Origin of the sequence: Xenorhabdus ishibashii, from assembly GCF_002632755.1 — a bacterium.
GTDB classification, from domain to species: Bacteria; Pseudomonadota; Gammaproteobacteria; order Enterobacterales; family Enterobacteriaceae; genus Xenorhabdus; species Xenorhabdus ishibashii.
This window is the reverse complement of the sequence record NZ_NJAK01000001.1, coordinates 576,716-807,401: the sequence shown is the minus strand read 5'-3', so window position 1 is coordinate 807,401 and position 230,686 is coordinate 576,716. Positions and strand designations below refer to the sequence as shown.

Below are 230,686 nucleotides of genomic sequence, written 5' to 3'. Positions count from 1 at the left end.
TTGCCTATATTGAACGCCGCTCATTGTTGGAAACACAATTAACCGAATTGAAAAAGTATGCCGTGTTTTCCAAAGTGACATTTGCCAAAGATGAAGAAAGTATTTTGCTCGGTATCGCCGGCACAGGAAGTCGGGAAACGTTGACTGCCCTTTTCCCAACCCTGCCCGATATAGAATCTCCTGTTATCCAGCATGAAACCACAACCCTTCTCCACCTGATTCTTCCCGCTGAACGTTTCCTTATCGTCACGGATAAAACCACCGCCGCTAAAATAACTGAAACGCTAACCGAAAAGTTTCAAGCGCAGTTGAATGATAGTCAGCAATGGCTGGCGCTGGAGATTGAGGCAGGGCTACCAGTGATTGATGCAGCCAGCAGTGCACAATTTATTCCACAAGCAACTAACCTTCAGGCTATCGAAAACAGCATCAGCTTTAAGAAAGGTTGTTATACCGGCCAGGAAATGGTAGCCAGAGCCAAATATCGCGGGGCAAACAAGCGAGCCATGTACTGGCTGGCAGGTAATGCCGCTTCCCTGCCTGTCGTTGGCGATGATTTGGAGTGGCAGTTGGGCGATAAATGGCGTCGGACTGGCTCAGTATTAGCAGCGGTCAAACTGGCTGATGGTTCAATTTGGGTACAAGTTGTCATGAATAATGATATGGAAGCAGACAGTGTATTTCGTATCCGTGATGATGAAGGTAGTGTTCTTACCATTCAAACATTGCCTTATTCCCTAAACGAAGAAAAATAATTATTGAGGTTTTTGTATGTCATTAGCTGTATCTCCTGTTGATTTCGGCCCTTTCACCGATGTTATTGCGTTTATTATGGAACTGGATCAATTAAAATATGTCCATCGCAAAACGAAGTTATTAAATAATACGCGCCATGAAAACTCCGCTGAACATAGCTGGCATTTTGCTATTGCTGTGCTTGGCTTTGCTCCTTATGCCGGCGATGTGGATATTAGCCGCGTCGTACAAATGGCTCTGATTCATGACATTGTTGAGATCGATGCAGGTGATGTTATCGCGTTCGATCTGGTGGCCCGTGAAGCCATTCACGATCAGGAGGTTAAAGCGGCTCACCGTATTTTTGGTTTACTACCGGAAGCCCAGAGAAAATACTTTCTGGAACTTTGGTACGAATACGAAGATGCCATCACCCCCGAAGCGCGTTTTGCCAAAACCCTCGACAGAATTATGCCGGTATTTATGAACCTGCATAACGAAGGACAGAGTTGGGTTGAGAATAATATTCGCTTCGAGCAAGTTTACAACCTGCTCCACTTTGTTGCCGAAAGTTATCCTGAACTATGGAAATACCTGCTGCCTCAATTAGAAGCAGCAAAAGAAAAAGGCTGGTTGGAATAATTTTCCCACCTTGTCTCCTCTACTCCTCTAAAACAAGCTGTCAGGTACAACTGGCAGCTTTAAAATTCTTTCTTATCTCCTTTCTTAAGTAAAGCTCACGTTAGTCATATTCCTCTGTCGAGTATTTTCATCTTTTAATAACGAACGCATAAATAAATAAAATTAAATTAACTTATTAATTTCAATGTATAACATTATACATTCTAATATTTTTACCATGAATAAATTGAAATACAGCAACAACATGTCCGCTACTTTTCGTTTTGACATATACATGACAGCGTATATATTAAGCAGCTATTTTTAATTCATCAGAATTGATAAATATTTTCACTTATCTGAAATTAATAAATTAAATATATACCCTTATTTCAGGATACCAACAACACTGCAACTTGAGGGATGGGTATATGTGCAAAGGGGCATTCTTACAACATGCCGCTTTGAGAAAAAGGAGTCAGTTGTGAAATCTTTTGAATATTTTTATCAGTGGGAACTTGATTACTTAAGACAACTTGCAAAAACGGCGAGTGAAGACAAGTCACATCTCAGCGATGTCCTTAGTGGCAGAGATCCTGATGCTGAAAGGCTTAATGAAGGCTTTGCTGCTTTGATGGCACGCCTGAATCAGAAAGTGAAGGATGCCTTTCCTGAGCTAACTCAACCATTGTTACAAAAATTGCGGGCACAACCGATAAAAGGTATTCCCGCAACCAGCATTATTCAGTTTGACAGTGAGGCGCAAGGGGATTTCGCTTTTTCCATTCCGGTGGGAACAGAAGTTTATACTCATCATCGGCAACCATTTGTAACGTGCCGTGAATGCCCTATTGCACCTTTGGTATTGGTATCACGTGAAATTACACATCAGGTACAGACAACCAAAATCACCTTAAAATTCCGTTACACTGGTAAAGAAGAGGAATGGCTGATCCAGCCGGTTAATTTGTTCCTGAGCAGTGATGAGCAAGTTGCAGATGCCCTGATGCTGGGGCTGACGCAATATTATGATGGTGCTGAATTACATCATGATGGGCAAGTTTATAAAGCACTCGGCGATCGGTTTGAACCTCGCTCAGGCGCTTCTTTGCTGGCTTTATCATCTGCTGTCGGGGATAACTGGGCACCGCAGCTATTAATTGAGTCACTTTACCTGCCACATATTAACCAATTCTTGAATCTGCCCTTGCCGACAATGGCAAAACAGTTGAAATTGGCAGAACAGCGTGAATTCAGTGTCGTTTTGACTTTGAATACAATATTGCCGTTATCAACCGCTCAAATAAAATCTGCATTCCAGCTTCATTGCGCACCTGTGGTTAATATGACGCGTAATAGCCAGGTGACACTGCCTTTTACGCCAGAAACAGCGCGCTATCGCTTACCCCTGATGCCGACTCAAGGTGTTTTGCATATTGCAGGTATTGAACTAAAAAATGAACCAAACACAGAAGAGGAAAGACGCGGAGATGAATACCTGTTTTATCCAGTCAGCCTCCTGACAGGGATGGAACGTTATCACCCAGAGTACGATAAGGCTTGGTTCTACGCACTTGAAGTCAGTAAAGACGCGCTGGGCAGAATACAGTACGAACTGATTTTCTATGACAGCAAAGCGCAATTGATGCATACCCCCCCAGAGCGTGAATTCACTTGCCATTTTTATGGTTTTGAACAGCATCAGGCGCCGCTTGCATTGGGCGAGATCTGTCTGGCAGGTGAAAATGTTCCCGAAGTATTTCAATTGCAGAACATCACGCCAACTTCGCAAACGTACCCACCGATTGTTGATAGTCACCGCCATTGGAATTTGTTATCGCACTATTCTGTCGGCAGCTATTTATTGGAGATGACTGCATCGGTCAAACAACTGTTACAGGACTTTGATCTGTATGCAGATACTGATCGCGCCTCCAGCCGGAATCTCCGGCGCATGATCGGGGGGATCGCCAATATAGAGGCAAAATGGGGTGACAGAATGATCCGCGACAGACCCGTTCGCTGTCTGCTGGTTACCCTGATGCTGGATGAAACCGCTTATACCGATGCTGGTGAAATGTACCGATTCGCCAATTCACTCTATCAATTCTTCCCGTTCTGCCTTGCCCAAGGGACATGGCTGCGAATGCGCGTGCTCAGCCAACCTTCAGGGACAGAATGGTATCTGTCACCGTCAATGATTCAAGGTTATCGCTCAATTATGTAAGGAGTTTCTGCAATGGATGGATTAGTTTTCACTTGCCAGATAGGTACACTGCCGCAGACAACGTTTCAAGTCGTGGATTTCAGCTTACAGGAAGGGCTATCACAACTGTTCCACCTTTCTATGACAGTCGTCAGTGTTTTTAACAATGTAGCACTCAATGAACAATTGGGTTCCAGTGCCTATCTGACGATCACTCGTGATGGAGTCACTGAGCGAACCATCAATGGTATTGTGGCTGGTGCAGAACAGGGTAATACCGATGGGCGGCAAACCTATTACACTTTTATTATCCGCCCAGAAATGTGGTTAATGACGCTTAATCAGGATAGCCGGATTTTTCATCATCAATCCGTGCCAGATATTCTTGGTCAATTGCTGAAAGAACATCGCATCAAAGCCGACAGTAAATTTTATAAAGATCACCAGCAGCACTCGATACGGGAATATATCACCCAAAAACGTGAATCCGCTTATGAATTCTGGTGCCGACTAGCTGCGGAAGAAGGCATTATGTTCTGGTTCGAAGAGGACAAACTGTTTTACAGCAATTCCCATCTCGGCATGTTAGCCGCGTTGACCTTGACCTACAACGTACAGGCAAACACGGATAACCATGATTTGACAGCATGGCAATGGCATTACGGCGAATATTTGTGTCCGGATGAAGCGATCCACAAAGATAATAACTTTCTTCGACCTTCCTATCCTCTGCAACATCTGGCTGCACTTGACGGTGGCGGGAACCATTCTGTATTTGAAAGTTATGGTCGTTTTCAGAGGGATTCAGAAGGCCGTCCTTTCACTCAATTGCGGCTGGAGCAGTTGCAGAGCCAGAGCAAAGTCGGTAAAGCAAATACCAACTGTATCAAATTAAGACCCGGCAGGATCTTCATTCTGCAATCCCACCCGATTGCAGCGATGAATGATCGCTGGCAAGTTGTTACTGTCACACATAGTGGGCATCAACCACAAGCCTCTGGAGATGCCGGTGAAGGGACAACTTTAACCAATCACATCACCTTTATTCCGGGCAGGCAGGATTGGCGCCCGCCATTCCGATATAAGCCGCTGGCAGATGGCGATGAAATGGCAACCGTCGTGGGGCCGGAAGGTGAAGAGATCTACGTTGATAAACAGGGCGCTATCAAAGTGCATTTCCACTGGAATCGTTATGATGAGGCGGATGACCGTGCTTCCTGCTGGGTGCGTGTCGCACAGGGGTGGAATGGTGATGGCTATGGCTTTATGGCGATCCCTCGCATCGGTCAGGAAGTGATTGTTTCCTACCTGAATGGGGATATCGATCGCCCGATCGTCACAGGCTGTACCTATAACGGGCGCAACCGCCCACCTCTGGATCTGCCCGCAGAAAAAACCCGCACTACATTTAAAACGCATACCCATAAAGGAGAAGGGTTTAACGAACTACGCTTTGAAGATGCGAAAGGCAGTGAAGAGATCTATATCCACGCCCAAAAAGACCAGCTTATCCAGATAAACCACGATAAAACCCAACGTGTCGGTCACGATGAAAACCACCAAGTCCTGAACAACCGCAAACATGAAGTCGGCAACGATGAATTCATCCGGATCATGCATGAACAGCATATCCAGATTGACCTAAACCAGTTTGAAACCATCACCAAAGATCGCAAAACCCGCATCAACAACAACTGGCAGGAAAATATCTTTGCGGATCATCTGCAAGAAGTCGGACGGGACAAAACCGCCAGAATCAACAACAACTATACCCTGAATGTGGTCAACAACATCCAGAGCCTGACGAAAGTCCATACCCTACAGGCCAGCGAATCTGTGCTGATCAAAGGCAAGGCGGGGTCGATTAAGCTGGATGGTTCAGGGGTAACTATCACTGGAAAAATCACCTTGCAAGGGGATGTTTCGGTTACGGGTGGCAGCCCAGGCACGGTGCCGTCACTCAGCGGATCAGCTAATGAAGGGTTGGCAATGGCAGAGGATTGCCGGGAAAAAGCCAGTAAGCAGCAGGAGCCATCAGAATAATGTCCTGGATACCCGATTATGCCGAATATTGGGTGGTGGATTATTCCTATGCCACGCAACAAGGTGAACACTTTTCTGCCCAAGCGATTGTCTCTGCAACGAGCAAGCCGCAAGCGCTGTCGACGCTGGTGGAATATGTCCTACAAACGGGGCATTCACCGGAACAATACCAAAATATTCAGTCGTTGCCTGAATACCTTGCCGCCAGCTCTTATGTCGAATTGCCGCTATTGCGGAAGTTCCAGCAGGGAGTGGAGCGGAATGCACGAGTTATCCCACTGAACGAACATAATATCAGCACCCTCTTGCCTGCCGAACGTGGTGTATTGCAGTTCTCCGTGACAGAAACCATGCCCATCAGGGAGAGTGGGCAATATCGCTATATGGTGATGGATGCCACAGTTTACTGTCAGATCATGGGCAGTTTTATCGTACCTGACCTGATGGTCTCCAATCTGCGATGGGAAAGCCTGTTTCAGGGGGAAACCCAAATTATGCTCGAAGACAATGCTCCTTATCTGGTGGAATTAACCGATGACACAACGGTGCACTCTGCCTTTCAGCAAAAGATCACACAACCGAGCACGCCAGAGCTGGGTATTTTTATCGACAGTGACCAGCCATTTCCTGTGATCCGTAATCACCTGCGCAAATTCACCTACCTGAGAAATGAACAACAGCAATCATGGGTGTTTTACCGCTTCTATGTACCGCAAGGCCTGCTCCCGTTACTAAAAAGCCTGCCGGATGAACAACTGATGCACTTTATGCGCCCGATAACACGCATTGGTTATTTTGATAGCCAGACGGCGCAGTACTACGCCTTTTCTTTGGCTAAAAACACCTTGGATCAGGAGAAAACGGCTCCCGTAGCAATCAATCGCTATCTGATTGACATATTGGCGGGGCAGACCCAAGAACGGGCAGTGGCTCAAATAGTCAAATTTATTGCAGAGACTCAACCGGAACTGTCACCGGATCAGAAAAAACAACTGCCAGCCTTTGTGGTGCAACAGATCAATTTGGCTTGTCAGGCGGGTTTCGCCAATCAGCGTTCCCTCCTGTATCTGGTGGCGGGCAGAAGTCTGGCTAGAGATAACAAAGAGCTCTGGCAACGAGCATGGCAGCATGCTTGCACCAAAGCACAACTGCAAGAGGCACGGGCGTTAATTTGTTATGAATATTGTTTTAAAAACCGGAAATTAAGTTAACACAAGGAAATAAGATAAATGGAAAAACCGATATTAACAAACACAAATGACGCTCTTGAGACCGCCGCGAAAAAAGTGGAAAAAACATTCGAAGAACTTGTCGATATGGCGAGGGAATACATACCCCATGAATTGGATATGGATACGGTTGTCAGACCCTGTGACGTCAATATCCGGCCTGTTTATCCAGCCAGATATGCATATATGAACTTTTTTGGTTCAGCAAAAAACGCAAAAGCCGAGTTACCATCCCCAATATATAATTATATTGACCCAGAAATTCTGTCACTATTTCCGGCAGATGGATATTGCATTCGAATGCCCAGAGCTGGTTGGATATATGTAAAGGAAGAAGAGCCGTTAAAAACACGGGGATCTAAACATAAAGGGAATTTATTGATTTTCAAGTATGGTCCACAAGTTGTAGAGGTCAAAGATGGTGTAAGAGGATTAATTGTAAAATATACCCAATATGAAAGAAAATTGGATAATGCATCCTGGGAAAAAATACAACCTGCTAATGGTTCAGCGGGATTAGGCTATCCTTTTCTTGCTCTTAATAAAGACGTATCCAAAATTAGTATTGTTTATAGTGAGGTTCCTTTTTCCGAGCGAATCCTAGACAAGATAGATAATGATGAATCTTTTCGCAGAAATGCAATGCAGTTTGTTGATCTGGATGATGAAAAATCTTCATATGCTATTGATGCCACAGAGGAGCATTTAAAAACCCTAATAGAAGAATTTAAAGAGGTTGGAGAACAATTTGAGCGCTATCATGAACATTTACAAGATCTACAAGAGCCAAATGCGCCTCCCGTCAATCTTGGTGATTTAACTACAGAAGATACTTATAAAATGGACGTCGATCTGGTGATGCGTCAGATGGAAAGTGTGCTATGTCCGTATTATAAAGACAAAGCGAAAATTGTTGTTTTACATGACCCAGTTGGATATCAGCGTGATCTTTTGAATGTTCATACTTTGCTTTCTATTTGGCAGAGAAGTTACATGGCTACCAATATATATCCTCTCACAATAGGCCAATTTATTGAGCAATTGGAATATGCTGTAGTAGATAATTTTACACTGAGTGAACAATTTAAAGACAATATCCATTTAGATAATTGGAAAACGTGGTGGCCTAAACTTATCGATCCGATTAAAGACGTAAATGAAACTCAAGAATCAACTGTTGCTTTATATAGGGGGTTCTTTGAAGACCCTGGCGTTGCTGATAAATTAGGTGGCCTGACCCATTATTTCAGTCATTTCTTCTCGGTGAATGAGAAAAAAGGTGATCTCAGTGAAGAAGATGCCAAAGAATTTAAGATATTTTGTACCCTTATTTCAGAGTTACTTGAACCACTAAAAAGTTCAGATGCAGGAATGTCTATATCACTGCGGGTATTAGCGGGGGATCTTGCCTCAGAAGCTAGTAGCACTTGGGATGTTGTTCGCAACGGTGTTGTCAATACTTTAGGGCATGATGGAGCAAACAAAGATGTGATGGCAAAATATATTACTATCGGGGTAGATAAATTATTAAATGCCACGGCTGAAATTATTGCACATTTATTTGTGGTTGGAGCGGAAAAGGCAAGTCAGATATCGATGTATGCCTATGCAGGAAATGTTGAAAAGCTAAACCAATATTTCACTATTAAGTGTTTATCTTTTTTAGGTGTTGAAATACAGAAAGGAAAACATGTTGTATTAGATGAAAAAGAGTGGAACAAATTATTAAAAAAATTAGAAGAATATAAAAATCAAGGAATTCCAGATAAAATTAAAGGAAGTATGTCTAAAATTAGTGCTGAGCTGAAAAAATGGGGAGGAAGGAAAGTATTCAACTGGTCCAAAAGAGTTGATAATTATACTTATAGATTATATGTAAAAATACCTACAATTAAATTTAATCAACCAAAATTCAATGTAGTGGCTATGCGTCATTTACAACATCAAACCAGTGTATTATTTGATTGCAGTTTGAGTGGATTAGATTTATATATGAAAATGTATACATTTTACTCATTAGCGTCACAATCTAATTTTGACCAAAATGACCCGTTGAAAGCGAGTAGAAAAACTCTTTATATTCGTCTTACATATTTAAACACAATCATTGGTGGAATGGTTGCAGCAAGAAATTTTTCTGAATACTTAGGAAAGGCAGCAGCAAGGGCGGAATTACTGGCACAGAAAATAAATCGTCCTGCAATTGGATCCTTGCTGGGAACAGCATCACGCAATCTTATGTTAAATAGTGATTATGTGAAAATAATAGCAAAGAGAGCTGTGGTGGCAACGGGAATTTTAAGTGGAGGGCTTTCATATTATGACGCTTATCATGCTTATTCTATAAGTAATGAGATGGAAAGTTATTCGCACGCCGCTATTGGTACAGGTACATTAATAATGACTGGTACATTTTTGCTATCCACTCCGGCAACTGGAGGAGCAATTGGAGCAGCCGCAGCAGGAGGAACCGGATTAGCATCATTAGGAGGACCTATATTTTGGGCTGGCATGACATTAGCGGCAATAGGTTATATTGGAGTGATTATGTTTAGTAAAGATGAATTTGAAAATTTATTAAATAATTGTTTTTGGGGAAGAGGGAGTAAATATGCATTTTGGAACAGGGATAGACCTGACAATATAAAAAAACAGCTCGAGATAACTAGATTAATGAATAAAAAAACAAAGAAAGCATTTATAATTGAACACCAAGAATTTTTAAATTTATTTATTAGACCAATTTTAAAAAAAGAAAAAAACAAAAGAGGAAAGATAATTTATAGTTTTCTATTACCTAATTTTAGATTGGGAGAATCAGAATTGGTTTATAATGTCTCGAAATCTTCTTATGGTGAAGAAGAAAGAAGCCACCCTAGTTATTATTTTACATTGAAGGCTTATGAGAAAGCTAAGGAAAGATTTGAAAGTTTAATGAAAGATGCACTATCAAATATATTTAATAAAAACAAAAAATCAGGTAATGAAAATCCAATTGATGAAAATGGTGCTCTTACCTTTTCATTAGAAATTGAAGAGGAACATGTTAAGTATTTAAATCTTTCTTGGTATTATATGCCCACTGAGGATACTATTTCTCCTTTACGTTATAAATGGGGAGAAGAGCCAATATGGGAAAATGCAATTTATGGATATAATGATGATAAATTGCTCTAAATTGAAATTTAAATAATAAAAAGATTAATTGTAGAATTATTAATAATAAAAGAGTTGAAAAATGAGTAATAAAATAACCAATGAAATAAAAGTAAATCGTCTATCAACAGTGTGTGATCCTCTTTTGAAAGAAGACATTGGAATATTAGATAAGGAACAATTAGAAAATGAGGGTACTATTGAATTAATTAATAATAAAAACTGCGTAATAATTAACGAGACTAACAATTACCGAAATAATATTATCATTCCTGCTCTTATAGGATTTTTATTAGGATTCTATTTTTTTATTAATGATTTTATTAATGCATGGGAAGGTAATAAAGATGCTTATTTGGACACAGTTGAATATGCAAAAAAAGTATATGGAGATGAATTTTATTTGAATCCTAAATTACCAAGCCATTTGAAACCATATAAATATATTACTGATTCCAAAAATATATCTTTATTGCAATATTTTCATATTAGATATATGGATAATGGATTCTATGAAAAATCCACTGTGCGAGGTTACTTATTACTAGACGGTGGTTTTTTCCTGCTTTTCCTGACTGTGAATTCTTTTTTCCTGTATTTGCTCTTTTTCTCTCGTAAATTAGCTCCATTTGTTATCGATAGAGAAAAGAAAATTTTTTACACGTGGGCAAAAGGAAAAATGTATGTTGCACGCTATACACAATTAGAGGCTGTACATTATAAAAATATATTGCTTTTAAGAACTTATGGATTTGATGAAAATAACAATTTGTTTATTCATACTTTCAGACCTCGGATTCCTAATATTCATAATTCATGGATAGGAAAGGCCTATTTATTGACCTTTATGGCGAAATATTTAATTCAAGGAAAAGAGGCTGTCAGTTCAGTCGATTTTCAACGTCAAAGAACGCTATTTGCATCGTTATTTATTTTGCGTCAAGAACCCAAACCAACTGATTGGGAATCTCAAATCGAAGATATTTTGGTTGAGTTGGATAAGATTATGCCTCCAGATACATTGAAAAATGAGGAAATATCTGAGGATAGTGTTTGATGAAAAAATGGATTTGAGTACCAAAAATTTATCATTTACCAGCAGAGCGTTTATTAATGCTCTGCGACCATTTTAAAAATTAGAGTGATATTACATGATGAATCCAATCGTAAAATGGTTAACAAAAAAACCTGAATATAAAAAGAACAATGGTATTAATGTTAGCCGCCTATCAACAGTGTGTGATCCTCTTTTGAAGGAAGATATTGGAATATTAGATAAGGAACAATTAGAAAATGAGGGTACTATTGAATTAATTAATAATAAAAACTGCGTAATAATTAACGAGACTAACAATTACCGAAATAATATTATCATCCCTTCTCTTATAGGATTTTTATTAGGATTCTGTTTTTTTATTAATGATTTCATTAAAACATGGGAAGGTAATGAAAAAGGATATTTTAGAATTATTTCGTATGCTAAGAAAGTATATGGTAATGAGTTTCATTTAAATCCTAAATTACCAGAGGATTTAAAGCCATATAAATATATTGCTGATTCCAAAAATATATCTTTACTGCAATATTTTCATATTCGTTATACGGATAGTGGATTCTATAAAAAATCTACAGTGCGAGGTGATTTATTACTGGACGGAGGTTTTTTCTTATTATTCCTTACTGCGAATTCTTTTTTCCTGTATTTGCTGTTTTTTTCTCGTAAATTAGCTCCATTTGTTATCGATAGAGAAAAGCAAATTTTTTATACGTGGACAAAAGGAAAAATGTATGTTGCACGCTATACACAATTAGAGGCTGTACATTATAAAAATATATTGCTTTTAAGAACTTATGGATTTGATGAAAATAACAATTTGTTTATTCATACTTTCAGACCTCGGATTCCTAATATTCATAATTCATGGATAGGAAAGGCCTATTTATTGACCTTTATGGCGAAATATTTAATTCAAGGAAAAGAGGCTGTCAGTTCAGTCGATTTTCAACGTCAAAGAACGCTATTTGCATCGTTATTTATTTTGCGTCAAGAACCCAAACCAACTGATTGGGAATCTCAAATCGAAGATATTTTGCTTGAGTTGGATAAAATCATGCCTCCAGATATATCTCAGGAAGATGAAAGATCTGAAAACAATATTTAATGAAAAAATAAGCATTACAAAAAGTAACAAATAGAATTCAGAGCGTTAATAAACGCTCTGTAAAACCACTTAAATAAATTATTGATTATATTTTTATCAAGACAGGGCAATATATTTTCTAGGCTAACTCTTTGATAGGAAATAGTGATAAATTTGTCATCTATCACCTAATTCATTATTTAAAAATGAATATGATGACCAGATAATTACTTTCTATTACTACGCCAAATGAAAAAAGCTCCCGAAGGAACTGAGTTTATATTAGCTTTATCTTATCCATTGAAGAAATAATAATTTTATTGATAAAAAAGCAGTGTTAGAAACCTTTCCTAACACTGCTTTCGATGAGTCTCGTTAATTTATTTATAACTAACGATAATCTTCAATTGGTGCACAAGAACAATGTAAATTGCGATCACCGTAAACATCATCAAGACGTTTAACCGTCGGCCAGTATTTATTGGCTTTCGTTTCCGCAGTTGGGAAAACAGCTATTTCACGGCTATAGGCATGATCCCAATCAGAAACCAGTTCAGTCTGAACGTGTGGAGCATTGACTAATGGGTTGTCTTCCAACGGCCATTCTCCGCTTGCCACTTTGCTGATCTCTTGCCGAATTGCCAGCATTGCATCAATAAAGCGGTCAATTTCAACTTTACTCTCTGATTCTGTTGGTTCAACCATCAAGGTTCCCGCAACTGGGAATGACATGGTTGGTGCATGAAAACCATAGTCTATTAGGCGTTTGGCGATATCCATCTCACTAATGCCGAATTCTTCTTTCAGTGGGCGAATGTCCAAGATACATTCGTGAGCAACATACCCATCACGTCCGGTATAGAGGATTTCATAAGCATCTTTCAGGCGGGCTGCAATGTAGTTTGCATTCAGGATCGCAACCTGGCTGGCCTGTTTCAGCCCTTTTGCTCCCATCATGCGAATATACATCCAGCTAATTGGCAGGATAGATGCACTGCCAAATGGCGCTGCGGATACTGCACCTAATGTAGTAATTTCATCCATCTCAACCACTGAATGACCTGGCACAAATGGGGCAAGATGTTTTTTCACACCAATAGGTCCCATGCCTGGACCACCACCACCGTGTGGAATACAGAAGGTTTTATGCAGGTTCAGATGCGAAACATCCGCACCAATAAAGCCCGGAGTTGTAATCCCGACTTGTGCGTTCATGTTCGCACCATCAAGATAAACCTGCCCCCCGTTTTGATGAATAATTTCACAAATTCCACGGATGGTTTCTTCATAGACACCGTGCGTTGACGGGTAAGTCACCATGATACAGGCAAGATTGTCACTGTATTTTTCCGCTTTTTCACGCAAATCGACCAGATCGATGTTGCCTTCTTTGTCACAGTCCACAACAACAACGGTCATCCCTGCCATATGAGCAGAAGCCGGATTTGTGCCATGCGCAGAGCTTGGAATTAAGCAAATATGGCGATGTTGTTCACCACGGCTGGCGTAATAGCGACGAATTGCCAGCAGACCGGCATATTCCCCTTGGGCACCGGAGTTTGGCTGCATACAAACAGCATCATATCCCGTCAAAAGAACCAACCAATGGGAGAGTTGGCCGATCATCTGGTGATAACCTTGCGCTTGTTCTGGTGGGCAGAAAGGATGCATATCGGTAAATTCAGGCCAGGTAATCGGCATGATTTCCGCCGCTGCATTCAGTTTCATGGTACACGAACCCAGCGGGATCATAGCTTGATTCAAGGCCAGATCTTTACGCTCCAGACTGTGCATATAACGCATCATGTCGGTTTCGCTATGGTAGCGACGGAAATTATCATGTGTCAAAATTTCGTCATTACGCAGCATGGAGGCAGGAATAGATTGGCTGCCTGTCGCGATTTCACGATCAAGAGTATCAATATCCAGCACGGTGTCAGAACCTGTTATCACTTGATACAGGGTTACCAAATCATCGCGGCTGGTTTTTTCACTCAATGATACACCCACGGCACCAAGAATATCGGTACGCAAGTTAATTTGTGCTTTAGCCGCTCTTGCCAGTACCTGAGCCTTATCTGACACTTCAATCGCCAATGTATCAAACCATGTCTTATGACGCAGTGTGATACCCGCCTTTTGCAAACCCGCAGCCAGAATATCTGTCAGTCGGTGAATACGGCTAGCAATGCGCTTCAACCCTTCAGATCCGTGGTAAACAGCATACATTCCCGCAATATTTGCCAGTAATACTTGAGAAGTACAGATATTGGAATTCGCTTTTTCACGACGAATGTGCTGCTCGCGTGTTTGCATCGCCATGCGGAGTGCTCGGTTACCCGCTGCATCACGGGAAACACCGATAATACGACCCGGCATAGAACGTTTGAATTCATCTCGGCAAGCAAAGAAGGCTGCATGAGGGCCACCATATCCCATCGGCACACCAAAACGCTGTGCAGAACCAAATACAATGTCGGCACCTTGTTTGCCCGGCGCGGTCAATATAACCAGAGCCATGAAATCCGCGGCAACGCTGACAATGATTTTACGTTCTTTCAGTTGTGCAATCAGCTCACTGTAATCATGGACTTCCCCCGTCGTTCCTGTTTGTTGCAGCAGGACACCAAAGATCCCTTCCAGCTCCAGTACTTTTTCTGCTTTATCAACAATGACTTCGAATCCAAATGTTTCGGCACGGGTACGTACTACATCCAACGTTTGTGGGTGAATATCATCTGCCACAAAGAAACGTTCAGCCCCTTTCAGCTTGCTGATCCGTTTTGCCATTGCCATCGCTTCTGCGGCTGCTGTTGCTTCATCCAGTAATGAAGCAGAGGCAAGATCTAAGCCGGTCAGATCAATGGTGACTTGCTGGAAATTCAATAAAGCTTCTAATCGGCCTTGAGAAACTTCCGGTTGATAAGGGGTATATGCAGTATACCAACCCGGATTTTCCAGCAAATTACGCAAAATAACGGGGGGAAGAATGGCGGGGGAGTATCCCATACCGATATACGATTGATAGCACTGGTTCTGGCTCGCTATTGTTTTCAATTCAGCCAGAGCCTGTTGTTCAGTCACGCCTTCACCAACCGCAGGAGGCTCTGATAATGCGATATCACGAGGAACGATTTTATTGGTCAGATCATCAAGAGAATTTGCACCTACTATCGCCAGCATCTCTGTTTTCTGTTCAGCAGAAGAACCAATGTGGCGACGAATGAATTCACCTTGATTTTCAAGTTGGATTAATGTCTGAGTCATTGATGATAATTTCCTGAAACTAGCTATGCCTTTATCTTTCAAGTTACAGTTTTGGTGCCTGTCACTTGAAATCTATCGGCGATAAAAAACAGCACATAAGAAAACGCCCCATTCACAAAGTGATATGGGGCGATTCAAAACATTACTCGTCTTCTTCCAAGAGTGACTGATAGCTTTCGGCATCGAGCAAATTAGCGAGTTCACTCTCATCGGTTATTTTAATGCGGAAAAGCCAACCTTCGTTATAAGGTTCACTGTTCACTAATTCGGGAGAGCTTGCCAACTCAGGGTTAACCGCGATAATCTTACCACTCACTGGTGCGTAAATATCAGAAGCCGCTTTGACTGACTCTACAACAGCACAATCATCACCACTATTTACTTCTGTGCCTATTTCAGGCAAATCAACAAATACCATATCTCCCAATAAATTCTGGGCATGTTCGGTAATACCTACGGTATATTCACCATTTCCTTCCGAGCGAACCCATTCATGTGATTCTGTATATTTCAATTCTACTGGTACATGACTCATCGTTGCCTTCTCCTTGTTTTTGTTCAATCTACAAGTGATTTGCCCATCCGCACAAAGCCAGGTTTAACAACCTGAACAGGAATTTCACGATTACGGATCTGGGCAACCGCCTGTTCACCAATACCCTGCGGTACACGTGCAAGGGCTATACTAAATCCTAAGGTTGGGGAGAATGTTCCACTGGTAATGACTCCAGAACGTATTTCGCCGGAACCATCAGTGAAACTGACAGTTAAACCACCACGCAATACCCCTTTTTCACGCATGACCAGTCCAACTAATTGCTCAGGATCCGTTTCGCGCTGTCTTTCCAATGCTTCACGACCAATGAACTGACGATCTTCCGGTTTCCAGGCAATTGTCCAGCCCATGTTGGCAGCCAGTGGTGAAATAGTTTCATCCATTTCTTGACCATAAAGGTTCATGCCCGCTTCAAGACGCAATGTGTCACGCGCCCCCAACCCAGCAGGCTTTACCCCTACAGACAACAACTGCTGCCAGAAATCTGCTGCGTGTTCTTTAGGTAGTGCAATTTCATAACCTGCTTCACCGGTATAGCCCGTCGTTGCAATAAATAGATTTCCCGACTGGACGCCAAAGAAAGGTTTAATGCCAGTTATCGCCTGTTTCTGCTCATCACTTAGCAATGATTGAACTTTGACTTGCGCGTTTGGCCCCTGAACAGCAATCAGAGCCAAATCATCACGCACAGTAATCTCAACGTCATATTTCTCAGCATGTTGGTTAATCCATGCCAAGTCTTTCTCGCGGGTCGCTGAATTCACAACCATGCGGTAAAAGTTATCAGTGAAGAAATAAACAATCAGGTCATCAATAACGCCAGCGGAAGCATTTAACATTGCGGTATACAGTGCCTTGCCCTGCTCGGTTAGTTTGGCAATGTCATTAGCCAGAAGATAACGGAGAAAATCACGACAACCTGTGCCGTGTAGATCCACAATTGTCATGTGGGAAACGTCGAACATACCGGCATCAGTACGCACTGTATGATGTTCGTCAATTTGTGAACCATAGTGCAGGGGCATCATCCAGCCATGAAAATCTACCATGCGTGCTCCGCATGCCAGATGTTGATCATATAGTGGGGTGTGTTTTGACATTATTTCCCTCTTTACATTCTTGACATGAAAACATTCGTGACCTGAAAAGACATACGGCGCATTAACCGGCAGGTGTTGGATCATGAAGCAAAGAAGCGGTTAATCACGCAAACGATACCTTGGGATAAGAAGTTATCACTGAAACAGGAAATGAACCATAAAATAAATTGGCTAGGTTGCAGTAGAAATCCAAAAAGACACTTATTGTCATGCAGAATTTTTGTCTAATTTTTTGCACAAAAACACTCAAAGTTTTTAACAAATGGCAAAAAACAATCTTTTTTGATTAAAAAAAGGCTAAAGTATGAAGTAAATCGACTTAACACACTTTAGCCTAACATGAGAAAAACTAATTATAATTCACGCGCTGAATTAGATTTTTTCAACCGAAGAGGTTTGAGAGATCAGCCAATCAGGAAGGTCATTGAGACCCATTGCGTGACGAAGCAATTGCGGCTTCATTGCTGGTAAGTGATCAGCCAAGGTTAACCCAATACCGCGCAACAATTTTTTAGCTGGGTTGTTGCCATCAAATAGCTGACGAAAACCCTGCATACCTGCAAGCATGACCGCAGCACTGTGTTTACGACGACGCTCATAACGCCCTAAATAGAGATACTGGCCGATGTCTTTCCCTTGCAGGTTTAAGCGGCTCAATTCACCTATCAGTTCTGCCACATCCATAAATCCAAGATTAACCCCCTGACCAGCCAGTGGGTGGATAGTGTGTGCTGCATCGCCCAAGAGTGCCAATCGATGAGCGGCAAAATTGCGAGCATATCGTCCGGTCAATGGAATGGTTTGTCGATCACTGATCAGTTCACATTGACCAAGACGCATATCAAATGTCGCGCTTAGTTGCCGATTGAACAACACGGGTTCCATAGATTTGCGCTGTTGCGCAGACTCAGCCGGTAGTGACCACACAATTGAACATAAGTGAGGATCAGGCAGGGGCAGGAAAGCCAGTATGCCATCACCGTGGAAAACCTGACGCGCGACACCTTCATGAGATTCCTCAGTACGAATTGTCGCTACCAAAGCGTGGTGTTCATAATCCCAGAAAGTCAGCGGAATATCTGCATGTTGACGCAGCCAAGAGTGGGCACCGTCTGCACCAACGACTAAGCGTGAAGTCAGCATCCTTCCATCAGATAAAGTGATGAAAGCTTCGTTTTCTCCCCAGGCAACATTTTTGAGAGAAGATGGCGTAAAGATCATCACATCTGGCAAATTTTCCGCGCGTTGCCAGAGTGCTTGCCGGATCACACCGTTTTCGATGATATGTCCCAGGTGTGTCAGGCCATTTTCCGCCGCATTAAACTGAATGCGCCCGAAGCTATCCTGATCCCAGACTTCCATCCCCTGATAAGGGCTGGCTCGCATTGCGAGGATATCTTGCCAGACACCGAGATGGATGAGTAATCGTTCACTGGCTGCATTGATGGCTGAAACACGCAACGCATATTCATCATTGGCACTAAGTAGCTTTGTCGGTGGGTGCTCTTCTACAATCGCGATGCGCAAACCATTACCTTGCAAACCACAGGCCAGCGCAAGGCCAACCATTCCGCCCCCTGCGATCACCACATCAAATGATTGCATTCTTTTTTTCCTCTTAATCTGCCAATGGTGGCTGTGCAACCCAACCTAATGTCTGACGGGCAAAGAGATCCCGCATTGGGGATAGCCTTTCCATTGTCATCAAACCAAGATTACGTCCAATTTTTAACGGTAAGTAGTCATTGGCAAATAACCTGACCAACCCATCCGTGATCCCAATGGTGGTTTCACGATCCGCCTGACGCTGTTGCTGATATTGTGCCAGTACTTTATAGGAACCAATATCCTGCCCAGAAGTAGCCGCTGCTGAAATGATTTGTGCCAAAGTCATCACATCGCGCATCCCTAAATTAAAGCCTTGCCCAGCGATCGGATGCAAGGTTTGGGAGGCATTACCTACCAGGGCTAAACGGTGGCTAATTTGCCTGCTGGCTGTCGACAACGCCAATGGATAACTATGTCGTTGACCGGCTCCCAACATTTTCCCCAAACGCCAGCCAAATGCTCTTTGTAGCTGTTGGAGGAATTCATATTGGCTCCAGTTATTGACTTCTGGCTGTTTTTCCAGTGGATGACACCATACCAACGAACTACGTCCTTCCGACATAGGCAACAACGCCAAGGGTCCATGTTTGGTAAAACGCTCAAATGCCCTGCCTTGAGGATGTTCAGAAGTCAGCACATTGGCAATAATGGCTGTCTGCTCATAAGATTGCCGTTGGAACGGTATATTGCACGCCTGGGCTATTTCAGAATGGCTACCATCCGCCGCAACCAGCAGCTCTCCTGTCAATTTTTCGCCACTATTCAGCGACACCACCACGGAACTTTCTAGACGTTCAACGGAACTCACTTTAGCCGGACAGTAAAGTTTAATATTTGGAGATTGTTTTAATAAATCAAAAAGATGAATTCCAGCATCATGTAATTCAATGACATTGCCCAATGCCGAAATATCATAGTCACTGGCGCGGATGTTGACGAAACCGCTATTACCGCGGTCGCTGACATGAACGTGAGTTATTGGGGTAACACAATTTTGCAATGCAGGCCAAATGCCGATCTGATGTAAGCGCTGACATGTACCATAAGCTAAGGCAATAGCCCTTGCATCAAAGCCAGGATGTGCCTTGGTAGGTTCTGCTGCTTCAATCAAGGAGACTTGTAATTGCCCCCGACTCAGCGAGGCAATAGCCAGAGCTAATGTCGCTCCTGTCATTCCTCCGCCCACAATAATCACGTTCATTATAACTTCCTGATTAATATAACCTTAACTGTGCTTTACCTGTGCCATCAGAGCTTCTATCTCATCTGGATCTTTCACGACAAACTCAGTCAGGTTTTCATTTCCTGTTTCCGTTATCACAATGTCGTCTTCAATACGGATACCAATACCACGGTATTCCGGCGGAACATCTGCATCGGGTGCAATATAAAGCCCAGGCTCTACAGTCAGCACCATACCTGGTTCCAGAATTCGATCGCGATCAACACCGTAATCGCCTACATCATGTACATCCAGCCCCAACCAGTGACTCAAACCATGCATGAAAAATTGACGATAAGCATTGGTTTCGATCAATTGTTCGACTTCACCATGCATAATTCCCAATTTTACCAATCCTTTCACCATGACACGTACCACTTGCCCCGTAACATCGCTGATACTGGTTCCCGGTCTGTACAGTTCAAGGGAAAGGTTGATGGCTTCCAGCACAAGATCATAGATCTCACGTTGAGGGCGCGTAAACTGACCATTTACCGGAAATGTCCGTGTGATGTCGCCGGCATATCCCTTATATTCACACCCTGCATCGATTAACACTAAATCGCCATCTTTCATACGACGTTCATTTTCGGTGTAATGCAGGATACAAGCGTTTTCTCCTGCGCCAACAATAGTGTTATAAGCAGGGTAACGGGCACCCTGATAAGTAAACTCATGGTGAATTTCGGCTTCAAGCTGATATTCAAACATGCCAGGGCGGCAAACCTGCATCGCTCTGGTATGCGCCTGCGCGCTGATTTCTCCGGCTTTACGCATGATTTCTAACTCAGCTTCTGATTTAAACAGACGCATTTCATGCAGCCACGGGCGCCAATCTGCTATGACCGTTGGTGTCTTGAAGTTACGGCGACTGTTTTTACGCAATTTATCCAAGGCACCGAAAACGATGTTATCGGCGTACTCAAATTCGCCTTGGGCGTGATAAATCACCTCCAAGCCATTCAACAACAAATAGAGTTGTTCGTTGAGATCATCGAATGGCAGGGCACGATCCACCCCCAATTTTTCCAATGCAGCTTCTTGTCCAAGACGACGACCAAACCAAATTTCCGCAGTCAAATCGCGAATACGATTAAACAACACACTGTGATTGTGGGTTTCGTCGCTTTTGATCAGTATCAGAACCGCTTCTGGTTCACTGAACCCTGTCAGATACAGAAAATCACTGTGCTGACGGTAGGGATATTCACTATCTGAATTACGTGTCGCAGGCGGAGCCGAAAAAATAATAGCCGCACTGGCCGGTGCCATTTTTGATAATAATGCCTGACGACGGGATAAATATTCTTGTTTAGTCATACCCTCTCCTGCAATTCCATGTTATTAGTTGATATACCCCTTATCTTCCAAGTTGCAGCTTGGTAGTCGTATCCACTCCCCCAGTGATATAAATAGTTATATTCCAGAGAATTAATTTCTTTGCCATTACACTGCAACCTGAAATTTATTGGGTGAAAACCACTAATCAGTGCAATGTTGGTTTTTCATTTTTTACACTGCCTGCGGTTTTAGGTGTCGCTAACGCGATATAGCAGAGTTGAACCGCAACACGGACATATTCCAGTACTTCTTCAAGGGCTTGAGAGAGTTCTTCCTGATCTTCGCTTTCATCATAGCCCAACATGCCGATGTTACGTAAATCGGTGATAATTTCCTGAATTTCTGGCTTTTCTATCATTTTTGGATTGGCTACACCCAATCCAAGCAGAAAGTGGTTCACCCATCCCGCCAACGCATCTGCGCATTCAAAAATCCCCGCCTCTTCATCAGGGAGCAACAGATGGAACGCGAAATTATTGTCATCCAGCAATTCAAATGTCGTTTCGTACAATTCCCTAAGTGGCAGAGCCAGAACCTGAGAAAATGCCAGACCATCATTTGCCAGATCATGCACCAGTGTTTGCCAACTACTATCGTGATTTCCACCACTATGGTTTCCACTACATAGTAACCCACTAATTAAGCCATGCATTTCTGCTGCTGTCAGGGCAACGGACTGTTGATGCAAAATTTCATCAAATGATTGATAATTAGGTAATGAGTTTTGTATAGACATGTATATTGATCATCGTTGGCGATATAAGTTTATGCTATGCTACCATCAAGGGGAGTCGCTATACCAGACAGCATACACCGATATAAGGAGGGAGGCTTTTGGTATTGTATGGTAATGATTGGTGTCGGCCTTGTTTTATACCATAATTTACTCTATACCCAATAGATTCCAAATTACAGCACTGCCAACAAAGCTGTAATTTGAAAGATAAGGGATATATATCAACATCAAGGTATCGGCACAATAATAAATCAGGAAGGTGTCATGTCTGCACAACCAGTAGATATTCAGATTTTTGGGCGGTCATTACGTGTCAATTGTCCAACAGAGCAGATTGAAGCGTTGCAAGCTGCTGCTGTGGAGCTTGATCAGCGTTTGCATAACCTTAAAGAACGCACCAGAGTCACTAACACTGAGCAACTGGTTTTTATTGTAGCACTGAATGTTTGTCACGAGTTGGCACAGGAAAAGATGAAAACCCGTGATTATGCTTACAATATGGAACAAAAAATAAAAATGCTCCAGCAATCCATTGAAAAGGCACTGTTAGAGCAAGGTAAAGTTACCTGATACTCTTACCCTTCAACGTAATCTTGTTGATAAATCAGGCTGTAATCACTATAGATTAATATAAGCAGTTGCTTTCTTCGTTCAGTTCCATACAATAGGCTTCATAGCATTGTTTAAAGCCTATTTAGGTAGTTTAAGCAGCAAAAAGTTTTCTCTGAGGTGTTCGTGAGCAGGGAAGTCCCCTGAGCCGATATTTCATCTCTATAGAATGTGGTGTTACGTTTCTTGTGAGCATGCTTGGCCAGACCAAGAAGCCTAATAGCAACGACTCTGCGTTCACCTTGAACCAAGGGTTCAAGGGTTACCACCTGTAACGGCATCTTGGAGAACCTCCCATTTTTTATCTGTTTTGTATCCTTTTCTGCGTTGATTAACAGGCAGGTATCATGCAATCAGATTCTTCTCTTTCTCTGCGTCAATCCATTAGAAAAAAAATTCGGCAACTACGTCAAAATCTATCTCCCGAACAACAATCGCAATTTGCCAACCAAGCCGTTAAACAGGCTATAGCTCACCCTAAGATCCAGCAAGCTGATAAAATTGCCCTCTACCTTTCCTTTGATGGGGAATTAGATACACGTGCGCTAATTCAACAACTTTGGCAGCAAAACAAACAGGTTTATTTGCCAATATTGCATCCTTTCAGCCGGAATCACCTGCTGTTTCTCCGTTATTGCGCCGATACGCCTCTTATTCGCAGCCGCTTTAATATCGAGGAGCCTCAGTTGGATATCCGGCGGGTTTTATCCATCTCTGAACTTGATGTTATGTTTATTCCTCTGGTCGCTTTCGATTGTACAGGGCAACGACTGGGGATGGGCGGCGGTTTCTACGACAGGACTCTCGCAAGATGGCAACAACAGAATTTTTATCCGATTGGATTAGCTCACAATTTTCAGTTAGTTGCAAAACTGCCTAGTGAGAATTGGGATATTCCTCTGCCAGAGATCATTACACCAGAAAAAGTATGGCAATGGATATGAATTAGTATTCTACTCAGTGAGTTAACAGGGACTATTGTGCTTTCAATAGCCCCTTATTTTTTAATGCGTTTCGTTTTAATCAACAATGACCTTTTAACCAGCCATTATATCTTAGTAAAGCAAGCGAGAACGGATCGTGCCAGGCAAGGATTTCAGTTTTTGTAAAACCAGTTCAGCCTGGGCTGAATTCTGCGTCGTGATATCAATCACCACATAACCAATGTTGCTGTCAGTCCGCAAATATTGGGCATCAATATTGATTTCTTGCTCAGTGAACACTTGGTTAATGCTGGTCAAGATACCAGGCCGATTTTCATGGATATGCAGTAAGCGGTTAGTATCCTTGGCATGAACAGGAAGCGATACTTCGGGGAAATTGACCGCTGATAATGTAGAGCCATTGTCCGAATATTTGACCAGTTTACCCGAAACTTCATAACCGATATTTTGCTGGGCTTCTTGCGTCGATCCCCCAATATGCGGCGTCAGCAGTACGTTATCAAACTGGCTTAATGGTGAAATGAAAGGGTCATTGTTTGTTGCCGGTTCATGGGGAAAAACGTCAATCGCTGCGCCAGAGAGATGCCCTGTTTCCAATGCCGTGCTGAGTGCATCAATATCGACCACAGTACCACGTGATGCATTGATCAAAATTGAGCCTGGTTTCATCAATTCCAGTTCTGCTGCACCAATCATATTTTTGGTTGAAGTTGTCTCAGGAACATGCAGGCTCACAACATCACTCATATTCAACAATTCAGACAAATGATGAACTTGTTGTGCATTACCTAATGGCAATTTATTTTCAATATCATAGAAATAGACATTCAGGCCAATATTTTCAGCCAAAATGCCAAGCTGTGTACCAATATGCCCGTAGCCGATAATACCTAATTTTTTTCCACGTGCTTCGTAGCAACCTTTTGCCTGCTTATCCCATATCCCACTGTGAGCTTTTGCATTCGCCTCAGGAATACGGCGCAATAGCAACAACAGCTCACCTAATACCATTTCGGCGACCGAGCGAGTATTAGAAAAGGGGGCATTAAATACCGGAATACCACGCTTTGCGGCGGCTTTCAGGTCAACCTGGTTAGTACCAATACAAAAACACCCAACTGCAACCAGTTTTTCCGCGGCGGCAAAAACCTCTTCGGTCAATTGGGTACGGGAACGAATTCCGACAAACCGAGCATCACGAATCGCTGCTTTTAATTCTTCAGGTTCTAATGCCCCTTTGTGATATTCAATATTGCTGTACCCTGCCGCTTTCAGGCTATCTACTGCACTTTGGTGAACACCTTCCAACAGCAGAAATTTAATTTTGTCCTTTTCTAAAGATACCTTAACCATTTACCCGCCCTAGTTGTACTTACTTTTATAATGCATATCGATTGCACCAAAATAACAAAAAAAACGGTAACGGCAATACAATCGATTGCTTATATTACAGAATAAACAATAGTAAATAAGTTGTTATGCAAAGTAAAATAATTCGTTATAAGATAAAAGCAGGATTTTGAGGCTTTTTTAGACAAAACCGTGATATATATCACTAAATTTTCTATTTTGAATAAATATAAAAATATTTTGAGGGCAGACTATTCTACCCTCAATAAATGATTATTCAGTGAGCGTTTTAACGCCATCAGCAGTACCTACCAGCACCACATTCGCTCCTCGATTAGCAAAGAGTCCCACAGTTACCACGCCAATGATCCCATTGATCTTATTTTCTAATTCAATGGGATCAATAATAGAGAGATTGTGGACATCCAGAATATGGTTGCCATTGTCTGTCACTACATTTTCACGATAAACTGGTGTTCCTCCCAATTTCACCAGCTCACGAGCCACATAAGCCCGCGCCATTGGGATGACTTCAACTGGCAGAGGAAATTTGCCTAACACATCGACTTGCTTAGACGAATCAATAATACAAATAAATTTCTTCGCAACCGCCGCGATGATTTTTTCTCTGGTTAACGCTGCGCCGCCGCCTTTGATCATCTGCATTTGGCCATTAATTTCATCAGCACCATCAACGTAAATATCCAAAGTGTCGACCTCATTGCAGTCAAACACAGGAATACCGAGACTTTTCAATTTCTCAGTCGATGCTTCTGAACTCGACACTGCACCGACAATTTTATCTTTGATAGTGCCTAACGCATCAATAAAATGTGCTGCGGTAGAACCTGTACCGACACCGACAATTGTGTCTGGTTTAACGTATTCCAATGCTGCCCAACCTACTGCTTTTTTCAGTTCGTCCTGAGTCATATTGATCACAGCCTATAATCAGTTACAAGGAAAAATCTGACGGCTAGTATAAACAATATTGGCTCACCTCATGCAAAAATATGGCATAGTGCTAATGGCATAATGCTAATTAGGCCACATAATGGTTTTAATATTGAGCTGTAACACGAAAAGAGCAAACACGGAGAACCTTATTTTCAATGAAACGTCCTGATTACCGATCATTGCAAGCACTCGATGCAGTGATCAAAGAACGTGGTTTTGAGCGAGCAGCGCAAAAACTTTGTATTACCCAATCAGCGGTATCCCAGAGAATCAAACAATTAGAAAATATGTTTGGTCAGCCGCTATTGGTACGCACTGTTCCTCCCCATCCTACAGAACAAGGGCAAAAGTTACTTGCGCTATTACATCAGGTAGAACTGCTGGAAGCGCAATGGCTTGGTGATGAAAATAGTAATGAAATCCCGTTGTTGCTCTCCCTGGCTGTTAATGCGGATAGCCTGGCAACGTGGCTTTTACCCGCTCTCCACCCTGTTTTGTCTGATTTGCCTATTCGGCTAAATATTCAGGTGGAAGATGAAACCCGGACTCAAGAACGTTTGCGGCGTGGTGAAGTTGTCGGGGCGATTAGTATTCAGTCCCAGCCTCTGCCAAGCTGTTTGGTTGATAAATTAGGTGCTCTGGATTACCTGTTTGTAGCCTCTCCAGCATTTGCAGACCGTTTTTTCCCAAATGGCGTCACACGTTCGGCATTACTGAAAGCACCTGCGGTTGCATTCGACCATTTAGATGACATGCATCAAGCATTTTTACAACAGAATTTCGATTTATCGCCGGGAAGTGTACCTTGCCATATTGTGAACTCTTCGGAAGCCTTCGTTCAATTAGCAAAACAAGGTTCAACTTGTTGTATGATCCCACACCTTCAAATTGACAAGGAGCTAAAAGCCGGCGAGTTAATCGATCTAACACCAGGACTGTGCCAGCGCCGTATGCTTTATTGGCATCGTTTTGCTCCTGAAAGTGGAACAATGAGAAAAGTCACTGACGCCCTGCTAAAACGAGGACGCCAGATGTTACGTCAGGAAGATGAAACTCATTAACGCTGTAATTCAAAAACTGTATCAACGTGATCAGAAAACTCAATACTCTGTGGTTCGTAAGTTTCACTGGCTGAGTCAGAAGCTGGTGCTGCCAACAGATTTGCCTGGTATTTCAGGCGGCTCATTGGGACAGGCACAGCTTCAGGCGCACGATAATTAATGCTATATACAGGACCTAACTTACTATTGAATCCTTTCGCCAAGGTAGTTGCCTGTTGGATAGCATTCTCAATGGCTTTTTGTCTGGCCTCATCACGGTAACGTTGCGGATTACTTACACCAAACTGAACGGAGTTAATCTCATTCAGCCCTGCTTTCAGGGCACCATCCAATAAGGTATTCAGTTGCTCCAGTTTATGCACTTTCACTTCAACCGACCGCGACGCCCTATAACCCGTAATACTTGATTTTCCACTCTTTTGCTCATATTGATATTCTGGCTGAGTGCGCAGATTAGCGGCATCAATATCTTTCTTTTCGATGCCACTGTTTTTCAGAAAATCAAAATATTTCGCAACGCGCCCGTCTACCTTTTGCTTTGCTTCTGCCGCACTCTTTTGAGTTTCACTCACATGGATTACCAAAGTAGCCATATCTGGTGTCGCTTTAACTATCGCGTTACCAGAAGTGGAAATATGGGGAATAGATAGTGAATCAGCAGCGGAAGCAGTCATACAAGACAGGCTTCCTAAAGCCATCATCGCAGCCAATACCAGTGATTTATGTTTCACAAGACCTCCTAAAATGACATGAGTAAGGTGCTTTCAAAAACATTAGCACACTATTTATAGAGAAGTAATCTATGGAGCATCTATAGAGAGAAATTGTAATCAATAAAAAATCTGTATCCTTGCTTGATAAGATTCCAGGCGATATACCACATCACGCAGCCAACAAAGATATTGATGATCCTCTGTGCTCTGGGTTGATTAAGCACAGGTGCAAACCACGCAGACAAGCATGACAATGCAAAAAACCAACTGATCGATGCCATTACCGCTCCGGTGGTAAACCACGGCCGAAGCTCGGCTGACAATTGCCCACCTATGCTTCCCAATACGACAAAAGTATCCAGATAAACATGAGGATTCAGCCACGTGACTGCGAATAGTGTCCCAATGACTCGCCAACGGCTTTGAACAATTTTTTCTGTACGAGAAAGTTCAACTTCTGCTGATAGTGCTGCTCGAAAAGCGCCCCACCCATACCAGAGCAAAAATGCAACACCTCCCCATGTCACCGCCTGCAATAAAAGTATTGATTGCCCTAACAAGGCGCTTCCACCAAATATCCCTGCAATGATGAGGAATGCGTCACTGGTGGAACATAATGTGGCACTCATTAAGTGGAACTGTTTTCTGCTCCCTTGCTGCATGACAAATACATTTTGTGGCCCAAGCGGAAGGATCATGGCAGCACTGAGGAAAAAACCCTGAATAAATGTCGAAAACATGCAAAGATTCCTAATAGTTATTCAATTAGTTACGATATCAATGCATATTAATCAAGATGATGCATTAGTAAAAATGAATGATTCTAATACACCATTAGGAAGAATGATGATGGTCTTATCCAAACTTGCGATCAAACAAGTCAGATTTGGTGTGAGAAATTCTCACACCACGATTATCTTGATTATTCGTTCGCCTTCTTCTGTAAGGCACTATTTTGCTGGTGTAAATAAACATCCATTTGTGGGAATGGAATGCCGATATTGTGTTTATCCAAAGTACGCTTAAAGTTTTCCATCAAATCCCAATATACATTCCAGGCGTCACCATTAGTGGTCCATACACGCACAATAAAGTTCAATGATGAAGGAGCCATTTCATGCAGGCGGATCGTGACGCCTTTTTCATGTTGAATACGTTTATCTGCTTTAATCACATCACCCAACACGCTTTTCACTTCATCAATATCCGCATTATATGCAACTCCTACCATAATTTGGGTACGGCGGTTAGGCTCACGGCTGGTATTAATAATATTGTCCGCAATAATCTTACCGTTGGGGATCACAATGATACGATCATCTGCTGTGCGTAATGTTGTTGAGAAAATTTGTACTTGCATAACTGTTCCTTCCACAGCCCCAATACTGACATATTCGCCAGTACGAAGTGGACGGAAAAGGACTAATAACACACCAGCAGCAAAATTAGACAGTGAGCCTTGTAAAGCCAGACCTACTGCCAAACCTGCGGCACCGATGACAGCGATCACAGATGCAGTCTGAATGCCCAATTTCCCAAGAACGGCGATAATCGTAAACGCGATGATGGCATAACGAATAATTGCGGACAAAAAATCAGAAATGGTAGTATCAATACCACGCAGTGACATAACACGCTTAGTCGCTTTATTAGCCAATTTGGCAACAAATAAGCCAACGATAAGAATCAAAATGGCAGATACAATGTTTACCGCATACTGAATCAGTAGATCCTGATTGTTGGTAAACCAGCTTGCCGCTTTATCAATCTCATGTGACAGATTGATCTTTTCCATATAAAGTCCACCGTTATTGTTGGAACCTATCTCCATTCAATGCCATTATTCACACTGAATGCCACCGGCAGGATATAGGCTCCTGTTTCAAAAATAGTTTTCTGTTCAAAAAATAGAAAAACACTATCGCAACACAAAAATGTAATGGAATATAAATTATGGCTGAAAGCCTTCATTGCTTGAACACTAGTACTTACGTTTTCTTTTTTTGCAAAATAAATTCTCTGTAATCAGCTAGCATACTGATAAAATCGTCTGTCCCACAAAAAGCCAAACTCTCGTTATCGTAGTAACTCATTCCTTCTTCTATAACCTCTGTATCAAATTGCAGTTGATTAGCCCGGATCATGATCTCACCTTCACTCATCAATAACGTATATTCATGGCCAGCCAACTGCCACTGGCGCTCACTGCCTTTAATCTCTTGCAAAGCCACAATGATTTTATCCAATACGCGAAAATCGCCTTTCACTTCTTCATTCAACCAATGACCGATGGCTTCATGATCCATTGAAAAGGATGTTGTTATCTGGCCGGTAACGTCCTGCATAAATTCATATTCCATCACATACCCCCTCACTATTTCTACACAATCCAAATAATTTCATTTGAATTTTAAACATTTCTGCTACTTCCACATCTGAGCCAACCCACAGACTGATACAAAAACAAAAAAAGGGGAAGCATTTGCCTCCCCATTCGCTGCAATATACTTTTTTATACTGCGGTTTGGAAGATGACATCTTCCGCTTTTTCTGTGTATTGATTCAATTGATCAAAATTGAGATAGCGATAAGTATCTGCTGCGGTTTCATCGACTTTATCCATGAACTGCAAATACTCTTCTGGTGTTGGCAAACGCCCCAACAGTGAAGCTATAGCCGCCAACTCCGCCGAAGCAAGGTAAACATTTGCACCGGAACCAAGGCGGTTAGGGAAGTTACGAGTAGAGGTAGATACTACGGTTGCACCATCCGCCACACGCGCCTGATTTCCCATGCACAATGAGCAACCTGGGATCTCAATGCGTGCTCCGCTCTTGCCGAAAATGCTGTAATAACCTTCTTCTGTTAATTGGGCGGCGTCCATCTTAGTCGGAGGGGCAACCCATAAGCGAGTCGGTAGCTGGCCTTTATGTTGATCCAGTAATTTACCCGCCGCACGGAAATGACCAATATTCGTCATGCAAGAGCCAATGAAAACTTCGTCAATTTTACTGTTAGCTACTTCGGATAATAGACGTGCATCATCAGGATCATTAGGCGCACATAAAATAGGCTCTTTAATGTCTGCCAGATCGATCTCAATAACGGCTGCGTATTCAGCATCTGCATCCGCTTCCAATAATTGAGGATCTTTCAGCCAGTTTTCCATGCCGATAATACGGCGTTCCAATGTCCGGCGATCACCATAACCTTCTGCAATCATCCATTTCAGCAAAACAATGTTCGACTGCAAGTATTCAATAATTGGCTCTTTATCCAGCTTAATGGTACATCCTGCCGCAGAACGTTCCGCAGAGGCATCAGCCAACTCGAATGCCTGCTCAACTTTGAGTTCTGGCAAACCTTCAATCTCAAGAATACGGCCAGAGAAGATATTTTTCTTACCTTTCTTTTCAACGGTCAGCAAACCTTGCTGGATCGCATAATAAGGAATGGCATGAACCAGATCACGTAAAGTTATACCAGACTGCATTTTTCCTTTAAAACGAACCAGTACAGATTCTGGCATATCCAACGGCATGACGCCTGTTGCCGCAGCAAATGCCACCAGACCTGAACCAGCAGGGAAAGAGATACCAATCGGGAAACGGGTATGGGAATCTCCACCTGTACCTACAGTATCTGGCAATAACATGCGGTTCAACCATGAGTGGATAATGCCATCTCCCGGACGCAACGATACCCCACCACGGTTCATAATGAAATCAGGCAGAGTATGGTGCGTTGTCACATCAACAGGTTTGGGATAGGCAGCGGTATGACAAAATGATTGCATGACCAGATCCGCAGAAAAGCCCAGACACGCCAAATCTTTCAATTCATCCCGCGTCATTGGCCCAGTGGTATCCTGAGAGCCAACAGAGGTCATCTTAGGTTCACAATATTCCCCAGGACGGATACCTGCTGTACCGCAAGCACGACCAACCATTTTCTGTGCCAGTGAGAAGCCTCGATTACTTTTTGCCACCGCTTTTGCCTGACGGAATACATCACTGTGTGGCAAGCCCAGAGCTTCACGCGCTTTGCCTGTCAAACCACGGCCGATAATCAGTGGGATACGGCCACCGGCACGTACTTCATCGATCAGAACATCAGTTTTCAGTGCAAAATTCGCCAATAACTCATTGGTTTCGTGATGGCGGATTTCACCTTTATAGGGATAGATATCAATCACATCCCCCATATTCAGTTTGGAAACATCCACCTCGATTGGCAGAGCACCGGCATCTTCCATCGTATTGAAGAAAATGGGGGCAATTTTTCCGCCCAATACCACGCCTGCACCACGTTTATTGGGTACAAACGGAATATCTTCTCCCATAAACCACAAGACGGAGTTAGTTGCCGATTTACGGGAAGAACCCGTACCAACAACATCCCCAACGTAAGCCAACGGGTAACCTTTTTTGCCCAAGGCTTCAATTTGCTTGATTGGGCCTACGATACCGGCTTGATCAGGCTCGATACCTTCACGGGCATTTTTCAGCATAGCCAAAGCATGGAGGGGAATATCAGGACGTGACCACGCATCAGGAGCAGGAGAAAGATCATCGGTGTTGGTTTCCCCCGTAACTTTAAAGACGGTAACGGTGATTTTTTCCTCTAATTCAGGGCGCCCAAGGAACCATTCTGCATCAGCCCATGATTGCATAATCTGTTTGGCATAGACATTACCCGCTTTTGCTTTTTCTTCTACATCATAGAAGCTGTCAAACATCAGCAAAGTATGAGAAAGAGCCTTCGCCGCAATCGGAGCTAACTTTTCATCATCTAAGGCATCAATTAAAGCGTGGATATTATACCCACCCTGCATGGTTCCTAACAATTCAATGGCTTTTTCCTGGGTCACCAAAGGAGAGGTTGCTTCTCCCTTAGCAACGGCAGCAAGGAAACTTGCTTTAACATAAGCAGCTTCATCTACACCAGGAGGAACACGATTGGTCAGTAGATCTACCAGAAAAGCGTCTTCACCTTTAGGTGGGTTCTTCAGTAATTCGACCAGCGCTGCTGCTTGAGCTGCGTCTAACGGCTTAGGGACGATGCCTTGAGCTGCACGCTCGGCTACGTGCTTACGGTATTCTTCTAGCACGACTTTCTCCTCGCTCTCATTGTCATTTTATATACCCGGCTGTCAGCACCCGCTAATGATCAGTAGAAAATGATCATCTGAAAACAATCATCAAAGGTGCAAGGTCAGAGGATTTTGCTCGCATAACATCAGAATTATGCTCAGCTTCGGGCATTTAGCATACCAAAATTTGAATAGCATGTTAATTCATTCACATAAAATCAACATTGAACCATGATAAAATTCTGGATAAATTAGCTCAGAAAGGGTATTAAAGTTTTAAATGCTATTTGTTGTTATTCTGGCCTGAAAATCCCTTAACTTCTATCAGAATCTTCTACTAGAACACGCGAACTTCCATATTAAGTTTTTTTAACATAGTTTCTAATCATGGTATATCGCTCAAAAATCTTTCAATATCGTTTAAAAGGATATTATTATGCCCAACAGAGAAGAACATGACGCTCTAGCAGGAGCAGATTATAATCCGGAAATTTTTACACCAGAAAAATTTTATCCTGAATATCAGGCCAGAATTAAGGAAGTTAATCAATATGGTATGCTATCTGCGCTTAACGAAATCCAGAGAAATGAATCCAGTTGGTTTTATGAACCTATCATAGGGGCAATGTTTAGCAATAGACATGCTACATTCATCAGTACATGTAACTCGATAAAAAGAATCTTTAATGATACAAATGTGACTGGAGGTCTACAGAACTATCGCCATTTTATCTGTTCATGTTCAGTTACAAATAAAGCCGTTGGGCTCATAATATTGAGCCTTGCCAAGCCTAATCTATCTGATGATAACGTTGACCAAATATCATTCATATTAACCTATCCTAACGGTTATGGTTATGGTGGCCTGCTGGTTCAACATGTGATCAATATATCTCTCTCTTTAGGCCATCAAGGTATATTAGAAGTTAAAGCAGAACTTGATGCCGAAATTTTTTACCAAAAATTAGGCTTTTTATTTATTGGTAATTTTATTAATTTGAAATCTATGAAATTAATCCCTGCTACGAGCAATAAATGGCATAAAATCAATGGAGAATATCAACTTAAGAGAACTCCTCACCCACGTAATTCAAATTGGCAATGCCATTTATTGTAGATTTAATCCAATTTTTTATGGAAAAAATTATGGAAAATAATGCGTGGAAAATGTATCTATAAAAAACCACAGAGAACACAATTTTATTTATTATCTTAAACTTATTAAAGAAATGCATATAGGAGATATATGATGAAAACCAGAGAACTGTTTCACAATATTTTCTCAAGAATACATATAAGAGAATCACCAAAAGAAAGATACTCTCGGTTATTCCAAACAATTATAAAAGAAGTCAATCAAAATGAAATGTTTCTCGCACTCGCTCAAATTAAGGGCAACATATGTGATTGGTATTCAACATTAAATTCTTCCTCCTATCAAGATATAGAAAGGTATAATACTTTCATTAGCGTATCCCATGAAATAGAGAATATCTATCAAGACCCTCACCAGATAAATAGCGTGAAACATCATCGTTACTTTATCTGCCAAGTGAAAGGAATTCCCATAGGAGTAATGACTTTTGTCACAGGGGGTTCCTCTTTTTACAATGAAGGTACAGATAAAATAGGATTTATGCTCACCCATCCTGGCAATCATGGATGTGGCAGTTTACTTGTCGAAAAAGCAGTAGAATTATCAAAAGATGAAGAGATATTGGTAAGTGCTAAACCTAATGCGGTTCCTTTTTATCAAAATTTAGGGTTTGAACAATATGGCTTCCCTGATGTTGATACAATATCAATGAGATTAATTCCTTCTGAAAGTGAAAAATGGATATTCGTCGGAAATTATTATCGTTTGAGAAAATATCTTTAAAGATACTAAACCTATTACAAATAAGTTACTCTGTTCAATGGAAAACATTATCTATAACAGTTGCTAATAAAAACGGCTTCCCTATTTGAAAGCCGTTTGAAATTTTGCTTAACCTACTGCTAAATCTAAAGAATTACTTCTTTTTCTTCGCCTTAGGGTTTGGCAAGTCAGTGATGCTGCCTTCGTAAATTTCCGCAGCCATACCAATTGATTCATACAGTGTTGGGTGAGCGTGGATAGTCAGAGCGATATCTTCTGCATCACAACCCATTTCGATAGCCAGACCGATTTCACCCAGCAGTTCACCACCGTTAGTACCAACAACGGCACCACCGATAATACGGTTAGACTCTTTATCGAAAATCAGCTTAGTCATACCATCTGAGCAGTCAGATGCAATCGCACGACCGGATGCTGCCCAAGGGAAAGTCGCAGTTTCGTAGCTGATGCCCTTTTCTTTCGCTTCTTTCTCAGTCAGACCAACCCATGCCACTTCTGGCTCAGTGTAAGCGATGGATGGGATCACTTTTGGATCGAAGTAATGTTTCTTACCAGAAATCACTTCAGCAGCAACGTGGCCTTCATGGACACCTTTGTGCGCCAGCATTGGCTGACCAACGATATCACCGATAGCAAAGATGTGAGGTACGTTAGTACGCATTTGTTTATCTACGTGGATAAAGCCACGATCATCAACTTCAACACCCGCTTTACCGGCATCCAGCAGTTTACCGTTTGGTACACGGCCGATAGCAACCAGAACCGCATCATAACGCTGTGGCTCTGCCGGTGCTTTCTTACCTTCCATTGTTACGTAGATGCCATCTTCTTTAGCTTCTACCGCGGTCACCTTAGTTTCCAGCATCAAGTTGAACTTCTTGCTGATACGCTTAGTGAACACTTTAACAACGTCTTTATCCGCAGCAGGAATAACCTGATCGAACATTTCTACCACATCGATCTGAGAACCCAGAGCGTGGTAAACCGTACCCATTTCCAAACCAATAATACCACCGCCCATAACCAACAGGCGTCCTGGAACAGTTTTCAGCTCCAGTGCATCGGTAGAATCCCATACACGAGGATCATCATGCGGAATAAATGGTAGCTGAATTGGGCGTGAACCCGCTGCGATAATGGCATTCTCAAAATTAATCGTTGTTGCACCATTTTCGCCTTCTACTACCAGAGTGTTAGCACCTGTAAATTTACCAACACCGTTAACAACGTTAACTTTACGGCCCTTAGCCATGCCGCCCAGACCACCTGTCAACTGAGAAATAACTTTTTCTTTCCAGAGACGGATCTTATCGATATCAGTTTGTGGTTCACCAAACACGATACCGTGTTGTGCCAATGCTTTTGCTTCTTCAATCACTTTGGCAACATGGAGCAGAGCTTTGGATGGAATACAACCAACATTAAGGCAAACACCACCCAAAGTAGAGTAACGTTCAACCAGAACAGTATCCAAACCTAAGTCCGCACAACGGAAAGCAGCAGAATACCCTGCCGGGCCTGCACCAAGCACCACTACCTGGGCTTTAATTTCAGTACTCATCATGACCTCTTAATTGTTTGTCCGGCGAGTCAGACGAAAAAAAACCATATTCCACCGGGACGTACACACCGCGAGCAGTTTACAGAATTGTAAATAACCTGAAAAGCGCGTTAACGTGACAGAAATCCCAACCTGCCAGATGCAAGGTGAAAATATCTGTCACGGTAGTAATCATTAGGCCGGTTATTTACCGGCCTTTGCATTACATTACCAAACGGCGGATGTCGCTCATCAATTGATTAATATAAGTGATGAAACGTGCACCATCTGCTCCGTCGATCACACGATGGTCGAAAGACAGAGACATAGGCAGAATCAGACGCGGAACGAATTCCTTACCATTCCAGACTGGTTTCATGGAAGAACGAGACAGACCCATGATCGCCACTTCTGGTGCATTTACAATTGGTGCAAAACCGGTAGTACCGATACCACCCAGACTGGAAATGGTGAAGCAGCCACCCTGCATGTCGGAAGCGGTCAGCTTACCAGCACGTGCTTTCTTAGAAACTTCAGCCAATTCTCTTGACAGTTCCATGATGCCTTTCTTGTTGACATCCTTGAATACAGGAACAACCAGTCCGTTAGGTGTATCAACCGCGATACCGATGTTGACATACTTTTTCAGGATCAGCTTCTGACCATCTTCAGAAATAGAGCTGTTAAAGCGAGGCATTGCTTCCAGTGCTTTCGCAGCGGCTTTCATCACGAATACCAGCGGAGTGATCTTCACGCCAAGCTGTTTCTTTTCAGCTTCTTTGTTCTGTTGTTTGCGGAACTCTTCAACTTCAGTGATATCCGCTTCATCGAACAGGTTAACGTGAGGGATCATGGCCCAGTTGCGGCTCAGGTTAGCACCGGAGATTTTCTGGATGCGGCTCATTTCAACTTCTTCGATTTCACCAAATTTGCTGAAATCAACTTTCGGCCAAGGCAACATGCCAGGCAAACCACCGCCCGTAGCAGCAGGTGCTGCTTCTGCACGTTTAATCGCATCTTTCACGTAAGTCTGAACGTCTTCACGCAGGATGCGACCTTTACGGCCAGTTCCTTTAACTTTAGCCAGATTTACACCGAATTCACGAGCCAGACGACGAATTACTGGAGTAGCGTGAACATAAGCGGCATTTTCAGCAAATTCATTTTTGCCTTCTGTTGGCTTGCTTACTGCCGGTGCTGCTGCTTTCGCAGGTTCAGCCGCAGGAGCCGGAGCCGCCGCTGGCACTGCCACAGGGGCTGCACCCGCAACTTCAAATACCATGATCAGAGAACCGGTTTTCACTTTATCGCCAGTCGCGATTTTGATCTCTTTCACCGTACCTGCAAATGGTGCAGGAACTTCCATCGAAGCCTTGTCACCTTCAACCGTGATCAGTGATTGCTCTTCAGCAATAGTATCACCTACTTTTACCATGATTTCGGTCACTTCAACTTCGTCACCACCGATATCTGGTACGTTGACTTCTTTGACCGCAGAAGCCGCAGGTGCTGCTGGAGCCGCTACCGGTGCTGCCGCTGGAGCTGCGCCAGAACCTGCAACTTCAAATACCATGATCAGAGAACCGGTTTTCACTTTATCGCCAGTCGCGATTTTGATCTCTTTCACCGTCCCTGCAAATGGTGCAGGAACTTCCATTGAAGCCTTATCACCTTCAACCGTGATCAGTGATTGCTCTTCAGTAACAGTATCACCTACTTTTACCATGATTTCGGTCACTTCAACTTCGTCACCACCGATATCTGGCACATTCACTTCTTTGCTTTCTACTGCTGCTGGTGCCGCTGCTGGCGCTGCTTGTTGCGCAGGTGCAGCTTCTGCTGCACCGTTTGCGGATTCAAAAATCATGATCAGTTTGCCGGTTTCAACCTTATCACCAACCGTAACTTTGATTTCTTTAACTACACCCGCCTGTGGAGAAGGAACTTCCATAGAAGCTTTGTCACCTTCAACAGTGATCAGTGACTGCTCTTCAGTCACAGTATCACCCACTTTTACCATGATCTCGGTAACTTCAACTTCATCTGCACCAATATCAGGTACGTTAATTTCGATAGACATTAATCTTTACCTCTTATGCCAGACGTGGGTTAACTTTTTCTGGGTTGATGTTGTATTTATTGATAGCTTCTTCAACGACTTTCACATCAACTTCGCCACGTTTAGCCAGTTCACCCAGAGCCGCAACAACCACATAAGAAGCATCAACTTCAAAGTGATGGCGCAGGTTTTCACGGCTGTCAGAACGACCGAAACCGTCAGTGCCCAATACACGATAGTCGCTTGCAGGAACGAAGTTACGTACTTGCTCTGCAAACAGTTTCATATAGTCAGTAGAAGCAACTGCTGGCGCTTCATTCATGATCTGAGCAATATAAGGAACACGAGGTTCTTCTGATGGGTGCAACATGTTCCAACGCTCACAATCCTGACCATCACGAGCCAGTTCAGTGAAGGAAGTTACGCTATACACATCGGAACCGATGCCGTATTCAGCGGACAGGATCTTCGCAGCTTCACGAACATGACGCAGGATAGAGCCAGAACCCAGCAACTGAACTTGACCTTTCGCACCTTCCAAGCTTTCCAGCTTGTAGATACCTTTACGGATGCCTTCTTCAGCACCTTCAGGCATGGCTGGCATGTGGTAGTTTTCATTCAGTGTGGTGATGTAGTAGTAGATGTTCTCTTGTTTCTCACCATACATACGCTCCAAACCATCTTGCATAATAACAGCAACTTCGAAAGCGAATGCTGGATCGTAAGAAATACAGTTAGGAATAGTCAGAGACTGAATATGGCTGTGACCATCTTCATGCTGCAAACCTTCACCGTTCAGCGTTGTACGACCAGAAGTACCACCAACCAGGAAACCGCGAGCTTGCTGGTCACCCGCTGCCCAGCACAGATCACCAATACGCTGGAATCCGAACATGGAGTAGTAGATGTAGAATGGGATCATTGGCAAGTTGTTGGTGCTGTAAGAAGTTGCAGCAGCCAGCCAAGATGAAGCAGCACCCAGTTCGTTGATACCTTCTTGCAGGATCTGACCTTTTGAGTCTTCTTTATAGTATGCAACTTGCTCACGGTCTTGCGGAGTATACTGCTGACCATTAGGGCTGTAGATACCGATTTGACGGAACAAACCTTCCATACCGAAGGTACGAGCTTCGTCAGCAATAATTGGAACCAGACGATCTTTGATTGACTTGTTCTTCAGCATGACGTTCAGTGCACGAACGAAAGCGATAGTGGTAGAAATTTCTTTGGATTGTTCTTCCAGCAGAGAGCTGAATTCTTCCAGCGCTGGAATTTCCAGTTTTTCGTCAAAATTAACGCGACGGCTTGGCAGATAACCACCCAATGCGTTACGACGCTCATGCAGGTATTTAGATTCTTCAGAGTCTTTGTCGAAAGTGACATATGGCAAGTTTTCGATCTGCTCATCAGATACAGGTACATTGAAACGATCGCGGAATTGACGAACGCCTTCCATGTTCATTTTTTTAACCTGGTGAGCGATGTTCTTACCTTCAGCGGTATCACCCATACCGTAACCTTTGATGGTCTGTGCCAAGATTACAGTTGGTTTGCCAGTAGTATTCTGTGCTTTTTTCAGTGCAGCATAAACTTTCTTCGGATCGTGACCACCACGGTTCAATGCCCAAATTTCGTCATCAGTCATATCTTTGACTAATGCAGCAGTTTCTGGGTAACGACCGAAGAAGTGTTCACGAACATAAGCACCATCTTTGGACTTGAATGTTTGATAGTCACCGTCCAGCGTTTCGTTCATCAATTGAACCAGTTTACCGCTGGTGTCTTTACGCAGCAGTTCATCCCAACGCTCACCCCACAGGACTTTCAGTACCTGCCAGCCAGCACCTTCGAAGATACCGTCCAGTTCGTTAACAATTTTGCCGTTACCGGTTACTGGGCCATCCAGACGCTGCAAGTTACAGTTGATGATGAATACCAGGTTATCCAATTTTTCACGAGTTGCGATAGTGATCGCACCTTTAGATTCTGGCTCATCCATTTCACCGTCGCCCAAGAAAGCATAAACGGTTTGTTTAGAGGTATCTTTCAGACCACGATTTTCCAAATACTTCAGGAATTTAGCCTGGTAAATAGCGGAAATTGGTCCCAGACCCATTGAAACAGTTGGGAACTGCCAGAAGTCAGGCATCAGTTTTGGATGCGGGTAAGAAGACAGGCCATTACCACCAATTTCTTGACGGAAGTTGTTCATCTGCTCTTCAGTCAGACGACCTTCAAGGAATGCCCGAGCGTAAACGCCTGGAGAAATGTGGCCCTGGAAGTATACCAAGTCACCGCCGTCATTTTCGTTACGAGCGCGGAAGAAGTGGTTAAAACAAACTTCATAAACAGTAGCGGAAGACTGGAATGAAGCCATGTGACCACCCAGTTCCAGATCTTTTTTAGATGCACGCAGAACGGTCATCACCGCATTCCAGCGAATAGCAGAACGGATACGACGCTCTAAATCCAGGTTGCCAGGGTAAGCAGGCTCATCCTCAACAGGAATAGTGTTGATGTAATCGCGGCTTGCAACACCTGCAGCAACGCTAACGCCACCTTTACGAGCTTCATTCAAAACCTGATCAATCAGGAACTGAGCACGCTCAACACCTTCTTCACGGATGACCGATTCGATCGCCTGTAACCAATCGCGAGTTTCGATCGGATCCACGTCATTTTTCAAAATATCTGACATGGTGTATTCCTTATCTGTTATCTATTTTCTAATGGTTATTGGAGCCTATCTTCTGGTCATACCTTTTGACGATACTGCCTGTTATGACCGGAAGATAGGCCCTGCTATATATTGCCGCTAAAACTCTCGGTAAAGAGTCGACAAACTGTACAAACGCAGCAGTCAGGATCTGTACAGTTAAGTTAGAACCTACCCATTCGGGAATTTGATTTGTCTATGACGCCCCAAGGGGTAGGCTCTTATTCCTGATGTTGCTGGAGCCGTCTCAATGAACGCTCACGACGAGTACGTTCACGAGTCAGATCCAATAAAACTTCTTCAATAAAGGCCAAATGACGATGAGAGGCCTCTCGGGCTTTTTCCGGTTCTCTCGCCATGATAGAGCGAAAAATTTCAGCTCTATGGTCACTAACCGCTGCCAACATTTCTTTACGGGTATAAATGACTTCAAAATTGCGCCTGATATTTTGTTCTAACATTGGGATCATACAGCGCAATAAATGCAGCAATACCACATTATGGGCAGCTTCTGTGACAACAAGTTGGTATTGCAAGACAGCATCAGATTCCGCATTCACATCACCACCTTGTTGTGCTTCTTGAATGGCAAGATGGCTTTGCTCAATGCGTTTAAAATCCTCATCAGTCCCTCTGAGGGCTGCATAATAAGCAGCAATCCCCTCTAACGCATGGCGTGCTTCAAGGAGATCAAACTGGGATTCTTGATTCTCTGCAATAAGTTGGGCAAGCGGGTCGCTGAAACTTTGCCACAGATTGTTCTGCACGAAAGTTCCGCCCCCTTGACGACGGAAAAGAAAGCCTTTGGCTTCCAATTTTTGAATGGCTTCGCGCAATGAAGGACGTGATACTTCAAACTGCTTTGCCAGCTCACGCTCAGGCAGCAGTTTTTCTCCCGGGCGTAGCGAGCCTTCGAGAATGAGCTGTTCAAGACGCTGCTCAATCACATCTGATAACTTTGGTTGGCGGATCTTGCTATAGGCCATATCTGCTGTAAGCCATTCAATAAGTAAATGTTGCTTCGGACTATGTCCTGCTCAGCTCAGTCTTACTGACTAAATCTTAGTCATTAAGCCATGGTCAACAGGCCAAAGTCAATTGGTAATACCAATTTAGAATACAGGGTCTTAAAGTAACAAAGTATTCACTAGCTGTCTATAAAGACCTTGGGTTAAATCATAAAAATCTGCAAATTTTAACAAAATATTTTAAATTTTATTAGAAAATTATAACCAAAAAGGATTTTAAGATGGGAGAGATTAGAGGGAAACTTAACGTTCTTAAAACGCATAGATGAGCCAATTAAAACGTTACATCAAGACAAAATATCAATAAAAATGCATAAAATATGAATTAAAACTCAATCAAAGTAATTGATACAGATAATTCTAAAAAGAAAATCAGAAAAATAAAGGGCGTACCCAGCCCTCTATCTCTCTTATTTATCAAACTAATGCCCCATAAATCGTCAACAGTGCGACAATAATCACAATGGCAAAAGTCGCTTTTTTCGCTAACGTGACAGCAGCAACAGGCGTTTCTATAGGGTTAAGATGGGGTTCTTTACTTAATGCAAATTGTGCTAATTGACTGACTACCTTGTATTGTGATGATCGAAAATCAGTGAGTGATGCAATCCAAGCTGGTAAGGCTTTCTCTCCATGTCCTAACAAAGCATAGGCAATACCTGCCAAACGTGCAGGAAACCAATCCAGCCAATGCAATATACCGTCAACTCCGGATTGTGCTCTCTGCACTGCCGTTGCGTGCTGTGCCAACCAGCCTTGATAAGCTCTGAGGCAACCATACCCCATCAAAACGGCCGGACCAAATTTACCCAATACAGCTAACCAAAAAATAGGGGCAAGATAATAACGGAAATTTATCCAAATCAATGAATTCTGTATCTCACGCAACCGCTCTTCTTTTGTGGTGTCAGGTAATGTGCCCTGAATCATGGTCAGACGAGCAAGATACTTTTTCTGCTGTCCAAAATCATCTTGGCGCACAGCCTGAAGATATCCACGGTAATCATGCCGCAACCTGCCTGCTCCAATACATAACAGACTGATTATGATACCCAACACAATCGCGAGAATACCAAAAGCAACAGAGCTAGAAATATCAATAAGCTTCCATGTTAATAAGGTGACCAGAAAGGTCATGCCCAAGCTACCCCATAGTGAATGCGATTTGAGTTTGGCAAAACCTGGGGCTAAATAGCGTTCCAGTTGCCAGTGATCCCTCATCTTAAAAACACGTTCCCATGCCAGTATTAACAATAGAATAAAGAGAGTCATCCAACTCGCTCCTTCAATAGTTGACGATAATGTTCCCAATAAAAATAAGGCCCAGGATCAGTTTTCCTTCCCGGTGCGATATCACTGTGTCCTGTTATATTGTCACGAATATCAGGATATTGGCTAATAAGCAGCTCAGTAACCTCCGCTAACTTAGTGTACTGAATTTCGGTAAATTCTTCATGATCTGTGCCTTCCAATTCAATGCCTATCGAAAAATCATTACATTTATCACGGTCACAGTAGCAGGAAACGCCGGCATGCCAAGCTCTTTTATTGAAAGGAACATATTGTACAATCTCACCATCACGCCGGATTAAACAGTGAGCAGATACACGTAAGTGCTTAATCTCATCAAAAAAAGGATCGGTTTTAGGATCTAATGTCCCCGTAAATAATTGATCAATATAAGGACCACCAAACTTGCCGGGAGGTAAGCTGATGTTATGGATAACCAGTAATGATGGTATTTCTCCTTCTGGCCGCAGATCACAATGTGGGGAAATAACCTTTCTCGCACCATCAATCCACCCTTCATGCAGCTTCATTCTTTTACCTTCTCTCTTAATACTTAATATCACTTTGCCAAAATCACCATTCCAATATGAACCGCATCATTAAGCGTAATACTACGGCTTAAAGTGTAACAGGTTAGCATGTTAGCACCTTCAATCAGCCAATATATCCGATGTTTTCTTATTTACGGGCAGGTTCGAAAAATTTGTGCAATAAAATGTAACATAAAATTATTTTTTCGATCTGACTTCATGAATTTTATTAACGATATTTTATTTTTCTCTTTTTCCTCCATGATCATTGGCGTCGATATCCAATAGATTGCAATTCAAAAAATGAAGGGTATATCTGTTATTGGATATAGCAATTAATCCAGATGCATATATAAGGAGAAAAGATGAAACAACAGGGATTTACATTAATTGAAGTGATGGTTGTTATGGCAATTGTGTCTATTCTCGGCGCAATTGCCATTCCCAGTTATCAGGGATATATACAGAAAGCAGCATTAACCGATATGCTACAAGCTATTGTACCTTATAAGTCTGGTGTGGAACTGTGTCGCTTTGAAGCTGAAAATTACAAAGATTGTCACTCTGGTCACCCTTCCATTCCATCAGGCCACAATAGCCGCTATATCAGCACCATTTCAGTAAAAGATGGGGAGATAACGGTAGTAGGTCAGCAAAACCTCAACGGACTCCATACCACGTTAAAACCTATTCAAGATACAAAAACTGGTTTCACTCAATGGCAAGCGATTTGTGAATCTAACAATGAATCATTAAAACTAAAATGTCAGGAAACCTTAAAATTTTAAACACCTCTTGTCATTCCCAACAGGCTTTAAGTTTAAAATAAAATAATCACGCAACGCCAATACTAAAGGAATAAAGATAATGATAAATAAGGAACATCTCTTAATGGAAAAAGAAATAAAAGAGCTATGTCAACAACATCAGGCCATTTTTATAAAAAAAGATTTCCATATTCTCACAATTGCCTGTAGTAAATCACCTAATGAAGATTTTATTTCTGCACTGAGATTTATTTCAGGTTTAATCGTTAATGTAGATATCTGGCCACAAGCAAAAATAGAATCCATGTTGACAGAAAAAAATTCATTAATACCAGAAAGAAATTACTGCTCAGAAAATAATGAAGAGGAATCGTACTGTATAGAACGCCTTGATAGCAATTATGTTCATTACAATGACACAATAAAAACCAATAATCTCCATGATGAGGAAATAGATACACCGGTTATTCAATTAATTAATCAAACGATATTAACGTCAATACAAAAAAGAGCTTCAGATATCCATTTTGAACCATCTCAACGTGGCTATCAAATACGTATTCGAGTTGATGGTACATTACATACCATGCAGACACCGCCTCCTCAAATGAATACGGGTATTCCTGCCCGCTTAAAAATCATGGCAAAGCTCAACATTGCTGAAAAACGTCAGCCTCAAGATGGGCAATTTGACTGGAATGACAACAAAAACAGTTATGCGATTCGTATATCAACACTCCCCACACTGCATGGGGAAAAAATAGTCCTGCGTATTTTAAATACTATACACCAGCTATCCCTGGAACAATTGGGGTTGCCTGAACCACAATTACACCTTTTAAAACAGAAACTCCATTTACCACAAGGAATGATTTTGGTCACTGGCCCGACTGGCAGCGGAAAGACAGTCACATTATATAGCTGTCTACAATATTTAAACCAAACTAAAAAGAATATCTGTAGTGTTGAAGATCCTGTCGAAATTCCTTTAAATGGCATCAACCAAACACCTGTGAATAACAAGATTGGTCTCGATTTTGCCAAAATTCTCAGGGCATTATTGCGGCAAGATCCCGATATCATTATGGTTGGTGAGATCCGTGATAATGAAACTGCTGAAATATCAATGAAAGCAGCCCAAACAGGTCACTTGGTTTTATCAACACTACATACTAATTCCACTCTTGATACGTTATCTCGCCTGCATAACCTGGGAATTTCAGGTTATACCACAACCTCATGTGTGAAATTGATTATTGCACAGCGGCTGGTTCGTAAGCTCTGCCCCCATTGTCGACAACAAGACAGTATTCCCACAGTTATTCCTAATATTACTGGTTCAACAGAGGAGTCTATTTCTGTAACACCGGATTCTATAAAACAATCATTCTCCATAAAAAAATGGAATGCAGTTGGTTGTGATCACTGTTTCTCTGGCTATTACGGCAGAACTGCCATCTATGAATTTCTCGAAATCAAACCGGAACTTCAGCAAGCTCTGTCTGAGTGTTCTAACGCCAGCCTTTCACATTTATTTGCCTCACAACAAAATGCAACGCTTTTTTCAGCAGGGCTGACATTAGCGGAAAAAGGAATAACTACTCTTGAAGAGATTTATCAGATTACAGGCCATGAAACAGTATGAAAATAGAATATATTTACCAGTGGCAGGCAATTAACAAGAATGGAAAAGCCATCACAGGGGAAAGTATTGGTTACAGTAAAAAAAGTGTATTCCAATACCTCAGCCATCTCGATCTTCAACCCTATACCATTAAATGTAAAAAAATCATTTATTACAGCAAAAAGGAAGTTGCCTATCGCCTGCATTTTATTCACCAGTTAAGTACGTTACTGACTTCAGGTATCCCTTTACTCAAGGGACTGACTATTTTACTGCAAGAGTGTAAATATGCTCTGTGGCGATGTGTATTAGCAGATATGATTCAGAAAATTCGTCAAGGAGAATCATTCTCTACAACACTTGAATACTATCCGAAGTTATTTTCTCCCTTGTTTTGTCAACTTATCGCAGTAGGAGAACAAACCGGCCAGCTTGAAAACTGCTGCCAATTAATCATTAATCGCCTGGAACAGCAAAATAGGTTGGGAAAGAAAATAAAAAAGGCTTATCACTATCCCTTAATAGTCGCTTTTGTAAGCTTTTTGGTTATTATTCTTATGTTGATTTTTGTTCTGCCAGAATTTAGGCAAGTCTATTCTTCGCTAAATGCCACCCTGCCCTTGTTAACACAATGGGTTCTATCAGGCTCTGATTTATTGATCCATCATGGCGTATTACTACTGTTAATAATATTTATATTGTTAACCAGTTATTTATCGCTACGCCACCATTTTCCTATTTTTAAAGCAAAAGAAAAAATGGTTTTCCTGAAAATTCCTATTTTTAAGCAACTTACGATTTATCAACAGACTAATCAAATATTCCATATCCTTTTCATGACACAGAAAGCTGGATTAACACTAATGGCAGGGCTTGAATGTGCCCTCAGTGCAACCCAGCATCCTGTTTTTATCGCAGGAGTGAAAAACCTACACAGGCAAATTCAACAAGGCATTCCAATGAGTGACGCATTAAAACAAACAACATATTTCCCTGCGTTATGTCAACAATTTGTCATGATAGGTGAAGAGTCAGGAGAATTAGAATTATTTTTATTCAATCTTGCAGAATGGTATCAAGAAAAATCAATCAACCTTGCTGATAGTTTGGTTCAATCATTAGAACCTTTGTTGATGCTAATAATGGCCTTAATCGTCGGTTTATTATTACTGGCTATGTACCTGCCTATTTTTCAATTAGGCACCATATTAACCTAACAAAGTATTTACATGTTTCGTTATCTTTTCTCAGGGCTGTAAAAGCAAGAATTGTACGTGTTTGTTTATAGCTCATCAGCTTTCCTTGAGTTACAATTTGATTATGCTATCAGAGATCTTTAAAGGGATAGAATGACTTATATTGTTGCACTTACAGGTGGAATTGGTAGCGGTAAAACGACTATCTCTAATGTATTTTCATCCCTTGGTGTCACGCTTGTTGATGCAGATATTATCGCCAGAGAAGTTGTAGCCCCTGGCACTCCCGCACTACAAGCAATCGCAGAGCACTTTGGAGCCGACATATTATTGCCCGATGGTAGCCTTAATCGTGCCATGCTGCGCCAAAAAGTTTTTGCTGTCCCGAAAGAAAAACAGTGGCTCAACGCACTTTTACATCCACTGATCCAAGTGGAAACACAACGGCAATTAAACCAAGTAACCACCCCCTATGTCATCTGGGTCGTTCCTTTGCTCATTGAAAACAATTTAATGCATTTGGCAGATCGTGTTTTAGTTGTTGATGTCCCAATTGAAATACAGATCACCCGAACCATGGCCCGTGATGGAGTGAGCCGTGAGCAAGTAGAAAATATTCTGGCTGCACAAGCCAGCCGTCAGGACAGACTGGAAAAGGCAGATGATGTCATCGTTAACCACAGCAATGAACAGGATATTCCCCCTCTTGTGGCCGAACTACATCAACAGTATTTAAAACAAGCAGAATCAGTCAGACAGGAAAATCGTAATGAGTGATGCAACCTCTACTATTATTTTTGAACATCCACTCAATGAAAAAATGCGTTCATGGTTGAGGATTGAGTCTTCACTGCAACAGTTGGAAAAACAACGTTATCTGGATTCTCAGGCGAGTAGCCTCTCGTTTTTCCGTACAATTGCCGAATTAATTGAGATCCTGGAACGCGGTGAAGTGCGCTCTGAATTATTGAAAGAGTTGGATCGCCAACAGGTAAAATTGAAACAGTGGCTCGGTGCTCCGAATGCCGATACAGCTATGATACATAGTTTGACAGAGCAACTTAAAGAACGCAGCACTGCCTTGAATCAAGCTCCACGGCTTAGCCAATATATCAAAGAAGACCGGATTATCAGTATGGTACGTCAACGTCTCAGCATCCCAGGAGGATGTTGTAGTTTTGATTTGCCAACATTGCATCTGTGGTTACATTTACCACAATCTGTCAGGGATAAATCTGTCAAAGCCTGGCTGGATAGCCTTCGGCCATTACAACAAGCTCTGGAAAGTATTCTGAAACTCATACGCCATTCTGCCGTTTTCACCCCTAAAACCAGCCATAATGGATTTTATCAGGGGAATGCAGATGAAGCCGATCTACTGAGATTAAAATTGGACGTGGTACTAGATGCATTGGTTTACCCACAAATTTCCGGCTACAAAACACGTTTCGCAATCCGCTTTTTACCAATGGATAGTGAGCATGGTGTTGTACCTGCCCATTTGTCATTTGAATTGGCCTGCTGCTAACATATGCCCAATAAATTTCAAGTTGCAGTACGACAATAAGGGAATGAGTTCCCAATAGCATGGCTAATTTTGTATTGATAGAACTCTATTTTATCGATACGTCACTGAAACAGTGAGTTCAGCCAACAAAGCTGCGATATGAGAATGGAGGGTATGACCTTCAAATCAAGCGGGAGAGAGTATTATGTCTGAAGTATTGACTGTCGAATGTCCAACATGTGGCAACACGGTAGTATGGGGAGAAATTAGCCCACATCGCCCATTTTGTAGTAAACGTTGTCAATTAATCGACTTGGGCGAATGGGCCAGTGAGGAAAAGAAAATACCAAGCCAAAGTGACAGTTCAGAAAATGATAACTGGAGCGAACAGCCGGAATAGCATAAGTAATATCATGTAACGTATGTTATAGCGGTGCCTTTTTATTTGGCGCCGCTTATATTGGATGATTTAACTACCCCAATTTATTAAAAACTCTTTAACAGGAACCATTTTGGGTTAGAAAACTGACAATACTACGGTTTGCGGGAGGAAATTCATCAGCAATTAATTCTGATTGTAAAACCCAACGGGAAGGTTGCCCTTCTTTACCAAACGGCTCTTCCTCCCATTCATCAACCAGAAAAAAATCAAGAGTGATGCTTCTATCAGGAAAATCATGTTTGATGGTGTCAATTAATTCACAGTGCGTTACCGTGATCCCAACTTCTTCCTTTAATTCTCTAATCAATGCTTGCTCAGGTGTTTCACCCTGTTCAAGTTTTCCTCCAGGGAACTCCCAAAAGCCACCCATGTGTGAATCAGCCCTACGCTGAGTAATAAAAATTTCATCATTGCTATTTTTAATGATACCTGCTGCAATGTGCAGATGTTTTTTTTCCATAATCGTTTTTCTTACAGTTTATTATTTAACTTAGGTAACTATCTCTTGCAGATTACATTAAAATTAGTTTAAGCCGCAAATTTGTATTTCATTCCAAATATAATCTTTTTATTACCAATTACCTCTCTGGAAAAAACATATCATGTAAAAACAAGCTATAAACGTGTCAAAAATTAATCGACAAATAGAATTGAAACAACTATTTAAACAATTAAGGAAGCACGGTTTATGCTAAATGATGTTCAATCATTGATAGAAGCTAGGCAAATCGGCCATCAATTTTATGGTGAAGCCACTCCCTTGTTTTCTGGTATCGATATATTCCTAAATGTAGGGCAACATGCGTTAGTTGGGCGCAATGGTATTGGAAAATCCTGGCTGGCTTCGATATTGGCACAGCAGCTCCCTCCTACAGAAGGCAGTGTAAAACATTTTTGTGCTGTAGGTTATTTGTCACAAGGGTTAACACCTTTTTCCGGTAATGCCGCTGATATGCTGGGATTAAGCGAAATCATGAGAGCCAGTGAACGTGTTCTGGCGGGGGTTGGTGACGAAACAGATTTTGATGTTATGGAAGGTAACTGGGACTGGCAATTTCAAACTGAGTCTTTACTGGCAGAAGGTGAACTCAACTCAAGCATATTAAATCAACCTTTTAATTCCTTGAGCGGCGGAGAACAAACACGGGTCAGGTTGTTGGCTCTGAAACGTCAAGGCGCAGGTTTTATGATTTTGGATGAACCAAGCAATCACCTTGACCGACAAGGCCGCCAGTGGCTGGCTCAATGGCTAAGTGCTTTTGATGGAGGTATTTTACTGGTTACCCATGATACCGAACTATTACAATATGTATCGATTATTTATGAACTTAGTGGATTGGGACTATCTCGTAGTATTAGTGGATGGGAAACTTGGCTGGAAAGTAAGGAACAACTAAGGCTTGGTATCCAACGTGAAGTGGATCAAACTCAAAAAAATCTGAAACAAGCTTTGCGTGATAAACAAAAAGACCGTGAAAAAATCAGTAAAAGGCAAAGTCAAGGCAAACAAAAACGAGAAAATGCCAATCAGGCTCAAATCCTCCTTGATCGTCAACTTGGACGCTCAGAAGCCACTCTGTCACGGCAAGCAATACAGCACAAAGAACGGATTCAAAGGAGATCATCACTCGCCACAGATGCCAGAGAGAAACTGGAAATTATCGATCCGTTATCCATTGTAGTTGCAACCCCACAAACAGCTACAGCTCCTTTACTTTACTTACAAGATGTTATCTTACCTTTTGGATCAGAGTCCCCTATCAGCTTAACCATCAATAATAATGACCGCCTTGCTGTTATCGGTAAAAATGGCAGCGGGAAATCTACTCTACTGAAAGTAATGACTGGTTTACTTGCTCCCAAGCACGGCACTTGCCAAATAACATCTTCATATCGCTTGATGGATCAACATTTTTCGTTTCTTGATAAAAACCAATCTGCGCTGCATAACTTTCAATTGCAGTCACCAGGCTGGACAGAAGATCGTTACCGTACTCGGTTGGCACAATTGCGTATTCGCGGTGAGGAAGCCTTGAAACCTGTCGGTTATCTAAGTGGAGGAGAGCAACTTAAAGTCGCTCTGGCTTGCCTGTTTTGTGGGCCATATGCACCAGCCCTGTTGTTATTGGATGAACCAGATAACCATCTGGATATTGAGTCACGTGAACTGCTGCAACAAGCACTCTATGATTATACGGGTGCTATGGTACTTATCTCCCACGACGATAAATTCATTGAAAATGTAGGCAATATGCAGGAACTCGTATTATGACAAAACCCTCAAATCTATGCCTTAAGCAAGTTTTATTGAAAGATATTCTTGCAGGATAGGATCTAAGGGTTTTCATTAAATTAACCCGTGCCAATGGTAACTTAATTAACCACTTCCACTGGCACGACTTTTTTGCTTATAAACGACCGTGGCAATGCTTGTATTTTTTGCCAGAACCACATGGGCAAGGATCATTGCGTCCAACTTTACGCTCCCCCGTTGCCACTTGGGCTTCGGCTTTTGACATCAACGCGCCCTGTTCAACTTCATGGCTCAGATGTTGTTGTCTTGCCAAACGCTCGGCTTCTTCACGACGCTGCTGTTCAAGTGCCTCGACTTCTTCCGGCATTCTGACCTGAACTTTACTCAAGGTACTAATCACTTCATACTTCAGTGATTCCAGCATGTTGGCAAACATGGCAAAAGATTCACGTTTATACTCTTGTTTTGGATCTTTCTGAGCGTAACCGCGCAAGTGAATGCCTTGACGTAGATAATCCATTGCTGCCAGATGCTCTTTCCACAATGTATCCAGAGTTTGCAACATGATGCCTTTTTCAAAATTACGCATCATTTCTGTACCGACAATTTCTTCTTTTTGCTTATAAACTTCTATCGCCTTCTCAAGAATACGTTCACGCAATGTTTCTTCGTGCAATTCAGGCTCTTTGTCCAACCACTCTTTGACTGGCAAATTCAAATCGAAATCGTTGCTTAAACGTTCTTGTAAGCCTTCAACATCCCACATTTCTTCCAGTGATTGTGGTGGAATGTAAGCATCAATTGTTATTTTGAAGACATCTTCGCGAATGCTGGTGATGGTTTCGCTGACATCGCCCACATCCAGCAAATCGTTACGCTGAGCGTAAATTGCACGACGCTGATCGTTGGCAACATCATCATATTCCAGCAATTGTTTACGGATATCAAAGTTACGGCTCTCAACTTTACGCTGAGCATTCGCAATCGCTTTAGTTACCCATGGGTGCTCAATTGCTTCCCCTGGCTGCATACCAAGTTTACGCATCATACCGGTCACACGATCGGAAGCAAAAATACGCATCAAGGAGTCTTCCATTGAGAGGTAGAAACGTGAAGAACCCGCATCACCCTGACGTCCCGCACGACCACGTAATTGGTTATCAATACGGCGTGATTCATGACGTTCTGTACCGACAATATGTAAACCGCCCGCGGCCAATACCGCGTCGTGGCGCTCTTGCCATTCTGCCTTGATTTTCTCGATTTGTGCTTCAGTTGGCTCTTCCAATTTAGCAACTTCCGCTTGCCAGCTTCCTCCCAACATGATGTCTGTACCACGTCCAGCCATGTTGGTTGCAATCGTCACTGTACCAGACTGACCAGCCTGCGCGATGATATCAGCTTCCAATGCGTGGAATTTTGCGTTCAGAACGTTATGTACAATGCCAGCTTTCGTTAATGCGTTAGACACCAATTCCGATTTCTCAATCGAGATTGTTCCCACCAAAACAGGCTGACCACTGCTTGTCCGCTCCCTGATGTCTTCAATGATCGCATCAATTTTTTCCTTTTCTGTCATATAGATCAGATCCGGTAGATCCTGACGAACCATTGGGCGATTGGTTGGAATGACAATGGTATCTAGTTTGTAAATGGATCTGAATTCAAAGGCTTCCGTGTCGGCGGTTCCTGTCATACCTGCCAATTTTTCGTATATACGGAAATAGTTCTGGAATGTGATTGACGCCAGAGTCTGGTTTTCATTCTGAATCTCGACACCTTCTTTCGCTTCTACAGCCTGATGCAGACCATCAGACCAACGACGTCCTTGCATGGTACGCCCTGTATGCTCATCAACGATGATGACCTCACCCTCTTTAACGATGTAGTCAACATCACGGGTAAACAGGGCATGAGCGCGCAGGGCGGCTGTCACATGGTGCATCAGCATGATATTGGTCGGCGAATATAAAGATTCACCTTCATCCATCAATTTGGCATCCACCAATAACTCTTCAATCAATACCAGACCACGCTCTGTCAGGTTGACTTGGCGTGTTTTTTCATCAACAGAGAAATGTCCTTCTCCTTGGAAGGTATCTGAATCCTCTTTTTCCTGACGAACCAGTTTCGGGATCAGCTTGTCTACTTTGATGTAAAGCTCAGAGCTGTCTTCCGCAGGTCCTGAAATAATCAGTGGGGTACGAGCTTCGTCGATCAGAATCGAGTCAACTTCATCCACCAACGCATAGTGCAATTTACGTTGAACTCGCTCTTCTGGACTAAATGCCATATTGTCACGCAAATAGTCAAAGCCAAACTCATTGTTAGTACCGTAAGTGATATCCGCAGCATAAGCCTCACGTTTTGCCGGCGCTGGCATATTCGGTAAGTTAATGCCGACACTCAAACCAAGAAACTCAAACAGGGGGCGGTTATTTTCAGCATCGCGTTGTGCCAGATAATCGTTCACGGTCACAATGTGAACGCCTTTGCCACTTAGGGCATTAAGATAAGCGGGCAATGTTGCGGTCAATGTCTTCCCTTCACCAGTACGCATTTCTGCTATACAGCGTTCGTTCAAGACCATCCCGCCCAACAACTGCACATCAAAATGGCGCATACTAAATACACGCTTACTGGCTTCACGTACCGTAGCGAACGCTTCTGGCAGAATTTTATCCAGTGATTCTCCCTCTTTTAAACGGGCACGAAATTGTTCTGTTTTCGCTTTCAGTTCTTCATCAGAGAGTTTTTCAAAGTTCGGCTCCATACGGTTGATTTCATCAACCACTTTGCGCAAACGGCGCAAGGTACGGTCATTGCGGCTACCAAAAATCTTTGTCAGTAATTTAATCAGCATAATTAGTACATCTCAGATAGGGCTATTGTTGTAGCCACTCAATCATTTATTAAAAATTGTCTTATTACACTTAGATTGAAATAAGACAGCAGCATTAAAGCAAAAATAGATGATTGAGCGTTGGCCCTGCCCTAATTCCCTGAACTTTAGCAATCCAGAGAGCTGGAGTATAGGTTTCAGGAAGCACAACATCTGCCATCGCAACATCTGAGATAATTTCTTCAAATGGCGCTGGTGCTTGTGTCAGCATGGCATACAACGTATCCAGCATAAGCCGTTGCATGGATGGAGAAGAAATCCGGGTACTTGCTTTTGCGTCTTCGTACTTGACGGGTTCAGCAACTGAAAAAGCAAAAGAAAGTTGACGGATCACATTACGGACGGCATGTTGCTGCCAGTAATTTAGATAATTAGCGGGTTGACGCTGAACACTTTTTAATTGGAGCAAATGTAATTTAAATAAGTGTTCAAAAGAGGAAAGCGCTTGATGGTGGCTACCCTGAGCAGACGAAGCATTTGTATGATGCGGGCCTTCTGCCACTCCGGCGAAAACAGTAGGAACACCAATTCCTGTAGCAACCATGCCCAGTAAAAGGTGAGACCAAAAATAACGCCTACCAAATTGTCGCCAAAGATTTAAAATACTCATTAATCCTTCATTAATAAATACTGGAACTGCCCCTATTATGCGAGATAGCCGCCCACAATCACTGGATAAGCTGTTTGAAGACGCGGCAACTGTCGGAAAAAGCCCACTTCAAATCATTCAACAACATGCCATCGCATTACTAAAACTCAACCGAGCTGTTCTCAGTTTGCTTCCTGCACAATTGCACCCATGGTGCAGGGTTGCCAATTATCGCAAACAAATTCTGGTACTGGAAGCAGGAAATGCCAGTTGGATGACTCGGCTGCGTTATGAGATCCCTGTCTTGTTGTCCACATTGAGGAGCGAAATTCTACCATCTTTATCCTCAATCGACATCAGGATTAACCCATCATTAATGGTTAAGTGTGATAATAATGAACAAGAGTTCCCAAAATTATCAACAAAAGTATTCAGTAATGATAATCAGGAATTGCCAAAGCGCCAGCTTACTCATGCAAGTGCAAAAACATTAATGATATTGGCTGAAAACAGCCCTGAAAGATTAAAAAGGAAATTGGAACGGTTGGCTGCACTGGCCGGAGAGGGTACCAGTACAGCCAAGAAGAAGCGCTAACGCCGAATGAAAAACATCAGAGAAAGGAGCGTAATAGATAACATAACCCATTGGTGCATCATAGGAATGTTCTCAACATTCTTTATCAATACACATGTCAGCCATTATGCCAACACCAGTGATGGAGCGCGGAAAGCTAATGGCATTTCTGCTGCATCTTCAAATGTGACAAATTCCCAAGCGCTTTCTTGTGCTAAAACAGTTTGCAATAACTTGTTGTTTAATGCATGACCTGATTTAAACGCAGTAAAGGCACCAATGATATTATATCCACACATAAACAGATCGCCGATGGCATCTAACATTTTATGGCGGACGAATTCATCTTCAAAACGCAAACCATCTTCATTGAGCACGCGGTAGTCATCAACTACAATCGCACAATCAAAGCTGCCACCGAGGCACAAGCCTTGAGATTGCAGATACTCAATATCGCGCATAAATCCGAAAGTACGCGCACGACTAATTTGGCGAACAAACGCATCCGCAGAGAAATCGAGGCTATAGCGCTGTGTACTCGCATCAATCGCCGGATGATTAAAGTCGATGGTAAAATCCAGGCTGAAACCATGATATGGCGCTAATTCCGCCCATTTATCACCGTCTTCCACACGAACATTTTCTTTCATTCGCACAAATTTCTTCGCGACATTCAGCTCTTCAATACCCGCATCCAATAACAGGAAAATAAACGGGCTAGCACTGCCATCCATAATCGGGATCTCTGGTGCATCGACTTCAATAACAATATTGTCGATCCCTAAACCTGCCAGCGCTGCATTCAAATGCTCAACTGTTGAAATACGCACATTATGCTCATTCACCAGACAAGTGCAGAGCATAGTATCACGCACAGATTTGGCATCTGCCGGAAAATCAACCGGAGGATTCAAGTCAGTACGACGATAGATGACCCCGGTATTAGCCGGCGCTGGACGCATTGTCAGCGTGACTTTTTTACCGGTGTGCAAACCGACGCCGGTCGCTTGAACAATACGTTTTAGTGTCCTTTGTTTGATCATCGTTTATATCTCGCAATGTAACTTATCCCGCCAATCACTATAATGCATGACTGGCAGGATATTTTAACACAAAAAGCGGAGAAGCCAATTTTTTAGCAATTAATCAGCCTGCTTACGCAAAAATGCAGGAATATCCAGGTAATCAGGCTCTTTGCTCGTATGTGCATTCTGGTCATTGACAACTTTTGCTACCGTTTTATTCTCATCGGATAATGAAGAGATTCCACCCGATATTTGCTGGTAACGGCGCTCCATCGTGTTTGTCTGAGGAGTCTTGTTATTGGTCACCAGGGTGATTTCTGGACGTTTATCCATGCCAATGCCGGTTGCCACAACGGTTACACGCAGCTCATCATTCATGTCTGGATCCAGTGACGTACCGATAACCACCGTTGCATTATCAGAAGCAAATGCACGGATTGTGTTACCCACTGTTTCAAATTCATCCAAACGCAGGTCGAAGCCCGCTGTAATGTTGACCAGAACACCACGTGCACCAGAAAGATCAATATCTTCCAACAATGGGCTGGAGATAGCCATCTCTGCGGCTTCTTCCGCACGATCTTCGCCTTGTGCAATACCTGACCCCATCATGGCGTAACCCATTTCCGACATCACGGTACGAACGTCAGCGAAGTCAACATTCATCAGACCTGGGCGAGTAATCAGTTCGGCAATACCCTGAACCGCTCCTTTCAGAACATCATTGGCTGCACCGAATGCATCCAACAGGGAAATGCCTCGTCCCAGGACTTTCAATAACTTGTCATTTGGAATAGTGATCAATGAGTCCACATGTTTGGACAGTTCAGTGATCCCTTGTTCCGCGAAGGCCATACGTTTTTTGCCTTCGAAATTAAATGGCTTAGTGACGACGGCAACGGTCAAAATGCCAAGTTCTTTGGCAATTTCAGCCACAACAGGGGCTGCCCCCGTTCCCGTACCACCCCCCATACCTGCGGCAATAAATACCATATCTGCACCTTCTAGTGCAGTACGCAATGATTCGCGGTCTTCTTCCGCAGCAGTACGACCAACCTCAGGGTTCGCACCAGCGCCTAATCCTTTCGTAATGCCGTTGCCAATCTGGATAGTCTGACCAACAGCCGTCTTACGCAGTGCTTGAGCGTCCGTGTTAACCGCAAAGAAGTCAACTCCTTCAATACGCTCACGCACCATGTGCTCCACAGCATTACCGCCGCCGCCGCCGACGCCGATGACTTTAATCACCGCGTCGTTGGTTAATTCCAGTGGTTCAAACATAATTTCTCTCCGTTTTGTGCCTTTATATCGAGGCCGGCGACATTGTCATGGCCCCTGTATAAAAAATCAAAATTCTTTTTTCAGCCAGTTGCTGACTTTCTTAAACCAGCCACTTACTGACGTTCTTTTATCGGCATCAGAATCTCCGCCAAGGTGGGATTCTTTGCCATAATGCAGAAGTCCAAGCGCTGTTGAGTAGCAAGGCTCCTGCACATAATCTGTCAATCCAGTGATGTTCAGGGGGCGGCCAATGCGAACCTGGGTATGAAATACCCGCTGAGCACATTCGGCCAGACCATCAATCTGGGCGCCTCCTCCTGTCAGGACAATCCCTGCCGCCAGGTGGTGTTTTACTCCCTGCTGCCGCAATTGCTCCTGCAATCGCAAAATCTCATCGTTCACTAAATTCAGCAGTTCGGTATAACGGGGTTCGATCACTTCAGCCAATGTTTGACGCTGCAAGCTACGAGGAGGGCGTCCTCCCACACTCGGAACTTCTACACTCTCATCCTTGCTCACTATCGAACCCAATGCGCAACCATGACGAACCTTGATGGTTTCAGCATCACTTGGAGGAGTACCAAACGCATAGGCGATATCACTTGTCACCACATTGCCTGCATAAGGAATTACCTTGGTATGACGTAATGCACCGCCAGTGTATACAGCGATATCCATCGTGCCGCCGCCGATATCAACGACGCACACCCCCAATTCACGTTCATCTTCTGTTAACACAGCATAACTTGCTGCCAGTCCTGCAAAAATAAGTTGATCAACTTTCAACCCACAACGTTCTACAGCTTTTACGATGTTTTTCGCCATGTCGTTATGGCAGGTAATCAAATGGACTTTCGCCTGCATACGCACGCCAGAGAGTCCAACCGGATTTTTGATCCCTTCCTGATAGTCAATCGCGTATTCCTGTGGGATCACATGCAAAATACGGTGTTCATCACGAACACGAACTGACTTAGCTGTATGGACAACACTGTCCACATCATCCTGTGTGACTTCTTCTTCCGAAACCGGCACCATGCCAATTTCGTTCTGGCAACTGATATGCTTGCCGGAAAGTGCCAGATAGACTGAAGATATCTGGCAATCCGCCATCAGTTCAGCCTGATCAATGGCACGCTGTACGCACTTGACGACCGATTCAAGATCGTTGACACCGCCTTTATCCATGCCGCGGGATGGGCAATTTCCTACTCCGATAATATTGACCATACCATCGGGCAGAATTTCACCAACCAAGGCAGATACCTTTGCTGTACCAATTTCAAGGCCAACTACCAATTTTCTGTCCGTTGATTTGATCATCGTTATTCTGCCTGTCTCTGTATTATTACCAGTCACTGTTTGTTTTCTTGCTCGTTTATTGAAACCGGCGTATCAGTTAATAAAGGAGCCCAACCTACTGCAGCACCGCTGTCATAACGCAAGTCAACATAAGCCACACGTTTTTCAGTGTTTTTTAACAACACCGGATAAAGTTCAACAAAACGTTTCATTCGCTCCATTTTATCTCGATTTCCTAGCTCTAAACGGATATCGTTATCCAATATCAGTTGCCAGGAATTACGTGCTGTCATGATCACTGCTTTCAGTTTCATCTGGTGTTTTTCAAGAAAAGCTGCCATTGTGTGGTATTCACTCAATGCGTCCTTTTCTTTGCCTTCTGGTCCATACAACATCGGATACTGCCCATTTGCACTGCGCTCTATAGGCAGGCTAAATACCCGACCTTCATCATCTAACAATTGGGTATCATTCCAGCGCACATAAGGTACGTATTCTACCAGATGTATTTTAAGTTCATCAGGCCATTGTTTCCGAACAGTGACCTGCCGGATCCACGGCAGTTGTTCAATCTTTTCCTGAATGCCGTTGACATCCTGAGTCATAAATGTTCCAGGAGATCCCAGGGACAAAATAGACTGCCTTACATCATCATTCGTGGTGTAATGTCGCTCACCAGTCAGTACCAGCTTTGAGAGTGGTAATCTGCTAGGATCTTTCATCCAATCCAGTGTCATCCAGCCCCCCCATATGATGATACCGACGACCATCAAGAAGAAGGCAATCCCAGTCAGATAGTAGCCATTACTGGGACGAGCTCTCTGCGCTTCAATCTCCCGCTCCCGGATATTCCGGGCTGCCTGCGACATATTAATCAGCCAGCTCCAAAATTTTCGCTACGAGTTGAGAAAAACTTAATCCAGCCTGACGCGCAGCAGTTGGCACAAGGCTATGACTGGTCATACCCGGGGAAGTATTGGCTTCCAACAGGTAGAAATTACCCTTCCCATCATCCATGATATCAACTCGCCCCCAGCCATGACATCCCAGCGCCTTATATGCCTTTAAGGCGATATCTAATAGCTCTTGCTCTTTTTCCGCACTCAAGCCGCTTGGACAAAAATATTGCGTTTGGTTCGAAATATATTTCGCATCATAATCATAAAATGTGTTTGAAACCTGAATACGGATAGAAGGAAGAGCCTCATCCCCCAAAAATCCGACGGTATATTCAGGACCAAACAGCCATTTTTCGACCAATACATTAGTATCGTATTTAAATGCCAGCTCCAGAGCGTCACGCAATTCAGCATACTCATTCACTTTGGTCATCCCTACACTGGAGCCTTCCAGATTCGGTTTAATCATTAATGGCAAACCTAGTTCTTGAACATACTCTTTGAGTTGTAAATCATTAAGTTGTTCAAATTTTAGAGAATTAATTACGACATAAGGTGAAATAGGCAGTTTTGCTCCCTGCCAGAGCTGTTTTGTGCGCATTTTGTCCATTGACAAGGCAGATGCCATTACTCCGCTGCCGGTATAAGGAATTTGCAAAAATTCCAGCAAACCTTGCAATGTACCATCTTCACCACCGCGACCGTGCAGTGCGATAAAGACTTTATTGAATCCTTCCTCTTTGAGTTTAGTCACATCAAAGTCTTTTGTATCAACTGAATAGGCATTAATGCCCGCTTCCTTCAGCCCTGCCACAACCGCATGCCCTGATTGCAATGAAACTTCGCGTTCAGCGGAAGTTCCGCCCAACAGAACAGCAACTTTATCAACCATGATGTTCTCCCTCATAAAAAGATGGCTGCAATTTTGTTTCAGCCAAATTGCGCGCTATTTTACCGATATTTCCGGCACCCTGTACCAAAACTAAATCATTGTTTTCTATCACCTGTGACAGAATGATTGAAACTTGTTCAGGTTCTGATACAAAAATCGGGTCCAATTTGCCACGACTGCGGATAGTACGGCATAAAGAACGGCTATCCGCGCCAGGGATCGGCGTTTCACCTGCGGCATACACATCCAACATTAATAGAACATCTACCTGACTCAGAACATTGGCAAAATCATCATATAAATCACGAGTTCTTGTATAACGGTGTGGCTGGAATACCATGACAATGCGTTTATCCCCCCAACCCGCTCGTGCAGCTTTAATCGTGGCATCAACTTCTGTTGGGTGATGACCATAATCATCAACCAACATCACACTACCTTCTTTGTCATTAATATGTTTAAGAGGAAAATTTCCCAGAAAATCAAAGCGGCGTCCGGTTCCCTGAAACTCAGCCAGAGAGGCCAGAATGGCGGTATCATCAATGCCTTCTTCTGTTGCCACTGCAACCGCGGCAGTTGCATTCAGCGCATTGTGGCGGCCAGGGGCATTTAACACTACATGCAAATCCGGCAAATCCAACCGGCTGATAGTGAAAAATCCCTGAGCGCCTTTCTGCTCATAGTGGGTAATACGGACGTCTGCTTCCTCACTGAAACCATAGGTTGTGATATAACGCCCAATTTGGGGGATTAGTTCTTTCACAACAGGATCGTCAATACACATAACCGCACGCCCATAAAATGGCAGGTTATGCAGGAAGTTAACGAACGTTTGCTTTAAGTTTTCGAAATCCCCTTGGTAGGTATCCATGTGGTCAGCTTCAATATTGGTGACAACTGCCATCATGGGCTGCAAGTGCAAGAATGAAGCATCACTTTCATCTGCTTCTGCAATCAGATAGCGGCTGCTACCTAAGCGAGCATGCGTCCCTGCCGCTTTGACCAACCCACCATTCACAAATGTAGGATCAAGACCTGCCTGTGCATAAATGCCAGCAATCATTGCCGTCGTCGTGGTTTTTCCATGCGTTCCCGCAATAGCGATACCGTGGCGATAACGCATCAGCTCTGCCAGCATTTCCGCACGACGGATAACCGGGATACGCGCTTCCCGCGCAGCCACAATTTCTGGGTTTTCCGCCGAAATAGCCGTGGATGCCACCACTACACTAGCGTCACGCACATTTTCTGGACGGTGATTGAAATAAATAGTTGCACCCAGTGCAATCAATTGCTGTGTGACAGGATTGGGCGCCAGATCAGAACCACTTATCTGATAACCTTCATTAGCCAACACCTCGGCGATACCACCCATGCCAGCACCACCAATGCCAACAAAGTGGATATGCCTGACTTTTCTCATTTCAGGCACTGAAGCTCTTAATTTCGCCAACTGTTGTGTATTCACGTTTTAATCTTCACTCGTTATGTTTACGTCACCGTTCTATCTGGAACGGCCTGAATGATTTTTTGCAGCATCGATTAACGTTGCTGCCACACGCTCGGTTGCATTGATAATAGCGACTGAACGTGCTTTCTCTGCCATTTCTAACAATTGTGGACGTTGCCACTGGGTCAATAACCCGACGACAGCATCAACCGTAAATTCGGGTTGTTCGAGTATCTTTGCGGCTCCCGCTTTTTCCAAAGGCAAAGCATTCCAATATTGCTGGCGATCTTTATGCTGGAAAGGAACAAAAATCGCCGGTAAGCCTGCGGCGGAAACTTCACTAACTGTAAGTGCACCGGAGCGACATACGACAATATCAGCCCACGCATAAGCCTGCGCCATATCATCAATAAATTCAGTCACTTTGAATTCAGATTTAACTGAATTCTCATATTGTTTTTGTGTCTCTTCTCTGGCGCCCTTGCCTGCCTGATGCCATAAAGTGATTTTATCGCCCAAGCGAGCGGCTACTTCTGGCATAGTTTGGTTCAATATTCTTGCGCCTTGACTACCACCAACGACCAGAACCCGAACAGATCCTTCACGCCCGGCCAAACGCTGTATTGGTTCTGGCAATGCCAGTACGTCTTCCCTTACGGGATTACCAACAACGGGCGCGCCAGGGAATGCCCCCGGAAACGCCTGTAACACCGTTTTGGCAATTTTGGCCAACCAACGATTAGTCAGCCCTGCAATGCCATTTTGTTCGTGCAGTACAACCGGAATGCCACACAACCATGCCGCTATTCCACCTGGCCCGGAGACATATCCTCCCATTCCCAGCACAACATCGGGCTGATAACGGCGCATAATGGCTTTTGCCTGTCGAATAGCCTTAAAAATTCTAATTGGGGCAGCAAGTAACGCTTTCACTCCCTTGCCCCGCAAACCTGAAATCTGAATAAATTCGATATCAATGCCATGTTTCGGAACTAAATCAGCTTCCATGCGATCTGCGGTTCCCAACCAGCGAATATCCCACCCCTGCTCTTTTAAATGGTGAGCAACGGCCAGCCCTGGGAACACATGCCCCCCTGTACCACCAGCCATCACCATCAAACGCCGGTTTTTGCCACTCATTTAGGGCTCCTTACAAACGCCTGCGCTTTTGCCAGACGTACTTCATAATCAATTCGCAACAACAAGACGATGGCCGTTGACATCACTATCAAACTAGAGCCACCATAGCTGACTAAAGGTAATGTTAATCCTTTCGTTGGTAACATACCTGCCGCCGCACCAACGTTAATGAACGCCTGAAAGCTGAACCATATGCCGATTGCACAAGCTAAAAAACCAGAAAACCGTTGATTAAGCTGCAATGCCCGACGGCCGATCATCATGGCGCGGAAAGCGACGAAGAATACCATTGCCAGCACTAAAACCACACCGAAATAACCCAATTCTTCGGCCAGAATGGAGAAAATAAAGTCAGTATGAGCTTCCGGCAGGTATTCAAGTTTTTGGACTGAATTTCCCAGTCCCTGGCCAAAAAAGTCCCCACGACCAAATGCCATTAACGATTGGGTTAACTGATAACCACTGCCAAAAGGATCTTCCCACGGATTCAGGAAAGAGGTTACCCTGCGCATACGATAAGGTTCAGCCACAATCAATACGCACACGGCAAATATTCCGCAACCAATAATCGCCAGAAACTGCCACAATTTCGCCCCTGCCAGAAACAGCAGAGCCAATGTAGTCACAAATAACACAACCACTGTCCCCAAATCGGGCTGTGCCAACAACAAAATCGCCAATGCAACCATGACACTCATTGGTTTGCAAAATCCCCAGAAGTTGTTTCTTACTTCCTCAACTTTTCTGACCAGATAGCTGGAGAGATAACAAAAAAGTGATAGTTTTGACAATTCTGCCGGTTGAATGCGTAATGGGCCAATCGCTACCCAGCGTGATGCCCCGTTAACTGAACTCCCCACAAACAGCACCACAACCAGCATCATGATTGTCATTAATAACATGACGTTGCTGTAACGCAGCCAGAAGTCCATCGGAATGCGCAGCGTGATCAGGGATAAGAAAAAGCACAGTGACAAATAAATTGCATCACGTCGAGCAAAGATAAAGGGATCTTGAGCAAGACGTTGACCAACTGGCATGGATGCCGACGTTACCATGACAAAGCCAATTGCAGCCAACCCTAATATCATCCAGACCAGAGTACGATCATACATAACGGTATCTGTGGCATCTACTTCCACATTTCCCGCCAACCAAGTTTTAAATTTACCAAGGCCTGGAATGGTCATCAGCCTAACTCCTCTGCCAAACGAGCAAATTCATGACCACGATGCTCAAAGCTGTTGAACTGATCGAAGCTCGCACAAGCGGGTGACAACAATACCATGTCGCCAGAAACCAGCTTGGGGGCAATTTCTCTCATCGCCTGTTCCATTGTTTCCGTCAGTGTTGCAATTTCCGGGCGCAATTGTGCTAATTGCCCCCCGTCACGACCAAAACAGTACAGACGAACATGTTCCCCCGATATATAGGGTTTCAGTGGGATAAAATCTGCCGCTTTGCCATCTCCCCCCAATAAAAGATAGAGCGTCCCTTCCAGCTTCAATCCGCTCAGTGCTGCTTGGGTGCTGCCAACATTGGTTGCCTTAGAATCATTCACCCAACGAACACCATTTCTCATGTGAATCACCTGAAAGCGGTGTTCCAGCCCGGAATAAGTACGTAACGCCTGAAGGCTGGCAACACGAGGAATGCCTACAGCATCGGCCAGTGCTAACGCGGCTAATCCATTGGTATAGTTATGTTGACCGACCAACCTCATTTCACGTGTTGCCAACACAGGATGTTGATTAACCATCAGTTGTTGGTGTTCACTGTCAAACTGATAATCACCACTATCCACACCGAAGCTAATACAACGGCTATCTTTGCCTGTTTCTGGTAGTGTCAGAGCATCCTGTTCATTAACCACACAAGTTTTCGCCTGATGGTAAATGCGCAACTTCGCTGCACGATACTGCGCTAATCCTTCGGGATAACGAACCATGTGGTCTTCGGTCACATTCAGTACTGTCGCTGCCGTGGCTTTCAAGCTGTAAGTAGTTTCAAGTTGAAAACTGGACAGTTCCAGTACATAAAGCTGACAAGGCTGTTTCAGCAATTCCAGTGCAGGGACACCAATGTTGCCCCCCACGCCAACCTGCCATCCCGCTTCTTTCGCCATTTCGCCAAGTAGGGTGGTCACGGTGCTTTTGCCATTTGAACCCGTAATGGCAACAATCGGCGCAGTAGCTTCGCGGCAAAACAGCTCAATATCACCGATAATTTCAACACCCGCATCAGCCGCTGCCTGCAATTCAGGCGTTGCCAGCGCCATACCCGGGCTGGCAACGATTAAATCGGCCTCCATCAACCACTGTTTATTGAGGCTGCCTGTATGACACTCAACGTTATCAGGCAGCTTATTGCTGCCTGGTGGCACTATACGGGTATCCATCACGCGGGGTGTTACGCCACGTGTAATAAAAAAATCAACGCAGGACAGGCCGGTCAGCCCTAAGCCAACGATAACGACTTTTTTACCCCCGTATTCCGTCTTAAATAGTTCAGCCATGATTAACGTACCTTTAACGTTGCCAGACCAATCAACACCAACATCAAAGAAATAATCCAAAAGCGCACGATAACGCGTGGCTCTGGCCAACCTTTCAATTCATAGTGATGGTGAATTGGTGCCATGCGGAAAATGCGTTGTCCACGCAATTTGAATGAACCCACTTGCAAGATGACAGACAACGTTTCCACCACAAAAACGCCTCCCATAATGATCAGCAGGAACTCTTGGCGCAGCAATACGGCAATGGTTCCCAATGCCCCGCCCAAAGCCAATGACCCAACATCTCCCATAAACACTTGCGCCGGATAAGTGTTAAACCACAAGAAACCCAGTCCTGCACCGACAATCGCAGTGCAGACAATCACTAGTTCACCCGCGTGGCTCAAATAAGGGATATGCAGGTAGTTAGCAAAATTCACGTTACCTGTTGCCCATGCCACCAAGGCAAAACCTGCTGCAACAAGTACTGTTGGCATAATGGCAAGGCCATCCAATCCATCAGTCAGATTCACCGCGTTACTGGTTCCTACAATCACAAAATACGTCAGCAGAATGTAAAACAAACCCAGTTGCGGCATAACCTCTTTAAAGAACGGCACGACTAATTGTGTTGCAGATGTATCTTTGCCGATGCTGTACATAACAAACGCGACACCCAGAGCAATAACGGACTGCCAGAAATATTTCCAACGAGCAATTAGCCCCTTGGTGTCTTTACGCACCACTTTGCGGTAATCATCCACAAATCCCACAACGCCATAACCGACTAAAACAAGCAAAACACACCAGACATAGGGATTATCCAAACGAGTCCACAGCAATACAGAGATCGTAATGGAGAACAAAATCAACAATCCCCCCATTGTCGGTGTCCCACGCTTACTAAAATGGGATTCAGGACCGTTATCGCGTACAACTTGGCCTATTTGCAATTTTTGCAGATAAGCGATCAACCTTGGCCCCATCCATAACGCGATGAATAATGCAGTAAGCAAGCCGACGATGGCTCTGAACGTCAAATATGAGAAGACGTTAAAACCGGTGTGATACTTAACCAGATATTCGGCCAGCCAAACTAACATTGGAAGTTCTCCTTCAGCACGTTCACAACCTCTTCCATTGCGGCACTACGTGAACCTTTAATTAATATGGAAATCATTTCATGTTGTTCCAGTAAAAGAAGCAGCGCTGCAACTAATTCAGCCTTGTTCGCAAAATGCTGCCCCCGACCACTCGCTCTACTAATATGGGCACTGAAAGCCCCAACGCTGAGTACCTTATCTATGTTTGTCGATGCCACGGCTTCGCCCACCTCACGATGGCACTCAATCGCCTGCTCTCCCAATTCTCCCATATCACCAACAACCATGACTCGGTAACCAGACATCTGCGCTAGCACATTCGCCGCTGCTATCATGGAGCCGGGATTGGCGTTATAAGTGTCATCTAATATCGTTTTTCCCTCAGTCAGGACGACAGGAAATAAACGTCCTGCAACCGCTTGCAACCCCGATAATCCGGTACGAATATCATCCAGTGATGCACCAACAGAAATTGCCAACGCGCTGGCTGCCAATGCATTGGCTACATTGTGTTTCCCCGGCAATGGCAATGTCAGTTCAACACGCCCAATGGGGCTATGGAGGCAAAAATGCGTTGCCAACGGTTGTTCTAAAATGTCCGTTGCGTAAAAATCCGCTCCCGCCGTTGATGAAGCGGAAAAGCGCCATACTGTTTGCTGATCGCTAATGCTGTGCTGCCAATTTTCCCAATCATTGCTATCCAGATTGATTATGGCGGTTCCAGTTGGAGCAAGGCCTGCAAAGATTTCACCTTTTGCCTTTGCCACCCCGACCAAAGAGCCGAAACCTTCCAGGTGAGCAGAAAAGAGGTTATTGACCAATGCACTTTCAGGACAAGTCATTTCAGTGGTGTAAGATATTTCACCAATATGGTTCGCTCCCAGTTCAATAACGGCAAACTGGTGCTTATCCGTCAACCTGAACAACGTCAATGGCACGCCAATATCATTGTTGAAGTTGCCTGCGGTATATAGGGTATCGCCACACTGACGCAGAATCGCCGCTGTCATCTCTTTAACGGATGTTTTACCTGACGAGCCTGTTAAAGCCACAACGCGTGCTTTACTTTGTTGACGAACCCAGCCCGCCAGTTTTCCCATCGCCAGACGCGTGTCTTTAACCACAACCTGAGGGCAGTCAATATCCAGACAACAACTAACCAATAAAGCACCAGCGCCCTGCTGTGCTACATCAGCAGCAAAATCATGGGCGTCGAATTTTTCGCCTTTTAAGGCAATAAACAACCCACCACGCACGATCTTACGGCTATCCGTTTCCACAGTATTAATTTGCAAAGTTTCAGCTTGCTGTTCGGTAATGCGATATAACGTGCCACCGGTCAAGTGTGCTAATTGCTGTAGGGTCAGAGGGATCATGCAATTACCTCCAGCAAACGCGCAACAGTCAGGCGATCTGAGTAATCCAAACGACGATTGCCAACCAATTGATAATCTTCATGACCTTTGCCGGCCACAAGAACCACATCGTCTTCATTTGCCTGCATAATGGCACTGGTGACGGCCTCAACCCGCCCATGAATCGCCGTCGCCTGTCCTGGGTCGATGAACCCTTGCAGGATATCAGTCACAATTGACTGAGGCTCTTCACTGCGTGGATTATCATCAGTGACAATCACATGATCAGCGCCCTGCTCTGCAATGCCCCCCATTAATGGACGCTTGCCTTTGTCGCGATCACCGCCACAACCAAATACACACCAAAGTTGCCCTTTACAGTGCAGGCGAGCCGCAGATAATGCTTTTTCCAAGGCATCAGGTGTATGGGCATAATCAACCACAACCGTCGGACGACCCGCAGCAGAAAAAACTTCCATACGGCCACAAACAGGTTTCAGACAAGAAGCCGTCGATAGCAGTTTTTCCAAGGGATAGTCCAGAGACAACAGAGTGGTAAGCGCCAATAGTAAATTACTCACATTAAACGCGCCCATAAGAGGGCTATTGAATGTCCCATTCCCCCAACTGGAATTAAATGTGATGGAAGCACCTTTGTCGTGGTAATGCACCTCACTGGCCGATAGCCAACGCCCCTGCCAATTTTCGGGCAAATTATTTTCCATCGAAACAGCAACGGCATCCGGCAGGTGAGACAACCACTTCTGCCCAACCGCATCATCAGCATTGATGATTTTCTGCTTTACATCATGGTCACTGAACAGTCGCCATTTGGCATCTTCGTAATTTTCCATATCACCATGATAATCAAGGTGATCACGGCTTAAATTAGTAAAAATAGCGGCTTGAAATGGCAATGCTGCCACTCTTCCCTGAACCAGACCATGCGAAGAGACTTCCATCGCAGCAAAAGTAGCGTTTTGATTAACCAATTGTTGTAAATCAAGCTGAATATCAACCGCAGAGCCAGTTGTATTTTCGCTGGGAACGATCATACCCAACAAACCATTTCCGACCGTTCCCATCACGGCACTGGTTTCGCCAAGCCCCTGACTCCATTGCGCCAACAATTGGGTTGTTGTTGTTTTCCCGTTGGTGCCCGTCACCCCAATCAATTTCAGTTTATTGCCGGGATGCTGGTAAAATTCGCCGGCCAGATTTGATAATTTGCTATTTAAATTATCCAGATAGATAACAGGCACACCGTGCATTTTCTGCACAGTGCCGTTATCTGCTTTTCCCTTCGCTTCTGCAATCACCGCAGCGACACCTTGAGCGATAGCTTGAGGAATATACTTTCGACCGTCTGTCTGATGCCCTTGAACCGCAACAAACAGATCTCCGGCAGCCGCCTTACGGCTATCCAATGTCATTTCACGCAGCCGAAGCTCCGGTGTATCAACACCCCATGGAGCCAATAAATCGCGCAAATTACGATCTGCCACTTTTATCCTCTTTATTTATTAATCACAAATTCGTTTTTATCGCCTATAGGCAATGCATCTGGTTCAACATTCATGGTACGCAGAACACCACTCATGATTGTGCCGAAGACAGGTGCAGCAACTGCACCGCCATAATATTTACCTGCTTGTGGATCATTAATGATCACAACCAGTGAAAACCGTGGATTACTCGCCGGTGCAATTCCGGCGGTATAAGAAATATGCTTATTATTGAGATACCTGCCATCTGGCCCGACTTTTCTTGCTGTACCCGTTTTAACAGCAATGCGATAACCTTTTATCGCTGCCCGTACACCGCCTCCCCCTGGTAATGCCACACTCTCCATCATGTGCACCACTGTTCGCATGACAGTTTCAGGAAATACTCGTGTACCCGGCACGGGAGGATCGACTTTGGTAATGGACAATGGGCGATAAACACCCAGACTGCCTATCGTTGCATAGACTCGCGCTAACTGTAACGGCGTTACCATCAGCCCGTAGCCGAAAGAAAAGGTGGCCCTATCAAGATCTGACCACCGTTGTTTATTAGTTGGAAATAAGCCACTACTTTCTCCGACCAGCCCCAAATTGGTCGGTTTTCCCATCCCAAAGCGTGAATAAACATTTACCACCTCTGAGGCAGGCATCGCTAACGCCAGCTTGGAAACACCAACGTTACTCGACTTCTGTAAGATTCCTGTGATAGTTAATTCAGGACGTGGCGCAACATCTTTAATTTCATGCCCTCGCGATCCATACGTTACTCGGTATGGTCTGGTATCTAACACGGTATTTTCTTTGACAATGCCACTATTCAGTGCACTCATCACCACCAGCGGTTTCACCGTAGAACCTGGCTCAAAAATATCGGTGATAGCACGGTTACGCATCGCATCTTTCGGCGTTCCAGCCAAATTATTTGGGTTATAAGATGGGCTGTTTGCCATTGCCAATACTTCGCCTGTATTGACATCAACCAGTACGGCTGTACCTGATTCGGCTTTGTTCAGCGCAACGGCTTTGGTTAATTCGCGATATACCAGCATCTGAAGGCGCTCATCTATGCTGAGCGTTAAATCGTGGGCGGCTCGGCTATCTGTCGATGAAATATCCTCAATAACACGCCCTGTACGATCTTTACGAACAGTTCGGCTTCCCGGCATACCTGTCAACCAGTTATCAAAGCTTTTTTCAACGCCCTCAATACCTGCACCGTCAATATTAGTGACGCCAATAATATGTGCTGTCACCTGCCCTGCCGGATAATAACGGCGGGATTCCTGACGCAAATAGATACCAGGCAGCCTCAATTTCTCGACATAATCGCCGATAGATGTATTCACTTGACGAGCAAGGTAAACAAAACGCCCCTTGGGATATTCGTTAATTTTGCTGGTTAGTTGTTCAAGAGGGATAGAAAGGGCATCAGCCAAAGCCTGCCAACGAGAGTCATTTGTGATACCCCCTTTTTCAAACACTTCCTTAGGGTCTGCCCAGACCGCATCAACAGGCACACTCACTGCCAGTGGGCGCCCATTGCGGTCATTGATCATGCCACGGGCAGTCGGGACAGATTGGATACGCAGGGAACGCGAATCACCTTCTTTTACCAAACGATCAGGATTGATGATCTGCAAATAGGCAACACGAATCAAAAGCCCGATTAAAGCAATCCCAATGCCTCCACATAGCAAGGCAAAACGCCAGCTTACAAAACTTGCTTTATCTTCTTGCTTTTTCAACTTTAAAGAGCGTGCAGCTTTCATCGCCCACCTTTTGGTTGTCAACTGGACTTATTGAATGATCACAATATTCTCTTTACTTGGATCAACGTGTTGCATCAGCAATTTTTCAGTCGCAATCCGTTCAACCCGACTGTGATCACCCAGTGCGTTCTCTTCAAGGAGCAGATTACGCCACTCAATATCCTGAGCATCAAGCTGGATAACTTGACGCTCTTTTTCCGCAGTCAATAAGCGGGTCTGATGTGTGACCGTCACAACACTGATGGCTGAAACTACAACTGCTACCAGCAAAATCAGTGGGAGTTTGGCATTACGAATTAAATCGTTACCAATCACTCCAACTAACCCATGACGTTCACCAGCCATCAGTCACCCACCTTTTCAGCAAACCGCAAAACCGAGCTACGCGCTCTTGGATTTGTGGCTACTTCATCCTCTGAGGGTTTCATTTTGCCAATGGATTTCAGACTTCTTCCCCCCAGCGTTTTTAACTGCGCTTCTGTGAGAGGCAAACCGGCTGGAACCTGTGGCCCCTGACTGTGTTGTCGGATAAAGCGTTTCACTATGCGATCTTCCAACGAGTGGAAACTGATGACTGATAATCGCCCTTGTGGTGCCAGAACGTGCAGTGCACCCTCTAATGCACGTTCTATCTCTTCCAGTTCACTGTTAATGTAAATCCTGATGGCCTGAAAGCTGCGTGTTGCCGGATGCTTATGTTTTTCTTTAATCGGGCTTGCCTGAGCAATCAACTCTGCCAGCTCGCGCGTACGCGTAATCGGTTGTTCCTGATTGCGTGCCACAATGGCTCTTGCGATACGCTTGGCAAAACGCTCTTCGCCAAATGTTTTTAACACCCATGCGATGTCATCTGCTTCAGCTTTCATCAACCATTCTGCGGCAGACTGCCCACGAGTGGTATCCATACGCATATCCAATGGCCCATCACGCATAAATGAAAAACCACGTTCAGGATCATCCAATTGTGGGGAAGAAACCCCTAAATCCAGCAATACGCCATCAATTTTTCCAACCAGACCAGCCTCTTCTACATAAGTTGCCAATTCAGAAAATGGCCCATGAGTAATAGAAAAACGCTTGTCCGTAATGGCCTTTGACGCTTCAATGGCTTGTGGGTCACGATCGATCGCCATCAAACGTCCATTGGGTCCCAATTTCGACAAAATCAGGCGAGAATGTCCCCCTCGCCCAAACGTTCCATCGATATAAATTCCATCTTCTTGAATATTCAATCCATTGACAGCTTCATCCAGCAGTACACTGGTATGCTCAAAATGACTATTTGCCATGTTATAGTGATAAATCCTGTAGCCTTGCTGATAGAGGTTCTTGTGTGGATTGCTCAACCGCAATATCATCCTGTACCTGTTGATACCAAACTTGTTCATCCCACAATTCAAATTTATTAAATTGCCCAACCAGCATGACCTCTTTTGTTAGCCCTGCGTGCTGTCGCAGTGTGCTGGCTAATAAAAGACGTCCTGCACTGTCCATTTGACATTCACTGGCGTGTCCCAATAACAAACGTTGAACACGACGTTCGGCTGGATTCATGCTGGATAAGCGAGATAATTTTTTTTCGATGACTTCCCATTCGGGTAATGTATAAAGCAACAAGCACGGCTGATGAAGATCAATAGTACAAACCATCTGGCCTGTTGATACTTCATTCAGCATTTCTCTATATCGGGCTGGTACAGTAAGCCGCCCTTTGCTATCGAGATTAACCAGCGTTGCTCCACGAAACATACTCAGGTTACCCCTTGATGGCTCAAATCTCCACATTATCCCACAAATCACCACAATTAAGAGTTTACGGATGGTATGAAAACCTTGTCAAGCCAGAGCCTGGGCGCTTTAGCTAGATTTACAGAAAGATTCGGAAGAGAAAAAGAAGGATTTTTTAGTTTTGGCTGTATTAATAATAGATAACATCATGATAATTTTGAATAATTTAATAAATCTGTAGAGAACCTTATTTAAGATGGCATTCAGTACAATTAATTACCACTTAAATTAATTTATGTAACCCATATCTCACTACCGATCAATTATTAATCGACATAAAATTATCAATAATAACTATATATTTAGGTTACAATAGCATAAAAAATAATAACATATTGAAATTTTGTATTTACCTAAAAACATAAAATGGTTACATATCAAACAAGTAAAAAAATAATTCTTAAACAACAAATACCCCATATAAACAATAACGCGTTATTACAAAATTATTCATCCTGTGAATTTAAATAACACATTATCGATTTTCACGGTTATAAAAATCTGTTTAGAAGAATTTTAGTAAGAATAATCTCAAAATTGCCTCAACGCGCGTATTTTGATGATATCAGGCAGGCAAATAGCACCCTCATCTTTAATGAGGGTACTCAATTAGGCTTTTCGGCTTAACTTACCACGACGACATAGATGACGACGCATTCGGGTTATTCCGGGAGTTGGACGCTGCTTTTCATCCAAACTGGCTAATACCAGTTCAAGAGCACGTTCAGCAACATCACGATGACGCTGTGCCACCGACAATACCGGACACTCAAGGAAATCAAGCAATTCATGATCACCAAATGTGGCAATAACCAATTGACTTGGTAAACGGCCACTGCGTTTGAGAAGCGTATCCATGACACCCTGAAGTAACGCAAATGAAGTCGTATACAAAGCCTGAGGAACAGGGTTTGCGTCCAACCATGATGCAAATACTTCTGCCGCAGCTTCACGTTCATAGCTATTGGCATAAAGATAGTTTACTTCCCGTGGATCATGCTGCCACGCTTCGCGGAAACCTTGTTCACGCAAGAAACTGACCGACAATTCAGGTAATGCTCCCAAATAAAGGACAGATTCAGCCGGAAATTGACGCAATTCCTGTGCCAGCATCTTCGCATCTTCAAGATCATCCCCAACCACACTGATAAAATGTTCGCTGTCCAAGGCACGGTCAAGTGCGATGATTGGCAATGAGCGATTTGCCCAACGCTGGTAGAAAGGATGCTCAGGCGGCAAGGCGGTAGAAACAATGATCGCATCAACCTGACGTTGTAAAAGATGTTCAACACAACGCATTTCATTATCTGGCTGATCTTCAGAACAGGCGATCAGTAACTGGTAGCCGCGTTGCCGTGCCTGACGTTCAAGATAATTGGCAATACGTGTGTAACTCGTATTTTCCAGATCGGGTATGACTAAACCAATTGAACGGGTTCTCCCCGCCCGAAGGCCAGCGGCGACAGCATTAGGATGATAATTATGCTCCTTGACCACTGCCATCACTTTTTCTACTGTTTTATCACTAACCCGATACTGCTTAGCTTTACCATTGATAACATAACTGGCCGTAGTACGTGAAACACCTGCTAAGCGGGCGATCTCATCCAGTTTCACATTAACCCCTCAGTAAGATGATGAAAAAGCCCTACTTTACAGTAGGGCTCAATAAATATCTGTATTTTAACCCGCAGATTACGATTTTTCATCGCATAATTTTATCTCCGCGAGAGACACCAACGATGCCCGAACGCACCACTTCAACGATCTCCGCCACGTCTCTGATTGAATCAAGAAAAGCGTCCAGTTTTTCACTTGTCCCTACTAATTGGACAGTATAGAGTGCTGAAGTCACATCAACGATCTGACCGCGAAAAATATCGGTACTGCGTTTAACCTCTTCCCGTGCATATCCACTGGCTTGTAATTTAACCAGCATGATTTCCCGCTCAACATGAGGCCCTGCTGTTAATTCATTGACCCTCAATACATCCACCAATTTATGCAACTGTTTTTCAATTTGTTCCAATACCTTGGCATCACCTTTGGTTTGGATAGTCATACGTGACAATGTGGGATCTTCAGTAGGAGCGACCGTTAAACTTTCGATGTTATAACCCCGCTGAGAGAATAAACCCACAACGCGGGATAATGCTCCCGATTCGTTTTCAAGTAATACAGACAAAATCCGGCGCATGATCAGGTTCTCTCTGTTTTGCTTAACCACATTTCATCCATTGCCCCGCCTCGGATCTGCATTGGATAAACATGTTCTGTTTCGTCAACGGTAACATCCACGAAAACCAGACGTTGATTTTCAGTGACTTCATGCAGTGCTTGAGTCAATTTAGCCTCCAACTCATCGTAAGTTTGGATGGAGATGCCAATATGCCCATAAGATTCTGCCAATTTGACGAAATCAGGCAGGGATTCCATGTAGGATTGAGAATGACGACCCGCGTATATCATATCCTGCCATTGTTTCACCATACCCAAGAAACGGTTATTCAGATTCAGCACCAGCACAGGCAAACCATATTGCAAGGCAGTAGATAATTCTTGAATATTCATCTGAATACTGCCATCCCCTGTTACACACACGACCGTGGCTTCAGGTTTCGCCAACTTCACGCCAAGCGCAGCAGGCAAGCCAAATCCCATCGTTCCTAAACCACCAGAATTGATCCAACGTCGCGGCTTATCAAAGGGGTAATGCAAAGCAGCAAACATCTGATGCTGGCCAACATCTGACGCAATGTAGGCGTCCCCCTTGGTTAGACGATAAAGAGTTTCAATAACCGCCTGTGGCTTGATTTTCGCTGTCGTGTGATCGTAATCAAGACACTTGCGGCTGCGCCACTGTTCAATCGCAAGCCACCAATCTTTCAGGGCATCGGGGTCTTGGCTATCTTCTTCGATGGAATCCAATAATTCCAGCATCTGACCAAGTATCTGTTTAGCATCGCCAACAATAGGGATATCCGCTGTTACCGTTTTTGAAATTGAGGTTGGATCGATATCAATATGTAATACGGTTGCTTCGGGGCAATATTTTTCCAGATTATTGGTTGTTCGATCGTCAAAACGCACTCCTACTGCAAAAATAACATCAGAGTTGTGCATCGCTTTATTCGCTTCAAAAGTTCCGTGCATCCCCAGCATGCCTAAGCTTTGGCGATGTGTTGCAGGAAATGCACCTAATCCCATCAACGAACTGACGACCGGAAGGTGAAAATGTTCAGCCAACTTCAGCAATTCAGTTGTACAGGCAGAATTTATGGCTCCCCCTCCAACATAAATTACGGGTTTTTTTGCCTTCATCAGCGTCTTCAACACACGTTTAATTTGTCCCTTGTGTCCCTGTACAGTAGGGTTATAAGAACGCATGTTAATTTTTTCAGGGTACACATACGGGAATTTCAATGCAGGGTTGACGGTATCTTTAGGAAAATCGATAACAACAGGTCCCGGCCGACCACTTGCAGCCAGGTAAAAAGCTTTTTTAATTGTATTTGGAATATCTTCTGCTTTTTTCACCAGAAAACTATGTTTCACGATGGGGCGGGAAATTCCCACCATATCGCATTCCTGAAAAGCATCATTACCTATCAGGGAACTGGCAACCTGACCAGATAACACGACCATAGGAATTGAATCCATGTATGCCGTTGCAATGCCTGTGACGGCATTCGTTGCCCCTGGCCCTGAGGTGACTAAAACAACCCCAACTTTGCCCGTACTACGCGCATATCCATCCGCCATATGAACAGCACCCTGTTCATGACGCACTAAAATATGTTCGACTCCCCCAATCGTATGCAGGGCATCATAAATATCCAGTACCGCCCCGCCCGGATAACCGAACACGTGTTCAACGCCCTGATCGATTAGCGATCTGACAATCATTTCGGCTCCTGACAACATCTCCATCGAGTTTGCCTCCAGGCTCTGTTTGCAAGTTAATCGTCTGAATTTTATAAGGTAACGAAAAAGTTACCTTATTCATCCCATTTTTTATTTATTCCATAACGCCAAGTTAACTAACATAACGTTAGACACAAATGTTAGCAAACATCAATTTACATATTGAAAACATTCGTTGAAGAAGAGAGAGCCGAACTTTTACCTATTAATCCTGATACATAGATTCAATTTCACGCTGATAACGCTGAGAAATAACCTTACGACGTAATTTCAATGTCGGCGTTAATTCTCCTTTTTCCATTGAAAAGGCTTCCGGCAAAAGAATAAATCGTTTGACCTGATGGAATCTGACAATATTTTTTTGCATTTCTTTTAAACGTCGTTCAAACAGCTCAACAATTTGGTGATTGCGCAGCAATTCCAGGCGGTCACGGTAATGGAGATTGATAGATTTCGCATACTCTTCCACAGCTTCATAACTGGGAACAATCAGCGCAGAAACGAATTGGCGCGCATCAGCAATGACGGCAATATGTTCAATAAAACGATCCTGCCCTAACATCCCTTCAATCATTTGTGGCGCAATATATTTACCTGTTGACGTTTTCATCAGATCTTTCAGGCGCTCGGTAATAAACAAATTACCGTTTTCGTCCAGACCTCCGGCATCGCCTGTCCGCAGCCAACCATCCTCCGTAAAGGCATGGACCGTTTCCTCTGGGCGGTTGAAATAACCTTTCATTACAATAGGGCCACGCACTTGGATTTCCCCTTCCGCACTAATGCGAACATCAACCTCAGGCAGTGGAGTACCAATTGAGCCAAACAGATAATTTTTTTCTTCCCAGCAAGACACCGTGGCACAAGTTTCTGTCATACCATATCCATATTTGATATTCAGGCCAATGGACAGAAAAAAACGGGTAATGGCATCGTCAAGGCGTGCTCCCGCCACCGGCAAGAAACGCACTCGTCCGCCCAAAAGCCCACGGAGTTTATTCAACACCAATTTGTCAGCCAATCGATAACTACAGCGCGTGAATGGGCATCCTTTTTTATTCTCCTGCTGATTCTTCCAGCGGTTTTCTCCCTGTTTCAGCGCCCAATTAAAAATCATCCTACGCCAAAAAGGCGCTCGGGAAACTTTTTCTAAGATCGCACCATGAATTTTCTCATAAAAACGGGGGACGGAGCACATCACCGTCGGATGCACATCAGACATGGCCTCACGCACAAGATTGGTATCTGTTAAATAAACGTTCAGGGCACCAGTGTGCATGACATAATAACTCCACGCCCGCTCAAAAATATGGGATAGCGGCAGAAAGCAGAGTGATACATCCTGATTGGTCAATGTTAACCTCTGGTCATGCAGATAAAGCTGTGCCGCCATATTCCGATAATCCAGCATCACCCCTTTTGGCTCCCCCGTTGTACCAGAGGTATAGATTAACGTGAAAAGGTCATTCAAGTCCTGACCCGCAATACGGCTATTAAATTCTGCCTGATATTGCGAGTAGTCATTATCAATCAAGGAGGATAAATACAATGCCTGCGGACATTCTTTCAAGTCCACAGATTCGTCCATAACAATAAGATGGGTAAGTTTAGGACACAGTTCGATCAGCGTCATTGCAATGTCATATTGTTCCTGTCCACCAACAAATAACACCTGTACTGCTGCATCATTGAGAATAAATGCCGCCTGATCACAAGTATTGGTCGCGTACAATGGCACGGTCACTGCCCGAAGCTGAAGGATAGCTAAGTCAGCTAATGACCATGCCATACAATTTTGCGCAAAAATACCCACTTTCCCCTGCACTTCTACTCTCAATGACAGTAATGCTTTTGCCACAGATTTTGTTGTGCATTCAATCTGTCGCCAATTCATTGCCAACTGTTCTGATGGAGACCACTGCCGAAAGGCAACTTTTTCTGGATATTCATTGAATTGCTGCTGCAATCGGTTAACCAAGTGATAGGAGTGCAGAGGATCTGTTATCACAATATATTCCTGTATAAATATTTCATTCAGCGTTTTTAGTAAGTGAATTACCCACTTTTCAGCTTACAGATGTTAGCTATTTCCGCGCAGTCTACCCATTCCTGGTAAAAGGGGGAAGCCCATTTTTGATATCTTCTCCCTTGTTCTACTTCAATGTGATCTATTTTTACTCACCAAGATGACTTAACAGTGATTTCATCCACTGATGGCCTTTATCCCGATCTGTTGCACCATGCCATATCAAATAACAAGGACGAAAAATTGAGCCATTAGGCAAAGTTACTGAACAGATATTTAACTGTTCGGAATAGTGATCAACCATCCACTTTGGTACTATGGCGACTAAATAAGTCTGAGAAACAATATTAAGAACACTATTTAAATCCGTTCCCTGATAAGAAACAGAACGCAATAATTCATTATTTTCATAGTAAGGTTTACTAAATGAATCTATGTTATCCAATGCAACGATGGCATGTCTTTCTTTCTGTAATTGTTGCTGTGTAATTCGACTGCCAATTCTAGGATGATGCTTAGAAAAAGCCAGAACCAATTCATCATTAAACAGCGGATAATTATGAAAACTAGGGCATTCCAATTGGTTGTAACTGATAACAAATTCTATTTCCTGATATTTTAATTGCTTCTCAATATCATCATTAATTTGTGTTTTAATAACAATTTCGATATTGCAAGCCTGTTTTTTTATCTGTCCAACAATTTGAGCAGCTAAACGAATATCAAGGGGACTACAAATAGAGAGATTAAATATCCTTGTACTCTTGTTGGGATCAAATCCCACTCCAGGTAGTTCATTATGAACAATTTGCAATGCCTGCCTAAGCGGTCCAAAAAGCTGTTTTGCCCTCGCCGTTGGCTGAATACCTCGACCATAACGAACAAATAGTTCATCACCAAACATTGTTTTCAGACGCGATACAGCATTACTGACTGCCGGTTGTGACATTCCCAATGCCTGAGCTGCTCGTGTAATATTTTGCATTTGCATTACAGTGTCAAAAACAGTCAGCAAATTAAGATCCACACCACGCAATTGAATATCGCACGATTCTTTTTTTTCTGTCGCTATTGAGTTGTATTCTGTCATTATTTCACTCCACTAAATATAGTAGCGCCCTCATTAAATATAGATATTTACCGTGTCTAAATATAACATTTCAATATCACAAACAGTCTTATCCATTAATAAGAACAATCACTCCAATTTCGTTAAAAAACAAACTGGAGTTCACTCTTGTACAAAAACAAAAAAACACGCATAACCAATACATTTTTATTTACGTAACCGTAATATTTTTATAATAATGAATATTAGTTTTTATATATGAATAGCAGCAACTCAAATTACACTAATGACTTTTATCGTAAGTAATTCGTCAATAATGAAATTCCAATCTATCAAAATACAATTTATTAATATTCTATATGGTTATGATTTTTTAACCTAAAACACGGTGGTCAACATCCATCTATCCTTGTTACTTAGAAATATAGTTGACTGTATAAAATAACAGGCATCTCATTTATTATCCATCAGGGCAGGATTTTACTCCATATATTGATACAAAAAATAGATAAAAACATCGCTAAAAATGTAAAAAATAGTCACCAAACTCAATAATAGCTCAATGAAAAACCAAAAATATGCGCAATCTACGCTAAATTCGTATTTATACTGCTTGACATTATTTTTTAGATAAAGTATCTATAAAATACATTGACAATTAAAACTAAATTAACAAATTTACAAAGGTTAACTCACATGATTCATTCTGTTCTTCTACTAAGCCTACTAATTATCGCCTTTAATGCGCGCGGTATGCTGGTAGGTGAAAAACAGGGATAAGTTAACCTACATCAGACATAAGAAACCCGCGCCATGCGCGGGTTTTTTTTACCTGCCGGCGCTCAAAAATAAATCCCATTTACCGAATACCAAACTAAGTTACCTAACCCAATGGTTAATCTATTTAACAGGAGCACAACATGAGCCAGCAAGTTATTATCTTCGATACTACGTTACGTGATGGAGAACAGGCATTACAAGCTAGCCTGAGTGTGAAAGAGAAACTGCAAATCGCTTATGCACTGGAAAGGTTGGGAGTTGATGTTATTGAAGCCGGTTTTCCAGTGTCTTCTCCGGGAGATTTTGAATCAGTTCAAACCATCGCCCGTGAAATCAAGAACAGTCGTATTTGTGCCTTATCCCGCTGTGTTGACAAAGATATTGATGTTTCTGCCGAAGCCTTGAAAGTCGCTGAAGCCTTCCGCCTGCATATGGTACTCGCTACCTCAAATCTGCACGTCGAACATAAATTAAAAAGGACCTTTGATGATGTTGTAGAAATGGCGGTTCGCTCCATCAAACGGGCACGCAACTACACTGATGATGTTGAGTTTTCCTGTGAAGATGCAGGTCGTACAGATATCGATAATTTGTGCAAAATTGTCGAGCAAGCTATCAAAGCGGGGGCAACCACCGTCAACATTCCAGACACTGTTGGTTACACAACACCTTACCAATTTGGCGGTATTATACGTACATTATTTAATCGCGTACCCAATATTGATAAAGCGATTATTTCAGTTCACTGCCACGATGACTTAGGTATGTCCGTCGCTAACTCCATTACAGCCATTCAGGAAGGTGCTCGTCAAATAGAGGGGACTATCAATGGGTTAGGAGAACGTGCGGGTAACTGTTCACTGGAAGAAGTGATCATGACTATCAAAACGCGCCAGCAAATGTTAGGCGTGCATACCAATATCAATCATCAAGAAATTTACCGTACCAGTCAATTAGTTAGTCAAATTAGTAATACACCGATCCCCACTCATAAAGCGGTTGTCGGCAGCAATGCGTTTTCCCATTCATCCGGCATTCATCAGGATGGTGTGCTGAAAAATCGTGAAACTTACGAGATCATGACGCCAGAATCCATCGGCCTGAAAGATACCCAGTTGAACCTGACCTCACGTTCTGGACGTGCCGCAGTAAAACATCGTATGACAGAAATGGGCTATCAAGAGAGTGATTACGATCTGGATGCGCTGTATCAAGCATTCTTGAAATTAGCAGACAAAAAAGGACAGGTGTTTGATTACGATTTGGAAGCCTTAGTGTTTATCAATCAACAGCAACAAGAACATGAACACTTCCGTCTGGACTATTTCAGTATTCAGTCAGGCTCCAATGTAGTACCTACTGCAACCGTTCGTCTGGCCTGCGGAGATGAAATTAAATCTGAAGCCTCAACTGGTAACGGTACTGTTGATGCCATCTATCAGGCCATCAACCGCATTACCGGTTATCCTCTGGAATTAATTTCCTATCAATTATCCGGTAAGGGGCATGGTAAAGATGCTCTCGGTCAGGTTGATATTATCGTGGAGTGTTTTGGCCGCCGTTTTCACGGAGTGGGTTTGGAAACTGACATTATTGGCTCCTCTGCCAAGGCAATGATCCATGTTTTGAATAATATCTGGCAGGCAGAGCAAGTAGAAAAAGAGAAGCAACGCATCTCCCAAAACGGCAGTATTCGAAACGATCATCGGAACAACAAAAAGGAAACGGTATAATCATGACTTCACGCCAATCTATTTCAAATGACGCGATTCCAAGCAAACAAGAAACTAAGTATTGCCACATTGCTGTTTTGCCTGGCGATGGCATTGGCCCTGAAGTTATGAAGCAAGCCTACAAAGTGTTGGATGCCATCCGTCATCGTTTTAATATCCGTATCACAACTAGCGAATATGATGTGGGAGGGATTGCTATTGATCGTCATGGCACACCTTTGCCTCAAGAAACGATTATCGGCTGCGAAAAGGCTGACGCGATCCTATTTGGCTCTGTAGGTGGCCCGCAATGGGAGCATCTGCCACCCGCCGAACAGCCAGAACGAGGAGCATTATTGCCACTGCGAAAGTATTTTAAATTATTCAGTAATTTACGCCCTGCTCGTTTATATGCAGGCTTAGAATCTTTTTGCCCCCTTCGCCATGATATTGCCGCTAAGGGCTTTGATATTTTGTGCGTTCGTGAGCTGACAGGCGGAATTTATTTTGGACAACCCAAAGGGCGCGAAGGTGAAGGAAAATATGAGCGTGCTTTTGATACTGAAGTTTATCATCGTTTCGAGATAGAACGGATAGCGCGTATTGCTTTTGAATCTGCGCGCAAACGCCGCCATAAAGTCACTTCGATTGATAAAGCGAATGTTTTGCAAAGCTCCGTGTTATGGCGTGAAGTCGTTAGCAAAATCGCCAAAGATTACCCTGACGTTACCATCGAACATATGTATATCGATAACGCCACCATGCAGTTAATCAAAAATCCCGCTCAATTTGACGTTCTATTATGCTCCAATATTTTTGGCGATATTTTATCCGATGAGTGCGCTATGATCACCGGTTCAATGGGAATGTTGCCTTCTGCCAGCCTAAATGAAAAAGGCTTTGGCTTATATGAACCTGCTGGTGGTTCAGCCCCTGACATTGCAGGTAAAAATATCGCTAACCCAATAGCCCAGATATTATCCACAGCACTGTTGCTGCGCTATAGCCTTGGACACTTTGATGCCGCTGATGCTATTGAACGGGCGATCAACTATGCTTTGGAACAAGGTTATCGTACCGGCGATCTCGCAGGTAATGACACAGCAGTCAGCACTGATGAAATGGGCAATATCATTGCACGCTATATCACCGAAGAAGTTTAAGGATACCTAACTAAAGAACAATATAGCTATTGAAAAGCCAGTAAGATAGCTTACTGGCTGGTAAAAAGTACTATTACTGCAAAAAAAATTGGGAGTCAGTTAAGAATAGTACGAATTACAGGGTAAACACAGTATGTGGGGAGTAAAAGTGAACACTTTGGGATGGTATGATTTTAAATCCACATGGTTACACTCTCAGAGGGTTAATTCACAGGAAAAGCTAAAGTTATAAACATTTATTGTCTGGTCATAACCATTTTATTCACTTTTTCTGTGGATATGTATGTGAAAAAGAGCGGGGTAAAACGGGTATACTTTTATTACATATTTTTACACTTTCTATAAAATAAAATAAATATCTATTATTTTTCATTATGTTAATTCATTTTACATCCCTTTTAACATGGCATATCACTGGTGAAAATTTTTGTCTTTTCTTGTGCTGGACAAATATTAATCACCGATGAATTTATCCACAGGATATGCCTTTTAGTTAAACAAGAATCGTCTATTTTTGTAGAAAACATCGTTCATTAGGGCTGTAAATCAAACCAGTGATCTCACTTTTTATCACTTATCCCATAAATCTGTGGATAACATGGTGTAAGATCCTGTTTATTATCCTTGGGAACAGGTGAACAATCATAACAAGCCTATTTTTAATGCAAGAAATACAAATTAAAAGATCTTTTATATCATGCTATTATCAAAGAATTAAGGATAACGATAAATTAGTAATGATTTTAAGAAATCAACGTGATCATTTTTTAATCAGAAAAAATATACTTTATAAAATGTACTTTACACCTCCGACACCACCTGAAAACGAACACCAACTATTCAGTCGTGCCTACTCTTTGGCGGGCTTATCGATGGGTGAACTAGCTACACTCGCCAAACTGCCTATTCCCCCTAATTTAAAACGTGATAAAGGTTGGGTCGGTATGTTGCTTGAATATTACTTAGGTGCAAGTGCAGGCAGTAAACCAGAACAAGATTTTGAACATATCGGTGTCGAGTTGAAAACAATCCCTGTGGATAGCAAAGGTTTCCCACTAGAAACCACCTTTGTTTGTGTTGCCCCTTTAACCGGTAATAGCGGTATTATCTGGGAAAATTGTCACGTCAGGCGTAAATTATCCCGTGTCCTGTGGATACCCGTTGAGGGAGAAAGAGGTATTCCACTTGCTGAACGCCGCGTAGGCTCGCCGTTGCTCTGGAGTCCAAATGCGATTGAAGAAGAGTTGTTGCGGCGCGATTGGGAAGAGCTTATGGATCTCATTGTATTAGGCAAAGTCGAGAGCATCACTGCCCGTCATGGCGAAGTGTTACAATTACGCCCCAAAGCTGCCAACAGCCGAGCATTAACGGAAGCGACTGGTGAGTATGGTCAGCCAATTATGACGCTGCCCAGAGGTTTTTATTTAAAGAAAAACTTTACAGCACCGTTATTGGCTCGCCATTTCTCCCTGTAATTTTACGGCAAGAGTTTGATGCAAAACCCCGCTGCACTATTGCTTCACTTTTCGTTTAAAATCAAACTTCGTATTGCCTACCCGGTCGATATCCAAATCTAACTGAGACTCAGAAGATATTTTTACTGTCGTGATATATCAAATAAAAAATGCCAAACGAAAAATCTCGTTTGACATCGTTTTCGGGGCAGCCTGATTTTTGATTAACTTAGGGTCTGTTGATGTTTTAAGGTCATAATTCATTCAACCCACATGGGCAACCAGACAATGATAAACGCCAGAGCCAACATACTGGCGTAATTCCGTTCAAGCTTATCGTATCTTGTTGCTATTGCACGAAAATGTTTAACCCTAGCGAACGCATTCTCCACCAAATGACGATAACGATATAAACATTTATCAATCTGTTTATCCGATTTTCGGCTATTTTTCCGGTAGGGAATAATCGGCGTTGCTCCTTGCTGTTCAATATGATTTCTGAAAGCCTGACTGTCGTACCCTTTGTCAGCTATCACAAAGTCCGAAGGGGGCGATTGTTCGACTAAACTTTCAGCATGAACAATGTCATGCACTTGTCCCCCGGACAATTCAAAATGAACAGGCAAGCCATAACTATCGACGGCCAAATGAATTTTGGTTGAACGTCCACCACAACTTTTGCCAATCGCCTCATCATCATCTGAAGCCGCTCCGGCACTGTGCTGATGAGCACGGACGATACTCCCATCAATAAACAACCATTCCCTATCAGCAAACCCAGATAACCACTTGAAAATGAGCTGTAAAACCCCTTTCTTTGACCACGCATTGAAACGTTGAAAGACACTATTCCATTTGCCGAATTCTGGCGGTAAATCGCGCCAGGGAACGCTCGTTCTCATTCGGTAAAGAATGCCTTCAACGGTCAAACGGTGTTCAGGTTTGTGATAAATCCAACCCGCATGTTGCATTAACGCAGATAGCTTATTCCATTGGAGAGCTGTTAACATAGTTCGCGGCATGATGGTGAGGTCTGGTTGTTTTTTGGCGAAAGTAATTATACCAAATCATCATGCTGTTTAATAATCCCTCACAAAACATCAACACGCCCTAACATCTTTACTAACCTCAATTAATGCTTTCTAAATTAATAGCCATAGCAGGGATGCCTCTCATATATACTTGGTTTTGATTTTTTGTGTAGTATAACTCCAATTTTGTTGTTCCTTTACGATTCTGGAATGGAACCAGTGTAGAGAATAGTTGGACGGATTAGTCTGTTTTTACCTGCTTGCTCGATAATATGAGCGCTCCATCCCACGATGCGTCCAAGACAAAAAGTGGGAGTATATAGACCACTCTCTAATCCAGATACACGCAATGCAGCGGCCGCCCAGAACTCGAGATTCGTATATAGATCACGTCCAGGTTTTTCCTCCTTCAATATTTTCACAATAATTGGTTCTACGTCTAATCCCAACTGAAGCAGAGGATCAAATTTTTTATATTTCTCACATATAGACCGTAATGCAGCGCCCCGAGGATCATATATTTTATAAACACGATGACCAAATCCCATTATCCGTTCACCATGTGCTAACTTTTGCTTGATAGTAAATTCGGCATTCTCAATACATCCTATTTCAGCGAGCAAGGTGTCAACTTTAGAAGGTGCTCCACCATGAAGAGGGCCAATCAATGCACTGACTGCTGCTACAATAGAAGAGGTTAAGTCTGCTTCTGTAGAAGTAACTACACGGGCTGTAAAGGTAGATGCATTGATTGAATGGTCCATTGAAAGTATCAAATATGTTTCCAGTAACTTAATTTTTTCAGGTAATGGTTTTTCTCCTGAGAGCATATAAAGATAATTTTCAACATGACCAAGAGACATATCTGGTTCCTTGAATTGTTTCCCTTTTCTTTTGTTGAATAAATATGCAATTATCACTGGAACTGAGGCAATCAATTTTATAGCTTCCTCTAGCTCGGGTGGATAACTGTTATCTCCCACTGGCATAGCTGATAATATGGTTCTTAAAGCAGCCATATAGCTAGCTTTTTCAGGGATGAAATCCATTATTTGATAAGCCCATTTTGGTAAATTACGTGCTTCTGACATTTTCTTAGAAAATAAAATTAATTCTTCTGGTTCGGGGAATTTACCTAGCAATAGTAAATATGCCACTTCTTCGAATGAATATTTACTCGCGATATCTTCGACTCGATACCCTCGGTATATCAATGTTCCATTAAGACCGTCAATAAAGGTGATTTTAGAAGTTCCTATTGCTACACCTTCCAAACCTTCATTTATTTTATTCATGTTGTTTTTCCTAATTAAAAATAAATTGAAATGGCATTCATTTTTTTTAAAAGAATATTTTATCTATAACCTTAATAAATATTTTTTACATGTGCACTAAATGACTTTTCATAATAGTGAGCCACTGTGGCTGGCGGAGAGCTTGGCTCCTCGTGGTGCGAGGAATCAAACGGCCTCATACCATTTTAAAAAGCTATTTAATGTAGATCAATCTAAAAAATCTCGTTCTATAATAGAATTAATTAAATCAATGGATTAATCTTCATTTATTAATGAATCAAACCAAGATAAAAACGTAAAATTAAAGTGTTTTTTTGTAAAATAAAAGAAGATTATTTTACTTTCAAGGTTTAAATCGTAATTTAACATATGGTTATTGTAAATTATTATTTTTTCTTTGCAAAAGAATGTATAATGAACATTAATTGTTATATATATCTTAACCTTAATAATGCTTTTCCTTTAATCTGGGCGCAGGGCGTAAACGATTTATGAGCATAATTGACACAAAAGTTTAGATTAAATTTAAAAAAATAAGGGTATTCCTCTATCAAAATAACCTATATATCATTCATTTTTTTAATTTAAGTAATAATGCTCTCGCCCGGCTCATTTCATTTAGCTAATAATAATTCGTTAATAATGCTAAATCTGTCCTCGCAAGAGCTAATGTAAGAGCTATTGAATGTGCAATTCGGGCAACTTCTGGAACTCAACGTGCTCAAATTTAACTATTACTTACGGGTTCTGAAATTCACCTAGAAAAAAAGGTCATATTTCCCTAAAAGATGCTGTAGAAGAAACTCGTAACTCAGTTCATGTAGCCAGAATTGAGAAGTGGCAGTTGTTGGGGCTACATTTGGAACAACGCTGGGATATGGGTTTGGCTCTATAATCACCAATCAGTGGAAAGCCAAACTGATTAAAGACTATTTTGGAATATGCCGCAAGTATAATGTATCTTAACCGTTAATAATCAAAAACCTTGTTTATGATTTTATGTAATCGCTACTCCACATTAAACGTGACCGTTTAGGCGGCCACTGAATTCAAGCATAAATCGATTTATGGGATAAGCCAATCCTGTAACAGCATTTCCATTGGTTTTGTAGCGGTCAAGAACTTCCGGACACCATTTTAGCCTGTTCCCATTGCTTTTCGTATTCAACGGGAGAAATGCCCCCATTAAAATATAGTGGTACAAAGATCTCGGACACCTCAAAAGCCTGCTAATGTTATTAACATGACAATGAGGTATGACAATGAAATTGAAACCGATCAAACGCCATTATTCCGTTGAATTTAAGCTGGAAGCGGTTCAGCAGGTTGTTCTCCATCATCAACGGGTTATTGATATCGCCCGTTCACTGGCCGTTGATGCCAGTACCTTGAGAAAATGGATCCGCCAGTATAAGGCCGAAATACAGGGGGTAACGCCGGCCGGTAAAGCCTTAACGCCCGAACAACGCCAGATACAGGCGTTGGAAAAACAGGTCAGGCGTCTGGAAATGGAAAAAGAAATTTTAAAGCAGGCGGCCGTGTTGATGAGCGAGATACGCAGTGGTGCTATTCGTTGATCACACGGCTGAGTGCCCAATGGCCGGTCACGGAACTCTGTCAGGCATTTAAGGTGTCACGCAGCGCCTATTACGATTGGCGAGAACGTCCGGTCGATACAGAGCGTCTGCGGCTGCGCATCCGGACCCGTGAATTGTATAACCAAAGTCGGGGAGCCATCGGCAGCCGCTCCCTGAGCCACTTGCTGACCAATGAAGGCACCCCGGTTGGGCGCTGGCTGGCTCGCCGGCTCATGCAAGAATGCGGCCTGCAAAGTCGTCAGCCGGGGGCCCACCGTTATCGTCCACCGGGGAAAGAGCACGTGGCGTCGCCGGATTTTTTGCAGCAGCATTTTGCCCCGACTAGCCCAAATACCCGGTGGTGCGGGGACATCACGTACATTCGTACGCAGGAAGGTTGGCGTTACCTCGCGGTGGTGATGGATTTATTTTCCCGCCGCGTGGTGGGCATGGCCATCTCTTCCTCACCGGATGCAGAGTTGGTCTGTCGGGCACTGAGTCATGCCCTGGAAACGCGCCATATAAAAGGGCGGCTGATTTTTCATTCAGATAGTAAGAATGCCTTTGTCAGATTCCGTAGAGAGAAGACTTTTCAATCTATTATTCTGATATATGGTGTTTTTTCTGTTTCCTGACCCACACTCCGATCGACCAAGATTGTGTCCTGCCCTGGATCTGTCGGTAACAGGAAAATCCCATAAGAGGTTTTTCCTCGCTGATACGCGTGACTCAAGAAGGGCCTGACGGCTTGTCTCTTTACTGTCCTGTCCGGGGTATCTGTCGGGAGAAATCAGGGCATCTTCTGACGGAGAATTTATCCCATGACTAAAAAGCAGCAAGACTTATCGGTCGGCATCATTGGCGGTGTTGACACACACAAAGACCTGCATGTCGCAGCAGTGGTTGATCACAATAACCGTGTCTTGGGGAGTGAATTTTTCCCGGCAACCCGGCAGGGATATCGCCAGATGTTAGCCTGGATGAAATCATTTGGGTTTCTCATCAGGGTGGGAATTGAATGTACCGGTTCGTATGGCGCAGGTTTGCTACGATACCTTCAATCCGCAGGTATTGAAGTCCTTGAAGTCACCGCTCCCGACAGAATGGAGCGCAGGAAGCGGGGTAAAAGCGATACGATTGATGCTGAATGTGCAGCCCATGCGGCATTTTCACGCGTTCGTACAGTCACCCCCAAAACGCGAAGCGGAATGATTGAATCACTTCGGGTTCTGAAAGCTTGCCGAAAAACGGCCGTCTCGGCACGACGTATTGCGCTACAAATGCTCCAGATGACCATAGTCTCCGCGCCCGAAGAATTACGTGATCAAATCAGAAAACTCACCCGAATGCAGCTGATACGGACACTCGCCACATCGAAGCCGGATATGACCCGGTATCGTCAAGTCGAGGATGCCTACCGTATTACGTTGAAATCACTGGCCCGGCGTTATCTGGAATTACATGATGAGATTGGCGAGCTGGACATCATGATAGCGGCCATTGTTGACGAACTCTCCCCAGAACTTATCAAACGCAAGGCAGTGGGATACGAATGTGCCGCCCAACTCCTCATTACGGCCGGGGACAATCCAGAGCGTTTGCACTCAGAATCCGGCTTTGCTGCATTATGTGGCGTAAATCCGGTTCCCGTGTCTTCGGGGAAAAATCAGCGCCACAGACTCAATCGGGGAGGTGATCGTGCAGCGAACAGTGCGCTTCATATCATCGCCATTGGCAGATTACGTACAGATGCCAAAACACAGGAATATGTTGCCAAGCGAATCGGAGAAGGCCATTCAAAACGGGAAGCCATACGTTGCCTGAAACGCTATATATCCAGAGAGATATTTACCTTACTGCGTAACCAGAATAGGCAGATCAACCGCATACAAATAATGACTTGACACTTAGAAGGGCATCCAAGGCAGTCAATACAGTAGCAAAAAGTTCCGCCGCTTACTTTGGCGAAACCAGATTATCCAAAGCATGAGCCGCCGGGGCTGCTGCTATGATAATTCGCCGATGGAACGGGTATTCCGGAGTCTGAAAAGCGAATGGGTCCCTCCGGAAGGCTATCTGGATATCCATGATGCAATACGGGATATCACGCAATATTTTGGCGGATATTATAATTACATTCGCCCCCATAGTTTTAATGGAGGCATTTCTCCCGTTGAATACGAAAAGCAATGGAAGCAGGCTAAAATGGTGTCCGGAAGTTCTTGACCGCTACACATTACCGGCCGTGACTTTAAGCGCGAGAATTTCCCCCTGATGATTGACAACCAAGTGTAATTTGAAACCATAAAACCATCCCATTGAATTTTTTCCACGCTGTGCGATCCCCGCAAAGACCTTATGTCGAGGGATGCGAATGTTATGGCAGACACTCAAACTGGTGGAATCAATAAAAGCAATGCCTGTGGGTTTCCCTTTTAATTGAGTCAGATAGCTGCATAATGGCACCAAAACGGAAGGGGCAACGCTGATAAAACGGGTATAACTGAGTAAAGTGGCGAAGTCGCGGTGGTGGTATTGCCAAATATGTTTCAAATAAAAATTTTTAAAATCACGGTAATGCGACATATGAAAAAGGATCAAAATGGTCATGATTTCACTGGGATACATATGACCTTGTCGGCGGCGTAAACGATGCCCACTCTCAAGACAAAATTGTTCCCATTGAGGAATGAAAAAACGGCAAAAATCATCGACATCACAGAAAATTTCAACTAACTTGTCCATAGCCTGTTCCCCCTCGGAGTTGTTTTCGGTGTGCACCAAAACTTTGCTCCTGGAACAGGCTTCTCGTCAATTTCTTATCCAGAATTCGGGTTAATTAGATTCAGTAATTTTATAAGCCCGAAAGGTTAGCGGATAGGAAATTGAATCATTTGATTTTATCGCATTGAATGAAATGATATCAGTCGCCAGTTAATCTGGCGGCTTTTTCTCTAAAGAGCAATATATTATGCATGTAGCCACCTGCAACACAGGTGGCTACATGGGTGCTGATGATTAATCTAATTGTGGCACGGCGTTGCGTAACATATTGTAATTATTGGTTCGATTGCTTATGACCCTCTCGGTGGCTCTCCCGCTAGACTGGACGGTTGCCGCAGCCAATGCTACCGAATTGCTATTCGGTATCTGCACCCCAAGAGTATTAGCAAGACCAAAATTAACAACCCCTAACGCTATCTTACTTACTGGGCCAGTATTACCCCATTTTTTCCCTGCGTCATAACCTTCTTTGGCGCCTAACGCGGCAATATTCCCTACGTCTTTTAAATCTTCCTTTTTGGTTGCAAACCATGATGCTACGGAAGCACCAAGTGGCGCTGGATATTCCATACCTGCTTTAGTTTCTCCTCCATTTAATTGATTGAATTCTCCTGCTGCTGTACCTATCTGCAAACCAGACTCTTCTCTGACCTCAGATGATTTATTTAGCTTTTTCAATACTCTATCATTTCCTTCATTGACGATTCCGGCAGATACCGCCGTTTGCATTGAGCCACCGTTGAGTGTGTTACCTATTTGCGCGTTCACTCTTGATTTTGACCTGGTCGATAATGGGAGTTTCGATGTAAGAGAAGATGCAGCAGATGAGATTTCGCTGCCAAAATAACCTGTCGCACCACCAGCCAACGCAGCGATGGCAGTTACACCTGCAATTACAGGAAGGGCAACCCCAGCCGTCGCCAAAGTCGTTGCTATTGCCACAGCGACTGAAGTACCAATTCCTACCGCTTTTATCCAGCGCATATACTTTATCTTTTGGGCATCATTGTCTGCTTTGCTCAATAGATAATTGACGCCTTTTTTCCATCCACGTCGGTAAAGTTTTGTTACTGCATAACCAACGACACGTCGCAGGAGTCCTACAGGGCTAAAATCGGAAAATGAAAAACTCGGTAATGAAAAGCTCGGTAGTGAAAAGCTAGGTGATGAAAAGCTTGGCAATGAAATACCATTGTTTATTATTTCACCAATAAACGAAATAACACTGCCGAGGACAGTTGTTGCCCGACCGTCTTCGTCAATGCTATTTACAGGATTATTCCTGACCATCCTGAACAAATTCAGCCCGTCCACTGCTCCTGCAGGATCGGCACTTAACCATCTTCCTGCCCACGGCTGGTAATAGCGGAACCCATAGTAATATAGCCCCGTGGCATCTTGTTCTTTACCTGAATAGCGGATGGTTTTGTAATTGGCCTCAATATGGTTTCTGGCCATCCATACTGAGGTGCCGCCATAGGGGTAGTATTCTTCCTGACTGATGAGACTGCCCTCGCCGTCAATTTCCAGACCGATGCTATTTGTCAGATTACCGTAACTGTAACGAAGCTGGTTGTTGACCATTTCCTCCGGTTTTCCGATGTCCCAGTGAAGTATCCGTAATTGGGCGCTACCTGCTTCTCTGACAGAGATCACCTGTAAACGTTCTTTTACCGTATCGCCGTTCTGCTTCATGTGGAGTTCTAATCCAGGCAGGTAAATAACCTGCTGGGTCACCGTACTACCTCTGGTCCGTTGTACCCTGACTTTTCTCGTCCGTGTTCCATCGCTATCGTAACGGTAGCTCTCATCATCTGACAGAGCGTTGACCCGTGCCACCGGACTAACCTGTAACAGCTCCCCGCGGGAATTCCAAGTCAATTGCTGTCCGGGCTGCATCTGTAGCTGGTGTCCAGCAGCGTCGAATAAACTGTCCACCTGATCAGGATTTTCTGTCAGAGTACTCAGTACCGCTCGATTACTGCGGTCGGAAACCGTCATCGCGATGGTGTAATTGTTGTTGGTCGCCGGGGCATGGTGACGTATTTGGGTTAGGTTATTTGCGCGATCGTAGAGATAAGTTCGGGTATAAGCGGTAAAGGCGTTGTGGTCGGTTGAGAGGGGAATGGAGGCAGCGGTAACAGAAGCCCTTTGTTGAGGGATATCGGCTATTTCGCGGCCAGTCGCGCTGACCAATTGGTACAGGCTGTCATAGCGATAGGTATTCTCTGGCACGACTTTCTGATTACGCCAGAACCGGGTTGATTCTGCATCGTTAGTCACCTGTAAGACGTTACCCACCGGATCATACTCATAGCGAAGGTCTTGTAGTATTCGGGCACCCAACGCGTGACCCTGTGGTCGTTCGGTTCTGATCCCAATCAAGCGCTGAGTTTCCGGTTCGTAGCTATAGGTGGTAACAACGCCATTCCCGTGTTCTTCGCGCAGTATCTGACCCGAGGCAGACCAAGTCAGTGATTTGACGATAATTTGCTCAGTCAGTCCTTTCAGCTTCAGCCAGCTACTTTTTAGTTGCCCTACGATGTTGTAGTCCTGACGTTGCTGATTACCTTTGGGATCGGTCTGAATCAGTAGTGCCCCCGTCGCATCGGCGGTTGTTTGGGTGGTAAAAACATCACTGTCCAGCCGATCTTTCCATGCGGATTCATCATCACCTTGCCAGTCGGCTTCTTGTCCTTCCCTGAGATGTTGCTGGGTTATCGATAAAGGAGTTTCCGCTAATGCCATACTGTCTATCTGACTGAACCCGGTGGTACTGTAGTGACGAATACACAGTCCGGCCAAATTCAGTGCTTTTTCTTCCTGACCGTTACTGGCCCAGATCAAACGCTCGGTAATGCGTATCGGTTGGGCTTCAGGTTGTTCGGTCATACTTAATGGGCGCCCCGGGAGCGTATTATTTTCGTATTGCCAGCGCCGGATCACCCGGTTTGCATCAATACTGAATACGGGTCTTCCGGCTATATCGTTCAGGGCGATGGTGATGCCAGCATCCACGCTTTCGCTGCGTAATGTCACGCCACTGAGAGAGACCTGAGTGGTTATATTGGGCTTTACAGTGGTATCTGCTTGCTTGTATTCATACAGCCTGGGATCAATGCTGGTCTGCAAACGACGTGTGTCATCAAAGGTATAACGGGTGATGCGTTCATCGGTGATATCTGGCGTATCTGGGTGGCGGTGGTGCAAAATCTCCCGTACCGTCCGACCCTGATTATCGATTATAGCAACCGAAGGGGTTTTACTGTGCAACGTGTGCTTTGCAGTCATTATCATCATATCTCTTGTTGGGGGATATGCCTCTTTATTGCAACGTAAAGAGGCACAAAGAAGGCTCAGGAAGCCGTATCATTCTCGTCTTCGCTGACCATAAACCAAGGCGTAATCAGGCGCCGGCTCAGATAACCTTTGGCAGTTTGAACCTGATATTCTCGGCCCAGCGGATCGTAATAGTGCGTATCGGCATACAAGTCTTGTCTGGCACTATCGTCTTTGACATATTTCCAGCTATTCAGAAAGTAAGGTTGATACGTCCGTAAAGGCTGCCCCTTACCGTCATACTCGGTTCGGCCTGAGACTGCCCAGCGAGTGTCTGTCTGAACGACAACGGGATTGCCTTCTTTATCGGTAATCAGGCCGCTGTTATCCGCCGCCCATTGCCAGGCTTCACCTGCCTCATAGCGTGCAGCAGTTTGTAATTCCCGACTAAAACCGTCGCTAAAGGACAATGTCTGACGCAGTTGTTGTCGGGGATCTGAGTCATAACGGTCTGTCGTGATAACCAGGATATGGGGGGGCATACGCGTGGATGTTTCCTCTTCATGTTCTGTAGATAACTTCCAGCTCAAGGGGTTATAAATGATGCACTGGGCAACGGGGAGCCCGACAGGGAGCGCTAGTGCTGCCTCGATCGTGGTCGGTATGCTGAATGGTATTTGCTCTTCACTTGGGGGCGTGTACCCTTGCTGTTTTCCATTTTCGGTTCCCCAAAAGCGAGAACTGGTTAACCTTCCCAGGGCATCAAAAGTCGCAAACTGATGATTATCATTTGCGTCAGTGATATGGCTTGGTGCCATAAACCGGTAATCGTACTCCGCTTTTGTCTGTAGTCCGGCAGCATCTTGCATTTCAGTGACCACACAAAAATGTTTATCCCAGGTCACCGTGGTTTTTCCTGTCAGTAACGTTTGACGCTGAGCTGAGGGACTATAAAAACGCGTGATATCACCATGATCTGTATAACCACGACGTGCAACCCAGACGGGCTCTTCATCTCTATCATTAAGCGGGGGAATCACTGGGAGGTAACCTGACTCCTCAAGCATTTTCTTGAGTTCATCCGAGCTCATAATATTATCAAATGCCTTCAGCGCCTGAGCATCCATTTCTGCGCTTTCGGCATAGGCGATCAAAGGTGGGAATGCCGGTTTCTCATCCTTGCCTGTATAGGCGATACGTTGGTGTCCCTGATAGATTGATGGTGTTCCTATTGCAATCAAACTGTCGTCAGCGATAAGCGCTTCCAGAGATAACCCCTTTTGGGGAACGGAATTCGTACCATACTCCCAGCCATCACTACGGGAAATATCTTGGATACCTAAAATAAATTCAGTGTTGTCTGTCAGATGATGCCAGGTCTGACGTTGTTGCGTCAGGCGCAATACCTGTTGCTGTTCATCATAGCTGCTGGAAAATAGCGTATCCGGCAGTGTGTCAGGATAAGGAGACTCAACCGGTTTAGGTCTGCGTGGATAGGCAATATTGACACTTGCTAACGGGTATCCCCAGGCGTCACTGGCGAGGATAACCTGCTGGCTACACTGAGGGTCATTGGCGACACGCTCATAGTGATAAAGGCGATTTTCAATTCCGGTTACCCAAGCTGCGGGTTCATCGCCAGACAAGCCTGAAACTCTCCTTACCTGAGTGCGAACGTCGGTAACGGTATAGGGGATTCGAGCCTGAGCTGAGTTATCATCCCCATAGAGTTCACTGCGCAGCAGCTGCCCTTTGAGCGCTCTCTGTAGCCAGTAAGTGTCTTCAGCAGAGGGGCGTATCTCCACATCTCGCTGTTTATCGGTATCATAGCGACTGAATCGGGTAGAGAAAACGGGATAAGCCAGATCATCACCCCGCCAAAACTCGGTAGCAAGCCTATCATCCACCTCAGTGACACCGGTTGCAAACCAGCTTACTGTGCGTGAGGGGAAGGCTTCTGGTGTTGTGTTGTCTGTACCTGTGCCCTGCGCAAAGATATCTGTATCAGTTTGCATCACACGAGCAAATCCCCGAAACTCCCGCTCCCGCCCATCCCAGACACCATGGGCGTATTCCTGTATCGATGTCAGTCGATTACCCGTGATTTCATCCAATACTTCAGTACGCCACAACACATGGATAGGGAATGGCAGATAACTGGTCACAGAACGGTCCATGCTTTCGGCCTGGTGTTTTTCATCCAGCCAGAACTGCGCTGAACTGCGGTAAAACAGGGTGGTTTCCGTGCCCATATTGTTGTTGATGGTATTCAGCAATCCGGGTTTGTGTTGGGTCAGGTCAAGGCGCCAGTGTTTCACCGTTCTATGCGGTACGGTCAGGATAATGCTGGATACACCCAATCCCTGCGTGTCGGCGATATGCAACTGACACGTCCGGTCAAACCGGACATTCTCAGGCAGATTGATGCGCACCGGTGCCGCAAATTGATTGCCGCTCTCATTCATAAACAGCTCCAGATAGGTGCTGTGGACATAGAAAATATCGGTGGTGCCGGAGCCGTCAATATCGGCCAAATACACCTGATCGGGATTAAAGTTGTTGGCTGAAACCGTCAAACCTTCCAGCTTGATGGGGTGCCCAAAACGACCGTGTCCCAAATTAGGCCAGCACGTCACGCCGTCAGCGGCAATTTCCACCAGATGTTGCTGGCCGGAACCCAGCATATCGGCAAAGGCGACCAGTTTTCGTTCATCCGTGCCGGGGATGGGTAATGTCATGCCGTCGGACTGGATAACGGTGCTGCCTTTTTTCCAGCCCGTTGGTTGGTTAGCATACAGGCGTACACTGCGTGGCCCAATCATGACCAAATCAGCCAGCCCCGCGCCAGTCAGGTCAGCCAGTTGCGCTCTGGGGTGAAAATACTCAACCGGCAACGCTGACACGGGGATAAAAGGAGACCACTGTCCGTTTGGTGCCAGAGTGTGATAGCCATTGACTCCGGCAGAGGTGACGACCCAATCCAGCTTGCCATCCCCGTTGATGTCCATCAGTGAGGCATTATTCTGCTGGGCGGGGATCTGCGGCAGCGGTTTTATCTCCCCATAGGCCACGGCATTGTGTTCTCCCGCCTGGGTGTCTCGCACGGGAGAGCGATACCACCACGCGCGGGGCGAGTCCTGATAAAGGATGCCCGGTATGCCTTCGCCATACAGGTCCACGAACTGATAAGACTGTAGGTGATTTAATTTGTCCAACTGCGGCATGGGCTGCCAGGCCGGCAACGACGCCGTATCCAGCCGTTGATAATCCAGCTCCAGCGGCGGCAGGGTGACGGGTGTTCCGTCATTCTCGTGCGCTACCTGACGGGCAGAAACCAGAATACTGATATTGTGGCTGGGATCGTAACTCAGCATCAGACGTGAGACTAATGCAGGTACTTCGCCGGCCTCATTTTTACCTGCCAGCGCATTCAGGCGATGGAACATCAGTACCTGTTGGCACAAACGGCGGGTACGGATTTCAAAGCCGTATTCAAAACGGGAGAAACAATCGGGGCGAACAGGCCAGTTTCCAGATGGTGCCTGAAATGCAGGCACCTCATACAGCGAGCCTGCCCGTTCGCCGTAATCAAACACCAGATGGAACAGCCATTGGTCATTGGCGGGCAGTGTGTTATTCAGGGCAAACAGGCTTGCCTGTGGCGTGATATTACCGTAGTGAACCTGCATCAAGTAGCGTTGTGCACCGGATAACGGGTGTTGTTCTTTTTCATGTTCATCGCAGCCTGCGTCATCTTCGGCACGGTATTGGTAGTAAATATGTTCGCCGGTGGGTGTCACAGTTTCTTCGAGTAGCCACTGGGCGATCTTGTTATCATCAGCCGGATTAGCCACCCGGGCGTGGGCGTTTTTGCCAAAGAGATGCACTTGACCATTGGGACTGAACATTATCCAAAAAGGTTTTTGCGTATTACCCTGTTCCGGCTGCCAGTATTCCAGCCGGCTGAAATCCTGAACGAGACGGGGCTGATAACGGGTCACCTGCCAGCTCTCACCTAACGTGACGCCCTGCAATTGGTTTGTGGTACGGATATCTGGCTCGCCCTGTTCATTTGGGGCAACATTCATCACCTCACCCATCGGGCATAAAAAGGTATCGTTGCCCTCATAATGGGGCACGCCCTGTGCAGTCCTCAGGCTGACAGCCATGGGAGCAGACTGCCACCCCATGCCAAAAGCGCCATTGCCGCTGCCGCTGTTGTAGGTGAGGGACAGCGCAGGTGCTGTGCCGCGCCCGCTGGAAATGGGTAGTGGCAGTGATAACGTCATCATTCCATTGGAACCACCAGTAGTAAGAGATTCACCCATTCCCTGAATAGCGCCACCGCCTTTAGGTAGTGCTGGTGTTGCTATCGTAATATCTTGACTATTTTGCATATAAAGCTCCATGTTGGCTTCTCTAATCAGATTCTCACTACTAATATTCCAGCCGGTTAAAATCAGACACAATACGCGGCTGATAGCGGGTAAGTGCAGGCGCGGCACGGTTGCCGGAAGCCACTTTCAGAGGTAAGGTCAGGGTTGCCATACCTTGGATAGCACCGTCTTTGGGATGGATAGGCTGATTTATTGAGAGCGGTTGTTCGGGATTTTGCATAAAAAGCTCCAGATTGCTCTTCCACAACATTTGAATATTACCGCGATACGGTGACCTCTATGAGGCCACCGGAAAATTTCACTTACGACGGGTTACCTTAGGAAGTTGAATGAGGCGTCCTCTGTTATATAAAGGTCCCATATCAATTTTCTCTTTTCCGGGGACAGGTAAGTAACCCAAGCCTTCGTGAGCGGCATTTGCCAACAGACCATTATCCTGATCACCTGACCAAGAGAAGATCCCACCCAATTTCATTTTGGCTGCATAAATTCCCTTATGCAGCACAGTGCGGGGCGTATCCAGTGAAATCCAGTGACCACCGTCAGCGTTAAAGAGTGCGTCAGCGTCGGTTTCCGTGTCTGTCACCAGTTCAAACTGATTTTTCCCGCGTGAAATTTCATATTCCGCATCGTATTGGTTATTCAACAGACAGAAGAATTCCGGTGCACCTTTTTCCATGGTACCCAGTGGATCTCCTGTTCTGTTATAGCGGCGTGTTGCCAGATCAGCGCTCCGACATGAACGCCCGTAGTTAGCAAAACCGAGGTGAATTTGTTCCGGTTTTATACCTTGTGATAATAAGAAACGAATCGCTTCATCTGCCGAGTAATCCATCTCTCGATCAGGATTAGGTGGAGGAGGGGTATCGCCGTCATATTCATATTTGGGTGGATACAGGTTAGTATGATGACCGATATATTCCGCCCAGCCGGTACCAAAGAAGTCGTAAGTCATCACAAAGATATTGTCTAAATAAGGATAAATTTCTTTGAAGCTGGATTTCTCCATTTTGGCAACGACGGCACTACAGGCTATCGTGATTTCTTTACGTGCCCGGGTTCCAAAGGTTATGTCCAGTGCTTCACGTAGCTCTTTCACTAATAAAACATAGTTTGGGCCATCATTTTCCGGGTCGAATTCATTGCCTTCTTCACCTGAAGCTCCGGGGTATTCCCAGTCGATATCCACCGCAGTAAACATGGGAAAACGCTGGAAGAAATCGACGATGCTATTCACGAATGTAGTACGTTGATCGGGATTTTTGGTCATCTCAGAGAAATACCCTGACATACTCCAGCCACCGATACTGAATGCGAGTTCCAGCTTGTGCCCTGCCTGCTTTGCACGCTCTTTCAGATTACGTAATCCCCCCAGCAAACCGGAGGCTGCATCCTGATTATAATATTGTAAGAAATTCTTCGGGCCGGCATCACGGCGCTGATCAGCATCCAGACCGACATTGCGTGTGGTACCTAAATCACCATAAGGATCGACCGGTACAATATGGCCGAGCGTAATAGGAGCAATCTGACCGCTGCTGGCTTCTGCTTGTCGGTTCCAACCGTCAACGACCTCATTAATCCGTTCGGATAACTTGCCTTTATCACCGTTGACGGCCATAAAACTGAAAATCAAGCGGTCGTAGGCGGTAGGCGGGATTTTTTCCAAATCAAAACCACGACCGGGGGCATCGTCGCTGGTCAGTGCAGTGTTACCCTGTGTTTCCGGCGACAAGCGCGCATCATACTGGCACCAGTCGGTAATATAAGCCGAGACTTTAGGTAGTGGTTCGGTGTTTTCTGGATCAACTTCATATTCATTGTACATGGACTTGGCAACACGCGCCGAGGAGTAACTCAGAGGAGTTCCTCTGCCGTCAGGTTCATATCCTACTTTCTGATACGTTTCTTCTGTGAGCTCATCGCACTGTAATATTTCGTTTTTTTCTCCCGGCGGTACGGTAGACGTATTCGGGTTTCCGTGATCAGTAATTTCTTCCGGTGTCGCATCACGGACATATCGCCAGGCATTCTCATAGACCGGTAAATCAGATGAAACATTGCGGTCTGGGATATGCCAGCGTTCAACCCAGCCGATGTTTTTAAAGACTGCATTATCGTAAATGACATACCAGGTTTGACCACCAGATTGATTTTGCCAGGCAACCAGAGATTCGCCTACTTCGCTGTTAGCATCAGACATCGTTTTAATTGACGGGTATCGATAAACATTTTGAGACATAATTTCACTTCCGGCCCCGTTATATTCCGGAGCCAGCTCCTGATATCAGTTAGAATTGTCTTGTTTTAATTGATGTTTATTCAGACGGCTGCGAACCTGCTGGCTGAACTCACTGCTTCCACCACTCACATCGCGCGCGGTATAACGCAGATGGAGGATAATATCGCTCAGCGACTCCAGCAGTTGATCCTGATCGGAGCCAAATTCCAGCTTCCATTGTGAAATGGCGCCTGTTCCTTCAAAAGGCAGGAACAGTTCATCATCAAAATTGAGCCTGAACATGCCGCTGTCTTCCATGGCCGTTGAGATCACCACACTTTGATTGGCCTGTACGTTCAACAAGACATCCTTTGGTTTGGTGTGTTCCAAGGGGTTAAGCAGATAATCGACAGTTTTTAAGTCGGCGGTGCTGTTAAGCATATTGCTGAGTTGTATCAGTGAAGCCCGTACATCTTCATAAGGTCCCAGCAATGCAGGCAATGATAGCGCTACCGTTTTTATGCGCCGATCAGCGTGAGTCGGATAATCGCGCAGAAACATGTCGGCACCTAGTAAGAAGGTGAATGAACCCGTGCTCTTGCCAATTTCCCATTGTGATGATGTTAGTAATGATTTTACCGATACGGTTTTTACTATCTCCAAGCGTCTGGTGTTATGTTGTAAATACGCCTGATCCATCCGTTGTAAGGCTAATTTCAGATGCTCTCCGACCATCAGCCCCTGATAAAGATCGTTCCAGAGACCACCTTGGACGAAATTCATATCATACTGGCCTGTTTCGTACTGACAGGAAGCTTCAGCCAGTAAACAGAGGGAGTTAACCGCATCATAGGCTTGCAGGTAAAGCCCGGAGATTTGGCTGATCATCCACGTGTATAACGCATCATTGGTGAAACGGTTTGAATAGTACTCCAGCAGAACTTGATCCTGCTCATGCTGAGCATCTAGTTGTGCCAGTTGAGTTGTGCTGATATTCAGTTGGCGTTGCTGAACATCAATCTGTGCATTGATCTCCTCGATGTTGATCTCAGCCTGTTTGTATTGCAGTTCCCATTCTTGCTGGCGGCGTCGGTAATTTTCTGACACGCTCAGGCTGGTGGCTTTGGCATTTTTACTTTCAACATCAATGCGTATACCTTCACCGATTGCTCGCAGCATGCCGCCAAAAACCATCCCCCCGACGGCAAGACCGAAAATATTGGGAACCATATCCGCTACAGCGGCTGCAGTGGCGGCTGACTGAGCCGCTATCACACCATTAGCAGCACTTGATTGTAATGCGATAACTTCCTGCTCGGTGGTGGAGATATTTTCATCATAGAGTGATTTATAGTGTTGCTGGCGCTCCTGAGCAGCACGTCGGCTGATGGTCAGCGCATCCAGTGAAGCCTGTTGCATATCAATCGCTTGCTGTTGCAGATTACGGGTAAAACTGTACAGTCCCAGTTGTTGCTGCATACGGAAGTGTTCAAAGTCAGTATTGTCTTTTTTCTCCAGCAAACTGAGTAGGGTAGCGCCGTACTGGATCAGTGTTTCTACCGCCTCTTTTGCCCGGTTCATAATTGGGGTGAAACGATAATTCGGGATTGCCCGGCGTTTCATACCCGCCATACGATTAGTCACGACACGTTGGTAACGCTGCTTGAGCAGATCTTGTGGGCTGATCGGCTCATCGTATAATCCGGCCGGAAACTCTTTACCATCCAACGTCAGATTATGGCGTAGATTGTATAGACGCTGATCCAACATTTGCCACAGTTTGAGATATTCCGTATCAACAGGTTTGATAAATAGATCAGACGGTGTGGCAGAGACGGATGTATCGTATACCACTGGCAGAAGTGGCACGCTATTGACAGCGAATATTAACTCCTGTGTCCGTGCTTCATTGCTTTCATGCTGAGCCACATCCTGTAGCGTACGGGGTTGCCAGTTTGCCGCGAGCAAAATATCGGGGCTGGTGCCCAGTAACATACTGACGGAGTCATAAATTTGCCGGGCCACAATACGTGCACTGGATGTTAGCTTACGGTATTCCATGTCCCCTTGATCTAACAGATTTTTCACATAGAAACGGAATATTGCCTTCCGGTAGTGAATGGGTTCACTGGCAGCAATGGCGTCCGGATCGGTTGGCTCAATTAACATACGATACACGGTCGGTGGGCGGTCAATTATCGGCCGTGAATTCCAGTAACGCGGTTTTCCCTGACTACTGGCCTGAACAAGTTCATCTTCCAGAGGATTAAAAATATAGTGTAGCCATTCGGTGGCCTCTTTTAATCGCTGTTCTATATTCAGTCGCCATGCGACTAGGAATGGCATATGGAAAAACAGTTCCCAGAAATAGATCCCGTTTGCGCCATTTAAGTCAATTGGCGTAGGGAATGAATCAGGCATGGGTTGTTCTGTAATAATCTGTGTATTCCAGCTCAGTACCTGTGGGATCCCCTGACTGGCAATGGCGATCAGTTTTTTTGCGAACAACGTGTTAAGACGAATGTTTTGTGGCGCGTTACCATTTTCTTCTGCAGGGAAAGAAAGAAATTGCACCTGATCCTGTTCATTGAGCTTAATCAGTTCGCGAATATGCATACCGATTTTGAACTCTTGAGTGCAGGTAGCTCTTTCATCAGTGATGCCACTTTTGGATTTAAAGAGGAGTTCGGCTTTCAGTGTGATTCGGTTATCCGCCCCCAGTTTTATTGACGGATACATTAAATCAGGTACTTTTTCATCCAATACCAGTAGTTGCTCATCCAATACAGTATCATCGTGCATCAGACGGAAAGAAGCGTCGTAAAATTGATGATCTTTTATAGCACCAAAATTAAAATCAGACTGAGCGACGACCTCCAGTGTGTCATCAGTACCATGAACAAAATTGACAATCAGTTTGATACTGTCCTTGCCGAAATCAGGATTCCCTTCCTGTTTGGCTTCCCCAGCAATAGGAAAACGCTCTTCCCGGGTTGCCGGATAGAGTACCATGGTACGGTAATCAATAGGATGGCCTTCTGCATCCTTGTGTTCACGTGAGTAATACCAGACCAAATTGCCGACATATTTTCCTTTTCGCCCATCATCATACTCATCGTCCGGCAGATCGGTAATTTCTACCAACAGCGTGTCGCAGACATAACCAAAGGCTTCGTCAAAATCATAATCACCGTTATCATCCGTTCCCTGAAGACGGACAAAGGGGACAAGAGCCAATAACGGGTTATGCGGGTCCTGCTGTATATCCATCACGGCAACCATCTGAGCCATCCGGTATTGCAGATTATCTTCGCGCAAAATGGTTGGTGTACTCCAGCTGCCATCATATTTAGCATAAGCAATTTTGATTCGGGTCAGAAACGGTTTGGGGGGAACCCAATCACTTGCGGTAGGAGTATAACGAGACTCAGTATTTTGGTTATGCAGTAATAACGCCGTCGTATCTTTTTTTTCAGACTGTTCTTCAACTTCTGTCCAGGCAATATACAGGCGATTATTCAGAAAAATGGGGCGTATCAAATTGGGGTCTACGCTGCCCAACGGCAGATCAATAGGTTTCCACTCACTCCAGGCATTGGGGGATAACGCATCGGTATCAGGATGGCGGATAGAAAGATTCAATGAACGCCAGTAATATTGGTATGGCTGTGTACGGGTGCGCCCGACAAAGAAAAACTTATCGTGTTTGATGTTAACACCATCTTCATAGCCGGCGATAACTTTCAGGTTACTGACATCTTCGAAATTATTCAGATAGCCCAGTACAGCTTGTTGTACGGAATCTTCGGTAATTTTTCCCTGATTAAGGGCACCTTCTAGTTGGAAAAAGAATTCTGTTTTATTAAGGCGTAACAGCGGTTCCAGATAGCTTTCTGGGTAAGTCCGCAATAAACGATCCGCAGACCAGTAATTATAACGGTTAGCAAATTCCTGCCAATTTTCGCTCTCTTCAGCAGTCATAAACAAGCCGGGCTCAATATTCAGTGACACACGGTTAACAAATTGCTGCAATGAATTGGTCGCAAGCGAAAGCCGTGTTGCTTTGACCTTGGCGGAAGTCAGTAGATCCAGCAGGAGGTAGTCGCAGGCATCGTCAACATCCTTAATTTTATCGCGCAGACTTGTCATGTCAGGTGAATAGGCAACGACTTGTCCAAGGTAGAAATCCAACAGTGCATCGCGCTGTGATTCCAATAAACGTTCTTCAATAGATTGGGTAACTGAACTCATCGTTCCTTACTCCTCTGATGGGTACTGAGTTGCCGCAATAACCGCTTCACCTATATGGGTTATTTGGTCATAGGGCGGGAAAGGCGGCAACGTTGCGGCTGTCATCAATGGTGTCACCGACAAACCAGTCTGACGCGACAACGCCATGACACGACGTAGCCAGTCAATTTGTGTCATGTTTCTGGCACGCGTTGGGGCAGGATCAAAATGTTGGGTTGCCAGCTCAATTTCATCGGCATCCCACTCAAGTATGTCGGCAAGCTTTTCAGCGCAGTCTCGATCAAAATCTTCATCATTACGGACGTCGCGCTCCGGCTGATTGGCAAAAGCGAAATACTCGATTAACTCATCTTCGCTGAACAATGAACTGGTTGCCCAGTTACGGAATCGGCTCAGTGCCCAAATTTCATGCACGGATAGCGGGCTGCCATCTATCGGCGGTAATCCGAGCCATTCAGGCATGATGATACGTAATGAAACGATTTGCGCTTTGAGTCTTAACTGCTTAATCAGCATGGCATTCATCGCCAGATGATAGGTGATACGCAGCAATTCATCGCTGATATCTCGTGGCGTGCGCAGATATCCGCCTCTGGTTGCTCCTTGTACATAAATTTTGTCCAAGAAATCGGGAACACTGCTACCAATCCAGCGTAATAACCAAGGAACGATATCGCGCCCAGTGCCGTATTCTCGTGTCACGCTGGTGGAAACCAGATCTTCCTGCGCAGTTTTCGCCTGAGTAATGACCTGTGTTAATGCGGAAACGGTGATAACCACACTGTCTGGATCGTCAATGATTTTTTCAACAATAGGTGTCAATACTGATTTCAGATAATCTTCATCGCTCTGACCCCAATGGAGTGGATAAACATTGACGAGTCCATTGCTAGTTACCAGCATAAAAAGTTTGTCAAACCAGGTTTCTCCCTCAGAGAGTCTGGGGATGTCCCCTGCGTTGAAGTTATCCTCGGTAAGTAAGGTTTTGGGAATGCCTTGCAGCAGATTGTCAAAGAATGTCACACTGTTGTCAGTTGCAACCACCGGCAACATAACACTTTGTAGCATCAGGCAGAATTCTTCCGGTTTCAGTTTGCTCTGTTGCAGCCAAGCAGCAACTTCTTCCAAAAGCAGAATAATATCCAGTAAGTCAACTTCTGTAGTACTTGAACCATCCGGTGTCAACAGGCTTAATCGGGGTTCACCAGCCAGAATATGAGATGAGAATTTCCCGCTGGCGCTTAACGCGTTCATCAGCATTATTCCCTGTTCAGGGGTTAAATTGAATAACCGGGGAACAGTAACCAGACGATAAAGAGCCGAAATAACAGGCAGCGAGCACATTAGCTTGCCGGATGGCAGATTAAAGGCGCTGTTTACCTGTTCAGCTAACAATTGGAAGGTGGCCACAGTGATTTTCAATCCGGCGCACAGTTGCTTAATCGTTCGTGCATCGTTACCACGAGTCGTATTGTAATCAAAAGTACGATTATCAACAAAGAAAGGTTCATCAAAGAGTTTGGGTTGATTGAATACCTGATCCAAAAAAGCGGGATTTCCGCTGACAGCAAAAGGTGAGAGTGTATGTAAGACAGTTGCGAAAGCAGGAGTCGACAATTTATAACGATTGTTGAGATGACGGAATAAACCTAATGCACGCAACGTATTAAAATTTATCTCCAGTGTTAGGTTATTTTCACCTTCTGCCCGCATTGCGCAGGTTAATAACCAATCCAAATCATGATGCGGTATTTCTAACCAGCGTTGTAAGCGAATTAACCGTTGTAGGCGATCAAAACGCTGATTTGTGGTTGCAGTCAGATTGCGGGGGCGTTGGACATCAATACCAACGGCTTCAGGCTGACCGACATTGAGGTAACTGGCACCAATCTGGAAAGGTAATGGAAAACGTAATGTGCTTTGTTTATTGGAAAATATCGGGTTAGTAAAGCTAATATTCGCGGAAACAACCGGACTAAAATCGCCCCAGGCAATGGCTTGTTCTATCTCTTCGGCCTGCCCCTTGATCCGGTCAATAAGAAACAGAATTTCCGGCAGTCTGTTACGCTCACTAAGTTCCAAACCATAGTTCTTTCTGAAGAAATCTTCTGCTTGAGGGTAAAGTTGTTCAGCAGATAATGCCTTGTCAGATAACACCAGATGATATTTCAGGGTCAGAAAAGATTGTTTGTCATCCCATTTTTGTGCCTGAATGGTCAGATCACCGAACCATGGACCGAGAGAGAGATCGACATCTTTGTTGTCTTCGTCGTGCCAACTCAGTTGAAGTTGACGCGGATAGGGCGGATTGTCACTGAATGGTTGTAATCGGCGTTTAGCGCGTTGACAGGTAAGAACAGACTGCCCCCGCAGTGTGATAGTCGCTGATTTTCCGTCTTTATTTTGGCATTCAACATGAATTTCATTATAAGGTTCCCGTGATGCAGGTAATGGCGTTAGGGTCAGTGATTCTGTGCCCTGTGCCCCCTGTTGCTGAGGAACAATATAACCATGCTGGGAAAGATCAATATCGGTTAAGGTTTCAGTGGTGCTACCACTTCGGTGTTGGGCAACCAAGTCTGGTTGTGTCAGGCTGGTAGCAGGAAAAGGCGTCTTTTCGGTGAGCAGCTCCATTTGCCCCTGACTCAGTTGAGTCGCTGCCAGTATTACGCTGTTGGTGGCGCCAGGTTGTACTTCCGTGCAAAAATCGGGTAGCTCCTGATGGAGTGCCTGAATCACTCTGGCCAGAGATGTATTTTTATCGGCTAAGCCAAGTGTAACCTGTAGCGTTGCGAGACTGAAAGGCAGAGTGTAAGGGTAATACGTTTCTCCCAGCACTTGGTTAACGGGTTTACCTGTTTCCTGACGATGATCGATATAATCAGCGGCGATAAATGAGAGAATTTCATTGACTATCTGTAACGCCGGAAGTTCCTGATTCGTGTTATCGCGATCCAGTAACAGTTCTGGAATATCTGGACGTCGTTGTGCAAAAGCAATCGCACCTTCGGTTGCATCCAGTTCAAGCTGGCGAGCGAACTGATATAACTCCAGCAGATAAGCAATGGGGGAATTCAGTGCTTCAAGTGCACCGGGTTTACAAAAATTGTCCCAAGGTTCAGGGAAAAGATCAGCATAGTTGGGTAGTTCCGGTTGTCCAGAAGCAACACGGGCCATACGCAGGGTTTCGGCATCACGTAATCCCCGTTCGCGGGCACTGTGAATCAGTTGGGTTGCGTAGCTTAGCGCGTTTTGATAGAGCGTTTTTGCTTGACCGTTAAAATGATGTTTGTGGCGGCGTCTGAAGCGTGATGGTCCGACTTTGACAATATCAAATACCGAGAAATATCCCCAACGACTTAGTTCATTATGGCTCTGCTCTATGGATTGCTGTCGTTGAACGGAAGACTGGGCCTGCATAAATGCGGATGCCAACAGAGGCGTTACTGTTTTCTCGTCTGTCGATGTTGTATTCATGTTTTATCACCCGTTAAGATAAATCACGGCATTCACTGCCCAATTATTGAGCAGTGAATGCCGCGCATTGGTTGGGTTGGGTAATTAATCCAATACGCAATTTAAGGTATTGTCTGATAAGGATAAATTGAGATTACTTTGTTTTGTTTTTCGTCTTTTCTGCTGCAGACAGGCACAAAGGAGCCATATCAACGCGCGATGTACCGACCGTCGCCGCCCCGAGCCCTTCGCGTGCGGCATTGGTCAACAGGCCGTTATCGTGGTCAATCATCCAGATAAACATGCCGCCAAGTCCTTTTTCTTTGACGTATTTCGCTTTTTCTTTCACGCTGTACGGGGTATCCAGTGACATGAATAGGCGGGATTCTTGGTTATAAAGGAACTCGGCTTTGGCAACTTCATCGGTATATACGGTGAAGCCGTTAATGCCATCCATATTACTGTCGAGGTAATTACGTAACAAATCCGGCCATTCGGTGGTACCAGATTCGAAGCTTCCTAATGCAATATTGCCTCTCGGCGTATAGCGGCCGTAGATTGGGGAAATACTGGCTATGGATGCTTGCTGTGCGTTTCGAGTATACCCAGCATAACCGATATTAATTTTCTTCGGCTCGACATTAAGTTCATCCACTAGGTAATTGACAGCTTTATCTATTGAGTTCTGCGTTTCTTCATCAGGATCAAATTTTAACGCAGTGTGATGACCTAATTTTTCAGCCCAAGGTGTTCCGAAGAAATCGTAAGTCATAACATTAAGTTTATCGACTCCAGCTTCCAGTAGTAGCGGAATATTGGCAGCTTTTAGCCCTGCCGGTACAGCAATTGTAGCGATACTGATGGTGATATCAGGCAATTCTTTACGAATTTCTTTAATGAGTTCGGCATAGTTTTCTGGATCTTCCTCATCATAGCTATTGTGTTCTTCACCCTTGTAGTTTGGATATTCCCAATCGAGATCCAAATCGGTAAACATGGGAAAGAGATCAAAGATTTTTTTCAGTGACTTAGCCAGACACTGGCGCAGCTCGGACTCTTTCGCAATAAAATGGAAAGCTTGGCTCATTGACCAGCCCCCCAGACTTAGGCCAATCGGCATATCTGGATATTTTTTGTGTAATTTCACTAGTGCACCTAATACACCCTGTGCATTCTCTGGTGTAAAATCAGTCTCTTTCCAGCCGGGGAAACCGCAGTTAAGGTAGGCACCGGTGTCACCCCAATAATCGGTAAAAGTAGCTTCACCTTTATGATTAGGAAGATCGCTTTTATCGGATGCAATTTTGAAATCGATAGCCGCTTGGTTAATGGTTTCTTCTTTCAGCCCTTCATCACCAATGATACCAGCGAATCCGACTATAATACGGTCAAAGTAAGGCAGGGAACTGCCTTCGTCCAGTAGTCGCATAATATCGGTGCCACGGCCGCCTTCTTTATAATCTACATTGGTATCACCAGGCTCATTACCATAGCGAGAATCATAAATTCCCCAGTCAGATAAGTAGCCGAAAACTTCGAAACCTGGAACTGATTCATAGTGATTAAATAAGTTCTTAGCTACTCGTCCTGGTGTATAACTTAAATCACTGTCTGCGGTTGAGGGATCAAATTTATTAACCTCATAAGTTTTTTCTGTAGCACCTGCTCCCCAAATATCACCGGGTTCGGTTTCTGTACCGGGATCGGGGATGATAACAAATTGGTTGTCATTCAGGTTTGTATTTTTATAACTTGACATGATAGATCTTCCTAATATGTTAAAAAATAATTAATCATCTATAAATAAGCATTGCCTTTCTTTTTTTGATAAAAAGCCTGTAAGTTTATTTGTCAATTGAATAACAATTTTCAAATTTTAAAACCTGTATATTCAATTTAATTAGGAGTGATTTACAATTAACAGCTTTTATCTTTGCAGGACATGCAGTTCCTCACTATTAAAAATAGAGTTATTTATCCTTCATAAAAACATCCAAGGTAACCACATGAGTTATTAAAGTGTTAAAGTTAACGATTAGTTAACATTAAAATCTTGATTAGAACACGTTATTTGATTGATTACCGAGCAATAAATTGAACCACCATTATGTTATCTCAGTTTAAATATTGTCTTATTATATATTTTATATCAGAATACTACATATTCTTAACAAGATTAAACTGTACCATAATATCTATTTTTGTATACCAAGGATATTGGATAATCATTTTACCGTTTGTTATATAATATCTTTATTTTCTTTTTATTGTCACCTGGTTTATTTTATTAACTAAAAACAAAAAAAATTAGGGGATGAATAATTTAAATTTTGCATTCACATAATAAGTGCAACCCGTTATGAACGAAGTAAACGAGTGGGTATTCCTTTAAATAGGTCATGATTCCAATTTATTGATAATAATGAATGTTCAGATAACATCCAATGACTCGGTCATGTATTTCCACGGATTTTGAAAAAGATAACGTTTTACGAGTCAACCTTGCCAAATGCTGACGAAGATTCAGGTTATGTCTCTCAACAGGGCGCGAGCATACTTTTTTAGTATCTCTTGAATGAGGGCAAATGACATGATCTAATGAGACTTATTTTCCTTCTCATTGTTTACCCATGACTCTGTGCCCGACAGACCAACTCTGCATCCGGTGAGGAAGAGATGGCCATGCCCACCACGCGGCGGGAAAATAAATCCATCACCACCGCGAGGTAACGCCAACCTTCCTGCGTACGAATGTACGTGATGTCCCCGCACCACCGGGTATTTGGGCTAGCCGGGGCAAAATGCTGCTGCAAAAAATCCGGCGACGCCACGTGCTCTTTCCCCGGTGGACGATAACGGTGGGCCCCCTGCTGACGACTTTGCAGGCCGCATTCTTGCATGAGCCGGCGAGCCAGCCAGCGCCCAACCGGGGTGCCCTCATTGGTCAGCAAGTGGCTCAGGGAGCGGCTGCCGATGGCTCCCCGACTTTGGTTATACAATTCACGGGTCCGGATGCGCAGCCGCAGACGCTCTGTATCGACCGGACGTTCTCGCCAATCGTAATAGGCGCTGCGTGACACCTTAAGTGCCTGACAGAGTTCCGTGACCGGCCATTGGGCACTCAGCCGTGTGATCAACGAATAGCACCACTGCGTATCTCGCTCATCAACACGGCCGCCTGCTTTAAAATTTCTTTTTCCATTTCCAGACGCCTGACCTGTTTTTCCAACGCCTGTATCTGGCGTTGTTCGGGCGTTAAGGCTTTACCGGCCGGCGTTACCCCCTGTATTTCGGCCTTATACTGGCGGATCCATTTTCTCAAGGTACTGGCATCAACGGCCAGTGAACGGGCGATATCAATAACCCGTTGATGATGGGGAACAACCTGCTGAACCGCTTCCAGCTTAAATTCAACGGAATAATGGCGTTTGGTCGGTTTTAATTTCATTATCATACCTCATTGTCATGTTAATAACATTGGCAGGCTTTTGAGGTGTCCGAGATCTTTATACCATATATGGACGCCCCGGTTGTGCAAGCACTAAATTGATACGGTTTGCGACCATATATCCGGCGTCATTATGGACTCATTTATCCGCGCCATGATGTCATCCGCACCCTGTTTCCTTATCACTACACCGGTATATCACTACCTTGGTATAACTCAGGCTATGACAGGGACGGTAGCCGTTTTCTCATCAGTGTTTGCAAACTCGATAATGCGTCTATTTTTGTTGCTCAATTAATTAATAGTAAAAGCTTTTTGCATATTAAAATCCACTTCATCCCGCAGAACACGCCAGATAATCCGGGTCAGTTTGTTGGCTAAAACGATCGTGGCTTTCATAAACCCGCATCGGGCAATCAGTTTTCTCAACCATTCTCCCAGACCATCATCACGATTTTGGACACAGCGCATCACGGCACGAGCACCGTGGATAATTAACGTTCGGAGATGACGGTTTCCATTTTTGCTCAGGGAAGACAGCCGGTTTTTTCCACCTGAACTGTGTTGTCGGGGAACCAGGCCACACCAGGCAGAAAGTTGCCGGCCATTGGCAAATTGGGGCGCACTGACTTCACTCACGAAGGCGGCTGCAATAAGAGGACCGACGCCGGGGATCGTGAGCAGATGGTGATAACCACTTTGCTGACGAGAAAGTGCCGCTATTTCATTATCCATTTCATGAATGCGAATGTTCAGATCCCGTAGGTCTTCCCCCAAAGTATGAAGCAAACGTCGTCGTACAGAGGACAGCTCATGGCTCTCCTCTTCTAGAATCTCAGGCAGGTACTGTTGCAGTTTCTGAAGACCAGCAGGAACGATCACCCCCTCCTCAGCGAGGAAAGCCCGAATCTGGTTGGCGAGTGCGGTACGTTGTTCCACCATGAGTTGTCGGGCACTGCGCAGTGCCTTGATATCTTGCTGTTCCACCGTCTTGACCGGAACAAAATGGATACCGGGTCGGCAGGCCGTTTCGCCGATAGCCAGTGCATCATTGGCATCATTTTTTTGATGATGGCTGAAAGCTTTAACATGCTGGGTCGGCACAAGCCTGATGATAAATCCCATCGACTGAAGGGTTCTGCCCCAATAGTGAGAAGTTGCACAGGCCTCCATAGCAATGAGGGTTCCTGGCGAAAAAGTGCGCACAGTATCAAGCAATTTTTGCCGTGAAATTTTTCGGTTCGAGGCGACAGAACCGTCCGCCATCCAGACACAGACTTGAAAAACGTTTTTGGCGAGGTCAATGCCAATGACTTTAATCGCATTCATGAGATGTTCTCCCGAAATTCAGTGCATCGGAAAAAAAGATGGCACTATTTGCTGCTGAAAAAGGGGGCGTCCATCACATCACTACACATAGCGGGAGGTTTGCTCTAGCCCTATAAGGGCATGTTACCGACTGCGCCTAAATGACGCGGCTTTCTCTTCGTTCAAGCTAAATGTCTTTGCTTCTTTGGCTTACCCCTTGAAGGGGTCGTTATACTCTTGTGTACTTAATTTATCCTGCAGTAAATCTGACTTTTCTTGCTCTCTGATATATTTACGGATTGTGGCTTCATTCAGCCCCACTGTGCTGACGTAATAGCCTTCCGACCAAAACTTCCGGTTGCCAAATTTGTATTTTAAATTGGCATGTTTATCAAATATCATCAACGAGCTTTTACCTTTTAAGTACCCCATAAAACTGGAAACACTTATTTTCGGGGGAATGCTCACGAGCATATGCACATGATCTGGCATTAGATGCCCTTCGATTATTTCAACGCCTTTGTACTTACAAAGGTCTCGTAAAATCTCACCTATACTTGAGCGCAAACTGGTAAAAATGACTTTTCGTCTATATTTCGGCGAAAAGACGATATGGTATTTGCACAACCACTTTGTATGGGCTGAGCTTTGTGCTTTAATTCCCATAAACACCTTTCCTTATTTAAGTTACGGATATTAGCTTGAACATCTATATCGTAACGGAAAGGTGTTTTTCTTGGTATAACCCTTGAACTCCACCCGCATAGCGGGTGGTTTTATGTTTAAGAAGCTAACGCATCTTAAACTGGCTAAAGCCATAATAAGAGGCCGGAGGATCTCCGTGATCTTTCGGCTTTCTTCTTTCTACCGTGCCGTATATCCCGAGATACCAGAATAAATAATACATTAAATTACAGAATAGGATGATTATGTCCACGTATAAAAACAACTCAATACGAGCATTTTACACGCAACAATCGGTTAGAGTGTATCAGGCTTATTCTTCTACCATTGCTGACAGCGCTATTAAACATAACACGTTCGTTTCTCCCCCTTTTAGCATGACACGTATGACATGGATTAAGCCTTCATTTTTATGGATGATGTATCGTGCTGGTTGGGGAGAGAAAGATAGTGGTCAAGAACGTATTTTGGCTATTGATATCACACATGAGGGATTTAGAGAAATTCTTCGGCAGGGTGTTATTAGTCATTATGACCCTGCTTTGTTTAATTCTCAGGAGGAATGGAAAAAAGAAATTCAGCAAAGTGATGTGGTTATTCAATGGGATCCTGAACGAGATATTCATTTAAATAAGTTAGAACAGAGAACTATACAAATTGGTCTGCGTAATCAAGCAGTGGAAAATTATGTAAACAAATGGATTATCAATATTGAGGATATTACGAATAGGGCACATCAGATTCATGAATTTGTCAAAATGAATAAATTGGATATGGCTTACAATTTGTTGCCAGAAGAAACAATTTATTTGGAATGACCAGTTTTTATACATGAACAAGAAGCCGGAAATATTAGCATGATCTTCCGGCTTTTTTCTTTTTTAGAGCCGCTCAGTCCCTGCCCTTAGCGGATTTTGTAGTCACCAAGCAGCTCCCGCATTTTGAGCTTAATCTCACTGAGCTGGTCTTGCTGGCGTTGGTACTGTTGCTTAATGGTGCGGATGTCGTCACTGTCGGGGATCAACACCAGACAGCCAGTTATGTCGCGTGATGAAAGTCAGTCGTTCCACGTTTTATATCTGGCAGGAAAAACCCGTTCGGCTATTTTCCGATGAGCAACGCGCATTGCACCAAAAAGCCACCGCGCTGTTTAAAGAAAGCAGGGAAATCTTAGGTTATCGGATGCTGGCGAAAAAATTACGCAAAGAAGGTTTTACTATCCCAGACAGAAATGAAAGAAGATGTGCTGGATTATCTGCATTATTACAATTTAACGCGATTACACACGGCTAATAATGATTTAACTCCTTTATTTTTTGTTTTATACCATTTTGCATTGTGGCTATTTACGATTGAAATCATATTGTTTTCGTAAATAGCCACATTGTACGATTAAATCTTGGTATTAGTGCTTGGTAAAATTGATTTTGGTCTTTAGATTTATTTTCTGGTTTTCATTTTAATTGAAAGTGATTTGATCCTCTGGGTTATAAGTAAAAGTTGCATCCTGACTGTAATTGGCAGGAAGTTCTATCCGTATGATTGGTATTGTTTTTCCAGTGACATTATGAAAATCTTTTTGCTCATGTTGAGCACCTTCCAATCCTCCGGGAAGATAGAAAAAGGCTTCGATAGGTAATTCATTGGCAATATTTTGAGGCCAAGTAGCTAATATTAATTCATTGTTTACTACAAATAAGAGTTGTAAACGAGCTTGAATTCCCTGTATGAAAGCATCAGCATGATTTTTCCCTGGTTTAATACTGATATCAAAACCACATTGATTTGTCTCATCGTTTCCATTGTTTATCCACTGATGTGCGGTGGTAATTCCTTGCTGTTGGCAAGGTACACTTTGGGGGGTATTTGGAATAGGGCCACAGCCTTTTTCACTTCTGTTAGCAGAGTCTGCATTAATTGGGAAATAGCAAAGAACCTCAGGATGTTTTTTATTATTTACCGATGCAGATAAATAAGGAGAAAAAATGAAACCATTTGTGTAACCAGCATCTAATGTAATAAGTTTAGAGTCAGTTCTCAAATAAGAAAATGAGACGCCACCGCTACTTTGAGAATGTGGGCTTGGATTCCAAGAATAATAATCATCTGAAGGAACTGTTCCTCTTAACATAATTCCAGAGCATAGAAAAGCAGGGTGATCCCCATCTCCACAGTTATTTCTAGTATCGTTATATCTTTGAGTTAATTCTGTCGCAATATTATAACCAGAATCAGTATTCATTGAATTAAGTTCAGTAAAAGCGATTTGTAACCCAATAAAATATAACGAAATAAAAATAATTATTTTTTCATGTCATTTCCTTAATGTTTTTTTGATGTTTTAAAGTCATTATGAGTCTATAAGCTCACTTTTTTTAATTATTAATTCAAATTCCTTTTTCTTATCATCCAATAATTAAATTTTATTGACTTGGTGGTATATTGTTATGAGTTATTTTGTTTTCTGTGATAATTTATTTGAGGTAAAAATAGAATTGTGTTGGATACTCGCGAATAGATTATTTATGAAATTTTATTTTGATGTTTTGTTTTTTACAGATAGGTTGGATTTGTCAATATTAAAATATGGATGAAAAGATAATTGGTATGTGTTATATAAAACGATAAGTTGTAACAAAAAATGATAAAAGCAATTTATTTAAAAATGGTGGGGTAAATAAAACATAGAAAATAATTAACAATGAAATTAATATCATTCAAGGTGATATCACCAAAATTGCAGTTGATGCGATTGCTAATAAGACGAATACATCCCTATAGCAGTACCTATATCTAACGTTCTCTGAACCAGTAAAAATGTTTCGGGTTAGAGCATGTCATCATTTCTATATCATGCCCCTGTTCCGATAGAAAAACGCGTATTTTTAGCCTTGATTAACCTATTGTGTATCGTGTCTAATACGTGGTTTTCATTGCGCAAATCCTGTGAGGAAATGATTTCCTGCTTGCGCAAGATCACCTTTAGTTGTCTGAATCGCCCTGCGAAGGCATCAAAACAACGGGGTAAATCAAAGAATTATTGCCAAGGTGAAATTAAGATAGTTCTTCTTATCTGGCATTAATGATTGCGGTTTGTACGCTGCGCTGCGAAAATTAGTTCTTAGTTCACTAACGCTTTCATCCGACTTGGAGTAAAGAATGATCACTCGTAAAACCCTTGCTAATGCTATCCGCTTCTTGAGCATGGATGCTGTGCAGAAAGCAAAATCAGGGCATCCTGGCGCACCAATGGGAATGGCTGACATTGCCGAAGTGCTGTGGCGCGATTATTTGAACCATAACCCTTCTAACCCGGGTTGGGTTGATCGTGACCGTTTCGTATTATCCAATGGCCACGGCTCCATGCTGATTTATAGCCTTCTGCATCTGACGGGTTATGATGTTTCTATTGATGATTTGAAAAATTTCCGTCAACTGCACTCTAAAACACCAGGCCATCCAGAATATGGCTATACTCCAGGCGTAGAAACCACGACTGGCCCATTGGGGCAAGGTATCGCCAATGCAGTAGGTTTTGCGATTGCAGAACGTACACTAGCTGCGCAGTTTAACCGTCCAGACCATGATATCGTCGATCACTACACTTATGTGTTCATGGGTGACGGCTGTATGATGGAAGGGATCTCCCATGAAGTTTGCTCTTTAGCGGGTACACTGAAACTGGGCAAATTGATCGCATTCTATGATGACAACGGTATCTCTATTGATGGTGAGGTAGAAGGTTGGTTCACTGATGATACCGCAGCACGTTTTGAAGCTTATGGCTGGCATGTTATCCGTGGCGTAGATGGCCATGACTCTGACGCTATTGCGGCAGCCATCGAAGCAGCCCGCAAAGAAACAAACAAACCATCCCTGTTGATGTGCAAAACCATCATCGGTTTTGGCTCACCAAACAAAGCAGGCAAAGAAGAGTGTCATGGCTCCCCGCTGGGTGATGCTGAAATTGAAGCAACTCGTAAGGCACTGGGTTGGGAACATCCTTCGTTTGAAATTCCTCAGGACATTTACGCTGGCTGGAATGCTCAGGAAGCAGGCAAGGCCAAAGAAGCCACTTGGGAAGAAAAATTTACTGCATATGCGCAAGCTTATCCAGAACTGGCTGCGGAATTCAACCGTCGTACCAGCGGTGAGCTGCCAGCGAATTGGGAAACTGAATCCAAAGCATTCATTGAAAAACTGCAACAAAACCCAGCTTCCATTGCTAGCCGTAAGGCATCACAAAATGCCCTGGAAGCATTCGGTCAAGTTCTGCCAGAATTCATGGGTGGCTCTGCTGACTTAGCACCGAGTAACCTGACCATGTGGTCTGGCTCTAAGCCTTTGAACGAAGTTCAGGGCGGTAACTACATTCACTACGGTGTGCGTGAATTTGGTATGTCTGCCATCATGAACGGTATTGCATTGCATGGTGGTTTTGTGCCTTATGGCGCAACATTCCTGATGTTCGTTGAATATGCCCGTAACGCGGTACGCATGGCGGCACTGATGAAGGTGCGTAGTATCTTCGTTTATACCCACGATTCTATCGGCTTGGGTGAAGATGGCCCAACTCACCAGCCAGTTGAGCAGATTGCTAGCCTGCGTGTAACGCCAAATATGAGTACATGGCGTCCATGTGATCAGGTTGAATCTGCGGTTGCGTGGAAATATGCGATTGAGCGTAAAGATGGCCCAACTGCATTGATCTTCTCCCGTCAAAATCTGGCACAGCAGGATCGTAGTGCTGAGCAATTGGCGAATATCGAGAAAGGGGCTTACATCCTGAAGGATTGCGCAAGCCAGCCTGAATTGATCCTGATTGCAACCGGTTCCGAAGTGGAACTGGCAGTGAAAGCGGCTGAACAACTGACTGCTGAAGGGCGTCAAGTTCGCGTGGTTTCTATGCCATCTACCGATGCTTTCGATAAACAGGATGCTATATACCGTGAAGCGGTATTGCCAGCGGCAGTTTCTGCCCGTGTTGCTATCGAAGCGGGTATTTCTGATTACTGGTTCAAATATGTCGGTATCAATGGTGCTATCGTCGGTATGAACACTTTCGGTGAATCTGCACCTGCTGATGTTCTGTTTAAAGAGTTTGGTTTCACTGTTGAAAATGTAGTAGCCAAGGCAATAGCTTTGCTGAAATAATCGCCAAACAATCCTATTAAGCGCATTCGCATCAATTTTAGGGCGAATGCGCTCTTTTTTTGTTCAATTTTTCCTTCATAATGTGACGAATGGCGCTTGCCATCACTCTTTTTTTCTCGTAATCTGCTTTCACGGTTGCTGAACCGTTTCAGTTAAGTGCATAAATGAGATAATAAAATGTCTTGTCTGTCACAATCTGGTTAATTTTGTGATGAATTATCAGTACAAGTAGATATTGCTCAGTTATCCTAAGCGGTTGCGTAACTACGGAGAAATTCAGGGAGTAACATGACTATCAGGGTAGCGATTAATGGTTTTGGAAGAATAGGGCGCAGCGTCTTGCGTGCTCTTTACGAATCCGGGCGTCAAGCTGAAATTTCAGTGATCGCTATCAATGAGTTGGCAAATGCACAAGGCATTGCTCACTTGTTGAAATACGATTCCAGTCATGGACGTTTTGCATGGGATGTACGCCTGAATAATGATTTATTGCAAATAGGAGACGATAGCATCCGGCTGTTTCATCAACCGAATATCTCGGCTCTGCCGTGGAAAGAGTTGGGCATTGATATTGTTCTTGATTGCACAGGTAAGTATGGTGAACGGGCAGACGGAGAGTCTCATATCGCCAGCGGAGCCAAAAAAGTCCTATTTGCGCATCCGGGAGGAAATAATCTGGATGCAACCGTAGTATATGGTGTTAATCACCATTCATTGGTTACCGAAGATCGTATTGTTTCTAATGCATCCTGTACAACAAACTGCATCATTCCAATCATTAAAGTGTTGGACGATGCGTTCAATATTGAATCTGGTACGGTGACAACCATTCACGCATCGATGAATGATCAACCCGTGATTGATGCTTATCACAGTGATTTACGGCGGACGCGAGCGGCCAGTCAATCTATCATTCCTGTTGATACAAAACTGGCTGCGGGGATCACACGTATTTTCCCTAAATTCAGTGATCGGTTTGAGGCGATTTCTGTTCGAGTACCGACTATCAATGTGACAGCCATTGACTTGAGCGTAACAGTCCACGCAGCAGTGAATGTTGAAGAAGTGAACCAGCTCCTGCAAAAATCAGCGGCCAGAGAGTTTCATGGTATAGTGGATTATACTAGTTTGCCGTTGGTTTCAACGGATTTTAACCACGATCCCCACAGTGCTATTGTGGATGGCACACAAACGAGGGTTAGCGGGAAGCACCTGATTAAAACCCTTGTGTGGTGTGACAATGAGTGGGGCTTTGCCAATCGCATGATTGATACGACACTGGCAATGGCCGCAACCGGTTTCAAATAATCATTTGTTGTGTCACAAACGGCACACAGCAGAAGATTGAGTAATTTTATAAAGAATCAATGAGAGGATTCACCATGTCTGTAATTAATATGACTGATTTAGATCTGGCGGGTAAACGCGTATTGATCCGTGCTGATCTGAATGTGCCTGTAAAAGATGGCAAAGTTACCTCAGATGCACGAATTCGGGCGTCTTTGCCGACAATTGAGGCTGCGTTGAATCAGGGAGCCAAAGTCATGGTTACTTCTCACCTGGGACGCCCGACTGAGGGAGAATACAACGAAGAGTTCTCACTGCAACCTGTCGTTGATTATTTGAAAGAAGCACTTTCTTCTCCTGTTCGTCTGGAAAAAACCTATCTGGATGGTGTTGAAGTGGCAGAAGGCGAATTAGTTGTTCTGGAAAACGTTCGCTTCAACAAAGGTGAGAAAAAAGACGATGAAACGTTATCAAAACAGTATGCTGCACTGTGTGATGTGTATGTAATGGATGCTTTTGGTACTGCCCATCGTGCGCAAGCGTCAACTCATGGCGTTGCTAAGTTTGCCCCTATTGCTTGTGCTGGTCCACTGCTATCTGGTGAACTGGAGGCTTTGGGTAAAGCACTACACAATCCTGCCCGTCCAATGGTGGCGATCGTGGGTGGCTCTAAGGTTTCAACCAAACTGACCGTTCTTGATTCGTTGTCCAAAATTGCCGATCAACTGATTGTCGGTGGTGGAATTGCTAATACATTTGTTGCCGCAGAAGGGCACAATGTTGGTCGTTCGCTGTACGAAGATGATTTGATCGCAGAAGCGAAAAAACTGATGGAAAGCTGTGACATCCCAGTTCCTACCGATGTTCGTGTTGCAACGGAATTCTCTGAGACTGCGGAAGCAACGCTGAAATCTACCAGCGAAATTAAAGATGAAGAGCAGATCCTTGACTTGGGTGATGCTTCTGCTGAACGTCTGGCTGAAATCCTGAAAAGCGCCAAGACCATTTTGTGGAATGGTCCCGTAGGTGTTTTTGAATTCCCTAACTTCCGCAAAGGAACCGAAATTATTGCTCGTGCAATTGCTGAGAGTGATGCTTTCTCTATCGCTGGAGGAGGGGATACGTTGGCAGCAATCGATCTGTTCGAAATTGCTGACAAGATCTCTTACATCTCTACCGGTGGTGGCGCTTTCCTTGAATTCGTTGAAGGCAAAAAACTGCCAGCCGTTGTGATGCTGGAAGAACGTGCTAAAAGTAATTAAGTTGTAATAACGGGCAGCATTGGCTGCCTGTTCAATGTCAATACAGGACCACGTAACATGTCTAAAATTTTTGATTTCGTAAAACCGGGTGTCATCACTGGTGATGATGTTCAAAAAGTCTTTGCCGTCGCTAAAGAAAACAATTTCGCGTTACCAGCGGTTAACTGCGTCGGTACTGATTCCATCAACGCAGTGTTGGAAACGGCGGCAAAAGTACGTGCTCCGGTCATTATCCAGTTTTCTAACGGCGGTGCTTCTTTCATTGCCGGTAAAGGTATGAAAGCAGAAGGTCAGCAAGCAGCGATTATCGGTGCAATTTCTGGTGCTCACCATGTTCACCAGATGGCAGAGCATTATGGCGTGCCTGTTATCCTGCATACCGACCATTGTGCACGTAAACTACTGCCATGGATCGACGGCTTGCTGGAAGCGGGTGAGAAACACTACGCGCAAACGGGCAAACCTCTGTTCTCCTCTCACATGATCGACCTGTCAGAAGAATCTCTGGAAGAAAATATCGAGATTTGCAGCCAATATCTGGCACGTATGGCGAAAATCGACATGACACTGGAAATCGAACTGGGTTGTACTGGTGGTGAAGAAGATGGTGTTGATAATTCCCATCTGGACAGCTCTTCCCTGTACACACAGCCAGAAGATGTGGCTTATGCGTATGAGAAACTGAACGCTATCAGCCCGCGTTTCACCATCGCGGCTTCTTTCGGTAACGTTCATGGTGTATATAAACCAGGCAACGTTAAACTGACGCCAAAAATTCTGCGCAATTCACAGGACTACGTTTCTGAAAAATTCAACCTGCCACACAACAGTCTGGATTTTGTCTTCCACGGTGGTTCTGGCTCTACTGCAGAAGAGATTCAGGAAGCAGTGAGTTACGGGGTCGTGAAAATGAATATCGATACCGATACTCAATGGGCAACCTGGGAGGGTATCCTGAATTACTACAAAAAGAACGAAGGCTACCTGCAAGGCCAGTTAGGTAACCCTGAAGGGGCAGATAAGCCTAACAAGAAGTTCTACGATCCACGTGTTTGGCTGCGTGCTGCTCAGGCTTCCATGGTTGTTCGTCTGGAACAGGCTTTTAAAGAGCTGAACGCAGTTGATGTACTGTAAGAAATTATCATTCAGATAGTGTAAAAGCTGGCTAAATTCTTTGTGAATTAGCCAGCTTTTCCGCTCGTTATTTGACTTATCAACGAGCGGAAAATTGTTCAATTCATAAGTGCCAGATAAATTACGCTTTCATAATCTTATTCAGCCACGGCACCATAAAGGCCATAATCACGGCAACAATCAAAGTGGCAATCCCGATCTTACTAAATACGCTGGTATAAAGTGGCAGGGTTTGCAGTGGGTCAGTCACACCTTCTGGTGCGGCTGTAAAGGTTGCGACATAACTACCCAACACTGATGCGGCGGCTTGTGACAAGAACCACATACCCAGAATAAAACCCGTCAGATAGCTGGGAACAAACGTTGCTACCATTGCCAGTCCCAATGCACTGATCATTAACTCTCCGATGCTCTGGAACAGGTACACCAGCACGATAAACCACGGAGAGGTAATACCATGCCCATCAGCAAAGAAACCAGAAGCTGCTGCCGTCAGGAATCCCAGAGAACACAAGAACATGCCGCAGGTGAATTTTGTTGGCATGGAAAAATCTTTACCCTTATTACCTAGCTTAGTGTAAACCACGGCCAGGATAGGGCTGACGACGATGATCCAGAATGGGTTCAGTGCCTGAAAACTGATGGGATTGATATTAAAACCCAGAATCTGGTGATGAACATTGTTGATGGCGAAAAAATTGAGGGAAGTAGGCATCTGGTTATACAGGATAAAGAATACGATAGCCTGAAGCATCAGAATAAAGGCCACAAGCATTTTATTGCGGCCAACTCTGTCCTGTTTGAATGCCTGCCAGAAGAAAATCACCACAACGATGGTTGAGATCGCCATAAGGGCAATATTGGCAATTTTGATGTTACGCAATAACCATGCACAAATGCCAATCATTGCAACTGTACCGATTAAGACCAAAAACAAGGTGATATAGCGCAAAGGAGCATGGTCTGGCTCTGAACCGATGTTATGTATCATACGGCGGCAGGCGATATAAACCAGCAGGGCAATAATCAGGCCGATACCGCAGATATTATAGGTGATGGCATAACCATATTTCTCGGCAATGACGGGGGCAAGAGAAAGGGAAACCAGAGAGCCAAGGTTGATGGACATATAAAATAGCGTAAATGCACCATCCAAACGCGGGTCTTGCGGCTGGTAACATTTTGCCAGCAGACTGGCGGGGTTAGCTTTGAAAAGGCCATTACCAACAGCAACGGTTCCCAAAGCATAAAAAATCAGCTCAGGATTGATAATGGAAAGGCCAATCATGAAGTAACCTATCGCCAGTATGATAGCACCCAAAACAATGGTTCTTTTTGTCCCCAGCAAATGATCACCAACATAACCACCGATGGAAATCAGCCCGTAGACCAGCGCCGTAAATGCGCCAAAAGTAATAAATGATTGTGTTTCTGAAAAACCAAGTTGCTGAACGAAGTAAACAGCCAGAATACCTTGAACGCCGTAGTAGCCAAATCGTTCCCATAGTTCTACAAAAAATATCATAAAGAAAGGTTTGGGTTGATCCCATAAACCGACTGGAGCGGTTTTACTCATAGTGAATGCCTCTGTTAGCTATCATTAGATGAGCAATACATTTAGATAGAAATATATTCAGATAATTTCGCTGTTGTTAACATATTTTTAGCTTAATGTATCGCGTTGGTTGTGATTTTGTTTATTTACTCAAGGTGACCGTGAAGCGGGGAGGTTAATATACTGGTATGGTATCTTCTCAACGATGGATCACACTAACTAAAAAAAGTAATACCAGATCTGACAGAATATTCACTAAATTAATATCAAAAATTATTAATAAGCCGGTTTTGTGCTCGCAAATAAATCAATTCGATTATCATTTAACCTCCCCTGTTTGTTATTTATTGAAAATAGGTAGATGAAGTAAAAATGAGGGTAAATAGAATTACTGATGATTATATATTAATTTTTTATTATGTATTTTGTTGTCTATTTCGATTTTTGAAATGAGATTGAGCATTTTTAAATTGAAATTTTCGTCTGATATTCAGTGCTAAAGCTATTAAATAGCAATTAAAAAGATATCGCTAAGAATTTAGAGATAAAGGCTCTTTGTTAAAGAACCTTCATATTAGGAGGCTGTGTTTGTAATGTTATTGTTTTTGATGCGTTTTTTTAAACAACGGTAGCTATGCTTTTATCCATCACTGGATGAAAATCGCGCTTAAAGTAAATAAGCCCATGACCTTCTTCACGAACAATAATCTGTTTTATTTCTACTAGATATACATAGTGAGTGCCGACTTCCTGCACTTGCTTGATACATCCTTCTAAATTGGCGAGTGTCCCTTGCAACAAGGGTTGCCCCAGTATGCCAGTTTTCCAGATATCCCATTTAAAGCGCTCTTCCATGCTGACACCCGTAATACCAGCGAAATGGCGCGCCATCAATTCCTGTTCATGATTCAGGATATTGACACACAGATGGCCATTTTCCTGAAATACCGGATTCATGGTGCTATTGCGATTAATACATACCATCAGAGTCGGAGGCGTATCTGTCACAGAGCACACCGCCGTTGCAGTCATACCACAGCGCCCCGCAGAACCATCCGTGGTGATGATATTCACCGCAGCAGAAAGGCTTGCCATCGCATCCCTGAAACGCAAGCGGTGTTTATTTTCTACAGACATAATAGGCCTCCCGCTACTGAATTATTTCAGCAGCTTATCTAACAGGTTAATATCACAGTTATTATGTAAGTGGGGGCTGGTCCAGCCATTCACATCATAGTCAGAAAGACAGCGATCCACCAATTCTGTCATTTTCTTCATATTGCCGGAGCCATAGGCGTGACGCAGACATTGCAGGCGAATTTCGTCCTGACTACCGGCATAATTGATTTCGTATAATTCATGGCGACCGCCGAACTCACTGCCAATGGCATCCCACATTAATTTCAAAATCTTGATCCGTTCCACATGGTCAATACCATTAGATCCACGGACATACTTTTCAAGATACTTATTGATCTCAGGATTATTCATGTCACGTACACTGGATGGCAGATAAATCAAGCCGCTGGTGACATTGCTTTCAATAATATTCTTGATTTTTGTGTAAGCCATGGGAGCCATCACGCGATAAGTCTGAATCGCCTGAGTATCGGGCAGATAAGCACCATTTTCCCACGGCTTGGCTTCTGCCCACATCGCATCTGTCAGTGACCAGAACAGATTGCGCCATGCAACGACCTCTCCCAAATCGGCCTGAACACCGCGGAACTCCACCACGCCAGTGCATTCAAGGCTTTTTTGCAACAGTGCCGTAATGAAATCCAGCTTAACGGCAAGGCGTACACAGGCTTGCATGGGGAATAGCCGCGCAAAACCACTTTGCACCGCCCAATTACGGGCTCGATCAAAATCGCGATAAATTAACACGTTTTCCCACGGAATTAATACCTTATCCATCACCAGAATGGCGTCATTTTCATCAAACCGACTGGAAAGGGGGTAATCAAAAGGTGAGCCAGTAGCACCAGCTACCAATTCATAAGAAGCGCGGGAAATTAATTTCACACCATCAGCATCCATTGGTGCAACAAACATAAGGGCAAAATCAGGATTATCCCCGATAACCTGTGCAGAGCCAAAACCAATGAAATTATAGTGAGTCAGGGCTGAATTGGTGGCGACGACTTTAGCTCCACTGACAATAATTCCGGCATCTGTCTCTTTTTCTATCTTGATAAAAACATCTTTGACCTGATCGGCTGGCTTATGGCGATCAATCGGTGGATTAACAATTGCATGGTTGAAATAGATGCAGCTTTCCTGAATGCGCTTATACCAGATGCGAGCATTGTCAGCGAATTGCCCATAATATTCAGGATAAGCCCCCAATGAGCAGCAGAATGCAGCTTTATAATCGGGTGAGCGTCCCATCCAACCGTAGGTCAGGCGTGACCATTCGGCAATGGCATCACGCTGCTGGCGGATATCATCGGCGCTGGTGGCGAAACGGAAGAATTTATGTGTGTAGCCACCACTTCCAGTATCGGTATCCCAACAGAGTACATCGCGGGTTTCTGGGGCATGAAGGGCATCATACAGTTGACCAATTGAAGCAGCCGCATTGCGGAAAGCCGGATGTGTTGTGACATCTTTAACCCGTTCACCATAGATGTAAATTTCGCGGCTATCCTGAAGTGAACTCAGATATTCTTTACTGGTTAATGGGCGTTTATGATCAGTACGCAAATTTTCTAGTCTCATAGCAACCTCATACTCCAAGAAGTTCCCTTATTTGGGTTTGTTATCCACATGGGGAACAGGTGTTAATTTTATGTTTCTTTCATTGTTTGATTGAAGCGACTAAACGGCTCCTCTTGAAGAGACTTTCGGAGGATTTGCTGGTACTTTTCGATAAAAGATGACAATTTGTTGCGTAAATGTGATCGGCTTTGTGTTTTAGTAATAATTATTTTTCTGTGTCAGGGAGAAGGGGGAGGAAGAGCATTTTCATACATAACGGTAGTATAAAATTAATCCTCCTCTAAATGGGATCTTGCTGTCATAAAGGGCGATTGGATAGACCTGGCTGTCCCATGGGTCACACACCACTCAATTTCCCAGACGAGACTCTATAGTGGCAGCGTTAGAAAGCAGAATATATTTTCTGTAAAAGGAAACAGAGGGTATAACATTAACAAGTTGCCGGAGCCTTTCCAGGATAGATTCTCTTGTATAGGTGACATATAGGTGGATAGTAGAAATATTATTACACTGCAACGAAGTTGGGGGCATGTTACCATCGACTCAGCTATAACTTATATTCAATAAATTTCAAGTTGCAGCCAACAAATTTTATTATTTACCTATTCTTATAATTAATTGAGGTTTGCATGAATGTATTGCGCATTGGCCTGGTGTCTGTTTCTGATCGTGCTTCAAATGGCGTTTATCAGGATAAAGGGCTGCCCGCACTGGAAACATGGTTGAAAAAAGCGATTACCACACCTTTTAACGTAGAAACCCGTCTGATCCCTGATGAGCAAATCCTGATTGAACAAACATTGTGTGAATTGGTTGATGAATTGGGATGCCATCTGGTACTAACTACTGGGGGAACAGGACCAGCACGTCGCGATGTAACACCGGATGCAACGCTGGCAATTGCTGATCGTGAAATGCCAGGATTTGGGGAACAAATGCGCCAAATCAGCCTTCAATTTGTACCAACAGCCATTCTGTCACGACAAGTTGGTGTGATCCGCAATCAAGCGCTGATTCTAAACCTTCCCGGACAACCGAAAGCCATCGCCGAAACATTAGAAGGATTAAAAGGCGAAAATGGCAAAGTGTTGGTAGCGGGAATTTTCGCCAGTGTTCCTTACTGTATCCAATTGCTGGATGGCCCTTATGTGGAAACGGATGAACGCATTGTAGCCGCATTCAGGCCAAAAAGTGCACGTCGTTAAAAGCCCATATGCTGCTTGTTACTATTAATAATTGAAGGACATAATGGATACATCAAACCACCAAGCAACATATTACCAATCTGGGCATCAGGAATAATTTCCTGGCACTGGCAACCAATTGATGGTGAATAGCCTGATAGATGTCTGATTGAGAGCTGTTTCTCGGCAATCCGACACCTGTCAGCCATAACTTCACCTTACTTTGGTAGCGGGTAAATACTGCGCGCGCATAGTGTTCAAAAAATGTGATTGTGATCGCCAGTTATTTATTAAGACTTTGTCTCGATTCGCATCCCAGCCTCTTTCCAACCTGAAAATCCTTTTTTAAACCGACGGGCTTGGATTCCTTTAGCATGAAGCAATTCAAGGGCATTGGCAGAAAGTACGCAGTAAGGGCCACGACAATAGGCGATCAATTCCTTATTAGATGCCAGTTCATCCAGCCTGTTCTCCAGCTCATCGACAGGAATATTAATGGCATCGGGTAAATGCCCCTGCTCAAACTCCTCTTTTGGTCTGACATCGAGTAAAGTCATACTCTTAGCTTTGAGCCTCTCCAGCAGTTCTTCCCACGAAACGGCTTCCTGATTACTCGAATCATCGATCAATCTACGCATTTCTTTGCGGTTAAATTCGGCATATTGCTGGAGTGCAGCGATAACCGCTATGACAGGCCCTTCACTCCGACGATAAAACACATGCTTGCCTGATTTACGGGACTGGAGCAAGCCCGCCCGTTTGAGATGCTGGAGATGCTGGGAAGTATTGGCAATCGACAGGCCGGAAAGCTCCGACAAATTTTCCACCGATTGTTCAGTATCTATCAGACACTCAAGCAATATCAGCCGATGGGAATTTCCCAACACTTTAGCAATTTCCGCAATCTCAACAAGAATTTCTTTATCAAACATTGACTTTCTACTTCCAGCATTATTATATTCAATAATTTAATTGATTATCATGGTATCAAAGTTTTTCAGGCATTTCGAGTACTCACTGATTGACCATTAATAGATAGCCACAATTCGGAGGATCGCAACAGATGAATGAAGGATTGGAGTTTATTGTTTATTCTGTACTAATTGGTGCTGGTGCAACGGTTGTTATGGATCTTTGGGCGGTTTTCATAAAATGGTGTTTCGGCATTCCCTCGCTGAACTATAGCATGGTAGGGCGCTGGATTGGGCATATTCCCAGAGGGAAATTTATCCATACAACCATTCTACAAGCTGAGCCAGTGAAAGGTGAAACCGGAATTGGTTGGTTTGCCCACTATTTGATTGGGATCATTTTTGCGGGCGTACTATTACTCATTTATGGAGTAGATTGGGCAAAAAACCCCACTTTTCTGCCGGCTTTAATTATCGGCATTGTTACTGTAGTTGCTCCTTTCTTCATTATGCAACCAGGTATGGGAATGGGGATTGCTGCATCTAAAACACCCGCCCCTAATACAGCCAGGTTAAGAAGCCTGATGGCACACACTTCTTATGGTGTTGGCCTGTATTTAGCTGCTCTATTTTTTAGTTATTTGTTGTAACAGTATCGAAATCAGGTAAAGCTTAATCCATCGGGAGAATTGCTTAATGGAACGTTTTTGAGGACATACCAGTCATAAACTTCTCACTTTAATCCCCGATAAGGCCGGAAATTTACGAGAATCCCGGCCTATTTTCCGGCATTGTTGTCTAGGGTCTGTGGACGTTTTGTAAAGGAAATTTGAACGGCATGATAATCTGCTATCCTTGTTTTCGCCAAAAAATGGTTAGAATAAATGATGAACACAAAACGTCAACAACCCCTAATCAACAAAGGAAAACAATATAAAGGTTAATAATTAAATAATATTTGCGTGATAAATATTCAATTAAGATTTCTCTCAGAGGATGTGTAGTTCATAAACCATATTCACTTAACCCTTTATGTTCATCAGGGCGACGTCCCAATGGCCAGTAAAAAAGCCTTTCCGTTTCCTTGATTGGCATATCATTGATACATGCGAAACGGCGTGTCATTAAACCCTGTCTATTAAACTCCCAATTTTCATTGCCGAAACTACGGAACCAATTATCTGAGTCATCATGCCATTCATAGGCAAAACGTACAGCAATGTGATTTGTATCAAATGCCCATAACTCTTTGATAAGACGGTAATCAATCTCTCTATTCCATTTGCGTGTCAAAAAATTGACGACGGCTTCACGCCCTGCCACAAACTCAGTTCGGTTACGCCACAAAGTATCTTTTGTATACACTAGAGAAACCTTTTCTGGATTCCGTGTGTTCCAGGCGTCTTCTGCCAAACGGACTTTCAGTTCAGCAGTTTCAAATGTAAATGGAGGTACAGGTTGTCTGATTTCCATAATGTCTCCTTATTGCATGTAGACAGATCTGTTTGCACAAAGTAAATTAAGCAGACAGGTCTGTCTACATAAATAATTATTGCATAAAGAGGATTCATGAATAAAAAAGCATCCAAGGCTCGTGAGCGCATATTAAAAACAGCCCATATGCTGTTTTATCGTGATGGTATACGAGCTACAGGTATTGACCGCATCATTAAAGAATCTGAGGTAGCGAAAGTAACGTTCTACCGTCACTTTCCATCCAAAAATGATCTGATACTAGCTTTTCTTGATTATCGCCATGAACAGTGGATTCAGTGGTTTAAAGAATCTCTTCAAGCCAACATAAACCGTTATAACTCACCGATTGAAGCTCTGACAGAAACGTTAGCTGAGTGGTTCAACTCTAATGAATTCAGAGGCTGTGCATTCATCAATACGGTCATCGAGATAGGAAAGGAGCAACCACAGGTTATTCCCCTCATTCAAGAGCATAAAAAGCAGATGGAACAGGTAATTGCATCTTCTCTACCCTCAGAACTTAACGGTAAACGTCTGGCGTCGAAATTTGCTTTACTTATCGAAGGTGCCATCATTATGATGCAACGCACTGGATACAGTGATGAAGTCTTATTACTGTTGCGGGAGTGTCTGTCAGATATTGCTATGTCTGAATGATTACAAATCAGTATTACAACAATATTGGTAGTGTAATCATCGAAGAATGTCTACATTATTTTATTAGAAAAATTCACTACCAATAAAGAAATCAGATCGAATCTTCCGATCATAATTACTCAATGAGGAGTAAAAATAATGAAGAAAGGTACTGTAATTCACGATTATGTTAGTGCTTATCCAAATCCTATCAAATTACAAGCTGGAGATATTGTTTCGATCAGCCATAGCGATATTGAGTATCCTTACTGGATTTGGACGACAAACTCTTTAAATATCAGTGGCTGGGTTCCTCAACAAATTCTGGATCTCATTTATCCTGATAAAGCAATCTGTAAGGAAAATTACACGGCTCACGAGTTAACAGTGAAAGCGGGAGAATATCTGTCTCTGGATCGAGTATTAAATGGTTGGTATTGGGCATATAAAGAATCAGGGGATGCAGGCTGGATACCTCTGGAATATATAAATTCTAATATGCCATAATGATACAGTCATCCCAATATTAGCCACAATATTGGTATTATACTGCCTCCTTATTATCAAGGTATTCATTAAGTTTAATGAGATATGTTACTGCACGAAGGAGGCTAAAGTAATGAAGTTTATTCCCGATTATCATCATATCCATGAAGCCCACTCTCGTATTAAGCCCTATATCAATAAAACGCCTGTATTCACATCAACAACGGTCAATAAACTCTTTGACGCTCAAGTCTATTTCAAGTGTGAAAACTACCAAAAAATGGGCGCATTTAAATTCCGCGGAGCCATGAATGCCCTATGCCAGTTTAGTGATGAGCAGAGAAAAGCAGGCGTTATTGCTTTTTCATCAGGCAATCATGCACAAGCCATTGCGCTAGCAGCGAAATTACTGAATATGTCCGCCACCATTGTCATGCCACACGATGCTCCCCAGGCTAAGATAACAGCAACAAAAGGTTATGGTGGTAAAGTCGTTTTCTATGATAGATATACTGAAGATCGCGAAGAAATCGGCCGACAACTGGCAGAAAAACACGGCATGACACTCATCCCACCTTTCAATCATCCACATATTATCGCTGGTCAAGGCACTGTGGCCAAGGAGCTGTTTGAAGAAATCGGTGAGTTGGACGCCCTGTTTATTCCCCTCGGTGGTGGTGGTTTATTGTCCGGCTCTGCTCTTGTCGCTGCTCACTTATCCCCGACGTGTCAGGTTTTTGGTGTTGAGCCGGCAGCCGGTAATGATGGTCAGCAATCTTTTAAAAAAGGAGAAATAGTTCATATTGATACCCCAAAAACAATTGCAGATGGTGCTCAAACACAGCACTTGGGGCAACATACTTTTGCCATCATTCGTCACCTCGTTAAAGACATTCTTACTGCATCAGACGATCAATTAATCGACGCCATGTTCCTTTTGGCAGAACGAATGAAGATGATTGTCGAGCCTACCGGTTGTTTGGGGTTTGCTGCTGCAATGGCAATACGGGAACAGTTAAAAGGGCAACGTATCGGCATTATTTTAAGTGGGGGAAATATCGATATAAAAAAATATGCAAATTTATTGGCAAATAAAAACTGATTAATGTCTCTTACTTATCAATTAGTACCTGATAATAATAGGAAAAACAGAGAGCTTGCCATTATAATAATGACAGCTCTGAATAAAACAATTTCAATATATATGTTTAAGTTTTTTCTTTGCGAAATGCAAGATGACGAATATATCACACTGATAATACAAAATAAAAATTCATTGGATTCATATTAATTCTCCAATCCAATTAACAATATTGAACGACTGAACCTTTCATTTCACACCACGGATGATATGGTTGATAAAAATACAAGTAAATGGTATTTATAGCTAACCAAATTTTTCATTAATTATCAAAAACAGCAACCGCAACATATTGGATAAGCCAATTATTGTTAAATATTTTTGCATTTTTCAAGAGGTAATGAAATGAATAAAAATATTATCATTGTTTATGGTTTTTCAGAGCATAGAAAAAAATACTTAATTGGAATGAATAATTCATCTACTCATGATATATATATCACTATGGATGATTTGCTTTTTAGCTTGTACATACTCATTCCTGGAGGGGGTAATCACATTAGTTCAATTAATGATTTTTTGCAGAGCGATGGAAAAACCAGATTTCTTTTGGAAAAAAACTCAAATTATCTTGTTGATTATTTTTATAGTTCCGTCAGGGATAAGTGTTTAATTTCAACTCAAAACCCTTTGGATGCAAAAAATTTAGAACATTATTTAAATAAAGTGAAGTTTAAAATAAATAAACCTACCGTAGAGTATTTATTGCGTAGCCTCAGTGTTTTTTTCAAAAGCAGACTGCCTCAGCTATCAATCAGTGCCACATTAAACAGGAGGAAAGAAAATATAACTAAAACAGGAAATTATAAAGAGTATAAAAATTATCAGGCCGGATTTCTTGCAAAAAATGCGCTAAACAGCAAGGAAAGAAATTTGAATATTTTAAAAGAGAAAATGAACAACCAATCAAACATAAATTCAGATAACATTGATATCGCCACGTGGAATACAAACAGATCAGCATTCAGTTCTAAAAATTATCCTGAACGTTCAAGTCGTGAATTTATTAGAGGTTCTTTTTACGGAAATTATAACATCGGAAATAAAGCATACACCTCTCAAGCTTTTAATGCATTTATTGAAAGTGATAAAAAAGGATTTGAAAATATTTTGGCTATGCAAAACGATATCGATGAACGTGACAATCGTTATTACAGGGGAGAAGTTACCGAGCAGGATAGAGAAATGTTCGCACACGGAGATTTAATGGCGAATTGTTTTTCAATGGCTTTCATCCGAAAATTGAGTAAACAATCAATTGACTGGGCTGAACAAGAAGCCAGCAAAGAAAACTCACCTATAAAAAAAATTATTTTTTACGTAGAAGAGCATCCCACTCTAGATTCGAAAAAAATAAATAATATTAATACAAAAAATCTCCATCATAAATGGAGAAATAGTAATTTTACAGATATTGGTTCCAATAGCAGAAATTTCCCTATTACTTATTCAGAACTTAAATATGCTATTGCATTAATGGAAAATAAAAAAGATCATCATATAGAACTTATGACTGTAGATAAATTTACTGATGCCAAAAAGGTCATTGATAATCTTTAACAAGATAAATTAGCAACATAAAGTTAATTCTCTTATTTTCAAATAAATGAGTCCTACTTCTGCTTTAACCTCCGCCATAACGTCGTGCGGCTAATTCCTAAATATTCTGCTGCCGCACGTCGATTACCTGAAAATTGTGCCACGATATCATGCACTGAAAGCGTATTTTCGGTATAAGAAAATGGCTCTGTCTGGTGTGTTCTTACACTGTTATTGATAACAGTGGGGTCAAGATGACGCTCCGGTGAAAGTGATAATATCAATGCAGAGGTTAACGCCTGTTCTGGATGTGCACTCAAATAAAGTGCTATCCGTTCCATTAAGTTACGTAGTTCACGCACATTTCCAGGCCAATGATAGGTGTGTAACACGTCATGACACCTGGCAAGCTCTTGTATCCTTAATGCAGAAACGGGTAAATTGAGTACCGCAAAAGCCCGTTGTAAGTACTCTATTGCCAGCAAACTAATATCATTTCCTCTCTCCCTTAATGCTGGTACGTTGATCCGCAGTACACTTAAACGGTAGAACAAATCTGCCCGAAAACGCCCTTCCCTGACCCAGGTATCCAAATCACAATGTGTAGCACAGATGATCCGTACATCGACGGCAATCGGGCGATATCCACCAACCCTGACAACAGATTTTTCCTCCAATACCCTTAATAACCGCGTTTGCAAAGGTAATGGCATTTCACCAATTTCATCCAGAAATAATGTTCCCCTGTGCGCAATTTCAAATAATCCCGCACGTCCACCACGCCGTGAACCCGTGAAGGCACCTTCCTCATAGCCAAACAGTTCAGCCTCCAGCAAGGACTCGGTAATCGCTCCACAGTTAACCGCCACAAACGGCCGCGGATGTTTACCTGCTAACTGCCCATATCGCAAGGTATATTCATGATGAATAGCCTGTGCCACCAGCTCTTTTCCCGTACCGCTTTCTCCCTGAATCAAAACGGTAGCCGTCGAGCGTGAATAGAGCATAATTGTATTGCGCACATGTTCTACCGCAGCAGAATTGCCTCTAATATCGTTGATGGTATGTCGGGTGCGTAATTTGTCTTCTGTAGGATAAGGAGAAATCACAGCTTGATTAAGCTTGCTCATTCGTGCCATCTCCAAAGCATCTCGAAATGCCTGCCGAATTGAATCTGCGGAATAGACAAAAACTCCCACTAACTCAGCTTCATAAGCAAGATCGGTAATCAATCCTGCTCCTACAATCACTTTGATGCCCATCGCCTTTAAAACATTAACCTGCTCCCTGGCATCTTCTTCTGTGACATAACTACGTTGTTCAATACGCAAATTAAAACGCTGCTGAAATTCTTCCAAGGCAGGTAAGGTATTCTGGTAAGTAATGACACCAATTCGGGGACTGATTTGTCGGGCACGAGCCAATGCCTGCATAAAATCAAATCCACTGGCTTTAGCAATAATCACCGGAACAGATAGACGGCTTTTTAAATAAGCTCCATTAGACCCCGCGCAAATCACAGCATCACAATGTTCGGTTTCTAGCCGCTTGCGAATATGTTGAACCGCACGCTCAAAACCCAACTGAATCGGTGTGATATTAGCCTGATGATCAAATTCCGGCGTAATATCACGAAAAAGATCGAAAAGCCTGGAAACAGAGACTGTCCAGATCACCGGCCTATTGTTATCACGTTCTCCTGCGGGTGCTGATGCCACCATATCTCCTCCCATATCTCTTGCTAAGTTCACCTTACTGTTTCATTTCCAGAATTTGAAACAAAATGAAACATAATTGATTCAATATGAAACAAATATACATTATAGCCAATAGCTAAATAGTGACCACTTATCAATCAAAACCTATCCATTTAATTAATTTAGACAATAAAAACAATGCGTTTGTTGCATTCCTGCTGACTCACCTTATCACTCTCTCAATATTGGCATAAACCTTGCTATTCTTTTACAGTAACAATTAAACACAACTTGATTTCATTTTGGTAACAGTGAGGTTATATATGGCATTTTCTTCCGCTGGTTTGGCTTTTCGTCAAGCAATAGAGTGCGAATCTCCGTTACAAGTCGTCGGAACCATCAATGCGAATCATGCATTGTTGGCAAAACGGGCAGGCTACAAGGCTATTTACCTTTCAGGCGGGGGAGTTTCTGCGGGTTCGCTGGGGTTACCAGATTTGGGTATCTCTACGCTGGAGGATGTTTTGATTGATGTCCGCCGCATTACTGACGTCTGTGACTTACCCCTGCTTGTCGATGCTGATATTGGATTCGGTGCCTCAGCGTTTAATGTCGCCCGTACAATTCGTTCTATTATTAAAGCAGGAGCCGCGGGGGTTCATATTGAAGATCAGGTCGGTGCCAAACGTTGTGGTCATCGTCCAAATAAAGAAATTGTTTCCAGACAGGAGATGGTAGACCGTATCAAGGCTGCCGTTGATGCCCGTACCGATGAAAATTTTGTCATTATGGCTCGCACGGACGCACTGGCAGTAGAAGGATTGGATGCAGCACTGGACAGGGCAGCAGCTTATATCGAAGCCGGTGCCGATATGCTGTTCCCTGAAGCGATCACTGAACTGCGTATGTATCAGGAATTTGCCGCCAAAACGCAGGTTCCTGTTTTAGCAAATATTACCGAGTTCGGTGCGACGCCGCTCTTTACAATCGAAGAATTAAGGAGCGTAAACGTCGCCATTGCCCTTTATCCTCTATCGGCATTTCGGGCTATGAATAAAGCTGCCGAACAGGTCTATACCACTTTACGTCGCGATGGCACACAGAAAAATGTCATCAATACGATGCAAACCCGTAATGAGCTTTATGAAAGCATCAACTACTACGATTTTGAACGAAAACTGGATGCCCTGTTTTCCCTGAAAAATAGCAGAGGTGATACTCATGAGTAAGCAGAATACGGCAATGAAACTCTCTGAATCTACACCATTTAAACCCAAAAAATCAGTTGCACTGTCTGGTGTTACAGCAGGCAATACAGCGCTCTGTACCGTTGGCAAAAATGGCAATGATTTACATTATCGTGGCTATGATATTCTCGATTTGGCCACCAATTGTGAGTTTGAAGAGGTAGCATATCTTCTGATCCACGGCAAGCTTCCCTCTCACGCAGAATTAACTTCTTACAAGAACAAATTGAAGTCTTTACGTGGCCTGCCCAGCAGTGTCAAAACCGCATTGGAATCACTGCCTGCAATAGCACATCCTATGGATGTCATGCGTACTGGCGTCTCTGTACTGGGTTGTACTTTGCCAGAAAAAGAAGATCATAACTTGGCTGGTGCCCGCGATATTGCTGATCGCTTACTCGCCTCTCTCGGTTCAATACTGCTTTATTGGTATCACTACAGTCATAATGGCCGCCGCATTGAAGTTGAAACTGATGATGATTCCATTGGCGGGCACTTTCTCCATCTCTTGCATGGTCAAAAGCCACGGAGATCATGGGAAAAAGCCATGCAAACTTCCCTGATCCTGTACGCCGAACATGAATTTAATGCTTCTACCTTTACCAGCCGAGTAATCGCAGGTACGGGTTCGGACATTTACTCAGCCATTATTGGTGGAATTGGGGCACTGCGTGGATCAAAGCATGGTGGAGCCAATGAGGTTTCATTCGAAATCCAGCAACGCTATGACACTCTCGCGCAAGCCGAGGACGATATTCTGGCTCGTTTGGAAAGAAAAGAAGTCATTATTGGTTTCGGCCATCCGGTTTATACCATTTCCGATCCTCGCCACAAAGTGATTAAAGAAATTGCCCTGCAACTTTCGCAAGAAGCCGGTACAACCCAGATGTATGACATTGCCGATCGAATTGAGTCCGTGATGTGGGATAACAAAAAAATGTTCCCGAATCTTGATTGGTTCTCAGCGGTTTCCTATTACATGATGGGGGTGCCTACTGCCATGTTTACTCCGCTGTTTGTGATTGCCCGTACTTCTGGTTGGGCAGCCCACATTATTGAACAACGTATTGATAACAAAATCATCCGTCCATCAGCTAACTATATTGGCCCTGAAAATTTGACATTTATACCGATTGAACAACGTTAATAATCCGATTTACAAATAACACGATTTTAAGGATTGATTATGTCTGCCTCTGTTGTTAATAACTGCCCTGATTATGATCAGGTAATTGTAGATATTGTGGATTATGTCATGGACTACACCATAACATCTCCCATTGCTTATGCCACAGCTCACCACTGCCTGATAGATACTTTGGGTTGTGGATTAGAGGCCCTGGAATACCCTGCCTGCAAAAAACTATTAGGGCCAATTGTGCCGGAAACAACAGTGCCTAATGGCGCTCGCGTACCAGGAACCCAATTCCAACTCGATCCTGTTCAGGCTGCATTTAACATTGGTGCCATGATCCGTTGGCTCGATTTTAATGATACCTGGCTGGCGGCCGAATGGGGACATCCTTCTGATAATCTGGGCGGAATACTTGCCACCGCCGACTGGCTGTCAAGAAATGCGATTGCCCGCGGAGAAAAACCACTCACCATGTGGGATGTTCTGGCAGCGATGATTAAGGCGCATGAAATTCAGGGCTGTCTGGCATTGGAAAATGCTTTCAATAAAGTCGGTTTGGATCATGTTGTTTTAGTCAAAGTGGCTTCCACGGCGGTTGTTGCCCAAATGTTAGGACTGAAACGTGAAGAGATATTAAGTGCGGTTTCATTGGCCTGGGTTGACGGGCAATCCTTGAGAACCTATCGCCATGCCCCCAATACCGGCTCTCGCAAATCCTGGGCTGCGGGAGATGCAACTTCCCGTGCTGTACGTCTTGCTCTCATAGCCCAAACAGGCGAAATGGGCTATCCTTCCGTATTGACTGCCAAAACCTGGGGATTTTACGACGTCTTATTCAATGGTCAGCCATTCAAATTCCAGCGCCCTTATGGTTCTTATGTCATGGAAAATGTGCTGTTCAAAATCTCTTTTCCGGCAGAATTTCATTCACAAACTGCCGTAGAAGCAGCAATGATCTTGCATCAGCAATTAAAAGAGCACGGCAAGGGTATTGAAGATATTGCCCAAATCACTATCCGTACCCACGAGGCCTGTATCAGGATCATTGATAAACAGGGACCATTGAATAATCCCGCAGACAGGGATCACTGCATCCAATATATGGTTGCCATTCCACTGATTTTTGGGCGTCTGACGGCTGCAGATTATGAAGATGATATCGCTGCCGATCCACGCATTGACGCCTTGCGGGAAAAAATAGTTTGTGCCGAAGACCCCGATTTCACCCGTGACTATCATGATCCCGAAAAACGCTCCATCGCCAATGCGTTGACTTTGACATTCACTGATGGCACTCAATTAAACGAAGTTAAAATCGAATTCCCGATTGGACATGCTCGCCGCCGTAAAGATGGCATTCCATTATTAGAGGAGAAATTCAAAATCAATCTGGCGCGTCGCTTCCCGCAAGAGCAGCAACAAAAAATTTTAGCAGCATCTCTTGACCTGATGTCATTAAGAGACATTCCGGTAAACGAATACCTCGATTTATATGTCATATAATTTGTATACCCTTAAGAGATGTAAGAGATGAATGTAGGAGAGATTATGTCATTCCAAAATTTCTATCAGCATTCAATTGATGATCCCGATACTTTTTGGGCAGAACAGGCTAAACGAATACACTGGCAACAGCCTTTTGAACAAACATTGGATCATCACAATCCGCCTTTTGCCCGTTGGTTCTGTGGGGGAAAAACCAATCTCAGCTACAACGCACTGGATCGCTGGCTGGAAAGCCAACCCGACGCCAAGGCGCTTATTGCCATTTCAACGGAAACTAAAACCAATAGTGAGCGAGTTTTTACCTATAAAGAACTACATCGGGAAGTGAATCGAGCCGCTGCTATCATGTTGTCACTCGGCGTAAAAAAAGGTGATCGTGTTGTTGTTTATATGCCAATGGTGGCCGAAGCCCTGTTTATTTTACTGGCTTGTGCCCGTATTGGGGCAATCCATTCCGTCGTATTTGGTGGTTTTGCTTCCCACAGTCTCGCTACCCGATTGGATAACGCCGAACCGGTTTTAGTCGTCTCAGCGGATGCGGGTTCACGTGGGGGAAAAATTATCCCCTATAAACCTCTGCTTGATGAAGCGATTGGGTTAGCCAGGCATAAACCACGCCATGTTTTAATGGTTGATCGCGGGCTGTCCGATATTCATTGGGTGAATGGCAGGGACGTCGATTTTGCCACATTACGGCAGAAGCATCTTGATGCAGAAGTCCCTGTGACATGGCTAGAATCCAATGAAGCCTCCTGTGTACTCTATACATCAGGCACAACCGGAACACCAAAAGGAGTTCAACGTGATGTCGGTGGTTATGCCGTGGCGCTGGCGACATCAATGGATGTTATTTTTGGTGGTAAGGCCGGCGGTGTTTTTTTCTGTACATCGGATATTGGCTGGGTTGTCGGACACTCTTATATTGTTTATGCCCCCTTGATCGCCGGCATGGCAACGATCATGTATGAAGGTCTCCCGATACGCCCTGATGCTGGCGTTTGGTGGCAAATTGTCGAAAAGTATCGTGTCACCAGAATGTTTTCTGCCCCTACGGCAATTCGCGTCCTGAAAAAATACCCTACGGATTGTATTGCCAAATATGATATCTCATCGCTTGAAACACTCTATTTAGCGGGAGAACCGCTTGATGAGCATACCGCCCGCTGGATTGCCGAAACCATTAACGTACCTGTGATTGATAATTACTGGCAAACAGAAACCGGCTGGCCCATTATGGCAATTGCCCGGAGTCTGGATGACAGACCAAGCCGTTTTGGTAGCACGGGCTTTCCCATGTACGGTTTTAACGTCAAACTGCTCAACGAACTGACAGGCCAGGAGTGTGGTGATAATGAAAAGGGCATGCTGGTCGTCAAAGGCCCTTTGCCTCCGGGCTGTATCCAGACTATCTACGGCGATGATCACCGTTTCATTAATACTTACTGGCGTCACTTTGACCAGCAAGTGTATTCGACATTTGACTGGGGGATCCGTGACAGCGATGGTTATTATTTTATTCTGGGACGCTCGGATGATGTGATTAACGTTTCCGGCCATCGTTTAGGAACGCGGGAAATTGAAGAGTGCATTGCCAGCCACGCAGATGTTGCTGAAGTTGCCGTCATTGGTATCAAGGATGAAATAAAGGGACAAGCCGCCGTGGCGTTTGCTGTTCTCAAAGAAGGACGAGAAATCCAAAATGCTGACCATTTTGCTTCATTGGAAAAGGCATTGATGGAATTGGTAGATAAGAAAATCGGTAGCGTTGGACGTCCGGCACGAGTCTATTTTGTAACGCAATTACCGAAAACCCGTTCAGGAAAAATGTTGCGCCGTACTATGCAGGCCATTTGTGAAGGACGTGAACCAGGCGATATTGCCTTGATTGAAAACCCCGCTTCATTAGAAGCGATTCGGGATGCAATTTCCCATTAAGCAATCATATATTCATCTCTTCTTTGTTTAATCCGCATTTAATGTCGCAGAGTTATTATGTTCCGGTACTACATTTTTCTCAGCTACTTTTACCCATTCTCGCTCCGTTCCTATGCGGAGCTTTTTTTATTCAAAAAAATAGATTAGCGTTTCTGTTTGTTGATTTTTAAAATGCAATGGTAGTTAAATTTGATTAGACAACGGCTAACATGAATGAACAAAAAGTTAACGACTATAAAGATCTATTAATTATTAAATCAGGGTACACAAAGCACCCTGAATCATAATTTCATTCATAAAATGTGAATTAATGTGCTATTTTAGGTTCTTTTAGTGCAGACTCTACCCATTCCATCATTGCTGGGTGTTCTAACATACGATTAACCCATCTCTGGCTGATTGCAGAAAGCTTCAATCCGTAGGTTTGGGCACGGCAAGCTACTGGAGCATAAAACGCATCGACAGCCGTGAATTTATCTCCCGCCAGCCATTCATCACCAAATCTGGTTAGTCCTTCTGCCCAAAGCGTATCAATTCGCTCAATATCGCATTGCAATTCGGAAGTTATTTCATTTAACTCAGTGCGAGCAGAACAATTCATCGTGCAAAGCTGACGTAATGTCGCAAAACCAGAGTGCATTTCCGCAGCAGCACTTCTCGCCCACGCTCTGGCTGTTTTATCTGATGGCCAGACTTGCGCATGATCCTCAGCAATATATTCCACAATTGCCAGAGAATCCCAAACAGTAACCTCCCCATCAATCAAACAAGGAACCAAACCCGTAGGTGAAAATGCCTGAAATTTCTCACGGCTGCTTTTGCCATCTTCAAAATAGCTCAGCTTCTCATTAAAAGGAATATCCAGCGCCTTGAGCAAAATCCACGGACGCAGTGACCAGGAAGAATAATTTTTATTGGCTATCCACAATGTATACATCGTCTTTCTCGCTATAATAATAAAATTATGTGATTACATAAAAATGTAATATTTTTACATTAAAATAGTAAATTGGTTAATCCATTATTAAATACCATATCATTAGCATAACACCCCATAAAAAAACAAAATAACACACAAAATAAAGAAATTAATTCACTATGCACTTTAAAAACTCTCGTCTATATTGTAAAAACATCTTTATATTAAAAATAAGGATATAATATGCCACTCAAAAACACTTCCACCCGCTTTGGCTATATTTCTATTTTAATTCATTGGCTAGCAGCACTTGCGGTTTATGGAATGTTTGCACTGGGATTATGGATGGTCACACTAAGTTATTATGATAATTGGTATCATCGTGCCCCTGAACTGCATAAAAGTATAGGTAGTTTACTATTTATTGTCATGGTTATTCGGGTAATATGGCGATTTATTTCACCACCACCAAAACCCTTGGCAAGCTATAGCCTTTTTATACATATTAGTTCACAAATGATGCAACTTATTCTCTATATCGCCTTATTTGGTGTTCTATTTAGTGGATATTTCATTTCTACAGCCGATGGGCAACCTATCAGCATTTTTGGCTGGTTTGAAATCCCTGCAACCTTAACAGGTCAGGGCATACAGGCTGATACGGCGGGCGTTATTCATCTTTATCTTGCCTGGACTGTTGTTGTGCTCTCCCTATTACATGGGCTTGCTGCACTGAAACATCACTTTATTGATCGTGATACCACCCTAAAAAGAATGTTTGGTTACAGACCAAATTAAAATGACTTCTGGAGAATCATTATGCTGAAAAAGACGCTAATAGCCCTGACCGTAGGGGGATGGCTCATGAGTACAGGAAGCGCACTCGCTGCTGATTATAAGTTCGATAAAATAAGCCAACATGCCTTTATTGAATTTCGTATTCAGCATTTGGGATTTAGCTGGCTTTATGGTGGTTTTAGGGACTTCGATGGTAACTTTACTTTTGATCCGAAAAATCCGGCGAACGATAAAGTGAGTGTCGTTATCAAAACCAATAGTATAGACACCAAACATGCCGAACGGGATAAGCATTTACGTGGCCCTGACTTTTTGAACAGCAATAAGTATCCTGAAGCTAAATTCAAATCAACGAATGTTAAGAAAGAAGGTGAACATTACTTTATTACCGGAGATCTCACATTAAATGGTGTGACCAAGCCTGCCACACTGGATGCAAAATTGATCAATGCAGGATACGACCCATGGGGTGAATACCGCGCAGGGTTCGAGGCTACCGGTAAACTCAAATTAAAAGACTTTAATATCAAAGAAGATCTGGGGCCAAAATCTCAGGAAGTTGAACTTATCATTTCCGTTGAAGGCGTGCGTGAAGACACCTAATCATAAAAGAACGCGGTAAGAAAAGCGTACCGCGTTCCATTTACCCTGTTTTAGACAGACATAATATCTATTGGGCAATTAGTTCATTAACGTGATTCGTTATTGATGCCAAAGCATTATGGGCGTCATAATCTGCCTTAATGATCTGTGACTGCTGGCGCCATATCGGGGAGGATAATATCCTTGTCACTGCCTGATATAATTGCTGCTCATTTGGTGTATCAGTATGCAAACTGATACCACAACGTGACCAGATAACACGGGCAACAGCTTCCAATTTACCATCTCCAGTTCCCGCAACCACTAAAGGTACACCATGACGAATGGCTGAATTCAGAGAGCCGTAACCACCATTAGTAATAAAAATTGATGCTCTGGGGAGCCAGTGTTCAAAATTGAGATACTCTACTACTCTGGCATTTTCTGGAAGATCTTCACCCAGGATATCGATAGAACGACCGCCTGTAATCGCCAATACCCGAATCGGCAAAGTTGCTAATCCACGTAATGCAGGTAAAATCAATTGGTTAAAATCAATATTAGCCAGTGTTCCCTGCGTCACCAAAATCAATGGCTGGCTTTCATCCGGCCAACTGATTTGTGTTTTATCATCTTCCACTTTTACCGGTAGCGATCCGATAAAATCCACCGTGTCAGGTAAATCATCACGAGAAAATTCAAATGATTGAGTTGCCAGTTGTAAGAAACGATCAACCTTACTCATCAAAACATCATTATGATCTCCTGTCAGCGGGGGACAATCCACCGCAGCAAGCGATTGATTGAATACTTCCCTGACCTGTTCAATTAATTGGTGCGTTTCCTCATCTACCAATTGATCGCGTGTTAAATCAGCAGGCAATAATTCAGGTGGGATCCGAGCTCCCCAAAATATGGCATCCTTTGATGACCACGGCAGCGGAGTAACACCAATAGCAATGACAGGGATACGTTTTTTAGTCGGCTTCTGCAATAACGGTAGCGCGGCATAAAAGGTATTATCGATAATCAGTAAATCAGCTCGTCCCTCGTCGATGACCTGCAACAATTGTTTCGACAATACAGGAATAGGTGCAGCAAAAAATTGCCTTAACGCCAGCGCCATCTGAGCATTTCCCGGCGGGAGTTTTGCCCGTTCAGGAAAATATTTTTCCAAGCAGCGATAATCAATATCCACTTGTTTATCAAAAGGAACAAAAGTGGCTCCCAATGCTTCCGCTTGCTGTAGAAATAAGGAACCACTAAATATTGTGACATCATGCCCCTGACCTATTAAATGTTCTGCAATAGTGAACATTGGAAAAACGTGACCAGGGGTTGCAACAGCAGCTAAAACAATACGAGACATCAATCAAGTCTCCTTCTACTCAATCGGTACCGGAAACAGAAATAGTGCGGAAGCTGTGATTTTTACACACAGGCACGCCGTGGATATGCACCCGTTGAATATGGCGAGGAGAGCGGGAAATAAAAGCCTCACGTCCATGTAATAAAGTGAAGTTATCGCAAATCGCAATATCACCAGACTGCCATTGATGAGCATAGAAATAACGCGGATCATACAATCGGTTATACAGTGTTTCCTCAAGAACTTGTTGCTCTTCCTGTGACATACCATCTATCTTCAAAGCGTGATGATCAGCATACTTCACATCTTCTTTTCCCATTGGCTCATTGTAACGCATCACCCATTTTTTGCCGTCTGGGTGAGAACAAACCAATGGTGAAGTCACTTCTCCGCCATAATGTGTCACTCGGCTTGTTCGGTAGGTAATAATGGTATTTTTCCATGTATTACGCTCTTCATCACTGGCATCGATAACCAATTGTTCAGTGTTGACAAACGTAGTGCGCCCGCCTTGAGCCGCTTCGGGGGCAGAAACACAGTGAAATAGCTGAAATTCAGGAATTGTTTCTCTATACATTCCATCCCAATGCAACGGCAAATTACCACTGTCCATAACATGATCAGACGGTTCTGGGTGCTCCATAACGTCCAATACAGCACCAAATGGCCACATCATGATTTCACCCCAACGGCCAGAATATTCCGCCAATTTTTCTTTATCCGTAAAACCGGATTGAAAGCCTCGCAATACAACCAGCAGGTGAGTACGAGCTAATTCACGCAAAGCATTAACTGACAGTGTGGTAATATCCTGCTCAGGATGACTGGGAGTAATAAATACACCAAAAGGTTTCATCGCTTCAATATGACAATCAAGTTCATATGTATTCATGATTTTTCTCTCTAAGATACGGTATACCATGTGGTTATTCTGTTTATGCTGTCGCCGTTTGGAATTCTGTTTGCGGATTTTCTTCTGATGGCGTTTCAATCACGTAATGGCTTGGGACATCCCGAATTTCGATCAGCTTCCCATTCATCTTTTTCACTTCATCACTTTTCATCAGTACGAACTGACCGTTAATGTTGGCAGCCACGCCGTGCCACGGCGTCAACCAATCATCCCTGGTCGGCATCATATGAATACCAATTTTGATACTGTCCACGGGTTGTGGATGAATAGAAAGACGGATCGCCAATGGGAACTGCTCTGCTAGCAAATTACCCCACGCCCAACTACGTTGGATAACCCCTACCGAGCGCTGGCGCGCGTCTTTTTGCAACGCATTTTTCGAGCCTGTATATTCGGGTAATAAGCTATCTTCATAAAGAAAACGAGTAATCGCCCGATATAATTGAACACCTTCTTCGGTTTTTTTGAGTTCTTCCTTAATCTCCTCAATTGAAGAGGCATAACGGTTGACCAATAATTCACGTAGTTGATCATAATCATTGGTATATTGTGTTAGTGATTCAACATTACCAAGATTAAAAACTGAAAGATGAGTTGCGCCCAGTTCATGTAGCAGTTTTTCAATTTCTAATTGATAACGGGTAATGGTTTCATCATCGACAAGAATAAGATCACTAAAAACATGTCCATCAGAACAAATAACAATATTTGCTCCAGGTGGATAATAAAGTTGAATACGCTGGCAAAGGGAATTTAGAAAAATCAGTGATAATTTTTCTGCCATATCCGGCATTTTACCCAATACTTTTCTGGGGTTTGGGGACTTTGTCGGAAATGCAGGTAAAATACATTCGATAGGTTTACTCTGTTCCACAAATGCGCGAATACGGGGCAATTGAACCTCAGAAACCTTTTTTTCTTCATCTTGAAGTGTATGCTTATGTTCAGACTCAGGGAAACGACGTCGATACTGCAATAATTCATGTAGAATTTTGTTAGACACTTCTTCTATGTCAAGACGTTCCATAATTCATTCCTAATTTATTACATTTACATCACGGCAAATTAATATAGTTAGCAATATGCAAATATTGCTGAGTATAAAACATCAACTCACATACTTTTTAATATATAAAAATCAAGAGTAAAATTTACAACAGGAAAGTGACAATATACAACCAAATTCGACTATAAACATACTGAGTTTTTCATCTTATCTTATTTTTATTACACAAGCTGTAAAACCCTAAGAAATCATACATATAAATATACACTATTATAATTTCACAAATAAATTAAGTTTTTTTAAAAAAATAATTCAATTTTTTTGATGGTGTTACAAAACTGAAATAAAGTTCAGATTTTTTAGAGAATATTATTTTAAAAAGCCATATTATTTATATATCCAATATTATTTATTACAGGATAAAAATAATGCATTGCGATAAATTGCATGAATATTGATGAACTCATGAGCCTTGTTGGTAATAACATCGGCGGTATTAGCCAGATACTAATAATAACCGCCTGCTTTCTTCGCGTTTGTTAAGGTATTTCAGGCAATTTCGGTTTTATCTAATGTCCATACAAAACCTTGCTCTACGACGGGTAAGAACCTGGTTCCTGATAAAGCCAACATGCATAAAAAAGAATAAAAAAAAGCCATGCTATAACATGGCTTAATTAAAATGAGGGAAATATTAATTAACGGATGAATCATCTTTCTGTAAGAGTATCCGGTATATCAACCCACCGATAGCACCACCAATTAATGGGATCAACCAAAATACCCAAAGCTGCTCCAAGGCCCATGTTCCTTGGAAAATAGCAACCGCGGTACTTCTTGCAGGGTTAACTGATGTATTCGTTACCGGAATACTGATTAAATGAATAAGTGTCAATGCTAAACCGATCGCTAATGGTGCAAAACCTGCTGGTGCATTTTTATCTGTTGCGCCAAGAATGACAATCAGGAAAAATCCGGTTAATACTAATTCAATAACAATTGCAGCTCGTAATGAAAAACCACCTGGAGAATGTTCACCATAGCCATTAGATGCAAAACCACTTGCCGTTGCATCAAAACCACTTTTACCGCTGGCGATAAGGTAAAGTACCGCTGCCGCAGCAATTCCTCCAATCACTTGTGCAATAATATAAGGAATAACTTCTTTAGCAGGAATACGCCCGCCAGCGAACAACCCCAATGTGACTGCCGGATTAAAATGCCCTCCTGAAATATGCCCGACCGCATAGGCCATCGTTACTACAGTTAAACCAAAAGCCAGGGATACACCCACAAAACCAATCCCTAACTGTGGAAATGCCGCAGCTAAAACAGCACTGCCACATCCACCAAATACCAACCAAAAAGTACCCAAAAACTCTGCCGATAATTTTTTAAACATGCTACGATTCCTCAATGATATTTGCATGAATGCAAAAGAATCCAAAAACAGTTTAGTTAATATTTTTAATATTGGGCAAGGAATCATAGACAGAAAATTAAAGAAAAGCTATATCCACCAATATAAACTGGTTTATTACAGATTATTTTATTATTAACTTAACAATAACAACAAAGAAATGATTTCTTAAACAACCTGAGTTTAATATAAAACTCAGGCTGCTGGTTTATTTAACCAATAACTTATTTAATAACTGCTTTATTTACCTCATCCGAAGCTTGCCAAATACGATATTTAACTGTCATCGATTTTGGCGTATATACTACGATAGGTAATTTACTGTTATAACGTATAAAAGCATCTTTACCTAACTGAACCTGAACAAAACGCACTGTTTCTTCTTGATTTTGACAAGCCATCTTTGTTGAAGCGGGACCTGTGACATTATTTAGTACATAATAGTCATATCCCCATCCTTCCAGCGTTTTAGTCTCCAACTTACCGCCGAACCAATGATGATTGCAATCCACTTTCATATCCTTGCCAATCACCAACTCAACCATGTAATTGTTTTCATGTTCTTTCTGAGGCAATTCAATCACACTACGGGCCATTTTCTCAGAAGGCGCAGGATAAGGCGCAATATCTTCAAGTTTTTTGTCCGCAAAAACCGAAGTCGATACCATCAATGCAGCTAAAGGGAATAAATACTTTTTCATATATCACCTCTGAATATTTAAAAAGGAGACTAGATAATAACAATAAAAAAATTGGGGTAAATTATGTTTTTTGGCAATTCACTGATTCTTAAAGGCATAAGATAAGAAAAAATCTATTCACTCATAATCAATGTTAATTTTTATTAATAGCCCACTCTATGAACAGGTTCTACCAGTTCTTTTTTATGTGATATTTCTCAAATCTGATATTAAAATGACCTGCTACACTCACTGAGTGTGGTAGTGAATTTCGTATAGGAGGTCTTATGTTTCCAGAATATCGTGATTTAGTATCCAACCTGAAAGAATCTCATCCCCGCTTCCAATCTTTGTTTGAAAAACATAACCGACTTGACCACGAGATAACCCAACTTGAAGGCCCCAATGGTGCAGGCTACAACGATAAAGTTATCCGCCTGAAAAAAGAAAAACTACACATCAAAGATGAAATGCAAAGGATTTTGCAGGAACAATATCAGAACCAGAAGTAAATCAACCAAATGGTTTTGACGCCTACTTTTTTGTTGACGAGTGGGCGTCACAAGAGGTTCTCGAATAGAGAACCATTTCAATTCAACATGCCAAAAAAAGCCACCATAACGGTGGCAAAAACTGGAGCAATGATTTTTTCGTTATTTATTGTGCAGCAGCCGCTTTCTGGCGAGGTTGTCTCTTGGTTTTTGCCCTTGGATGTGGCATCACATTCTGGACTTCACCTGGCTTAGAAATGAAACGGACAAAGGTTTCATGGCTGACGAACGTTGCTCCACAATTGATATTCTGACATTGGTTATAGCGCTCCTTTGTTTGGCTTGAATGCTCAAAGCTGCTACGAGTATGCGCTGACTGACTACACAGAGGACACTTAATCATATTTTGTTCACCTTTCTGAAATCGTTATCTTGAAATAACTGTCTTGAAATAACACCATCTCGTCTGGTGAACAATATACCAAAGATCTCATATCAAGATCAATAGATCATTTAAAATTCGTCGATTTTTATTTCGAGATCTAATGATGTCGTAAAACCACTGTCATTCAGCGTGTGAGTGACTTTGACCAAGGTCCAGTCAGTTTCATCAATTTCTGGCTTAAACCCCTCTAATTGGATGGGAGTTTCAGGATAAATATCAGCACGCCCCAATGCTAATGTGATAGAGAACTGTGCAGCTCCTCGTTGCATTTTTTTCCAAACGGCGATAGCAGCCCGCTCTGCGCTTTCTTTGTTAGAATAAATGCGCGAAAGCGTCAGAATATTCTCCTGAGTTCCTACCAAATAGCTTGAAGATTTTTGCTGTACCGTAGTTGCTTGATGGTGTTCAACCGTTGATTCACGCTGTTCTTCATAAGATAAGTTTGCTTCAATACCGAAATTGGCTTCTATCTCGATACTGCCATTACTTTTGTTTTTCTTTTTACTCCCCTTCTTAATATAAGCCGGCTTTCCACGACCTTTAGTTTTTGATCCTTTCTTAGCCAAATTAACTTTGCCAGATACAGGTGGTTTAGGTTTAAGATCTTTTTCCTTTTTAGTGGATTGTGGTTGCTTTTGCCTGGAAGTTACTCCCTCTTTTTTAGTGGCATTTTTGTCTTTTTGAGAAGGCTCCTTGCCTGATGATTGGTTACTGCTGCTTTCATATTCAACAATAAGTTCAATTTTTTCTTCTGTTGATTCCTTTCGTTTCAGTTTAACCGTCTGTTTAGTCGCTGTACGTGTATCCATCCACTGAGCAGCAACACCGGTATAAGCCTCACGATCGGACAGAGAAAATCTGTGACTATCTCCTGAGTTACGTGTAATCAGTACAGGCGGAATATGCTTACCACTCACCGTTTTATTCTGCCCTTGCTGAACAAACAATAATTCACCATTTTTGACTGAAGCGATTGCACCTTCTTGTTTTGCCAATCGAGTCAAAAAGCTGACGTCAGATTCATTTGTTTGATCAATATGCATAGAGATATTTTCTAACTCAGGGCTTATCTTAAACGCCAATTTATTTCTGGCAGCGATGGTACTGACAATACTGCCTAAAGTGCATTTATGGTAAGACGCCTCCCGTTTCACATTCAGATCACCACGAAAATCTGCACTGCGGGCACGAATGGTCAATCGATCGGGCGCACCGACATGTTCAATTTCATCAACAACAAATTTTCCTTTCGGCGTTAAGGAGTGGCCATGCCACCCCAGTTCTAATGTAAGAATATTGCCACGACGAGGCATCCTCAGCATGCCATCCGCATCATCCAATTCAATATCGAGCTGGTCTGATTCCAAACCACGATTATCCGTCAATGTTAATGACATCAGGCGTGATTGGATCTCACCACTGATATCCTTATTGTTGATTTCCAGACGAAAAGCAGGCTCGCTGATTTTTCCAGTGACCAAATCAAATCGAGGAATCCAATCCGTATCGGGTATCCACTTTTCAAAATCGCTCATGAGAACACCCCATTGACTTTATCTTTATCAACAACATCATCTTTGAATGCAGAAAGCTGATCCTGCAAGTCCCCCAACATTTCGAGCAAATTATTGTCAACACGTCGCAAAGTCAGCGTAAAACTGATTTTTCTGGCTGCACCGCCTGACATAAATTCTGTTTTAGTCTCATCGATGCTTTCGATAACGAACATACCGTAAATGGCACCAGTGCCATCAATAAAAGACCACGCCTTGCCACTATCTGCCATCAATGTCAATGAGGTCAATGAAAGTGAACCCCCTGTCAGTTCAGGATAAAGTTCCCCTGATAGTGTGATCGTATCATTGTCTGAACCGACAAACTGCCAGGCAGGCCGCGCTCCCACGCGGCTGTTGAAGGCATGTCGCCAACTCTGTTTATATTGAAAAGTTTGATAGGGCGTTGTTTTCAGCATAAAAACAAACAAACCAAGTGCAGCCATCATAAGAAATCTTCTCCTCTGTCTGAAAGTGAACTACGCATACGCGCCTGGTGCATACGTTCTCTCTGTTCCAATTCCTGCCTGACCACACGGGCAATATCCTGCGCGGATTGTCCCTGAGCGCCATAGACATAGATGTTATATTGCGGTGCTGCACCACTATATAGCTGTGGCTGACTCCGCTCCCGTTTCGCCTGCACTTCCTCATAAGCATGAGCAGGTAAACTCTGCGCGTGTAATGGTGCATCCTGCGCCGCAATCGGCAGTGACATTGAGCTGACGGCAAGACCTAAAGCAGCGAATTTCGCGGTATTTTTCCGGCTGGTAACATTAGCTGGGCCATTGATAATCTCAGGGCCATATTCCCCTACAAGGCCTTGTTTTCCAGCAGGAATAAATCCTCCTTTATCATGTTGAGTAATCTGTTTTGCCTGCTGAGATGTGTCACTCTTGGTAATTTCCTGGGATGTTTTTACGGTAACTTCCTTGTTATCATCATCAGACCACCACGATTTAAACCAATCAGTAATAGAGGCGAATTTACTTTTCAGGCTTTCCCATTTTTCCTGAATACCAATTAGCAAACTATCGATCATTGCTGAGCCAGCCGCTTTTAATTTTTCAGGAATAGCCTGAACATCAGCAACAATTTCATTCCATCTATCTGAAATCGACTTTTTAACGCTCTCCCAAATTTCTAAAGTATTCTGTTTAACGGATCCCCAAACTTCACCTATTTTAGTTTTAACGGATTCCCAGGCTTCTAAGGTACTTTGTTTAATCGAGTCCCAATTTTGGTAAATAAGACCGATTAATCCACCATCCATGAAATAACTCTTAATACCTTCCCAGGCGGCACTGACTCGGTCTTTAATTCCCTGCCATGCATTACTACAGACATTTTTGATGTTTTCCCACATAGCAGTGAATTTGGGTCCTAATGTTTCCCAATTCTGCCAAATATAAATAGCAGCCATTGCGATAACACCAATAATGGCAAGAATGGGGTTCGCCATCATAGCTCGGCCAATAAACAGCATTGCTTTACCTAATACACTAAAAGCACTACTTAAGAAAGACAGGCCTTTTACACCAACACTTGCCAGGATATTTATGCCATTACCCAAAACACCAAAAACTTTTTGACCAATATTCCCTAGTTTTCCTATACCTTTTCTTAACCCTACAAAAATACCGCTTTTGTTACCGCTACTGAATAGTGTATTTAATGAATTTCTGAGGAAACCAAAAACTTTCCCTCCAACACTACCCAATATATTGAGACTACTTCCCAAGTAACTAAATATTCTTACACCTAATTGACCAAATATACTTAAGCTAATTCTCAAAGAGCCAAAAACTCGTATCCCCAACTGAGCAAAAATACTCAAACTAATTTTCAATGAACCAAAGATTCGGACACCTAACTGCCCAAAAATATTCAATCCTATACGCAGTGAACCAAAGATCCGGACGCCCAACTGCCCAAAGATATTCAACCCAATACGTAACGAACCAAAGATTCGGATACCCAATTGTCCAAAGATATTCAGCCCAATACGTAACGAACCAAAGATTCGGACACCTAACTGCCCAAAAATATTCAAGCCAATACGCAATGAACCAAAGATTCGGATTCCTAATTGCCCAAAAATATTCAAGCCAATACGCAATGAACCAAAGATTCGGATTCCCAACTGACCAAAAATATTCAGGCCAATGCGCAACGAACCAAAGATCCGGATTCCTAATTGCCCAAAGATATTCAGACTAATACGCAATGAACCAAAGATTCGGACGCCTAACTGCCCAAAGATATTCAGACTAATACGCAATGAACCAAAGATTCGGATTCCCAACTGACCAAAAATATTCAGGCCAATGCGCAACGAACCAAAGATTCGGATTCCTAATTGCCCAAAGATATTCAGACTAATACGCAATGAACCAAAGATCCGGATTCCCAACTGACCAAATATATTCAGACTAATACGCAATGAACCAAAGATTCGGATTCCTAATTGCCCAAAAATATTCAAGCCAATACGCAATGAACCAAATATTCGGATTCCCAACTGACCAAAAATATTCAGGCCAATGCGCAACGAACCAAAGATCCGGATTCCTAATTGCCCAAAGATATTCAGACTAATACGCAATGAACCAAAGATTCGGACGCCTAACTGCCCAAAGATATTCAGACTAATACGCAATGAACCAAATATTCGGATTCCCAACTGACCAAAGATATTCAGCCCAATACGCAGTGAACCAAAAATCCTAATGCCTATCTTTCCAAAAATATTTAGCCGAACTTTCAATGTTTCAAAAGTCTGAATAGACAAAATACCAAAGATACGGAGACTAACTCTCAGAGAGCCAAAAACTCTTATACCAACACTACCAAAAATTTTTATAGAATTAATTAGGATTTGAAACGACGCCTTCACTGAATTAGTAGGAAATTTCAAAACTGTTTTAATTTTTTTCAGCGCACCAAATAAAATAGTTATTTTTGGATTAATATTAATAACCAATTTATCCAACAATTTAAAATTGTTAGTCATATTGCCCGTCACACCAAGATTAAATTCATTCTTTTTACTGGATGAATTTTCCTGTCTGACATTTTGGTTTATTTGAACAAGATTAGCTGATTGGCTGGCGGCATTCACCTGCAATACTTGTGAGGAATTCTGCCGCGCAGAGAAAGATTGTTTAATGGTTTGATTATAGGCCTTAAGATCGGCACGCATACGCGCAGTTTCCTGCGCATAACCTACAATGGGTTTTAATCCTTCAACAGTCTTATTAAGTTTTTTAAACTGGTTATAAATTTTATCAACTGAACCTACCAGTTTTTTCTGATGCTGTTGAAAAGATTTAAAGGAACTGGTCAGCTTACCAACAGTACTCAGTACCTTGTTAAGCTGTGACTGTATATTACTCATTTTCTGCACCACTTCTTAAAATGGCCCGATGTCGCCAGTCCAATAGTTCCGATAGTGACATTTCATCTGTGACTATCGGTGACCAGTGAAAAACGGTGGCAATATCTGCCACCAATTCATCAACGGTTAATCGTTCTGGGAATCGGACTTGACCGATTTCGGTAACAAAAAATTGACCACCTCCACACTGAGATTAATCAGATCACCAGGTGACATCATCATCAGGTCATTTTTGGTCAATGCAGGGGTGGTAACACGCGGCAGGACAAGCAGCATAGAATCCACATCCATTTCCAGCAGTGCCTGTAAACGTGCACCGCGCAACGCACCGCTGTTAGGTTTGCGTATCATCACTTCCGTGATTTCGCCGTTGCCTCGCGCCAGTGGTGCTTCCAATTCAATGGTGCGCAGATCGTCATTTTGAGTATTCAGTGTTTCTGTCATGGTTCAACCTTGTTTATCCGATAGAAACCTGTCTCAACAGGCACGATTAATACACTGATGAGACAGGAAATAAGTTTTAAAAAAGTTAATTGCTAAAAGAAGCGATTAAAAAAGACCGATAGCGCGGCGATGCTGTTCCAGACGATCTTCCCCACCTACTTTTTCAACCATGTTGATGGTGTCGATTTCAATCAGTTCTTCACCATTCCATGTCAGTTTGAAATAAGTATTTTTGGCAGTGATTTTGGTCTGGGTGTTATCCCCTTGTTTATAAGTACCGTGATCGAACTCCTGGAAACGACCACGCATCACAACTTCGACTGCAACCACTCCACCGTTATCTTCACTCTCAAAAGAGCCAGCAAAGCGCAGCATGACACCATCGGCTTTCGCGATGCCCCACTGTTTGTACAGTTGAGCTTCAACGCCACCCAGAGTGAATTCAGCATCCAGTGCGCCTTCATCCAGACCTAAATCCACCATTGCGCTGCCATTCATGCCAGCACCGCGATAGGCTTCCAGCTTGCGGCTTAACTTAGGAAGGGTCAGTTCTTCCACGATCCCCTGATAGTTGTTGCCATCATTGAACAAGTTCAGGTATTTAAGTTTGCGAGGTAATGCCATCAGTTAGCCCCTTATTTATTGATACTTTTCGCGAAATCCATCAGGTAACTATCTGTAATGCGCTGGCGTAACATCATGTTTTCCAGTGGTGGTACAGGTGTATAGTCATAGTCGATGGTCAGTTTGCCGGCTTTCAGGGTGTCCTTGTCATTAGCCTTGTCGTCATACCAGCAGCGACCATCAATGATGTAGCCACCAGATTTCAGTTCACGGAACTTGGCATTGATGCCTTCGATGATGTCGCGCACCAGCGATGGAGTCAGCGGTTTATCGATAGCCCACATGTGTGCTTCAGCCATAGTGTCAGCCAGAACCTGAGCGGTACGGGTGTAGCTTTCGAACTGAAACAATGGATCATCAGAACAAGTGCGGGAACCCCAGAAACGGAAGCCGTTTTTGCGGATCAGCGTCGTGATGCCTGCTTTGTTCAGCAGATCGGCGTCAGTCGCGGTATCTTGCAGATCCCAGAACACATCGGCAGACAGACCAGTCACACCATTGACACCAACGTTGGACAAGGTTTTATGCCAGCCGGTTTCTTCGTCGATTTTAGCGCGCAGACCCAGCGCACGAGCGGTTGCGAAAGCAGTCGCTTCGCTGCTGGTGACGGTATCCCAGCTCAGGAAGTCAGGCCAAATCAGCATCAGCTCACGATGCTTGAAGTTTTCACGATATTTGATGACTTCTTCGATTTTTTTACAGCCATAAGCGCTGACATACGCCATTGCTTTCAGCTTCTCGGCAATAGAGGCCAGTTCAGTAGCCACAGCTTTTGAATCCAGACCCGGAACACCCAGAATACGTGGTTTAACACCGAGCTGGCTTTGCGCAGCGAGCAGTGCCTGCATACCGGTTTTCTTGCCTTCTGGCGTAACCCCACCGATGATGTTGCTACTGGTTTTTTCTTCCGTTTCGCCCTCAGCCACACGAACCACGACAGTGACAGGTTGTGCCTGTGCTGCGATTGCTTTCAGTGATGCGGCCAAAGTACCTTTTTCACCAGCTTTACCAATGGCGCTCATAACGTCAGTCAGTAATACCGGTGTGTCTAATGGAAATGTTTTTTCGTCTGCGTCAGGTGCAGTACAGACCATACCAACGATAGCGGTGCTAACGGTAGTGATGGTGCGTGTACCTTCGTTAATTTCCTGTACACGGACGCCGTGATGATAATCTTGTGCCATATTAGCGTTCTCTCCTGTTAAGGTGTGCTGATATATTGGCGGATTAGACGGGGGAAATCATTCGATTGGCGGTGTGTGGGGGGTGGTACAAATGTGGTTTTATATTTTCCTTTATAATCAATTTGTTGGGTTTGTTTTTGATTGGTTTTAATTAATTTTAGGTGGATTGGTGAAAATCAAATGGTTTGGCTGGAAAGAGTCTTTGATTGGTTAAATAACAACCTTCACCTGGTTATTCAACAACCCATTTTGGTTTAAAATTTATCCTTTCCTGTGTTATTCCGCGTGATTCTGCCTTTTGGTTATTTTTTGACAGGCTAAAATGGCTCTTTTTTGTTATTGGTTTTCAGTTTTTGGAGTTTCGAGAGTGGGATCTTGACTGGATCGTGAGGATCTGTGGATTGTGAAAAACCTCGGTTTAACGGGAACCGTTAATCTGGCTGCTGGAGCATGGTCTAAATCTATTGTTGGTCGGGTGAATAGTGGAGGGAAATTTGCAAGCTGTAATAAACCCGGGATATATCTCATTGCTATTGATAATTCCACAACTGTATCAGATTTTCCCAAAGTAAATGGTGTGCCAATTTATAGTTATGGCATGATGATTGTGACAGTAGGCGATCCATGTATTTCACAATTATATATATCACATCGCGGACATGTTGCTGTTCGGCAATCATGGAATTCAGGTGAAAATTATCAAGAATGGTTTGTTCAATATAGCTCTGCGAATAAACCATCAGCTGCAGATATTGGTGCGCTACCTATCACTGGCGGGAAATTAAATGGTGTGATACAGGCTTCTGGATTTGTAGCATCTCAAGGGGATGGAAGACAACATTTTGCACTGGCTGATGATGATGGGCAACCACGAGCATGGATATATAAAGACAAAGGTGGTGATGGAATACACATAAATAATGGATACGATGGTGGGGGGAATGGATTTTAAATAAAAGCGGTGGAATGTATTGCCCTGGTAAAATAAGTTCTTATTTAGAACATACCATTAGACATACTGGTTTTGGAAGAATTAATTTCTTACATCAAAGTACTGGAGATTATATATTTTTAGAAACAACAACTGATGGAAAGGGTATCTATTTTGTTCAGCGAAATAAAGATAATAAAAATCAATGGATATTACATTTCCCTCAAAAGGATGGTGTTGTTGCTACAACTGATGATATTGCTAATTATGTTCAGGATATTCGTTTTGGCTCTGTAGAACATTCAGCAATTTGGAAAGGTTATGGCTTTTCTGATACTCCCCCGTATGTGATTACTGCAGTAGTTAATGATGGAAATAACGAACCAGATACTACTTCACGGCGTCCACTCCAAAAACTTATTAATGGTACTTGGTATAATATAGGAGCATTATAATGTTGCATTTAAAAAATTTTTCTAGATATTCTCCAGATACTAATGAAGAGAAAAAAATCGAACTTGAATTTCAAGCTATTTTCTACCAAAGCGAAAATGGTGATGATTGGTACAAAAGTATACCAAAATTTAATGAGGATACTTATAAGATAAAATATGATAAGAATAATGTTGTTTGCGCTATAAATAAACAAGCCTCTACTATTTGTCCGGAAGATGGAAGTATTGTTGAAATGACATCACTACCTAATGGTGTAGATGTTTTAGGAGGTTGGCAATATATCAACGGAGTTATTATTACACGTAAATACACCAAAGATGAATTAATCACTCAAGCTGAAAAGAGAAAACAGAAATTATTAACTAAGGCCAATGCTATTATTTCCCCTCTTCAAGATGCTGTTGATTTAGAAATAGCGACGAAATCAGAAATATTATCTCTTAATGAATGGAAAAAATATAGAATTATACTAAATCGAATTGATTGTACTAAAGCACCAAACATTGACTGGCTTAAAGCGCCAGAATAACAATTAGGGGCACGCAGCCCCTATATTCATTCCGACTCAGTCAATTTCCGTTGTTGCTGATTCCAAATAGAATTTTCTGGCATCTGGACGCGGACAAATATAGACCGACCAACAGGAATATCAATCGGGTCACCGTCAACGTAGTCCTTTCGTACATTTCTGGCGAATGTGGGTACGTCTGAATACTCGCGGTGATACGTCATGATTTTGATTGAACCATCGGGTAACACCTCATAGTTTACCCAAATCAACGGCAGTTTATTTTTGCACAGCGGGATTTCAACCCCACCATCAACACCACCCCATGCCGCATCTGCATTAAATCCCAGTACGTTTTTGATGAGATAAACGCCCTCAGACAGACGCTCGACAATAGCACCCGTTGATTCGTCATTTGTTTCAAATTTCCCGTCATTCCAGATTTTGATGATGGGGCTGGCTTTTTTCAGGAACCCATCAATAACAGTAGTATTCGCTGTACCCCAAATGGTATTCCATTTATTCCACCGATTACCCAACCGGTAACGGCTCGCCATCCCTGCGTCATCCACCTGAATTTGTGCGACCATTCCCGTGCTATCACTACCGCCAGTACGTGTCATCACCATGATAGGGGCGTGGGTGTTGTAGAAATTTTTAGCAGCATAGCCACCGCCACTATGCCAACCAGTTGTTGTCATAGAGTTGGCATCATATTCAGCGGGTGAGCTGATTCCTACGGGTTGGGAACCGATCCCATAATCACCCACTTTTAGTGCACCGACATCAGCCGCGTTCAGATTCACGTCACCTGTTAGCGGTTTACCGTTAATTCGACGACTATTGGGCACCGTTCCCACCAAACCGAGGTTTTTCACAAACTCATCTTTGTTTGGAATATCCGCACCATTCTTGTTTTTCTCCAAACGTGTGTTGGCATTATTATTTGCATTAGCCGCATTTTGGTTTGCAGTGTTAGCTAAAGATCTAACCTCACCCACTTTAGCGTCAGTTTGGGCTGTGTTATACGCACCAACATCTGCTGCGTTCAGTGCAATATCCGCCGACAGTGCTTTTCCATTTACCTTGCGGGTAGAAGGCACGCGAGTGTTTGCATTAGCATTCGCAGCATTTGCCTGTTTTATCGCCTCCCCCACTTTAGTATCTGTTTCGCCCTTAGAGTATGCACCAACATCACCTGCATTCAGAGCAATATCCGCCGACAGCGCCTTACCATTCACCTTACGCCCTGCTGGAACGCGGCCATTGGCATTATTATCCGCAGCTTTAGCCAAATCATATGCCGTCTTCACCGCTTTCGGTGTTGCCGCATGCGTTTCGCTATTGCTGTCCACCGCGCTGCTCAGGATCACAAATCCCTTTTCTTTCAGCGTCGCATCTGGATGGTTACGGCTATTGGCATGTTTCTTAATGGAATCATCCACATATTCACGCGTCGCCAAAATCACAGATGGATCAACTTTCAATGTCACCGCGTTGGCGCTGCTGACAATCAGGATCATACGGATTGTCTGGGTACGGCCGGAACCTTCCTGCAATTGGGGTTTGTAGGTTTCTGCGCAGTTACCTACCGCAATCAACACTCCATCTTTGTCATACAGGCCGATTTCACGGATCCACCAGCCACCTTCGTTTTCAGGAATAACCTGTTCCGCAATGATTTGGTTGGTGTTTTTCGGATCAATACTCAGCGTGTTAATCGCTGCACGACGCTTTTCATTAATCAGTTTGGCTTGTTTAGTGTCCGGTGTCGGCAACTTGCCACCACCATCACCAACGGCCATATGGGTAATTTCAATTTTAGTACCCAATGCCGCCGCATTTGCTAATTTATCTGCGCCTAACTGCGTCAGCAGCGCAAAATATTTGGTACTCATGATCTAATCCTCATGTCATCAATAATATGTATGCCCGCACCCACAACTTCTGAGCCGGAGATTGTTATTTGTTCAGGGAAATAAGGGTAAACCGTCAGTTCGTCCCCACTGTAAGTCGCCGCCGAGTAGTGATATTCACCGCGTGTATCCAGATTGATGTCCAACCCAATCAAATGTCGGCTCACGGGCTTGGCATCAAAAATCAGGTTTTCCAGCTCCTCGAACATTTCATGGGTGATGCCGTTCTCCAGTACACCGATATCCAGCCGGAAAGTGCCTGGGGTATCGTTGGTTTGCCACCACTCTTTTACGCGGATGAGATAACCCAATGGCTCTACAACTCGCCGAATCGCACCAATCGTTCCTTTATGTTTATGCAGGAATAGCGAACTTTTGATCACTTCCCTTTTGGTGCTCTCAGACCAACGCTCGTCCCAGCGATCGACTGACCACGCCCAGGCCAGATAAGGCAGCAGTGATGTCGGACAAGTGTCTGGGTCCCACAGCTCCCGTAACGGAACCTTGACCTTCTGCAATTCAGCGCAGGCTTTGGCTGCTGCAAGTTCTAGCTGAGTCGAGCCCATCGGTAGGAGGCGATCATTCATCCGAACCTCCCATCGTTAGGGTTGTTTTAGTGCAGTAAGATGCTTGGGTTTTATCCAATACGACGTCTTTCAACGGCGCTTTCAATTCCACGCGCTGGACACCTTCCACATGCAATGCGGCATAAATCGCTGACAAACGAATATCACGCCCCAAGCGGTGCTGTGCTTCAACATAGTGTTTCAACCTCTGCTCTGCCGCCTTGCGGATAGGTTCTGACTCTGGTGTTGGGAAGATGTACAAAACCGCATCAATTTCATATTCCACAATGTTCGCAGACTGGATTTTTAGTCGATCTGCCACTGGACGCACGTTTTCATCGTTCAGCGCTTTTTCGACTATTTCCAGCAACTCTTTGGAAGCGACACCCTTATCTTCCCGCGACATAATAGTTACGGTGACGTTAGCTGGTGACGGGCTGATTGCTGAAGCGTCAGCGACACGGCCATCTGCACTGCGGGCATGATATTCATACGCACCGACTGGGCCGGCAACGCTTAAGCCTTCAAAAGCCTGTGGAATGCGCACGCGGTAGTCGTTGTCAGATTCCATCACTGCGGGTGTTGGTGGTATGGTAGAGTTATCCGCAGGACGCAGAATCATACGGGATACGTTGTTGTTCGCCCCCAACTGATCCAAATCGCTGCCTGTTGAATAAGCTACCATCACCGCCCGAGCAGCTTCGTTAACCCGCTGACGCAAAAGCAACTCGCGATAAACATTCTCTTCCAGCAACTTGACCAAAGGTTCAGATTCCAGTTGCAAAGTACGTGCAATGGCTTCTTGTTGATCTTCTGGATAGAGCGATATCAGGCCTTTTTTGCGCTCTTCCAGCAGTTGTTCATAATCCAGTAGCTCAACCACATCCGGTGGCGGCAACTGGCTTAAATCGATTGTTGGCATGATTTATTACCTCACCGGGAATGGCTCACCGGAATAGAAAGTGAAAATTCCTCAGCAGATTGATGATATGTCCCCGTAATATCCACCACCATTTTGCCGTCTTGTAGGGTATCCATCGTGATGGCGGTCAGTGTCACACGTGGCTCCCAACGGCTGATGGCGGTATAGCAGGCCGCCATGACCTGAAGCCGGAGCGCTGAGTTTTGTGGCCAGTCAATCAGCTCTGGCAATAAAGAGCCGTAAGTACGACGCGCGATACGGCTGCCCACGGGGGTTAACAAAATATCGCTGACGGATTGCCGGATATGAGCCAAATCTGTCAACTCTCGTCCCGTTTGCCGATTCATTCCCAGGTACATCATACGGGGCCTCCTGATGTGTCACCGCCTGACCTGATGCCGGTGTGTTTATGGGAATCCACGACCACGCCGTTGGAACTGAATGTGCCTCCGGTGTGTTCAATATTGCCCGTCATTTTGCCGCCGTTGCGCACAATCAAGTTGCCAGTGCTCATTAGCTGCGTACAAATGACTTCCGGCGTATCCAGCGTAATTCGGGTGCTGGCGACACAGGTGATTTCCGGCGCGGTAATATGGACGGAATCCGAAGCAGTCACTGTCGCGGTTTTGATGCCAGTTACAGTCAATGCGCCAGATTGCGGTTCATACTCCATCACGGCACCATCCGGAAATTTGATATGTGTCGCTTCAGGTGATGTTGATGGAGCCGGAAACTCATCTGAAAAAATAGCAGGCAATACAAAGGCGGTGGTCAGTTCTCCGCCTATGGACAGTAATAAAACCTGCTCACCGACACTGGGCGCCCACCATGTGCGGGAGTTTCCCGCTCTGGATGTCAACCAGTGCAGCCAGTTGGTTTCAAGGTTGCCTGTCGCGACTCGGCACATTCCCTTTGTGGTATCCACTTGGGTAATGACGCCGGTTCGGATCAGGTTGCGCAATAAGCGCATCAGTTCAGTGAGTTGTATGTTCATGGCATAAGAATGCCACGAAACAGCCGGCTGGACATTAAACTGGGCTTGTAGGAAGCAACATACAAATACAGAATTAAAATACTTTTAAATCAAAGAAATAAAAGGCCTTCTCAGGAATAAAAGAAGGCCTTGAAAACAACATTGTAATAAGATGCGATCATTCTGATTTACACTGTCGAACAACATCACGGACATAGTGTTGTAAGTAGTCTAATTTGGTCTGGTCTTTGATGATGCCGGTTCGGATATCGTAAATAGTGCGTCCAGCTTTTGCAGTGAGTTCGATTTGGGTTCCATTGCCCACGCTGCGGGGGCGGGTGTCTCGGTTTTGGGTGAGCTGACAGGTAGCAAGGTTGGCGGCGGCGATTTGCACCCGCCGATGACCAGCAACAATGTCAGTACGCAAAGCTGCATTTTCTTCGGTGGCATGAGCTAATTTTCCTGAATAGTATTCATCTAATTGTGCAGCCCGATTTTGTGCCTCTTTCATTTGCCGGATAGCCGCTAACGTTTCTGACTGGGCTTTTTGGTTGATGGCAGCAAGCTGTGCAGCATGTTGCTGTTTCAAATTCTCTATTTCGCTGAGAAACAGAGAACGATGTCCCCACCAACCAAGGCTTCCTCCAATGACCAAGCTCACAATTAAGGACATCTTTTTTATTGTATTAATTCCCAACAATCCAATTCGCCTCCCCTTTAATCCCAAAGTTGGATAATAGGTTTGCTGGCGGCAGGCATAAATTCAGGCATTTCAACTTTAGTTCCATGAGGCAGTACCGCGCCAAAATCAGCTAATCCTGGGTTTGCCTGCAACACACGTTCAGTCATTCCCAATGTACGGCCATAATGACGCCAGCAGATAGCATCTACAGTCTCATTTTGTTGTGCGATAATTTGCATACACTCTCCTTTTTTTGCAGAAGTCAGTTAGTAAATCGGAGAGTTATGATCAAATAATTGGCAAAATGCCTCAATGAGGTGAGATTGTGAGATAAGTAGTACAAATGAAGAACAATTCAATCCAAATAAACCAAGAGCAGAAAATGGTTTCCTGCCCTTGGCTGTTATCTCTTATTACAATGAAATGCTATGTGTTGGAGGATATTGAACCTTTGTCAGTGTTAATCATACAACCAACCATCATCCTCCCAAATGTCTTGAATAAGTGCCATCATATGATCGCGTTCACTGTTTTCTTAGTCTCAGTCACTTTTACTGAGGCGCTACTACTAATTCCAATTTTAAAATTTGTATCAGGATAGTGTGGTAATATTTTTAGTTCACTTCCTAATCTTCTCTTGAACCCGCATTCCCTAATATGTTGTTGCCGCTCACCTCATTACCTAACAGATTGCTTTCCTGTTTACTCTGGTAGCTGTTAAACCTTTTTTCATAAGGTGCAGATAGCTCTGCTATCCAAACCAGTGCCAGCTCTTTGTCTTCCGCATGATTGCACTCGCAACTTGTTGCCATCCGAGCAATGAAATTGATACGTTGCGCTACCAATGATTCTATAAGAGATTCCACTGATCTATCTGCCTCCATATAAGAAACTGTATATATATACAGTACACGTAATAAGACTAAAATTAAAGTAGTTTTTATCTGTTTTAGTCATTAAATTTGCTAGTTAGTAACTATTGCCTGTTGTTTTAGCAGAAATATTTGCTAATTTGATTGATTTTTATGCTATAGCAATTCTACAGTCTGTAAAATACTGTATCTTTCTACTTTCCTGTTCACCCGTACAGTTATTGACAGAACTCCAAGAGGGAAATTTTTTGCTCCTTTTATAAACAATTCGTTCGGATGTAATAGCGGGGTCTGATTTAGGCACAATGCTCCACTGATGAATTCGGGTACAAATAAATCCCGCATAAGGCAAAAATGGTGAAGTCACGCCTTGTATGGATTGAACATCTTCACCATAAGGGCTGCCAAAAGGGATATTTTTGTAAAATAAGCGAATAACTAAATCACGACGTGAAACCCAAGGTCCGCCCTGTGCCTGGGTATAAGCAGCCCAATTTCCCTCATCTGCTGCCTGCAACACTGCGTTTATTTTATTGTCAGACAGGCGTACTTGCCTGAGCCGACGCAATTCGCGCCAAACCGAAACTGGGGCACCGCCAATTTGTTGAAACTGACGTATACGCCAGCGACTCGCCCAGGCAGTCACTGATTTTGCCATATCGCGCAGGGACTCACCGGTTTCATAATCTTTTTCCTCCTCCAGAGCATAACCATCAATATTTTTAGAAATGTATTTGGCAATATAACCGGTTGCACTACCTTTATTGGGATCGATCGTCCGATAATTAAAACGTGCCTTTTTGGCTTCATCATCCTGCAACTCGTCCTGCTCTTCCTGACAGGTGTAGTACTCAAGGATTTTTCTGACTTGCTGCAAATGCTCTGGCAACATAAATAACACCATATGCCAATGAGGAGTGCCATCATGATGTGGTTCCACTACACGGAAACCAAATAGATCAATTCCTGCCCGTGCCAACGCCGCCCTGGCTTTTGCCCAGATACGACATAAATAACGCTGGGTATCACGTGGTGTTGCACCATTCCAGGATTTGACAAACCCACCCTTGTGCTGGACAGCATGATATTTTGCCGGAGCCGTGATGGTATAAAATTCCCCAACACAACCCATCTTGTTGGCAATATCTTCGAAACCGCGCATTCTGACCATCAACTCACAACGTCGGATCGCAGGATTCGCATTGCTATGAATAACTGTCTCAGCCAGTGAAATTCGTTCCCCTTTTTCATTTTCTAAATCAAAATGCTTGAAAAATTCACAATTTCGCCGTTTTTGTTCCAACCATTCCCGCAATGCCTGACGTGAAACATAAGGAGAAGCAGCTTGCTGTACCTGCCCAACGGCAATGGCCATATGTTCAGATTGGATATCACGCAAATGCTTTAAACGAAAATACCACCAACGAGCAGACATCATGCGCAACATACCAGAACAGAGCTGATCAATAGATGGCATTTTGCGACCACAATTAAAACGCTGCCAATAAGGGGGATGAGTGCCACATTGCAAAGTTAGCTTTGCCAGTAATTGGTACAACTTAGCAACACGGGAAAATGATCCATCTTTGCTACCAACAGAAGTTGATGGATCTTTTGGGGAAACACGCAAAGAATAGTGTTCATAATTACCAGAAATAAAAACAGAAATGTCGTGGGCAAGTTTCAAAAGTTGTTTGCGATCATACGTCGCCATATTTTCCAATTGTCCAATAAAAGGAAAAGGCGTCATGCCAGAAATATAATGACTAAACTGATACCTTTCTTTTACTAACTGCAATCTTGGTAATACATTCTGTCCAACTGCTTTTCTCAAAAAAGAATTTGCATCACGGCGACCTGAGCGATTAAAGATATCGATATAACGTCGGCTAAAGTATTTCGCCAGAAAATCCGGCATTTGTCCTATATATTGGTGACGCCATTGATGATCTTCCGCATTAACGTTCCATAACAGGCGCTCCGCCATTGAAACACCTTGCGGTATGTTTTTTCCATAAGTAATAACGTTGCTATTCATCAATTTCACCATATTAAGGACGAGCAAGAACCTGGCGTATTTATGCCATCTGTTCAAAAGAGATAATGTATTTAGAAAGCTACAATTAATTAGGCAGTGTCAGATATTTCGGAAATTGGCTGACAACAACCTTGATATGATTCATCGCCTTGATCAGCGCCTGTTTTTCCTCTTGAGTAAAATGGTTGAATTCACTATTGTGGCGGGAGCGTGGGATATTCGCCAAATAGAAAATGGCAGATAACGCTCGTTTATTCTCTTCGTAGTAATCGTCTCTTTTATCACGCATATCAGCAAAAAATCGATTTAACTCCTTTTCATTGTCACCCCAATATGTCGCCCTAATCCTCGACAGATGATTCAATCCTTCCAGTCTCTGGCCGAGGTTAATTTGGGCAAATTTTTCGTTTTCAATATTCGCCATATTTTCCCTCAACATTCTTCTACAAAACGATCCTCAACGATATCCTGCTATTTCCAACTGTTCCCTTCATTTCAAACCCTTCGTCTATCCTCTCAATGACATTCCCGAAATATTTCGATATCGGGCATAAAGATTGAAATCTGGGCGTTCATGATGCAATATCTCTCAATGGTTTTCAGCTTAACCAATCTGGGCCCATCAAAGATCTCATATCGAGAACTTAGGCGGGATACTAATAGCTCTTATCTGTACTGTCAATGAAAAATACCAATATTGAGATCAAAATGGGGGCGGATAGTGGGGGAAGACCTGCTATTGAACGTCTTGTCCGCGCATATGGATTTAAATCACGTCAGGCCCTAAGTGACCATTTGGGCGTTTCCAAAAGCACGATGGCAAACCGCTACCTTCGTGATAGCTTTCCAGCGGATTGGATCATCCAGTGCAATCTCGAAACTGGTGCTTCACTACTGTGGCTAAGCACGGGTCAGGGAGAAATGTTTCCAGATGGAGAAAGCAGCAAAAAAGCGGAACGGTTGGCAGATATCATTGCTCCATCCATCTCTCGTGTAAAACTGTCGGGTGGTAAGCTCAATGAAGCTAATCCTGTAATTTTGGACAGTGAATTGGTTTCCAAGGAACTCAAAAATCCGCTGATTATTGATGATGGAGCCTCATGGTATCTGCTGGATACTCAGGAAGATAATATTCAAGATGGCTTATGGCTGGTGGATATTGAAGGTATGCACAGTATCAAGAAGATTGCCAAAATCCCAATCAGCAAGATCCGTGTCAGCGATAGCGACGTCACTTTTGATTGTGCTATCAGTGACATCAGGTTTATCGGCCGCGTTGCTCTGGTCATATCCAGACAATAATAATTCGGCATAAAACAGTTTCCATCAAGGTTATCTCTATCTATTAGGATAACCTTGATGGTGTTCAACCATTATCATACAAAATCTGAACGCCGAAGCCTGTACAGAACATGCTCCCTTAATGGATGATTTTCTTCCAATCCAGGGTGCAGAAATGTTTTTTCATCTCTGACCATACCCAATTTTTTCATGACATTTTCCGAGCGGTAATTAGAAACCGTGGTAAAAGCGACAACTTCCTCCAATCCGATTTCCGTAAACGCAAAGTCAAAAATTCTGCGGGCGGCTTCACAAGTATAGCCTTGCCCCCAAAATGGCTTGTCCAGACGCCAGCCTATTTCAACAAAAGGAGAGAATGGAAATTTGATGTTCGGGATATTCAGCCCCACAGAACCAATAAATTTACTATTCTGCTTTAGTTCAACCGCCCATAATCCCCAACCACCCTGCGTCTCAAACTTGCGAATACAATTATCGATAAAAGTATCGCTCTGTGCTTTAGTCAGTAAGTCAGGAAAAAATTCCATTACGTCAGGATTATTACTTAAGCGAAAGAAAGGTTCTCTGTCTGCATCTTTCCAGGCACGGAGCCACAACCTTTCTGTTTCCAATTCGATAACCACAACGCCTCCTTGATTATCAGGCGTTGTTTTTCGATTTTGGTTTATCGTTCTGATTTTCCCTAATGGAAACAACTCGTTCCATTTCCGGCCTTTTCTTATTATCAACCTGTTCAGACTGACCAAAGAACAATCCGCCACGTCGAATTGACATACTGCCGCAACGGCTAATACCCCGTAACTCACCATGCTCCAGTATATCTAATGTTTCCGCACAGCACGTGCCTTCAACATGACCATCAATGATAATTTCGGGGGCATTCAGCTCACCTTCCACTTTGCCGGCATGCATAATCCGAATGGCACCACCTTTTACGCGTATATTGCCAATGACTTTCCCCCAAATCTGGATATCCCCATCCATTTCAACATCTCCCTTGAAAACAGAGTTTTTCGCAATAATGGTATTGGGACGGATCTCAGCTTCGGGTAATTTTTTCTCTTCAGGTTTGACACTTATAGTAGGTGTTACAGAACTGGCAGGAGCTGCCTCGGTTGTTTTTTTTCCAAACATAGCGTTTATTCTCAATTTCATTTTCATAAAGTAAAACACTAAGGCGAAAAAAGATAAAATTGCTGTTATGGTGCAACTAAAATGAGCACCATACAGATATAGTCCCAATGCAATTCCCCAAAGGAGCCATACGCTGTATAAAAAAGCGTTATCTGAAAAACGATACATTTTCATATTGTTCTCGTTTTTGTGGGTTTTTCTTATATTTCATCAGCAAAATATATCTATACATATGCCTTAGTAGGTAATAGAAGCTAGAAGCAGATAGTGGAAGCACATCCTAGCATTGTACAAATATAAAAAACAATCTACGAAGCTATAACGAAGGGATTTATAGCGTTATTATACGGATAAAGCTTCTGTTTAAGTTTAATTATATGATTTATCATGAAATTTTCTAATGTCTCTTAAATAAGAAAACCCCAAAAGATCAGTTATCATTTCTTGCTTAATACATACAAATTCTAAAGGTTCACAATTTATTAACAAAAAATATAAGGCATTAATAAAAACGCATCATGTTTAGGGTCATGAAAACACGTTATTCTCAATAGCTATTTGACTTATGGCTATTTAATCTATAAATCTGTAATCAGAACTAAATGGATAATCCCCCATTGTTTTAATTATATAGTTCAACAGTAATTGATATTTTTTAATATGAAAATTCCATTGCAATACCAGTATTCATTTGAGTAATGAATCATCCTGCGTTTTTAACATTAATTATCAATAATATCTATTGCATTATTATTCGGACAGTAAAATAAATAAACAACATTTGCAAATAAAAATAAATCCATGACATTTCTGGCATTCTTGACGGCAAATGACTTAATAAAAAATCATAGGTAAATATAAGTAACTTTAATATTAACAAAACTTTAAAAATAGCCATTCAAATATCAACCAAAACAAGGCGAAAAATAGACAGGCAATTTTTAGTCGTAAAAAAATACACTTAAATCTAACACAAATGTTTATTTGGCTATATAATATAAGCGGTTATTTAATAATAAAAAAACTTCATGCACTCATCAAAAAACGATTACTCACGATACGGAAAATTAGGAGTATTAAATGAAAAGGACGACGGGCTTAAATCAAAAGAATATTTGCACACTCCAATTAACTATGCCGGATTTCAATATCCTGAAGCATAAACAAAGAGGGTTATATATTTTACTCGATGGCGAAATGGTATGGAAAGATTGCATAAACACTTATCACATTAAATCGAATCAGATCCTCTTTACCCATCCTGGGAGTTATGCAGCTAAAACCAATACGGAAAGTTGTCAGCTATTATGGTTACCCTTACACATGGAGTTTTTACGTAGTTTTTTACAACGTTTTGGCTCATTGTTAAGTAAGTTAGAGCGACAGGAGTTTCCTGCTTATAGGTTGATTCCTTTTAACCCGTTTCCCTTGTTAACAGAAAGCATTCACGGGCTGGCTAACTTATTAGCACATGATTCCCCGCCAGCGTTGGTTCAATTAAGAGTTGAAGAATTATTGTTACTGCTTTCCTTAAATAAACAGGGGGCATTGTTAATGTCTATTCTACGAAAATTAAGTAATCGTCAGGTAGAACGTCTGCAAACATTTATGGAAGCTCACTATCTCAAGGAATGGAAATTGAATGACTTTGCACGTGAGTTCGGGATGGGATTAACTTCTTTTAAGGAGCTTTTTAACAGTGTCTATGGTACTTCACCCAAAGCTTGGATCAGTGAACAACGTATTCTTTATGCACATCAATTATTACTAAATAGCGAAATGAATATCGCTGATATTTCATTGGAATCGGGTTTTTCCAGCCAATCCTATTTCACTCAAAGCTATCGCCGACGCTTTGGCTGTACACCTAATCGCTCCAGATATGGGAAAGATTGATAATTCATTTAATAACTAATAGTTAGCACTATATCCCATAAATCAAGGCTTTCCAGTTTTATATAAACTAGTTTTAGATCAAACTGAAAAGCCGCAACCACAATTAGCCTAAGATATCACCAAAATCATGAATGATCGTTTTTATCAATCAATCTTCCCTTATTGATCTGTGCAATCCATTGGACGACGGTATCTTATTTCACATATAGTCATGGTGACTCATCACTGTTTTAGAGCTAATCCAACTAAGTTTTAAGTCACCACCAGGGATTTTTATATTTGCCGTATCTTTGGCCTGCTTCTACGCAGGCTTTTTTATTCTTTTTTATTGTTATCTGCACTATAAAAGACTGTACCTAATTTAATTCTTTCACGGCCAGTAGCCAGACGATGACGATTAGTATCCCGCAGCGAGTAAATACAACCACAATATTCCTGCTGATAGAACTCTTCTCGTTTACTGATTTCTATCATACGGGCAGATCCGCCCCCTTTGCGCCAGTTATATTCCCAATACACTAAGTCAGGATAACGGGAAGCGGCACGAACCCCACACTCATTGATCTGTTGCATATTTTTCCAACGCGAAATACCGAGTGAACTGGTAATCACAGGGAAACCATGTTCGTAGGCATAAAGTGCTGTGCGTTCGAAACGCATATCAAAGCACATTGTGCAACGAATGCCACGTTCAGGCTCATTTTCCATTCCCTTTGCGCGTTCAAACCAATTATCACGGTCGTAATCTGCATCAATAAAAGGAATTCCCATTTCCTGCGCAAAACGGATATTTTCATCTTTACGCAGCTCGTATTCTTTAAGGGGATGAATATTGGGGTTATAGAAAAATATTGTGAAATCAATTCCTGAAGCCAACATTGCTTCCATCACTTCCCCAGAACATGGCGCACAACATGAGTGCAATAGCACTTTTTTGTGTCCGTTTGGCAATGGAAGAGATTTACGCTCATAATTCAGTGACATAATATTTCTTACCTGATTCAGACAATAAAAAATCAGGAAGAGAACAAATCTCCCTCCCTGTGTTTACAGGATAGATATTTTACTTTTTCAACTGCCTTACGACAATCTTTGTAAACAATCAGGCTTCCTGTACTTCTGGCAAAACCTGCCCACCATCAACGATAATTGTTTGTCCGGTTATATATTTTGCTTCATCAGAAGCAAGAAAACAGGCAGCATAACCAATATCTTCAGGCGTTCCCAAAACCCGCATTGGGGTGGTCTCTTTCACATGACTGAGGAATTCATCACCAAATGACTTTAAGCCATCCGTCATAATCATGCCCGGCATAACTGCGTTAATGGTAATACCCTGCCCCGCATATTCCAAAGCAGCACTGCGCATAAACCCAAGTTGACCTGCTTTACTGGCACCATAATGGCTGTAACCCGAAATACCCGTTATCTCTCCCGTGATGGATGAAGTGATAACAACACGCCCGTAACGCTGTTTTTCCATCACATTCAATGCAGCCTGCACCAGGAAAAACGTTCCTTTAAGGTTAACGGTGTGCACGAGATCCCAATCTTCCGCGGTCATCTCTTTAAGATAATGTTGTGGGAAAATACCGGCATTGGAACAAAGAATGTCGAGCCTACCGTACTTTTCAACAATCTGGGCAACCACGTTTTTACATGCTGCCTGATCAGTCACATCAAGAGGTATGAAATCAACTTCCAGCTCTTTGGCAATGGCTTCTCCTTTCACCTTATCAGTACCTGCAATAATGGTAACAGCACCAGCTTGCTTCAATACCTTCGCAATTCCCGTGCCAATACCTTTGGTTCCCCCTGAAATAAAAGCAATTTTTCCCGCCAAATTGAACATAATTTTTCCTTTTGTATTAATGGTGAGCGTGTTTTTATTATCTTAAATATAATCCTCCAATCTATTTTCAAATAGTTATTTTATCAAGTTTAATAAATGAAATCGGCATATAAAAAATATAAAATAAATTCATATTATTTACATGGAATTTTTAAATAAAACAGCCCCCTTTAAATCGTACCAACATTGCTTATTTTTCTGCCAGCGGTTACTTTTAAAGTAAGTAACAATTTTGTTAAAGAAAATAATATGGGGTGAAAAAATATGATTCTCAATAATTCATTCTTACATGAATATACCGGCACTGCATTATCACCGATTTTATTTCTTAAAAGGGCAGTATTAAGCAATGGTAATGATATAGCCATCATTGATGGAAAACAGTGTTGGACCTGGTATCAATATGCCAATCGCTGCGAAAGGATTGCTATCTCTCTCCAGCAAATGGGAGTGAATAAAGGAAGTGTAGTCTCAGCTATTTTACCAAATACCCACGAATTGCTTGAATTACATTTTGCGGTTCCTTTGTCTGGTGGTATCCTCAATGCCTTAAGTACCCGAACTGATGCTGCTACCTTAAATTTTGTTTTTGAAAAATTGCATCCAAAAATATTATTTATCGACAAAAGTTATCTTTCACTATTAAGTAATGTCTCTTTCAATAATCCAATTAAGATAATTATTGTTGATGAAAACAACTCAGCTATTCCTACATCTCCTGCCGGACATGAATTTATATCTTACGAATCACTGGTAACCGCACACTCCTCAAAAACACTTTCATTTATCCAAATTGACGAACAAACCGCTATCAGTATTAATTCTACTTCGGGCACCAGCGGGCAACCTAAATTAGTTGTTTATTCTCACCGTGGTGCATTTTTAAATGCTATTTCTAATATACTGGATTGGGACATGCCCAGAACTCCCACCTTTTTATGGACTCTTCCCATGTTTCACTGCAATGGTTGGTGTTTCCCGTGGACAGTTGCGGCACGGGCCGGCACACACATCTGTATCAGGAAATTTGATGCAGAAGAAGCGATGCAACTTATCCAGAAACATCACGTAACCCACTATTGTGGTGCCCCGATTATTCACTACTCTTTAGGCAAAATGATTCAAAAGCATGGAAAGCATTTTGGTGGACGCGTTTATGGCTTGATTGCTGGCGCACCACCGACAGAAATGATGTTTTCGTTGCTGGACGAGGTCGGTATCAATGCCACGCATGTTTATGGATTAACCGAAACTTATGGCCCTGTAGTTGTTTGTGAAAATAAACATGAATGGAAAACACTACCAGAATCAGAAAAAGTCTTAAAACGGATGCGTCAGGGAATTGTTTCTAATTTACAAGGGCAGGTAAGCGTTATTGATAAAAACAACTCAGAAGTTCCTTTTGATGGCAAAACCATCGGCGAGATCGCTATTCGCGGTAATATCGTAGCAGTTTATGATCCTGTACGTCATGTTACACCGGAAATCACCAACCAATGGTTTTATACTGGTGATTTAGCAGTTGTCGATCCTGATGGCTATATCAAAATCATCGATAGAAAAAAAGATATCATTATTTCCGGTGGTGAGAATATTTCCAGTCTTGAGCTGGAAAATGCCCTATCCAGTTATCCTGGTATTTTGGCTGCCGCTGTTGTGGCAAAACCCGATCCCTATTGGGGAGAAGTTCCCCATGCTTTTATTGAACTCGACGAAAATGCATCAATTACAGAGCAAGAGTTAAATGATTATATTTGTACTGTAATAGCACGTTATAAACGCCCAAAAGGATATACTTTTTTAACTTTACCGCGAAATGCCAATGGAAAAGTTGTGAAAGATCAATTAAGAAAATGTGTTAAAGACTGATATAAATCGTATAAAGACATTAATAATGAATTAACAACAATGGAGCTGATCACTGCATGAAAATGACTACACAAAAATATAATTTTACACCAGAGGATTATATTATTTTAAGTTTACATGATACGGCCTGAAAAAAGTTTGTTCATAGATTAAATAGTTAGTTGCGGTAGACTTCCCGATTTTTAGTGATAAAGGTAAAGCATGGCTAAAGTTGACGTTGGGGTCGTGTATTCAAGGCGTTGTTCTTCATCTATAATGCTTATTTTGCGAGATAACATGCATGGCCACAGTAGAAGTAAAATGTCGATTTTGTCACCAGACGAAGGACGTTAAAAAACATGGTATTGGAAAAGGTGGGCACCAACGTTATCGTTGTTTATCCTGTCATCGTACTTTCCAGCTCGATTATTCTTATCGCGCTTGTCAAGCCGGAATAAAAGAACAAGTCGTTGATCTTGCCATGAACAATGCCGGCATCCGTGATACGGCCAGAGCCCTGCATATCAGCATTAATGCTGTCGTACGCGTTTTAAAAAACTCCAGCCACGATGTGTAACAACCTTACCTGTGGGTGAAGTTGAAATTGAATTTATCTGCGATGTCGACGAAATGTGGTCATTCGTCGGGAATAAAAAGTGCCAGCGTTGGTTATGGTATGCTTGGGAGCCTCGCCTAAAACGTATCATTGCGCATGCTTTTGGTAGACGAAACAAGAAAACGCTGAAAAAGTTATTGAAAAAACTGTCTAAATGCAAGGTGGCCTTTTGGTGTACTGATAATTATCGTGCCTATAATTTACTGCCTTCAGCCAACCATCTGGTTGGAAAATATTTTACTCAACGTATTGAACGTGAAAATTTAACGTTACGTAACCGAATTAAGCGCCTGAACCGTAAAACACTTGGTTATTCAAAGTCACCTGAAATGCATGACAAAATCATTGGCACTTTCATTGAACGTGAATATTATATTTGAGGGTGATCAACGATTTGAATACATGACCGCATCTTGAAGTTAGATTGGTATATAATGTAGTATTTCCACTGTGATTCACTTATTAAAATAAACACTTTTAGTTTATGTTTAAATTTAATTAATATTCTGACGAGCTTATATGTTTTTTACAATAAAAATATCTTGATGGTGTTTTATAAAATAGTAAGTTATTCCGTCTTATACCATGGCATGACAAAGTTAATTTATTTTTATGTTAATATGAGTCATAAGTTATTTTTAATAAAGTAGAATTAGTTGTATATCATGATATTGGAATATAAAAATCCAATTAATTAAACTATTGCATAGGATAACATCATGTTCAGATCAAAATCTTTTAATATTCCTCGGCCTGCAACATTGGGTTCCTTAACTCATGCTAAGTCTGTTTCAGATATCTCCTCAGCAGTGATTGATGCCAGAATTTTTATAACAATCAGGGAAGTTAGTCCACATGAAGTATTAAACTTAACCAATGCAATAATGAAAACCACCATGAACACTGAATGGAAATGTAGTAGCTCCGAATACGTTAGTGGTGATTATGAGCAAGAAAATTGGAACATAAGATATGAGTCTGCACGTTCTATTTTTGAACTTGTACATAACAAAATCAAGCTTTGTAGTGAGAAATTATCAAGAATAGGTTCATTATATTTTGCTGCCTATTTTCAAGGTGTTCCTGTTGGAATTTTAGAATTTATTCCTGCAGATAACATAATTTCTAATCTGCCTACGGTTGAGTATTTGGCAACACATTGCGGTATTAGAAATTGTGGTGTTTTACTAATGGAACATGCCGTGAATAAATCACAGCAATTAGGAAACAATGGTAAGATAAAACTTATTCCATTACATAAAGCTACGCCAGCATACATTAACATGGGATTTTCTCCTAGTGATTCAGGATACTTGGTGTTAGATCCTGCTAACAGTCATAGATGGCATTTTAACCCTAGCAATAATAGCTATAGATATATAACATGTTGAATAAATATACCAATCTAACTTCAAGATGCGTGCGATTTCTCCCTGCGGAGCGGGGAGAAATCAGGTTTCATAGCGTGTTGTAAATTGCAGCTTGAAGTTTAATGCGTATATACGGAATTATTAGGAGAAAATGATGTTTAGATCAAAATCTTTTAATACTCATCGGCCTGTAGCATCTGGTTCTTTAATCCGAACACAATCTTTCTCGGAGAAATGGCCAGACTCAGTGAATGTAAGAGCATCCATCGTCGTTAAGGGGTCATGTATTCAAATCGTTGATCACCCTCAAATATAATATTCACGTTCAATGAAAGTGCCAATGATTTTGTCATGCATTTCAGGTGACTTTGAATAACCAAGTGTTTTACGGTTCAGGCGCTTAATTCGGTTACGTAACGTTAAATTTTCACGTTCAATACGTTGAGTAAAATATTTTCCAACCAGATGGTTGGCTGAAGGCAGTAAATTATAGGCACGATAATTATCAGTACACCAAAAGGCCACCTTGCATTTAGACAGTTTTTTCAATAACTTTTTCAGCGTTTTCTTGTTTCGTCTACCAAAAGCATGCGCAATGATACGTTTTAGGCGAGGCTCCCAAGCATACCATAACCAACGCTGGCACTTTTTATTCCCGACGAATGACCACATTTCGTCGACATCGCAGATAAATTCAATTTCAACTTCACCCACAGGTAAGGTTGTTACACATCGTGGCTGGAGTTTTTTAAAACGCGTACGACAGCATTAATGCTGATATGCAGGGCTCTGGCCGTATCACGGATGCCGGCATTGTTCATGGCAAGATCAACGACTTGTTCTTTTATTCCGGCTTGACAAGCGCGATAAGAATAATCGAGCTGGAAAGTACGATGACAGGATAAACAACGATAACGTTGGTGCCCACCTTTTCCAATACCATGTTTTTTAACGTCCTTCGTCTGGTGACAAAATCGACATTTTACTTCTACTGTGGCCATGCATGTTATCTCGCAAAATAAGCATTATAGATGAAGAACAACGCCTTGAATACACGGCCAAAATGTAGATATTATGACATCATAATTTTATCAATCTATTTTATTTCCCAATGACATTTTCCTCCCGCCAAACACTCGGTGAGCATCCCACTAACCGATTAAAAAATCGGCTAAAATAAGCAGGATCTTTAAACCCAAGCCGATACGCCACTTCAAATACAGGGCTGTCACTAAACAATAAGAACCGTTTTGCTTCCCGCAGTAGTCGGTCAAAGATCAGTTTTTTGGGTGGTCGATTGGCAAAGCGTCGACACATATCCTTTAGACGTGATTCCGTAATTCCCAATTTTTCTGCATATTCTGGTACGGCAAGATGCTGGTGATAGTGTTTATCAATCAACTGGTTAAAGCGCTGAAACAGTTTTAATTCTCCTCTGACACAACCGCAACGATGATCATCAAGGGGAATACTACGCAGTAGAAAGGTAAACAAGGATTGAGCCAGAAAAGCCAGCGATTGTTCCCGTCCGGCAAATTGGTTAGCAGACTCACGTCCAATCAGGGCCCAATAATGGTGGAATGTTTCCAATTCATCGTATTTATCCGCGACGGAAAGACAAATAGCCGGAATATCCACCAGTTCTCGATGAGTGGGATAAAGCGAACTGAGCAATGGTGTAATTAGATCCTGACGAACGGTCAGTACATAACCGTCAGTATCTTCCTGCGTAAAAAAAGCATGAGGAACAGAAGGTGGAGTCAGGATAAACAGCGGAGCTTGTACGGAATAATGTTGTTCGTCTAATTGCAGTTCGATCCGTCCTGTCACCAGATAATGCAATTGGAAAAAACCATCATGGCGATGCGCCTGCATATCACGCCCGAAAAATACAGCCATGCGACCAAAAGTTTGGTAGTGAACATCATCCGATCCTTGGGTTTCATCATAGTCTTTGCTGATATCAATATTAGTGATGATGGGTTTGTTGGCTCTGAGCGCATTGGATGCAGGCATCGATTTTCCCCTGTATCTTTAAGGTATATCAATATGTCGCTCGTTATTTACGAGACTACCGGTGGCCGTACATGTTTCATCGGGATCAGAAAAACGATTAGCGCACCAATGATAAGTAATCCGGCTACGAAATAAAGTCCAGCACTGAAATTACCTGTTTGATCTTTTAACCAACCGATCAGTAGTGGACTGACGGCTGAGCCGACATTACCAGTTGCATTGATCACGGCGATCCCCACTGCGCGAGCACGCAAACTGATCGATTGATCCGGTGTTGTCCAGAATACAGCCATAGCCGTAAACGATCCGGTGGACGCCATAATGATCCCTAGCAGTTGCACCATGCTGTTATTTGTCAGTGAAGTTAAAATCCAGCCTGCGGCGGCAAACAGATAGGGCAAAGCCGTGTGCATTTTGCGTTCTTGCAGGCGATCTGAACGGCGGCTCCAGTAGATCATACCCAAAATCGTGCAGAACTGTGGAATGGCAGTCAGAATACCAATAGTTACATGGCTGCTGTTCTGATTAAAACTCTGCATAATCTGCGGTGTCCAGATATTAATGGCACTTAAGGTGTTGGTCAGACAGAAATAAGCAAAGGTGTACATTAATACAATTGGGGTAAAAACCTCACGCCATAAGCTGGGTTTCTGTTGTTGGATCTGCTCATTGGGCTGTGTTATAGCAAGCTTATCGTTTTCTATCATCTCTTGTAGGCATTGCTTATCTTCACGAGTTAACCATTTGGCCTTGTCAGGTGAATCATCCAGATAAAACCAGACAGCAAAACCGAGTAAAACAGAAGGGAAGCCTTCCAGTAAAAATAACCACTGCCAGCCACGTAGATTCCAGATGCCATCCATTGCCAGAATATAACCGGAAATGAGTGAACCAAATGCCATCGTTACGGGCATAGCGATCATAAACAGCGCATTAGCTCGCGCGCGATAATAGGCCGGAAACCAATAAGTCAGATAAACCAAAATACCCGGCAGAAAGCCTGCTTCTGCAATACCCACCAGCATACGCAAGATATACAGGCTCGTAGAGCCGGTAGCAAACATTGTGGCGGTGGAAGCAATCCCCCATAACACCATAATGGTAGCAATCCAGCGGCGAGCTCCCACAATGCCCAACATGACATTGCTGGGGATGCCGAAAATGACGTAAGTGGCATAAAACAGTGTAGCGGCCAAGCCAAACATGGTGGATGTTAAACCAAGATCTTTTCCCATCGTCAAACCAGCAAAGCCAATATTGATGCGATCCAGAAAAGAGAAAATGAACAGGACAAAGAGAAAGAGGATCAGGCGTCTGAATAATTTATTGATGACACTTTGCTGTTGGGTGGTCAGCTTTTTATGTTGATGGGGTGGATTTTCTGATTTTGCTATAGTGTCAGGTGAAACGCTCATTGTTGTTTCCTTTTTTATTATTTTTTATCTCCCCCTCTTTTTCTACTCCTTGTTTTGTTAGTTGCTTGGTTTTCCTTTTGGCGGGGATTTAAAATCTATTGGCTATATGTGGTTGTTTGCACAGCAATCAGGAACTTCAACTGCAATGGCCGATGCCGCGAACAACATCAGCCATTATTGAGTTATCATTTTTGTCGAAAGCTATTGTCGATTATTTGTCGATTATTTGCTGAAATGTCTTGCCAACGTGTTGGCTGCTCCGGTCAGCAGGATGGTATCAACGCCTACGGCAACAAATAGCGCACCTAGATCGAGGTAATGCTTAGCTGCATCAACATGAGTCATCAAAATGCCGGCAGCCTTGCCGGAAGATAGAATCTGAGTCATGGCTTGTTCAATGGCAGCCTGAACTTCGGCATGTTGCGGATTATCGATGTGTCCCATATCTGCGCTAAGATCTGCCGGACCGATAAATACACCATCAACACCTTCGACAGCCGCTATTTCAGGGAGGTTTTTCAGTGCTTCACGCGTTTCTACCTGTACCAATACACAAATTTCATCATTGGCACGGGACAAATAATCAGGAATGCGATTCCAGCGAGAAGCCCGTGCCAGTGCACTGCCCACACCGCGAATACCCGCGGGAGGATAACGGGTTGCTCTGACCGCTTCACGTGCTTGCTCTGCATTTTGAATCATCGGGAACAATAAAGTTTGTGCACCAATATCCAGCAACTGTTTGACGATCACCGGATCATTCCATGCCGGACGAACAACAGGCTGGCTTGGGTAAGGGGCAATTCCCTGTAATTGGGCAAGAATGGTAGAAATATCATTGGGAGCATGTTCACTATCAATCAGCAACCAATCAAACCCCGTTCCTGCCAGTATTTCTGCGCTATATCCACTACATAGCCCAAGCCATAACCCGATTTGTGGGTGCCCTGCTTTCAGGGCATGTTTAAATTTATTTGTTAGTTGATCCATGGTGTTACCTCAATAGACTTAAACAAAGTGACAGCTAATTGAACCTAACACGCCGTAATCCACATGAAAGGTATCACCTTTACGTGCAGGAACAGGGCGGGTAAAGGAGCCAGCCAGAATAATCTGGCCTGCTTCTAGCTGAACACCATGCGATGCCAGTTTGTTGGCAAGCCATGCCACACCATTGGCGGGATGATTGAGAACTGCTGCTGCCACGCCGGATTCTTCAATCACACTATTGCGGTAGAGCAGAGCACTAACCCAGCGTAGATCCAGTTCATCTGGCTTGATCGGTCGCCCCCCAATAATCACACCACCATTGGCGGCATTGTCAGAAATCGTATCGAATACTTTGCGTGGACGCTGTGTTTCGGGATCGATGTTGTGACAACGGGCATCGATAAGTTCCAGTGCGGGAATAACATAATCTGTCGCGTTATACACATCAAACAGCGTACAGTTCGGGCCAGTCAGGGGTTTTGCCAGCACAAAAGCTAGTTCGACTTCAATACGGGGCACAATAAAGCGTTCGCAAGGAATGTCACCGCCGTCTTGGAAAAACATATCATCCAGCAGGGCACCATAATCCGGTTCACTAATCTGTGAACTGGCTTGCATGGCCTTAGATGTCAGGCCAATCTTATGTCCTTTGAGAATCCGGCCTTCCTTGATTTTTAAATCTACCCACTCACGTTGAATGGCGTAAGCATCTTCAATAGTTATCTCAGGATAATCCAGTGATATTTGTCGGATTTGTTTACGGTTTTGCTCTGCCTGATGTAAACGGCGTGCAATCTGCGATACGATTTCTTGCTGTAGCATAGGGGTTAAGCTCCTTTTGCTTCCAACCCGCCAAAACAGAGGTATTTCACTTCCAGATAATCCTCAATACCGTAACGTGAACCTTCGCGTCCCAGTCCCGATTGCTTGATACCGCCAAATGGCGCAATTTCGTTGGAGATCAAACCTTCATTGATGCCTACCATGCCACTTTCTAACGCTTCCGCGACACGGTAAATTCGGCCAATATCGCGGGAATAGAAATAAGCTGCCAGACCAAATTCCGTGTTGTTGGCAATACGGATAGCTTCGTCTTCATCACGGAATTTAAGTAATGGTGCCAGAGGGCCAAAAGTTTCTTCGTGAGCCACTAACATGGAGTCGGTAACATTTGTCAGTACTGTTGGTTCAAAGAACAACCCTCCCAGAGCATGAGACTTTCCTCCAGCCAGAATGCGTGCGCCATTGGAAACCGCATCACTGATATGCTCCCGTACTTTTTCTACTGCCGCTTGATTAATCAGCGGGCCTTGCTGTGATGCGCTATCAGTGGCTGGCCCAACGTGAAGTTTTTTCACTGCATGAGCCAGACGTTCCGCAAATGTATCGTAAATGCTTTCCTGAACCAGAATACGGTTGGCACAAACGCAGGTTTGCCCGCTGTTACGGAATTTCGCAGCCATTACACCTTCCACCGCCGCATCAAGATTGGCATCATCAAACACGATAAAAGGTGCATTGCCACCCAGTTCGAGGGAGAGTTTTTTCACGGTATCGGCACTTTGTGCCATCAATAGCTTGCCAACCCGCGTAGATCCGGTGAAGGAAAGTTTACGCACGATAGGGCTTGAAGTCAGCACTTCACCAATCGCTTTGGCATCCATTCCCGTTACGATATTGAAGACACCAGCCGGAATACCAGCTTGTTCTGCCAATGCCGCCAATGCCAATGCAGAAAGTGGTGTTTCGGCCGCCGGTTTCAGAACCACAGTACATCCCGCAGCCAGCGCAGGGGCAACTTTACGGGTGATCATCGCATTGGGGAAATTCCACGGTGTAATAGCTGCAACGACCCCAATCGGTTGCTTGATGGTAGCGAGACGGCGGCCTGGCATGGGGGAGGGCAGGGTTTCGCCGTAAACACGTTTGCCTTCTTCCGCGAACCATTCGATAAAACTGGCACCGTAAGCAATTTCTCCCATTGACTCGGTGTGGGATTTACCTTGTTCCGTACTTAATATTTCCGCTAAGGTAGTTTGATTTTCCATCACCAGATGAAACCACTGTTTGAGATTTTGGCTACGCTGTTTTGCTGTCAATGATCGCCATGCAGGAAGGGCATTTTGGGCGGCTTCAATAGCAAACTGTGTCTCTTTGGCTCCCAGATCACTGACATTAGCAATAACCTCACCATTGGCTGGGTTAGTCACTACAAAAGTAGCTTTATTTTCCGCTTCAACCCATTGACCATTGATATAGGCTTGTTGGCGCAGCAATGGTGTATCAAGATGATTTGTCATAGTTTTTTCTCACTAAAATTGTCACTCTTTTGCTTTAAACAGGCTATGAACATTATTGGACTTATAGTTCAGTATGGGATCGAGTTCTTCCATAGTGAAGGAGAGACCCAGATAGCGCCGTGCCACCAATTCACTAAAATGCGCCTTGATTAAGTTAAACAACATTTCTCCGACTTTTTGCCGATCTTCAAGGCTGCGTCCGGCACCAATTTTCAGTGTCATATGAACGAAGGCATAATCTTGTTTACCATCCGCCATCTGCCAGGTATCCAACCAAATAGCACGACTGCGGATACCACCTAACGGAAAAATGCCCGTATCTGCTAATGCCTGATTCACTTTGGTAAATAATTCTGGCAATCTGGCCTCTTCACGGATATTTTCCGTACACTCAGCATAAAAATGTGGCACAGTTTTCTCCTGTCAGGCATGAGTTTTATTTTGATTAACAATATAATCCGGCAGCGGGAACACCGCGTTGACTTGTCCTGTCCCTGAACTGGCGAACAATTCTGTCAAAAATTCTACCTTGCCGTCATACCTGTCCCATCCGAGCAGGCCTAGCAGCATCACCGTATCATGCATGTTGCCTTCTCCCCGACAATATTGCGCATATTCCGGCAGCATTTCGCAAAATTCCTTGAATTGTCCCGCTTTCCAAAGTTGTACAACGCGGCGATCCATCTGCTCATCAAACTCACGGGTATAACTGTTCATGCCCGTTTCGGCACGTTGATCTTCAATGAAACTGTGCGACAGAGAACCGCTTGCCAGCACGGCAACCGTGCCATCGTATTTCTCAATTGCCCGTAAAATGGCTTCTCCCAGTTTGCGGCTGTCTTCAAATGCATGGACAGTACAAAAGGCTGAAACTGAAATCACTTTGAAACGGCGGTCGCTATTCATATAACGCATTGGCACCAGTGTGCCATATTCCAGTTTCAGGCTTGGGATCTCGTGCGATTGGGCACGAACGCCCATCTGGCGCGCTTCTTCCGCAATCATTCTGCCTAACTCAGGGTTACCGTCATATTCATAGGTCATATCGCGGATAAAATGTGGTAACTCATTACTGGTATAGATGCCGGAAAAATGGTCGGAACAGTTAATATGATAGGCGCTGTTAACCAGCCAATGAGTGTCGAAGACAATAATCGTATCGACACCCATCTCACGGCAACGTCGGCTGATCTCTTTGTGTCCGTCAATAGCGCCTTGCCGACAGCCGTGATGCTTACCCGGTAATTCAGACAAATACATAGAAGGGACATGTGTAATTTTCGCTGCTAACGCTAACTTTCCCATAAACCCTCACTTGGTATCAGGATGGCAGTTATTTAAACACCCCAACGAGGAATAGGGTGCTCTCCCATTGAGATACAGACGTTCTTCACTTCAGCAAACACTTCAAAGCTGTATTCCCCGCCTTCACGCCCCACGCCGGAAGCTTTTATGCCGCCAAATGGTTGCCGCAGATCACGAACATTCTGGGAATTGACAAACACCATGCCAGCTTCAATGCCACGTGCCAGACGCAAAATTTTGCTGACATCTTGTGTCCAGATATAGGAGGCAAGGCCATATTCCACGTCATTGGCCATACGCAGCCCATCTTCTTCATTCTTAAACGGCAGCAGACAAGCTACAGGGCCGAAGATCTCTTCTTGTGCCACGCGCATGTGGTTATCCACATCTGCCAGGACAGTAGGGCGTAAAAAGTGACCCTTTTTCAGATGGGCGGGTAAATCAGTGGGTTTGTCGGAACCTCCGGCCAGCAATGTGGCGCCTTCTTCGATCCCCAAGCGGATATAGTTGGAGACTTTTTCCCAATGTTGTTGGCTGATAAGGCTGCCAACCTGAGTTTGCGGATCTTGGGGATCACCAACACGTAGCCGATTGGCGCGTTCAGCAAAGCGTTTGATGAATTCGGGATAAATGCTTTCCTGAATGAAAATGCGGGAACCTGCCGTACAACGTTCGCCATTAAGAGAAAAAATAGTTATCAGGGCGGCATCCAGCGCGCGTTCAATATCTGCATCTTCAAAAATGAGAACAGGGGATTTTCCGCCTAACTCCATTGAGTATTTTTTCAGGCCGGCATTTTGCATGATCAGGCGCCCCGTTGCTGTCCCACCCGTGAAAGAGACCGCGCGCACATCATGATGTTTTACCAGCGCATCGCCAGCGGTGTTACCGTAGCCCTGTACCACATTCAGCACCCCAGCAGGAATACCGGCTTCCAGCGCCAATTCGCCCAGACGGTTAGCCGTCAACGGAGAAAGTTCGGACATCTTCAAAACGGCCGTATTTCCCAGAGCCAGACAAGGCGCAACCTTCCACGTAGCCGTCATAAAAGGCACGTTCCATGGGGAAATCAATGCGCAAACACCAACCGGCTGGATTAATGTATAGTTGAGCATCTTGTCATCAACGGGATAAGTACGCCCGTTCATCTGCTGACAAATTTCAGCGAAGAAATTAAAATTGTGTGAAGCCCGTGGGATCAAGACATTTTGTGTCTGATGAATAGGAAGCCCTGTATCCTTGGTTTCCATCGCAGCAATATCGGGAACATTTTGGTCGATTAATTCACCCAAACGGCGCATCAAACGAGCGCGTTCTTTCATTGGAGTATTCGCCCATTTGGGAAAAGCCTGTTTAGCAGCCGCAACGGCCTGAGCGATCTCTTCCTGCCCGCCTGATGCTACCTCAGCCAGCACTTCGCCTGTTGCAGGGTTGGTCGTTTCGAAATAGGTTTTGCTGCCGACATTCTTGCCGTTGATCCAATGGTTAATCGTGGTCATGACAAACTCTCCTCATATTCTTGCTGGCTGACAATGTGATTGACCAAGCGCCCAACACCTTCGACTTCCACGATGACTTCATCTCCAGGAACGACATTGGACAACCCTTTTGGCGTTCCGGTGGCGATCATGTCGCCAGGTTGCAATGTCATGAAATCGCTGAGATAGGTGATTAAGAAGGGAATATCGAAGATCAAATCGGCGGTTGTGCCTTGTTGACGGAGTTCACCGTTTACCCATGTTTTCAAGGTCAGATTATGCGGATCAGCGATCGCCTGTTTGTCTATGATCCACGGACCGATTGGCGTGAGCGTATCGCGGCTTTTTACCCGCAGATTAGGACGATAGTAATTTTCCAGATAATCACGAATAGCATAATCGTTACAAACGGTATAACCCGCAACATAATTCATGGCTTCTTCTCTGGCAACTTTGTGGGCGGTTTTACCCATCACGACAACCAATTCTGCTTCATAATGCATATATTCCACATTATCAGGGCGGACAGAAACCTGACGGTGGCCGGTTAAGCTATTGGCTGCCTTGATAAATACCAGTGGCTCTTCTGGTGGCTTAAATTCCAGCTCTGTTGCGTGATCGGCATAATTTAGCCCCAACGCGAACAGCGTTCCGCTGGCAGGAGGAAGCCATATAACCTCTTCACCGCTTACCCTATTTCCATCCGGTAAGAAGACATTTTCCTGTTCGTCAACGGTGACATTAAAATCATGGCCCTGATAATGAATTTTGGCGTATCTCATGCCTGACCTCCCGCTAATACAACCCTATTTTCCAAATCAGGGAAGCCCTTAGCCTTGATTGTGACTTTATCGGCAGGATGGAGGGTAACGCGCTGGTGGGGCGTTCCCAATAGAATGGCATCTCCCGCTTTTAAGGTGGCGAATTCGCTTAATGCTGCCAATAATTCTGGTGCAGAACGGATGAGCTCTTGGGTAGACCAACGATCAACTTCCTGACCGTTGATTTCAGTCACGATATCGAGTGATTCTACTGAGCTGGTCTTGATCATTTGCCCTAGCGGACAAAAACCGTCACGACATTTTGCTTTAATAGCAGGACGATAAAATGATGTTTCTGGCAGGCTAACTTCGTTCGCCAATGCGTAGCCAGCAATATACTGTTCGGCATCCTGAACTGAAATTTTGCGTGCTGTTTTCCCAATCAACAGTGCCAGAGTTGCACCGCTTTGTACTGTTTCCCCGACAGGATGAGGAATAACATCCCCTGAATTAATCACGGTATTGCGGGGTTTGATAAACCAAATAGGTGTTTTTGGTGGTATTTTATAAGGTTCTTTGTTAAATGCCTCATGCCAGAAATTGTTCTGGCTGCTATGGTTGAGGGCAACGGCAAAGACAGTGCCTTTCATGGATAGCTCCTTGAAACCTGAATGATGTGTTTGCAAGCTTTCTTATTAATATATTAATAATCTATGTGTTAGCAATCTTCAATATGTTAAAGGCATTGTTAATTTTAATTGTGATCTATGTAACATCACTTTATTGGTGAGTATTTTTACCACATAAAGATCAGGCTGTTATATTTTTAATCAAGGTCATTTGGGATTGAATTTAACTTTTATTTAACTTTTTCAGGGTGGGATAGTTTTATTTATTTGTTAATGTTGAAGTCTTTCCTCTTTGTGGATGATTTTGAGCGTGTTAGGCTTTTTGGAGTTCATGTTGTCTATAATAAACGGCGTGAGCGTTAAACTTATAGAGAATGACCAGCGATTAACTAAAGAGTCACTTTTACTTATGCATGAATCCTTGACAATTGCATTGCTTCAAGCGAGAGAAACCGCTATGGGTTTTTTTCGGCCTATTTTGAAGAGCTACAATTTAACTGAGCAACAATGGCGTATTATTCGTGTACTTGCGAGTAGTCGTTCTATTGATTTTCATGACTTAGCTTGTCTCACTTGTATCTTGCGTCCAAGCCTGACAGGCATTCTGACACGTATGGAGCGTGATGGACTTATCTTCCGCCTGAAGCCGATGAATGATCAGCGTAAGCTGTATGTTTCTTTGACTCCGGCTGGACAAGAACTCTATGAGCAAGCAAAAGGGCAAATTGCTGAGGGATATAAGGCAATTGAGGAAGCTTTTTCTCCAGAAAAATTGTCCCAACTTTTAGGGTTATTAGATGAATTTATTGCTATTGGGGACCTCTCTCAAGCAGACTTGACAGAAGGACGCGAACTGTAGATTGAAGGTTTTATTAATATATTAATTGGTTAGCTAATTAAGTCATAAAGGCCGCCGTAATGAATTGCATAAGAACATTGATGCAGTATATTGCGGCGGCTTTTCTGTGCCTGTCAAAATGCATTACCCATAATTATGCTGACAGGACAATTTTCAATGCTTTCTCTTGGGCTGCATTACCAAATACTTCATAAGCGGTTTCTATTTCACTCAATGGATAATGATGAGTGACCAGCTTTTCAGGTGCAATCTTGCCGGATTGAACACTTTTCAGCAGCATAGGCGTACTGCTTGTGTTTACCAGCCCAGTGGTAATGGTAATGTTTTTGATCCAGAGGCTTTCCAGATGTAGGTCAACGGATTTGCCGTGGACACCAACATTGGCGATGGAGCCACCTGCTGCGATGATGTCCTGACATATTTTGAAGGTTGCGGGGATCCCCACACACTCAATGGCGACGTCTACACCAATACCGTCAGTCAGCTTGTTGATGGCATCAACGACGTTTTGTTTTGTCGGATTGATAACCGTGTTAGCACCAAACTGCTGGGCGACGCTAAGGCGGTTATCATCAGTATCGACCATGATGATATGTGCCGGCGAGTAAAATTGTGATGCCAGTAATGCTGATAATCCGACTGGCCCCGCACCAATTAAGGCGATCGTCTGCCCTGGCTGAACCTTACCGTTGATAACACCAATTTCAAGACCTGTTGGCAGAATATCGCTGAGCATTAGTGCCGCTTTTTCATCGACACCTTCTGGCAGACGATGCAGGCTATTATCAGCGTGAGGAATACGTACTTTTTCCGCCTGTGTACCATCAATTTTATGCCCCAAGATCCAACCACCCTCTTTACAGTGTGCATAAAGCTGGCGTTTACAATAGGCACAACGACCACAGACAGTAATACAGGAAATGATCACTTTATCGCCGACTTTAATATTGCGGACAGATCCCCCAATTGATTCAACGATCCCAATACCTTCATGACCCAATGTCCGGCCTTGCTCGACAGTGGGAACGTCTCCCTTGAGGATATGCAGATCTGTGCCACAGATGGTGGTTTTGACGATGCGGACGATAGCATCGGTTGGTTCAATGAGTTGAGGCGGTGCTTTTTCTTCCCAGCGTTTTTTTCCGGCTCCATGATAAACAAGTGCTTTCATATAACCCCCTTCACAGGTGATGGTTGTGATTTTATGGTGTTAAGAATGATTGTTAAGCATGACAGTAATCCAGAGCACACGATCTACATTATCTGTTGCCTAAAGTTTAGCAGATGTAAACATTTTCGATTTTCAGGATGCTCTCTGGGTCAGTCGGGAAATAGAATATGACGGATATGCAGGTCAGGTTGAGCCAAATATGGGGCGGTTGGCTCTTTATTTATTTTTTATTGGATGTGATCTTCTGCAAATAAAAGTGATGAGCACAAAATAATAGAACTATGGTAGAAACTCTCAAGTAAGATTGGTTTTCTAAACAGGAGATTATCAATACATCTGACTGATAGGGCGATGGTTCCTCATCCAGCTTTGATAACTGATATAAGGAAAACCAACATGATGTTTAATGAAATTGACAGTTCGAATGCTTTGAAAGGTAAACGGGTTGTAGTAACAGGCGGAGGGCGCGATTTTGGACAAGCAGTTTCTGTTTGGTTGGCACGAGAAGGTGCACATGTTGATCTCTGTGCCCGCCAGTTAGCCAGTGCAGAAGCAACGTGTGAAATTATTCACCGTGAAGGTGGCATCGCCAGAGGTTATCAATGTGATATGAGTCATGCTCAGTCCGTTAACGATTTTGCGACTCAGTTACTAAAAGACAATCAACCCATCGATATTTTGCTCTTAAGTGCAGCTCAATGGCTGGAAGGACATCTGGGAGAAGGTGACAATGACTTCGATATCGTCAGTACGGTGAACTCAGGTATAACTGGCTCTATCTTGCTGACCAAAGCGCTATTGCCAAGCCTGCGCCAGTCACAGGGTGCCGATATTGTTGCTATGGTATCGGTTTGTGGTATTCCCCAATTTACTGAATCTGTCGCTCATCCGGCATTTTTCGCTGCTAAACATGCTATGAGTGGTTTTAGCCAGAACTTAGCCCATCACTTAAGCAAAGAAAATATTCGCGTGACCGGACTTTATCCACCTGACTTTGAACTTAATGGCTTTGATGAAGTGCTGGATAATCAGAAAAAAATGGGCGAGCAATTGCTTAATGGTCGTTCAGTATGGGAAACCATACGATTTGTTATCACTCAACCCCGTAGTTGCCACATTAAAGCGATTTATTTTCAGGGCCCGACTTTTAAGGATTTTGAATAGGCCGTAGTAAATAAACAGTAGTCATGTACCGCTTGATGCAGCAATAATTTGGCATGATTCATATGCTTCGTTAGCATAATGGTCATGCCGTTGCTTTATCGGTTGTTCACTTAACTCGCCTCTTTCAGAAAATCGTAGTTCTTTGCTCCCAGATATTCCAACTCTCCATTTGGCAGCCAGCGTACCTGCTCGCCAGTGCGGTAGAGCCACTTATCACTGGTATATTGAACAAACGGATTGGCAATAAGCTGTTTTTCTACCAATGCGGATTGCTCTAAATGTTTATTGTCCAATTCTGACCCTGAGAGATAAAGTTCGCCCTTTAACCCCATTGGCACCATCTGTAATTGTTCATTCAACACATAGGATTGAATGTCTGATACTTCGGTGAGTTGTGATTGTCCGATTGCCTGTTGATAATGTTTCCGTATCAAATCAATCACCAGAGGGTTGTGTTGTTCTGATTTTGTGTCACTCAGTTGTTGTGGACTACCGTATTCCAGTAATGTCTTTGTTTGATAAGGCGTGAGTAAAGGAAACTGTGATATTGGTGTTTCAGGATAATACAGGGCATTAACCAACAATTGCTGGAATTGTTCACCCAACGCTTTAATTTGTTTAGCGTGGAAAAGGTTGGGATGATAGCGGATACGAAAAGCCCAATGACCCTCTTCCAGATGATATTCCAGTATCCATTCTGTAACGGCTAAATCATTATTGAAACGATTACCGTAATTGACCTTACATCCCTCTAATTCCAGTCTGATATCCTTAAAACTGGCCTGATTGATACCGACATTGAGCTTATTTATAAGATTGGTGGGTACAGCTTGAAATAGGGGGAAGCTTGAAAAACGTAGATCAGGCTGAGCCTTCAATGATGCGCTATAGTTTAACGTAGCCTGATAAAGAGAATTAAAACTATCGGTCTCATTAAAATGCAGGGGGAAAACAACCGCATTGATTTGTGCAGCAAGCGAAACAGATACTCCGCCAGCGATTGCAATGGGGTAGATAAGGTGAACGTGACCAGTTGCAGTATACTGGGCTACTAATGTTGCCCACAACGTTTTAAATATAAGGAACGGTTTACAAGGGGATAAAGATTTTGTGAGGTTATTCCAATCTTCCAATGGCAAATTAAACCGAAATTCATTAGGTAATTCAGGCTCACCTATTGCGTGTTGAGGCAAATAGGGTAATGGATTACTGGTAGTAAAATCTGACAAGCATTTTTTCCAATATTGTTCGGGGTTATATTTGTTCAATAATTGTAAAAGCTGATGATCTTGTTCAAATTTTTCTGATGCTTGTTGCAACGTCATAGGGGAGTGGCGCAGAGGACATCGGTTATACAGATCAGAGATATTATGAAAAAATTCTTCTATACCCTGTCCATCACCGATGATATGGTGCAATACAATGAATAAGTGAAATTGCTGTTCTGCCTCTTTGATTAAACCAAAACGCACTACTGGCCCTTTTCTGAGGTCAAATGGCTGCAAGGCAAACTGATTCAATTGTTCTTCATTATTAGAAAGGTAGGTAAACTCAATATCGTCTGAGCAAAATTTCCAATATAACTCATTATTTTCTTCTTCAATCCGGTATTTGAATAAAGGATAAAGATTAATAAATTCTTGTAGAGACCATTTTAATCTATTTTCATCCAAATCACCCTTAATGTTTTGTTCTATAACGATATTATATTTTGGTGAATGCGGTTCGAGAACCCATGATTTCCAAAAGAAATGAATAAATGGAGAAGCCAGAATCTTATCCATGTGAATACTCCGCTATGATATTAGGTTGTATTTAATACAGCTCCAAGTCTGCGTTTTAAGCATACTCATTCTGTATTGCAGGAAGTAATTTATTGACATTAAATGTCATTTCTTCATGATATTCTATATTCTAATAATTTGATTGTTTTGTCTGGCAAAGGAAGGGGTTCTTTATTAATTATTTGATTTATAATAAATTTATTCATTGATGCAATTGTGCCATTATTACGCTATTTGTTTGGAAAGGATACCTATAGATTGGAGGTGATTAAAGATTATTTTAAGTAAATCAATATATATAAAATATTAAGAACTAGAGCTTTAGGGAGAACTATTTTAATAGACAGGTTGATCATGAGGTCATGACTCCAATAATTAAATCACACTATAAAATAGTATTCACGGTCGATGAAACTCTCTATCACCTTGTTGTGTATTTCTTCAGGAAATAATTGTCAGGTGAATAATCATCTATCCAGTAAAACCGGACATTAAATGGTGATAATAACTCACGGAGTTTGCGTAAAGTGCCGTATTGGGATCACCAAAACATGCGCCACAATTCGTCTGAGGCGTGGCTCCCAGACATACCAGAGCCAGCGTTGATTTTTCTCACTGTTTACAAATGGTCATTGTTCAGCCACTTCACAAATTATTATGCTAACAACGATTGCAAACTAGCTTAAATAGCCCGTAGGCCAAGCTTGCCAGCAATAATGAATTAATTGCTGGTACACCCCAATCTGTCCCTAATCCAACGACACTACCAATAATACTGGCAACAATGGCAGCCCAACCAATGGTTGGTGTTTCATGTGGGAGAACCCCTTGTTTCCGGCTTTCATCCAGTACTTTTCGATGGGAGTACAGGATATAATAATCAACCAGCATAATCCCCAGAATGGGAGGGAAAACAACGCCCAAAACAGTCAGGAAATCTACAAACCGCTCAAGAATACCCAGAATAGAAAATAGCGTACCGAGTATTCCAATAACTATTGTTGTGAGGGGATAACGAAGTTTTTTGCCCGTGATACCCTCTATAGCATTGATAATGCCTAATGATGAGGAATATAGGTTCAAATCGTTGACCCTTAATGTGGAGAAAACCACAACTAACAAACCTGCTCCTCCTGAGGCTTGCGACATAATGGTGACAACATCCGATGTATTTAGGGCTTTTGCGATTAAAATTGCCAGACCATTAATTACAAATTCCCCTGCAATAATGGTCAGCAAAGTGATCCCAAAAACATGCTTGCCTGATTTGGTATAGCGAGTCAGATCAGGAGTCATCAAGCTGGCTACAATCGCTCCCCCCACTACAATCGTAATACCTGCACTAATGGACAAGGTTTCGCCAGAATGAGATAGGTTAATGATTTCATGTAATTGTTGACCATTATTACCGGATAGCACGATAGTGGAAATATAGGCGACCAGAAGAATAAATAGGGGAACCGCAATCCTGGCAGTAAAACGCAATGCTTTGAAGCCAAAGGCAACCAATATTGTCAATAAGGTGCCAGAAAGTGCCGCTGCCCAGCCAAACCCAAGTTTATCGCCGGAAGCAAAGTTAAGAGAATGAGCAAAAATGGCATTTTGAATCCCAAACCAGCCTAATAAACTGATTGCAACAATGAACCCAATTAATACCGAGCCTATGCGACCAAAACCACACCACCGAGCCAATAGGCTGCCGGATAAGCCTTCGCGCATTCCCGCAAAACCGAGTCCAAACGTGATAATGCCAAAGATCAGGCTACCAATGAAAATAGCAATAAAGGCGTCGGTCAAAGCCATAGAGTCACCGAGTACAGCACCGAGCATAAATTGATCCAATGCTGTTAACATGCCCATATGAACGACAGCCACGCTTAACAATGATACACGCTGTGTTTGTGGTACTCGCTTTAGTGGGTAATGTTCAATTTTTAGTATTAACGTCATTTCATTGATTTTTTTAGAGAAATATAACGCCTTTTTGAATTAGACGTTCTGGTATATAGCTATCTAATTGTAGGTGTCGGCAAAAAGCTTCAAATTGCTGGAGCGAATGGACATTAGCTTTTTGATAGATGTTATAAACTCTGTTTTCTATTGTTTTGTGGCTAACGTTGTATATTTGGGCAATTTCCTTATTTGTGCGTCTTTGCAGCATGAAGAAGATGATATCCAGTTCACTACGAGTAAACAGGTCTGTATTCGCTTCTGTGGTGAGTACGCTGGGTTTGTGGCGATTAATGTATTTTAAGGGAGAAAAGCTACTTAGTGGCTTAGCATTCCAAACGATCCCAATGCACTCTTTTTCATCGTTATACACGGGAAATTTTTCACTAATGAAAGGAGCTAAACTTTTTTTTCCGTACCAGTAATGTGTTTCAATAATGGAAACTCTATCTTTTGATTCCTCGGTTCTCCGGTCATGCTCTTTGAGATCTTGTGAAAACTGGTCGTCAGACCAATCAGTTGGAAATTCACAGTCTAGCTTACCTTCAATGTCAAAGTATTCTGGTGTGTTGGTGTAAAGATAAGCCGCTTTATTCATATAGATATGTCTGGAGTCCAAACCCTTAATACCCCAAGGCTCGCTGAGATGCTCCATCATGGCAATTAGCCCCTTGAAATAGGGTTCATTATTTTTATAGGATAAACTCATCTCTATCTCAAATAATTGTTAGTTTATTCATTGCAAATAAAGACGCCTGTATTTATGTTTTTACTTTTATTGATTTGATATTCATCAAAGTTAATTTTTCAAGGTAATTGGTAAATCGAAATTTAAAATACTGGCACAAGTTATATTTCCTCTGTTTTTATCTGATTTTATACTATATGTTATCTGTTTTTGCCAATTTCTCCTAAAATATAACTTACACAATTAATATTTTCTATATCAAATAATTTTTAATTATTATTAAATAATTACACTCAAGGAGAAATTGCTATCATTTTTATTGCTCAATAGCAAGAGTGTTTTTCACCCTTTCGTGCCCTCATAAAAAGAGATTAGTCTAAAAAATATTATAAATTAGCTAGTTATATATTTTTCTGGGCGTTAGTATGTATAAGAAACAAAAAATGGAACACCTGAGAAAAAATTTGCAATATTTGCTTGACTCCAGAGGAGAAACAAGAGTATCGCTCTGTGAGCAAACAGGCCTTAATCGTACAACAGTCTATAATATCTTAGAGGGTAGAGTTCAAAACGTTCACCCTTCCACAATACAGAAAATCTCCAATTTCTTTGGCATATCATATAGTGAAATAGAATCAATTGATATCGCAGAAAAAGAGCGTTTGGATGAGATAGTTTCTTATGAAGGGAACATGAATCCTTGCGCTGTTCCGTTATTTAGGCAATCTGAGTGTATTACTTCTGAATTTTTGGACGGTAAGATAGGATACCTGATTGTTGGCAGGAAACTGACTTATTATTTTGGTACAGGGCCTAATATTGTTGCCGTTTTACTTGAGAATGATTTATCAGGAAAACATAATGCAGGAGATTTATTAATAATCAAGAGAGGTAATTACCAGAATAACAATCCAAAACTATGTTTCGATCCAACACAGCAGCAGTTTTATATTAAAGAATTGAAGAGGGAGATTTTGGATAATTGGATAATCATTGGGGATATAGTGGAAGAACGGTTTGGAATTGGGAAAGCATCCTTGTCACATAGAGTTATCATGTGAATATTTCTGTTTTTTGCCTTGCTATTGAAAATAGATTTATCGTGACTTAATTATTTCCTTTTATATCAATTGGTTAATGTTTTTTGTTTATGCCTTATTAAATAATGACATATTTATTCATCATCAAAATCAACATTTGTGCATTTGTATGTTGATTTTTTTATTTGTCTGGTGTATTAATTTCATCATCAAAACATAAGATAAAATTTATATATTTTCTGGACGTTATATGGGGGGACATTTTTCCTTCTATTCAGACAAATTATTTTCAGTATTTTGAATTAAAATGTTACTCGCCCACACCAGGGCAATGTGATGGGGATTACCCGCTTTACTGAGCAAACAAAAAAAGCGGTGCTATTAACACCGCTACATCTGTACAACACTTATTATTTTTTGTCTGCTGCGATACGATCACGGACGTGTTGAGCACGCTCCTGTGAAGGTGGGTGTGAATCAAACATGCTGGTTTCACTGCTGCCCAGTTTGGCCAGTTTTTCGAAACTGGTGGCTAAACCTTCAGTTTTAATATTGCGTTTTTTCAGCAGATCATAAGAGAAATCATCAGCCTGACTTTCCTGATGCTGTGAGAACTGCGAGTTGATCAGTTTTTCACCCAGTGCTGCAAGTTGAGAATCGCTCAGTTGTGCTGCTACACCACCGGCAGATGCGGCTGCGGTACGTGCAGCAACTGTAGCATAAGCAACCTGCATTGCTTTACGGGTGTGGCCCAGTGCAACGTGACCCATCTCATGGCCCAGAACACCTTCGACTTCATTATCGTTCATCATATTCATCAGGCCGCTGTATACACGCACACAACCGTTAGCCATTGCCCATGCGTTCACATCATTAGTCAGATAAACTTTATAGTTAACCGGCGTACCGTTAATTTCGTTACCTAATGCTTTGGCGATTTTGTTCAAACGTTTAGTGTATTGGCTGGATGCCGGTGCAATTTTATTTTGTGCATCCATATCCTTACATGCCTGGCCAGATAACTGTTTGACATCAGAATCACTTAGCGTTGCAGCCTGAAATAGCTGCATGCCGGAGTGAGCAAGCATTCCCTGATCAATATTCTTACAACCTGTCAGAATTACAGCAGAAACTGCTACTGCAACAAGAGTTTTAATTTTCACGATGTTATTTTTTCCTTTGCAATACATGCAACTATAATATTTTAAAAGCATTAAAAGGTTATGAATTTTGCTAAAAATAACAATAGGAATAAACCCTAATATTTATAATTATGTGAATTTGATAACATTTTTAAAAAATAATTTAATCATAAGTAGAATAATTTAGTTTAAATTTTCTTAACACCCGTTGTCATGACCTACATTTCATCCATATTCCATAAACGAAGGTCAGAAGGATTGCGCCAGTACCAGCGGACACCCCATAAGATGATGATATCGTTCCATCAGTGCCATATAATTTTAGCCGTCCAATGCCTATCAATTATCTAATAAACAAATACACGCCAATGCATCGCTCATCTGGCACTGTTCCATCAGTGCTAATAAATCATCATTGATACCAGTAACATGCATTTTCATGGAAAAGTAGGCACTGAATATTAACTGAACGTCTTTTTCCGTCGCCATCCGTTTTTCCACAATGGCAAGTGCCGATAAATTGGTGCGTAGATAGAAATAATCCATCACCAATAAACTAAAATGCGTCAATGCATTATGTTGCCCTTTCGCATCTCCATTAAAATTTGAAACATGCGGGAACTGGCTGTGATAAAGTAGATAAGAAAATAAATTACGTAACACACTCGGTTCCTTCATACAGGAGTCCTGTGTCAGCAAATGCCATGTCTCCCGTAACCGTGCCATATTGTTTTCTGTTCGTTTCTGCATTTGGTTTTCATCCAATCCCAGTTGATTAAGCGTATTCACATATGTGGATAACAAGAAGTCACCGCCACGTGATAGTTTATAAATAAATTTACTGTATATGCCTAATATTGCAGTCTGAAATGCCACCGGATGCGGTAGCTTACGCCGACTTTCTGTTAGTTCGCCAGTCTGTAAAGCAGCCAGTAAAAATTCGAATATTTCCTGAATTCGATCGAAATTTGCTTCTATCTCAAAATTGATCTTATTCAAGAAAATCAGTAATTGTATGACGGCATAAAGATTATCGTCAAAGTGCGGTGACGACGCTTGAATGAGATTGAGACACCAAAGGTAAACAAGGTATTGAGGATCGGTCAAATCCGATCTTTTCGGTGCTTTCATCAGGTGACGGTCTTCTTCTATCAGTTGCATTGCATCCGCTGAAAAAAGAAGTTGCCGGATAGCTTCAGGACAAGATAAGGAGAGACGTTTGAATGTTACATTACTGTACTCAACTTCACTACGTGGATATTCCCGACATGTATGACTCATCGCCGAAGGGCCGAGTTTGCAATAAATATTACACAGCCGCTCTTGTGTCAGAAACGGGCAGGCCTTTTGCTCATTTAAACGGATATAGGCATAGTCTCCTTTTTTCTCCAATTTCAGTACATGTGTCTGCGCGATTTGTTTGATTTCGATGCTATCGGCATGGTGATATTTTTTATATGTTTTTTTATCTACGCTGATGAACCAATCTTGGCAGCAATGTGAAATACAATCAGAACCGACACACTTAAAGCGTTTAATAAACATCGGCGTGATGATTTTGTGAATGAACATGATAGCGAGAACTCGTGATGAATGTGTACATCAGGGTAGCATGTAGGATTATCTCGGAATGGACGAAAAGACGAGATTTATTGTATTTATTACCGCATTAAATCATCTCACCCTGTAACAGTGCACGCTTTTTGCTCAGCATGGATCTTGATGGTATTTCACCAAACTCAACTACCGACAAATCTCCTTCACTACACTGAGCATATATTCCTTCAACGGGCAATTTTCACATTCGCTTTGATATGGTTAAAGTGAATTACAATCGTAAACTCTCCCTCGCCACCGTGTTAGCTGTGACGAGGGGGACACGGTTTGTAGCCAATCTACAATTTGAATTCTCTTAGCCAGACATTATTTTTTATCAGACAGCATATGGTATGAAACGGCAATACCTGCGGCCTGACCAGCAAGTGAAGGTTCATCACTGGCTAAGTACAATCCTGCAATATAGTGGCCATCAACAGCATAATCTCTATAGTTTCTGGCGTAGCGCTCACCGACTCTGAGTTGACGCCCATCACTTAACGTAAATAACGCTTCATCAACAGCGCCATTGCCCCATACTTCCAACCTTTCGATAACACTATCATTGAGTTCAATTGAACTCGTTTCTGATGTTACCGTGCCGAGTGTATAGGATGAACCGTTGGCAAACGTGATTTTAATACCCCCCACTCTGGGTGCATTCCCAATTCTTTGTACATATCCAAGCAAGGATTGTATTTTATTGTATTTGCTGTTGATTAAAGATGGCTTAAAGGGTTCTTGCATTTGATCGTCTTCGGTAAGAGCCTGAATTCTCATTTTGTTAGTCTGACGATCAAACACAGTTGAATAACTGATGGTTTTAGGATAGAAACCACTTTCGAGGCTATTATTTTTCAGGTGTTCAATTAATTCAATACATTCTAAACCGTGTAATAAACAATATCCCCTTACAGAGAGTAAATTGTTAGTGACATTCGATGCGGTTGATGTATTGAGAGCATTATTATATTCATTCGTATACATTGTATGAATGTAATTCTTAGCCTTTTCAACTAATTTGTCGATAAGTTGTTTTAACTCATTGACTTCAATATCTGTCAGCCCAATATCCGCTTTCTTCTCGATCCCCATTTTCCAATAAGGGATCTGCAACATAATCGTATTGGTGTACATCGGCAGGATCTGGTAGTTTGTTTTATTATCAAAAGATTTGAATTTTTCATCAATACTCACCAGATATCTGGCGAGGAACATATATGCTTCATGACTTTCCTGACTACCAGGCGAGGTTTCCAGCATGTATTGTACATGCTCCATTTTCCCTTTGATCTCTTGTATATCTCCGTTAAGTATCCCTTTAATAGTTTGCAGAACAGCGTTTTCTATCATCTGCTCTACTTTTTGGAGAATTTGTTCCCAGGTATTATCTTTCTGTTGAGGCCAAAATAGCCCCAATAGAAAAGACATTGCCGAACCTGCTCCTGGAATAAACCCTACGCCACCAATAATCGCGTCTTTTATAATTGATGACATATCCCATTCATAATCAGGAGTGGTGGTTATATAAATATCCATAGGTGTAACATCAGTGATTAACGGCAATGTTTCATTTTCAGATACATTAATCGGTGTGGTATTCATAATTTTATTTTACCTTAATTCCTTAGTTAAATAGTGTTTTATCTAGGTAATTATTAAATTAAACTCTATGAGTTATAGATGATTTTTTATCTTGTTATTTATTATATCCAGTAACAAAGGCTCGCTGATCAGTATCATTATAAATGACAACCTTGCTGTAATATAAAGAGTTGCTCGGTGATTTTAATATGCCATCTTCTCCGGCTTTTACTATGATAGAAGAATATTCAAACCATTGTGATGTGAAAGAATGCGACCAATAAAAAACAGCTCTAACTGATGATGCGGGGCCAGAATTGGCTACATAGTAATTAGGGCGTGTTTCGGGAATAATCGGTGTATCAGTTCTTGTTGCCTCAATAGAAGAGCGTGGCTCTATGGTCATATCCTTATAAGGACTGACCGTAAGAGGTTCTGATGCTGGTGTGTTTGCATTATAAGTTAATGGTTCTGGATTGGAGCCGTTATTACTTATGACTGTAACGGTACTGCTACTTATATTTATATTGATTGTATTCATAAGGTTTTATCCTATTTTAAAAATTGATATAAAATATATTTCGTTTTTTAACATATGGTTTCTTTGTTTTTGATAGTGTTTTTATTATGGGCGATATCATTATATGATTGTTTATAATGACGGAGTTTCTCCTTATGGTTAGAATCTATTTTGTTAATGGGTGTGTTAGAACAATGAACTATTTCTGCTAGTATTCTAAACATATTGGCAAGGGCATATAAAATATAAAAAATAGTAACTCGGCTTAAAAATTATATCACTGATTGAAATGATATTATTAAGTAATAGGACGTGGTTAATGTTTATTTGGAGATGTTAATTCCTATGGTGAAAATAATAAATGGTGTTGTTGTTAATGATCAAGGTTTGTTTCTATAAATATACACATAATTAAATATAGCCCAATATCATTGGGCTAATAGTAATATTTATAATTATTCTCTAAGCAACTGCATTTTGATATAAATCCCAACGGTTTCCATAAATATCTTCAAAAACGACTACCATGCCATATTCTTCCTGACGAGGTTCCTCACAGAAATGGACGCCATTTTCTTTCATTTTGTGATAATCGTGCCAACGCGAATGTCGAGTGACATAAAGGTGTCAATTGTAGTGGGTGTCAGAGTTGTATTTTCCATAGGGTTTAATTCATTGTTTAAATTATGTTATTTATAATAAGGAAAATGTGAAGATATGTATAGATTTCAGCGAATACCACCCGCAATGAGTTTGACTTGGTGAATTTTCGGATAGTGCTCAGAAATCTTTTTTTGATGTAGCCACCAGAGTAGGTAATTTACGTCATGGCGATGTGAATTGAATAACAGGCCAACGATACTGCCGCTATGGGCAACGTTCAGGCCATAAATGCCTGTCTGTTCGACCAAATCCCGCAGTTGATTAAAACAGGGTTTCGATAGTATCGATTGGCTGGCGATGGCGCTTAATGTGCAAGCTTCCCCAAGGCGGTAGTTGTCATGTTGTTGGTTCGCTGTACGGAATTGCCACCATGCTTGTTGGAATAAACAAGTGTTATCCCGCCATTGTGCGTGATGATCCTGTTGATGATACTCTTCTGTCAAAATGATTTGTGGACTTTCTAACAGCAAAATATCGATATTCGGTTGCCAGTCAAAGGGGATTTGCGTCTGGGCGGTGAGATGATCAAATAAGGTTAATTGTCTGAATATCGTACTGTCTGTTGGCTCCAGTTTGACACAGAGTTGCGCCAGCTCTGTACTTTTCAGTGACTTGCCCAATAGTCTGGCGGTGGCTTGTGCGGTAGCGGCGATATCTGCTGTGCTGCTGGCCATGCCTTTGGCGATTGGAATGGTCGATTGATATTCAATACGCAAACCAAAAGTTAATTCTGGCGGCTCCTGCCAGTAATCCAGTAGTAAATTTACCATCTGGCGCATACGTGGTCGTTCGTGGGGTGTGGGAATACCCTCGCTGACAGCAACACAACTGAACCAATTGATTGGGCAGGAGATTAACTTTTCTCCCCCAAACAGCCATCCTTGTAGCAGTTCTCCACAGGAAGCGGGACAAGAGGCTTCAGCCATAGGCAAAAACCTGCTGCATGGCTGCGATCAGGCGTTGATTTTCCCACTCACTGCGCACAGCTATGCGATAGTAACGTTCGTCTAATCCGGCATAATTTTTACAATGGCGAATTAATAACCGATATTTAAGCAAAGCGTGCCATAAATCAACATTAGGTTGATTGCAACGGAAGAACAGGAAATTAGCCGATGGCGGCCAGACAGTCAGCTCAGGGAAAGTTGAAAGCTGAGTCCATAGATAGTGTTGCTGCGATGTTAGCCATTGATGTGTTGCAGCAATATAGTCATGTTCATCAAATAAAATTTCACCAACTCGCGCAGCAAAGGCATTAATTGACCACGGTTCACGTCGGTTTTTCATCTCTGCGATTCCTGCTATATTTCTGCTGACTAAATAGCCTAAACGTAATCCAGGGATGGCAAAGAATTTGGTCATTGAACGCAAGATATAAAGATGCTTAGTGGCAGTAAGGTGTGGAATCAGCCCTCGGTGATCAGGGAGAAAATCAATAAAGGATTCATCGACAATCAGCGAAATCTTTTGTCGCTCACAATATTCCACCAGTAATTGCATCAATTGGGTATCTGGCATTAATCCGGTAGGGTTATTGGGCGTGGCGATAAAAACGCAATCGGGTTGAATCGTAGAAAGTGTATCCAGCAGGAGTAAATCAGGTTGAAATCCAGCTTCCTCTGTTAATGGATAGTCGATAATTTCTGTTCCAATTTGCTGCAAGGCTCGTCGATACTCAGCAAATCCTGGGATAAGAAGTACAGCTCGTTTAGGATTGAGATAACGGGTGATGGCATAAATCAATTCTGTTGCACCATTACCTGCCATTACCGAATGGTAATCGCATTGATGAGCTTTTGCGATTGCCTGATGCAAGTGGCGATATTCCACATCTGGGTACTTTTCGATATCAACAAGATTCTCTTTGATCAATGCCTTAACCCGTGCTGGAGCACCTGACGGATTGATATTGGCACTGAAATCAACCAGCTCGTTGGCTGAAAGACCATATTGTTGGGCAATGCCAATGATATTACCGCCATGTTCACTCATGGTATTGCTCCGTAAGTGGGAGAAAAGGAGAGCATTGCGCCTAAATTGACGACATCACCAACCACAATCAGCGCGGGTGCATGGAGATCTTTTTCTTCTGCTTTTGCTGCCAGGGTTTCCAGTGTGCCTGTGACGCTCTTTTGTCTGGGATGGCTGGCATACATGATCACCGCCGCAGGTGTGGTGGGGGATTTACCATACAGTACCAATTGTTGGCAGATCTCCATCAGGCGGGTCATTCCCATTAGAATAACCAATGTTCCTTCCAATTGGGCGAGTATTTCCCAGTTCTGTTGTTCGTTGCCTTGAGAAGTATGTCCGGTTACAACATGGAAACTGGATGCATAATTGCGGTGGGTGACAGGGATACCGGCATAGGCCAATCCACCAATTGCGGAGCTGATCCCCGGAATGATTTCAAATTTGATGCCATGTTGTGCCAGTACTTCCGCTTCTTCCCCTCCACGGCCGAAAACATAGGGGTCGCCGCCTTTTAGGCGAACAACCCGTTTCCCCGCCTGTGCATGCCTTACCAGAATTTGATTAATCTCTTTCTGTGGGATGGGGTGGTAATCATGTTCTTTGCCAACATTAATAGTTTCACAATGGTCTGGTATTTGGGCAATAAGTTCAGGGTTGACGAGACGGTCATGGACAATGACATCCGCAGTTCGGATACAGTGCAGTCCTTTGACGGTGATTAAGCCTGCATCACCAGGGCCGGCACCCACTAACCATACATGGCCTTTATTCATTGGATTACCTCTATAGAATTAAAATATAAATAATCAAAGGGAGGAAATATATTTTCATCAGGATAGAGAAACTCTGTTTTTGTTTTAATAAAGAACTGTTTATTCTGGATTATACTTTTTACTTATTGCTTTCCTGATGGTGTTTTCTTGTTATTAGAATGGCGCTATGTCGATTTTAATTTTTTTATAATTATTACTTCAATGTGGGATGAGTAAATTTGATTTATATCAACATTCATGTTCTTAAATATGAGTTGTTTTTAAATTGACTTTTGTTATCTTTTGAAAATGTTTTTCTATATGAAAGTTGCTTTATCACATTAATGGGTTTCATTTTTTATTATTAATTCAATTGGTTGTGGTGTATTGTTGGTTGCTGGGTTTGTGGTTATGTATTATTTTTTATTTAACTTATCTATTTTATTTTATACGAAATTAATTTCGTTATAATGTTTTTTATTATGTTTATTATTTGTTGTAAGATAAATTAATTATTAATTTATCCGCCTAAAGTGAATTAAAAGGCTTTTGTTTGATAAATATCAATATTGAGAATGTCAATTGCAGATTCTAATACTAATGCAGATTTAAAATTAATACCGATTTAAAACTAATACCGATTTTAACACCAATACAGAGTTTAAATGTTTTGGGGTAAGCACATGCAACAGAAACACGCTTTTGTCATTGCAGGTACAGGTAGCGGGTGTGGTAAGACAACCGTTGCGCTGGGCATCATGAGAGCCTTGATAAATCGTTCACTGCGGATACAACCGTTCAAAATCGGGCCTGATTATCTGGATGGTGGCTGGCATCGGGCTGTGACGGGTATCGCTTCATATAATCTTGATGCTTTTATGCTACCCGAATCTATCCTGAATGGGTTATTTAACCAGGCTATGGTGGATCAAGATATTGCCGTAATTGAAGGGGTAATGGGGTTATATGATGGCTATGGTATTGATCCCAACTATTGCAGTAGTGCGGCAATGGCAAAACAACTTGGCTGTCCGGTGGTTTTATTGGTGGATGGTAAGGCGATTTCTACCTCAATTGCCGCTACAGTGATGGGGTTTCAGCAATTTGATCCAGCAGTCAATATTGTGGGGGTGCTGATCAATCGCGTCAATCGGGATAGCCATTTTCAGTTATTAAAACAGGCGATTGAAGATTATTGCGGTATTCCTGTTTTGGGGCGGCTTCCGATGATGCCAGAAATTACCCTTCCTTCCCGCCATCTTGGGTTGATCCCTGCTCAAGAGCAAGTCAGTCAACGCGAAGAGTGCTGGTTTCGCCTTGCTCAGCAGATCGAAGCCTCGGTGGATTTGGATAAATTGCTGGCATTAACCCAGCTATCTTCCTTGCCAAAAGGAAATATCGATTCCCTTATTGATCCTGCAATCGGGCAAGGCTTGACGCTGGCTCTGGCAGAAGATGAGGCATTCCATTTCTATTATCCCGATAACCTGTTGTTGTTGGAAAAAGCCGGTGTGACTATCAAACAGTTCAGTCCCTTGCATGATCAGCAGTTGCCTGAATGCCAGATGATCTATCTGGGTGGGGGATACCCTGAAATTTATGCCCAAGCCCTATCTTCCAATCACGCTATGCATACGGCATTACGTCAGGCGCAGCAAAAAGGTATTCCCATTTATGCGGAATGCGGCGGTTTGATGTATCTCGGTGATGCCCTGATTGATGCAGATGGTGTACGGCATAGCATGGTGGGGTTGATTGCTGGTGAAAGCCAGATGGGAGATCACCTAAAACGCTTTGGTTACTGCGAAGCCACGGCGATGTGTGATACGCCGTTAGTGGCGAAAGGAGAAACGCTGCGCGGGCATGAATTCCATTACTCGGATTTCATTTCGACACAACTGCCTGTTTTTCAGTGTGTTAAATGGTGTGATCCAAAAGGAACATTAAAAACAGTACAGAAAAGCTGGCTGGGAGGCTACCAGAATGGCAATACCCTGGCGGGCTATCTGCATATTCATTTTGCCCAACGCCCCAATTTTCTCCATCGCTGGCTGATGATGGCACGGAGGCTGTTATGACCGTCTTATTGTGGTTTTCGGCTTTTATTCTGGATATGAAATTGGGTGATCCCCCTCATTGGCCGCACCCCGTGCGCTGGATAGGGCAGCTTATTTACCAGGCAGAGCCGCTTATTCGCCGGATTTGCCAAACCGAAACCGACTTGAAATGGGGCGGTGTACTGTTATGGCTGGTGGTCATAGGGAGTGTTTGGCTGGTGAGCTATTGGGTTTTGCAATTGGCCTATGGCGTGACGTTCTGGCTGGGATGTTTGGTTGAAATTTGGCTGATTTATACCGTGTTGGCTGGACGTGGCTTGGGCGATGCGGCAAATGCCGTTTATCAGGCGTTGCGTCAGGGGGATTTGGACGCTAGCCGTAAGCAGCTTGCCAACATTGTCGGTCGGGACACTTGCCAATTGCAAGCGCCACAAATCAGCCGTGCCGCGATTGAAACCGTGGCAGAAAACAGCGTGGATGGCGTGATTGCCCCATTGTTCTTCTTGATGCTTGGCGGTGCTCCGCTTGCCATGATCTATAAAGCAATCAATACCCTTGATTCAATGGTGGGCTATAAAACGCCTCGTTATCGGGCACTGGGGATGTTTTCAGCACGTATGGATGATGTGGCGAATTGGTTGCCAGCCCGTTTTGGCTGGCTTCTGCTGGCAATGGCGGCGAAATGGCAGGGATTGGATTTTCGGCAGGCGCTACGCATTGGCTGGCGTGATCGTTATCAGCACAGTAGCCCCAATAGTGGCTGGCCGGAAGCAACCGTAGCAGGGGCACTGGGCATCCGTCTTGGCGGGTCGAATGTTTACTTTAACCAGCTAATCGAAAAACCGTGGATAGGTGATGCAAAGCGCGAAGTCACGCCTGACGATATTTCACAGTCTGTTCAGATGATGAGGGTGGCATCAGTAATAGCGCTCCTGCTGTTTGCACTGCTGCATAGCCTGATTAGTGTGATGGTGTAAGAAGGGAACAATATGAGTGATTACATCCGACAACCCCAACAGATAGAAAGAAATAGCTTTGATATTATCAGCCGGCTTATTTTCGAAGCGCGGCCTGATTACCGTTTTATGGATGCAGATCAAGAAGCGGTGGTCAAACGGGTGATCCATACCACCGCTGATTTTGATTGGCTTGATATTCTCTATTTTTCTCCCGATGTTTTGTCCCGCATTCGCGACGCTATATTGCGTGGCTGTACGTTATATACCGATACGACGATGGTGTTATCTGGCATCAATAAAACGTGTCTGGCTCAGTATGGCAGCGAATGCCGTTGTTATGTCAGCGATCCCCGCACCATGCAAATGGCAAAAGTCCAGCAAATCACACGTTCAATGGCAGCCGTTGATCTGGCTCTGCAAGACGCCGGAGAGAAAATTTTTGTCTTTGGTAACGCCCCGACTGCACTGTTTCGTTTGATGGAGCATTCATTTGTACCCATTGCAGTCGTTGGTGTGCCTGTTGGGTTTGTTGGCGCAGAGGAATCAAAACATGCCCTGATCAATAGCGGATTAAGTTGCATTGCAGCAAAAGGACGCAAAGGAGGAAGCAATATTGCTGCTGCCATTATCAACGCCATTCTGTACAGGATGCCGGAGGTCAGGCATGAATGAAACCAATGAGATGCAAGCCAATGGCCTCGGAACGGTTTGGCATAGGGGAAAGCAATATCGCAAAGGTTATACCACGGGATCTTGTGCTACGGCGGCGGCCAAGGTTGCAGCATTGATGATCTTGCGTCAGCAGATTATTCATCAAATTTCGATTGTCACGCCTTCTGGTATCACATTGGTATTGAATGTCGAGCAACCCTTGATTGAAGGACAGCAGGCGGTGGCGGCTATCCGCAAAGATGGTGGCGATGATGTAGATGCAACCCACGGCATGTTGATTTTTGCCCGTGTCTCCCTCAATGACAGCAAAGTGATCACACTGGATGGTGGTGAAGGTATTGGCAGGATAACACGAGTGGGCGTTGGTTTGCCGATTGGCTGGGCGGCCATTAATAAAACCCCAAGGTATACCATTGAAGAAGCAGTACGGGAGGTCATAGGTTCGCACCGCGGGGCAAATATCGTCATCTTTGCCCCCGAAGGCGAAGAGCGGGCGAAGAAAACCTATAACGACAGGTTGGGGATTAAGGGGGGCATTTCAATTATTGGTACGACAGGCATTGTAACGCCGATGTCGGAAGAGAGCTGGAAACGTTCTCTGGCGCTGGAATTAGAAGCCAAACGTGCCAGTGGGCTGGATCGCATTATTTTTGTGCCGGGAAATCACGGTGAACGTTTTGTCAGCCGGCAGTTGGGTATTAATGCGAATTATGTCGTCACAATGAGTAATTTTGTCGGTTACATGTTGCAAGAAGCCGTGCGTCTGGAGTTTCGCCATGTGGTGCTGGTCGGGCATGTCGGTAAGTTGGTGAAAATCGCCGCTGGTATTTTTCATACCCACAGCCATATTGCTGATGGCCGCATGGAAACGCTGATTGCCAATCTGGCCTTGATAGGCGCACCTTTCGAACTGATTCAGGCCGTGGATCAATGTGATACCACCGAAGCGGCCATTGAGTTAATAGCAGAACAGGGCTGGCAGACTGTGTACCCACAGATTGCCCGGAAAATCTGCGGGCGTATCGACCAAATGCTACGTTTCGCCAGCGGCAAGCCGCAGTGTGACGCCATTCTATTCTCCTTTGATAACCAGATATTGGGCTGCAATCGGCCTGTGGACACGATAGTGAAGGATTTTACGGAGGCTTGCCGATGATTACCGTTGTTGGTATTGGCCCAGGTGCCGCTGCAAACCAAACATTGGCGGCGTTAGATGCTATCAGGCAGGCGGAAGTGTTGGTCGCAGGCAAGCGCCATCTCGCTGAATTTCCCCATTTCAAGAGGGAAACCCGTCGTTTGGATGCTGATGTGGATGGATTGATGCAATGGCTTGAACAGAATCAGCATCGGCAAATAGTCGTGCTGGCATCAGGAGATCCCCTCTTTTATGGCATTGGTAAACGAATCACGGAACATTTTTCTGGACAAAATATCCACATCATCTCCGGTATTAGCGCGATCCAATATTTGTGCGCCCGGATTTTGCTGGATATGAACGACATTTACCTCACCAGCAGCCACGGGCGCCAACCAGATTTTGATTGGCTGCTGCAACACGAAAAAATCGCGATGGTAACGGATGGCATTATTGGTCCTTACCAGATTGCGCAAGCGATTCTGGCGCGCGGGCAGCAGCGGCGCATGGTGATTGGTAAAAATTTATCTCATGAACATGAGCGAATTATTTGTTTGCCCGCGGAACAGGTCGCGCAACGCGGCGACATTGATTATGGCCTGAATGTGGTGGTGATCCTAAATGAAAGATGAACTGTTTTTGCGCGGTCATCGCATTCCAATGACCAAAGAAGCGGTAAGGGCACTGGTGTTGGAACGGTTGGAACTGGAAAAAGCCCGCCGTTTTATCGATGTTGGTGCTGGAACGGGCAGCGTCAGTATTGAAGCGGCATTGCGCTATTCCGCATTGGATATTCTTGCCATTGAACGTAAAGAAGATGCTTTGTTACTGCTTGCTGAAAATGTTCAACATTTTGGCTGCCATAAGGTGCTCATTCAGGCTGGTATTGCCCCTATACCCTTAGACAGTACTGCGGATGCTATTTTCATTGGCGGAACCGGTGGACATCTGACAGCAATCATTGATTGGGCATTGTTGCACCTGAATTCAGGTGGACGACTGGTGATGACGTTTATCCTGCTGGAAAACTTCACGCAAGCATTATCGCACCTGAAATCCTGTCGGGTGACCGCGCTTGATGGACGTGAAATTCAGGTGGGAGAGCTGACGGCACTAGGGCAAGGACATTATTTTAAACCCAATAATCCCACTTATTTACTGTCCTGCCGGAAAGAGGCAGAGCAAAAGGAGCAGGATAATGCCTAACGATTCTGAACACAGGAATAACACCCGTTTTGAGACTGAAAAAGTCTGGTTTGTTGGTGCGGGGCCAGGGGATAAGAGCCTGATTACTCTGAAAGGCTATCAATTGTTGCAGCAGGCTCAAGTGGTGATTTATGCCGGTTCGTTGATTAATCGGGAGTTACTGGATTATTGCCGTATAGATGTCGAATGCCATGACAGCGCGGGATTGACGTTATCGGAAATCACGGAATTGATGGTGAACGGCGTGAAAGCGGGTAAGTTGGTGGTTCGTCTGCAAACGGGAGATTTATCACTGTTTGGCTCCCTGCGTGAACAAACGGAAGAATTGGCAAATCACGCCATTGGTTTTGTCTCGGTGCCTGGGGTGAGTTCGTTTCTTGGCGCTGCGGCACAATTGGGCGTGGAGTATACCGTACCCGAAGTCGCGCAAAGTTTGATTATCACCCGTATGGAAGGCAAAACGCCAATGCCGCCACGGGAAACACTAGAAGGCTTCGCCGCTCACCAAACATCGATGGCCATCTTCCTTTCAGTGCAGAACATGACAGAGGTTGTGGATCGGTTAATTCAGGGAGGATATGGGCAGGAAACCCCTGTTGCCGTGGTGTACAAGGCAACCTGGCCGGATTGCCAGATTGTGCGGGGGACATTGGCGACGATTACTAACCAAATACGCCGCGCCGGTATTCGTAAAACGGCCTTAATTCTGGTAGGTGCCTTCCTTGGAGAAGAGTACCACTATTCGAAACTGTACGATGCGGGGTTCAGCCATGAATACCGTAGCGCCTGACTTAATACCCCCTAACAAAGAATATGCCTTGTTTTGCCTGACAGAAGGAGGCATCGCTTTGGCGCGTCGCTTGCAATCCCATTTAGCGATGGATTGTTTCACTTCTCCCGAATTAATGGTGAGTGAAGGTATGGATGCCGATAGTGGATTTATGGCCTTTGAAGGGAATTTTGCCCATACGGTACGCAAACTGTTCATGCAATATAGTGCATTAATCATGGTTGGTGCGACGGGGATCACTATTCGGGTTATCGCTCCCCTGCTTAAGGACAAAATGACCGATCCGGCGGTGGTGGTGTTGGATGAAAAAGGGCAGTTTGCTATCAGTTTATTATCGGGGCATATGGGAGGTGCCAATAAGCTGGCGCAACAAATCGCTGATATTCTCGACGGGCAGGCGGTGATCACTACCGCAACCGATGTTAACCAAGTCGCGGCATTGGATCTGTTAACTCAACAGATTGATGGCGAAATGGAAAATTTCCGCGCCAATGTCAAAACCGTCAATCAAATGTTGGTCAATGGTAAGAGGGTGGGAATTTGGTGGCATCCCAACTTGAGCGGTGAAAAAGATCGTTACGACACACGCGGGTTCATTCCCGTTAACGCTCTGGAGGATCGGCCTGAGCTGGATGCGCTGGTATGTATCAGTTATGAACGGACAAATCTGACACTGGCAATCCCTACTTTTAAATTAATCCCTCGCCGTATCGTTGCAGGAATTGGTTGCCGACGTGGGGTAGAAGCTAAACGGCTTGCAACATTACTGGATCGCCATCTGACAGAACACAACCTTGAACCCTCGGCGTTAAAAGCGGTCGGCAGTGTTGAGCTGAAGAAAAACGAGCCAGCATTAATCGAATTGGCACAAGCGCGTCAAATTCCATACCAAATCTTCCCTGTTACTCAGCTTGCTCAGTGTGAACAAGCATTTCCGGCCTCTGAGTTTGTCCGAAAAACAGTGGGTATAGGCTGTGTTTCCCAACCGGTGGCCTGGCTGATGAGCCAAGGGCACTTAGTTGGTCATACCCTGCGTGAACAGGGCGTCACCATCACATTAGGAGTATTGCATCCATGTTAACTGTTATTGGAATAGGTCCCGGCAGCGAAGCCATGATGACGCAGGAAGCGATTGCTGCATTGAAAGCGGCTGACATCGTGGTGGGTTACAAAACTTACACTCATTTGGTGAAACCACTGGTAGGCGATAAAGAAATTATCAAGACCGGTATGTGTAAAGAGATTGAACGCTGTCAGGTAGCCATTGAGCTGGCCGAGCAGGGCAAAAATGTGGCGATGGTTTGTAGCGGTGATGCGGGTATTTATGGCATGGCTGGCTTAATTTTGGAATTGGTCAGCCAGCAAAAGCGCAATGTAGATGTTCGGCTGGTGGCAGGAGTGACGGCAAGTACGGCTTGTGCCTCCTTGCTTGGTGCGCCATTGATGCATGATTTTTGTCATATCAGCTTAAGCGATCTGCTCACTCCGTGGGAGGTGATTGAAAAACGGGTGCAGGCAGCGGCAGAAGCGGATTTTGTGGTCTGTTTTTATAATCCCCGCAGTCGCGGAAGGGAAGGGCATTTGGCACGTGCATTTTCCTTGATGGCGCCGTGGAAATCACCGGAAACTCCCGTGGGCGTAGTGAAAGCGGCGGGGCGCAAGTATGAGGATAAATGGCTGACGACGTTTGGGGCAATGGATTTTTCCCGTGTTGATATGCGCAGTCTGGTGATTGTGGGTAATCAGTCAACTTACATACGTGATGGGCTGATGATCACGCCGAGAGGGTACAAATTATGACACGGCCATTGATCCACATTTTTGGCGGCACGAGCGATTCCCGCCAGATTTGCGCGATGATGGATATTGCCGGCATAGATTATGGCTTGTCAGTGGCGACACCAGCGGGAGCACAGCAAGCGATGGGAATTCGCGGTGAAATTGTTACTGGCAGGATGGAAGCCGAAGAGATGGCTGAATATCTGCAAAAGCGAGGGACGAAAATGGTGATTGATGCGTCCCATCCCTATGCGGAACGGCTGAGTCAAAACATTGTCAGCGCTTGCCAGAAATTAGGCGTTCCTCTCGTTCGTTATCTCCGTCCCAGTGAGATTGATGCCGTTGAACATCCCCTTATCCATAAAGTGGCAACCATTGAGAAGGCGTGTGAAATAGCCGCCCAGTTAGGCACACGCATTTTACTGACAACCGGCAGTAAACAATTGGCCGATTATGTCACTCACCTGAAAGGAAAAACAGTACTGGCTCGCGTATTGCCAACCGCAGAAGTTTTGGCGATGTGTGAGTCTTGTGGTTTGTCAGTCGATCAGATTCTTGCCCTCAAAGGTCCGTTCAGTGCCGATTTCAATCGGGCATTTTACCAATTTTGTCAGGCGGACGTCGTGGTGACCAAAGAGTCTGGTGAACAAGGTGGTTTCAGGGAGAAAGTGGCACCCTGCCTCTCTCTTGGGCTGCCGTGCATCGTGCTTTGTCGTCCAAATCACCGATTTGCAGGTGAGGGGATCACAGAGGCCAATGGACTGGAAGATGTAGCACAGCTATTGGCGAGTTTTCCTAATAAATAGACCAATAAATAAACCAATAAGGAAAGGCGACATGAAAAAAGCATTATTGGTGATAAGCTTCGGAACCAGTTATCCCGAAACGCTGAAAAGTAATATTGAAGCCTGTGAGCAGCAACTGGCATCAGTTTTTCCAGACAGGGCACTATTTCGGGCATTTACCTCTGGCATGATCATTCGCAAATTGCGTCAGCGCGATAATATTCATATTGATACGCCCTATGACGCACTGACTAAGCTATATCATGCCGGTTATGACGATGTTGCTGTGCAGTGCCTGCATATCATCAATGGCGATGAATATGAAAAAGTGCTGCGTGAGGTTGAGAAATTTCGCCCTCGTTTTAAGCGGCTGGTACTGGGCGCTCCGTTACTCAGCCACTTTGATGACTACCTGAAATTGATGCAGGCGCTACGCCACCAGCTTCCTCGGCTGGCAGAAAATGAATGTGTCGTTTTTATGGGGCACGGCACAAGCCACCCTGCTTTTTCCGCTTACGCCTGTCTGGATCACCTGATGAGCCACTACCATTTTCCGGCACGGGTAGGCGCGGTGGAAAGCTATCCCGAACTTCCGCTGATCATCAAGGGATTAAAAGAGCAAAAGATCCGCAAAGCTTATCTGATGCCATTGATGCTGGTAGCCGGCGATCATGCTACTAATGATATGGCTTCAAATGAAGAAGACTCCTGGAAATCACAGTTGGAGAAAGCGGGGATTGTTGCGATCCCCTGGTTACAGGGATTGGGGGAAAACCCAATGATTCGGCAGATGTTTGTCGATCACCTTGCTGACGTACTCAATGGTCAGGAGAAAACCGTATGAACGGTAAAGTAAATGCAGGAAAACTGTATGTGATGGGTGTTGGCCCAGGTGCCAGCGATCTGATTACCGTACGGGCAGCACATATTCTTTCGGAACTTGATGTTGTCTATACCCCAACAGGGAAAAAAGGTGCCCAAAGTCTCGCCCACGCCATCATTGAAAAATACCTTTCACCGAAAACCAAAGTTTGTACTTACCACTTTTTAATGAAAGCCGATATGGCAGCAAAACAAGTGGTGTGGGATGAAGTGACGCAAGTTTTGCAAGAGGAAGTGGCTAGTGGCCGGAAAGTCGGTTTTATCACGTTGGGCGATCCCATGTTGTTTAGTACGTGGGTGTTTCTTTTGCAACGGTTAGTATCGCAACAGATGGCTTCTCCTTCATGGCTGGAAATTGTGCCTGGGATCACCTCATTTTCTGCCATTTCCGCCGCCAGCATGATGCCATTGGCAATGGAAGATCAAACATTGGCTGTCATTTCTTGTACCGCTTCTGAAACCGTCTTAGAGCAAGCATTACTCAATCATGACTGTATTGTTCTGATGAAAGTCTATTCCCGCTTTCCCCTGATCAGCAATCTGCTGCAACGTCACAATCTCTTGAAACATGCATTGATGATGGCTGATGCCACTTTGCCGACTGAACAATGTTGGCGCGATCTCGCCACACTGCCTCTCAGCGAAAAAGAGTGGGGGCAGGGATTATCATATTTTTCAACAATTTTGGTTAATAAAAACTGGCAATTATCGGGGTGAATGATAATGGTATGCAGATGGCGGCGATTGGCACTGCTGTAGCGGGTAAAAGCACACAATAAATAAGGGGGAAAGACAGAATGACATTATCGCTGATGGTACAGGGAACGGCCTCCGATGTAGGCAAAAGTGTGCTGGCAGCAGGGTTTTGCCGGATATTTGCACAGGATGGTTATCACTGCACTCCCTTTAAATCACAGAATATGGCACTGAATTCAGGGATTACCGCAGACGGCAAAGAGATGGGACGAGCGCAGATATTTCAGGCGGAAGCAGCAGGAATTGCGCCGGATGTGCGCATGAATCCTGTGTTGCTGAAACCCACCAGCGATCGCAAGGCTCAGGTGATTTTTATGGGAAAAGTGGTGTGCAGCATGAATGCGGTGGAATATCACGAACATAAGCCCCAATTGCTCCGGCAGATTTTAATGGCATATAACGGGTTGGCAGCCGAAACGGATATTATGGTGTTAGAAGGCGCTGGCAGTCCGGCAGAGATCAATTTGCGTGATCGCGATATCGTCAATATGGGAATGGCCGAATTAGTGGATGCCCCTGTCATTCTGGTGGCCGATATCGATCGGGGCGGTGTCTTTGCATCCATCTACGGCACGTTGGCTTTGCTTAAACCGGAGGAAAAAGCTCGTATTAAGGGCGTGATCATCAATAAATTTCGCGGTGATCTATCGTTGCTACAATCCGGCATCGATCAGATCGAAGCCCTGACGCAAGTACCGATATTGGGAGTGTTGCCGTGGCTGGATCTTGATCTGGAAGATGAAGACAGCGTCGCTTTGCAGGTGGGTAAATATGATAGCCCACAGCAAAAAACAGAAGATTATTTGGATATTGCTGTCATCCAATATCCCCATATCGCCAATTTCACTGATTTTAATGCGCTGGCAGCTCAACCCGATGTGCTTTTGCGTTATGTCTCTGAACCTTCTGAACTTCAAGGTGCCGATCTTATTATTCTTCCCGGCAGCAAGAATACATTGGCAGATTTGGCCTGGTTGAAAATACAGGGTTTTGAGCAGGCCATTATCACCGCTCGCCAAAAAAACGTACCGATTATCGGGATCTGTGGGGGTTATCAAATGTTGGGTAAGCAAATCGTGGATAGGGTGGAATCCGGTTTAACCCAAATGGCAGGATTAGGGTTATTGGATACGGAAACCGAATTTACCAATGAAAAGCAGACTGCACAGGTTAGGGGGGTAGTAATGTCTGCATTGTCAGGTGTGCTGAAATTATGCAGCGAACAACCGATCGTAGGTTATGAGATCCACATGGGAACGACTCGGCTTGGTCAGCAGGTAACGCCTTTTGCTCACATTCATTGGTGCAATAGTGAGGAAAAAAGCGGATTTGATGGTGCTGTGACGCAGGATGGCTTGGTGATGGGAAGTTACCTGCATGGTCTGTTTGATCAAAACACGTTTACCCGCCCACTATTAAATCAATTGCGTATCAGAAAAGGCTACGTTCCACTGGAAAATGTAACCTTTAATTACGCTCAACATAAAGAAAAACAATTCAATAAGTTGGCTGCCAGTATGCGTGAACATCTGGATATCGCGCGGATTTATCAATTAATGCATGAACACAAATCGAGTGGGATCACGTCATGATTTTGGTGACAGGCGGTGCCCGTAGTGGCAAGAGCACCCACGCTGAACGCCAGCTCGCTAAACGGTGCGAGCAGGTATTGTATATCGCGACGGCACAAGTCACGGATGAAGAGATGGCGGCTCGTATTGTGCGGCATAAACAGGAACGTCCGGCACATTGGCGAACCTGGGAAGGTCATCAACATGTAGGGACGGTTATCCGCCGACATCGCCAATCCCAAGAGGGCGTTATACTAGAGTGTGTTACCACATTAATTGCCAACTTGTTGTTTGACTTATCGGGTGGTATATCACCTGATGAACTTGATTTCGCTTTAATGGAAGCGAGTATTCAACATCAGATCGATGACGTGATTGATGCTAGTTTACTGTGTCCGTTGCCAGTATATTTGGTGACCAACGAATTGGGAATGGGCATTACACCTGAAAACCGGTTGGCACGCCATTTTGTCGATATTGCTGGACGTGCAAACCAAAAACTGGCACATGCGGCTAAAGAAGTCTGGCTGATGGTTTCGGGCATTGGAGTGAAGATCAAATGAAACTGCACCTTTTTTGGGCGGCACTACAGTTTATGACACGGCTTCCGATCCCGCAAAAGTGGGCGGCCGGTGTCGGTTTTCGTCAATATTGGCGTGGTGTGCCTTATTTCCCGTTGATTGGGTTAATTGTTGGTGGTCTGGCGGGGTTGGCATCCCTCTCGATTAATCAATCGGGTGGGGGAATGTATATCGGCGCAATAGGTTATGTATTGGCTTTGGCTTTGTTAACGGGAGGGTTACATTTAGATGGATTGGCGGACACATGTGATGGGCTTTTTTCCTCCCGCCAGCGAGAAAAAATGCTGGAAATTATGCGCGATAGCCGGCTTGGAACATATGGTGGTGTCGGGTTAATTTTTTGTATCTTACTGAAAATATTAGCTGTCGTTGAATTATCTTATCATCCCCCCCTCTATTTGCTTGCCCTGTTGAGCTGTGCATCGATTGTCGGACGTACAGCCGTGGTACTTTTAATGTATGCGCAACGTGATGCCCGTGAAGGCGAGGGAATGGGAAGTAGTTATATTGGCCAAATCAGCTTTTCTGCAACGATGCTGACTTTGTTGGCTGGTGTTGTATTGGTGATGGCTCTGGGGAATTGGCAAACCTTGTCGGCAATGATGGTGTCATTGCTTGTGGTTTACGGGTTTGCCCTCTATTTTAATTATCGCCTTGGTGGACAAACCGGCGATACGCTGGGGGCTTCCATTGAGCTGGGGGAGACGATTTTTCTGCTGGCCATGATCTGGCAATAAACGCAGTCAATCAGGAGAGAATAATCAGAGGCGAAGCGGGTATTTCATGCTTGGACAAACTGTCAGTGGGATAAATATGACACTACAATCATTGATTGATGCGATCCAACCTCTGGATCGGGAAAATATGGAACAAGCGGCACAGCACATTGACAGCTTAGTCAAGCCATTGGGAAGCTTAGGGCGTCTTGAAGCATTGGCGATACAGTTATCGGGTATGTCTGGTATTACTGGTCTACAAAACCTGCAAAAAGAGATTATCGTTATGTGTGCTGATCATGGTGTCTATGACGAAGGTGTAGCTATTTCACCTAAAAACGTTACGACCATACAAGCACGCAATATGCAGAAAGGATTAACAGGTGTTTGTGTGTTGGCAAAAAATAGTGGGACACATGTTTTACCTGTAGATATTGGCATTGATTGTGATCCGATTGAACACATGTTGTCTCTGAAACTGGCACGGGGGTGTGGCAACATCACCCAAGGGGCTGCGATGGATTATGAACACGCTGAAACATTGTTGCTGGCAAGCGCACAACTGGTGCAACAGCGCATTGCGGCAGGAATAACGGTATTTGGTATTGGGGAGTTGGGGATTGCTAATACGACGGCGGCAGCCGCGGTGATCAGTGTACTGACAGGAAATGATCCCGGTGATGTGGTTGGGTTAGGTGCGAATTTTCCCCCTGAACGGTTGGCGCATAAACAATCGATTGTACGACAAGCGATTGCTCTCAATCAGCCGGATAACCAAAATGCCATTGATGTGTTGGCAAAAGTGGGCGGATTTGAACTTGTCGGCATGGCCGGTGTGATCCTGGGAGCGGCGGCTTTTGGTGTGCCGGTTGTACTTGATGGCTTCTTGTCTTATGCGTCAGCACTGGCAGCATGTCAGATATCTCCCAGTGCACGGGATTATTGCATTCCTTCCCATATGTCGACAGAAAAAGGTACGGCGCTGGCGTTACAACATTTAAATTTGCAACCCTATTTACATTTGGATTTGCGTCTTGGGGAGGGCAGCGGTGCGGCCATTGCTATGTCCCTGATTGATGCAGCCTGCTCTATATATTGCCATATGGGTAAATTAGCAAGCAGTGGCATCAACTTACCTGAGTTAAAAAAGCCGCACAATAGCACGGCCTTAAAGCATATAAAAGTCGTTGAGTTGCCATGAACAATGCCGATATCCGTGATATTTCCAGAGCTATGCATATCAGCATTAATGCTGTCGTACGCGTTTTAAAAACTCTAGGGATTATGTGTAACGACCTTACCACAATACTAATTCCTCAATGAAATATTTTACTTAAAATATATCTGGCATACCAAAGCATGCTACTAAAATATTTTTTATTTTTGAATAAAATTTTTGCGTATTTTTTATATTCTTTATAGTTAATAGGATTATCTAATTTAAGATCTCCCCATGGAGAGTTATTATAATAACTCAAATAGATATCATTGCTATATATAATACCTTTCCACGGTTTAGGATTGCTAGCAAAATGTAACACAACCGGATCTTCTATTAAAGAATTAGCATCATTAAAAAAACAATTATATTTTTTAGGTAAAAATTTAACATTTCCAATTAATATGGTATTCAATACATCTTGATCTGGAAAGCTGTACTTACGTAATTTTATCAATTTCATAAAGTTAGTTAAAACATTAGATTCAATCCACTTATCTATATTGAATAAAATCACACCAGAATTAAAGTATGGTTCCAGTATATTTAATCCTATGCTTTTAATATACTCAAGCAGGACGCAATCATCATGAACTGCTGCAATGGTCTTATTAGCAAAATCAAGTTCTGATAATGAATGTATATCTCCCAGACAGATAATGTCAGCATCTAAATATAGAACTCTATCCGTAATTCCATATAATGCGTAAGGTATTACCAGTCTGTAATACATAGATATTGGCAAATTATCTAATGTCTGTAATTTGCTAAAGATTGTTTCATCAAAAAAATGAATTGTTAATATCGAGTATCCATTCTTTAATTTACTTAGTCTTTTTGAATCATCATCTTTTAACGATGTTGTAAAAATGTGAAAATGAAAAAATTTTTTAGGATTATTATCCATAATTGATGAAATAGTTACCCCTGCTGGCTTTATATAATTCTCATCAACAGCAAACGCTACATGAAATATATTATTTTTCTTCTCCACATCGAAAAGACATATCTCACTTTTAATTATCGAATTTAACTCCACACTGCTATCCTTTCAAAATATAATAAAAACGATTGACTTTATTATAGGATATGAAAATTTTCAAGGTGTGTTGACGTTTTGTATTCATCATTTACTCGACCCACATGGGTAGCCGGATAATGACAAACGCCAGTGCCAACGTGCTGGCGTAATTTAGTGCCAATTTATCGTATCTTGTTGCGATTGCACGGAAATGTTTGATTCTGGTAAACGCATTTTCAGATTGATTCTAAAATAAAAGTAGTGATAATTAACATTGATTCAACTGCTTATTAAATAGGCTTACTAACTATGGAAATTCGGGTATTTCGGCAAGACGACTTTGAAGCCGTTATCACACTTTGGGAACGTTGTGATTTGATTAACTCTGGTGACGATCCGGAAATAGATATTGAGCGCAAACTCACCCATGATGCTGATTTATTTCTGATTGCTGAAGTTGCAGGAGAAGTAGTTGGTACAGTTATGGGGGGTTATGATGGGCATCGTGGTCATGCCTATTATCTGGGAGTACATCCTGAATTCAGAGGCAGGGGAATAGCCAATGCATTGATCTCCCGTCTGGAAAAGAAATTATTGGCCAGAGGTTGCCCCTGTGTTTTGATCGTGGTTCCAGAAGAAAATGATGCAACAATCTGTATGTGTGAAAAGATGGAATATGATTATTTGGGGCAAGAAAATGTCATGTTTAGCAAGCGATTGATTATTGATTAAATGAGTCGCTAGATAAATCTACAGTTATGCAATGGCTGAATAGAATTATATTATTTATATATTCTCTATTTAGTCATTATTATTTTTTCAAACATTATTTTTTTGATGAAGCATAAATGGAGTGTGCCCATCTTCTTATATATTTGTTTTTTATGACAAGAAGATCTTTTGACATTAGCGGATTTTTATTGTCAATGTAAAGCATCACTTTAATATTCCCATCCTCATCCTTAGATAGAAAATAATGTTCAGGCATAGAGAATATGGACTTTCCTTTTAATACAGTCCAGCCAGACGGCTGCTGATGATCAACATGATATTGATAAGGGATTTTCATCATTTTTTTCTCCTAAGTTTATTACTAGCCAATGTTACTCGTTCATGCAGTTTATTTTATAAATGGATGTGCAATAAGTAATAAATAATATTTTTTAAACATGATTTTGTTGTTTCTGTTGATGAATAGTTTGTATATTTACAATTGAATGTTTTTTTAGGAGTGTGGTCTGATAGATATCAAATGACAATTCCATAGAGCCAAAGGTTAAGAAAACAGAGATGGATAAATTTTTTGCATTTAATTCCTGTTCTAAACAGAAGAGGGTTATGGTGGCTAGCAGTTTAATAGGATGTTCATTCTTGTTGACGGCTTGTGCCGGAACTTTAAGAATGTCATGGCCTGCTTTATCGCCTTTTAATTGGTTTGGCAGTTCCTTAAGCGTTTCTGAGCAAGGTATAGGGAAAATCAATAAACAGACGGATATGACTCAATCTGCAATCGAAACAGGGTTGGAGGGAAAATATCGTCTGCGTAGTGGCATGGAGATGCAAAATGGCAAGTTAGTGAGTGTTATTCAGGGCATGGAAGATGGTCAGGTAAAACTGGAGTTTCACGGTCTGGTCAATGGTAAAGTTGATCGTATTGACGTGTTGGATGATGAGGTTAAAACAGTTTGGGGAACGAAAATAGGCACGCCTTTCTCTGATCTCTATAACCAGGCATTTGGAAAATGTCAGCGCTCCCATGATCTGACTATGTCGCCTACAGTCATTTGTATTGCTTCACAAAGTCAACATGTCAGCTATGTTTTTACCGGAGCTTGGGAGGGACCTGAAGGATTAATGCCTTCTGATGATGTTTTGAAGGATTGGAAAGTCTCCCGCATTGTTTGGAAATCCTGATAAACGCTTAAAAAAGCTTTGTATCAAGTAAAAAATCTTTTAATCCACTTTATGATAAGGGCAGAGTGCCAGAATTCAAACCGTTTCAGATAATTGAAAAGCGGCTGGCACTTGTAACCTGATATTTTCTACATCTTATCTCTTTTCATCATTTCTCATGAAAATTCGGTATATAAAACAGTAGATAGTAAACTACCTTGTTATAAAGATTCTGGATACAGTAGAGAAATTGTTGTCAAATGGTGTGATGAGTAAGGTGTTGGATGAAAATAGTGGCAATAAAAAATAAATTATTAAGCGGAGTGACTAGCCTGTTGTTTTGTGCCTTTCTCAACGTTTATAGCCCTAACGCCTTGGCTGTTGAGTTGCTGAATAGTTCTTACGATATTGGACGAGAATTATTCTTGGGCTTGAATCCGAAATTTGAAAAACAATGGTATGAACAGAACCCGCAGGATAAACTGACCATCAAGCAGTCCCATGCAGGTTCATCTAAACAAGCACTGGCCATTTTGCATGGATTACGAGCGGATGTCGTCACTTATAACCAAGTCACAGATATTCAGATCTTGCACGATCGCGGCAATCTCATTCCCGCTAATTGGCAGCAGCGTTTGCCGAATAACAGTTCTCCATACTATTCCACCATGGCATTTCTGGTACGCAAAGGTAACCCCAGGCATATCCAAACTTGGGAAGATTTGGTGCGAAATGACGTCAGATTAATTTTCCCAAACCCAAAAACGTCAGGTAATGGACGCTATACCTATTTGGCCGCATGGGGCGCTTTTCAGCAAAAAAATCCGCATGATCCTGCTAAAGTTCGCCAACTTATGCAGAATTTTTTACAGAATGTAGAGGTATTTGATACCGGAGGTCGTGGGGCAACGACTTCCTTTATTGAGCGGGGAATAGGGGATGTATTAATTAGCTTCGAATCTGAGGTCAATAACATTCGTAAACAGTATGGGGAAGACAATTATCAGGTCATTGTACCTCCAGTGAATATTTTGGCTGAATTCCCTGTAACCTGGGTGGACAAGAATGTCCAGAAAAATGGTACGGAAGCGGTTGCTAAAGCGTATTTAAATTATCTGTATAGTCCAGCAGCTCAGCAAATCATAGCCAGTTTTAATTATCGTGTAATCGATCAAAATGTGATGAAAGCACAGCGATCCCGTTTTCCTGTAACCAAACTGTTTCGCCTCGAAGAACAATTCGGTAGCTGGCCTCAAGTGATGAAAACGCACTTCAATACTGGCGGCACGCTTGATCAGTTATTGAAAGAAGGGCGCAAATAATGTCGGTATTTAGCAAACGAGTTTTGCCCGGATTCGGGCTGAGTTTAGGCTGTAGCCTGTTTTATGTCTGTCTTATTCTGCTATTGCCATTAAGTGCTCTGGTAGTGCAGCTTTCCAGTATGACATGGGAGCAATATTGGCAGGTCATCATTAACCCACAAGTTGTTGCCGCTTATAAGGTGACATTGTTGGCTGCGGCGATTGCCAGTTTATTCAATATGGTTTTTGGCATGTTGATGGCATGGATATTAACGCGCTATCAATTTCCCGGACGCAGTTTATTAGATGGCTTGATGGATTTGCCATTTGCCTTACCGACGGCGGTTGCAGGTTTAACGCTGGCGACACTCTTTTCTGCAACTGGGTGGTACGGTGTCTGGCTTGGTAATTTCGATATCAAAGTCACCAATACCTGGCTGGGCATTGCGGTTGCAATGGCTTTCACTAGCCTGCCGTTTGTGGTGCGCACTGTTCAGCCTGTGCTTGAAGAATTAGGCCCTGAATATGAGGAAGCAGCACAGACATTGGGAGCAAGCCGTTGGCAGACTTTTCGACGGGTTGTATTACCTGAGGTTTCGCCGGCACTGATTGCCGGAACAGTGCTCTCTTTTACTCGTAGCCTGGGCGAATTTGGTGCCGTGATTTTCATTGCCGGCAATCTTGCCTGGCAAACTGAAGTTGCTTCCCTGATGATCTTTATCCGCCTGCAAGAATTTGATTATCCGGCTGCTAGTGCTATCGCTTCCGTCATCCTCGCTGTGTCGTTATTACTGCTGTTTAGCGTCAATATATTGCAAAGCCGCTTTGGTAAACGGATAGGGGGACATTAATGACTGAATTTTCCGCATACACAGAGGCACAACGTCCCTCTATAAATTGGGGAAAATGGTTACTGATCGGCACTGGTGTACTTTTTTCACTTCTGTTGTTGATCATACCGATGGCATGGATTTTCTTGACTGCCTTTTCCAAAGGAATCGACATGGTTGCCCAGAACCTTTTCAATTCCGATATGCTGCACGCTATCTGGCTGACCGTGATGATTGCCCTTATTACCGTCCCCCTTAACTTGGTTTTTGGTGTGATGACGGCATGGTTAGTGACACGTTTCCAATTCCCAGGTAGACAATTATTGCTGACATTAATTGATATTCCGTTTGCGATTTCGCCGGTTGTGGCTGGGTTACTTTATCTGCTGTTTTATGGTGCTAATGGTTGGTTAGGAAGTTGGTTGGGGAGTTATGACATCCAATTGATGTTCTCATGGCCTGGTATGGTATTGGTGACGGTATTTGTGACATGTCCGTTTGTGGTTCGTGAATTGGTGCCGGTGATGCTGAGCCAAGGTAATCAGGAGGATGAAGCCGCCATATTGCTGGGCGCCTCCGGCTGGAAGATGTTCTGGCACGTGACATTGCCAAATATTCGTTGGGCGTTGTTATACGGCGTTGTTTTAACCAATGCACGGGCGATTGGGGAATTTGGTGCTGTGTCTGTGGTATCGGGAGCTATTCGCGGTGAAACCTATACGCTGCCTTTGCAGGTTGAGCTGTTGTATCAAGATTACAACACGGTTGGCGCATTTACGGCTGCGGCCTTATTGGCGGTGATGGCGATTATTACTCTTATTGTCAAAAGTGCATTGCAATGGCGTTTAAGCCGCCAGCAAGGGTAGGTTAGGAGCGGAATATGAGTATTGAAATCAGTAAAATCAGTAAATCTTTTGGTCGATCTCAAATACTGAATGAAATTTCACTGGATATTGAATCTGGTGAGATGGTTGCTCTGCTTGGTCCATCGGGTTCTGGTAAGACGACATTGTTGCGGATCATTGCAGGGCTTGAGCAGCAGAGTGCAGGGCAATTGAAATTTCACGGACAGGATGTCAGCCGGCTACATGCAAAAGATCGTCGTGTCGGATTTGTATTCCAACACTATGCTCTCTTTCGCCATATGACGGTATTCGATAACGTAGCTTTTGGCCTGTCCGTTCTTCCTTGTCGTCAGCGTCTCAGTGCTGAGGCATTGCGCAGTAAAGTGATGGCACTGCTGGATATGGTGCAACTCTCCCATTTGGCAGAACGTTATCCCTCGCAACTTTCTGGTGGTCAAAAACAGCGTGTGGCACTGGCAAGGGCATTGGCGGTTGAACCACAGATCCTTTTGTTGGATGAACCTTTTGGTGCATTAGATGCTCAGGTGCGTATGGAGTTACGGCGTTGGTTGCGGCAGTTACATGAAGAATTGAAGTTTACCAGCGTATTTGTCACCCATGATCAGGAAGAGGCAATGGAAGTGGCTGACAGGGTGGTACTTATGAATCAAGGGCGTATTGAACAGGTCGGTACTCCCCAACAAGTATGGCATGAACCGGAGAGCCGCTTTGTCCTTGAATTCATAGGAGAAATAAACAAACTGAAGGGTGAAATTAAAGGTTCCCAACTCTGGATTGGCGGGAAGATTTTTCCATTGAATATCACACCGTTACATCAAGGAAATGTTGACGTTTTTTTCCGGCCTTGGGATATGATGATTAGTGCCAAGCAAACACCTGCCTGCCCTTTGCCAGTGCAAGTTGTGGAAGTGAATCCGCGAGGTCATTTTTTCCTACTATCTGTTCAGCCGTTAGGCTGGGGCGATGAATACCTGTCAGTGATTTGGCGGGATGATCCCTCTATACCGATTAGAGGAAATGACTATTTTATTGGTGGCACAGGCGCTCGCTTGTATGCGGGAGATTTGCCATTAAAAGTGTTGCGATTTGCTGAATCTGCCTGATGTAATTCATTTTTATATTAAATTCCTATTTCCTGCTATGTAAGGGAGTAGGGATTTTTTGCTTAATGTCTTGCTACAGTTTCCTTAATATGATTATTTGTTTATCTATTCTCATACGAATTAGGTAATGCTGTGGCAAGCTTGGAAGAATTTATAGGTAATACACCGCTGGTGAAATTACAACGAATTACAGCATGTGTTGATGCTGAGATTTGGGTCAAGCTGGAAGGTAATAATCCGGCGGGTTCCGTAAAAGACAGGGCTGCGCTTTCGATGATCCTGCAAGCGGAATTGCGTGGGGAAATTGCCCCTGGTGATGTTCTGATTGAAGCAACAAGTGGTAATACCGGCATTGCTCTGGCGATGATCGCGGCGGTGAAAGGATATCGCTTGAAATTATTAATGCCTGAAAATATGAGCCTTGAAAGGCAGGCATCAATGCAGGCTTACGGTGCTGAATTAATTTTAGTCAGTAAAGAATTGGGAATGGAAGGTGCGCGGGATTTGGCGCAAGAAATGGAGAAGAACGAGGAAGGAAAAGTTCTGGATCAATTTAATAATACCGATAATTCACTGGCACATTTTAATACTACTGGCCCGGAAATTTGGCAGCAAACACAAGGGCGGATCACGCACTTTGTTTCCAGTATGGGAACGACAGGCACGATTACGGGGGTGAGCCGTTATCTGAAATCTCAGTCAGACAGAGTGAAAATTATCGGATTACAACCTGCGGAAGATAGTCATATTCCTGGTATTCGTCGTTGGTCTCCGGCCTATATGCCCGGCATTTATCAGAAAGAGCTGGTGGATCAGATTTTGGATATTACCCAAACCGAAGCGGAAAATACCATGCGTTTGTTGGCACAAAAAGAAGGCATTTTTTGTGGCGTAAGCTCTGGCGGAGCCGTTTCTGGAGCGTTACGCATCGCGGCCGAAAACCCTGGAGCAGTCATTGTTGCCATTATCTGTGATCGTGGTGATAGGTACTTGTCTACCGGTGTTTTTAATTAACCCGAATTCTTTTTATTTTCCTTTCCACATTCAGACCATAGTTTTATTAACCATGCTATGGTCTGAAATGTCATCCTCCCTAAAAATCAGTATGCTTATAACTTAAGTCATCCTTATTAAAAAAGCGTTGCTTATTCCCAGATGATGTTTATCTGACAACCTTTATGCCTCAGCCATCATTTAATTTTCCAAGATTTCGGAAATGAACATTGCCATTTCTTTAAGCAAAAGTTTCGCCTCTTCCAAAGAACCTTCTGGAGTACCAAAGGAGAGTATTAACTCTTTAGCCTTCGGGATAATCTCAGAATCGGACTTATCGGCCGATGGCAGAAAAGAGTCTGATTTCATTTTTTCGAGCACCATGTTACGCAGCATTGTCAGTTCTGGGTAGTCGCTGATATTTATCCAACCATTAACGTAGTAAATGACATCCTGCTCGTCCTCGCTCGGATAATAGACAAGAGACACACCTGTTTTTCCGTTTCCCCAACATTCTGGAGATAGATGGATAGCTTTATAATCTCCTTTCCAGTTATTGATACGATGCGATATATTTGTGCCAGGCAGCACTTCAGCGAGGGTTTTCTTGCCTTCATCAATCATTGCC

Annotated in this window: 198 protein-coding genes, 1 other RNA gene and 9 pseudogenes (2 of these 208 cut by a window edge); 84 read left to right on the top strand and 124 right to left on the bottom strand. The window is 43.2% G+C overall.

The window, feature by feature from the left end; all coding sequences use genetic code 11:
- From ygfZ to Xish_RS03745, 8 genes are all read left to right on the top strand, one after another.
- Nucleotides 1–755, top strand: the 3' portion of a protein-coding gene (gene ygfZ / locus Xish_RS03780) for a tRNA-modifying protein YgfZ (RefSeq protein WP_099116785.1). 247 nt of this gene lie to the left of the window's left edge; the window shows 755 of its 1,002 coding nt (coding positions 248–1,002); its start codon lies off the left edge, out of view; the stop codon is at nucleotides 753–755.
- A gap of 16 nt (nucleotides 756–771) precedes the next feature.
- Complete coding sequence (locus tag Xish_RS03775; RefSeq protein WP_099116784.1) at nucleotides 772–1,377, top strand: HD domain-containing protein; 606 nt, start codon at nucleotides 772–774, stop codon at nucleotides 1,375–1,377.
- A 463-nt stretch (nucleotides 1,378–1,840) separates the two neighbouring features.
- Nucleotides 1,841–3,583 (top strand): type VI secretion system baseplate subunit TssF, encoded by a 1,743-nt coding sequence (locus Xish_RS03770; protein WP_167383212.1) that lies wholly within the window; start codon nucleotides 1,841–1,843, stop codon nucleotides 3,581–3,583.
- 12 nt (nucleotides 3,584–3,595) lie between these two features.
- Nucleotides 3,596–5,605, top strand: coding sequence for a type VI secretion system tip protein TssI/VgrG (gene tssI / locus Xish_RS03765; protein WP_099116782.1), 2,010 nt, complete (start codon nucleotides 3,596–3,598; stop codon nucleotides 5,603–5,605).
- Nucleotides 5,605–6,816 (top strand): DUF4123 domain-containing protein, encoded by a 1,212-nt coding sequence (locus Xish_RS03760; protein WP_099116781.1) that lies wholly within the window; start codon nucleotides 5,605–5,607, stop codon nucleotides 6,814–6,816. The genes tssI and Xish_RS03760 overlap by 1 nt, the downstream gene beginning before the upstream one ends.
- Before the next feature lie 18 nt (nucleotides 6,817–6,834).
- Nucleotides 6,835–10,011 carry a toxin VasX gene (locus tag Xish_RS03755; protein WP_099116780.1) on the top strand — a complete coding sequence of 1,059 codons (3,177 nt, stop codon included), beginning with the start codon at nucleotides 6,835–6,837 and terminating at the stop codon, nucleotides 10,009–10,011.
- A gap of 61 nt (nucleotides 10,012–10,072) precedes the next feature.
- A complete protein-coding gene (locus tag Xish_RS03750) occupies nucleotides 10,073–11,047 on the top strand; it encodes a hypothetical protein (protein WP_099116779.1) in 975 nt (324 codons plus the stop codon).
- A 94-nt stretch (nucleotides 11,048–11,141) separates the two neighbouring features.
- Nucleotides 11,142–12,152, top strand: coding sequence for a hypothetical protein (locus Xish_RS03745; protein ID WP_099116778.1), 1,011 nt, complete (start codon nucleotides 11,142–11,144; stop codon nucleotides 12,150–12,152).
- A gap of 369 nt (nucleotides 12,153–12,521) precedes the next feature.
- On the opposite strand, the gene gcvP is transcribed toward Xish_RS03745, so the two are convergent.
- The 7 genes from gcvP to Xish_RS03710 form a co-directional block, all read right to left on the bottom strand.
- Nucleotides 12,522–15,398 (bottom strand): aminomethyl-transferring glycine dehydrogenase, encoded by a 2,877-nt coding sequence (gene gcvP, locus Xish_RS03740; RefSeq protein ID WP_099116777.1) that lies wholly within the window; start codon nucleotides 15,396–15,398, stop codon nucleotides 12,522–12,524.
- A gap of 142 nt (nucleotides 15,399–15,540) precedes the next feature.
- A complete protein-coding gene (gene gcvH / locus Xish_RS03735; protein ID WP_099116776.1) occupies nucleotides 15,541–15,933 on the bottom strand; it encodes a glycine cleavage system protein GcvH in 393 nt (130 codons plus the stop codon).
- Nucleotides 15,934–15,956: 23 nt separating this feature from the next.
- A complete protein-coding gene (gene gcvT / locus Xish_RS03730; RefSeq protein ID WP_099116775.1) occupies nucleotides 15,957–17,054 on the bottom strand; it encodes a glycine cleavage system aminomethyltransferase GcvT in 1,098 nt (365 codons plus the stop codon).
- Between the two features lie 372 nt (nucleotides 17,055–17,426).
- Entirely contained in the window at nucleotides 17,427–18,659 is a 1,233-nt protein-coding gene (gene ubiI, locus Xish_RS03725) for an FAD-dependent 2-octaprenylphenol hydroxylase (RefSeq protein ID WP_099116774.1), read from the bottom strand.
- A 13-nt stretch (nucleotides 18,660–18,672) separates the two neighbouring features.
- Complete coding sequence (gene ubiH / locus Xish_RS03720) at nucleotides 18,673–19,863, bottom strand: 2-octaprenyl-6-methoxyphenyl hydroxylase (RefSeq protein WP_099116773.1); 1,191 nt, start codon at nucleotides 19,861–19,863, stop codon at nucleotides 18,673–18,675.
- Between the two features lie 24 nt (nucleotides 19,864–19,887).
- Nucleotides 19,888–21,204 carry a Xaa-Pro aminopeptidase gene (gene pepP / locus Xish_RS03715; RefSeq protein ID WP_099116772.1) on the bottom strand — a complete coding sequence of 439 codons (1,317 nt, stop codon included), beginning with the start codon at nucleotides 21,202–21,204 and terminating at the stop codon, nucleotides 19,888–19,890.
- A gap of 166 nt (nucleotides 21,205–21,370) precedes the next feature.
- Nucleotides 21,371–21,961, bottom strand: coding sequence for a YecA/YgfB family protein (locus Xish_RS03710; RefSeq protein ID WP_099116771.1), 591 nt, complete (start codon nucleotides 21,959–21,961; stop codon nucleotides 21,371–21,373).
- Nucleotides 21,962–22,225: 264 nt separating this feature from the next.
- On the opposite strand from Xish_RS03710, the gene zapA reads away from it, so the two are divergent.
- The 3 genes from zapA to Xish_RS03695 all read left to right on the top strand — a co-directional run bounded on the left by zapA (nucleotide 22,226) and on the right by Xish_RS03695 (nucleotide 23,514).
- Entirely contained in the window at nucleotides 22,226–22,531 is a 306-nt protein-coding gene (gene zapA / locus Xish_RS03705; RefSeq protein ID WP_074019253.1) for a cell division protein ZapA, read from the top strand.
- Nucleotides 22,532–22,679: 148 nt separating this feature from the next.
- Nucleotides 22,680–22,863, top strand: a non-coding RNA gene (gene ssrS, locus Xish_RS03700) — 6S RNA.
- 54 nt (nucleotides 22,864–22,917) lie between these two features.
- A complete protein-coding gene (locus Xish_RS03695; protein WP_099116770.1) occupies nucleotides 22,918–23,514 on the top strand; it encodes a 5-formyltetrahydrofolate cyclo-ligase in 597 nt (198 codons plus the stop codon).
- Between the two features lie 111 nt (nucleotides 23,515–23,625).
- On the opposite strand, the gene serA is transcribed toward Xish_RS03695, so the two are convergent.
- Together serA and rpiA are read right to left on the bottom strand one after the other, a co-directional pair.
- A complete protein-coding gene (gene serA / locus Xish_RS03690) occupies nucleotides 23,626–24,867 on the bottom strand; it encodes a phosphoglycerate dehydrogenase (protein WP_099116769.1) in 1,242 nt (413 codons plus the stop codon).
- A 270-nt stretch (nucleotides 24,868–25,137) separates the two neighbouring features.
- The gene (gene rpiA, locus Xish_RS03680) at nucleotides 25,138–25,797 is read right to left on the bottom strand and encodes a ribose-5-phosphate isomerase RpiA (protein ID WP_099116768.1); all 660 of its coding nucleotides are present in this window, start codon (nucleotides 25,795–25,797) and stop codon (nucleotides 25,138–25,140) included.
- A gap of 179 nt (nucleotides 25,798–25,976) precedes the next feature.
- Between rpiA and Xish_RS03675 the strand changes: the two genes are divergently transcribed.
- On the top strand, nucleotides 25,977–26,882 hold the full coding sequence (locus Xish_RS03675) for a LysR family transcriptional regulator ArgP (RefSeq protein ID WP_099116767.1): 906 nt from the start codon (nucleotides 25,977–25,979) through the stop codon (nucleotides 26,880–26,882).
- Here Xish_RS03675 and Xish_RS03670 read toward each other — a convergent pair.
- The 5 genes from Xish_RS03670 to acnB all read right to left on the bottom strand — a co-directional run bounded on the left by Xish_RS03670 (nucleotide 26,879) and on the right by acnB (nucleotide 32,705).
- A complete protein-coding gene (locus Xish_RS03670) occupies nucleotides 26,879–27,613 on the bottom strand; it encodes an oxidative stress defense protein (RefSeq protein ID WP_099116766.1) in 735 nt (244 codons plus the stop codon). The genes Xish_RS03675 and Xish_RS03670 overlap by 4 nt on opposite strands.
- Nucleotides 27,614–27,693: 80 nt before the next feature.
- Nucleotides 27,694–28,335, bottom strand: a complete 642-nt coding sequence (gene argO / locus Xish_RS03665) for an arginine exporter ArgO (protein ID WP_099116765.1) — start codon at nucleotides 28,333–28,335, stop codon at nucleotides 27,694–27,696.
- A 182-nt stretch (nucleotides 28,336–28,517) separates the two neighbouring features.
- Entirely contained in the window at nucleotides 28,518–29,390 is an 873-nt protein-coding gene (gene mscS / locus Xish_RS03660) for a small-conductance mechanosensitive channel MscS (protein WP_099118651.1), read from the bottom strand.
- Nucleotides 29,391–29,583: 193 nt separating this feature from the next.
- On the bottom strand, nucleotides 29,584–29,955 hold the full coding sequence (locus tag Xish_RS03655; protein ID WP_099116764.1) for a YacL family protein: 372 nt from the start codon (nucleotides 29,953–29,955) through the stop codon (nucleotides 29,584–29,586).
- A 152-nt stretch (nucleotides 29,956–30,107) separates the two neighbouring features.
- Nucleotides 30,108–32,705, bottom strand: coding sequence for a bifunctional aconitate hydratase 2/2-methylisocitrate dehydratase (gene acnB / locus Xish_RS03650; protein WP_099116763.1), 2,598 nt, complete (start codon nucleotides 32,703–32,705; stop codon nucleotides 30,108–30,110).
- Between the two features lie 418 nt (nucleotides 32,706–33,123).
- On the opposite strand from acnB, the gene Xish_RS03645 reads away from it, so the two are divergent.
- A complete protein-coding gene (locus Xish_RS03645; RefSeq protein WP_099116762.1) occupies nucleotides 33,124–33,804 on the top strand; it encodes a GNAT family protein in 681 nt (226 codons plus the stop codon).
- 129 nt (nucleotides 33,805–33,933) lie between these two features.
- The gene (locus tag Xish_RS03640; RefSeq protein WP_099116761.1) at nucleotides 33,934–34,566 is read left to right on the top strand and encodes a GNAT family N-acetyltransferase; all 633 of its coding nucleotides are present in this window, start codon (nucleotides 33,934–33,936) and stop codon (nucleotides 34,564–34,566) included.
- 133 nt (nucleotides 34,567–34,699) lie between these two features.
- Here the strand turns inward: Xish_RS03640 and lpdA are convergent, their stop codons facing one another.
- The 6 genes from lpdA to ampD all read right to left on the bottom strand — a co-directional run bounded on the left by lpdA (nucleotide 34,700) and on the right by ampD (nucleotide 43,729).
- The gene (gene lpdA, locus Xish_RS03635) at nucleotides 34,700–36,127 is read right to left on the bottom strand and encodes a dihydrolipoyl dehydrogenase (RefSeq protein WP_099116760.1); all 1,428 of its coding nucleotides are present in this window, start codon (nucleotides 36,125–36,127) and stop codon (nucleotides 34,700–34,702) included.
- A gap of 202 nt (nucleotides 36,128–36,329) precedes the next feature.
- Complete coding sequence (aceF, locus tag Xish_RS03630) at nucleotides 36,330–38,186, bottom strand: pyruvate dehydrogenase complex dihydrolipoyllysine-residue acetyltransferase (protein ID WP_099116759.1); 1,857 nt, start codon at nucleotides 38,184–38,186, stop codon at nucleotides 36,330–36,332.
- A gap of 13 nt (nucleotides 38,187–38,199) precedes the next feature.
- Nucleotides 38,200–40,863 carry a pyruvate dehydrogenase (acetyl-transferring), homodimeric type gene (gene aceE, locus Xish_RS03625; protein ID WP_099116758.1) on the bottom strand — a complete coding sequence of 888 codons (2,664 nt, stop codon included), beginning with the start codon at nucleotides 40,861–40,863 and terminating at the stop codon, nucleotides 38,200–38,202.
- 239 nt (nucleotides 40,864–41,102) lie between these two features.
- Nucleotides 41,103–41,867, bottom strand: coding sequence for a pyruvate dehydrogenase complex transcriptional repressor PdhR (gene pdhR / locus Xish_RS03620; RefSeq protein WP_099116757.1), 765 nt, complete (start codon nucleotides 41,865–41,867; stop codon nucleotides 41,103–41,105).
- A gap of 459 nt (nucleotides 41,868–42,326) precedes the next feature.
- On the bottom strand, nucleotides 42,327–43,181 hold the full coding sequence (gene ampE, locus Xish_RS03615; RefSeq protein ID WP_099116756.1) for a beta-lactamase regulator AmpE: 855 nt from the start codon (nucleotides 43,179–43,181) through the stop codon (nucleotides 42,327–42,329).
- Nucleotides 43,178–43,729 carry a 1,6-anhydro-N-acetylmuramyl-L-alanine amidase AmpD gene (gene ampD, locus Xish_RS03610; RefSeq protein WP_099116755.1) on the bottom strand — a complete coding sequence of 184 codons (552 nt, stop codon included), beginning with the start codon at nucleotides 43,727–43,729 and terminating at the stop codon, nucleotides 43,178–43,180. The genes ampE and ampD overlap by 4 nt, the downstream gene beginning before the upstream one ends.
- A 365-nt stretch (nucleotides 43,730–44,094) precedes the next feature.
- On the opposite strand from ampD, the gene ppdD reads away from it, so the two are divergent.
- The 6 genes from ppdD to yacG all read left to right on the top strand — a co-directional run bounded on the left by ppdD (nucleotide 44,095) and on the right by yacG (nucleotide 49,223).
- Nucleotides 44,095–44,517: a prepilin peptidase-dependent pilin gene (gene ppdD, locus Xish_RS03605; protein ID WP_099116754.1), complete on the top strand. Its 423-nt coding sequence runs from the start codon at nucleotides 44,095–44,097 to the stop codon at nucleotides 44,515–44,517.
- Between the two features lie 79 nt (nucleotides 44,518–44,596).
- Entirely contained in the window at nucleotides 44,597–46,141 is a 1,545-nt protein-coding gene (gspE, locus tag Xish_RS03600) for a type II secretion system protein GspE (protein ID WP_099116753.1), read from the top strand.
- A complete protein-coding gene (gene hofC, locus Xish_RS03595) occupies nucleotides 46,138–47,337 on the top strand; it encodes a protein transport protein HofC (RefSeq protein ID WP_099116752.1) in 1,200 nt (399 codons plus the stop codon). Before gspE ends, hofC begins: the two co-directional genes overlap by 4 nt.
- A 132-nt stretch (nucleotides 47,338–47,469) precedes the next feature.
- Entirely contained in the window at nucleotides 47,470–48,093 is a 624-nt protein-coding gene (gene coaE, locus Xish_RS03590; RefSeq protein WP_099116751.1) for a dephospho-CoA kinase, read from the top strand.
- Nucleotides 48,086–48,844, top strand: a complete 759-nt coding sequence (gene zapD / locus Xish_RS03585; protein WP_099116750.1) for a cell division protein ZapD — start codon at nucleotides 48,086–48,088, stop codon at nucleotides 48,842–48,844. The genes coaE and zapD overlap by 8 nt, the downstream gene beginning before the upstream one ends.
- 184 nt (nucleotides 48,845–49,028) lie before the next feature.
- The gene (gene yacG, locus Xish_RS03580) at nucleotides 49,029–49,223 is read left to right on the top strand and encodes a DNA gyrase inhibitor YacG (RefSeq protein WP_099116749.1); all 195 of its coding nucleotides are present in this window, start codon (nucleotides 49,029–49,031) and stop codon (nucleotides 49,221–49,223) included.
- A gap of 97 nt (nucleotides 49,224–49,320) precedes the next feature.
- On the opposite strand, the gene mutT is transcribed toward yacG, so the two are convergent.
- A complete protein-coding gene (gene mutT / locus Xish_RS03575; RefSeq protein WP_099116748.1) occupies nucleotides 49,321–49,725 on the bottom strand; it encodes an 8-oxo-dGTP diphosphatase MutT in 405 nt (134 codons plus the stop codon).
- Nucleotides 49,726–49,953: 228 nt separating this feature from the next.
- Here mutT and Xish_RS03570 point away from each other — a divergent pair, with 228 nt between their 5' ends.
- Entirely contained in the window at nucleotides 49,954–51,537 is a 1,584-nt protein-coding gene (locus Xish_RS03570; RefSeq protein ID WP_099116747.1) for an ATP-binding cassette domain-containing protein, read from the top strand.
- Between the two features lie 136 nt (nucleotides 51,538–51,673).
- On the opposite strand, the gene secA is transcribed toward Xish_RS03570, so the two are convergent.
- Both secA and secM read right to left on the bottom strand, forming a co-directional pair.
- On the bottom strand, nucleotides 51,674–54,382 hold the full coding sequence (gene secA / locus Xish_RS03565) for a preprotein translocase subunit SecA (protein WP_099116746.1): 2,709 nt from the start codon (nucleotides 54,380–54,382) through the stop codon (nucleotides 51,674–51,676).
- 94 nt (nucleotides 54,383–54,476) lie between these two features.
- Complete coding sequence (secM, locus tag Xish_RS03560; protein ID WP_099116745.1) at nucleotides 54,477–55,031, bottom strand: secA translation cis-regulator SecM; 555 nt, start codon at nucleotides 55,029–55,031, stop codon at nucleotides 54,477–54,479.
- Nucleotides 55,032–55,068: 37 nt separating this feature from the next.
- On the opposite strand from secM, the gene Xish_RS03555 reads away from it, so the two are divergent.
- Nucleotides 55,069–55,605 (top strand): DUF721 domain-containing protein, encoded by a 537-nt coding sequence (locus tag Xish_RS03555; protein WP_099116744.1) that lies wholly within the window; start codon nucleotides 55,069–55,071, stop codon nucleotides 55,603–55,605.
- A 104-nt stretch (nucleotides 55,606–55,709) separates the two neighbouring features.
- Here the strand turns inward: Xish_RS03555 and lpxC are convergent, their stop codons facing one another.
- The 21 genes and pseudogenes from lpxC to leuO form a co-directional block, all read right to left on the bottom strand.
- Entirely contained in the window at nucleotides 55,710–56,627 is a 918-nt protein-coding gene (gene lpxC / locus Xish_RS03550; RefSeq protein ID WP_099116743.1) for a UDP-3-O-acyl-N-acetylglucosamine deacetylase, read from the bottom strand.
- Nucleotides 56,628–56,726: 99 nt separating this feature from the next.
- Nucleotides 56,727–57,890 carry a cell division protein FtsZ gene (gene ftsZ / locus Xish_RS03545; protein WP_099116742.1) on the bottom strand — a complete coding sequence of 388 codons (1,164 nt, stop codon included), beginning with the start codon at nucleotides 57,888–57,890 and terminating at the stop codon, nucleotides 56,727–56,729.
- Between the two features lie 66 nt (nucleotides 57,891–57,956).
- Nucleotides 57,957–59,213 (bottom strand): cell division protein FtsA, encoded by a 1,257-nt coding sequence (gene ftsA / locus Xish_RS03540; protein WP_099116741.1) that lies wholly within the window; start codon nucleotides 59,211–59,213, stop codon nucleotides 57,957–57,959.
- 32 nt (nucleotides 59,214–59,245) lie between these two features.
- Nucleotides 59,246–60,061, bottom strand: a complete 816-nt coding sequence (gene ftsQ, locus Xish_RS03535; RefSeq protein ID WP_099116740.1) for a cell division protein FtsQ — start codon at nucleotides 60,059–60,061, stop codon at nucleotides 59,246–59,248.
- Nucleotide 60,062: 1 nt separating this feature from the next.
- Entirely contained in the window at nucleotides 60,063–60,983 is a 921-nt protein-coding gene (locus tag Xish_RS03530) for a D-alanine--D-alanine ligase (protein ID WP_099116739.1), read from the bottom strand.
- On the bottom strand, nucleotides 60,976–62,451 hold the full coding sequence (murC, locus tag Xish_RS03525) for a UDP-N-acetylmuramate--L-alanine ligase (RefSeq protein WP_099116738.1): 1,476 nt from the start codon (nucleotides 62,449–62,451) through the stop codon (nucleotides 60,976–60,978). Before murC ends, Xish_RS03530 begins: the two co-directional genes overlap by 8 nt.
- A 36-nt stretch (nucleotides 62,452–62,487) precedes the next feature.
- Nucleotides 62,488–63,573, bottom strand: coding sequence for an undecaprenyldiphospho-muramoylpentapeptide beta-N-acetylglucosaminyltransferase (gene murG / locus Xish_RS03520; RefSeq protein WP_099116737.1), 1,086 nt, complete (start codon nucleotides 63,571–63,573; stop codon nucleotides 62,488–62,490).
- A complete protein-coding gene (gene ftsW / locus Xish_RS03515) occupies nucleotides 63,570–64,763 on the bottom strand; it encodes a cell division protein FtsW (RefSeq protein ID WP_099116736.1) in 1,194 nt (397 codons plus the stop codon). The genes murG and ftsW overlap by 4 nt, the downstream gene beginning before the upstream one ends.
- Nucleotides 64,763–66,088, bottom strand: coding sequence for a UDP-N-acetylmuramoyl-L-alanine--D-glutamate ligase (gene murD / locus Xish_RS03510; protein WP_099116735.1), 1,326 nt, complete (start codon nucleotides 66,086–66,088; stop codon nucleotides 64,763–64,765). The genes ftsW and murD overlap by 1 nt, the downstream gene beginning before the upstream one ends.
- Nucleotides 66,089–66,090: 2 nt before the next feature.
- Entirely contained in the window at nucleotides 66,091–67,173 is a 1,083-nt protein-coding gene (gene mraY, locus Xish_RS03505; protein ID WP_099116734.1) for a phospho-N-acetylmuramoyl-pentapeptide-transferase, read from the bottom strand.
- A complete protein-coding gene (gene murF / locus Xish_RS03500; protein WP_099116733.1) occupies nucleotides 67,167–68,549 on the bottom strand; it encodes a UDP-N-acetylmuramoyl-tripeptide--D-alanyl-D-alanine ligase in 1,383 nt (460 codons plus the stop codon). The genes mraY and murF overlap by 7 nt, the downstream gene beginning before the upstream one ends.
- A complete protein-coding gene (murE, locus tag Xish_RS03495; protein WP_099116732.1) occupies nucleotides 68,546–70,033 on the bottom strand; it encodes a UDP-N-acetylmuramoyl-L-alanyl-D-glutamate--2,6-diaminopimelate ligase in 1,488 nt (495 codons plus the stop codon). The genes murF and murE overlap by 4 nt, the downstream gene beginning before the upstream one ends.
- Nucleotides 70,020–71,802 (bottom strand): annotated as a pseudogene (locus Xish_RS03490) (peptidoglycan glycosyltransferase FtsI). The gene murE and the pseudogene Xish_RS03490 overlap by 14 nt, the downstream one beginning before the upstream one ends.
- A 27-nt stretch (nucleotides 71,803–71,829) precedes the next feature.
- The gene (gene ftsL / locus Xish_RS03485) at nucleotides 71,830–72,150 is read right to left on the bottom strand and encodes a cell division protein FtsL (RefSeq protein WP_099116730.1); all 321 of its coding nucleotides are present in this window, start codon (nucleotides 72,148–72,150) and stop codon (nucleotides 71,830–71,832) included.
- The gene (rsmH, locus tag Xish_RS03480) at nucleotides 72,147–73,091 is read right to left on the bottom strand and encodes a 16S rRNA (cytosine(1402)-N(4))-methyltransferase RsmH (protein ID WP_099116729.1); all 945 of its coding nucleotides are present in this window, start codon (nucleotides 73,089–73,091) and stop codon (nucleotides 72,147–72,149) included. The genes ftsL and rsmH overlap by 4 nt, the downstream gene beginning before the upstream one ends.
- Before the next feature lies 1 nt (nucleotide 73,092).
- Nucleotides 73,093–73,551, bottom strand: a complete 459-nt coding sequence (gene mraZ, locus Xish_RS03475; RefSeq protein WP_099116728.1) for a division/cell wall cluster transcriptional repressor MraZ — start codon at nucleotides 73,549–73,551, stop codon at nucleotides 73,093–73,095.
- 648 nt (nucleotides 73,552–74,199) lie between these two features.
- Nucleotides 74,200–75,207, bottom strand: coding sequence for a catabolite repressor/activator (gene cra, locus Xish_RS03470; RefSeq protein WP_099116727.1), 1,008 nt, complete (start codon nucleotides 75,205–75,207; stop codon nucleotides 74,200–74,202).
- A gap of 88 nt (nucleotides 75,208–75,295) precedes the next feature.
- On the bottom strand, nucleotides 75,296–75,787 hold the full coding sequence (gene ilvN / locus Xish_RS03465) for an acetolactate synthase small subunit (protein WP_167383280.1): 492 nt from the start codon (nucleotides 75,785–75,787) through the stop codon (nucleotides 75,296–75,298).
- 2 nt (nucleotides 75,788–75,789) lie between these two features.
- Nucleotides 75,790–77,520 carry an acetolactate synthase 3 large subunit gene (ilvI, locus tag Xish_RS03460; protein WP_099116726.1) on the bottom strand — a complete coding sequence of 577 codons (1,731 nt, stop codon included), beginning with the start codon at nucleotides 77,518–77,520 and terminating at the stop codon, nucleotides 75,790–75,792.
- 199 nt (nucleotides 77,521–77,719) lie between these two features.
- The gene (locus tag Xish_RS03455) at nucleotides 77,720–79,519 is read right to left on the bottom strand and encodes an AMP-dependent synthetase/ligase (protein WP_425275017.1); all 1,800 of its coding nucleotides are present in this window, start codon (nucleotides 79,517–79,519) and stop codon (nucleotides 77,720–77,722) included.
- Nucleotides 79,520–79,688: 169 nt separating this feature from the next.
- Nucleotides 79,689–80,630: a transcriptional regulator LeuO gene (leuO, locus tag Xish_RS03450; RefSeq protein ID WP_099116724.1), complete on the bottom strand. Its 942-nt coding sequence runs from the start codon at nucleotides 80,628–80,630 to the stop codon at nucleotides 79,689–79,691.
- Between the two features lie 899 nt (nucleotides 80,631–81,529).
- Between leuO and leuA the strand changes: the two genes are divergently transcribed.
- The 3 genes from leuA (at nucleotide 81,530) to mutH (ending at nucleotide 85,739) form a co-directional block, all read left to right on the top strand.
- Entirely contained in the window at nucleotides 81,530–83,122 is a 1,593-nt protein-coding gene (leuA, locus tag Xish_RS03445; protein ID WP_099116723.1) for a 2-isopropylmalate synthase, read from the top strand.
- A 2-nt stretch (nucleotides 83,123–83,124) separates the two neighbouring features.
- Complete coding sequence (gene leuB / locus Xish_RS03440; protein WP_099116722.1) at nucleotides 83,125–84,264, top strand: 3-isopropylmalate dehydrogenase; 1,140 nt, start codon at nucleotides 83,125–83,127, stop codon at nucleotides 84,262–84,264.
- Nucleotides 84,265–85,058: 794 nt separating this feature from the next.
- The gene (gene mutH / locus Xish_RS03435) at nucleotides 85,059–85,739 is read left to right on the top strand and encodes a DNA mismatch repair endonuclease MutH (protein WP_099118649.1); all 681 of its coding nucleotides are present in this window, start codon (nucleotides 85,059–85,061) and stop codon (nucleotides 85,737–85,739) included.
- A 239-nt stretch (nucleotides 85,740–85,978) separates the two neighbouring features.
- On the opposite strand, the gene Xish_RS03430 is transcribed toward mutH, so the two are convergent.
- Nucleotides 85,979–86,740: an IS5 family transposase gene (locus tag Xish_RS03430; RefSeq protein WP_099116721.1), complete on the bottom strand. Its 762-nt coding sequence runs from the start codon at nucleotides 86,738–86,740 to the stop codon at nucleotides 85,979–85,981.
- A 206-nt stretch (nucleotides 86,741–86,946) separates the two neighbouring features.
- Complete coding sequence (locus Xish_RS03425; RefSeq protein WP_099116720.1) at nucleotides 86,947–88,044, bottom strand: citrate/2-methylcitrate synthase; 1,098 nt, start codon at nucleotides 88,042–88,044, stop codon at nucleotides 86,947–86,949.
- A gap of 1,262 nt (nucleotides 88,045–89,306) precedes the next feature.
- Between Xish_RS03425 and Xish_RS03420 the strand changes: the two genes are divergently transcribed.
- From Xish_RS03420 to Xish_RS03400, 4 genes and pseudogenes are all read left to right on the top strand, one after another.
- Nucleotides 89,307–89,621 carry a transposase gene (locus tag Xish_RS03420; protein ID WP_167383211.1) on the top strand — a complete coding sequence of 105 codons (315 nt, stop codon included), beginning with the start codon at nucleotides 89,307–89,309 and terminating at the stop codon, nucleotides 89,619–89,621.
- Entirely contained in the window at nucleotides 89,618–90,256 is a 639-nt protein-coding gene (locus Xish_RS03415) for an IS3 family transposase (RefSeq protein WP_099116718.1), read from the top strand. The genes Xish_RS03420 and Xish_RS03415 overlap by 4 nt, the downstream gene beginning before the upstream one ends.
- 186 nt (nucleotides 90,257–90,442) lie before the next feature.
- Nucleotides 90,443–91,525, top strand: a complete 1,083-nt coding sequence (locus Xish_RS03405) for an IS110 family RNA-guided transposase (RefSeq protein ID WP_099116717.1) — start codon at nucleotides 90,443–90,445, stop codon at nucleotides 91,523–91,525.
- A 16-nt stretch (nucleotides 91,526–91,541) separates the two neighbouring features.
- Nucleotides 91,542–91,847, top strand: a pseudogene (locus Xish_RS03400) (integrase core domain-containing protein); the annotation flags it as partial.
- Between the two features lie 6 nt (nucleotides 91,848–91,853).
- On the opposite strand, the pseudogene Xish_RS03395 reads toward Xish_RS03400, so the two are convergent.
- The 14 genes and pseudogenes from Xish_RS03395 to tnpA form a co-directional block, all read right to left on the bottom strand.
- A pseudogene (locus tag Xish_RS03395) lies at nucleotides 91,854–92,366 on the bottom strand (IS982 family transposase); the annotation flags it as partial.
- Nucleotides 92,367–92,639: 273 nt separating this feature from the next.
- Nucleotides 92,640–95,702 carry an RHS repeat-associated core domain-containing protein gene (locus tag Xish_RS03390; protein ID WP_425275015.1) on the bottom strand — a complete coding sequence of 1,021 codons (3,063 nt, stop codon included), beginning with the start codon at nucleotides 95,700–95,702 and terminating at the stop codon, nucleotides 92,640–92,642.
- A 59-nt stretch (nucleotides 95,703–95,761) separates the two neighbouring features.
- Entirely contained in the window at nucleotides 95,762–98,116 is a 2,355-nt protein-coding gene (locus tag Xish_RS19300) for a toxin TcdB middle/C-terminal domain-containing protein (protein WP_425275014.1), read from the bottom strand.
- Between the two features lie 1,011 nt (nucleotides 98,117–99,127).
- Nucleotides 99,128–99,976, bottom strand: a pseudogene (locus tag Xish_RS19295) (SpvB/TcaC N-terminal domain-containing protein); the annotation flags it as partial.
- A 145-nt stretch (nucleotides 99,977–100,121) separates the two neighbouring features.
- Entirely contained in the window at nucleotides 100,122–100,301 is a 180-nt protein-coding gene (locus Xish_RS03380; RefSeq protein WP_099116713.1) for a hypothetical protein, read from the bottom strand.
- A gap of 78 nt (nucleotides 100,302–100,379) precedes the next feature.
- Nucleotides 100,380–102,323: a glycoside hydrolase family 18 protein gene (locus tag Xish_RS03375; RefSeq protein WP_099116712.1), complete on the bottom strand. Its 1,944-nt coding sequence runs from the start codon at nucleotides 102,321–102,323 to the stop codon at nucleotides 100,380–100,382.
- A gap of 45 nt (nucleotides 102,324–102,368) precedes the next feature.
- Nucleotides 102,369–106,553 carry a Tc toxin subunit A-related protein gene (locus tag Xish_RS03370; protein WP_099116711.1) on the bottom strand — a complete coding sequence of 1,395 codons (4,185 nt, stop codon included), beginning with the start codon at nucleotides 106,551–106,553 and terminating at the stop codon, nucleotides 102,369–102,371.
- 6 nt (nucleotides 106,554–106,559) lie between these two features.
- On the bottom strand, nucleotides 106,560–110,030 hold the full coding sequence (locus Xish_RS03365) for a Tc toxin subunit A (RefSeq protein ID WP_099116710.1): 3,471 nt from the start codon (nucleotides 110,028–110,030) through the stop codon (nucleotides 106,560–106,562).
- Between the two features lie 133 nt (nucleotides 110,031–110,163).
- Complete coding sequence (locus Xish_RS03360) at nucleotides 110,164–111,768, bottom strand: glycosyl hydrolase family 18 protein (protein ID WP_099116709.1); 1,605 nt, start codon at nucleotides 111,766–111,768, stop codon at nucleotides 110,164–110,166.
- Nucleotides 111,769–112,419: 651 nt separating this feature from the next.
- Nucleotides 112,420–112,611, bottom strand: a pseudogene (locus Xish_RS03355) (IS1 family transposase); the annotation flags it as partial.
- Nucleotides 112,612–112,633: 22 nt separating this feature from the next.
- Nucleotides 112,634–113,146, bottom strand: a complete 513-nt coding sequence (locus Xish_RS03350) for an IS3 family transposase (RefSeq protein ID WP_099116708.1) — start codon at nucleotides 113,144–113,146, stop codon at nucleotides 112,634–112,636.
- A complete protein-coding gene (locus Xish_RS03345) occupies nucleotides 113,143–113,457 on the bottom strand; it encodes a transposase (protein ID WP_167383209.1) in 315 nt (104 codons plus the stop codon). Before Xish_RS03345 ends, Xish_RS03350 begins: the two co-directional genes overlap by 4 nt.
- Before the next feature lie 294 nt (nucleotides 113,458–113,751).
- Nucleotides 113,752–114,786 (bottom strand): IS110 family RNA-guided transposase, encoded by a 1,035-nt coding sequence (locus Xish_RS03340; protein WP_099116706.1) that lies wholly within the window; start codon nucleotides 114,784–114,786, stop codon nucleotides 113,752–113,754.
- Between the two features lie 189 nt (nucleotides 114,787–114,975).
- Entirely contained in the window at nucleotides 114,976–115,431 is a 456-nt protein-coding gene (tnpA, locus tag Xish_RS03335) for an IS200/IS605 family transposase (RefSeq protein WP_099116705.1), read from the bottom strand.
- A 263-nt stretch (nucleotides 115,432–115,694) separates the two neighbouring features.
- Between tnpA and Xish_RS03330 the strand changes: the two genes are divergently transcribed.
- Nucleotides 115,695–116,267 carry a DUF4291 domain-containing protein gene (locus Xish_RS03330; protein ID WP_099116704.1) on the top strand — a complete coding sequence of 191 codons (573 nt, stop codon included), beginning with the start codon at nucleotides 115,695–115,697 and terminating at the stop codon, nucleotides 116,265–116,267.
- 86 nt (nucleotides 116,268–116,353) lie between these two features.
- Here Xish_RS03330 and Xish_RS19105 read toward each other — a convergent pair whose 3' ends face one another.
- Nucleotides 116,354–116,476, bottom strand: a complete 123-nt coding sequence (locus Xish_RS19105; protein ID WP_279625593.1) for a hypothetical protein — start codon at nucleotides 116,474–116,476, stop codon at nucleotides 116,354–116,356.
- Between the two features lie 20 nt (nucleotides 116,477–116,496).
- On the opposite strand from Xish_RS19105, the gene Xish_RS03325 reads away from it, so the two are divergent.
- Nucleotides 116,497–116,742 (top strand): hypothetical protein, encoded by a 246-nt coding sequence (locus Xish_RS03325; RefSeq protein WP_141553934.1) that lies wholly within the window; start codon nucleotides 116,497–116,499, stop codon nucleotides 116,740–116,742.
- On the top strand, nucleotides 116,681–116,824 hold the full coding sequence (locus Xish_RS19460) for a hypothetical protein (protein ID WP_141553933.1): 144 nt from the start codon (nucleotides 116,681–116,683) through the stop codon (nucleotides 116,822–116,824). The genes Xish_RS03325 and Xish_RS19460 overlap by 62 nt, the downstream gene beginning before the upstream one ends.
- A gap of 84 nt (nucleotides 116,825–116,908) precedes the next feature.
- Here Xish_RS19460 and Xish_RS03320 read toward each other — a convergent pair whose 3' ends face one another.
- Nucleotides 116,909–117,691, bottom strand: coding sequence for a hypothetical protein (locus tag Xish_RS03320; protein ID WP_141553932.1), 783 nt, complete (start codon nucleotides 117,689–117,691; stop codon nucleotides 116,909–116,911).
- Between the two features lie 917 nt (nucleotides 117,692–118,608).
- Here Xish_RS03320 and tkt point away from each other — a divergent pair.
- From tkt to fbaA, 4 genes are all read left to right on the top strand, one after another.
- Nucleotides 118,609–120,603, top strand: a complete 1,995-nt coding sequence (gene tkt / locus Xish_RS03315) for a transketolase (RefSeq protein ID WP_099116701.1) — start codon at nucleotides 118,609–118,611, stop codon at nucleotides 120,601–120,603.
- Between the two features lie 288 nt (nucleotides 120,604–120,891).
- Nucleotides 120,892–121,911: an erythrose-4-phosphate dehydrogenase gene (gene epd, locus Xish_RS03310; protein WP_099116700.1), complete on the top strand. Its 1,020-nt coding sequence runs from the start codon at nucleotides 120,892–120,894 to the stop codon at nucleotides 121,909–121,911.
- Nucleotides 121,912–121,985: 74 nt separating this feature from the next.
- Nucleotides 121,986–123,152, top strand: coding sequence for a phosphoglycerate kinase (gene pgk / locus Xish_RS03305; protein WP_099116699.1), 1,167 nt, complete (start codon nucleotides 121,986–121,988; stop codon nucleotides 123,150–123,152).
- Nucleotides 123,153–123,209: 57 nt separating this feature from the next.
- Nucleotides 123,210–124,286: a class II fructose-bisphosphate aldolase gene (gene fbaA, locus Xish_RS03300; RefSeq protein ID WP_099116698.1), complete on the top strand. Its 1,077-nt coding sequence runs from the start codon at nucleotides 123,210–123,212 to the stop codon at nucleotides 124,284–124,286.
- Nucleotides 124,287–124,407: 121 nt separating this feature from the next.
- On the opposite strand, the gene dtpB is transcribed toward fbaA, so the two are convergent.
- The 3 genes from dtpB to hpaB all read right to left on the bottom strand — a co-directional run bounded on the left by dtpB (nucleotide 124,408) and on the right by hpaB (nucleotide 128,562).
- Nucleotides 124,408–125,862 (bottom strand): dipeptide/tripeptide permease DtpB, encoded by a 1,455-nt coding sequence (gene dtpB, locus Xish_RS03295; protein ID WP_099116697.1) that lies wholly within the window; start codon nucleotides 125,860–125,862, stop codon nucleotides 124,408–124,410.
- 597 nt (nucleotides 125,863–126,459) lie between these two features.
- The gene (gene hpaC, locus Xish_RS03290; protein ID WP_099116696.1) at nucleotides 126,460–126,978 is read right to left on the bottom strand and encodes a 4-hydroxyphenylacetate 3-monooxygenase, reductase component; all 519 of its coding nucleotides are present in this window, start codon (nucleotides 126,976–126,978) and stop codon (nucleotides 126,460–126,462) included.
- Nucleotides 126,979–126,999: 21 nt separating this feature from the next.
- The gene (hpaB, locus tag Xish_RS03285) at nucleotides 127,000–128,562 is read right to left on the bottom strand and encodes a 4-hydroxyphenylacetate 3-monooxygenase, oxygenase component (protein ID WP_099116695.1); all 1,563 of its coding nucleotides are present in this window, start codon (nucleotides 128,560–128,562) and stop codon (nucleotides 127,000–127,002) included.
- Nucleotides 128,563–129,191: 629 nt separating this feature from the next.
- On the opposite strand from hpaB, the gene mog reads away from it, so the two are divergent.
- Nucleotides 129,192–129,767 carry a molybdopterin adenylyltransferase gene (gene mog, locus Xish_RS03280; RefSeq protein WP_099116694.1) on the top strand — a complete coding sequence of 192 codons (576 nt, stop codon included), beginning with the start codon at nucleotides 129,192–129,194 and terminating at the stop codon, nucleotides 129,765–129,767.
- A 41-nt stretch (nucleotides 129,768–129,808) separates the two neighbouring features.
- On the opposite strand, the pseudogene Xish_RS03275 reads toward mog, so the two are convergent.
- Nucleotides 129,809–130,020, bottom strand: a pseudogene (locus tag Xish_RS03275) (6-phospho-beta-glucosidase); the annotation flags it as partial.
- A gap of 16 nt (nucleotides 130,021–130,036) precedes the next feature.
- Nucleotides 130,037–130,678: an ArsR/SmtB family transcription factor gene (locus Xish_RS03270; protein WP_099116693.1), complete on the bottom strand. Its 642-nt coding sequence runs from the start codon at nucleotides 130,676–130,678 to the stop codon at nucleotides 130,037–130,039.
- A 131-nt stretch (nucleotides 130,679–130,809) separates the two neighbouring features.
- On the opposite strand from Xish_RS03270, the gene Xish_RS03265 reads away from it, so the two are divergent.
- Nucleotides 130,810–131,307: a DUF2938 domain-containing protein gene (locus Xish_RS03265; RefSeq protein ID WP_099116692.1), complete on the top strand. Its 498-nt coding sequence runs from the start codon at nucleotides 130,810–130,812 to the stop codon at nucleotides 131,305–131,307.
- Nucleotides 131,308–131,662: 355 nt separating this feature from the next.
- On the opposite strand, the gene Xish_RS03260 is transcribed toward Xish_RS03265, so the two are convergent.
- Entirely contained in the window at nucleotides 131,663–132,130 is a 468-nt protein-coding gene (locus tag Xish_RS03260; protein WP_099116691.1) for a nuclear transport factor 2 family protein, read from the bottom strand.
- 96 nt (nucleotides 132,131–132,226) lie between these two features.
- Between Xish_RS03260 and Xish_RS03255 the strand changes: the two genes are divergently transcribed.
- The 4 genes from Xish_RS03255 to Xish_RS03240 all read left to right on the top strand — a co-directional run bounded on the left by Xish_RS03255 (nucleotide 132,227) and on the right by Xish_RS03240 (nucleotide 135,956).
- Nucleotides 132,227–132,790 carry a TetR/AcrR family transcriptional regulator gene (locus Xish_RS03255; RefSeq protein ID WP_099116690.1) on the top strand — a complete coding sequence of 188 codons (564 nt, stop codon included), beginning with the start codon at nucleotides 132,227–132,229 and terminating at the stop codon, nucleotides 132,788–132,790.
- Between the two features lie 138 nt (nucleotides 132,791–132,928).
- Nucleotides 132,929–133,276, top strand: a complete 348-nt coding sequence (locus Xish_RS03250) for an SH3 domain-containing protein (RefSeq protein ID WP_099116689.1) — start codon at nucleotides 132,929–132,931, stop codon at nucleotides 133,274–133,276.
- A 112-nt stretch (nucleotides 133,277–133,388) separates the two neighbouring features.
- Nucleotides 133,389–134,357, top strand: coding sequence for a threo-3-hydroxy-L-aspartate ammonia-lyase (locus Xish_RS03245; protein WP_099116688.1), 969 nt, complete (start codon nucleotides 133,389–133,391; stop codon nucleotides 134,355–134,357).
- A gap of 384 nt (nucleotides 134,358–134,741) precedes the next feature.
- Nucleotides 134,742–135,956: a hypothetical protein gene (locus tag Xish_RS03240; protein WP_099116687.1), complete on the top strand. Its 1,215-nt coding sequence runs from the start codon at nucleotides 134,742–134,744 to the stop codon at nucleotides 135,954–135,956.
- Between the two features lie 53 nt (nucleotides 135,957–136,009).
- Here the strand turns inward: Xish_RS03240 and prpR are convergent, their stop codons facing one another.
- Nucleotides 136,010–137,656, bottom strand: coding sequence for a propionate catabolism operon regulatory protein PrpR (gene prpR / locus Xish_RS03235; RefSeq protein WP_099116686.1), 1,647 nt, complete (start codon nucleotides 137,654–137,656; stop codon nucleotides 136,010–136,012).
- 299 nt (nucleotides 137,657–137,955) lie between these two features.
- Here prpR and prpB point away from each other — a divergent pair, with 299 nt between their 5' ends.
- From prpB to Xish_RS03215, 4 genes are read left to right on the top strand one after another with little or no spacing between them, the layout of a single operon-like run.
- The gene (prpB, locus tag Xish_RS03230; RefSeq protein WP_099116685.1) at nucleotides 137,956–138,861 is read left to right on the top strand and encodes a methylisocitrate lyase; all 906 of its coding nucleotides are present in this window, start codon (nucleotides 137,956–137,958) and stop codon (nucleotides 138,859–138,861) included.
- 13 nt (nucleotides 138,862–138,874) lie between these two features.
- A complete protein-coding gene (prpC, locus tag Xish_RS03225; protein WP_208614836.1) occupies nucleotides 138,875–140,026 on the top strand; it encodes a bifunctional 2-methylcitrate synthase/citrate synthase in 1,152 nt (383 codons plus the stop codon).
- A gap of 39 nt (nucleotides 140,027–140,065) precedes the next feature.
- Nucleotides 140,066–141,517, top strand: a complete 1,452-nt coding sequence (locus Xish_RS03220) for a bifunctional 2-methylcitrate dehydratase/aconitate hydratase (RefSeq protein ID WP_099116683.1) — start codon at nucleotides 140,066–140,068, stop codon at nucleotides 141,515–141,517.
- Between the two features lie 45 nt (nucleotides 141,518–141,562).
- On the top strand, nucleotides 141,563–143,455 hold the full coding sequence (locus tag Xish_RS03215; protein ID WP_099116682.1) for a propionate--CoA ligase: 1,893 nt from the start codon (nucleotides 141,563–141,565) through the stop codon (nucleotides 143,453–143,455).
- Between the two features lie 307 nt (nucleotides 143,456–143,762).
- Here the strand turns inward: Xish_RS03215 and Xish_RS03210 are convergent, their stop codons facing one another.
- The gene (locus tag Xish_RS03210; protein WP_099116681.1) at nucleotides 143,763–144,392 is read right to left on the bottom strand and encodes a glutathione S-transferase family protein; all 630 of its coding nucleotides are present in this window, start codon (nucleotides 144,390–144,392) and stop codon (nucleotides 143,763–143,765) included.
- A 225-nt stretch (nucleotides 144,393–144,617) separates the two neighbouring features.
- Here Xish_RS03210 and Xish_RS03205 point away from each other — a divergent pair, with 225 nt between their 5' ends.
- The gene (locus Xish_RS03205; protein WP_099116680.1) at nucleotides 144,618–145,172 is read left to right on the top strand and encodes a cytochrome b; all 555 of its coding nucleotides are present in this window, start codon (nucleotides 144,618–144,620) and stop codon (nucleotides 145,170–145,172) included.
- 21 nt (nucleotides 145,173–145,193) lie between these two features.
- A complete protein-coding gene (locus tag Xish_RS03200) occupies nucleotides 145,194–145,775 on the top strand; it encodes a YceI family protein (protein WP_099116679.1) in 582 nt (193 codons plus the stop codon).
- A 67-nt stretch (nucleotides 145,776–145,842) separates the two neighbouring features.
- On the opposite strand, the gene Xish_RS03195 is transcribed toward Xish_RS03200, so the two are convergent.
- From Xish_RS03195 to eco, 5 genes are all read right to left on the bottom strand, one after another.
- Nucleotides 145,843–147,123 carry a rhabduscin glycosyltransferase gene (locus Xish_RS03195; RefSeq protein ID WP_099116678.1) on the bottom strand — a complete coding sequence of 427 codons (1,281 nt, stop codon included), beginning with the start codon at nucleotides 147,121–147,123 and terminating at the stop codon, nucleotides 145,843–145,845.
- A 19-nt stretch (nucleotides 147,124–147,142) separates the two neighbouring features.
- The gene (gene pvcB / locus Xish_RS03190; protein WP_099116677.1) at nucleotides 147,143–148,015 is read right to left on the bottom strand and encodes a tyrosine isonitrile desaturase/decarboxylase; all 873 of its coding nucleotides are present in this window, start codon (nucleotides 148,013–148,015) and stop codon (nucleotides 147,143–147,145) included.
- Between the two features lie 43 nt (nucleotides 148,016–148,058).
- The gene (gene pvcA / locus Xish_RS03185) at nucleotides 148,059–149,063 is read right to left on the bottom strand and encodes an L-tyrosine isonitrile synthase (protein WP_099116676.1); all 1,005 of its coding nucleotides are present in this window, start codon (nucleotides 149,061–149,063) and stop codon (nucleotides 148,059–148,061) included.
- Nucleotides 149,064–149,736: 673 nt separating this feature from the next.
- Nucleotides 149,737–150,444, bottom strand: a complete 708-nt coding sequence (gene aqpZ, locus Xish_RS03180; protein ID WP_099116675.1) for an aquaporin Z — start codon at nucleotides 150,442–150,444, stop codon at nucleotides 149,737–149,739.
- Between the two features lie 242 nt (nucleotides 150,445–150,686).
- Nucleotides 150,687–151,163, bottom strand: a complete 477-nt coding sequence (gene eco, locus Xish_RS03175; protein WP_099116674.1) for a serine protease inhibitor ecotin — start codon at nucleotides 151,161–151,163, stop codon at nucleotides 150,687–150,689.
- A 266-nt stretch (nucleotides 151,164–151,429) separates the two neighbouring features.
- On the opposite strand from eco, the gene Xish_RS03170 reads away from it, so the two are divergent.
- The gene (locus Xish_RS03170) at nucleotides 151,430–151,654 is read left to right on the top strand and encodes an HP1242/YdcH family protein (protein ID WP_074020983.1); all 225 of its coding nucleotides are present in this window, start codon (nucleotides 151,430–151,432) and stop codon (nucleotides 151,652–151,654) included.
- A 145-nt stretch (nucleotides 151,655–151,799) separates the two neighbouring features.
- Here Xish_RS03170 and Xish_RS03165 read toward each other — a convergent pair whose 3' ends face one another.
- The 8 genes from Xish_RS03165 to Xish_RS03130 form a co-directional block, all read right to left on the bottom strand.
- The gene (locus Xish_RS03165) at nucleotides 151,800–152,036 is read right to left on the bottom strand and encodes an ogr/Delta-like zinc finger family protein (protein ID WP_099116673.1); all 237 of its coding nucleotides are present in this window, start codon (nucleotides 152,034–152,036) and stop codon (nucleotides 151,800–151,802) included.
- Between the two features lie 110 nt (nucleotides 152,037–152,146).
- Complete coding sequence (locus tag Xish_RS03160) at nucleotides 152,147–153,613, bottom strand: phage late control D family protein (protein ID WP_099116672.1); 1,467 nt, start codon at nucleotides 153,611–153,613, stop codon at nucleotides 152,147–152,149.
- On the bottom strand, nucleotides 153,610–154,080 hold the full coding sequence (locus Xish_RS03155) for a phage tail protein (RefSeq protein ID WP_099116671.1): 471 nt from the start codon (nucleotides 154,078–154,080) through the stop codon (nucleotides 153,610–153,612). Before Xish_RS03155 ends, Xish_RS03160 begins: the two co-directional genes overlap by 4 nt.
- Entirely contained in the window at nucleotides 154,077–157,028 is a 2,952-nt protein-coding gene (locus Xish_RS03150) for a phage tail tape measure protein (RefSeq protein WP_099116670.1), read from the bottom strand. Before Xish_RS03150 ends, Xish_RS03155 begins: the two co-directional genes overlap by 4 nt.
- The gene (locus Xish_RS03145; protein ID WP_208614804.1) at nucleotides 157,021–157,140 is read right to left on the bottom strand and encodes a GpE family phage tail protein; all 120 of its coding nucleotides are present in this window, start codon (nucleotides 157,138–157,140) and stop codon (nucleotides 157,021–157,023) included. Before Xish_RS03145 ends, Xish_RS03150 begins: the two co-directional genes overlap by 8 nt.
- A gap of 14 nt (nucleotides 157,141–157,154) precedes the next feature.
- A complete protein-coding gene (locus Xish_RS03140) occupies nucleotides 157,155–157,472 on the bottom strand; it encodes a phage tail assembly protein (protein WP_045971919.1) in 318 nt (105 codons plus the stop codon).
- A gap of 105 nt (nucleotides 157,473–157,577) precedes the next feature.
- Nucleotides 157,578–158,096: a phage major tail tube protein gene (locus Xish_RS03135; protein WP_099116668.1), complete on the bottom strand. Its 519-nt coding sequence runs from the start codon at nucleotides 158,094–158,096 to the stop codon at nucleotides 157,578–157,580.
- 11 nt (nucleotides 158,097–158,107) lie between these two features.
- A complete protein-coding gene (locus Xish_RS03130) occupies nucleotides 158,108–159,280 on the bottom strand; it encodes a phage tail sheath protein (protein ID WP_099116667.1) in 1,173 nt (390 codons plus the stop codon).
- A gap of 403 nt (nucleotides 159,281–159,683) precedes the next feature.
- Here Xish_RS03130 and Xish_RS03125 point away from each other — a divergent pair, with 403 nt between their 5' ends.
- Genes Xish_RS03125 through Xish_RS03115 form a run of 3 tightly spaced genes read left to right on the top strand, consistent with a single transcriptional unit; the run spans nucleotide 159,684 to nucleotide 161,196 of the window.
- Nucleotides 159,684–160,232 carry a hypothetical protein gene (locus Xish_RS03125; RefSeq protein ID WP_099116666.1) on the top strand — a complete coding sequence of 183 codons (549 nt, stop codon included), beginning with the start codon at nucleotides 159,684–159,686 and terminating at the stop codon, nucleotides 160,230–160,232.
- A gap of 14 nt (nucleotides 160,233–160,246) precedes the next feature.
- Nucleotides 160,247–160,666 (top strand): hypothetical protein, encoded by a 420-nt coding sequence (locus Xish_RS03120; RefSeq protein WP_099116665.1) that lies wholly within the window; start codon nucleotides 160,247–160,249, stop codon nucleotides 160,664–160,666.
- Nucleotides 160,666–161,196 carry a tail fiber assembly protein gene (locus Xish_RS03115; RefSeq protein ID WP_099116664.1) on the top strand — a complete coding sequence of 177 codons (531 nt, stop codon included), beginning with the start codon at nucleotides 160,666–160,668 and terminating at the stop codon, nucleotides 161,194–161,196. Before Xish_RS03120 ends, Xish_RS03115 begins: the two co-directional genes overlap by 1 nt.
- A 26-nt stretch (nucleotides 161,197–161,222) precedes the next feature.
- Here Xish_RS03115 and Xish_RS18770 read toward each other — a convergent pair whose 3' ends face one another.
- The 10 genes from Xish_RS18770 to Xish_RS03060 all read right to left on the bottom strand — a co-directional run bounded on the left by Xish_RS18770 (nucleotide 161,223) and on the right by Xish_RS03060 (nucleotide 169,568).
- Nucleotides 161,223–163,073, bottom strand: a complete 1,851-nt coding sequence (locus Xish_RS18770; protein ID WP_099116663.1) for a phage tail protein — start codon at nucleotides 163,071–163,073, stop codon at nucleotides 161,223–161,225.
- Nucleotides 163,070–163,678 carry a phage tail protein I gene (locus tag Xish_RS03105; RefSeq protein ID WP_099116662.1) on the bottom strand — a complete coding sequence of 203 codons (609 nt, stop codon included), beginning with the start codon at nucleotides 163,676–163,678 and terminating at the stop codon, nucleotides 163,070–163,072. The genes Xish_RS18770 and Xish_RS03105 overlap by 4 nt, the downstream gene beginning before the upstream one ends.
- Nucleotides 163,671–164,579, bottom strand: a complete 909-nt coding sequence (locus Xish_RS03100) for a baseplate assembly protein (RefSeq protein WP_099116661.1) — start codon at nucleotides 164,577–164,579, stop codon at nucleotides 163,671–163,673. The genes Xish_RS03105 and Xish_RS03100 overlap by 8 nt, the downstream gene beginning before the upstream one ends.
- An 11-nt stretch (nucleotides 164,580–164,590) precedes the next feature.
- The gene (locus Xish_RS03095) at nucleotides 164,591–164,941 is read right to left on the bottom strand and encodes a GPW/gp25 family protein (RefSeq protein ID WP_099116660.1); all 351 of its coding nucleotides are present in this window, start codon (nucleotides 164,939–164,941) and stop codon (nucleotides 164,591–164,593) included.
- Nucleotides 164,938–165,573, bottom strand: a complete 636-nt coding sequence (locus Xish_RS03090) for a phage baseplate assembly protein V (protein ID WP_099116659.1) — start codon at nucleotides 165,571–165,573, stop codon at nucleotides 164,938–164,940. The genes Xish_RS03095 and Xish_RS03090 overlap by 4 nt, the downstream gene beginning before the upstream one ends.
- Before the next feature lie 157 nt (nucleotides 165,574–165,730).
- Nucleotides 165,731–166,213 carry a lysis system i-spanin subunit Rz gene (locus tag Xish_RS03085; RefSeq protein WP_244185906.1) on the bottom strand — a complete coding sequence of 161 codons (483 nt, stop codon included), beginning with the start codon at nucleotides 166,211–166,213 and terminating at the stop codon, nucleotides 165,731–165,733.
- 56 nt (nucleotides 166,214–166,269) lie between these two features.
- The gene (locus Xish_RS03080) at nucleotides 166,270–166,473 is read right to left on the bottom strand and encodes a tail protein X (RefSeq protein ID WP_099116657.1); all 204 of its coding nucleotides are present in this window, start codon (nucleotides 166,471–166,473) and stop codon (nucleotides 166,270–166,272) included.
- Between the two features lie 387 nt (nucleotides 166,474–166,860).
- On the bottom strand, nucleotides 166,861–167,100 hold the full coding sequence (locus tag Xish_RS03070; protein WP_244185905.1) for a hypothetical protein: 240 nt from the start codon (nucleotides 167,098–167,100) through the stop codon (nucleotides 166,861–166,863).
- 157 nt (nucleotides 167,101–167,257) lie between these two features.
- Complete coding sequence (locus tag Xish_RS03065; protein WP_244185904.1) at nucleotides 167,258–169,144, bottom strand: replication endonuclease; 1,887 nt, start codon at nucleotides 169,142–169,144, stop codon at nucleotides 167,258–167,260.
- Between the two features lie 85 nt (nucleotides 169,145–169,229).
- Nucleotides 169,230–169,568: a DUF5347 family protein gene (locus Xish_RS03060; RefSeq protein WP_099116655.1), complete on the bottom strand. Its 339-nt coding sequence runs from the start codon at nucleotides 169,566–169,568 to the stop codon at nucleotides 169,230–169,232.
- 257 nt (nucleotides 169,569–169,825) lie between these two features.
- Between Xish_RS03060 and Xish_RS03055 the strand changes: the two genes are divergently transcribed.
- On the top strand, nucleotides 169,826–170,446 hold the full coding sequence (locus tag Xish_RS03055) for a phage repressor protein CI (RefSeq protein ID WP_099116654.1): 621 nt from the start codon (nucleotides 169,826–169,828) through the stop codon (nucleotides 170,444–170,446).
- A 74-nt stretch (nucleotides 170,447–170,520) separates the two neighbouring features.
- On the opposite strand, the gene Xish_RS03050 is transcribed toward Xish_RS03055, so the two are convergent.
- On the bottom strand, nucleotides 170,521–171,069 hold the full coding sequence (locus Xish_RS03050) for a GNAT family N-acetyltransferase (protein WP_099116653.1): 549 nt from the start codon (nucleotides 171,067–171,069) through the stop codon (nucleotides 170,521–170,523).
- A gap of 16 nt (nucleotides 171,070–171,085) precedes the next feature.
- Nucleotides 171,086–171,580 (bottom strand): bactofilin family protein, encoded by a 495-nt coding sequence (locus Xish_RS03045; protein ID WP_244185902.1) that lies wholly within the window; start codon nucleotides 171,578–171,580, stop codon nucleotides 171,086–171,088.
- A gap of 1,080 nt (nucleotides 171,581–172,660) precedes the next feature.
- Here Xish_RS03045 and Xish_RS03040 point away from each other — a divergent pair.
- A complete protein-coding gene (locus Xish_RS03040; protein WP_099116652.1) occupies nucleotides 172,661–173,476 on the top strand; it encodes a helix-turn-helix transcriptional regulator in 816 nt (271 codons plus the stop codon).
- A 315-nt stretch (nucleotides 173,477–173,791) separates the two neighbouring features.
- Here the strand turns inward: Xish_RS03040 and Xish_RS03035 are convergent, their stop codons facing one another.
- Both Xish_RS03035 and Xish_RS03030 read right to left on the bottom strand, forming a co-directional pair.
- A complete protein-coding gene (locus Xish_RS03035; protein WP_099116651.1) occupies nucleotides 173,792–174,460 on the bottom strand; it encodes an epoxyqueuosine reductase QueH in 669 nt (222 codons plus the stop codon).
- Between the two features lie 118 nt (nucleotides 174,461–174,578).
- Entirely contained in the window at nucleotides 174,579–175,328 is a 750-nt protein-coding gene (locus Xish_RS03030) for an SDR family NAD(P)-dependent oxidoreductase (RefSeq protein WP_099116650.1), read from the bottom strand.
- 264 nt (nucleotides 175,329–175,592) lie between these two features.
- Between Xish_RS03030 and Xish_RS03025 the strand changes: the two genes are divergently transcribed.
- The 3 genes from Xish_RS03025 to Xish_RS03015 all read left to right on the top strand — a co-directional run bounded on the left by Xish_RS03025 (nucleotide 175,593) and on the right by Xish_RS03015 (nucleotide 179,183).
- Nucleotides 175,593–177,197 (top strand): AMP-binding protein, encoded by a 1,605-nt coding sequence (locus Xish_RS03025; protein ID WP_099116649.1) that lies wholly within the window; start codon nucleotides 175,593–175,595, stop codon nucleotides 177,195–177,197.
- Nucleotides 177,198–177,477: 280 nt separating this feature from the next.
- A protein-coding gene (locus tag Xish_RS03020) for an IS1 family transposase (protein ID WP_099116647.1) occupies nucleotides 177,478–178,172 on the top strand; the annotation gives its coding sequence in 2 pieces (ribosomal slippage) (nucleotides 177,478–177,724 and nucleotides 177,724–178,172; 696 coding nt in all).
- A gap of 339 nt (nucleotides 178,173–178,511) precedes the next feature.
- Nucleotides 178,512–179,183: a hypothetical protein gene (locus Xish_RS03015; RefSeq protein WP_099116648.1), complete on the top strand. Its 672-nt coding sequence runs from the start codon at nucleotides 178,512–178,514 to the stop codon at nucleotides 179,181–179,183.
- 285 nt (nucleotides 179,184–179,468) lie between these two features.
- On the opposite strand, the gene Xish_RS03010 is transcribed toward Xish_RS03015, so the two are convergent.
- The 11 genes from Xish_RS03010 to Xish_RS02960 form a co-directional block, all read right to left on the bottom strand.
- Nucleotides 179,469–180,163 (bottom strand): IS1 family transposase gene (locus Xish_RS03010; protein ID WP_099116647.1). Its coding sequence is split into 2 segments (ribosomal slippage): nucleotides 179,469–179,917 and nucleotides 179,917–180,163, totalling 696 coding nucleotides; the frame shifts between segments, so codons are not numbered across the junction.
- 100 nt (nucleotides 180,164–180,263) lie between these two features.
- Complete coding sequence (gene hpaA / locus Xish_RS03005; protein ID WP_099116646.1) at nucleotides 180,264–181,178, bottom strand: 4-hydroxyphenylacetate catabolism regulatory protein HpaA; 915 nt, start codon at nucleotides 181,176–181,178, stop codon at nucleotides 180,264–180,266.
- A gap of 47 nt (nucleotides 181,179–181,225) precedes the next feature.
- Nucleotides 181,226–182,593, bottom strand: a complete 1,368-nt coding sequence (gene hpaX / locus Xish_RS03000) for a 4-hydroxyphenylacetate permease (protein WP_099116645.1) — start codon at nucleotides 182,591–182,593, stop codon at nucleotides 181,226–181,228.
- 222 nt (nucleotides 182,594–182,815) lie between these two features.
- On the bottom strand, nucleotides 182,816–183,583 hold the full coding sequence (gene hpaI, locus Xish_RS02995; RefSeq protein ID WP_099116644.1) for a 4-hydroxy-2-oxoheptanedioate aldolase: 768 nt from the start codon (nucleotides 183,581–183,583) through the stop codon (nucleotides 182,816–182,818).
- Between the two features lie 18 nt (nucleotides 183,584–183,601).
- Complete coding sequence (gene hpaH, locus Xish_RS02990; RefSeq protein ID WP_099116643.1) at nucleotides 183,602–184,405, bottom strand: 2-oxo-hept-4-ene-1,7-dioate hydratase; 804 nt, start codon at nucleotides 184,403–184,405, stop codon at nucleotides 183,602–183,604.
- Between the two features lie 5 nt (nucleotides 184,406–184,410).
- Nucleotides 184,411–185,883 carry an NAD-dependent succinate-semialdehyde dehydrogenase gene (locus Xish_RS02985; protein WP_099116642.1) on the bottom strand — a complete coding sequence of 491 codons (1,473 nt, stop codon included), beginning with the start codon at nucleotides 185,881–185,883 and terminating at the stop codon, nucleotides 184,411–184,413.
- Between the two features lie 21 nt (nucleotides 185,884–185,904).
- Entirely contained in the window at nucleotides 185,905–186,294 is a 390-nt protein-coding gene (locus Xish_RS02980; RefSeq protein WP_099116641.1) for a 5-carboxymethyl-2-hydroxymuconate Delta-isomerase, read from the bottom strand.
- Nucleotides 186,295–186,306: 12 nt separating this feature from the next.
- Nucleotides 186,307–187,188, bottom strand: a complete 882-nt coding sequence (gene hpaD / locus Xish_RS02975; RefSeq protein ID WP_099116640.1) for a 3,4-dihydroxyphenylacetate 2,3-dioxygenase — start codon at nucleotides 187,186–187,188, stop codon at nucleotides 186,307–186,309.
- Nucleotides 187,189–187,220: 32 nt separating this feature from the next.
- Entirely contained in the window at nucleotides 187,221–188,687 is a 1,467-nt protein-coding gene (hpaE, locus tag Xish_RS02970) for a 5-carboxymethyl-2-hydroxymuconate semialdehyde dehydrogenase (RefSeq protein WP_099116639.1), read from the bottom strand.
- Entirely contained in the window at nucleotides 188,684–189,448 is a 765-nt protein-coding gene (locus Xish_RS02965) for a fumarylacetoacetate hydrolase family protein (RefSeq protein ID WP_099116638.1), read from the bottom strand. The genes hpaE and Xish_RS02965 overlap by 4 nt, the downstream gene beginning before the upstream one ends.
- A complete protein-coding gene (locus tag Xish_RS02960) occupies nucleotides 189,445–190,077 on the bottom strand; it encodes a fumarylacetoacetate hydrolase family protein (RefSeq protein WP_099116637.1) in 633 nt (210 codons plus the stop codon). Before Xish_RS02960 ends, Xish_RS02965 begins: the two co-directional genes overlap by 4 nt.
- Before the next feature lie 388 nt (nucleotides 190,078–190,465).
- Between Xish_RS02960 and hpaR the strand changes: the two genes are divergently transcribed.
- Nucleotides 190,466–190,915: a homoprotocatechuate degradation operon regulator HpaR gene (gene hpaR / locus Xish_RS02955; protein WP_099116636.1), complete on the top strand. Its 450-nt coding sequence runs from the start codon at nucleotides 190,466–190,468 to the stop codon at nucleotides 190,913–190,915.
- 133 nt (nucleotides 190,916–191,048) lie between these two features.
- On the opposite strand, the gene Xish_RS02950 is transcribed toward hpaR, so the two are convergent.
- Nucleotides 191,049–192,086, bottom strand: a complete 1,038-nt coding sequence (locus tag Xish_RS02950) for a zinc-dependent alcohol dehydrogenase family protein (RefSeq protein WP_099116635.1) — start codon at nucleotides 192,084–192,086, stop codon at nucleotides 191,049–191,051.
- A 396-nt stretch (nucleotides 192,087–192,482) separates the two neighbouring features.
- Here Xish_RS02950 and Xish_RS02945 point away from each other — a divergent pair, with 396 nt between their 5' ends.
- Nucleotides 192,483–193,250 carry an SDR family oxidoreductase gene (locus Xish_RS02945; RefSeq protein ID WP_244185900.1) on the top strand — a complete coding sequence of 256 codons (768 nt, stop codon included), beginning with the start codon at nucleotides 192,483–192,485 and terminating at the stop codon, nucleotides 193,248–193,250.
- A gap of 110 nt (nucleotides 193,251–193,360) precedes the next feature.
- Here the strand turns inward: Xish_RS02945 and Xish_RS02940 are convergent, their stop codons facing one another.
- The 3 genes from Xish_RS02940 to Xish_RS02930 all read right to left on the bottom strand — a co-directional run bounded on the left by Xish_RS02940 (nucleotide 193,361) and on the right by Xish_RS02930 (nucleotide 197,693).
- Nucleotides 193,361–195,034 (bottom strand): condensation domain-containing protein, encoded by a 1,674-nt coding sequence (locus Xish_RS02940; protein ID WP_099116634.1) that lies wholly within the window; start codon nucleotides 195,032–195,034, stop codon nucleotides 193,361–193,363.
- Between the two features lie 660 nt (nucleotides 195,035–195,694).
- On the bottom strand, nucleotides 195,695–196,975 hold the full coding sequence (locus Xish_RS02935; protein WP_099118645.1) for a cytosine permease: 1,281 nt from the start codon (nucleotides 196,973–196,975) through the stop codon (nucleotides 195,695–195,697).
- A gap of 22 nt (nucleotides 196,976–196,997) precedes the next feature.
- Nucleotides 196,998–197,693 carry a helix-turn-helix transcriptional regulator gene (locus Xish_RS02930; protein WP_099116633.1) on the bottom strand — a complete coding sequence of 232 codons (696 nt, stop codon included), beginning with the start codon at nucleotides 197,691–197,693 and terminating at the stop codon, nucleotides 196,998–197,000.
- Between the two features lie 404 nt (nucleotides 197,694–198,097).
- On the opposite strand from Xish_RS02930, the gene Xish_RS02925 reads away from it, so the two are divergent.
- Entirely contained in the window at nucleotides 198,098–198,733 is a 636-nt protein-coding gene (locus Xish_RS02925) for a helix-turn-helix domain-containing protein (RefSeq protein WP_099116632.1), read from the top strand.
- Nucleotides 198,734–199,122: 389 nt separating this feature from the next.
- On the opposite strand, the gene loiP is transcribed toward Xish_RS02925, so the two are convergent.
- From loiP to cobA, 8 genes and pseudogenes are all read right to left on the bottom strand, one after another.
- Nucleotides 199,123–199,875, bottom strand: a complete 753-nt coding sequence (gene loiP, locus Xish_RS02920) for a metalloprotease LoiP (RefSeq protein WP_099116631.1) — start codon at nucleotides 199,873–199,875, stop codon at nucleotides 199,123–199,125.
- A 318-nt stretch (nucleotides 199,876–200,193) separates the two neighbouring features.
- A complete protein-coding gene (gene fliB / locus Xish_RS02915) occupies nucleotides 200,194–201,426 on the bottom strand; it encodes a flagellin lysine-N-methylase (RefSeq protein ID WP_099116630.1) in 1,233 nt (410 codons plus the stop codon).
- Nucleotides 201,427–201,777: 351 nt separating this feature from the next.
- Entirely contained in the window at nucleotides 201,778–203,055 is a 1,278-nt protein-coding gene (locus Xish_RS02910; RefSeq protein WP_099116629.1) for an insecticidal delta-endotoxin Cry8Ea1 family protein, read from the bottom strand.
- A 94-nt stretch (nucleotides 203,056–203,149) separates the two neighbouring features.
- The gene (locus Xish_RS02905; protein ID WP_099116628.1) at nucleotides 203,150–203,575 is read right to left on the bottom strand and encodes a JHE-like toxin PirA; all 426 of its coding nucleotides are present in this window, start codon (nucleotides 203,573–203,575) and stop codon (nucleotides 203,150–203,152) included.
- 441 nt (nucleotides 203,576–204,016) lie between these two features.
- Nucleotides 204,017–204,154, bottom strand: a pseudogene (locus Xish_RS18855) (VOC family protein); the annotation flags it as partial.
- A 128-nt stretch (nucleotides 204,155–204,282) separates the two neighbouring features.
- Complete coding sequence (locus tag Xish_RS02895; RefSeq protein WP_099116626.1) at nucleotides 204,283–205,143, bottom strand: GHMP family kinase ATP-binding protein; 861 nt, start codon at nucleotides 205,141–205,143, stop codon at nucleotides 204,283–204,285.
- Nucleotides 205,136–206,209 carry a threonine-phosphate decarboxylase CobD gene (gene cobD, locus Xish_RS02890; protein ID WP_099116625.1) on the bottom strand — a complete coding sequence of 358 codons (1,074 nt, stop codon included), beginning with the start codon at nucleotides 206,207–206,209 and terminating at the stop codon, nucleotides 205,136–205,138. The genes Xish_RS02895 and cobD overlap by 8 nt, the downstream gene beginning before the upstream one ends.
- Nucleotides 206,206–206,964, bottom strand: a complete 759-nt coding sequence (cobA, locus tag Xish_RS02885) for a uroporphyrinogen-III C-methyltransferase (protein ID WP_099116624.1) — start codon at nucleotides 206,962–206,964, stop codon at nucleotides 206,206–206,208. The genes cobD and cobA overlap by 4 nt, the downstream gene beginning before the upstream one ends.
- Nucleotides 206,965–207,626: 662 nt before the next feature.
- Between cobA and Xish_RS02880 the strand changes: the two genes are divergently transcribed.
- The 17 genes and pseudogenes from Xish_RS02880 to Xish_RS02800 all read left to right on the top strand — a co-directional run.
- Nucleotides 207,627–209,021: a cobyrinic acid a,c-diamide synthase CobB gene (locus tag Xish_RS02880; protein ID WP_099116623.1), complete on the top strand. Its 1,395-nt coding sequence runs from the start codon at nucleotides 207,627–207,629 to the stop codon at nucleotides 209,019–209,021.
- The gene (gene cbiB / locus Xish_RS02875; RefSeq protein WP_099116622.1) at nucleotides 209,018–209,977 is read left to right on the top strand and encodes an adenosylcobinamide-phosphate synthase CbiB; all 960 of its coding nucleotides are present in this window, start codon (nucleotides 209,018–209,020) and stop codon (nucleotides 209,975–209,977) included. The genes Xish_RS02880 and cbiB overlap by 4 nt, the downstream gene beginning before the upstream one ends.
- 12 nt (nucleotides 209,978–209,989) lie before the next feature.
- Nucleotides 209,990–210,631 carry a cobalt-precorrin-8 methylmutase gene (locus tag Xish_RS02870; protein ID WP_099116621.1) on the top strand — a complete coding sequence of 214 codons (642 nt, stop codon included), beginning with the start codon at nucleotides 209,990–209,992 and terminating at the stop codon, nucleotides 210,629–210,631.
- Nucleotides 210,624–211,787 carry a cobalt-precorrin-5B (C(1))-methyltransferase CbiD gene (cbiD, locus tag Xish_RS02865; protein WP_099116620.1) on the top strand — a complete coding sequence of 388 codons (1,164 nt, stop codon included), beginning with the start codon at nucleotides 210,624–210,626 and terminating at the stop codon, nucleotides 211,785–211,787. Before Xish_RS02870 ends, cbiD begins: the two co-directional genes overlap by 8 nt.
- Nucleotides 211,784–212,398, top strand: coding sequence for a cobalt-precorrin-7 (C(5))-methyltransferase (locus Xish_RS02860; protein WP_099116619.1), 615 nt, complete (start codon nucleotides 211,784–211,786; stop codon nucleotides 212,396–212,398). The genes cbiD and Xish_RS02860 overlap by 4 nt, the downstream gene beginning before the upstream one ends.
- Nucleotides 212,388–212,972 (top strand): decarboxylating cobalt-precorrin-6B (C(15))-methyltransferase, encoded by a 585-nt coding sequence (locus Xish_RS02855; protein ID WP_099116618.1) that lies wholly within the window; start codon nucleotides 212,388–212,390, stop codon nucleotides 212,970–212,972. The genes Xish_RS02860 and Xish_RS02855 overlap by 11 nt, the downstream gene beginning before the upstream one ends.
- Nucleotides 212,965–213,762, top strand: coding sequence for a cobalt-precorrin-4 methyltransferase (locus Xish_RS02850; RefSeq protein WP_099116617.1), 798 nt, complete (start codon nucleotides 212,965–212,967; stop codon nucleotides 213,760–213,762). The genes Xish_RS02855 and Xish_RS02850 overlap by 8 nt, the downstream gene beginning before the upstream one ends.
- Entirely contained in the window at nucleotides 213,743–214,843 is a 1,101-nt protein-coding gene (cbiG, locus tag Xish_RS02845) for a cobalt-precorrin 5A hydrolase (RefSeq protein ID WP_099116616.1), read from the top strand. Before Xish_RS02850 ends, cbiG begins: the two co-directional genes overlap by 20 nt.
- Nucleotides 214,837–215,562, top strand: coding sequence for a precorrin-3B C(17)-methyltransferase (locus Xish_RS02840; protein ID WP_099116615.1), 726 nt, complete (start codon nucleotides 214,837–214,839; stop codon nucleotides 215,560–215,562). The genes cbiG and Xish_RS02840 overlap by 7 nt, the downstream gene beginning before the upstream one ends.
- Complete coding sequence (locus Xish_RS02835; RefSeq protein ID WP_099116614.1) at nucleotides 215,559–216,347, top strand: cobalt-precorrin-6A reductase; 789 nt, start codon at nucleotides 215,559–215,561, stop codon at nucleotides 216,345–216,347. The genes Xish_RS02840 and Xish_RS02835 overlap by 4 nt, the downstream gene beginning before the upstream one ends.
- Before the next feature lie 31 nt (nucleotides 216,348–216,378).
- On the top strand, nucleotides 216,379–217,170 hold the full coding sequence (gene cbiK, locus Xish_RS02830; RefSeq protein WP_099116613.1) for a sirohydrochlorin cobaltochelatase: 792 nt from the start codon (nucleotides 216,379–216,381) through the stop codon (nucleotides 217,168–217,170).
- The gene (locus tag Xish_RS02825) at nucleotides 217,167–217,925 is read left to right on the top strand and encodes a cobalt-factor II C(20)-methyltransferase (protein WP_099116612.1); all 759 of its coding nucleotides are present in this window, start codon (nucleotides 217,167–217,169) and stop codon (nucleotides 217,923–217,925) included. The genes cbiK and Xish_RS02825 overlap by 4 nt, the downstream gene beginning before the upstream one ends.
- 80 nt (nucleotides 217,926–218,005) lie before the next feature.
- A complete protein-coding gene (locus Xish_RS02820; protein ID WP_099116611.1) occupies nucleotides 218,006–219,556 on the top strand; it encodes a cobyric acid synthase in 1,551 nt (516 codons plus the stop codon).
- Nucleotides 219,553–220,098: a bifunctional adenosylcobinamide kinase/adenosylcobinamide-phosphate guanylyltransferase gene (cobU, locus tag Xish_RS02815; RefSeq protein ID WP_099116610.1), complete on the top strand. Its 546-nt coding sequence runs from the start codon at nucleotides 219,553–219,555 to the stop codon at nucleotides 220,096–220,098. Before Xish_RS02820 ends, cobU begins: the two co-directional genes overlap by 4 nt.
- Complete coding sequence (cobS, locus tag Xish_RS02810) at nucleotides 220,095–220,853, top strand: adenosylcobinamide-GDP ribazoletransferase (RefSeq protein ID WP_099116609.1); 759 nt, start codon at nucleotides 220,095–220,097, stop codon at nucleotides 220,851–220,853. Before cobU ends, cobS begins: the two co-directional genes overlap by 4 nt.
- A 76-nt stretch (nucleotides 220,854–220,929) precedes the next feature.
- Nucleotides 220,930–222,033, top strand: a complete 1,104-nt coding sequence (gene cobT, locus Xish_RS02805) for a nicotinate-nucleotide--dimethylbenzimidazole phosphoribosyltransferase (protein WP_099118644.1) — start codon at nucleotides 220,930–220,932, stop codon at nucleotides 222,031–222,033.
- Nucleotides 222,024–222,110: pseudogene (locus tag Xish_RS02800) on the top strand (IS1 family transposase); the annotation flags it as partial. The gene cobT and the pseudogene Xish_RS02800, both read left to right, overlap by 10 nt.
- Nucleotides 222,111–222,148: 38 nt before the next feature.
- Here Xish_RS02800 and Xish_RS02795 read toward each other — a convergent pair.
- Together Xish_RS02795 and Xish_RS02790 are read right to left on the bottom strand one after the other, a co-directional pair.
- Entirely contained in the window at nucleotides 222,149–223,090 is a 942-nt protein-coding gene (locus Xish_RS02795) for a glycosyltransferase family 8 protein (protein WP_099116608.1), read from the bottom strand.
- Nucleotides 223,091–223,181: 91 nt separating this feature from the next.
- Nucleotides 223,182–223,310, bottom strand: a pseudogene (locus Xish_RS02790) (IS5/IS1182 family transposase); the annotation flags it as partial.
- A gap of 71 nt (nucleotides 223,311–223,381) precedes the next feature.
- Here Xish_RS02790 and Xish_RS02785 point away from each other — a divergent pair.
- Nucleotides 223,382–223,804 (top strand): GNAT family acetyltransferase, encoded by a 423-nt coding sequence (locus tag Xish_RS02785; protein WP_099116607.1) that lies wholly within the window; start codon nucleotides 223,382–223,384, stop codon nucleotides 223,802–223,804.
- Nucleotides 223,805–223,898: 94 nt separating this feature from the next.
- Here Xish_RS02785 and Xish_RS02780 read toward each other — a convergent pair whose 3' ends face one another.
- Complete coding sequence (locus Xish_RS02780; protein ID WP_099116606.1) at nucleotides 223,899–224,144, bottom strand: hypothetical protein; 246 nt, start codon at nucleotides 224,142–224,144, stop codon at nucleotides 223,899–223,901.
- Between the two features lie 266 nt (nucleotides 224,145–224,410).
- Between Xish_RS02780 and Xish_RS02775 the strand changes: the two genes are divergently transcribed.
- The 6 genes from Xish_RS02775 (at nucleotide 224,411) to cysM (ending at nucleotide 230,079) form a co-directional block, all read left to right on the top strand.
- Nucleotides 224,411–224,986 (top strand): RpoE-regulated lipoprotein, encoded by a 576-nt coding sequence (locus Xish_RS02775; protein ID WP_244185898.1) that lies wholly within the window; start codon nucleotides 224,411–224,413, stop codon nucleotides 224,984–224,986.
- Between the two features lie 263 nt (nucleotides 224,987–225,249).
- Nucleotides 225,250–226,287 carry a sulfate ABC transporter substrate-binding protein gene (locus Xish_RS02770; protein ID WP_099116604.1) on the top strand — a complete coding sequence of 346 codons (1,038 nt, stop codon included), beginning with the start codon at nucleotides 225,250–225,252 and terminating at the stop codon, nucleotides 226,285–226,287.
- Nucleotides 226,284–227,117 (top strand): sulfate/thiosulfate ABC transporter permease CysT, encoded by an 834-nt coding sequence (cysT, locus tag Xish_RS02765; protein WP_208614834.1) that lies wholly within the window; start codon nucleotides 226,284–226,286, stop codon nucleotides 227,115–227,117. Before Xish_RS02770 ends, cysT begins: the two co-directional genes overlap by 4 nt.
- A complete protein-coding gene (gene cysW, locus Xish_RS02760; RefSeq protein ID WP_099116602.1) occupies nucleotides 227,117–227,962 on the top strand; it encodes a sulfate/thiosulfate ABC transporter permease CysW in 846 nt (281 codons plus the stop codon). Before cysT ends, cysW begins: the two co-directional genes overlap by 1 nt.
- 14 nt (nucleotides 227,963–227,976) lie before the next feature.
- Nucleotides 227,977–229,065 carry a sulfate/thiosulfate ABC transporter ATP-binding protein CysA gene (gene cysA / locus Xish_RS02755; protein ID WP_099116601.1) on the top strand — a complete coding sequence of 363 codons (1,089 nt, stop codon included), beginning with the start codon at nucleotides 227,977–227,979 and terminating at the stop codon, nucleotides 229,063–229,065.
- Between the two features lie 132 nt (nucleotides 229,066–229,197).
- Nucleotides 229,198–230,079, top strand: a complete 882-nt coding sequence (cysM, locus tag Xish_RS02750; RefSeq protein ID WP_099116600.1) for a cysteine synthase CysM — start codon at nucleotides 229,198–229,200, stop codon at nucleotides 230,077–230,079.
- A 180-nt stretch (nucleotides 230,080–230,259) separates the two neighbouring features.
- On the opposite strand, the gene Xish_RS02745 is transcribed toward cysM, so the two are convergent.
- Nucleotides 230,260–230,686: the final stretch of a PDDEXK-like family protein gene (locus tag Xish_RS02745; RefSeq protein ID WP_099116599.1), read on the bottom strand. The gene runs 689 nt beyond the window's last position; the window shows 427 of its 1,116 coding nt (coding positions 690–1,116); its start codon lies off the right edge, out of view — the gene reads right to left on this strand; the stop codon is at nucleotides 230,260–230,262.

Coding starts and splice junctions, on each gene's coding strand:
- Xish_RS03775 (WP_099116784.1), top strand. CDS start 772: ATGTCATTAGCTGTATCTCCTGTTGATTTCGGCCCTTTCACCGATGTT.
- tssI (WP_099116782.1), top strand. CDS start 3,596: ATGGATGGATTAGTTTTCACTTGCCAGATAGGTACACTGCCGCAGACA.
- Xish_RS03760 (WP_099116781.1), top strand. CDS start 5,605: ATGTCCTGGATACCCGATTATGCCGAATATTGGGTGGTGGATTATTCC.
- Xish_RS03755 (WP_099116780.1), top strand. CDS start 6,835: ATGGAAAAACCGATATTAACAAACACAAATGACGCTCTTGAGACCGCC.
- Xish_RS03750 (WP_099116779.1), top strand. CDS start 10,073: ATGAGTAATAAAATAACCAATGAAATAAAAGTAAATCGTCTATCAACA.
- Xish_RS03745 (WP_099116778.1), top strand. CDS start 11,142: ATGATGAATCCAATCGTAAAATGGTTAACAAAAAAACCTGAATATAAA.
- gcvP (WP_099116777.1), bottom strand. CDS start 15,398: ATGACTCAGACATTAATCCAACTTGAAAATCAAGGTGAATTCATTCGT.
- gcvH (WP_099116776.1), bottom strand. CDS start 15,933: ATGAGTCATGTACCAGTAGAATTGAAATATACAGAATCACATGAATGG.
- gcvT (WP_099116775.1), bottom strand. CDS start 17,054: ATGTCAAAACACACCCCACTATATGATCAACATCTGGCATGCGGAGCA.
- ubiI (WP_099116774.1), bottom strand. CDS start 18,659: ATGCAATCATTTGATGTGGTGATCGCAGGGGGCGGAATGGTTGGCCTT.
- ubiH (WP_099116773.1), bottom strand. CDS start 19,863: ATGAACGTGATTATTGTGGGCGGAGGAATGACAGGAGCGACATTAGCT.
- pepP (WP_099116772.1), bottom strand. CDS start 21,204: ATGACTAAACAAGAATATTTATCCCGTCGTCAGGCATTATTATCAAAA.
- Xish_RS03710 (WP_099116771.1), bottom strand. CDS start 21,961: ATGTCTATACAAAACTCATTACCTAATTATCAATCATTTGATGAAATT.
- zapA (WP_074019253.1), top strand. CDS start 22,226: ATGTCTGCACAACCAGTAGATATTCAGATTTTTGGGCGGTCATTACGT.
- Xish_RS03695 (WP_099116770.1), top strand. CDS start 22,918: ATGCAATCAGATTCTTCTCTTTCTCTGCGTCAATCCATTAGAAAAAAA.
- serA (WP_099116769.1), bottom strand. CDS start 24,867: ATGGTTAAGGTATCTTTAGAAAAGGACAAAATTAAATTTCTGCTGTTG.
- rpiA (WP_099116768.1), bottom strand. CDS start 25,797: ATGACTCAGGACGAACTGAAAAAAGCAGTAGGTTGGGCAGCATTGGAA.
- Xish_RS03675 (WP_099116767.1), top strand. CDS start 25,977: ATGAAACGTCCTGATTACCGATCATTGCAAGCACTCGATGCAGTGATC.
- argO (WP_099116765.1), bottom strand. CDS start 28,335: ATGTTTTCGACATTTATTCAGGGTTTTTTCCTCAGTGCTGCCATGATC.
- mscS (WP_099118651.1), bottom strand. CDS start 29,390: ATGGAAAAGATCAATCTGTCACATGAGATTGATAAAGCGGCAAGCTGG.
- Xish_RS03655 (WP_099116764.1), bottom strand. CDS start 29,955: ATGGAATATGAATTTATGCAGGACGTTACCGGCCAGATAACAACATCC.
- Xish_RS03645 (WP_099116762.1), top strand. CDS start 33,124: ATGCCCAACAGAGAAGAACATGACGCTCTAGCAGGAGCAGATTATAAT.
- Xish_RS03640 (WP_099116761.1), top strand. CDS start 33,934: ATGATGAAAACCAGAGAACTGTTTCACAATATTTTCTCAAGAATACAT.
- lpdA (WP_099116760.1), bottom strand. CDS start 36,127: ATGAGTACTGAAATTAAAGCCCAGGTAGTGGTGCTTGGTGCAGGCCCG.
- aceF (WP_099116759.1), bottom strand. CDS start 38,186: ATGTCTATCGAAATTAACGTACCTGATATTGGTGCAGATGAAGTTGAA.
- aceE (WP_099116758.1), bottom strand. CDS start 40,863: ATGTCAGATATTTTGAAAAATGACGTGGATCCGATCGAAACTCGCGAT.
- pdhR (WP_099116757.1), bottom strand. CDS start 41,867: ATGGCCTATAGCAAGATCCGCCAACCAAAGTTATCAGATGTGATTGAG.
- ampE (WP_099116756.1), bottom strand. CDS start 43,181: ATGACTCTCTTTATTCTATTGTTAATACTGGCATGGGAACGTGTTTTT.
- ampD (WP_099116755.1), bottom strand. CDS start 43,729: ATGAAGCTGCATGAAGGGTGGATTGATGGTGCGAGAAAGGTTATTTCC.
- ppdD (WP_099116754.1), top strand. CDS start 44,095: ATGAAACAACAGGGATTTACATTAATTGAAGTGATGGTTGTTATGGCA.
- gspE (WP_099116753.1), top strand. CDS start 44,597: ATGATAAATAAGGAACATCTCTTAATGGAAAAAGAAATAAAAGAGCTA.
- hofC (WP_099116752.1), top strand. CDS start 46,138: ATGAAAATAGAATATATTTACCAGTGGCAGGCAATTAACAAGAATGGA.
- coaE (WP_099116751.1), top strand. CDS start 47,470: ATGACTTATATTGTTGCACTTACAGGTGGAATTGGTAGCGGTAAAACG.
- zapD (WP_099116750.1), top strand. CDS start 48,086: ATGAGTGATGCAACCTCTACTATTATTTTTGAACATCCACTCAATGAA.
- yacG (WP_099116749.1), top strand. CDS start 49,029: ATGTCTGAAGTATTGACTGTCGAATGTCCAACATGTGGCAACACGGTA.
- mutT (WP_099116748.1), bottom strand. CDS start 49,725: ATGGAAAAAAAACATCTGCACATTGCAGCAGGTATCATTAAAAATAGC.
- Xish_RS03570 (WP_099116747.1), top strand. CDS start 49,954: ATGCTAAATGATGTTCAATCATTGATAGAAGCTAGGCAAATCGGCCAT.
- secA (WP_099116746.1), bottom strand. CDS start 54,382: ATGCTGATTAAATTACTGACAAAGATTTTTGGTAGCCGCAATGACCGT.
- secM (WP_099116745.1), bottom strand. CDS start 55,031: ATGAGTATTTTAAATCTTTGGCGACAATTTGGTAGGCGTTATTTTTGG.
- Xish_RS03555 (WP_099116744.1), top strand. CDS start 55,069: ATGCGAGATAGCCGCCCACAATCACTGGATAAGCTGTTTGAAGACGCG.
- lpxC (WP_099116743.1), bottom strand. CDS start 56,627: ATGATCAAACAAAGGACACTAAAACGTATTGTTCAAGCGACCGGCGTC.
- ftsZ (WP_099116742.1), bottom strand. CDS start 57,890: ATGTTTGAACCACTGGAATTAACCAACGACGCGGTGATTAAAGTCATC.
- ftsA (WP_099116741.1), bottom strand. CDS start 59,213: ATGATCAAATCAACGGACAGAAAATTGGTAGTTGGCCTTGAAATTGGT.
- ftsQ (WP_099116740.1), bottom strand. CDS start 60,061: ATGTCGCAGGCAGCCCGGAATATCCGGGAGCGGGAGATTGAAGCGCAG.
- Xish_RS03530 (WP_099116739.1), bottom strand. CDS start 60,983: ATGGTTGATAAAGTTGCTGTTCTGTTGGGCGGAACTTCCGCTGAACGC.
- murG (WP_099116737.1), bottom strand. CDS start 63,573: ATGAGTGGCAAAAACCGGCGTTTGATGGTGATGGCTGGTGGTACAGGG.
- ftsW (WP_099116736.1), bottom strand. CDS start 64,763: ATGACCATTCCAGGCCTTGGTAAATTTAAAACTTGGTTGGCGGGAAAT.
- murD (WP_099116735.1), bottom strand. CDS start 66,088: ATGGCTGAACTATTTAAGACGGAATACGGGGGTAAAAAAGTCGTTATC.
- mraY (WP_099116734.1), bottom strand. CDS start 67,173: ATGTTAGTTTGGCTGGCCGAATATCTGGTTAAGTATCACACCGGTTTT.
- murF (WP_099116733.1), bottom strand. CDS start 68,549: ATGATCCCTCTGACCCTACAGCAATTAGCACACTTGACCGGTGGCACG.
- rsmH (WP_099116729.1), bottom strand. CDS start 73,091: ATGGCAAATAGTCATTTTGAGCATACCAGTGTACTGCTGGATGAAGCT.
- mraZ (WP_099116728.1), bottom strand. CDS start 73,551: ATGTTTCGTGGAGCAACGCTGGTTAATCTCGATAGCAAAGGGCGGCTT.
- ilvN (WP_167383280.1), bottom strand. CDS start 75,787: ATGCGCCGGATTTTGTCTGTATTACTTGAAAACGAATCGGGAGCATTA.
- ilvI (WP_099116726.1), bottom strand. CDS start 77,520: ATGGAGATGTTGTCAGGAGCCGAAATGATTGTCAGATCGCTAATCGAT.
- leuO (WP_099116724.1), bottom strand. CDS start 80,630: ATGACAGAATACAACTCAATAGCGACAGAAAAAAAAGAATCGTGCGAT.
- leuA (WP_099116723.1), top strand. CDS start 81,530: ATGAGCCAGCAAGTTATTATCTTCGATACTACGTTACGTGATGGAGAA.
- leuB (WP_099116722.1), top strand. CDS start 83,125: ATGACTTCACGCCAATCTATTTCAAATGACGCGATTCCAAGCAAACAA.
- mutH (WP_099118649.1), top strand. CDS start 85,059: ATGTACTTTACACCTCCGACACCACCTGAAAACGAACACCAACTATTC.
- Xish_RS03430 (WP_099116721.1), bottom strand. CDS start 86,740: ATGCCGCGAACTATGTTAACAGCTCTCCAATGGAATAAGCTATCTGCG.
- Xish_RS03425 (WP_099116720.1), bottom strand. CDS start 88,044: ATGAATAAAATAAATGAAGGTTTGGAAGGTGTAGCAATAGGAACTTCT.
- Xish_RS03420 (WP_167383211.1), top strand. CDS start 89,307: ATGAAATTGAAACCGATCAAACGCCATTATTCCGTTGAATTTAAGCTG.
- Xish_RS03405 (WP_099116717.1), top strand. CDS start 90,443: ATGACTAAAAAGCAGCAAGACTTATCGGTCGGCATCATTGGCGGTGTT.
- Xish_RS03390 (WP_425275015.1), bottom strand. CDS start 95,702: ATGATAATGACTGCAAAGCACACGTTGCACAGTAAAACCCCTTCGGTT.
- Xish_RS03380 (WP_099116713.1), bottom strand. CDS start 100,301: ATGCAAAATCCCGAACAACCGCTCTCAATAAATCAGCCTATCCATCCC.
- Xish_RS03375 (WP_099116712.1), bottom strand. CDS start 102,323: ATGTCTCAAAATGTTTATCGATACCCGTCAATTAAAACGATGTCTGAT.
- Xish_RS03370 (WP_099116711.1), bottom strand. CDS start 106,553: ATGAGTTCAGTTACCCAATCTATTGAAGAACGTTTATTGGAATCACAG.
- Xish_RS03365 (WP_099116710.1), bottom strand. CDS start 110,030: ATGAATACAACATCGACAGACGAGAAAACAGTAACGCCTCTGTTGGCA.
- Xish_RS03360 (WP_099116709.1), bottom strand. CDS start 111,768: ATGTCAAGTTATAAAAATACAAACCTGAATGACAACCAATTTGTTATC.
- Xish_RS03345 (WP_167383209.1), bottom strand. CDS start 113,457: ATGAAATTAAAACCGACCAAACGCCATTATTCCGTTGAATTTAAGCTG.
- Xish_RS03340 (WP_099116706.1), bottom strand. CDS start 114,786: ATGAATGCGATTAAAGTCATTGGCATTGACCTCGCCAAAAACGTTTTT.
- tnpA (WP_099116705.1), bottom strand. CDS start 115,431: ATGGGAATTAAAGCACAAAGCTCAGCCCATACAAAGTGGTTGTGCAAA.
- Xish_RS03330 (WP_099116704.1), top strand. CDS start 115,695: ATGTCCACGTATAAAAACAACTCAATACGAGCATTTTACACGCAACAA.
- Xish_RS19460 (WP_141553933.1), top strand. CDS start 116,681: ATGAAAGAAGATGTGCTGGATTATCTGCATTATTACAATTTAACGCGA.
- Xish_RS03320 (WP_141553932.1), bottom strand. CDS start 117,691: ATGAATACTGATTCTGGTTATAATATTGCGACAGAATTAACTCAAAGA.
- tkt (WP_099116701.1), top strand. CDS start 118,609: ATGATCACTCGTAAAACCCTTGCTAATGCTATCCGCTTCTTGAGCATG.
- epd (WP_099116700.1), top strand. CDS start 120,892: ATGACTATCAGGGTAGCGATTAATGGTTTTGGAAGAATAGGGCGCAGC.
- pgk (WP_099116699.1), top strand. CDS start 121,986: ATGTCTGTAATTAATATGACTGATTTAGATCTGGCGGGTAAACGCGTA.
- fbaA (WP_099116698.1), top strand. CDS start 123,210: ATGTCTAAAATTTTTGATTTCGTAAAACCGGGTGTCATCACTGGTGAT.
- dtpB (WP_099116697.1), bottom strand. CDS start 125,862: ATGAGTAAAACCGCTCCAGTCGGTTTATGGGATCAACCCAAACCTTTC.
- hpaC (WP_099116696.1), bottom strand. CDS start 126,978: ATGTCTGTAGAAAATAAACACCGCTTGCGTTTCAGGGATGCGATGGCA.
- hpaB (WP_099116695.1), bottom strand. CDS start 128,562: ATGAGACTAGAAAATTTGCGTACTGATCATAAACGCCCATTAACCAGT.
- mog (WP_099116694.1), top strand. CDS start 129,192: ATGAATGTATTGCGCATTGGCCTGGTGTCTGTTTCTGATCGTGCTTCA.
- Xish_RS03270 (WP_099116693.1), bottom strand. CDS start 130,678: ATGTTTGATAAAGAAATTCTTGTTGAGATTGCGGAAATTGCTAAAGTG.
- Xish_RS03265 (WP_099116692.1), top strand. CDS start 130,810: ATGAATGAAGGATTGGAGTTTATTGTTTATTCTGTACTAATTGGTGCT.
- Xish_RS03260 (WP_099116691.1), bottom strand. CDS start 132,130: ATGGAAATCAGACAACCTGTACCTCCATTTACATTTGAAACTGCTGAA.
- Xish_RS03255 (WP_099116690.1), top strand. CDS start 132,227: ATGAATAAAAAAGCATCCAAGGCTCGTGAGCGCATATTAAAAACAGCC.
- Xish_RS03250 (WP_099116689.1), top strand. CDS start 132,929: ATGAAGAAAGGTACTGTAATTCACGATTATGTTAGTGCTTATCCAAAT.
- Xish_RS03245 (WP_099116688.1), top strand. CDS start 133,389: ATGAAGTTTATTCCCGATTATCATCATATCCATGAAGCCCACTCTCGT.
- Xish_RS03240 (WP_099116687.1), top strand. CDS start 134,742: ATGAATAAAAATATTATCATTGTTTATGGTTTTTCAGAGCATAGAAAA.
- prpR (WP_099116686.1), bottom strand. CDS start 137,656: ATGGTGGCATCAGCACCCGCAGGAGAACGTGATAACAATAGGCCGGTG.
- prpB (WP_099116685.1), top strand. CDS start 137,956: ATGGCATTTTCTTCCGCTGGTTTGGCTTTTCGTCAAGCAATAGAGTGC.
- prpC (WP_208614836.1), top strand. CDS start 138,875: ATGAAACTCTCTGAATCTACACCATTTAAACCCAAAAAATCAGTTGCA.
- Xish_RS03220 (WP_099116683.1), top strand. CDS start 140,066: ATGTCTGCCTCTGTTGTTAATAACTGCCCTGATTATGATCAGGTAATT.
- Xish_RS03215 (WP_099116682.1), top strand. CDS start 141,563: ATGTCATTCCAAAATTTCTATCAGCATTCAATTGATGATCCCGATACT.
- Xish_RS03210 (WP_099116681.1), bottom strand. CDS start 144,392: ATGTATACATTGTGGATAGCCAATAAAAATTATTCTTCCTGGTCACTG.
- Xish_RS03205 (WP_099116680.1), top strand. CDS start 144,618: ATGCCACTCAAAAACACTTCCACCCGCTTTGGCTATATTTCTATTTTA.
- Xish_RS03200 (WP_099116679.1), top strand. CDS start 145,194: ATGCTGAAAAAGACGCTAATAGCCCTGACCGTAGGGGGATGGCTCATG.
- Xish_RS03195 (WP_099116678.1), bottom strand. CDS start 147,123: ATGTCTCGTATTGTTTTAGCTGCTGTTGCAACCCCTGGTCACGTTTTT.
- pvcB (WP_099116677.1), bottom strand. CDS start 148,015: ATGAATACATATGAACTTGATTGTCATATTGAAGCGATGAAACCTTTT.
- pvcA (WP_099116676.1), bottom strand. CDS start 149,063: ATGGAACGTCTTGACATAGAAGAAGTGTCTAACAAAATTCTACATGAA.
- aqpZ (WP_099116675.1), bottom strand. CDS start 150,444: ATGTTTAAAAAATTATCGGCAGAGTTTTTGGGTACTTTTTGGTTGGTA.
- eco (WP_099116674.1), bottom strand. CDS start 151,163: ATGAAAAAGTATTTATTCCCTTTAGCTGCATTGATGGTATCGACTTCG.
- Xish_RS03170 (WP_074020983.1), top strand. CDS start 151,430: ATGTTTCCAGAATATCGTGATTTAGTATCCAACCTGAAAGAATCTCAT.
- Xish_RS03165 (WP_099116673.1), bottom strand. CDS start 152,036: ATGATTAAGTGTCCTCTGTGTAGTCAGTCAGCGCATACTCGTAGCAGC.
- Xish_RS03160 (WP_099116672.1), bottom strand. CDS start 153,613: ATGAGCGATTTTGAAAAGTGGATACCCGATACGGATTGGATTCCTCGA.
- Xish_RS03155 (WP_099116671.1), bottom strand. CDS start 154,080: ATGATGGCTGCACTTGGTTTGTTTGTTTTTATGCTGAAAACAACGCCC.
- Xish_RS03150 (WP_099116670.1), bottom strand. CDS start 157,028: ATGAGTAATATACAGTCACAGCTTAACAAGGTACTGAGTACTGTTGGT.
- Xish_RS03140 (WP_045971919.1), bottom strand. CDS start 157,472: ATGACAGAAACACTGAATACTCAAAATGACGATCTGCGCACCATTGAA.
- Xish_RS03135 (WP_099116668.1), bottom strand. CDS start 158,096: ATGGCATTACCTCGCAAACTTAAATACCTGAACTTGTTCAATGATGGC.
- Xish_RS03130 (WP_099116667.1), bottom strand. CDS start 159,280: ATGGCACAAGATTATCATCACGGCGTCCGTGTACAGGAAATTAACGAA.
- Xish_RS03120 (WP_099116665.1), top strand. CDS start 160,247: ATGTATTGCCCTGGTAAAATAAGTTCTTATTTAGAACATACCATTAGA.
- Xish_RS03115 (WP_099116664.1), top strand. CDS start 160,666: ATGTTGCATTTAAAAAATTTTTCTAGATATTCTCCAGATACTAATGAA.
- Xish_RS18770 (WP_099116663.1), bottom strand. CDS start 163,073: ATGAGTACCAAATATTTTGCGCTGCTGACGCAGTTAGGCGCAGATAAA.
- Xish_RS03105 (WP_099116662.1), bottom strand. CDS start 163,678: ATGAATGATCGCCTCCTACCGATGGGCTCGACTCAGCTAGAACTTGCA.
- Xish_RS03100 (WP_099116661.1), bottom strand. CDS start 164,579: ATGCCAACAATCGATTTAAGCCAGTTGCCGCCACCGGATGTGGTTGAG.
- Xish_RS03095 (WP_099116660.1), bottom strand. CDS start 164,941: ATGATGTACCTGGGAATGAATCGGCAAACGGGACGAGAGTTGACAGAT.
- Xish_RS03090 (WP_099116659.1), bottom strand. CDS start 165,573: ATGAACATACAACTCACTGAACTGATGCGCTTATTGCGCAACCTGATC.
- Xish_RS03080 (WP_099116657.1), bottom strand. CDS start 166,473: ATGCAAATTATCGCACAACAAAATGAGACTGTAGATGCTATCTGCTGG.
- Xish_RS03065 (WP_244185904.1), bottom strand. CDS start 169,144: ATGAATAGCAACGTTATTACTTATGGAAAAAACATACCGCAAGGTGTT.
- Xish_RS03060 (WP_099116655.1), bottom strand. CDS start 169,568: ATGGCGAATATTGAAAACGAAAAATTTGCCCAAATTAACCTCGGCCAG.
- Xish_RS03055 (WP_099116654.1), top strand. CDS start 169,826: ATGAAAAATACCAATATTGAGATCAAAATGGGGGCGGATAGTGGGGGA.
- Xish_RS03045 (WP_244185902.1), bottom strand. CDS start 171,580: ATGTTTGGAAAAAAAACAACCGAGGCAGCTCCTGCCAGTTCTGTAACA.
- Xish_RS03040 (WP_099116652.1), top strand. CDS start 172,661: ATGAAAAGGACGACGGGCTTAAATCAAAAGAATATTTGCACACTCCAA.
- Xish_RS03035 (WP_099116651.1), bottom strand. CDS start 174,460: ATGTCACTGAATTATGAGCGTAAATCTCTTCCATTGCCAAACGGACAC.
- Xish_RS03030 (WP_099116650.1), bottom strand. CDS start 175,328: ATGTTCAATTTGGCGGGAAAAATTGCTTTTATTTCAGGGGGAACCAAA.
- Xish_RS03025 (WP_099116649.1), top strand. CDS start 175,593: ATGATTCTCAATAATTCATTCTTACATGAATATACCGGCACTGCATTA.
- Xish_RS03015 (WP_099116648.1), top strand. CDS start 178,512: ATGTTCAGATCAAAATCTTTTAATATTCCTCGGCCTGCAACATTGGGT.
- hpaA (WP_099116646.1), bottom strand. CDS start 181,178: ATGCCTGCATCCAATGCGCTCAGAGCCAACAAACCCATCATCACTAAT.
- hpaX (WP_099116645.1), bottom strand. CDS start 182,593: ATGAGCGTTTCACCTGACACTATAGCAAAATCAGAAAATCCACCCCAT.
- hpaI (WP_099116644.1), bottom strand. CDS start 183,583: ATGGATCAACTAACAAATAAATTTAAACATGCCCTGAAAGCAGGGCAC.
- hpaH (WP_099116643.1), bottom strand. CDS start 184,405: ATGCTACAGCAAGAAATCGTATCGCAGATTGCACGCCGTTTACATCAG.
- Xish_RS02985 (WP_099116642.1), bottom strand. CDS start 185,883: ATGACAAATCATCTTGATACACCATTGCTGCGCCAACAAGCCTATATC.
- hpaD (WP_099116640.1), bottom strand. CDS start 187,188: ATGGGAAAGTTAGCGTTAGCAGCGAAAATTACACATGTCCCTTCTATG.
- hpaE (WP_099116639.1), bottom strand. CDS start 188,687: ATGACCACGATTAACCATTGGATCAACGGCAAGAATGTCGGCAGCAAA.
- Xish_RS02965 (WP_099116638.1), bottom strand. CDS start 189,448: ATGAGATACGCCAAAATTCATTATCAGGGCCATGATTTTAATGTCACC.
- Xish_RS02960 (WP_099116637.1), bottom strand. CDS start 190,077: ATGAAAGGCACTGTCTTTGCCGTTGCCCTCAACCATAGCAGCCAGAAC.
- hpaR (WP_099116636.1), top strand. CDS start 190,466: ATGCATGAATCCTTGACAATTGCATTGCTTCAAGCGAGAGAAACCGCT.
- Xish_RS02950 (WP_099116635.1), bottom strand. CDS start 192,086: ATGAAAGCACTTGTTTATCATGGAGCCGGAAAAAAACGCTGGGAAGAA.
- Xish_RS02945 (WP_244185900.1), top strand. CDS start 192,483: ATGATGTTTAATGAAATTGACAGTTCGAATGCTTTGAAAGGTAAACGG.
- Xish_RS02940 (WP_099116634.1), bottom strand. CDS start 195,034: ATGGATAAGATTCTGGCTTCTCCATTTATTCATTTCTTTTGGAAATCA.
- Xish_RS02930 (WP_099116633.1), bottom strand. CDS start 197,693: ATGAGTTTATCCTATAAAAATAATGAACCCTATTTCAAGGGGCTAATT.
- Xish_RS02925 (WP_099116632.1), top strand. CDS start 198,098: ATGTATAAGAAACAAAAAATGGAACACCTGAGAAAAAATTTGCAATAT.
- fliB (WP_099116630.1), bottom strand. CDS start 201,426: ATGTTCATTCACAAAATCATCACGCCGATGTTTATTAAACGCTTTAAG.
- Xish_RS02910 (WP_099116629.1), bottom strand. CDS start 203,055: ATGAATACCACACCGATTAATGTATCTGAAAATGAAACATTGCCGTTA.
- Xish_RS02905 (WP_099116628.1), bottom strand. CDS start 203,575: ATGAATACAATCAATATAAATATAAGTAGCAGTACCGTTACAGTCATA.
- Xish_RS02895 (WP_099116626.1), bottom strand. CDS start 205,143: ATGGCTGAAGCCTCTTGTCCCGCTTCCTGTGGAGAACTGCTACAAGGA.
- cobD (WP_099116625.1), bottom strand. CDS start 206,209: ATGAGTGAACATGGCGGTAATATCATTGGCATTGCCCAACAATATGGT.
- cobA (WP_099116624.1), bottom strand. CDS start 206,964: ATGAATAAAGGCCATGTATGGTTAGTGGGTGCCGGCCCTGGTGATGCA.
- Xish_RS02880 (WP_099116623.1), top strand. CDS start 207,627: ATGCAACAGAAACACGCTTTTGTCATTGCAGGTACAGGTAGCGGGTGT.
- cbiB (WP_099116622.1), top strand. CDS start 209,018: ATGACCGTCTTATTGTGGTTTTCGGCTTTTATTCTGGATATGAAATTG.
- Xish_RS02870 (WP_099116621.1), top strand. CDS start 209,990: ATGAGTGATTACATCCGACAACCCCAACAGATAGAAAGAAATAGCTTT.
- cbiD (WP_099116620.1), top strand. CDS start 210,624: ATGAATGAAACCAATGAGATGCAAGCCAATGGCCTCGGAACGGTTTGG.
- Xish_RS02860 (WP_099116619.1), top strand. CDS start 211,784: ATGATTACCGTTGTTGGTATTGGCCCAGGTGCCGCTGCAAACCAAACA.
- Xish_RS02855 (WP_099116618.1), top strand. CDS start 212,388: ATGAAAGATGAACTGTTTTTGCGCGGTCATCGCATTCCAATGACCAAA.
- Xish_RS02850 (WP_099116617.1), top strand. CDS start 212,965: ATGCCTAACGATTCTGAACACAGGAATAACACCCGTTTTGAGACTGAA.
- cbiG (WP_099116616.1), top strand. CDS start 213,743: ATGAATACCGTAGCGCCTGACTTAATACCCCCTAACAAAGAATATGCC.
- Xish_RS02840 (WP_099116615.1), top strand. CDS start 214,837: ATGTTAACTGTTATTGGAATAGGTCCCGGCAGCGAAGCCATGATGACG.
- Xish_RS02835 (WP_099116614.1), top strand. CDS start 215,559: ATGACACGGCCATTGATCCACATTTTTGGCGGCACGAGCGATTCCCGC.
- cbiK (WP_099116613.1), top strand. CDS start 216,379: ATGAAAAAAGCATTATTGGTGATAAGCTTCGGAACCAGTTATCCCGAA.
- Xish_RS02825 (WP_099116612.1), top strand. CDS start 217,167: ATGAACGGTAAAGTAAATGCAGGAAAACTGTATGTGATGGGTGTTGGC.
- Xish_RS02820 (WP_099116611.1), top strand. CDS start 218,006: ATGACATTATCGCTGATGGTACAGGGAACGGCCTCCGATGTAGGCAAA.
- cobU (WP_099116610.1), top strand. CDS start 219,553: ATGATTTTGGTGACAGGCGGTGCCCGTAGTGGCAAGAGCACCCACGCT.
- cobS (WP_099116609.1), top strand. CDS start 220,095: ATGAAACTGCACCTTTTTTGGGCGGCACTACAGTTTATGACACGGCTT.
- cobT (WP_099118644.1), top strand. CDS start 220,930: ATGACACTACAATCATTGATTGATGCGATCCAACCTCTGGATCGGGAA.
- Xish_RS02785 (WP_099116607.1), top strand. CDS start 223,382: ATGGAAATTCGGGTATTTCGGCAAGACGACTTTGAAGCCGTTATCACA.
- Xish_RS02780 (WP_099116606.1), bottom strand. CDS start 224,144: ATGATGAAAATCCCTTATCAATATCATGTTGATCATCAGCAGCCGTCT.
- Xish_RS02775 (WP_244185898.1), top strand. CDS start 224,411: ATGGTGGCTAGCAGTTTAATAGGATGTTCATTCTTGTTGACGGCTTGT.
- Xish_RS02770 (WP_099116604.1), top strand. CDS start 225,250: ATGAAAATAGTGGCAATAAAAAATAAATTATTAAGCGGAGTGACTAGC.
- cysW (WP_099116602.1), top strand. CDS start 227,117: ATGACTGAATTTTCCGCATACACAGAGGCACAACGTCCCTCTATAAAT.
- cysA (WP_099116601.1), top strand. CDS start 227,977: ATGAGTATTGAAATCAGTAAAATCAGTAAATCTTTTGGTCGATCTCAA.